Origin of the sequence: Neisseria mucosa (genome assembly GCF_013267835.1) — a bacterium.
In the GTDB taxonomy this organism is placed as follows: domain Bacteria; phylum Pseudomonadota; class Gammaproteobacteria; order Burkholderiales; family Neisseriaceae; genus Neisseria.
On sequence record NZ_CP053939.1, the window covers coordinates 1,892,581 to 2,122,137 of the forward strand.

A 229,557-nucleotide genomic window follows, 5' to 3' on the forward strand; every position below is an offset into this window, starting at 1 on the left:
CGCAAAGGGCTGGTAAACGATTTGCTCCGCCTCAAGCCGGATGTGTTTATCGGCATCGATGCGCCGGACTTTAATCTCGGCGTGGCGGAAAAACTCAAGCAGGCAGGCATTCATACCATTCATTACGTCAGCCCGTCGGTTTGGGCGTGGCGGCGCGAACGGGTCAATAAAATCGTACATCAGGTCAACCGCGTGTTGTGCCTGTTTCCGATGGAGCCTCAGCTTTATATCGATGCCGGCGGCAAGGCTGAGTTTGTCGGCCATCCGATGGCGCAAACCATGCCCGTGGAAGCGGATAGGGCGGCGGCACGGCAGAAGCTGGGTGTACCTGCGGACGTGCCCGTATTTGCCATCTTGCCCGGCAGCCGCGTGAGTGAAATCGATTACATGGCGGCGGTGTTTTTTCAGACGGCCTTGTTGCTGCTGAAACGTTATCCGCAGGCACGGTTTTTACTGCCTGTGGCGACGGCCGCAACGCGCAAACGCATTAGCGAAATTTTGGCGCAGCCTGAATTTGCCGCCCTTCCCATCACGCTGACCGACAAGCAGTCGGATACGGTTTGCACCGCTGCCGACGTGGTATTGGTCACCAGCGGTACGGCGACTTTGGAAGTGGCCTTGTGCAAGCGGCCTATGGTCATCAGCTACAAGATTTCACCGCTGACTTATGCGTATGTGAAAAACAAAATCAAAGTGCCGCATGTCGGTCTGCCCAATATTCTGTTGGGTAAAGCCGCCGTTCCCGAGCTGCTGCAATACGATGCCGTCCCTGAAAAACTGGCGCAGGCCGTTGCAGACTGGTATGACCGCCCTGAAGCCGTGGCCGCGTTGGAACAGGATTTCCACGCCTTGCATCTGCTGTTGAAAAAAGATACGGCGGCATTGGCGGCGGCGGCAGTATTGGAAGAAGCAGGATTTTCAGACGGCCTGAAAGACAAGTAAGGAAAATACATGAATTTATTGGGAGCCTTGGCCAAGGTTGGCAGCCTGACGATGGTGTCGCGCATTTTGGGCTTTGTGCGCGATACGATTATTGCCCGTGCGTTTGGTGCAGGCATGGCGACGGATGCGTTTTTTGTCGCGTTTAAACTGCCCAACCTGCTGCGGCGTGTGTTTGCAGAGGGCGCATTTGCCCAAGCCTTTGTACCGATTTTGGCAGAATACAAAGAAACCCGCTCGCCCGAAGCCACGCAGGCGTTTGTGCGTCATGTAGCCGGTATGTTGTCGTTTGTGTTGGTCATCGTTACCGCGCTGGGCATACTTGCTGCGCCGTGGGTGATTTATGTTTCCGCGCCCGGTTTTGCCAAAGATGCTGATAAGTTTCAGCTTTCCATCGACCTGCTGCGGGTAACGTTTCCTTATATTTTATTGATTTCACTATCCTCTTTTGTCGGTTCGATACTCAATTCCTATCATAAATTCGGTATCCCTGCTTTTACGCCGACATTTTTAAACATCTCCTTTATCGTCTTTTCCCTGTTTTTCATACCGTATTTCGATCCGCCTGTTATGGCGTTGGCGTGGGCGGTGTTTGTCGGCGGCGTGTTGCAGCTGGTGTTCCAACTGCCTTGGTTGGCGAAACTGGGCTTCTTGAAAATGCCCAAACTCAGCTTTAAAGATGCGGCGGTCAACCGCGTAATGAAACAGATGGGGCCGGCTATTTTGGGCGTGAGCGTGGCGCAGATTTCCTTGGTTATCAACACCATTTTTGCCTCGTTTTTGCAGTCTGGCAGCGTGTCGTGGATGTATTACGCCGATCGACTGATGGAATTACCGACCGGCGTTTTGGGCGTGGCACTCGGTACAATTTTGTTGCCTACCTTGTCCAAACACGCAGCCAGTCAGGATACCGAGCAGTTTTCCGGTCTGCTCGACTGGGGTTTGCGCCTGTGCATGCTGCTGACCCTGCCTGCCGCCGTCGGCCTTGCCGTGTTGTCTTTCCCGTTGGTTACGACCTTGTTCATGTACCGTGAATTTACGCTGCACGATGCGCAAATGACCCAATATGCGCTGATTGCCTATTCCTTCGGCTTGATCGGTCTGATTATGATTAAAGTGTTGGCGCCCGGCTTCTACGCGCGTCAAAACATCAAAACTCCTGTTAAAGTCGCTATTTTCACGCTGATTTGCACGCAGTTGATGAACCTCGCCTTCATTTCGCCGCTCAAACACGTCGGCCTGTCCCTTGCTATCGGTTTGGGCGCGTGTCTGAATGCAGGTTTGTTGTTTTTCCTTTTGCGCAAACATGGCATCTACCGCCCCGGCAAAGGTTGGGCTGCGTTTTTGGTCAAAATGGCCATCTCTTTGGTCGTCATGGGCGGCGGTTTGTGGCTGGCGCAATATTATCTGCCGTTTGAATGGGTGCACGTCGGCGGCTTTAAAAAAGCAGGCCAACTCTGCATTCTGATTGCCTTGGGTGGAGGCCTCTACTTCGTTTCCCTCGCCGCGCTCGGCTTCCGTCCGCACCATTTCCGCAGGGTAGAAAAATAAGCAGCCAGAGGGCGTATTGCTTTGGCTTCAAGACTATTCGCTAAAAAGGCCGTCTGAAACATTTTCAGACGGCCTTTTCTTGCTTTACGTTTTAACTGTAAAGCTTCGCCCCTTTTTTGACGAACTCAATCGCTTTTTCTTCCATGCCCTGCCGTTGGGCTTTTTGCTTGTCGGCGTAGTCGCGCACTTCCTGCGTGATTTTCATCGAGCAGAATTTAGGGCCGCACATCGAGCAGAAGTGGGCGATTTTTGCTCCTTCGGCAGGCAGGGTTTCGTCGTGGAAGCTCTCGGCGCGTTCGGGGTCGAGGCTTAAGCGGAATTGGTCGCGCCAGCGGAACTCGAAACGCGCCTTACTCAGGGCGTTATCGCGTAATTGTGCACCCGGCCAGCCTTTGGCGAGGTCGGCGGCGTGGGCGGCGAGTTTGTAGGTGATGATGCCGGTACGCACGTCTTCTTTATCGGGCAGGCCGAGATGCTCTTTCGGGGTAACGTAGCAGAGCATGGCTGTGCCGTACCAGCCGATATTGGTCGCGCCTATGCCCGAGGTGATGTGGTCGTAGCCGGGGGCAATGTCGGTAACGAGCGGGCCGAGGGTGTAGAAAGGTGCTTCAAAGCAGTGTTGCAGCTCTTCGGTCATGTTTTCTTTGACGCGTTGCAACGGCACATGGCCCGGGCCTTCGATCATGACTTGGACGTCGTGTTCCCACGCTTTGGCGGTCAATTCGCCCAAGGTGTGCAATTCGGCAAATTGGGATTCGTCGTTGGCATCGGCAATGCAGCCGGGGCGCAGGCCGTCGCCGAGGCTGAACGACACGTCGTAGGCTTTCATGATTTCGCAGATTTCGTCGAAATGCGTGTAGAGGAAGTTTTCCCGATGGTGGGCAAGGCACCATTTCGCCATGATGGAGCCGCCGCGTGATACGATGCCGGTGAGGCGGTTGGCCGTCATCGGCACATAGCGCAGCAATACGCCTGCGTGCAGGGTGAAATAGTCCACGCCTTGTTCTGCCTGCTCGATTAAGGTGTCGCGCACCAAATCCCAAGTCAAATCTTCGGCGATGCCGCCGGTTTTTTCCAAAGCCTGATAAATAGGCACGGTGCCGATGGGGACGGGCGCGTTGCGGATAATCCATTCGCGCGTTTCGTGGATGTGCGCGCCGGTGGACAAATCCATAATCGTATCCGCGCCCCAACGCAGCGACCACACCATTTTTTCGACTTCTTCAGTCAGACTGGAAGTGACGGCGGAGTTGCCCAAATTGCCGTTGATTTTGACGCGGAAGTTGCGGCCGATAATCATCGGTTCGAGTTCGGGGTGGTTGATGTTGGCGGGGATAATCGCGCGTCCGGCGGCGATTTCTCGGCGCACGAATTCGGGCGTGATTTGGTCGGGATGAGTCGGGATGTTCGCGCCGAAACTTTGCCCTGCGTGTTGTTTCAAGAGTTTGGAGTATTCAGGCCGTCTGAAAAGCTCGTCTAGCTTCATGCGTTCGCGTATGGCGGCAAACTCCATTTCCGGCGTGATGATGCCTTGGCGGGCGTAGTGAAGCTGGGTTACGTTGCGGCCTGCTTTGGCGCGGCGCGGACGGGTGATTTGGTTGAAACGCAGATGGGCGGTTTTCGGATCGTGCGCGCGTTCGGTGCCGTATTCGCTGGAGAGCTTGGGCAGGATTTCGGTGTCGCTGCGTTCGTCCAGCCATGCAGTGCGGACGTGCGGCAACCCTTGTTTCAAGTCGATGTGTGCCGCCGGATCGCCGTATGCGCCGCTGGTGTCGTACACCGGAATCGGCGGATTGGCTTCCGTACCTTGCGCCGTGTAGGTGTCGTCCTGACGGATTTCGCGCAAAGGCACGCGGATATCGGCGCGGCTGCCCGGGATATAGACGCGGTCAGAGTTGGGATATTGGAAGCGGATGCCGATGTCTTCGCTCAAGTCGGAAAGACGGCGCGCCTCATCGCCGGTTTTTTTAGCGGTAGTCATAAAAATTGCTCCTGTTTCTCGGTTATGAAATGGAAACAGGAGCATTGCTTTTTTTCAGACGGCCTTGCGGATATCTTCAATCCGTCTAAAATCACATTTGCCGAAACTCCCCACGCAGGTATTATCCTGTTCGGGTGTAAAGGGTATTTCTCAGCCGCTCGGTTTGAAAGCAGCACCCCTGTTTCTTTATTAACGAAAATTAAACCACGCGGCCGGTTTTTTGTAAAGCAACGTTTGGATATTTTCTGTCAAAAACGCTTGACAGCAATTTCGCCTTTCTGTATAGTTACAACTTCTGACGCGGGATGGAGCAGCATGGTAGCTCGTCGGGCTCATAACCCGAAGGTCGTAGGTTCGAATCCTGCTCCCGCAACCAAATATAAAAATCCCCTGCAATCGCAGGGGGTTTTGCTTTATGCGGCATTTATTGCGGATGAATTGATGGAAAGGCCGTCTGAACCATTGGGTTTCAGACGGCCTTTTGCTGTCTTGCGGCGGGGTTTGGGTAAAAATACGACAGGCCTTTTTTCAGACGGCCTCTTCCGATTTGGGCTTGTTGTCGTTGCGCAGGTGTTCTTTCAGGCGTTGCAATTCTTTTTTGTCCAACCATTTATTGCGCGAACGTTGCAATAGAATGACCAATGCGGCGATTTCGTTACGCATATTGGTGCTGAGCCAGAGGAAGCCTTGCCAGTCGTAATGCAGGCGGGCGGCCGGTTTGCTTAGTTCGGTATTGAGCGAAGTATCGATGCGGATGCGGCGGGCGTAGTGGCCTTTGATGAGGCGGACGGTCAGGCGCAGCTCGCGTTGGAGTTGGTTGAAGTGGCGGTCGAGCAGGCGGATTTCGCTTTCGTTGAGCGTGGGCGCGCGCAGTTTGGCGGCGGTGGTCAGGAGCAGCTCGGTGGTGTTGACGATTTTGCGGTGGGCATGCTGCATGGCTTCCATCATATTGTTGCTGATGTGGCTTTCGCCGGATGTGGCGGCCAGATGGCTGCGGCTTTTGACCATGCGGGCGTTGATTTGGCGCATTTTAATCATGTTTTGTTCCAAACGCTCGCGCGTCATGCGCTTGCCGTTGCTGATTTCGGCAATCATTTTGGCGCAGTCGGTGAGGTTGTCGGCAAGCATGAAGCGCCACATGAGTGTGGAGCGCAGGGGCAGGAGTTTGGCGGCGGCAATGGCGATGGCGGCACCAATCAAAACGTTCATGGCGCGCATCAGGCCGCTGTCGAGCCAGTGGTGGCTGCTGTCGCCGATGAGCATGCACATGGTCAAACCGGCAAGCATGGCGACATAGCCGTTTTTGCCGACCGCAGACCAACCGGCCACTGCGCTGGCGGCACCGATAATCAGATAGAAGAAAACGCCGTCTTGCAAATAATGCTGGTTCAACCATAAAACGGCCAAACCGACGCCCAAACCGATGGCCGTGCCGAGCATGCGTTCGACTGCTTTGGAGTAAATCGCGCCTTGGAATTGCAGCATGCCGAGGACGACAAAGACGGTCATGCCGATCCACTCGCCGTGTTGCAGATGGAAGACTTTGGCCAAGAGGGTGGAAAACACGATTGCCAAGCCGAGGCGGAAGGCGTGGATATGGCGGCGATAGCGGTAGCGTTCGTAGGCGTTGAGCCAGCGTTCGGAAAAATGGAGGCGTTCGGATTGGGCAGGCATGTTGTAAGACGTATCGGTATGTGGGGATGTAAATTATAACTGATTGGTAAAGCAGATGAAATTTGAACTGATCCCCAACGGCTTGTCCTATTGCGGATTTTATCTGCCGCAAGCGGATATAATGGCGGTTTTGAATCAGACAGGCGGTGAAGAAATGGCGACGGTTTTAAGTGCAGGCGTGGATGAAGCGGGACGCGGCCCTTTGGTCGGCAGCGTATTTGCGGCGGCAGTGATTTTGCCGGAACATTTTGATTTGCCGGGTTTGACCGACTCAAAAAAACTGAGCGAAAAAAAGCGCGATATGTTGGCGCAGATGATTAAGGAGCAGGCGGTTGCGTGGAGCATTGCTTTTGCCGACCCCGACGAAATCCTGCAACTGAACATCCTGCACGCAACCATGGCCGCGATGAAGCGCGCCATCGAGGGGCTGTCGGTCGTACCCGACAAAGTGTGGATAGACGGCAACCGCGTGCCGAAAGATTTGAATGTCCCTGCCGAAGCCGTGGTCAAAGGCGACAGCAAAATCATCGAGATTTCCGCCGCTTCGGTTTTGGCCAAAACCGCGCGTGATGCGGAAATGTATGAATTGGCGAAACGCTATCCGCAATACGGGTTTGACCGCCACAAAGGTTATGGCACGGCGCAACATTTGGCCGCGTTGAAACAATACGGCGTCTTGCCGGAACACCGCCGCGATTTCGCACCGGTCAAAACCTTATTGGCACAAGGCAATCTGTTTGAAGAATGAAAAGCATATCAAAAGGCCGTCTGAAAGATTTCAGACGGCCTTATTTTTGGAAAAGTATTATTTCAACGCAGCCAAACACTCTTTAATCAATTCAGGGCCGCGATAAATCAAACCACTGTACACCTGAACCGCACTGGCACCCAAGCGGATTTTTTCTGCCGCGTCCGCGCCATTCATGATGCCACCGACGCCGATAATCGGCAGTTTGCCATCAATGCGTTCCGCTAAAAGTTTCAACACCTGATTGCTTTTCTCGCGCACGGGCAAACCGCTCAAGCCGCCTTGTTCGCCTGCGAGCGGATGGCTGCCCAAGCTGGATTTGTCGATGGTCGTGTTGGTGGCGATGATGCCGTCCATCTCTACGGATTTGACCACATGGGCGATGTCGCCGATTTGCGCTTCGTCCAAATCCGGCGCGATTTTAACCGCCAGCGGCACATATTTGCCATGCGCGGCCGCCAGTTGCGCCTGTTTGTTTTTCAAGGCTTCCAACAATGCGCTCAACTCGTCGCCGCCTTGCAAGGCGCGCAGGTTTTTCGTATTGGGGGAGGAAATATTGACCGTGATGTAGCTCGCGTGGGCGTAGGCTTTTTCCAGGCAAATCAGATAATCGTCGGCCGCGTTTTCAATTGGCGTAACGGCATTTTTACCGATGTTGATGCCCAAAATGCCTTTAAAGCGGCTGTTTTCAATGTTGCGGATCATCGCATCGATGCCGTGGTTGTTGAAACCCATGCGGTTGATGATGCCTTGGTGTTCGGGAACGCGGAAAAGGCGCGGCTGCGGATTGCCCGGCTGCGGCTTGGGCGTTACCGTACCGATTTCGACAAAGCCGAAACCCAAAGCGGCAAACGCATCGATGCACTCACCGTTTTTATCCAAACCTGCCGCCAAGCCGACCGGATTGGGCAGCTGCAAACCCATCAGCTCGGTTGGCCGGGTGTGGCTGTCCACTTTGGGCAGCAGGCCGAGTTTTTCGGCGGTACGCAAACTGTTGAGCGTGAAATGATGGGCCTTTTCAGCATCGAAACGGAACAGGATGGGGCGGACGAGTGAATACATGACGGCGGCTTTCTGAACGGTTGATGAATTTGGCGTTATTTTACCTGAAACCGTCAAACTGCCCCAAACGTCTGTATCGATATGATTTTATGGTTTGGCGGCAAATGAAAATAAATAGGGCTTTTGCGTGTATTCGGATAGTTCATTACAATGGCAATAAGACGGTTGTTTTTCAGACGGCCTTTGTGTGGCACAAGGCCGTCTGAAAAGTTTCCGGTTCGATTGTTTACCTGATACAGGAATATTTCTATGAAACAGGCGGTTGATCCTTATGCGAGTTTCCGTGAGCTGACGTTGCGGGGGATAATTCTCGGCGCGTTGATTACGGTGATTTTTACGGCATCCAATGTGTATTTGGGCTTGAAGGTGGGCCTGACTTTTGCGTCTTCGATTCCGGCTGCGGTGATTTCGATGGCGGTTTTGAAGTTTTTTAAAGGCAGCAATATTTTGGAAAATAATATGGTGCAGACTCAGGCTTCGGCCGCGGGTACGCTCTCCAGTATTATTTTTATCTTGCCGGGTTTGTTGATGGCCGGTTATTGGGCGGGCTTTCCGTTTTGGCAGACAACGCTGCTGTGTATGTCCGGCGGTATTTTGGGCGTAATTTTCACTGTGCCTTTGCGTTATGCGATGGTGGTGAAGAGCGATTTGCCTTATCCGGAAGGCGTGGCGGCAGCTGAGATTTTGAAGGTCGGTGACCATGATGCGGACCAACAGGAAGGCGGCAGCGGTATCAAGGAGTTGATGTCGGGCGGCGCTCTGGCCGGTTTGATGAGCTTCTGCGCAAGCGGTTTGCGCGTGGTGGCGGACAGCGCGAGCTTTTGGTTTAAAGGCGGCGCGTCGGTGTTTCAAGTGCCGATGGGCTTTTCTTTGGCTTTGCTGGGCGCGGGCTACTTGGTCGGCCTGACCGGCGGTATCGCGATTTTGCTGGGTATTTCGATTGCCTGGGGCGTGGCCGTGCCTTATCTGTCGGCGCATATTCCGCAACCTGCCGATATGGAGATGATTCCTTTTGCGATGTCTTTGTGGAAGGAAAAAGTCCGTTTTATCGGCGCGGGTACAATCGGTATTGCGGCGATTTGGACGCTGTTGACTTTGATGAAACCGATGGTCGAGGGCATGCGCCTGTCTTTCCGTAATTTCGGCGGCGCGCAGATGACCGAGCGCACGGAACAAGATTTGTCGCCTAAGGCGATGATTGCCTGGGTGTTGGCGATGATGCTGGTGTTGGGCGTGTCTTTCTTCCACTTTATCGGCGACTCGCATATTTCCGGCGGTTTGGCTTGGCTGTTGGTGGTCGTATGTACGCTGCTGGCTTCGATTATCGGCTTTTTGGTGGCCGCGGCTTGCGGTTATATGGCCGGTTTGGTCGGTTCGTCTTCCAGCCCGATTTCGGGTGTGGGCATCGTCTCTATCGTCATTATTTCGCTGGTGTTGCTGCTGGTCGGCGAATCCGGCGGCTTGATGGCGGACGAGGCAAACCGCAAATTCCTGCTGGCGTTGACGCTGTTTTGCGGCGCGTCTGTGATTTGTGTGGCTTCGATTTCCAATGACAACCTGCAGGATTTGAAAACGGGTTATCTGGTAAAAGCGACGCCTTGGAAACAGCAGGTTGCGCTGATTGTCGGCTGCGTTGTCGGTGCATTGGTGATTTCGCCTGTGTTGGAGCTTTTGTATGAAGCCTACGGCTTTACCGGCGCGATGCCGCGTGAAGGCATGGATGCTGCCCAAGCCCTTGCCGCGCCTCAGGCAACTTTGATGACCACCATCGCCCAAGGTATTTTCTCGCACAATCTGCAATGGGATTATATTTTCACTGGTGTGGGCATCGGCGTGGCGTTGATTGCGGTCGATTTCACATTGCGCAAATCTTCCGGCGGCAAGCGCGCTTTGCCGGTATTGGCCGTGGGCATGGGCATTTACCTGCCGCCGTCTGTGAATATGCCGATTGTAATCGGCGCGGTATTGGCGGCGGTGTTGAAATCCGTCATCGCCCGCCGTCAGGAAAACCGTGAAGGCCGTCTGAAAAATGCGGAACGTATCGGTACGCTGTTCTCCGCCGGTTTGATTGTCGGCGAGAGCCTGATCGGTGTGATTATGGCGTTTATCATTGCCTTCTCCGTTACCAACGGCGGTTCGGATGCACCTTTGGCCCTGAACCTGGAAAACTGGGATACGGCCGCCAAATGGCTGGGCTTGGCGTTTTTTGTCTTCGGTATGTTCGTGTTTGCACGTCGCGTGTTGAAAGCAGGACGTTAAGTTTGTAGGTTGAGAAAAGGCCGTCTGAAACTCAAAACATTGGGGTTTCAGACGGCCTTTTCAGTGGAAATTTGTTTGGAATGATTTTAGGAAGTTTGGGTATAATTGTTGCGGGGCTGGTAGCAAAAAAGCCCCATTGCAGTGGGGCTTTGTGCTGAAACCGCCCTAGAAAGGATGGTTTCAATCATGAAACATACCACTCGCACGGGTCGTTCATGACTGAGACTGCGGACAGTCGTTAGGATTATCTTAACCCTGTTCCTGCTCTTAGTCAATTAAACGGCTGAAAACAAAAAACTGTTTTTCAGTTTCCGCCTGTTTGTCATGAACAGGCGGTTTTTTATTGTTTAACGCTGATTCAAACAATCTGCAATCGCTTTGGCAATTTTGGCACTGGCACCTTGATGTTGCGAAATGAATTGCTCGGTGTGGTTGATCAGCTGTTGGCGCAGCGTTTCGTCGTCGAGGTATTGGCGCGTGGTTCTGTACCAGGCTTCGGTGGTTTCGACGCGGACGGCGGCTTTGGCTTCGACTGCGCCTTTGCAGGCTTGGGCGAAGTTGTAGTTGGAGTAGCCGAAGAGGGTGGGGACGCGGCAGGAGATGGGTTCGATGATGTTTTGGCAGCCGGCATCGACGAGGCTGCCGCCGACGAAGGCAATGTCTGCGCTGAGATAGTAGGCGGCAAGTTCGCCCATGCTGTCGCCTATCCAAACCTGTGTATTGGGGGAAACGGGTTGTCCGTCGCTGCGTTTTTGCACGGTATAACCAAGCGATTTGGCGGTATCGTAGGCCGTCTGAAAGTTTTCAGGGTGGCGCGGGACGATGACCAGCAAGGCTTTGCCGCGATAGCCCTGCCATGCTTTGAGGAGCAGCTCGGCTTCGTCTGTGCCTTTGTACACGCGCGTGCTGGCGCAGACGACGACGGCTCGTGCGCCGATGCGTTCTTTAAAGGCGGCGGCAAGCGGACGCAGGTCGTCGGGGGGCGCGATGTCGTATTTGGTGTTGCCGCAGACGTGGACGTTGGACGCGCCGATCAGGTGCAGGCGTTCGGCATCGGCGGCGGTTTGGGCAAAGCAGCCGGAGAGGGTCTGCATGGCAGGCTCGACCAGTTTGCGGATTTTGAGGTAGCCGCGTTGGGATTTTTCGGAGAGGCGCGCGTTGGCCAGAAAGAGGGGAATGCCTGCTTCTTTGCAGCCGTGCATCAGGTTGGGCCAGATTTCGGTTTCCATCAAAATGCCGCAGATGGGGCGGTGTTCGGCTAAAAATCGGGCGACCCATTCGGATTTGTCGTAGGGCAGGTAACGGCATTGCGCATCGGGGAACAGGGATTGCGCGGTGGCGCGGCCGGTCGGCGTCATTTGGGTAATCAGAAACGGCGAGTCGGGAAAATGGCGGCGCAATGCCTGCACCAAAGGTTCGGCCGCACGCGTTTCGCCGACGGATACGGCGTGTATCCAAATCGGGCGTTGCACGGGATTGGGATACGTCTGCCCGAAACGCTCGTCCCAATGCTCGAGATAGGCTGGGGATTTGAGGGCGCGGCGGCGCAGGTGGCGGCGGATCAGGAAGGGGGCGAGGTGCCACAGCGTGGCGTAAAGGCGGCGTATCATGCTTACGGGTCTTGTGTCGGAATAGGCCTATTTTATCGGAAACTGAAACGGAAGATATAGCTTTGATGCGTGTTTTACGCAAAGGAAACAGGCCGTCTGAAAGGTTTCAGACGGCCTTTAATGCAGGCATAAACGCGTTTATTTCACTTGCGCCATATATTTTTTCAGACGGCCTTTGCTTTGCATGGCGCGGTTTTCCATTTCATCGACAACGGCTTGCGCTTTGGCTTTGTTCACCGGCTTGCCGACCTGAATCACGCCGCTCATGTTCATCATGCGGTGCGGCGGGCAGGTATAGACGTATACGCCTTCCTTGTCGAGTTTGAGGGTGAAGTCTTTGCCGTCTTCGGAGAGGAAGTCGGCAACGCCCTCGGGCAGGGCTTTGCTTTGCACCCAGTGTCCGCTGTTGGCGGCTTTGAAGGTAACAGTGTCGCCGACTTTGGCGTTGACGTAGCCGGGTTCGAACACCATGCTGCCGTCTTTGCCGTTGTCGAGCATTTTAACTTCGTGGTTGGCGGCGTATGCGCCGAGGGAAGCGGTCAGCATGAGGAGGAAGAGGGATTTTTTCATGGGGGAGTCCTTTCTAAGGATAAAAATATGGGTCGGGCTGATGAGTCGGAGAGGCAAGCCTTGGGCTTACCGCCCTCTCCCTAACCCTCTCCCGCGGGAGAGGGGATAAGTTGCAGGGAGAGCGCAGACTGGATGCTCAATCCGACATTTCAGAAACGGTTAAGTTACGCACTCTGCCGCATCGGGCGGATAACGGGCAGGCCCTTGCTGTCGTATAAGAGTTCGATATCCACTTTATATAGCCTACCTATCATGTCCGCCTGCAACACGTCCTGCGGCGCGCCCTGCGCCTGTACTTTGCCTTCGCCGAGCAAAATCACGCCGTCTGAAAACTGCGCGGCGAGGCTCAAATCGTGCAAGACCATCAGCGTAACCAGATTGTGTTCGTGCGTGTATTGCACCACGCGCTCCAAGAGGTTCAACTGGTGGTGCATATCCAGCGCGCTGACCGGTTCGTCCAGCATCAGGATTTCGGGGCGGCGCAGCATGACTTGGGCAAACATCACAAGCTGCCGCTGTCCGCCGGAAAGCCGCATGACGTCGCGGTGCGCCAAGTGGCTGATGCCCAGCTCCGCCATGATACTTGCGGCTTCGTGCAGCAGTTCGTCGCCGACGTGCATGTGCAGCGCGTCCATGCGGCCGAGCAGCACGACTTCCAGCGCGGTCAGCGAGGCTTCGGCGGCGGTGTCCTGCGACATATAGCCTATGCGTTTGCGCCAGCTTTGCAGGTGGATTTTGCTCAACATTTCGTCGCCGTAGCGGATGGTGCCTTTGTGCGCCACTTCGCCGAAAATCGTTTTCATCAGCGAGGATTTGCCCGTGCCGTTCGGGCCGAGCACGGAATAGACTTTGCCTTGTTCCAGCGTCAAATCGATACTGTCGGCGACCACATAATCGCCGCGCCGGATGTGTACGTTTTCAAGTTTCAACATTTCAGACGGCCTATCGTTTCGTTAATACAATCCAGAAGAAGAACGGCACGCCGACAAACGACGTAACGATGCCGACCGGAAACAGCGCGCCGGGGATAATTACCTTGGACAACACGCTCGCCACCGATAAAAACGCCGCCCCCGCCAGCATTGCGCCGGGCAGGAAGAAACGTTGGTCTTCGCCCAAAAGAATCCGCGCCACATGCGGCGCGACCAAGCCGATAAAGCCGATCACGCCGACGAAACTGATTGCCGTCGCCGTCATCACCGCCACCAACACCAGCGTTTTCAGGCGCAAAAGTTGCAGATTGATGCCCAGCCCGACGGCGCGTTCCTCGCCCAAGCGCAACGCGGTCAGCTTCCACACGTCGCGCGAAAGCAGAAACACGCATACCGCCGTAACCGCCGCCGTAACGATGACCGTCTCCCAAGTCGCCTTGGTCAAACTGCCGAACAGCCAAAACAGAATCTGCTGCGAAATCTCAGGCGCGGCAATAAATTGAATCAGCGACAAAATCGACTGAAACAGAAACAACAGCGCAATCCCCACCAGCACCAGCATCGCCGAGTTGAAGCGGCGCGCCGAGGCAAACAGAAACAAGATGCCCGAAGCCAGCATGGTCATCACAAACGCACCAATGGGGACGGCTACTGTTTCAGGCAACCCGAAACCGCCGAACGCAATCACCACCGACGCGCCCAAACCTGCCGCCGCCGCCAAGCCCAGCGTATAAGGGCTGGCCATCGGGTTGTTCAAGAGCGTTTGAATTTCCGCACCGCCGACGCCTAAAGCCGCACCGACCACCAGCGCCATTACCGCAATCGGCAGGCGCAAATCCATCACAATCAGGCGGTTCATTTCATCGACTTCGGGTTTGCCCAGCAAAACATTGACCACTTCGCCGACCGGCAGTGTGTCCGTCATCGCCGGGCCGGTGGCGATGTCGAATAGGAAACTGACCGCCGCGATGATTAAAAACATCAAAACAATCAACCAACGCTTGCTTTCCAACTTGCGCTGGTTTTTCACAATCTCGGCGACAACCGAATCATTCATGTTTCAAACCTTTAAAAAAGAGTGTTGTGAAAGGGGAGAACGGGTTTGCCTTTTTCTTCCGCAAAAATTTCAGACGGCCTTCCGATTTAAAAGGCCGTCTGAAAATCTAAACTACCTTATTGTCCTTTCGGATACAGGTAGAACGTACCGTTCGGTACAACCGGCAGGTTTTGGCGGTAGAAGTCCAGATAGGTTTTCTCAGGGTTGAAATCCTTAAACAACTGCGGATAAATCGCTTTGGCCATAAACTGAATCGACGCGCTGTCGGACAGCGTGCGCGAGTTGGCGTGGTAGGCAGCGTAGAGGCGGTTGTTTTTAATCGCAGGCAGGTTGGCCCAGCCGGCGCGTTTGGCAAAACCGGCCAAGCGTTTTTCCGCTTCGGCTTTCGGAATGCCCCAGCCCATCACCATGGCGGCAGGGTTTTTCTTCAATTCGGTTTCACGGCCGGTAATCACGATAACGTCAGGTTTGGCAGCCAATACTTTTTCAGGATTGATCGGGCCGTAGAATTCGACCGAAGAGGCGGCGATATTGTTGCCGCCGACCAGTGTCGCCATCGAACCCCACATGCTCTTGCCGAAGGTAACGCTGTGCTCGGCAGGGCCTTTGTTGCCGAACTCGACATAGACTTTAGGCTTGGGCAGGTTGGCTTTTTGCACGCGCGCCTGGATGGTGTCGGCAACGCGTTTGTAGTCTGCCGCCAGTTTGTCGGCTTTTTGCTGCTGGCCGGTCAGCGTGCCGATGAGTTTGGTCGATTGAACGTGTTTGGCGACCGTTTGCGCGTTGTAGTCCAACACGACGATGGGGATACCGGCTTTGTTGATGCGGTCAAGATCGGAACCCAAAGCCTTGTATTGCCATTCGGCCAAAACCAGCAAATCGGGTTTCAGCGCCAATACTTTCTCAATCGAGAAAGTGCCGACTTCCACTTCGCCCACGTCGGTCAGCTGATTCAGTTTAGGCACGGCTTTGCTGAATGCCGCCCAGCTTGGCGGCGCCCAGTCGGCCCAAACTGCTTTGGAGAAACCGACGACGTTGTCCAGCGCGGTTTTACCGCCGATTGCCATGTAGTCTTGGTAGTAGAAGCCCAAAACCACGCGCTTGGCAGGCAGGTCGACGGTTACCTTACGGCCGACGGTATCGGTCAGCTGAACCGGTTTGGCAAAAGCGGATACGGAGCCGACTGATAAAGCTGCGGCGGCAATCAAAGCAGAAAATTGCGTAAATCTCATGAATTATTCCTTTAAAATATTATGATAACCATTATCTTTTTATAAATTTACAAGGTATTGAATCTTTTTTCAAGTGAAACGAGTGAGTAGACATATTTCGAAATAAAAAGTTGCATCATTAAAACAAATGGATAGTATTTATATAGGGCTTGGGTGTACTGAAGACCTAGTTAAAAGGAATGATATGGGGTACCTAAATCCATAGTGGACAGTAGCTGAAATGGATAGGCAAAGGGTTTTTTATTGCAAAAAATAAAAGGTATCCGGTTGAATACAGCAGGCCGTCTGAAACCTTGCGATTCGGGGTTCAGACGGCCTTTGGTGTGGGCATAAAAGTTTTATTTCACTTGCGCCCTATATTTTTCAGACGGCCTGTAAGCAGTGTTTGAAAAAAGTGAAAAAGGTTGGTTTTTGAAATGGCGAAATAGGGAAGAAGGGAGCTTGAGGGAGAATCGGGTGTAAGCCCAAAATGGGGACAAATAAAAGGGCGTGTATCGAAACACGCCCTTGTTAGAGGTTCAGACGGCCTGCGATTCCGCCTGTTCGCTTTGGTTGAGGATTTTAATCAGCTTCTCGGTTTTTTCCGGGTCTTCGCAGCGCAGGATTTTGGCGGCATCGTTTTCGAGATGGCCGGTGTGGCTGTGCAGGATGATGTTTTTAACCGAAAGCAGGTTGTTGGGGTTCATGGAGAAGCGGCGCAGACCCATGCCGAGCAACAGTCGGGTGAAGACGGTATCGCCGGCCATTTCGCCGCAGATGGATACGCCTTTTTCCATGCGGTTTGCCGTGCGGATGATGTGTTGCAGCGTTTTGAGAACGGCAGGGTGGCCGGGTTGGTAAAGGTGGCTGACGCTGTCGTCGCCGCGGTCGACCGACAAGAGGTATTGAATCAGGTCGTTGGTGCCGACGGAGATGAAATCGACGAGCTTGAGGATGCTGCCGACGGTCATGGCGGCGGACGGGATTTCAATCATGCAGCCGATGCTGACCGGGCCGAAGGCTTCGTCGCGTTCGGCGAGTTGGCGTTGGGCCGTGTCCAGATGGATAAGGCATTGGCGCACTTCGGAAATGGATGTAATCATCGGCCACATCATGCGCACGGGGCCGTGTGCGGCGGCGCGGAGGATGGCGCGCATTTGGGTGCGGAACATGACCGGCTCGGCGAGACACAGGCGGATGCCGGTCAGGCCGAGTGCGGGGTTGAGGCTGCCGTTGGGCGAGCTGTTTTGGCCGAACCAGCGCGGATTTTTATCGACACCCAAATCGACGGTGCGGATGGTGATGCTTTTGCCTTTCATCTTTTTCACAATCGCGCTATACACTTCGTATTGCTCGTCTTCAGACGGCATGGTGTCGCGGTTGAGATAAAGAAATTCGCTGCGGAACAGGCCGACGCCGTCTGCGCCGAAGTTGTGCAGGGCTTTGATGTCTTCGGCGGATTCGATGTTGGCGAGCAACTCAATGTTGATGCCGTCGGCCGTGGTGGCGGCGGTTTTTTTGATTTTGTTGAGTTCGCGCTTGTGGCTGCGGTATTCGCGGGCGAGGCGGCGGTATTCGTTGAGGACGACTTCGTCGGGATCGATGATGAGGGTGCCGTTGATGCCGTCGACGATGACGATTTCGTTTTCAGTGATGAGTTTGCGGGCGTTGTGCAGGCCGATGACGGACGGGATGTCGAGGCTGCGGCCTAAGATGGCGGTGTGGCTGGTCGGGCCGCCGGCATCGGTCACGAAGGCGGTAATGTGCTGCTCTTTGAACAATACGGTATCGGCAGGCGAGAGGTCGTGCGCGATGAGGACGGTGTCGTCAAACAGGTTGCCGGCGAGGTTAAGTTCGTTGCTTTGGCCGACAAGGTTGTTGTGGATACGGCGGACGACTTGGAGCATGTCCTGTTTGCGTTCGCGCAGGTAGTCGTCGTCGATGCTGTCGAACTGGGCGGCAAGCTTGTCGCTTTGCAGTTTCAAAGCCCATTCGGCGTTGATTTTCTGCTCGCGCAAAATGTCGATGGGTTCGCGCGAGAGGGTGACGTCGGTCAGCAGCATCAGGTGCAGGGAGATGAACGCGCCCAATTCGGTCGGGGCGTTTTCGGGAATCGCGCTGCGCAATTGTTCCAGTTCTTTGCGTGTGGCTTTGATGGCGTTGTCGAAACGGGCGACTTCGGCCTCGAGCTTGTCGGGATCGATGTCGTATTGGGGAACTTCCGCCGCGCCGCGCGTGATGAGGTGGGCGTGGCCGATGGCGATGCCTTTGCCTGCGGCCACACCGTGTAGGACGATGCTCATTATTCGCCCTCGCCGAAGTAGTCGTTGATGAGGTCGGTCAACGCCTGCATGGCGGCGGCTTCGTCTGCGCCGTCTGTTTCCAGCTCAATCACGGTGCCTTTGGCGGCGGCCAGCATCATCAGGCCCATGATGCTTTTGCCGTTGACGCGGTTGCCGTTTTTGGTGACCCAGACTTCGCTTTGGAATTGGGAGGCGGTTTGGGTGAATTTGCTGGAGGCGCGCGCGTGCAGGCCGAGTTTGTTGATGATTTCGATTTCTTGTTTGAGCATGGATTTCCCCTAATGGTTGTAAAGTGAATGGTTTCAGACGGCCTTAGCCGTTTTCTTTGCACACCAGGTCTTCGGGTGCGGATGTAATGGCGAAAATGCCCCGGATGGCGGCTTCTTTGACGGTTTCGGTGAAGTCGGAGAGGTTTTCGGCTTGTGATGAGTATTGGATGGCTTTAATCATCATCGGGGCGTTGAGGCCGGTCAGGATGGCGGATTTATTTTCGCGCACCAGCCGGCGTGCGGCGTTGCACGGGGTGGCGCCGAAGATGTCGGTCATGATCAGTACGCCGCGGTTGTCGGGAAATTCCTGCAAGGCGGCGATGGCGTTGTTGATGATGTCGTTTTGGTCTTCATTGGGTTGAACGCCGAGAATACGGACGTTTTCGGGAAAGCCGTTGGGGAAGAAATGGTGGGTCAGCCCTTGGTAGGCTTCGCCTATGGTTTCGTGCGTGATGATAAGCAGGCCGATCATGATGTGTTCCTAGTGTTGGTTTGAGGCCGTCTGAAAACCTTTCAGACGGCCTTGGTTTTATTTGTTGTTTAAGGCGTAGATTTCGCCGAGGTTGCGCCAGCAGCCGGCGGCATCCATGCCGTAGCCGAAGACGTAGCGGTTGGGCACGTCCAAACCGATATAGTCGGCTTGGGTCGGTTTTTCTTTGTCGATCAGCTTGTTGGCAAATACGGCCGCACGGCAGCTTGCCGCGCCCATTTCCAACAGTTTTTCCTGAATGGCGGCCATGGTGTGGCCTTCGTCCAAGATGTCGTCCAAAACGACGACATGACGGCCTTTGATTTGCTCGGGGTCGGGCATGCGTTTCCAGTTGAACGCGCCGCCTGCGAGTTTATCGCCGTAGCGGGAAACGTGGACGTAGTCAAAGTCCAGAGGGAAGCGCAACAGCGGCAGCAGCTGTCCTGTAAACACCACCGCGCCACCCATGACAGGCAGCAGCAGGGGATATTTGTCGGCCAAGTCGCGGGTGATGTCGTCGGCAACTTTTTGCAGGGCCGCGCGGCATTGTTCTTGGTCAAACAGCAAGTCGGCATTGTCCAGCATGGCTTGGGTTTCAAGGCGTTTGGTTTCTAAGTCGGTCATGATAGGTCGTGTTGGGTACGGTTAAAAACAAATTATATAGCGGATTCAATCAATTTTCGATACAGGCCGCAATGGCGCATGGGAAGGGAGGATTAGGGCCAAACGCGTTCAGACGGCCTTTTGCCCTTCCGCTTCGTCCACCAGCAAAAATGCCGCCAAAGCCAAAGCGGTCAATACCGCCGTCAACACCATCGCCCGTCCGTAATTGTCCGCACCGGCGCGCCCGAGATAATCGTAAATCAAGGTGGTCAGCGTCTGCCATTCGGGGCGAGACAGGAACAATGTGGCCGCAAATTCGCCGATACACGTTGCCGAAGCCAAAGTCAGGCCGCGCCGCAAAGCCGGTTTCAATAAAGGCGCGGTTACATAACAGGCCGTCTGAAAACCGTTTGCGCCCATGGTGCGCGCCGCCGCCGCGTAATCTTTGGGCAAACCGTCCCACGCGGCCAGTACGTCTTTGGCCACAAACGGATACGCCAACAGCGCGTAAGTCGCCGTCAGCAGCCACAGCGAAGCCGTCCACTGCGGATAGAGCAACAATACGCCGAACGCGATGCACACGGGCGACACCATAAACGGCAAAAACATCAGCGCGCGCAACCACGCCATTTGCCGTGCCGCCGCCGCATACAGCACGCCCAAAACCGTCGCCGCCGCCACCGCTGCCGCAGAGAAACGGATCGTGTTCCACGCAGCCGCCCACGTTTGCGCTTCCAGCAAAACCACCCACGAAGAGCCTGCCGCTGCCGCCTTGAGCCACACTGCCGCCAAAGGCAGCAGGCAGCACAGCACCAACATGGCCAATACCGTTGCCGTCAGCCATTTTTCCCAAGCCCGTACCGGCGCGCGCGGAGGCAAAGGTGAGACCGACTTATCCACCGCCACGCGCTTACTCCAATACGCATACAAACCGCCTGCCGCCGCCGTAGCCGCCAGCACCAGCCACACCAACACCGACGCACGCGCCATGTCCAACTCATACGCCACCAGCCGGTAGATTTCCACTTCCACCGTTGCAAAACGCTCGCCGCCGAGCAGCAAGGCCAGCCCGAAGCCTGAAAAACAATATAAAAACACCAAGCACGCGCCGCCGACGACCCATGCACGCACCACCGGCCATTCGACCCAGACAAACCGCCGCCACGCGTCCGCGCCCAACGATTGCGCCGAGAGCAACCGCGCCTGCGGCACACGCACAAATCCCTGATACGCCGAGCGCACCAAAACCGGCAGGTTGAAAAACACATTGCCGTAAATCAGCAGCCACGGCGTGTCCTGCCAACCTGCCGCCAGTATGCCGTGTGCGCCAAACAAGGCCAGTACGCCCATGCCTGCCACCAAAGTCGGCATCACAAAAGGCAGCATCAGCAGGCGCAAAACCGTGCGCCGTCCGGCAAAGTCCATCCGCGCCAGCACCCACGCCGCAGGTACGCCCAAAGCTGTAACCAAGACGCAGGTCAAAACTGCCTGCGCCACCGTCCAGCCCAAGCGCAGGCGCATATAGTCATCAGCCACCACTTCCGCCCAAGCGCCCTCGCCGTCGTAAAACGCCAGCGACAGCAAAGGCGCGGCCACCATGACCGCCAAGAAACCCAAAGGCAGAAGCAACAGCGCACACCGCCGAATCCAAACCTGCATCGATGCGTACCCGAGAATAAAAACGCCTATTTTAGCCCGAGTTCGGCATAGAAGGTGGTATTCCTGCCCTTGTTTTCAGACGGCCTGGGCAGCCTTACGGATAAAACCGCCGTTTCTTCAGATTTTCCAAACATTTACGAAATCCCTTCAAAAAGACAACATAATTGGTTGGGCATTTTTGTTACAATGTCGCCGATTCAAAAAAACAAACAAATCAAAAACAAGGAAACATTATGACCGCTACACGTCCACAAACCTACGATGCCGTCGCGCGCGCGTTGCACTGGCTGACCGTACTCGGTTTCATCGGCATCCTCTCCACCATTACCGTTTGGACCATCTACGATGGCGAAGAATGGGTCAAATCGCTCTTCGGCGTGCATAAATCCATCGGTTTCATCACGCTGCTGGTGATTGCCGTGCGTATTGTTTGGGCTTTGCTCAATGCATCCAAACGTCCTGCCGCCGACAGCTTTGCCGCCAAAGCAGGCCACCTTGCCCTTTACGTCCTCATGCTTGCCGTTCCCGTTATCGGCATGATCCGCCAATACGGCGGCGGCCGCGGCCCGTTGAAAGTATTCGGTGTCGAAGTGATGCAGGGTTCGCCAGAGAAAATCGAATGGATGTCCAACCTCGGCAATATGGCGCACGGCAAACTCGGCTGGCTGCTTTTTGCGCTTGTCGCCGGCCACATCGCCATGGTTGTTGTCCACCGCATTCAAGGCCACGACGTTTTGTACCGCATGATCGGCCGCCGTTCTTAAGTGTAAAACGGTAAACAGCCAAGGCCGTCTGAAAACAGTTTGACCAAGCAGAAACTGTTTTCAGACGGCCTTTTTGTATTTGTGTTAATCTGCAAAAGTAGGGCAGGCATTTTGCCTGACGTTGTCTAAATACTGTAAACCATACCGAGAAACACCATGACTGCTCCCATTCTCGCCATCACTTCCGGCGAACCGGCCGGCATCGGCCCCGACATCTGCCTCGATTTGGCTTTCGCCGACCTTCCTTGCCGCCCCGTTGTTTTGTGCGACAAAAACCTGTTGGCGCAAAGGGCCGAACAGCTTGGCAAGTCCGTCATCTTGCGCGACTTTCAAGCCCAAGCGGCTGAACCGTTGCCTAAGGGCGAACTCGAAGTCCTGCATATTCCTTTAGATGCCGAGTGTCGGGCAGGCGAACTCAATCCTGTCAATGCCGCGTATGTCCTCCGGCTGCTGGATACGGCGTATCAGGGCATTTCAGACGGCCTGTTTGCCGGTATGGTAACCGCGCCGCTGCACAAAGGCATCATCAACGATGCCCACGCAGGCAACGGCTTTTTCAGCGGCCATACCGAATACCTCGCCGAAAAAAGCCATACCGAACAAGTCGTCATGATGTTGACCGGCGGCGGCCTGCGTGTGGCGCTGGTGACCACCCATCTGCCGCTGAAAGACATTTCCGCCGCCATCACGAAGCCTTTAATCGAGTCGGTTGTCCGCATTCTTGAACACGACCTGCGCCATAAGTTCGGCATAGCCAAACCGGTCATCCTCGTTACCGGCCTCAATCCCCACGCCGGCGAAGGCGGCCATTTGGGACACGAAGAAATCGACACCATTATTCCGGCGCTTCATGCCCTGCAGGCCGAAGGCATAGACGCGCGCGGCCCTTATCCGGCCGATACCGTGTTCCAACCCTTCCTGCTTAAAGATGCCGATGCCGTCCTCGCCATGTATCACGACCAAGGCCTGCCGGTGCTCAAATACGCCGGTTTCGGCGAAGGCGTGAACATCACCCTCGGCCTGCCCTTTATCCGCACCTCCGTCGATCATGGCACGGCCTTGAATTTGGCAGGCACGGGCAAAGCCGATTCCGGCAGCCTGATGACCGCCGTCCTCGCCGCGCTCGATATGGCGCACAATATGCAGAAACAGGCCGTCTGAAACGTGGAGGTTAATTGTTTGCAGGCGTAATGTGTTCCTGTAACAGCATCATCAGGGATATTTGCCTGTCGGTTTGATGAAGCCGATAAATGTTTGGACAATAATCAGCGTTTTATTTGAAAAACGATATAAAAAAGGCCGTCTGAAGCTCCATGATTTGGGTTTCAGACGGCCTTTTGGTTTTTTGGTTTACCAAATTTCAGACAAAGTTTCTTTGACTTTGGCCTTCACTTCCGCACCGAAGCGGCGGCTGAGCATTTTGCTGAAATCGTCTTGCGGCGTGTAGTTGACCAGCTCGGGGGCTTTGACAACATCGCGGGCAACGCTGTAAATGCTGCCGAAGTCGTCAATCAGGCCGACTTGTTTGGCTTCTTTGCCGGTGTAGATGCGGCCGCTGAAAACGTCGGGATACTGTTTGTCTTTCAACCTTGCACCACGGCCGAGTTTGACGGCTTTGATGAATTCTTGGTGGATATCGCCCAACATGCTTTCCCAAATTTGGGTTTGCGCTGGGGTTTCAGGTGTGAAAGGGTCGCCCATGCCTTTGTTGCTGCCGGCGGTTTTCAGACGGCGTTTGACACCGGCTTTGTCCATCAGGCCGGTAAAGTCGAAACCGCCGCCGATCACACCGATGCTGCCGACAATACTGGAAGGGTCGGCGTAGATTTTGTCGGCTGCGGCGGCAATGTAGTAGCAGCCGGAAGCGCACATGTCTTCGGCAACGAGGTAAACAGGGATGTCTTTGTGTTCGGCTTTGAGGCGGCGGACTTCGTTAAAGGCCGTGTTGGACACGACAGGCGAACCGCCGGGGCTGTTGGCGCGGATGATGATGGCTTTGGCGTTGCCGTTTTCGTAGGCGGCTTCCATGCTGTCGCGCAGGATTTGGACTTGGTCGTCGATGTCGTTGCCGATTTCGCCGGTCAGGTCGATAACGGCGGTGTGTTCGCTGCGGGCTTGGACCGACGTGGTTTTTCCTTCTTCTTCCGCAAGGCCGAAAATCAGGCTGAGGAAGATGAGGACGGCGACGCCGCGCCAGATGTTGCGCCAAATGCGGGCGCGGCGTTGTTCTTGGTAGGCGGCGAGGAGGACTTCGCGCAGGGTGTTGCGCTCCCAGTTGTCGACGGGGGTGGAGGCTGAAGAGGGTGTGTTTTGGGCATCGCCTTCACGGTGGATTCGGTATTGCATGATGTGATGTACTTTCGTGCAGGCCGTCTGAATGTTCAGACGGCCTGATCGGTTTTAGTTGATGGAATAGCCGCGCAGGTATTGCGTGCGTTCGCGGGTCATGCGGGTTTCACACTGCAGGCGCAGGTATTCTGCTTGTGCAGCGTTGTCTGCAGACGCGGCGGCTTGTTGGCAGTTGAGTTTTTTGCTTTGAATCCAGGCGCGTTGCTCGCCGAGGATTTGTTGTTTGACGTCGCTGTCCATGCCGCCCCAGAGGTCGTTGATCTCGCCGTCCGCCTGACGGTTTTGCGCGCGCGCGTTGTCAAGTTCGCTTTGGCTGAGGCCGGGCGGCTCGTTGCGTTGGGTTTCATGGTCGGGGCGCAGGACTTCGTAATCTGAATCGTCGCCGTCATCGGTCAGGCCGGCAGCCTGGCTGGTGGCGTTGTTTTCAAGGATGTCTTGCGGATTGAGGGTGGGCGGTTCTTCCGTGTTTTGGTTTTGCAGCAGTTTGATGGCCTGCTCTTTGGACACGGGTTTGCCGTCTATCATGACGATGCTTTTCACGCCGTAGGGCAGCAGGGTGGCGGAAAGGGTTTGGGCGGTGGAACTCAGGGTATTGTCTTCGAAAACCGGTTTGCCGTCTTTGTCGGGGGTGTAGAGCAGGGTGGTGCTGAACGTGTTGTTTTCAAAGGTCAGGTTGCTGCCCATCAGTTTTTGTTCGAGCATGTCGGCCAACGGGGTGCTGCCGTAAATCAGCGGGCTGTTGTCTATGGCTGTTTTGAGGATGGTGTCGGGAATACGGATTTTGAGGTTGGCGCGGCAGATGGCTTTGCCGTCGTCTTCGGTTTCTTTGGGGTCTTCAAGCAGGGTTTCTAATTCGAGGCCGGCGGCGATGATTTTGTCGGCATCGACGAATTGGCGGTTGTCATTGCGGGCAAAGGAGCGCGCTTGTTGTTTGAGGGTGTCTTCGATGGTGGTACGGATGTTTTGCAGTGTGGCCGGTTGGGCGCAATCAAGTGCGGCTTTGGGCTCTTCTTTGCTGCATGCGGCAAGCAGAATCGTGCTTAAAATCAATACGGAAGCGGTTTTTTTGTACATGTGTACTCCTGAAGGTGACGGCCTTTCAGACGGCCTGACGTGCCTATCATAGCAAAAGCACTTGCTGCAAGTAAATGCGGCAAGTGCTTTTCTATGTCGGACGTATCAGCCTTTGATGACGCTGACGAAGCCGGAGAGGATGGCGGCGTTGAGCAGGTCAACGAAGAACGCGCCCACCATAGGCACAATCAAGAAGGCTTTGTGCGAAGGGCCGAAAGTTTGGGTAATGGACTGCATGTTGGCAACGGCAGTCGGGGTGGCGCCCAAACCGAAGCCGCAGTGGCCGGCTGCCAAGACGGCGGCGTCGTAGTCGCGGCCCATGAAGACGTAGGTAACGAAGGTTGCGTACAGAATCATCACGACGGTTTGTACGGCCAGGATGATGGTTACCGGGCCTGCCAGACCGGTCAATTCCCACAGTTTCAGGTTCAAAAGAGCCATGGCGAGGAAGAGCGACAGGGAGGCGTTACCGAATACGTCGATGGCGCGGTCGAACATATTGACTTTGAAGGTTGCAGTCAGGACGTTGCGGATGACCACGCCGGCAAACAGACACCATACGAATTTAGGCAGGTCGAAGAAGGCTTTGTCGTAGCCGTCGACGATTTCGGCAAAAGCCAAACATGCGGCAAACATCGCGAGTGTTTCGACAGCGGAGTCAGCCGTAATCAGACGGGTACGTTGTGCTTTTTCGAAGACGTCGTCGGTTTGGTCGTTGTCAACTGGTTTTTTATTTGTTTCCAGAGGTTTGCGACCCATTTTGTTGATCAGGCGACGGGCAACGGGACCGCCGATCAGGCCGCCGAATACCAGGCCGAAGGTGGCGGAAGCCATACCCAATCCGGTAGCGCCGGTCAGGCCGAATTTGCTTTCAAAGTCAGGACCCCATGCGCCGGCTGTACCGTGACCGCCGGTCAGGGTAATCGAACCGGTAATCAGGCCAATCAGCGGATCCAAGCCCAATGCGCTCGCCAAGCCGACACCGACGAAGTTTTGGACGATGATGAATGCACCCACCACGGCGGTAAAGATAACCAAAGGCAGGCCGCCCGCTTTCAAACGGGAGAAGTCCGCGCTCAAACCGATGGATGTAAAGAAGATGAGCATGAACGCATCTTGCAGCGGTTTTTCAAATTTGAAGCTGACGCCGTAGGCTTCGTGCAGGGCGAACAGGACGATAGCGGCAACCAGACCGCCGGCGACCGGCTCGGGAATATTGAAGTCTCGTAAGAATTTGATTTTTTGAACCAGAAATTTACCAACCAGCAACACGAGCGTGGCGGCAATCAGTGTGTAATAACTGTTGAATTCCCATTCCATGTTGTTTCACCTCCTAGAAATGTTTTTCCGAGTATCCGTTTCTTTCCGGATGCAGTGTGTTTCAACGCTTGGCGTTATCCGCCGAGTGTCATGGTATTGATGCGCGGACAAGGTGTTTCCGAAAAGAAATGAAAACGATGGCTTGTCCGTGAAAAATAACTGGCAAATATTAGGGGAATAGTTAAAGATTGTCAAAAAATGCGTGTGTAAATCTTTTCAGACGGCCTTTTTCCCGATGGCATGATGCGCTTCGCGGCGCCATTGTTCCAAGAGGGATGTTAATAACCCGGCCGAGGTATGCCCGTTGCCGATGGCGGCCTGCAGCCAGTAGCAGGCAGTCGGGACATGGCAGCTTACACCTTGCCCGTGATAGTAAAAACAGGCGAGGTGGTATTGGGCGGAAGGGTGGTTTTGTTCGGCAGCAATGGCGTACCAGTGGGCGGCCGCCCGAGGGTCTTGCGCCGTGCCGAGGCCGTAATGGTAGATGCGGCCCAAGGCTGCCGCCGCGTTTTTGTGGTGGAATTCGGCCGCTTCCATGTAATTTTTGCGCGCGGCATTGTAGTCGGCAGGACGGCCGATGGCGCGGGCCTGTGCTTCCGCCAAGCGATATGCGGTCTCGGTTTGTTGCTGTTGCAGGGCGGCTGTTTTGATTTGTTCGTATTGTTGCGGATGGTACAGCGCGGCATCGCTGACAAGTTTTTGTGCGGCGGCGGCAGAACCCAGCGTAGCGGCACGGTGGTAGTAATCATGTGCGACATGGTTGTCGGCTTTGATGCCGAGGCCGTAGCGGTAGAGGTCGCCCATGATTTTCAGGGCTTCGGGATGGTTTTTCTCGGCGGCGGCTTTGGCGTAGCGTGCCGCTTGGAACGGGTCTCGTTCGGAAAGTTCGCCGGTCAGGGCGTATTGGGCCAGCTTGGCTTGAGCTTCCGCTTGTTCCTTGTCGGCGGCACGACGATACCATTCCAAGGCTTCGGGTCGGCGTTGGGCGGCAAGAAGGTCGGCCAGCAGGGTTTGTGCGGCGATATGGCCGGCTTGCGCGGCTTGTTCGAGGTATTGTTCAGCTTGTGCGTGGTCGGGACTGATGCCTGTGCCGTAGAAGTAGATTTGACCGAGTTGCCAACAGGCGGCAGTCACGCCGAGGGCGGCCGCTTTTTCGTATTGTTCGACGGCTGTTGCAACGTCGCCTTGGCGTTGATGATGGCGCGCCAGATGGTAATACGCGGGCGCGGCATATCGGGCGGCGGCAAGCTCCGCCCAGTAGAGGGATTGTGGGTCGTTACGTTGCGCGTGGTAACGCATGAGGATTAATTGGGCTTCTGGGTGTCCCTGCTCACCCAGCCAAGCATATTCGTTGAGGAGCTGTCCGGTCGGGGTGCCGTTGTGTTCGCGCTGTTGCAGCAGGGAGAAGAGTGCTTTGGGATGGCGTTGGGCCGCGGCGGCTTCCAACCATGAAAGTGCCTGCTCCGGTTGGCCGTTTTGCAGCAGATGGTTGCCCAATACGAAAGCAGCTTCCGCATAACCCTGCTCTGCCGCCTGTTGCAACAGGGGCAGGGCTTGGGCGGTATGGGATTGTTCCAAAAGGGCGGCGGCTTGCCGGTAGAGGATTTCAGGAGCGGCGGTCATGGTTTGCGGGCGGATAAAGTGGAAGACGGGTGCTGCGGCATATAGGCGGCGATGCCGGTCGATGGCTTTGTAAAAAATAGGATTTGGCACAGTTTTGCAGTTGCCTTAGCGGTCTGCCTTTAAAGATGTTTGGCTTGTTGTATTATTTTCCTGGGAAAACATCTCTATTCAGTACGTTACAAAGCTTTCGGCTTGAGTCGGCATGCGTTCATGACAGCTTGGTCATTATACTGTTTTTGTAATTTATTGTTAATGATAAATGCGGTTTTTTATGGTTTGTTTACATGACGGTGTTAGGGGATTGATTGTTTCAGGCCGTCTGAAAAACATTTCAGACGGCCTGAATTATTTTTGCTAAGTCAGGTTGTCAGAGTGGAAGAGTCAGAGGTTTTTTTGTCAGGGAAAAACACCTGGCTGTAGAAGTTGCCGTTAATTTGGGTTACGTTGAGGTGGTACATACGGTAGGCATGGAACAGGTCGCTGTCAGGCGGCGTCGGATGATTCCAAAATTCTGCCAAGGTATTTTGGTCGGTTATGCCGGGAATGTCGTAATGGGCGCGGCCGAGGACTTTGACAGGCATGTTGTGGATCAAGCCGGACAGGCCGCTGGTGCTGTTGATGGTAACCATGCCGAGGCCGTGGCGCAGGAAAACGGGCAGGGGGACGTCGTGGACGTAAGTGATACGGCCTTTGAGTTTGGGGTGTTTTTTGATAAAGCGCTTGATGTCGCGCGAGTAGTCGATAAAGCCTCGGTCCATCGGATGATGCTTGATGATGAGGTTGGTATCGGCAGGCGCATGCGCGGCAAAGGAGGCTAAAACATGGAGCAGGAAGCTGCGGACACTGGAAAAGTCGCAATGGATACGGACTTGGCTGTCGTTGAATACCTGCAAGGGAACAATAAAAAATTTGCCGTATTTGCCCGCCTCCACGCGTTTGGCGATTTGGATGTCTTCGATATAGTAGTTCAAACGCTTGAGGATGGAGATCGACCACAGTTTGAGGTAATGGCCGGCATTGGATGCGCGGTGGTGGATGTAGTTCGGGTATTTGTTCGGGTTGCGGAACAATTCGATATAGTAACGGACGGCGTTTTTGGCCATGGGCGTAAACCCGCCGCGTACCGGTGTCGGCGCTTTGTATTCTTGCTGGGCCAGTTTGGGGAATTGTTCCAGAAAAAAGTCGGCACGGCGCGGCAACGGAGAAAATGCGTTGACGCCGTCTTTTTCTAAGGTGATGTAGTAGGGGCGGAAATAGCCTTCTTCAAATACCCAGAAACTGGCTTGGTTTTCGTTTGCAATTCGTTTGGCCAGGAGATGGTAGGGACGTGTGTCGCCAAAGCAGACAACGGCCTGGATGTGATGTTGAACGATGTATTTTTGCAAAAACTCAGGAAAGGCATCGTAGCTGTCGTTAAATGCAACGGTATGCGCTTGAGTAGGCGGATAAAAATAGTCGTCGCCTGCATTAAAGTTGAATTTATGTACGGTTTTACCGTTTGCGGTCAGCCAGCCGGCGAGGCGCTGAAAAAAATCGCCGACAGGGCCTTGAAGCAGCAGGATGTTTTCTGCGCTTTCAAGCAGGCTTTGCAGGTTGTTTTGGAGGACGGGCTGTTTCATGTCGCAATGTGATTTTGTTTTTTGTGTAATAGTTTTGGGTTGAACTTTTAAGCATACGCCAAGCGTATTAACGATGCAAAAGCAATGATGTCGCAATTGAAGCCGGTTTATGACATATTGTTAATTTTGATGGCATTTATTTAAAAGATCGATATAGTTGTTTGATTTTACCTAATTTTTTGGCAAAGTACCCACGATGTAATCCGTTGTTGTTTTTTTGCATATTTTTTTGTCGTATCAGGATTTGGGCTGCAGTTTCCGCATTGATGGCCTGATGGGTTTCGGGGTGGATGTAGTCGGGATAGTGGATGAGCGTGCCGGCAATCAGCTGCCAAAGCTCAAGCCTGCGGCTGCGGCGCGGAATGGGGAGCAGATCTTGGGTAAGCCCCCAGCCTGCGTAAAAAGGCAGACCGTAGCAGCTGACTTTTTTGCCGCGCAACAGGGCTTCAAAACCGGTCAGCGAAGTCATGGTGTGAACTTCGTCTGCGTGTTGGAGACAAGTCAGGATGTCGGCTTGTTCGGCAGTTTGGTCAGCATATCGTGCCGTATCTTCAGGGGAGATATGGCCGATACGGTTACCGCTGACTACATCGGGATGCGGTTTGTAGATGATATAGGCGTTGGGGTTTCGTTCGCGTACGGTACGGAGCAAATCCAGATTGCGGTAGATTTGGGGCGAACCGTAGCGGATAGACGCATCATCTTCAACCTGGCCGGGAACGAGGATTACGGTTTTGTCGGTTGACGGGGCGGTGAAGTCTGAGCTGCCGACGTTGTATTTGCTGATGTGGTTTTCGGTCAGCATTTTTTGCAGCTTCAAGGCCGTCTGAAAGTCTTGATCGTCGAAGTTTTGGTTTTGCAGGATGTGTTCAAGACGGGACGGGGTTTCGGCATTGAAATAAATGCCCATATCGTCGGTAACGAGCGACAGCGGCGGGACTAAATTAGAACCGAGTCCGACCGAGCGGATAAAGCCGTCTTCCATGCGCAGCAGGGGGATGTGGCGTTGTTCGGCAAAACGGACGATGGCCTCTTTGCCGTTGCCCCAGGCAAGGATGCGTGCATCGTCGGACAGTTTGACCCCGGCCAGTTTTTGGGTGGAAGAGATAAATTTCAGACGGCATGAAGGTACGTTAAAGAACGGTTTGGCAACCGCGCGTTTCCACAAAGACATGCCGACGCAATATAACTCGCCACGCAATTTGTCGTTTTTGCGTTTGACCGTCGCCAGATAGTCGATAACATCCAAGAGGCTGCCTGCTTCGCCGGTATTGGGGTTGAGATAGCGACTGTATTGCAGATAGGCTGCGGCGAAGAGTTGCAGCAAGTTGCGGGTGGCGCGGCGTTGGGTTTGGACAAGGCGGTTGATTTCAGGATGGCGGTCGTCGCTTACGCCCCATCCGGCATACCACGGCAGGCCGAAGGTGGTCAGCGGTTTGCCGCACAAAAGCGCCTCAAAACCCATTTGTGAGGTAACGCAATAAACTTTATCGACGTTTTGCAACAAAGAAATCGGATTGATGTCTTCTGCCAGAAGATGGACGCGGTGTTGCTGCGCCAGCCGGGTCAGATAGCCTTGTTTTTTGCCGCACAAAACATCGGGATGGGTTTTGACCCAGATATCGGCTTGCGGGTTTTCATTCAAGGTCGTCTGAAACATCAGTTCAAACGCAGAGGCGTCTGCGCTGCCATACTGGATAGCCATATCGCCGAAGGTTTGGTCGATGATGAGGACAGTTTCAGGCTTGGATGGGGAACGTAAAGGATGATCGTCTGAAAGTTCGGGCGCGTGGTTGTATTTGGATAGATGATGTCTCAGGATGAAATCCATCGCCTGCTGAGCCTGAGCCAAGGTTTCAGACGGCATGGTATCGGCGGCAAGAATCAGTTGTTCCAAACGCGAAGGACGCGTGGTGTCGTAGTAGATGCCGATATCGTCATAGACGATGGAGTAGGGCGGATAACCGACGACACCCAGTCCGACTGAACGTAAAAAGCCGTCTTCAAGATTGAGCAGGGGCAATCTTAAGATATGTGCTAATTTTCTGCGTTTGGGATGTTTCTTGCCCCAAAATACTGCGGTCTTATCCGTTGAAATTTTGTCTAAAAATTTGGTTAGCAAGAGACGTTGTTTAAATAGGCCGAATGTTGAAAAAATCATTTAAATTATTATGTTATCTATTAAATATCATTAATGTGAAAATTTATTTTGCCTCTATTTCAAAGTAAGTGTCCATAAAATTACGGAAATGTAGGGCATAGTTTTTATCCGCATTATTACTGCTTGAATCGTTAATGCAGAAGGAGTGGGGCATATGAAGGTATTTTTTCTTGAATAACAATTTCTTATATTGAGTCTGGGCGTGTGAACTGCGTATATTGAAATAGTAGCAAATTTCACGTTTCGGTGTGGCATATCCGTCAAGGTACATCAACCAAGGTACTAAAAAACTGGCCATATTGAGTTCAGAATTATAGCGTACCTTGTTATTTAGAAAAGAATTTATTTCATCTTCAAATAATGACCATGCTTTTTGAAAGGATGTTTTCCGTAGTGGAACGTAAGTATGTACCAACGGTGTATTGATATTAATTGTCGGATAATGTCTTTTTAAGAGCTTTAATGCGTGTTCTGATGCGGTCAATGTCGGTGTGATTAGACCCCGTTGACGCATTTTTTGAAAACTTTTATTGGCAACAAATAGGGAAGCCAAGCCATTATTTTCAAAAAAGTGGTTAGGCGTCAGTGGTCTTGCAACAAAAACATCATCATTGAAATAAATAAAATGTTCACTTAAATCTGGAATTTTATATAAGTTTGCTTCAATAACGTGGGAATTGAACGTTGGTAAGTATTTGGCATCAATAATTTGCGAATGATTGATTAATTTAATTTTAGAATGGGTGTTTTCATCTAACCATTTGGGTTTTTGATCCGCCGTTACAATAAAAATATTGCGGACCCACGGCATAAACTTCTGTACGGCCTGTACTGAATAAAAAAGTTCATTATGGTTGGAAAAGCGGGCAGGGTCGGTCGCATACAGGCCGATATCTTCCTGATCAATGGGTTGCAGGGTACGGTAATACTGTTCTTGCCATGCTTTATCGGTATTGTCGACCCAAGTAAAAACAACATCGATGGGAAAGTTTGGCAAAACGTTTTCTGTGAGTGATGCAAGATTGGCATCTGCATTGATCAGAGTGAATTCTTCAGTTTCAGGAATAGGCTGTTCTACATTATAAGGAGGAAAGCGTTTATTTAGAAAATCCCTAAAGAAAATATGGGGCTCTCTAAAAAATTTTCTAATTTTATTTAAATTCATTTGAAACTTTCTAATACTACAAAATAGAAACAGTTGATTCTGTTATGTTTTGAAGTTATCCAAACGTGACTGCTTCGGCCAATACTTTGCCTGCCAAGTCTTTAGGCGACAGGTTCGGCTCGCCTTGCAACGGCCAGTCGATACCGACGGTCGGATCATTCCAAATCAGCGAATGTTCGGCTTTGGGGTTGTAATAGTCTGTGCATTTATAGACGAACTCGGCTTCATCGCTCAGTACATAGAAGCCGTGCGCGAAACCTTCGGGTACCCACAGTTGGCGTTTGTTTTCTGCGGACAAGATCTCGCCTACCCATTTGCCGAACGTGGGGGAGTCTTTACGCATATCGACGGCTACGTCGAATACTTCGCCGACAACCACGCGCACGAGTTTGCCTTGTGTGTTTTCAGTTTGATAGTGCAGGCCGCGCAATACGCCTTTGCTGGATTTGGAGTGGTTTTCCTGCACGAAGGTGCGTTCGCAGACTTGGGTTTTGAACCACTCGTCGCGGAAGGTTTCCATAAAAAAGCCGCGCGCATCGCCGAAGACTTGCGGCTCAAGCAGTTTTACGTCAGGAATGGCGGTATCAATGATGTTCATCGTTTTATCTTTCATCTAAAGGCCGTCTGAAAAGTTTCAGACGGCCTCAAACATTATTTTTTTAACAGACGCAGCAAATATTGGCCGTATTGGTTTTTCGCCATCGGGCGCGCCAGCTCTTCCAGTTTTTCATCGGAAAGCCAACCGTTGCGCCAAGCGATTTCTTCCAGGCAGGCGATTTGCAGGTCTTGGATGTTTTGCACGGTTTGGACGAATGAGGCGGCTTCGTGCAGGCTCTCGTGGGTGCCGGTGTCCAACCATGCGAAACCGCGTCCCAAAAGTTGCACCGACAATGAACCGTCTTCCAAATACATTTGGTTGAGGTCGGAAATTTCCAATTCGCCGCGGGCAGACGGTTTGATTTGTTTGGCGAACTCGACGACGCGTTGGTCGTAGAAGTACAAGCCGGTTACCGCCCAATCGGATTTGGGCTGTTGCGGTTTCTCTTCGATAGACAGGGCGTTGAAGTTTTCGTCAAATTCGACTACGCCGAAACGCTCGGGATCTTTGACCTGATAACCGAATACGGTTGCGCCGTGGATCTTGGCGGCGGCCTGTTTCAATGTTTGCGTAAACGATTGGCCGTAGAAAATATTGTCGCCCAAAACCAAGCAGACGTTGTCGTTGCCGATAAATTCTTCGCCGATGATAAATGCCTGTGCCAAGCCGTCCGGACTGGGTTGCACGGCATAGCTGATGGAAATACCGAAATCGCTGCCGTCGCCGAGCAGGCGTTTGAAAGAGGCATTGTCTTCAGGCGTGGTAATGACCAAAATATCGCGGATTCCTGCCAGCATCAATACGGACAGGGGATAATAAATCATGGGCTTGTCGTACACGGGCAGCAGTTGTTTGGATACGCCGCGCGTGATGGGGTAGAGGCGTGTGCCGCTGCCGCCGGCAAGGATGATGCCTTTCATGGGTTCTCTCCTGAGTAGTGTGTGTTTGCATGATTTTCAGACGGCCTAATATGTGAACAGGCCGTCTGAAAACTTATTTCCCGGTGCCTAAACGCTCTAAACGATAGCTGCCGTTCAATACGTTTTGCCACCAGGTTTTGTTGTCCAAATACCATTGCACTGTTTTGCGGATGCCGGATTCGAATGTTTCCTGCGGTTTCCAGCCCAGCTCCCTGGCGATTTTGGCAGCGTCAATGGCGTAGCGCACGTCATGGCCGGGGCGGTCTTGCACGAAGGTAATTAAATCTTCATAACGCGCCACGCCGGCCGGTTTTTCGGGAACGAGTTCTTCCAGCAGGGCGCAGATGGTTTTGACGACTTCAATATTGGCTTTTTCATTGTGGCCGCCGATATTGTAGGTTTCGCCGACAACGCCTTCGGTAACAACCTGATACAGAGCGCGCGCGTGGTCTTCGACAAACAGCCAGTCGCGGATTTGCATACCGTCGCCGTAAACGGGCAGCGGTTTGCCGTCAAGCGCGTTCAGAATCATCAAAGGAATGAGTTTTTCCGGGAAGTGGTACGGGCCGTAGTTGTTAGAGCAGTTGGTTACGATGGTCGGCAAACCGTATGTACGCAACCATGCGCGAACGAGGTGGTCACTGGACGCTTTAGAAGCAGAGTAGGGGCTGGACGGCGCGTAGGGCGTGGTTTCGGTAAACAAATCGTCCGTGCCGTGCAAATCGCCATAGACTTCATCGGTAGAAATATGGTGGAAGCGGAAGGCTTCGCGCTTTTCAGACGGCATTTGTTGCCAATAGGCGCGTGCCGCTTCAAGCAGGTTGAATGTGCCGACGATATTGGTTTGGATAAACTCGCCTGCCGAATCGATAGAGCGGTCGACATGGCTTTCCGCTGCCAAGTGCATCACGGCATCAGGCTGGTGTTGTGCGAATACGCGGTCAAGTTCGGCGCGGTTGCAAATATCCACTTGCTCAAAAGCATAGCGAGGATTATCGGCTACCTCGGTCAAAGATTCCAAATTGCCGGCATAAGTCAGCTTATCGACATTGACGACAGAGTCTTGGGTGTTTTGGATAATATGACGGACAACGGCAGAACCGATAAAGCCCGCGCCGCCGGTAACAAGGATTTTTTTCATAAGTTTCAGAGGATAGTCAAAATAATATAAACGGATTATAGCAGACAGAAAGTGTGTTTTTCAGATAAAGAGGCCGTCTGAAAACATCTCTTTCAGACGGCCTGTATCAGGTCAACTTAATCGTCGTAGCCATTTGGGTTGTTGCTGACCCAACGCCATGAGTCTTCCATCATCTGTGCCAAATCGCGCTTGGTTTCCCAACCAGTCTGCGCTTTGGTGTAGGCAGGGTCGGCGTAGAAACAGGCCAAATCGCCATCACGACGCGGTTTGATTTGGAACGGAATGGTCAAGCCGGAGGCCGCCTCAAAGGCACGGATGATTTCCAATACCGAATAAGCACGTCCCGAACCCAAATTAAACAGGTGTACGCCCGAAACATCGCTTTTCGCCTGCATCGCCGCCACATGGCCTTCCGCCAAGTCCATTACATGGATGTAGTCGCGCATACCCGTACCGTCTGGGGTAGGGTAGTCATCGCCGAAAACCGACAATTGTGGCAGCTTGCCTGAAGCCACTTGGCAGATATAAGGCAGCAGATTGTTTGGGATACCGTTTGGCTGCTCGCCGATCAAACCGCTTTCATGCGCACCGATAGGGTTGAAATAGCGCAACAAAATCACGCTCCAGCGCGGATCGGCCTTTTGGATATCCGTCAAAATGCGCTCTACCATAGACTTAGACGTACCGTAAGGGCTGGTCGTATCCCCCGGTTGCATATCTTCCGTATAAGGCACTTTGCCCGGATCGCCGTAAACCGTAGCAGATGAGCTGAACACAATCTTAAATACGCCGGCACGCGCCATTTCTTCAGCCAAAACCAAGCTGCCCGACACATTGTTGTCATAATATTTCATTGGTTCGGCCACGCTTTCACCGACTGCCTTCAAGCCGGCAAAATGGATGACGGCATCAATATCGTGTTCTGCAAAGATTTGACGCAACACTTCACGATCACGGATATCCCCTTGGTAAAAAGGCACAGACTTGCCGGTAATCTTTTCCAAGCGCGGGAGGATGTTGGCAGACGAATTGCACAAATTGTCCAAAATCACGGCATTAAAGCCTGATTTCAACAGGGAAACAACGGTATGGGAGCCGATAAAACCGGTACCGCCGGTGATAAGAATAGTCATTAGTTTTCCTTAATTAAAATTGTGTTTGGAAGTCGTGAAACCGGTTGGCTGAAAATACAAACACGCTTTCAGATGGCCTGGTGTAAGTGTTGTCAACGAGGGATTGCTTTATTTGGATATTGTATATTTAGTTACCTGAAAAGTAAAAAAATATGGGATAATCACAGTGTTATGCACAGGGTGCAAAGCGTTATCATTTCAATTTAAATAAAAGGATCTTACCATGTCAGTATCTAACGAAGTTTTGGCGTTGATTTCACAAGTTGCACAAAAACAAGTGTCAGCAAATGAAGAATTGTTGTCTACAGGACTTATTGATTCTGTGAGCGCAATGGATTTGGTTATGGCCATCAAACAAAAATTTGATGTTGATTTGCCGTTTGAGCAACTGGTTGATATTTTGGCAAACTCAGCCAATATCATTCAATATGTTGAAAATAATTACAAAGGCTAAATCATGAAACAAATAAATGAATTCCAAAATCTTGATGATTTTTTGGAATACCGTTTCAGTCAAACTTCGGGAAAAGCGTTAGTTAATGATACTCAGGAATGTTCTTGGGAAGAGTTGCGCGTAAAAATAGCCACATTTATCGAGGCTTACAAAAGCATAGCAGATATTACCAAAAACATTCCTTTGGTGTTGCACGGCCATAAAGAAATTGATTTTGCAGTGGCAATTTATGCCTGCTTATTAAACAAAATCCCTTTTATTCCGGTGGATAGTATTTATCCTGAAAGCCGTCTGAACAATATCTGCCAACTGTCGAAAGCACGCTTTGTGTACCGTTCGGCAACGCAAACTTTTGAAAAGCAGACTGATGAAGAAGTAGAGCTGGCTGAAAAAGATTTGGCTTACATCATGTTTACTTCAGGAACAACCGGCGCACCTAAGGGTGTGCAAATCGGTCGTGAAGCTGTATTCAACCTGATGAAATGGATGAAAGAGCAGCTTAATTTAGCCGCACCTAATGTGTTTATGAATCAGGCTCCGTTTGCGTTTGATTTGTCAATGTACGAAATCTTTGGCAACTTGGCTTACGGTGGTTGTATTGTCATGAACAGTCGTGATGCTATTTCTAATCCTGCCACCTGGATTGATTTTTTGGCCAAACAACAAATTACTACTTGGGTTTCCACGCCTTCTTTTGCCATGCAGCAGCTGCTTAACCCTAAATGTAGTCAGGCTACTTTACCGAGTTTGAAAGAATTTTTGTTCTGTGGCGAAAAACTTGGCAAACCGGTAGTAAATATGATTTTTCAAAAATTTCCCGGTGTCCGTGTTATCAATACCTATGGTCCGACTGAAGCTACTGTAGCAACAACTTACGTTGATATTACACCTGATATGCTGGCGGCAGAAGAAGAGTTGCCTGTAGGCGTTGCCGTGCTTAATTCCAAATTAGAGATTGTTGACGAAGAGATTTGGATTAGCGGTAACCATGTGATGCGTGGCTATCTGAACAACGAAACTGAAAATGCTAAACGCTTGGTCGTACACAGTGCAGATAACCGGACTTATAAAACAGGTGACTACGGTTTTGAAAAAAATGGATTGTTCTATGTACAAGGCCGTAAAGACGAGCAGATTAAGCTCAATGGCTACCGTATCGAACTTTCAGAAATTGAAGAAAAAATCCTTAACCTTAAGGAATTTGCCTTTGATAATGTGGCAGTAGTGGCTTTGAAACGCAACACAGGCGCAGTATTGCGTTTGGTGTGTTTCTATACAGCCAAGCAAAGTGCAGATACTCAGGCGATCAAAGACGCATTAGTACAAAATTTACCGTCTTATATGATGCCGTCTGAATTTATTCACATTGATGAAATTCCAGTCAGTACCAACCACAAAACCGACAAAAAAGCATTGTTGGAAAAATATCAACAGGGTTTATAAAATGGATTTATATAAAATTCAGCAAAACATCTTACGAAAAGCCAAGATTGATCCTCAAAAGGTTAACGCTTGGATTTATAACAATCAAAGTATAGTGTTCGATTTTCTGTTGAACGACTATTTTGTCAGCGTCAGTTATACGGCAGTAGGACAAACCTTTAACTTTATTGAGCGTAATAAGAGCAAGGTTTCTAAGATTTCCGGCTTCCATAAATTTCTGAAATATATTTCAGAAATTTATGGAAGTTACCCACAATCGGTTAATCAAGAAAAGACAGTATTGTCTTTTAAATTTGCTGAAGCCGATTGGGCAAAAATCGAGGATAAATTTAGTGAGATTTTAGAAGTTACTTCCATTTATCTTGGCAGCGAACTGTGCTACATCCTGAATGTTGAAAAAAATAAAGGCATTAATTTAGCCGAGTATTTGGATAAGCCGGAAGTTGAATACATTGGTGTTAAAGGCGACAGTAATGAGTTTTTCCTAAGCTATGCTCGGAATCATGGTCTAAGTGATTATGTTTATGAGCTAAATAATAGAGGCTTTTTAGCTGTTGAACACAAAATGGGTGTAAGTGTGTTCCGTCGTGTGAACAAGCACAGTTATAAAGATCTTTTGGCTTATTTCCCAGACTCTTTCCATGAGTTGGAGAATGTCATTTATACTGTTGAAGCACCGAAAGTATTGAGTGCCAACAAGAAAAACCTATTGGTGTTGTTCTCTTATACCAATAAGAGCAATGAGAATATGGTTGACCGTTATTATAGCCACCCATTTCCATTTATCAGCAACAGCATTATGCCAAATACTTATATCATCCGTATGGCTGATGTATCGGACGCGTTTGGCAGTCACGGGTTGAATACAAAGTTTGATGAAAATATCGAAGACAATATCCAGCGTTTCATTAAGAGCCTGATGAGTATTTATGGCGTAGATAAGAAAAACGTAGTCATTTGTGGTGCATCATCAGGCGGTACAGGGGCGGTATATCACGGCTTAATTGGCGGGTACAAAACCTTTGCAATCGACCCATTTTTGGGCAACCATAAATACTATGGTGGCAAAGATCCATTGTATCTGCACTCTATCCGTACGCCGATTTTGGAGACTTTCAAAAAGCTACCAGATGTAATTGATCATAACCTTGAAAATCAAGTAGTCATTTCATCGGCTAAAGTATCAGAGTTTTATCCGGATATTAAAGAGCTGAAAGAAGCATTGCCTACAGTTGTATTATGCGAGTTTGACTTTGAAAAAATTCAAAAGCACATAGATTTTTCAGGCAATACAGTATTCTTGTCCAATACCATTATCAATAATTTGCTGTTGGACATCCATATTACTGATTCGGACATTAATCTGAACTAAATGCGAAGTAAATAGACAGTAAGTTTAAAATTTACTGTCTATTTTTTTAATATTTGAACCATATTTATCATGTTTGGGGAATGTAATGGTAGATAAAACGACTGAAGAATTTCAGCAAGAAATTCTTAAAAATATCAAATTAAAAAATACGTCTGTTGATATTTATTATCAGCAGAATGTGTACTGCAATTTCAAATCTGACCGTGAAACACCATTTTCTGTCAGTTTAAATTTAGTTTGGCAAAAGATTTTCCTGTTTTATCGTAATAAAAGTGAGATAGATAATATCGGAGAAATGTTTCCAAACTTCAGTTTATCTAAGCAGGATGGGGATAATGTATACATTTATGATGTCAGTGCTTTGGATTTTGCCCAAACCTGTGCGGTCTTTATCAAATTGGCCGAACGTGCGGAACAATATTTTTCTGAACGGCCAGTAGTTAACAGCCGCAAAAAAGAAGTGATGTCAGGTAATTATATCGACACCTCTGGAAATAAAATTACTGCACCTGATAATCTGCGAAACTGTCATTTCCAATTTCTAGGAGGAGGTGGGAATGAAGTTGTTATCCACCCTAATGCAAACTTGCGTAATGTATTTTTAGAATTTTTAGGCAAGGACAGCAAAGTCTATATTGGAGAAAATGTTTCTATGCAAGGCCAATGGTGTTTGGGAGTAGGCTGTACGATTAACATCGGTAGTAAAACTACCAGTACCAATCCGGTTTATATTACTGTTGCCGAACATACAACCTTGTCCATTGGTGAAGATTGTATGTTTGCCACTAATAATCAAATCCGTACTGATGATGCACACCCAATTTATGATGTTCATACTGGAAAACGTTTAAATGTTTCTAAAGACGTTACTATTGGAGACAGAGTGTGGGTAGCCTATGGCGCAACAATTTGGGGTGGCACAAAGATTGGTAGCGGTAGTATTGTTGGTGCATTTTCGGTAGTGAAAAAACATTTTCCTAATAACTGCGTTATTGCAGGCGTGCCGGCTAAAGTCATACGCAAAGATGTATTTTGGGAACGCAATAATGTTTTATATACAGATATAGATGAAGGTAAGGATTTGGCAGAAATGAATCATGTCACCTATATCAATTCAACAGTAGAACTTGATTAGTGCATCTAACAGTAAAGGCCGTCTGAAAACATAAAAGTTTTCAGACGGCCTTTTTTAAGATAAGACAAAGGTTATTCTAAACAAGCCAATTGTTTTTTCAGACACTCAGCCTGTAATGCCTTGTCACCTTTAGCTTCGGCTATTTCAGCTGCCAGTTTCCAATATGCTGCTGTGTCTTGTAGAGAGAGACTGTCAAAATAACGTTGTGCTGCCTGATGGTTTTTCAGACGGCATAAAGCAGTTGTATAAAGATACATCGTTTCCGGTGAGGCTTGTGCAAAATCAGCCAATATTTTGGTGACAGACTCCCAATCTTGGTTTTGGGCAAGTTTTTCAGCTTCATACAAGGCCAAAGACGGATTCTCGGGATATTTTTGGCGCAGTTGAGCCAATAGATATCTTTCGCCGTCAGTGTTACCGGCAGCGTACATTTTTTTCAGATAATCGACTGTTAAATCTTCAGGAATTAAGAGCAGATTTTCTTCAAAGGCACGGTTAAGCTGGGTAAATAGTTTTTCAGAATCACCGCGTAATTTTGCCAGTCTTGCAATGGCGATACGGCAACTTGGATCATTTTGAGTATGTTTTTCAAAAGCAACCAAATACTGATGCGCGCCTTGTAAGTTACCAAGTTTCATGCAGAGGTAAGAAGCCAACAGCTCGGGTTTGAGATAGCCTTTTTGGCGATCGTCCAAGCTATCAATATACGTTTTCAGTAAAGCCAATGCTACAAAATAATTCTGCTCCGATAGCTTTTGTGCTACGGTCAACAAAGGTTGATATGAGTCGGGTAAGTCTGTACCTATCCGGGCAAACAGTTTTTCAGACGACCTTTTTGCTTGGTGAAACGAGGCTGCAAGTAATGCGACAAGTAAATCATTTTGCGTTCCTATATGCTCGTTTTCAGCAAAAAATTCCGCCCCTTTAACAGCATTACCGATATATAAGTCCATTTTCGCATGCCAGTAACCTGCGGTATCGGGATAATCAGGTAACAGGTTTTGCAAAGTATCAAACTGGTTGCTCTCAAATAAAGCGTTCAGATAACGATGGCGATAATCAGCTGTTTCTTCCGCATTCAGACGGCCTGTATCAAGCAGAGTTTGGATACGGGTTGCTGCCAAGTCCCATGCATGATGATTCTCTGCTTGGGTAATCATATTCTGAATAATAGGCAGATTATCTGTAGTGTCAGGTTGGTCAAGTGCTGTAATAGACTGATAGACACGCTCACAATTATTCGAATCCCTAAATTGGAATGTCTTATCAATGCGTGTTTGATACAAATCTGGTACTTTAGCTTGGTTTTCTACTAGATCTTTTAATGCTGCCAGAAGTTCTGTTTCATTATAAGCAACTGCACCAAAACCATCTCGGTTATAGTCAAAATAACCTTTTTGATAGGTGTGATTTCCACTGGAGAATACTTCATCATAATCAAATTGATAATACAAAATAGCTTTATTCAAGTAGGCTACATCAAATGCAACAGATGAGTAGTCTGTAATCAAGATGCTAGTATTTTGGAAGACGGATTGGATGTTACCTTCTGAATAGCTATAGATTTTAATAAAGTCAGGCACAGTGAACTCATCCATGTATTCCTGAATACTTGGATGTGGTGCAAAGACGATTTGATAACCTTGATCATTCAGTTCTTTTAATATGGCGTGATTCATGAAACCATGCCAATGTTTGGCATAGTTAGTTTTCATGAAGTTAGGGTTTCTTGTTCGTTCTGTACCTGAAATATATGTGCCTACAATGGAGCTACGCCATGTTGGCATAATTAAAATCTGTTTAGATTCAGTATTGTTATTGATGAGTAAACGGTCATAACGAGGGAAACCTGTCAGTTTAACTTCTTTTTTACCAAATTTATAAGCAGTCGTGTTGTCCACAATAGAATGGTATTCTGGATTTGTCGCTGTAACGAAACAAGCAATTTTTTTGGTATTTAACCAACCTGATAAATCATCTTTCGTAATGCCATGTTGTAAAAAGACGTAGTCTTTATCTAATAGGGAATCATCTTTGAAATAATGTGTGATATATCCATCAACATGACTACTGATGATTTTTTCGCAGTCTTTTAATTTACTCTCAAATGCAGATGAGCCAAATTCAAGCAAATTAAACCCATCTTGTTCGAGCCTTTTCCAATCAGAGGAGGTTTTTTTCAGGGCAAAATAAATATCTTGTTCTGGATGATTTTCACTAATATAACGATATAAGTGTTCTGCATTATCATCGGCCTGATTGTCCCTATCCATTAAAATCCAGGCATTCGATTTAACCGTGGATTTTTGTTTGAATGAAGTGAATACTGTTTCGATTGGTAGTTTGTCAAATTGTTTTCCTGAGAATGTTAATTTGGCTCTTTTACCGGCTAGAAAAAGTTCTAAATCGCCCATGTCGTGACAAGGAAGCCATGTTCGGTATTCTTTAGTGTATAAACTGCCTAGAAAGTCATAGACAACTTCTTTTTGGTATTTAGGGAATATTTCCTTACCATTGATTACCCATTGTTCAACAATTGGAAAATTTGAAAAATATTTCACCAAAATCTGTTTCTTTTTCAAATCAAAATCTTCAATATAGGCAATTTGATTCTTAGGTGCCGTATTTTTAAATAAACCGAGCAGAGCTACTTTTTGGAAAAACCATGTCCCTGCTAAATTAAAGCGAAGAATTGTTGCTTCATCAATATATGAAAACATTTCATGTAATAAGGCAACGAAATGTTTTTTTTGCTCTTCACTTAGGTGTGACAATGCTGCAGGTTTGTTTACGATACGACCAAAATACCAGATGATATGGTATAGGACGATTCTTTGAATATGCTCAGGGACTTTTCCAAATTTCATTTTGGCTGTTTTCAAAATTTCAATACAGCCTTTTTCAATTACCCTAGAAAATAGTAATGGATTGTTCCATGCTCCATCTAACGTGGACGAACCATCAGAACGTTTTCGATAAAAATAACTGATTTTTGACAGAAAAGCAGCATTAGTTGAGGCATCAGTATTTAGAATATAATCGGTAACAAATTTTGCATCTTCAAAGCTAGGTTTCATTGCCTCATCAAAATAAATATGTGCATTACGGATATTATCAATTTTGAAAAAAGCAGTACTTGCAGATAATTGTAGGTGATCTTTTAGATTAGATAATGGAAGGACAACATCCCCTTTAGCAAAACGATATTTTAAGGGGTGTGTATCTTTCACCATGTCTTTATCTTCAAAGTAGAAGACTAATGGGCAACCTACTATGCTAATGTTGGCATTATTACTTAAGAAGTTATCTGTTTTGTAGAAGTAATCAGAAGAAACAAAATCATCTGGATCTATGAATGTTACCCATTCGGTTTTTACATGTTGCAAACCCAGATTGCGAGCCGAGGCCTGGCCGCCATTTTCTTTGTAAAAATAATGGATATTTTGGGGAAACTTGGCTTGCCATCGTTTGATGATTTCTGCCGAATGGTCGGTTGACCCATCATCTACTAGAATGATTTGAATGTGTTTTTTGAAATTCAAGCTTTGTTTGACGATACTGTCAAAGTATTCATCAAGGTATTTTTCGACGTTATAAACGGCTGAAACGATTGTAAATTGATTATTACCTTCGTATTTTAAGGGAAGGTATTTTTTGAGTTTCATTACGCGTTTGGCGTACATGTCGCGGAAAAAGAGTTTAGGGTCTCGTAAGAGCTTCCGAAATTTTTTATTGTTCATTTTTTTGACCTTTTATTTTTATTTGGTTTTGAAGTAATTTTCCAGCATTTGAATCAGTTTGTCCTGGTAGTTTTCAATCTGTTGCTGGCTGTGAAAATCGTTGGCACAAAAAGAGTGTGGCTGCCACCCATTTTTTTTATTTTCCAAGAGCTTGATATATTGGGCAGGCGCTTTGTTGGAGCGGATATTAAAATAATAACATATTTCATTACCTACTGTAGATTTCCTGTTTAAAAACATCAGCCAAGGTACGAGGAAGGTGGCAAGGTTGAGATCGTGGTTAGAACGGAAACGGTTGGATAAAAAGGCTTCAATCTCAGTACGGTAGTGCTGCCAAGCAAATTGAAAGCTGCTTTTATGCAGTGGGATATAGGTGTGTACTAACGGACGGTCGATATGGCAGTCGTAGTGCTGTTGTAATAGTGTGATACAGTTTTTTGAGGCGGAAAGAGTTGGTGTGTCGGTTCCTCTTTCGGACATTTGTTTTAGGCTTTTGTCTGCAATAAAAAGTGAAGCAATGCCGTTGGCGTGAAAAAAATGTTCCTTCGGTAATGGTCGGGCAACAAATACATCATCGTTAAAATAGATGAAGTGTTCATTTAGATTGGGAATGTTGTGCAGGTGTGCTTCGATTACATGCGAATTGAAGGTGGGCAGGTATTGCGGGTCAATGATTTGACTGTGATCTATTATGCTGACATTGGGATAGTCGGCAGGATTGAGCCAGTCGGGGCGTTGGTTGTCGGTAATGATGTAGATATGGTTGACCCACGGCAGGAAGGTACGCACGCTGTGAAGTGAATAGTAAAGTTCGTTGTGGTTGCTGAAACGGGCTTCGTCATTATTGTGGAGTGCGTTTTGTTCGGCAGTAGGGCTATGTTGGCGGCGGCGTTGCTGCCATTTGGGATCTTGGTTATTTACCCATGTGAAAACGACATCAACTTTAATAGGGGGAAGATTGATACTATTTTCAAGTTCGGCTAAATACAGGGTGTTGTCGATAATGACCGGTTCGTCAGACTCTGTTGTACGCTGTTCGGCATTGCGGACAGGGTATCTTTTATTGAGATAGTCGCGGAAGAATACACCTGGTTGTCGAATCAGTTTTTTAAGTTTTCTCATGACGGTATTCGCTGTAATGTGATGTTTTTTGATACTTATGTCAGGTTTTCAGACGGCCTAATATTTCATCAGGTGTTATAATGGTCGTGCTTAATTAAAAGTATAGTGAGATTTAATCAATGTTGAAAGCAGAATGTCTTACCCGCAGGGGCATGTTATTGTTGTGTGTCAGCCTGTTGGCCGCATGCTCTTCTCTTCCTAATTCCGGCCCAAGTACACGAAATGTTGTTGCTTTGGGGCAACAGCCGGCTACAGCCGAAGTGCCGGAGGTGGAATTGATTGATGTGAATGGCGCGGTGGCTCAGTCACTATATCAAGCGCAAGTTAATCAGTCATTTGCTCAGTTGGGCGATGGTACATCATCAATAGGAGCTATCAATATAGGCGATGTACTGGATATTACGATTTGGGAAGCTCCTCCGGCTGTGTTGTTCGGTGGGGCTTTGTCGTCTACCGGTTCGGGTAATGCGCAGCAAACGAAGCTGCCTGAACAGATGGTCAGCTCTTCAGGTACGATTTCTGTGCCGTTTATCGGCGATGTGTCTGTCCTCGGTAAAACACCGGTTCAGGTGCAAAATATTATCAAAGGCCGTCTGAAAAAAATGGCGAACCAGCCGCAGGTAATGGTGCGTATGGTGCAAAATAATGCGGCGAATGTATCGGTTATCCGCGCGGGTAACAGTGTGCGTATGCCTTTGACGGCTGCAGGCGAGCGCGTGTTGGATGCAGTGGCTGCCGTGGGCGGTTCGACTGCGAATGTTCAGGATACGAACGTACAGCTGACACGTGGCAATGTTGTCAGAACGATTGCTTTGGAAGATTTGGTGGCGCATCCGCGTCAAAATATTTTGTTGCGCCGCGGTGATGTGGTCACAATGATTACTAATCCGAGCACATTTACTTCTATGGGTGCGGTCGGTCATACGCAGCAGATTGGTTTCTCTGTGAAGGGCTTGTCTTTGGCTGAGGCTGTGGGACGTATGGGCGGCTTGCAGGATTATAGTGCAGATGCGCGCGGCGTATTTGTATTCCGTTATGCGCCTTTATCCGAGCTGCCTCCTGAGAAACAATCTAAATGGGTTGAAAAGGGGTATGGCGATCGTGCGGAGATTCCTGTGGTCTACCGTTTGAACCTGGCAGATGCGAATTCTATGTTTTGGATGCAGCGTTTCCCTGTAAAGGATAAGGACGTGGTGTACGTATCGAATGCGCCGATGGCCGAAGTACGCAAGTTCTTGTCATTTGTGTTCTCGCCTGTGGTTAGCGGTGCGAACAGTATTAATAATTTAGTGAACTAATGGGGAAAATAATGTCTGAGCAAGTTTCTGCAAATGTGGATGTGAAACCGGAACAACCGGCTCCCGAAAAGAAAAAGGCCAAAAAGTCTTGGTTGCGTAAGATTAATCCGTTGCTTTGGGTAACGGTTATCGTGCCGACTTTGTGTTCCGGTGTGTATTACGGAATATTTGCTTCCGATCAATTCACATCCCAGTCCAGCTTTGTGGTGCGTTCTCCTAAAAGCCAATCGTCTTTGAACGGCTTGGGCGCTATTTTGCAGGGGTCCGGTTTTTCTCGTGCGCAAGACGATATTTATACCGTGCAGGAATATATGCAGTCGCGTTCAGCTTTGGACGCGTTGCGTAAGAAAATGCCCGTTCGTGATTTTTATGAAAAAGAAGGCGACATCTTCAGCCGTTTTAATGGTTTTGGCCTGCGTGGCGAGGATGAGGCGTTTTATCAATACTACCGCGATAAGGTATCCATCCATTTTGACTCTGTCTCAGGCATTTCCAACTTGAGCGTTACATCGTTTAATGCCGGTGAATCTCAAAAGATCAATAATGCTCTGCTCAAACAGGGTGAGGTATTGATCAACCAGCTGAACGAACGTGCGCGTCAGGATACGATTCGTTATGCTCAAGAAGTGGTTAATTCTGCTGAAGAACAAGTTAAAGAAGCTTCGGCTCAATTGACCAAATTCCGTGTGTCCAACGGTATTTTTGACTTGAAGGCGCAATCTGATGTGCAAATGGGTTTGGTATCCAAATTGCAGGACGAGTTGATTGTCATTCAAACCCAGCTTGACCAGGTAAAAGCCGTTACGCCTGAAAACCCGCAAATTCCGGGTCTGATTGCGCGTGAGAAGAGCTTGCGTAAAGAAATTTCGCAACAAATGAAAGCGATTTCCGGCGGTGGCGAGGGTTCGTTGTCCAATCAGGCGGCGGAATATCAACGCGTGTATTTGGAAAACGAATTGGCTGAGAAACAATTGGCTGCGGCGATGACTTCTTTGGAAAGTGCAAAAGCGGAAGCAGATCGCCAGCAATTGTATTTGGAAGTGATTTCCCAGCCGAACAAACCTGACTTGGCACATGAGCCAAACCGTTTGTACAACATCGTGGCAACGTTTGTCATCGGTTTGATTGTCTATGGCATTGCCGTGTTGCTGTCTGCAAGTATCCGTGAGCATAAAAACTGATGAAAGAGCTACATAAAACATCGTTTTTGGAGTCGCTGCTTATCCAAAAAAGGGTAATCGGCGCACTCTTAATGCGTGAAATTATTACTCGCTACGGTCGTAATAACATTGGTTTTTTGTGGTTGTTTGTCGAACCTTTGCTGCTGACTTTGGTTATGGTGTTGATGTGGAAATTTTTCCGCATGCACAACGTGTCAGCTTTGAATATCGTGGCATTCACGCTGACAGGCTATCCGATGATGATGATGTGGCGTAATGCTTCTAATCGTTCTATCGGTTCGATTTCGGCCAATACAAGCTTGCTGTATCACCGAAATGTACGCGTTTTGGATACCATTTTTGCGCGTATGTTGTTGGAGATTGCCGGCGCCACCATTGCGCAGGTCGTGATTATGTTCGCATTGGTCATCATCGGTTGGATTGATGTACCGGCAGATATTTTCTATATGTTGTTGGCTTGGCTTTTGATGGCAATGTTTGCCGTTGGATTGGGGCTGGTCATCTGTTCGGTGGCGTTTCACTTTGAGCCGTTTGGTAAGGTTTGGAGTACCATCAGTTTTGTGATGATGCCTTTGTCCGGCGTGTTTTTCTTCGTACACAACCTGCCTCAGCAGTTGCAACATTATGTATTAATGCTTCCGATGGTGCATGGTACAGAAATGTTCCGTGCCGGATATTTTGGCGACAGCGTTACGACTTACGAAAATCCTTGGTATATTTTGTTGTGTAATTTAGTTTTGCTGCTGCTTGGTTTGGCGATGGTGGCGAGATTCAGCAAAGGGGTTGAGCCGCAATGATTTCAGTTGAACACGTTTCCAAACGCTATCTGACCCGCCAAGGTTGGCGGACAGTCTTGCACGATATCAACTTCAAAATGGAGAAGGGCGAGAAAATCGGTATTCTCGGCCGCAACGGTGCAGGTAAATCGACGCTCATCCGTTTGATTAGCGGCGTTGAGCCGCCGACCACGGGCGAAATCAAGCGGACGATGAGTATTTCTTGGCCTTTGGCATTCTCCGGTGCATTTCAAGGCAGTCTGACCGGTATGGACAATTTGCGTTTCATCTGCCGGATTTACAACGTCGACATCGATTATGTGAAGAACTTTACCGAAGAGTTTTCCGAGCTGGGTCAATATCTTTACGAGCCGGTTAAGCGTTATTCTTCAGGTATGAAGGCGCGTTTGGCATTTGCTTTGTCGTTGGCGGTAGAATTTGACTGCTATCTGATTGACGAAGTGATTGCGGTTGGCGACTCGCGCTTTGCCGATAAATGTAAGTACGAGTTGTTTGAAAAGCGCAAAGACCGTTCCATCATTTTGGTATCGCACAGCCACAGCGCCATGAAGCAGTATTGCGATAATGCGATGGTGTTGGAAAAAGGACATATGTACCAGTTTGAAGACATGGACAAAGCCTACGAATATTATAATTCGCTGCCTTAAAGCGATTGTTTTTTAAATCAGGCCGTCTGAAATTTCAGACGGCCTGTCCGTTGGAATTCTATTGATGAACATTACTCAAATTCTTTCCCAAGAACTCTCCGCCACTACCGCGCAAATCAATGCCGCCATTGAGCTTTTAGACGACGGTGCGACCGTGCCGTTTATCGCGCGTTACCGCAAGGAAGCCACGGGCGGGCTGGACGATACGCAGTTGCGCCAGCTTGCCGAGCGGCTGCAATACCTGCGCGAGTTGGAAGAGCGCAAAGCTGTTGTTTTAAAAAGCATTGAAGAGCAAGGCAAGCTTTCAGACGACCTCAGGGCGCAAATCGAAGCCGTCGACAACAAAACCGCGCTGGAAGACCTGTATCTGCCCTACAAACCCAAACGCCGCACCAAAGCGCAAATCGCGCGCGAACACGGTTTGCAGCCGCTGGCGGATATGTTGCTTGCTGAGCAGCCGCAGGACGTGGAAGCGGCCGCGCAAGGCTACCTGAACGAAAACGTTCCCGACACCAAAGCCGCGCTGGACGGCGCGCGCGCGATTCTGATGGAGCAGTTTGCCGAAGACGCGGAACTCATCGGTACGCTGCGCGACAAGCTGTGGAACGAAGCCGAAATCCACGCGCAAGTCATTGAAGGCAAAGAAACCGAAGGCGAAAAATTCAGCGATTATTTCGATCACCGCGAACCCGTCCGCACCATGCCCAGCCACCGCGCGCTGGCGGTTTTGCGCGGCCGCAACGAAGGCGTGTTGAACATCGCGCTCAAATACCAACCCGATGACACGCCGATTACCCAGCAAAGCGAATACGAGCAACTCATCGCCCGCCACTTCAAGGTTTCAGACGGCCACAAATGGCTACGCGATACCGTGCGCCTGACTTGGCGCGCAAAAATCTTTTTGTCGTTGGAACTTGAAGCCCTAAATCGTTTGAAAGAAGCCGCCGATACTGATGCGATTACCGTGTTCGCCCGCAATCTCAAAGACTTGCTGCTCGCCGCGCCTGCCGGACGGCTGACGACTTTGGGTCTCGACCCCGGCTACAAGAACGGCGTGAAATGCGCCGTGGTGGACGACACGGGCAAGCTGCTGGATACCGTCATCGTCTATTTGCACCAAGAAAACAATATGTTGGCAACGCTGTCACGCCTGATTAAACAACACGGCGTGAAGCTCATCGCCATCGGCAACGGCACCGCCAGCCGCGAAACCGACAAAATCGCGGGCGAACTGGTGCGCGGAATGCCGGAAATGGGGCTGCACAAAATCGTCGTCTCCGAAGCCGGCGCGTCGATTTATTCCGCGTCCGAACTGGCGGCGCGCGAGTTCCCCGACTTGGACGTTTCCCTGCGCGGCGCGGTGTCCATCGCCCGTAGGCTGCAAGACCCGCTCGCTGAACTGGTCAAAATCGACCCCAAATCCATCGGCGTGGGCCAGTATCAGCACGACGTGAACCAAAGCCAGCTCGCCAAATCGCTGGACGCAGTGGTCGAAGACTGCGTGAACGCCGTCGGCGTGGACGTGAACACCGCTTCCGCCCCGCTATTGGCGCGGATTTCCGGTTTGAATCAGACCCTTGCCCAAAACATCGTCGCCTACCGCGATGAAAACGGCGCATTCGACAGCCGCAAAAAATTACTGAAAGTGCCGCGTTTGGGCGAAAAAACCTTCGAGCAGGCGGCGGGCTTTTTGCGGATTAACGGCGGCAAAGAGCCGCTGGATGCGAGTGCCGTCCACCCCGAAGCCTATCCCATCGTCGCCAAAATGCTGGCGCAACAAGGTATTACCGCCGCCGAACTCATCGGCAACCGCGAGCGCGTCAAGCAAATCAAAGCGTCCGACTTCATCGACGAACGCTTCGGCCTGCCGACCATTCTGGACATCCTGTCCGAACTGGAAAAACCCGGCCGCGACCCGCGCGGCGAGTTTCAGACGGCCTCCTTCGCCGAAGGCATCCACGAAATCAGCGACTTGCAAGTCGGCATGATACTCGAAGGCGTGGTCTCCAACGTCGCCAACTTCGGCGCATTCGTGGACATCGGCGTCCATCAGGACGGCTTGGTGCACATCTCCGCCCTGTCCAATAAATTCGTCCAAGACCCGCGCGAAGTGGTGAAAGCCGGCGACGTGGTGAAAGTGAAAGTGCTGGAAGTCGACGCCGCACGCAAACGCATCGCGCTGACTATGCGCCTGGATGACGAAGCGGGCGGCGCAGCCAAAAGCAACAGGCCGTCTGAAACCCGACATCAGGAACGCCGCGACCGCAAACCCCAACGCAACGAGCGAGCCCCGACCAATTCGGCGATGGCGGATGCGTTTGCGAAGTTGAAGCGGTAAGGTAGAAAACCAATTGAAGGTCGTCTGAGAAGTGATGTTCAGACGGCCTTTATCGTATAGGACGGATTAGATAATTGATGGAGTGGATATAGTGCTGCGTCTATTGAATCTTACCGATACATTTTGTAGTAGGCACATGCAAACAAGCGTATAGTTCCAAATATTACAAACCCATCATCACAACCTTAGGAGTTCAAACCATGAAACCTGTTTTGTTTGCCGCGCTGATTTCCTGTTTCTCCGTTGCGGCCTATGCGGCCTGTACCGACAGCCAGCAGCAGTGCGTGATTTATAAAAACGGTAATGTTGCGACAGAAGGCGGCTGTACGGTCAGTAAGTGCCAAAGTGCCGATGCGCAAGTGTTGAAATGGAAGCTGAAAAACGGTAAAGGCGTAACCGTTGAAATCGGTAAAAACGGTAAGGTTTTGGTGAACAAAAAACCGGGTGCGAAAGCGAACAACAGCAATGCGTCAGGCATGGGTTTGACATGCTATGCCGCCGATGCGGACAAACGCGAACAGTTCTGCTCGACCAATTATTGATTGGATTGTTGCTTTGATTAAAGGCCGTCTGAAAAGTGTTTCAGACGGCCTTGATGTTTATCCTTCCGATATTTTTTCATTGAAAAAGTCGATAAAGCTGCGCACTTTCGCGCTGAGAAAGGCCCTGTCGACATAGGTGGCGTTCAGTTGGTCTGTCCAGATGGTGTAATCAGGCAGGAGTTGGACCAATGTGCCGTCCTTCAATTCCTGCTGGACCGCCCAAAGGGGCTGATAGCCTATGCCTGCGCCTGCTTTAATCAGCTCGCGTATCATCAGCGTGTTGTCGCTGCGGATAACGGGGGAGAGATGGAGAATGGCTTTTTCTCCGGTTTGGCGGTGGGTAATTTCCCAGTTTTGTTGACTGGTATAGGAAGGCAGGATGGCTTGGTGCCGCATGACGGCTTCGGGTGTATCGGGTGTACCGTGCCGGGCAAGGTAGTCGGGTGCGGCAAGTAGGACGAATTCGATTTTGGCCAGTGGTTTGACGATCAGCGAAGGGGAGGGGGTTTTGGAAACGCGCAAGGCGAGGTCGAAACCTTCGGCGATGAGGTCGATATGGCGGTTGTCGAGGACGAGGTCGAGCGTGACTTTGGGATAACGCTGGCGGTATTCGGCCAACCATGTGCTCATGTTGCCGCCTGCAAACCACAAGGGCATGGTAACGCGCAACATACCTTGCGGCGTGTCGGCACCGCCTGCCGCTTTTTGGGCGGCGGTGTCCAAGGTATCCAGCGCGTAGCTGCATTGGCGGTAGTATTCTTCGCCTGCTTCGGTTAGATGAAGGTTGCGGCTGTTGCGGTGTAAGAGCTTGGCTTGTATGGTGTTTTCCAGATGGCTGACGTGTTTGCTGGCCATGGCTGTGGAGATGTCGAGCTGATCAGCGGCACGGGTAAAACTGCCGCTTTGAACAACTTGGCGGAAAACTTTCAGGCTGAATAGGGTGTCCATGATTTCTTATTAGGAAACGTTGTATCAATAATTCGAGTATATATCTCTTACTGAGAATTATCTATACTGCACTTATTGAAATTGCTCCCTACCTCTTTCAGGTAGCCATTAAAATAAGGATTATGAAGATGTCAGCCCTCAAATCATTCCAACCTGTTGTATTGTCCGTCTTGCGCATTGTGACGGCGTATCTGTTTTTGCTGCATGGCACGGCCAAGTTTTTCAGTTTTCCGATGTCCATGGGCGGCGCGCCTGAAGGTTTGATGCTGGTGGCCGGTATTTTGGAAATTGTCGGCGGTATCTTATTGATATTGGGCCTGTTTACGCGTCCGTCCGCGTTTGTTTTGTCCGGCCAGATGGCAGTCGCCTACTTTATGGCGCATGCGTCTTCTGGTAATGTATTGTTTCCATTGGCCAACCAGGGTGAATCTGCCGTTTTGTTCTGTTTCGTGTTTTTGTATCTGGCAGTAGTCGGCGGCGGAGCGTGGGCTTTGGATAGCGTTTTTGGTAAAGATAAAGATTAATTTAAGGAAAAGATCATGACTTATTCTGTTTTGCAACAAGCTGCTGAAACCCGTCGTTCTATCTATGCATTGAACAACACCCTGCCTCTGTCCAATGAGGAAGTCACCAAAATCATCGAACACGCCGTTTTGCATACGCCGTCTTCTTTCAATTCGCAATCTGCCCGAGTGGTCGTATTATTTGGCGAAGAACATGCCAAAGTGTGGCATTTTGTTGAAGAAGCGTTGCGTGCGGTTGTTCCTGCCGAGCAGTTTGAAGCCACTGCGCAAAAACTGAGCTTGTTTAAAGCAGGCGCGGCGACAGTTTTGTTCTTTGAAGATCAAGATGTTGTCAAAGGCTTGCAAGAGCAGTTCCCATCTTATGCGGCCAATTTCCCGATCTGGGCGGATCAGGCAAATGCTATGGTTCAATATGCTGTGTGGACAACATTGGCGGCTGCCGGTGTCGGCGCCAATCTGCAGCACTACAATCCGCTGCCTGATGCGGCCATTGCCAAAGAATGGAACCTGCCGGAAAGCTGGTTGTTGCGTGCGCAAATGGTGATTGGCGGTATCGCGGTTCCTGCCGGCGAAAAAGCCTTCCAACCAATCGAAGGCCGTCTGAAAGTATTCGGCGCATAAATGAAATGATGTTTTAAATAAAGGGTGTTTTTTGAAATACCAAAATTAAAAAGGCCGTCTGAAAACAGTTTCAGACGGCCTTTTATCTATGCCATGAAATCAACCGCGGCGCCAAGTTGTACCGCCGGCGTTGTCTTCCAGAATGATTTTGTGTTCGTTCAGAAGGTCGCGGATACGGTCGGATTCCGCCCAGTTTTTATCCGCACGTGCCTGTTTGCGGCGGGCGATTAAGTCTTCGATTTCTTCGTTGGAGAGGCCATCTGAAACCGCACCACCTTGCAGAAACTCAATCGGATCACGTTGCAGCAGGCCGATGATGCCGCCCAAAGCTTTCAGGCAGCCGGCAAGGTTTGCATCATTGGTTTTGTTCACTTCGCCTGCCAGCTCAAACAACACGGCAACCGCTTCGACCGTACCGAAATCGTCGTTCATGGCAGCGTAGAAACGGCTGGTGTAGTCGTTGGCGTTTTCAGATAAATCAAACTCAGCCGCCGGTGTGTTTTTCAACGTGGTGTACAGGCGGGTCAGCGCGCCTTTTGCGTCGTCTAAATGCGCGTCGGAGTAGTTCAGCGGGCTGCGGTAGTGGGCGCGCAGGATGAAGAAGCGCACGACTTCGGGGTCGTATTGTTTCAACACTTCGCGGATGGTGAAAAAGTTGCCCAACGATTTGGACATTTTTTCGCCATCCACGCGGATGAAGCCGTTGTGCAGCCAGTATTTGACATGGCTGGCAATGCTTTGACCGTGGTGGGTTTGCGCGTGGTCATGGCCGCAGGTATGCCCTGTCGCGCCGACACTTTGGGCGATTTCGTTTTCGTGGTGCGGGAACTGCAAATCCGCGCCACCGCCGTGGATGTCGAAAGTATCGCCGAACAGGTTTTCACTCATGGCAGAGCATTCGATGTGCCAACCCGGACGGCCATTGCCCCACGGGCTTTCCCATGCCGGCTCGCCTGCTTTGGCCGCTTTCCACAACACAAAATCAAGCGGATCGCGTTTGAAACCGTCCACTTCCACGCGCTCGCCTGCGCGCAGGTCGTCCAACGATTTGCCCGACAATTGACCGTAAGCGGCAAACTCGCGCACGGCGTAATAAACGTCGCCGTTTGCGGCAGGATATGCCTTGCCGTTTTGAATCAGGGTTTCAATCATGGCAATCATTTGTGGGATGTTTTCTGTTGCCTTCGGCTCGATGTCGGGACGCAACACACCCAAAGCATCGGCATCTTCGTGCATAGCCTGAATGAAACGCGCAGTCAGATCGCCGATGGTTTCGCCGTTTTCAGCCGCACGGGCGATGATTTTGTCGTCGATGTCGGTAATATTGCGCACATAAGTGAGCGGATAACCGCACTCGCGCAACCAACGGGCAATCATGTCAAACACAACCATCACTCGGGCATGGCCTAAGTGGCAATAGTCGTAAACAGTCATGCCGCAAACGTACATACGCACGTTTTTAGGATCGATGGGGGAGAAGGGTTCTTTTTGACGGGTTAGGGTGTTGTAGATGGTGGTCATGGTGTTTGGTATTGGATAAAAAAGTTATGCATTAGGGCATTAGAAGTATGCTTTATTGAAATGGGAAAAACAGATAATTTATTGTTTCTTTGTTGGTAATGTGATTTTTTCAGTCGGCACATTATGCTTTTGTGCATATTCGCACGCAATAGCATGTGATTTTTTTTTCAATGATAATGGTAGTTTAGATTCTGTTAGCGTAGAGTTACCTCTGAGTAAAGGTTGCTCATATTGCGTAGCTAATCCTCCTAAAGAGGTTAGCTGTGGTTGTTGGCAATCTTCGATAATCATATGGGAAGATAAAGAATGGATTTTTCCTCCCTCATTAAAATGCGTAATAACTATTCCACTTAAATAAACAACTGTTTTATTGTTTGGTAGAGTGAGTACGGATTTTTCTAGGCTTTCCGAGAGTAAATATGCAGGTAGATTGTCATGTGTATCAATCAGTATCCAGTTTTTGGGCGTTACAAAAGTATCGCCGTTGGCTTGATATGAATTTGTTTGTAAGATAGTTGAGCAAGCAGCTAATAAGCTTATCGGAATAAAAATAGAAATTTTTTTTAACATAGTTTTCCTTTGTTAAATGGCTTGGGCTGTTATACCTCATTAAGTAATATTTTTGTATCTTGATCTGCATGGTAGGTTTACACCCACACGATACGGTTGATATGTTTTCAGACGACCTTTCTATCCAATAGACCGTCTGAAATTTTTACTCCGGCTTAAACACGCCAGTATCTGTTTTAGGCTGCTGCTCGGCAATTTCAGCTTTTGCCGCTGCCTGTTCCGCTTCTGCTTTTTCGGCTTCGATGCGTTTTTTCTCGGTCAGGTATTGGTTGATTTGGTGTACTAATTCCTGCGTACCTTGGTGGGTCAGGGCGCTGATTTGGAAGAGGCGCGGGGTTTCCATGTCGAATTGGAAGCGGTCGTCTGGTTTCGGGTAGTCCCAGCCGATGGCTTCGAGGAAAGCGGCTGTACGCGCTTGGGCTTCTTCTTCGTCAAGCATGTCGAGTTTGTTCAGCACCAGCCAGCGCGGTTTGTCGTAGAGTTCTTCGTCGTATTTGCGCAATTCGTTGATGATGGCGAGGGCTTCTTCGGCGGGGTTGACGGTTTCGTCGAAAGGGGCCAAATCGACGACGTGCAGCAGCAGGCCGGTGCGCGATAAGTGTTTGAGGAAGCGGTGGCCGAGGCCTGCGCCTTCTGCCGCGCCTTCAATCAGGCCGGGGATGTCGGCCATGACAAAACTGTGGTTTTCGTCGATGCGCACGACGCCCAAGTTTGGATGCAGGGTGGTGAAGGGGTAGTTGGCGATTTTGGGGCGTGCGGCGGATACGGCGGTAATCAGGGTAGATTTACCGGCGTTGGGCATGCCTAATAAGCCGACATCGGCGAGGACTTTAAGCTCGAGTTGCAGGGAGCGGGTCTCTCCTTCTTCGCCGGGCGTGGATTGTTTTGGGGCACGGTTGACGGAGGATTTGAAGTGGATGTTGCCCAAGCCGCCTTTGCCGCCTTTGGCGAGGCAGACGCGCTGGCCGTGATAAGTGAGGTCGGCGACGATTTCGTCGGTGTCGAGGTCGCGGATAAGGGTGCCGACGGGCATTTTGAGGACGATGTCGTCTGCACCTGCGCCGTAGCGGTCGGAGCCGTGGCCTTTTTCGCCGTTTTTGGCTTGGTAGCGTTTGACGAAGCGGTATTCGACGAGGGTGTTGGTGTTTTCGTCGGCTTCTGCCCAAACGCTGCCGCCTTTGCCACCGTCGCCGCCGTCAGGGCCGCCGCGGGGTACGAATTTTTCGCGGCGGAAACTGGTTGCGCCATTACCGCCTTTGCCTGCGGCGACTTCGATTTTTGCTTCGTCGATAAATTTCATGATGTTCTCTTATGGGTATTCGGTTGTTTCAGACGGCCTTTGTTAATAGAGGAGCTTGGTGTCTGAACGGATAAAATGTTGCTTATTATAAAGGATATTTCGGTTTTAGGCCGTCTGAAATATGGTTTCAGACGGCCTTGGATTTATTGGGCGAGGGCTTGGTCGATTTCTTGATAGAGTTGGGAGAAATTGGGTTCGCCGACGTAGGTTTTGAGGATGTTGCCGTTTTTGTCGATCAGGACGGAAGTCGGGTAAACCTGTGTGCCAAAGGCTTTCGCGGCAGTTTTGTCGGCATCGTACATGACAGTGAAGGGAAGGCCGTAGTCTTTGACGTACTGATGGACGCTTTCGATAGGGTCAATGGGTTGGGCGATGCCGAGGACTTGGAAGTTTTTGCCTTGATAATCTTGGGCGGTTTTGATGATTTTAGGCATTTCACTCACGCAGCCGGGGCAGGAGGGAAACCAGAAGTTGATGAGGGTAACTTTGTCTTTTAAATCGGCGTTGGTAATGGTTTTGCCTTGCAGATCGGGCAGGGCGAAATCAGGGGCGGCTTTGTTGCTGGGGATAAGGACGAAGGTAAGAAGCGCGCCAATCGTGGCAACGATGAGGAGTGTGAGTATTTTTTTCATGATGTAAGGTTTTGAATTGCGTGTGCTAAGGTTTGGGGAACACTGATGCTGCGGCCGCTTTCGCTGCTGACGGGCATAAGGGTAACTTCGGCTTCAATGGCGGCTTTGCCGTTGGGCAGGGTCGCGGTTTGGCTGAGGATGATGTGGCGTGTGCCGATGTCTTTCAGACGGCCTGTAAAGGTTAAAACATCGCCTTCAAGCGACGGGCGGCGGTAGCGGATATCAACGCGTGCAACAACGAGCATGATGCCTTTGAGTTCGGACAGAAGGTCATGCTCTTGAAAAAACGTCCAGCGCGCTTCTTCGAGAAATTCGAGGTAGCGCGCATTGTTGACGTGGCCGTAGCCGTCGAGGTGGTAGTTGCGGACGGTCAGTTTCATCAGTTGAGATTGATGGGTTGGAACTCTTCACGTGCGATGGGTTCGTGTTCGAGGTCGGTAATCACGGTGGAGAGTTGGATGTCGAACCATTCGTTGAAAATGTCAGCGTCCAAGTCCGGCCATTCGCTTTCGTCTTCGCACCAGTCGGCCAATTCGGCAGCAAAAATGTCTTCAAAGCGCGCTTCGATTTCGTCCCATACTTCGTCGGCAGTTTCGCACGGGCGAACGAGGTAGGAATTGGCATCAGCTTGGATATCTTCAAGCGTCAGGCCGTCAAGGTGATTGCCGGGTAGGGATTTCAGCCAGTTCCAAAAAGGATCGAGGGGGATAAGCAGGAAGACGCTGCGGTTGACTTCGTACATGGTGTTTTCCTTGGTTTCTGTATAGTTGAATGATATAGCAAAGGTGGTGGACTGGCTATCTTTTGGGGGATAAAGGCCGTCTGAATTTCAGACGGCCTTTATTTTTGGGAGCAATCAGAGGTTTTCTGATGGTGTTTGATACAGGGTTTGGGGATTGGCTGTATCGGGGATTTCTGCCGGAGCGGATTGGGGTGCTGCTACCGGTTCGGAAGTGGTGTTGCTGTCCACCAAGTCATCGATGTCGATATTGTCGTCTTCGCTTTGAGGGAGCGTGCCGCCGGTTTGTTGGGTGCGGACTTTCATGTAAAGGTCGCGTGTGTAGCTGTATTTGTCGATGGCTGCGCCTTCGAGGCTGTCGGTCAGGTCGAGCAGTTCTTCACGGGTGTTGATGGCCTGCAGGCCGATTGTGCCCCAGCGTCCTGCTCTGGTGTGGAAGACGGCGTTTTTAACTGGGTAGACGGTGGTAACGGCGTTGCCAATGGTATCGCGTACGGTAGATGGGCCGAACAGGGGGACAACGAAGTAGTTGCTGTTTTTCCAGCCCCATGAGGCGAAGGTGTCGCCGAGGGTGTTTTTATTGCTGGGTACGCCGCCTGCACCGGCTACGTCGATTAAACCGCCAAGGCCGAAGGTGGTGTTGATGCCGACGCGGACGAGGTCTTCGCTGGCGCGTTTGACGTCAAGGCGCAGAACATTGCTGCCGAAGCTGACGACATCGCGCAGGTTGTTGAAGAAGTTGATCACGCCGGTACGCACTGGTTTGGGCGTTACTTTGCGATAACCGCGTGCGACAGGGGAAAGGACGTATTTGTCTGCTTTGTCGTTGAACTTGGAAACGGTACGGTTGTAGCCTTCATAAGGGTCGGCCGGATTGCGTTCGGCCAGTGCGGGCGCGGAGGCAAGGCTGATGAGAAGGCAGAGGGAAGCGGTGGTTTTTTTCATGATTGCAACCAGTCTTTGATTTCGTAAAGTTCGGCCAGTGCGCGGACGGAATCGGGAATATTTTGAATGGTCGGTTTTTTGTCTGTCCGGCGCAGAGCGTTGAGCAGCAGGGAAACGCAGGCGGAATCTGCTTTGCCTACTTGGCTGAAGTCTATGCTGTCTGTTTCTTTCAGACGGCATTGTTGTTCGTAGCGCGCAAAGGCGGAGGCAGTCAGGGTTTTGACGGTAACGTCGCCGCTGATGTAGAGCGTGCCGTTGCGGATTTCTGTTTGCATGGTGTTTTGATGATGTAAGGCACCATGCCGTCTGAACATCAGGCGGCATGGTGTGGGGTGGATTATTTACCGCCGTTTTTGGCTTTCAAATCGGCAATCAGGCCGTCGATGCCTTTGGCTTTGATGGTTTCGCCGAATTGGTTGCGGTATACGGTAACCAAGCTTGCGCCTTCTACTGCGACATTGTATGCGCGGTATTTGCTGCCGCTTTGGTAGGTGGTGAAGTCCATGTTGACCGGTTTTTGGCCGGAAACGTTGATTTCAGCGCGGACGACGATTTCTTTACCGCCTTTGTTTACGACCGGGTTGTCTTTGATGTTGACCTTGGCGTTTTTGAATTTCAGCATGGTGCCGGAGTATGTGCGGATCAGCAGGGTTTGGAACTCTTTGGTCAATGCTTGTTTTTGTGCGTCAGTCGCAGTGCGCCATGGGTTGCCGACGGCCAAAGCGGTCATGCGTTGGAAGTCAAAGTAAGGGATGGCGTAAGCCTCGGCTTTTTTACGTGCGGTATTGGCATCGCCGCTGTTGAGGATTTTCAGCACTTGAACGGAATTTTCACGGATTTGGTTAACTGCGTCTGCAGGTGCGGCAAATGCCATGCTGATGCTTAATACGCCGATGCTTAATGCGCTGATGAAAGAAGTTTTTTTCATGAGAGTGTCCTGAATATTGAGTGGATATGTGTTTATTGTTTGTTTTGACCGGCAGATTCACCATCTGCGTTTTTCTCGGCAAAGCTGGTCATGAATTTGCCGATAAGGTTTTCCAAAACCATGGCGGAGCTGGTGACGGTAATGGTGTCACCTGCCGCCAAAGAATCGGTATCGCCACCTTGCTGCAGGCCGATGTATTGTTCGCCCAACAGGCCTGAAGTCAGGATTTGTGCGGAAACGTCGCTGCTGAACTGATATTGGCTGTCCAGATTGAGGGCGACTTTTGCCTGATAGGATTTAGGGTCGAGCTGAATAGAGGCAACGCGGCCCACCAGTACGCCTGCGGATTTGACCGGCGCGTTGGTTTTTAAGCCGCCGATGTCGCTGAAATCGGCATAGACGGTGTAGGTTTGAGAGGATTTGCCGAACGATTGTCCGCCGGCGGCGCGGAAGGCGAGAAAGCCGATGGCGGCCGCGCCCAATAAGACAAACAGTCCTACCCAAAATTCCAAAGCATTTTTTTTCATGTGCTATTGTCCTTGTTTCATTCTTTTTAAGTGTCGTTTCAGACGGCCTTTAGTCGGTAAACATCCATGCGGTCAAGATGAAGTCGACGGCGAGGATGGTCAGGGCGGAAGACACTACGGTGCGTGTACTGGCGCGCAAAATACCTTCGGAAGTCGGTACGCAGTGAAACCCCTGATGTACGGCGATTAACGTAACGGCTACGCCGAAAGCGGCGGATTTGATTAAGCCGTTGAGTACGTCGTAATGGAAGGTAATGTTGTTTTGCATTTGCGACCAGAAAATACCGCCGTCCAAACCCAGCCATTCGACGCCGACCAAATACGCGCCGTAAATGCCGGCAACGTTGAAAATCGACGCCAGCAAAGGCATGGAAAATACGCCCGCCCAAAAGCGCGGCGCAACCACGCGCGCCACGGGGTCGACCGCCATCACGTTCATCGCTTCAAGCTGCTCGGTGGTTTTCATTAAACCGATTTCGCTGGTCATGGCACCGCCCGCGCTGCTGGCAAACAGAATGGCCGCCAATACGGGACCCAATTCGCGCAACAAGGAAGCGGCAACCATATAGCCCAAAATATCGGCGGATTTGAATTTTGCCAGCTGCGTATAGCCTTGCAAGCCCAATACCATGCCGACAAACAGGCCGGAGACGGCGACAATCAGGACGGACAACACGCCTGCAAAGTAAATCTGGCGGATGCTCAGGCGCGGACGGGCAAACGCCGTGCCTGATTTGGCCAGGATCTGCAGGAAAAACAGCGTAATGCTGCCCAGCGATTGGATGAAGCCGAGGGTTTTTGCCCCGACGGAACGGATAAAATTCATAGGTTTCAGTTAATTGGTTAAATGGTTTTCAGACGGCCTGGTTTAAGTTTCAGGCCGTCTGAAATCAGCCCAGCAAGTCTTGTTTTAAAGTCGTTTGCGCCGGATAGCGGTAGGCGACGGGGCCGTCTGCCAGTCCGCCGACAAACTGGCGCACCCAAGGCGAGTCGAGTTCGCGCATTTCTTTGGGCGAGCCGGAGAACATGATTTCGCCGTGTGCCAAGAAAATGACTTGATCGACGATTTCCAGCGATTTTTCGATATCGTGCGTTACCATCACGCTGGTGGAGCGCAGGGCTTTGTTGGCGCGGCTGATGAGGTGGGCGATAACGCCCAGCGAAATCGGGTCGAGGCCGGTGAAAGGCTCGTCATACAACATGATTTCAGGGTCGAGCGCAATCGTACGCGCGAGGGCGACGCGGCGCGACATACCGCCGGAAAGCTCGGAAGGCATCAGGTTTTCAATGCCACGCAAACCGACTGCATTCAGTTTCAGCAATACTAAATCGCGAATGACTGCTTCGGGCAAATCCGTCAGCTCGCGCATGGGGAAGGCGATGTTGTCGAAGACGGATAAGTCGGTAAACAATGCACCGTGTTGGAACAAAACGCCCATGCGGCGGCGGTGTTCGTACAGCTCCTGCGCCGAAAATGCGGCCAAATCTCGCCCTTCAATCAGCACTTTGCCCGATTGCGGGCGGATTTGACCCGTAATCAGGCGCATCAGCGTGGTTTTGCCGCTGCCCGAACCACCCATTACGGCGGCGAAATTGCCTTGTGGAATGCTGAAGTTGATGTTGTTCAGAATCGGACGGTCGCCATATGCGAAGGCAACGTCTTTCATTTCGATGAAGGGTGTGGAACTCATGCAGGAGGGGAGTGTCGAAAAATGTATTTTAATTACGGGTATTGTAAAGGGTATTGGATATTCGGGCAATTTTCAGACGGCCTGCGCTTAGGAATAACGGGTAAAAACGTGTGAAAGAATGCAGAAGTGTTGGCGCTACGGTCGTTTTGCAGCGTGTTGTGTTAAACATACAGACAGCTGTGTAGGTATATTTGTATAGAAATATAAAAAACAACTGAATCAAATCCAATAAAAATATTTTTATCATCAAATATCAATACTTTTTTGGAGACGCTTATACAGGATACGGCTAATCCAATATCTATATTGAATTCTTTGTGAAAAGAAAGAATAAAACATCGATAAATCTCCTTTCCTCTCTCTTGCAGAATAATACATTTTTGATAGGTTTTTATTAAATAGTTTTCTAACTCTTTTATAGAGTTAGAAGGATATTTCTTTAATTTTATTATTTTGCTCCACGCCTAAAGCGTCCTATTGGTCCATATATTTCACCCGTTATGAGTCTATTTTCATCCATATGGTTTCAAGTTTAGTGGGATACGGACTTAGCTAATGGGCTTAAATCAACGAATAGAAGGAACTCCTCCATTTTTAGAAACAAATATAGGCCAATTTCCAATAATAGATTTGTTTATATCCATTGTTTCTAAATATTCTTTTGACTGATATGGGAAAACCCACCCATCATCATTTTCTCGTACATGAGATTCAACTATTAACAATGAAATCCCCATTTCTTGCTCTATTTGACTTAAAAAAGATACTGCGATTTTCTTTGCTTCTTGATAAGTAATTACCATGGAAATACTCCAAATTGAAAATGTTTGAAGATAGTAAAATTGACTTCTCCTCCTTTTTATATTTGCCCATCAATATACCTTTTTGGATAATTGCGCTTTACGGCCTGCTGGATCGATGGCGTTGAACAAAGGCCGTCTGAAACGGTTTTTCTGTTTTTAGACGGCTTCTTAGCTCAAACCTTGAGAACCGCATGCGTGCGTTCCATACACATCCTACTTGTTGAGTTTAGATTCCATATGGGCTACGGCTTGCTGATTTCAGACAATTTTTTTTAATTTAGTTGGGTTTTCAACTCAACCTACACACTTAATCTGAAAGTTCATATAGCATATCCAAAAAGGCATCAAAACTATCTGCAATATGGCTAGTTACCATTTTCGTATCTCCATTCTCATCTTCATAAAAATCATCATGATACATCAGAATGATACATGGATTTTCATTGCATTTTCTGTAATCAAAACAGATATAATCGCCATTAGCTGAAATCCCAAAAGCAATCACTTTTTTTGCATACCCATATTCATCATCAATACATGAATAGCTATAAATATCTTCATAGCCTAAATTTTGCTTATACCCTAAAAATGAAATGTCCCTTTCATCATTTTCACCGTATTGATTGATAAAATTGAAAATATTTTCTTTAGGGTATAAATGATCATGTTTGCTAAGAAGTGATACATATGAAACAGGAAAAACGACCCCTATATCTTCAGCAAATTGTTGAATTGTTCTTATTGGAACCAATCCCTCATCTGATAATATTGATAGTTTTCTCATTTTTACTGACCTTTCTTTAACGATTTTTGACCGGTATGCCTAACAGCTTTATGAATACTATTAGGAATTAACTGCATATTATAAAGAGGCGGGCAAATATGCCCGCCTTGTTTTTAATATTTCTGCAAACCTTCTACCTTGATTTCTTTGGCATTGGCATTGATGAAGGCTTGAGTCGCTTTCATCGTGGCTTGGATGCGCGGATCGTTCCAGCGCACGATTTGGTTGTTTTCATCACGCTTGTCCGACCAGATAATCACGCCGTCGGTGTATTTTTTGCTGATTTCGAGCATTTTGCGCCAGCGGACTGGGTCGATGAACTGTTTGAAATAAGGGCTGTTGGTGGCTGAATAATATTGCGGCCAAATGTAGCCGATGATTTTTTTGTTGGGAAAGCGTTGATGGATGTCGTCAACGGCGGTTTTCACGTCTTTTTCCCATTGCACCAAATCGGGGGAAGTGATGTAGAACACAGGATTGGCATAGTCGCTGATGGCGGCGGTAGGCGCACGGCGTTTGCTGACTTGTCGCCATTTGGCCAAGATGGTTTCGTTGTCAACGTTGGGGCGGTAGTGGCGGATGCCGTGCAGGTGTTCGGAAGGCATGCCGTAGTTGCTGATGAAGGCGCGCGGGTTTTCTTCTCTGAAGATTTGGTACATCCGCGCAAAGTCGGTTCTCAATTCGTCGGGTGTCAGCAGTTGGCCGTCTTTTTCGGCAAACCAGCTTTCGATGTCGGTGGAAATGGTGCGGTAGCCTTCGCGGCGCGATTGTTTGGCCAATTCACGGATGCGCGCTTCGTTGAGTACGCCGTGTTTGCGTTTGCCCGTCGGATCGGGTTTGACCAGCTCGCTTTCGTAAACCAAGAACACTTTGGAGAGTTTGTCGGCGGTCAGGTCGGGTTTGCCGACGTAGTCCATGCGGTCGTAGATGATGAAATCTTTGGCATGGGCGGAGAGGGCGGTCAATAAGAGGACGAGGGGCAAAAGGCGGTTGGGTTTCATGTTTTTAGGCAGATAAGGGAAAAGGGTCATTGTACGGGAAGCGGCGTTAAAGTAAGTCAAAGGCCGTCTGAAAGGATAAAAGTTCTTTCAGACGGCCTTTGTTGAACGGAGAATTTCCGGTTTTGAGGCTGGTGTGATTTACTGCGCCGCAGTTTTTTCCAGCAATAGGAAAGTTTCGGCTTTGTTGCGCGGTCTTGCGCCTTGCCACAAGGTTTGCCAACCTGAAGGTGCGCCGATGTTGGCGGCTTGGCGGATGAGGTGGTAGCGGCAGGTCGGGTTGTCGGTCGTGGTTTTAATACGGCTGTATTGTGTCCACGCGATGCGTGTGCGCTGGTCTTGGCCGTCGATATTGATACATTCGAGGCCGTCTGAAAGTTTCTGTTTCAATTCGGCAGAAAGCGCGGCTTCCATTTGGTGTACAACCGGCGCATGGCTTTTGGCGGCGTTGAGCCACGGTAAAAACAGGGTCATCAGCAAAGCCCAAGCCAAGGTAACGCCGGATGCCCAGTTGGTGACGGCTTGGCGGCCGCGGATGTTTTTACGCGTAATCGCCCAGAGCCACAACGGGGTAAACAGCAGGGCGACGGCCATCGGAATCGGGTCGATGTCGGGGATATAATACGGGCTGAAATAGGCGGCGCGTTCGGCCAGTTTGGCGGGCCAGCCGTAGTTCATGGCGAAGAAACCCAGCCACAGGAAGACGGCAATCAAACCGAATGCCATGATGCCGAACCAGTTGATAAATGCCGCCGCGCCGCGACGCAGGCCGTCCAGTTGTGCTGCGCCGAGCAGGGCGAGCGGCGGCAGCAGCCAAACGAGGTTGTCTTGCAGGCGTTGCGGGTTGATGGCGAGCAGGGCTGTCATGATAACCAGCCACGACAGGCTCAGAATGCCCCAGTTTTTATCGTGGATACGCGTGCGGCTGAGCGTCCATGCCGCCAGCGGCCAAGCAGGCAGGGCAAACCACAGCAGGTTTTTCAGATAATAGGGCAGGTTGAAGGCCGTCTGAATTTGATGGAAGCCGCCGAATACGCCTAAGGAATAATGGTTGAACCAAATATCAAACCATTCGGGATGGGTTCTGGATAAAACCAGCGGATACAGAATCAGCAGGGGCAGGGAAACGACGATGGCGCCAATCAGGGTCAGCAGATAGCGTTTGCTCTGCCAAGTGGAATGGAACGACAGGGCAAGTGCCAAAAACATCATGGCCGCGGTCAGCAGATAGCCTGAGGAAAGGGAGAGTGAAACCCAGCCGCCGCACAACAGCAAAATGGCAATAATGACGCGGCGGCGTGCCAGTGAAAAGCCGCACAGAATCAATCCAAATGCGGCAAAAGCAGCCGACATAGGATTGAGGAAGTGGGCGATGGGCAGCAAACCGATGCTGCCGATGAGGATTAAGACAACGCTGCGGCCGTGGTGTCTGCCGAGAAAGTTGAAACCGGCAAAACCGCAGGCGGTCAGTCCGACGGCGGTGAATACCACGCCGGCAAAACGTGCGGCATCATAGGCATCGGCCGCCCAAGGCGAAAACAGGGTTTGGAATGCGGTTGCCGCCCACAAAAAAGCCGGGGAGATGGTAAAGTCGGGTTGGCCGAAGATTTGTGCAACCAGCAGGCTGCCGCCGTTTTTCATGGATTCGGAGGCGGTAAAGAGGGAGGGTTCGGCAGGGTTCCACAAGTCATGCGAGAACACGCCCGGCCACAGCCAGGCAAAGGCCATCAGCAGTAAGAGCCACGGTTTTTCATGGGTTTTTTGGGGGCGGCGCGGATCGGGCGGTGTGTAAGTCAGCATGGAAGGTCAAAAAACGGTTGGTTTGAATGGTAATGGTACAGGGTTTGACAGGTTTGCGCGATATGCCGGACCGGAGGGCTTTGTAAAATAATGCTTACGGCTCGTTTTTATCGGGTGTTTGGAATGATATGGCATTCGGTTGATGCCAAAAAGCTCAGTCCGTCTGAAAGAAATGTTTCAGACGGCCTAAATGCAAAAAAGACTGCACAAAGCAGTCTTTTTGACAAAGCGGCAATTAGCGTTTGAACAGGTTGCCGAATTTGTTGTTGAATTTGTCCACGCGACCGGTAGTGTCGACGATTTTTTGAGTACCGGTGTAGAAAGGGTGGCACAGAGAGCAAACCTCAACGTTGAAGCTGTCTTTTTCCATTGCGGATTTGGTTACGAATTTGTTGCCGCAAGAGCAGGTAACGTTGATTTCGTGGTAGTTCGGGTGAATACCTTGTTTCATTTGATTTCCTTTCGATTAAGCGGGCACAGGGGTTTTGCCTGTACTTCAGTTAAGCGTGGGATTTTCGCTATTTTTGGCTGTTTCGTCAAGCGGATATTTTGCGTAGCGGGCAGTTTCGCAACAGGCGAGAACAGTTTAGAATAGAGTTTCAAACTAAATATTGTGTAATCGGGCTGTAGTCCAACCGAAAAGAGGATGTAAAACCTCTTCTAGATGTGAAACTTTAAGAAAAATAATAGTCTGATTAATATTTACGCTTTTACGAACAGGAGACGGAATCCATGCAAAAAAGGATATTGACGCGCATTTTGCGTGTCTGGGGAGGAATGTTGCCTCCGTCTTATTGCAAACCCTTCGGCCGGATTGCGCAAAAATTCCGCGCCGCTTTGGCTGCGTGCATTTCCCCAAACATCGGCAAAAACGTCAATATTGAAAAAGGCGGATATGTTTTTCCGGATACGGTAATCGGCGACAATTCGGGTATCGGCGTCAATTGCGAAATCTGCCACGGCCTGACCCTCGGCAAGAACGTGATGATGGGGCCGGAATGCCTGTTTTATTCGACCAACCACAAATTCAACCCTGAAACCCGCCGCTTTGAAGGCTATACGGACATTCGCCCGATTGTGATTGAAGACGATGTTTGGATCGGCCGGCGTGCGATTATCATGGGCGGCGTTACCATCGGCAAGGGTGCGGTAATCGGCGCAGGTTCGGTGGTTACCAAAGATGTGCCGCCTTATTGCGTGGCCGCGGGTAATCCTGCGGTTGTGAAGAAAAAACTGCTGGATGAGCAAGAACTCACAGCTGAATAGCGTGAACGAAACCATAAACAAAAGGCCGTCTGAAAGATTTCAGACGGCCTTTTTTCAATAGTGCTTAAGCGGCAATTTTTTCGCATTCTTTAATGCAAGCCAAGCAAGATTCGTAGCAGGCTTTGCATTCAGCGTGGTGGCCGGCGTGTTCTTTGCAGGCGGCAGAACATTGTTTGCAGGCTTCGATGCACACTTTTGCCAAAGACGGAGTCAGGCGTGAATTTTGGGCGGCGAGGTTCTGCAAGGTGCCGCACAGTGCCAGCATTTGATTGACGCCGGCTGCGCAGTCTTTCATGGAGGTATCGCCTTCGCTCAACAGGGCAATGCAGTGTGCCAAACAGATTTGACCGGCTTCAACGCAATGTGCGGCGGCTTTGCGCGCAGCTTCGTAGGCGCGCGGTGCAGAATGCGCGTGACCAGCATGACCGGTATGGTGTGCATGGCCGGCATGGTCGTGAGCGCGGGCGAAAGAAGCGGCGGCGGTGAGGGAAACAGCAGCAGCGCTGCCGATAAATTGACGACGGTTCATAAGATAGAGTCCTTTTTGCTTTGTAGAAATATCGGACGAATTATTTCATCCATTATTAAAAGGTTATCATGTTATTCGTTTTTAAACAACAGGCCGTCTGAAGGTATCGATAATACGTTCAGACGGCCTGTTGTTAGGTATGATATTTGTTTAAATCAATCACAAATCGGATAGCTGAAATACGGCCAAGTGACTTTTTGCCGAGAAAATAGTCGGTTTATTCCGCCAACAATTCTTCCGGTTTGACTTTCTCGCCATACACGGGCAAGAGGGTTTTTTCATAGGCGGCTTTCAGACGGCCGTCTTTTTTCATGGCGGCGATTTCGCCGTTGACCCAGTTCAGGAGGTCGGTGTTGCCTTTTTGAACAGCCGGGGCGATGAATTCGGCAGGGCCGAGGTTGCCGATGGCGACTTCAAAATTCGGGTTTTCTTTTGCCCATGCCCACAGCAGGGCGTTGTCGTGGGCGAGTGCTACGCCGCGGCCGTCTTTCAGTGCGTCGAAGGTTTCGGTATTTTGGTCGAATTTCAGCAGTTTGACTTCAGGATGGCTTTTGGTGAAGAAGGCGTCGGCGGTGGTGCCTTTGTTGACCAGCAGGGTTTGGTCTTTCAATTGTGCAACGTCGGTAATCGGTTTGTCTTTGGAGGAAACCACGCCCAAGGCCACTTTCATGTAAGGATCGGCGAAATCGACGGCTTCGGCGCGTTCGGGTGTTTTGGTGAAGTTGGCGAGGATGAGGTCGACTTTGCCGGAACGGACGTATTCGACGCGGTTTGCGGCCTCGGTCAGGACGAATTCGACTTTGTCGGGGCTGCCGAGCAGGTCTTTGGCCAGGTCTTTGGCGATTTCAACGTCAAAGCCTTGGTTTTTGCCGTTGGCGTCAACATAGCCGAACGGAGGTTTGTCGCCGAATACGCCGATACGGATAACGCCTTTTTCTTTGATGGCGGCAACGGTTGCCGCGCCGCTGCTTTGTGAAGATTGGGCATCACCGGAGCCGCCTCCGCAGGCAGTCAGGCCGACGGCGATGGCGGCGGAGGCGAGGAGGGCTTTGAATTTGGCATTCAATTGCATGAGTGTTTCCTTTTCAAATGTTTGGTTGAAAGTGGAGGCCGTCTGAAAAAGGGTTTGGACGGCCTGAAAATAAAATCAGTAGTCCATGCCTGCCAAGAATTGGCGGGCGCGTTCGCTTTTCGGGGCGGAGAAGAAGGTTTCGGGATCGGTCGATTCGACGATGCCGCCTTTGTCCATGAAGACGATGCGGTCGGCAACTTTGCGGGCAAACCCCATTTCATGGGTTACGATGAGCATGCTCATGCCTTCGCGGGCGAGTTCTAAAACCACTTCCAAGACTTCGCGCACCATTTCGGGGTCGAGTGCGGCGGTGATTTCGTCCAGCAGGATGACCTCCGGGTTCAGGCACAGGGCGCGGACAATGGCGATGCGTTGTTTCTGGCCGCCGGAGAGTTCGCGCGGATAGGCGTTTTTACGGTCGAGCAGGCCGACGCGTTCCAACAGTTTGTCGGCTTGTGCCTCTGCTTCGGCACGGTTGCGGTTTTGTACTTTCACCGGGCCTAAGAGGATGTTTTCGATGACGGTCATGTGGGCAAACAGTTCATAGCTTTGAAAAACCATGCCGACTTTTTGCCGGGCGGTTTGCCAGGAAACGTCTTTACCGAATTCGCCGACACCGTCCATCACGATGCTGCCGCCTTGGTGCGGCTCCAAACCGTTGACGCAGCGCAGGAGGGTGGATTTGCCGCAGCCGGACGGGCCCAGCAGTACGATGACTTCGCCTTTTTCCAAGTCCAAGTCTAAGGATTGAATGGCGGTTACGTTGCCGTATTGTTTGTGCAGGTTGCGGATGCTCAGTAAAGCCATGTCAGTGTTCCCATTTTTGTTCAAGTTTTGCCGCCAGCAGCGACAGCGGCCAGCAACAGAAGAAATACAGCATAAAAATCAGGCCGTAAACCCAAAATGAAGCATTGGGTTGCGTCAGCAGCGAGTTTTCGATGATTTGCTGGCCGACTTTGACGACTTCGATGACGCCGATAAGGGAGGCGAGCGAGCTGGTTTTGATCATGCGCGTAAACAGATTGACGGCACCGGGCAATACGCGGCGGATGCTTTGCGGCAGCTCGATGTAGCGGAATACCTGCCCGCGGCTCAAGCCGAGTGCCAGGCCTGATTCGACCTGGTGTTTTTCAATCGATTCCAATGCGCCGCGGACCAAATCGCCCATTTCGGCGATGCCCCACATGGTGAATACCCAGACGCAGACCCAAAATCCGTCGATGTGGATGCCTGTCCAGACGGATAGGCCGAAATACAGGCCGAACAGCCACACCAAAATCGGCACGATTCGGATGGTTTCGAGATAAAACCGTCCGATAAAGCGGATGAGCCGGTTGGGCGAACGTAAAACCAAGCCGAACAGCGTACCCAATACGCAGGAGGCGGCAACGGAGGCCAGGGAAATCTGCGCCGTCAGCAACAGGCCTTCGCCCAAGCGTGCCGCGTTTTGTCCTTCAAACAGCCAGTCAAACACCATATTTTGCACTCCGTACGCGGTTTTCGGCCCAGCGCGCCAGAAGCGAAACGGGCAGAAGGATGATCAGGTAGCTGGCAAACAGCAGGAACAAGGCTTCGTTGGTTTTGTAGTCCATGCCGATGATGTCTTTGGTAACGAACAACAATTCCGCAATGCCGACCGCGCTGACGATAGATGTTTCTTTCATCAAAAACAATACGTTTGCGCCGATGGCAGGGACGGCGACCGCCCATGCCTGGGGCAATTCGACATAGCGGAACACTTGAAAGCGGCTCAAACCGATGGCCTTGCCCGCTTCGATCTGCCCTTTGGGGACGGCCAGAATACCGGCACGGATGGCTTCCGCCATGTAGCTTGCGCCCAAGAAAACCAGTGCGATTACGCCGCAGGTGAAACCGTCCCATTTAATGCCCATTTTCGGCAGGCCGTAATACAGGAAAAACAATTGGATCAGCAGGGGCGTATTGCGCGACAGCTCGATATAGGCGCGTGCCAATGCGTAGAAGGGGCGGATTCGGTATGCCGTAACCACGGCAACGGGCAGGCCGAACAGCAACGACAAAACGACGCCATATACCGACAATTCCAGCGTCAGCTTTGCCGCATCGACGAATTTGGGGATGGCATCGATCAGATAAGACCAGTTCATCAGAGTCAGACAATCAGCATAATAAAGGCAGTATTTTAACGGGTTTGTAAGGGAGTGTTAAATAATGGATAGGAATATCGATTGTGGATAAAACACAAAAAATGGAATAAGGCAAAGGCCGTCTGAAACGTTTCAGACGGCCTTGAAATGCCAAGGTTTCCGCGTCAGGCGGCAGCCGCTTTCCGTTCATGAATCAGTAAATTCAACAGGGCGGCCGCACCTGCCAAGACTGCGTCGGCGTACCACATCCAGCCGTAATCGTTGAAGCGCGTAATGACGATGCCGCCGATGTACGAACCCAAAAAGCCGCCAATTTGGTGGCTCAACATGGTCAACCCGAAGAGGGTGGCCAAGTAGCGCGTGCCGAAAAGTTTGCCGGTAATGGCGGCGGTGGGGGCGACGGTTGCCAGCCAAGTGAAACCGAGTCCGGCGGCGAAAAGATAGAAGTTCAAATCGGTTTTAGGTGCGGCCAGATAAATCAATATCATGGCGACACGCGAAGCATATAAACCGAAGAGGACGTATTTGCCCAAAAATCTGCCGGTACACCACCCTGAAAAAATACAGCCGGCAATGTTTGCCAAACCAATAATGGCAATAGAGGTCGAAGCGACCGTAGCAGGGAGGCCGCAAAGTGAAATTTCGGTCGGCAGGTGGGTAACCAAAAAGGCGATGTGGAAACCGCAGGTAAAGAAACCCAAATGCAGCAAGATATAGCTGCGGTTGGCGAAAGCCTTGCAGACGGCCTGCTTCAGGGTTTGGCCGCCGTCGTCTGTGTGGACGGTATGAGCAGCATGTTTGCCGCCGGCCAGCCACCAAGAAATCGGCAAAATCAAGATGGCGATGACTGCCCAAACATAAAATGTCCCCGTCCAGCCGACGTGGGGCAGGGCAATCAAACCTTGAACCAGCGGCGCGAACAAAAATTGCCCTGCGGACCCGCCTGCATTGACCAGGCCGGAAGCCAAGCCGCGCCGATGAGGCGGCGTTTTGGCGGCGACCTGTCCCATAATGATGGAAAATCCGCCCGAACCCGTACCGAATGCCAACAATAAACCGATACCCAGCATCAGCCCCCAATAAGTCGGCATTTGCGGCACCATCAGACAGGCGGCAATCAACAGAACTGTACCGCCGGCTAAAACTTTAAACGCGCCGAAACGGTCGGCCAACGCGCCGGACAAGGGTTGCGATATGCCCCACATCAATTGGAAAACGGCAATAATCAGGCTGAACTGGGTCATGCTCAATTCGGTCGAGTTGACGACGGGCAGGACAAAAAGCCCTAAAGTCATCCTCATGCCGATGGTAATCAGCAGGATGGAGGCGGCAGCGGCAATCAGCAGCCACAAATTGGGTAATTTGGCAGAAGAATCGGTCATGATGTTTGTGTGTGTAAGGGGCAGGGAATAAAAGCTATTTCTGCCGCTATATTATTTATTTGATTTCTCGGCGGGCCGATATATAAACGCGCGATTCTAGCATTGGGCGGAAAACGGCATAAATAACCGTTGGTTCTTTGGATATGGTAAAAAGTAATATGGCTTGAGGATGAGTAGAGAATGAAGCGGCCAAATATTCTTCGTTTGGCTCTGACGGAGCAAGCAAATTGCCGTCGAATTTTCGTTTGAGAAGAAAGGCCGTCTGAAAAGTTTCAGACGGCCTTTGTTTGACTGACTTACATCAGATGATTTCCAAAATGAAATACTGACGCAGTTTTTCGTACACATTATTTTGTACGTTGATACAACCATTGGTTATGATGCGGTCGGCCACATTGGGAGAAGCGATGCGTTCCATGCGCCTTTCCTGCGGCTTGAGCGTCCATACCCGGTGTAACGCAAACAGAAAGTCATTTTCTTCTTTGAAGCCGATAACCTCGCCACCGTAACCCGGTTTGCTGGTCATCATCGGCGTCATATTGAATTTGCCTTTCGGCGTGGTCTTACCGATCAATACCGGATGGCACTGACCGTCATCGGCAAAGCAAAGCTCCGCCTTGGCTGTATTGACCACAACTTTTTTGCGTTGGATATAGTCGCTGACAGCATCGGCAGCGGCCAAAGAGTTCAGGCCTACTGCCAAGGCTATACCCAATAGGATCCGTTTCAAATTTGTCCTTATTGACGGATGCGTTTAGGAGCTTCTTTAACGATCTCGCGGATGATCACTTGAGGCTCTTGTTTAGGTGCTGGAGGAGGACATACGGCATCTTTAGGGAATACTGGATTCCAGAAGAAGCTGCGTGCAAATTTGTCTTTATCGAAGATCACTTTGTATTGGCAAGTAGTGATGCCTTCAACGCCGGAAGTGTTTTCAGGGTCAACGCCTACGCCCGGGGTGTAGAAGTGGAACAGGTAGTCCCATTCACGCACGCCAACCATGCCTTCGTCGTAGTGAGGACGGCCGAGGATTTTGTAGATGTCGTCTTTGGTCAGGCCAGGACGCATTTGATCCAACTCGTCAAAAGTCGGGAATGTACCGCGATCATTGTTGAAGGTCAGGGAGTAAGGTTTAGGGAAGCGAGGCTCGTCGGTAGTGCCTTCAGGAGTGATTTTGCTCTTAGTAGCACAGGCGGCCAGCAGGCCGGTAGCCAGCAGGGCAAAGCCCACTTTTGCGATTTTTTTCATTTGATAATCCTTTTATTGATTTTACCAGCCGAACTTTTCAGACGGCCTGTTAGTGCCGGCAGCGAGTTTGCCGGTTTACCCAAATAATGTTGTGCTTCTTAAAGATGTACCCGACGGTTTGACAAACAGAACATCGGCACATTCCGGCAGGGCATTGCGCCTTATCTCCGTTGTATCCGCCTGAATCGGCAGAACCGTTCAGACGGCCCGACTGACATTTATTGTCACTTTGTAACAATTTCACTGCGAGTCAGGCTTGGGGTTTGGAGATGTCCGGTTTTCGATAAATCAGGTTGTATTGCGTAATACCTTGTTATCTTTGTGCTTTAGTTCATTTTGGCATTTGCCGGAGATTAGGTACTTAATCTTTCGGGTGTTATCCCTGCAAATTGTATGCCAGTTTTCCTTTATACGCATAATCTGTGTATGCCAGAATGTTGGCTTTATACAACATTCATATTAACGAACCAGAAACGGATTGTACCTTTTCTCATGCCCGATGCTGGTCATGCGGCCGTGTCCGGCGATAACTTGCGTGTTTTCGGGCAGGGTTAATAGTTTAGCGCAGATATTGTTTATGAGGTCATCATGATTGCCGCGCGGAAAATCTGTGCGACCAACGGTCTCATAAAATAAGACATCGCCTGCGACTAAAAGTCCGTTTTCGGCGTTGTAAAAAACGACTTGGCCGGGGGTGTGGCCGGGAATGTGGAGGACTTGGAAACTGTGGTTGCCGACCTTGAGCGTTTCCCCTTCTTCCAGCCAGCGTGTCGGCGTGAATGACGGAGAAACGGGGAAACCGTATTGCGCCGTCGTTTGCGGAAGGGCTTGGAGCAGGAATTCGTCGTCTTTGTGCGGGCCGAGAACGGGTACGTCGCAGGTTTTCAAAAGTTCAACCACGCCGCCTGCATGGTCAAGATGGCCGTGGGTCAGCCAAATGGCGGTCAGCCTGAGGCCTTTGTTTTGGACTTGTTGCAATAAATAGGGTACGTCGCCGCCGACATCGGTCAAAACGGCTTCTTTGGTTTCATCATCCCAAATCAGCGTGCAGTTTTGACGGAAGGGGGTAACGGCGTTGATTTCAAATTGGAGTGCCATGGGTGTTCCTAGGAAAGGCTTATTTAATGTTGTTTACGTTTCAGACGGCCTTGGATCTATTTAGAATTTAGGTAGTGAACAACCTTCGTTAGCAACGATTTTGCATTCAGGAAGTCCTGATGCTCGACATTTTTGTAGCGCTTTAGCTTCAGCTTTACCTAATTCTGTTACTACTGAGAAAAGCTTCCATTTCTTGCCTAATTTACCTTGTGCAACGGCAATGCAGCCATTTTGTCCCCAAACTTCTATTTTACATGGCGCATTACTTCCTCCTCGTTCACAGGTTTTAATGGCTTCTCTTTCTGCTTCCTCACGAGAATTCATATCAAGTGCACCACCTGCAATGCCAGTTTTAGGATTAAATGCCCAAGCCCCGTGTTTTGAAGGAACATTGATGTTGATAATTTTCGTAGGTTGTCTTTGTTGACGTTGGCCAGATGAGCCACAATTGGAGTTGTAGCCGTATTGGCATAAGCCAGGGTCATTTTGCAACGCGCCTCTGGTTGCATCATAAGTAGGATTAGCAACGCAGACATTAAGGCTTGCCAGCCCCAATAACACAAAAAACAATTTTTTCATTTCAAATCCAATCTATTAGTTATCTAAATCTGTGTCAGTTGACGCACACCGTCATTCATAAGGTTTCCAATACATCGGGCAATTCGGCCAAGCTGTTGAGCATGGCGACATGGGGCAGGGCGGAAAGTTGTTGGGCGGTGTGCGCGCCGGTGGTAACGGCGATGGCGCGGATTTTGGCATTGGCGGCCATTTCTAGGTCGTGGGTGGTGTCGCCGACGACGACGGCCTCTTCCGGTTTAACACCCAGTCGGTCGCAGAGGGCGAGTACCATATCGGGCGCGGGTTTGGACGGATATTCGCTAGCGCAGGCGGTTTCCAGCCAGAAGGCTTGGGTGCCGGTTTGCTCGATGGACCTATCCAGTCCGCTGCGGCCTTTGCCGGTCGCTACGGCAAGCCAATAGCCTTGTTGCTTCAAGCGTTGTAGGCAGGGCAGGGTTTCGGGGAACAGGGTCATGTTGCGGTTGTTGGGATTGAGGTAGTGCGCGGCATAGATCTCAATCAGGGTTTCCTGAACGTGTTCGCTGACGTTGTGGGCAAGGCGGTGGATGATGCCGGAGAGGCTGTATCCGATGAGCGGGCGGATTTGGTCGGCTTCGGGAACGGGCAGGCCGCAATCGGCAAAGCTTTGTTGGAAGGTGTGGATGATGGGGTTGGTGGTGTCGGCAAGCGTGCCGTCCCAGTCGAAAATGATGAGTTTGGGTTTCATGGGTTTCCTTTCAGACGGCCTTTTCCTGATTTTCCAACATTAAAACGAATTGCGCCAATTCTTGCGGCAGGGGCGCTTTCAGAATCAGTTTTTCGCCGGTCAGCGGATGGGCGAGGTGCAGCTCGGAGGCGTGCAGGAACATTCTTTTCAAACCGAGTTTCTGCAGGCGTTTGTTGGCTTGATAGTCGCCGTAGCGTTCGTCGCCGGCAATGGGGCAGTCTTGCGATTGCAGGTGGACGCGGATTTGGTGGGTGCGGCCGGTTTTCAGGGTGGCTTCGACAAGGGTCAGGTCGGATAGGCCGACTTGGTGCAAAAGGCCGTCTGAAAAACGGTTTAACACGCGGAAGATGGTGTGGGCGGATTGGCCGTCTTCGCTGACGCGCACCATTTTTTCGTCTTGTGCGCCGGTGTATTTGAACAGGGGGAGCTTGACGTGGAAGCGGTCGTTCGGCAGCCTGCCGACACCCAGCGCAAGATAGATTTTTTTCGGATGGTCGTTGCGGATGGCTTCGTGCAGTTTCACCAAGGCGCTGCGTTTTTTGGCGATCATTAAAAGGCCGCTGGTGTCTTTGTCGAGGCGGTGGACGAGTTCGAGATAACGCGCTTCGGGACGGGCGCGGCGGATTTGTTCGATGACGCCGAAGCTCACGCCGCTGCCGCCGTGGACGGCAACGCCGGACGGTTTGTTGATGACCAAAAGCGCATCGTCTTCGTAAACGATGTCAAATTCGCGCGCGGGCGCGGCCTGGCTTTCAGACGGCCTTTGTTTTTCGGCGGTGCGTATCGGCGGAATGCGGACGGTATCGCCTGCCTGAATGCGGTTGTCGGGTTTGCAGCGTTTTTTGTTCAGCCGCACTTCGCCGGCGCGGATGATGCGGTGGATATGGCTTTTCGGTACGCCTTTGAGGATTTTTATCAGATAGTTATCAAGGCGTTGGCCTTCCTCGTGTTCGGCAACGGCAATCAGGCTGACTGAATCTTTGCGTATTGCGTGCATTTTCTCTATAATCCCAAACGTCCGTTTCGGGACCCGAACCTGCCGTCGCAGGCCGTCTGAAACGGATTTATTGTTAAAACGAGATTTTATATTAAAAACGCACTCCGCAAAGCATTTCCTTGTGTTTGTTCAAAGCCGGCAAACGCAATCCCGTAATTAAGTTTGAATTGAACCTGCCGTCCGGCCGGGCGTAAGACGCAGTCCGCGCAGTACCGTCCGAAATTACCGGCGCTACGATAATAAGAAGATGTAGGCTGCCTTCATTTTGTCCGAAACATCAGCATTCGGACGGCAGCGGAACCATCAACCTTTCCGCCGCATTGTTCTTTATTTCCTTCTTTATCCGAATCCGTCCGCACATGGCTTGAGTTCAAGCATGCAACCTTGCGGATTTCAAATCAAAAACTGGTTACACAGGGGTTCCCCCATCTTGCCTTTGCAGAGTGCCAACCGGACAGACAGGCCGTCTGAAAAAGATATTCACAAATCAAACGGCCGCTGTTCACGAGGTGACTATGAAAAGAATGTTATTCAACGCAACGCAGGCCGAAGAGCTGCGCGTTGCCATTGTCGATGGCCAAAACCTTTTGGACTTGGACATCGAAACGCTGGGCAAAGAACAGCGTAAAGGCAATATCTACAAAGGTATCATTACCCGCATCGAGCCGTCGCTGGAAGCGTGTTTCGTCGATTACGGAACCGACCGCCACGGCTTTTTGCCGTTTAAGGAAGTGTCGCGTTCGTATTTCCGCGACTACGAAGGCGGCAGGGCGCGTATTCAGGACGTGCTCAAAGAGGGCATGGAAGTTATCGTCCAAGTCGAAAAAGACGAGCGCGGCAACAAAGGCGCGGCGCTGACCACCTTCATCAGTCTGGCCGGCCGCTATCTGGTATTGATGCCGAACAATCCGCGCGGCGGCGGCGTATCCCGCCGTATCGAAGGCGAAGAGCGCCAAGAGTTGAAAGCCGCCATGGCAGAACTCGACATTCCGAACGGCATGAGTATCATTGCCCGCACCGCCGGCATCGGCCGCAGCGCGGAAGAGTTGGAATGGGACTTGAACTACCTCAAACAGCTCTGGCAAGCCATTGAAGAAGCAGGCAAAGCACACCATGACCCTTACCTGCTCTTTATGGAAAGCTCGCTGCTGATTCGTGCGATTCGCGACTATTTCCGTCCCGACATCGGCGAGATTTTGGTGGACAATCAAGAAGTTTACGACCAAGTTGCCGAGTTCATGAGCTACGTCATGCCGAGCAATGTAGGCCGTCTGAAACTCTATCAAGACCACACGCCGTTGTTCTCCCGCTTCCAAATCGAACACCAAATCGAAAGCGCATTCTCACGCAGCGTCAGCCTGCCGTCAGGCGGCGCGATTGTGATCGATCACACCGAAGCCCTGGTTTCCATCGACGTCAACTCCGCGCGCGCCACACGCGGCTCGGACATCGAAGACACCGCGTTCAAAACCAATATGGAAGCCGCCGAAGAGGTCGCCCGTCAAATGCGCCTGCGCGACTTGGGCGGTTTGGTCGTCATCGACTTCATCGACATGGAAAACCCCAAGCACCAGCGCGATGTTGAAAACGTCCTGCGCGACGCGCTCAAAAAAGACCGTGCCCGCGTGCAAATGGGCAAACTTTCGCGTTTCGGCCTTTTGGAATTGAGCCGCCAACGTTTGAAACCGGCTTTGGGCGAAAGCAGCCATGTTGCGTGTCCGCGCTGCGCCGGTACCGGCGTCATCCGCGGCATCGAATCCACCGCCCTGCACGTTTTGCGCATCATTCAAGAAGAAGCAATGAAAGACAACACCGGCGAAGTACGCGCACAGGTGCCTGTCGATGTTGCCACCTTCCTGTTGAACGAAAAACGCGCCGAGCTGTTTGCGATGGAAGAGCGTTTGGATGTGAACGTCGTCCTGATTCCAAATATCCACTTGGAAAACCCGCACTACGAAATCAACCGCATCCGCATCGATGACGTAGAAGAAGACGGCGAACCGAGCTACAAACGCGTTGCCGAGCCGGAAGAAGACGAATCCGCCAAACCTTTCGGCAGCGAAAAAGCCAAAGCGGCCCGTCCTGAGCCTGCCGTCAAAGGCGTGCGCCATACCCAGCCTGCGCCGACTGTCGCCCCTGAGAAAAAAGCCTCTTGGTGGGACAGCTTCAAAGCCTGGTTGAAACGTATTTTCGGCGGCGAGCCTGCGCCTGCCGCAGTCGCTCAAGAGCCTGCCGAAAAACGCACGGCAAACAACCGCGGCCAAAACGGCGACCGCCGTTCGAGCAGCCGCCGTCAAAATCCGCGCCGCAACAACAAACACGACGGCAGCAAAGTTGAAGTGCGCGAAGTGAATGCCGAAGCCGCCGACAGTAAGTTTGAAGAAAGCAAATCAAACGAAAGCCGCAACGACGAGCGTAAAGAAAGCCGCCGCAGCCGCAACCGCAACAACCGCCGCGATGAGCGCAACAACGATCGCAACCGTGTCGAGGAAGCGGTTGAAGACGTAAACGTTCAAGAAGTGGCCGCACTGGCTGAGATGCCGTCTGAAAACCAAGCGGAACAAAACGGCAATAAACGCCGCCGCAACAACGGCCGTAACGAGCGCAACCGTAACCAATATGCGGAAAGCCATGTTGAAGACGCAAACGTTCAAGCCGATAGCGAACAGGCGCAAGCGGAAGCGGACGACAATGCCCGCAGCGAAGAGGGTGTGAAAAACAACGGCCGTCAAGGACGCGAACGCAACAACCGTCAGCGCAACAACCGCAACGACCGCCGTTCAAACAGCAAAAAACGCAATATTCCGTCTTCGGCAAAAATCGAGCAATACCTGAACATTACCGACACCGCCGACAAAGTCCTCTTTGCCGTGGCGCATGTTTTGGGTTTGAACGAAACGGTTGAAGCTGAAAATGTACCTTTGCCGCAGGAAGATGATCATGCCGAGCCGCTGGTGATTGTGGTATCCGAGCCTGAAGTTACCAGCGCAGAGCCATTCGTATTTGCCATTGAAAGCGAAGACGAGCCTGCCGTCGCGCAAACTGAAAGCGCCGATGCCGAACAAGCCCTGCTTGCATCTGCCGTCAGCAACGTCAAAGAAGCTATTTCCGCGGTATTGTCTCCGAATGAAACTGCCGTTGCAGAAGTCGCAGAACCGGTTGAAACAGCAACTGAAACTGTGGCGACGCAAACTGAGGCCGTAGCTGAAGCAGCGCCTGTTGCCGCTGTTTTGCCGGAAGGTTTGGGCGATTTGATTTTCGTTGAAACCGATCCGCAAGCCGTTGCCGCTTTTGCCGCGCAGCCGCAACCCGAATCGGTTGCCAAAACACGCCGTTCGGATGTGCCTAAAGTAGAAGTGGAAGACGTAGCAGTCGAAATGATTTTGGTGGAAACACGCAAAGACTAAGATTGGTTTTCCAGTTAAAAGCCCGATGTTGAACGCATCGGGCTTTTTTACAGGAGAAGTGCTACGACTATAGGGAATAGTTAAGAAAAGGAAATTTCTTTTGAGGAGGGTGAGAAGTATGAAGCATCAAGAAGTTGGAGTTCTCGATATTTAGAGCTCAGAATCATTGCTACCTTGAAAGACTTAGCCTTTACATAGGGTTGGTCCTGTATAAAAAATAAGATCATGGAAGTATGAATATGAAATTAAGATATTTTGAATTAGATAGACCTTATGTGGAAAATCGCCAAAGGATCGAGGAGTTGATGGACTCAGCTTCATTAAGATACGAGGAGGCCAGGATAGAGGACTACAATCAAAATTGGAAATGCCATAGAAAAGCGTTTGTATATGAATCGAAGTGTATGACATCTATGTTGGAGCGACTCTTCAAGCCTGTTCCAACTAAGGATTGTTGGAAAATCATCATAGAATGCATGGATAAGGTCTGCAATCCTTGTATCATAAACTTACTTGGTGTCTATACTGTTCAGGTTCCATTTGATTTTTGTACCTATGAAGCTTTAGATCCTGTTGATAAGAAAAAGATGCTCTTGGCTGCTTTAGTTGAAGGGGCAAACCGTGTGTTTCATAAGCTTTCTATTCCATTCTGCTTACTTGGGGATGTAGTGAATGAAATAGAAAGAAACCATTATGAAAATAGTTGGGTATGGAAAAAGAAAAAGATTCAATCCACCACTTTTTCCATTCAAGTGGAACATCAGATCGATAAAGTTGACTTGTTTTTGAATATTGAAAATAAAGACAAGAGTATTCGTCATTTGATTAAAACCTGTCCTGCTCATGAAATGGATTATGGCGTTTATCTTGGTAAATTAGAGGTAAATGATAATTTCCTTTATCTATTGGGTAAAAATAATGAGGTCGTAAGCAAGGTTTCTATAAATAAATGAAGGATAGCTGCTTGTAGTTTTTCTTAAACAGCCAACTATGTCAGAGCGATGGAGTTAGAAAAGGCCGTCTGAAATGGTTTCAGACGGCCTTAGTTTGTGTGTATGTTTGGGTATTGTGATTATTTTTTGTTCAGAGAGTCACGGATTTCGCGCAACAACAGAACTTCTTCGCTAGGCTCTGCCGGTGCTTCTTCAGCAGGAGCTTCGGCTTTTTTTACGGAGTTGATGGCTTTAACCACGCAGAAGATGGCAGCGGCGATGATCAGGAAGCTGATCACGGTGTTGATGAACAGACCGATATTCAGGGTAACGGCACCGGCTGCTTGGGCGGCTGCCAAGTTGGCGTAACCTTCTGCAGGAGCGGCTTGTGCGCCGTCTTTCAATGTAATGAACAGGTTGGAGAAATCAACGCCGCCGATCAATAGGCCGATAGGGGGCATGATTACGTCGTCAACCAATGATTTGACGATGCCGCTGAATGCTGTACCGACAACCATACCGACTGCGAGGTCGATCACGTTGCCACGCATAATAAATTCTTTAAATTCTGAAGCGATTGACATAATTAATCTCCTGTATGTGTTTGAGTCAAAATCAGATGTGATTCAATAAATCGGCAGGCATATTAACGCTTTATCGGTTAAGAAAATTTCAATAATGTTAAATTTTGTATTTCATGCTAAAAATGCCCGGCTTCTATGCCTTCTGTATGAAAAACAGGCCGTCTGAATTTTTTTTGTTACTTTTTTGCACCACTTTTATCTGTGGCTAAGTATCAGATAATATGAATGTTATCTTTAGAATCAATGCTCTATCGAATTTTTAGGTTAAGGTGGAATGATAATATAATAATGTTGAAAGCATAGCCGTTGAAAGCCTGTAAAGGTAATGTTTCGTATCCGTATTTGACTTTCAGACGGCCTTTTTTGTCATGCAGTTATTCAAACCATAATGTAATGGCCATAAAAAACGCACTTTCATGATGAAAGTGCGTTTGGTGTGTAAACCGTTTAGTTCTCTTCGTCATTCAGCGCGTTAATGCTGTAACCGCCGTCAACGTAGGTAATCTCGCCGGTAATGCCGGAAGCGAGGTCGGACAAGAGGAAGGCGGCGGTGTTGCCGACTTCTTCGGTGGTCACGTTGCGGCCCAGTGGGTTGTGGGAAGCGACGTGGCCTAAGAGTTTGCTTAAATCGGCGATGCCGGAAGCAGCCAGGGTTTTGATCGGGCCTGCGGAGATGCCGTTGCAGCGGATGCCTTCTTTGCCCAGGCAGGCGGCAGTGAAGCGGATGCCGGCTTCGAGGCTGGCTTTGGCCATGCCCATAACGTTGTAGTTAGGAATGGCACGAACGGCGCCCAAGTAACTCAGGGCAACGATTGCGGCGTTGCGGCCCTGCATCATCGGACGGGCGGCTTTGGCCAGCGCAGGCAGGCTGTATGCGGAGATTTCGTGAGCGGTGTTGAACGCTTCGCGGCTGATGCTGTCGAGGAAGTCGCCGCTCAAAGCTTCTTTAGGGGCGAAACCGATGGAGTGAACGAGGCCGTCCAAGCCGTCCCAGTGTTTGCCCAAGTCAACGAAAACTTGGTTGATTTCGTCGTCGCTAGCAACGTCGCAGCGGAACACGAGTTCGGAGCCGAGTTCGGCCGCCATTTTACGGACGCGCTCTTCCAGTTTGTCGACAACGTAGGTGAATGCCAATTCCGCGCCTTGTTCGCGGCAGGCTTTGGCGATGCCGTAAGCGATGGAACGCTCGGAGATCATGCCGGTAATCAGAATTTTTTTGCCTTGCAAAAAGCCCATTTTCTTATCCTTTAGCAGTGGTATTGCGGTTGCATTAAACTGCGCATTATAGCAAAAACCGCTGTTTCGGCATAGAAAATAACGGATAACCCTTTGTCTTGCCTCAAATAGGGATAAGGTTTTCTGTCAAGGCCGTCTGAAACCTGACGGAACGTCGGCAAAACGTTATACTTGATGGTGTTAATGACCGATGTTTCAGGAGTGAACCATGCCCGAGCAAAACCGCATTCTCTGCCGAGAACTCAGCCTGTTGGCGTTTAACCGCCGTGTACTGGCTCAGGCGCAGGATACGAAAGTTCCTTTGTTGGAACGTTTGCGTTTTCTGTGCATCGTGTCTTCCAATTTGGACGAATTTTTTGAAGTGCGCATGGCGTGGTTGAAACGCGAAAATAAATTGCGCCCGCATCAGCCGCTCGACAACGGCAAAACTGCGGCCGAAACCATCGAAGCGGTGGCAAAAGAGGCACAGGCCTTGATTCGCGAGCAGTACGATCTGTTTAACAAAGTATTGCAGCCTGCACTCAGCCGCGCCGGTATTCATTTCTATCGCCGCCACAAATGGACGGCCGCGCAGAAAAAATGGATTGAAAATTATTTTGACAACGAGCTGTTGCCCATTCTCACGCCCATCGGCCTTGATCCTTCGCATCCGTTCCCGCGCCCGTTAAACAAATCGCTCAACTTTGCCGTCGAACTCGAAGGTACGGATGCGTTCGGCCGTCCGTCCGGAATGGCGATTGTGCAGGCGCCGCGCATTTTGCCGCGCGTCGTTCCCATGCCGTCTGAAATTTGCGGCGGTGATGCAGGCTTTGTGTTCTTGTCTTCGATTTTGCACGCCCATGTCGGCAAACTTTTTCCCGGTATGAAGGTTAAAGACTGCCATCAGTTCCGCCTCACGCGCGACAGCGATTTGACGGTTGATGAAGAAGATTTGAAAAACCTGCGTGCCGCGATTCAAAACGAATTGCACGACCGCGAATACGGCGACGGCGTGCGCTTGGAAGTGGCGGATACTTGTCCGGCGCATATTCACGACTTCCTGCTTGCCCAGTTCAAGCTGACTTCTGCCGAGCTGTATCAGGTCAAAGGACCGGTCAATTTGGTGCGCCTCAATGCCGTCCCCGATTTGGTGGATAGGCCGGATTTGAAGTTCCCACCGCGTAATGCAGGCCGTCTGAAAGCCTTACGCAAAAACGGCTCCGTATTCAAACTGGTCAAACAGTCGCCGATCTTGCTGCACCATCCGTATCAATCTTTCGATCCGGTTGTCCAAATGATACGCGAGGCAGCGGCCGATCCGGATGTGTTGGCCGTTAAAATGACCATCTACCGCACCGGCAGCAATTCCGAGCTTGTGCGCGCATTGATGAAGGCCGCACTGGCGGGCAAACAGGTTACCGTCGTGGTCGAACTGATGGCGCGTTTTGACGAAGCCAACAACGTCAACTGGGCGAAGCAGCTGGAAGAGGCAGGCGCGCACGTCGTGTACGGCGTATTCGGCTACAAAGTTCATGCCAAAATGGCTTTGGTTATCCGTCGCGAAGACGGCGTACTCAAGCGTTATGCCCACCTCGGTACCGGCAACTACCACCAAGGCACATCGCGCATCTACACCGACTTCGGCATCATCACCGCCGACGAACAAATCACTGCCGATGTGAACACTTTGTTTATGGAAATCACAGGATTGGGCAAGCCGGGCCGTCTGAACAAGCTCTATCAAAGCCCGTTTACCCTGCACAAAATGGTCATCGACCGCATCAAGCAGGAAACCGAACACGCCAAAGCAGGCAAACCGGCGCGGATTACCGCCAAGATGAACTCCCTCATCGAGCCGAGTGTAATCGATGCGCTGTATCAAGCCAGCGCGGCAGGCGTGCAAATCGATCTGATTGTGCGCGGTATGTGTACCTTGCGCCCGGGTGTCAAAGGCTTGTCCGAAAACATCCGCGTCCGCTCCATCATCGGCCGCCAACTCGAACACTCGCGCGTGTACTGCTTCCATAACAACGGCGCAGACGATACCTTTATCTCCAGCGCCGACTGGATGGGTCGCAACTTCTTCCGCCGCATTGAAGTCGCCACGCCGATTACCACGCCCGAACTCAAAGAGCGCGTGATCCGCGAAGGCTTGGAAATGGCTTTGGAAGACAATACCCAGGCTTGGCTGATGCAGCCTGACGGCAGCTACGTCCGCACCCAGCCGAAAGACGGCGAGCCTGCGTTTGGTTTGCAGGAAGGTTTGTGGAAAATATACGGGCGTTGAGTTGAAGAATGTTCAGGCCGTCTGAAACGCAGGTTTCAGACGGCCTTTTTTGATTTTGCCGTTATAATCCCATTTCCCAATCTTTCAGACGGCCTTTTCTATGAAATCCTACCCCGATTCCTATCTCCATTTTGAAAACCTCGAATCTCCCGAAACGCAAAATTTCGCCGCCGCGGCGCATGCCGAAACGCGCAAGCGTTTTTTAGAAAACGACAAGGCGCGCGCGCTGTCGGACGGGATTTTGGCGCAGATGCAGGACACGCGTCAGATTCCGTTTTGTCAGGAACACCGCGCGCGGATGTACCATTTCCATCAGGACGCGGAATATCCGAAGGGCGTGTACCGCGTATGTACCGCGGCGACTTACCGTTCCGGCTATCCAGAGTGGAAAATCCTGTTTTCAGTGGCGGATTTCGACGAGCTGCTCGGCGACGATGTGTATTTGGGCGGCGTTTCGCACTTGGTGGAAAAGCCCAACCGCGCGCTGTTAACCTTGAGCAAATCGGGTGGCGATACGGCGTATACGCTGGAAGTGGATTTGGAAGCAGGGGAATTGGTAGAAGGCGGTTTTCACTTTCCGGCAGGCAAAAACCATGTGTCGTGGCGCGATGAAAATAGCGTGTGGGTGTGTCCGGCTTGGGATGAGCGGCAGTTGACCGAATCGGGCTATCCGCGCGAAGTGTGGCTGGTGGAGCGCGGCAAGAGTTTCGAGGAAAGCCTGCCGGTGTACCAAATTGATAAAGGCGCGATGATGGTGAACGCGTGGCGTTACCTTGATCCGCAGGGTTCGCCGATTGATTTGATTGAAGCGTCGGACGGTTTTTATACCAAAACCTATTTGCAGGTGTCGTCTGAAGGCGAGGCGAAGCCGTTAAACCTGCCCAATGATTGCGACGTGGTCGGCTATCTGGCGGGGCATCTTTTGCTGACGTTGCGCAAAGACTGGAACCGTGCGAACCAAAGCTATCCGAGCGGCGCGCTGGTGGCGGTGAAGCTGAATCGGGGCGAACTCGGGGCGGCGCAGCTTTTGTTTGCGCCCGATGAAACGCAGGCATTGGAAAGTGTGGAAACGACCAAGCGTTTTGTGGTGGCGAGCCTTTTGGAAAACGTACAAGGCCGTCTGAAAGCGTGGCGCTTTAGCGATGGCAAATGGCAGGAAGTCGAACTGCCGCGCCTGCCTTCGGGTGCGTTGGAAATGACCGACCAACCGTGGGGCGGAGACGTGGTTTACCTTGCCTCCAGCGATTTCACTACGCCGCTGACGCTGTTTGCGCTGGATTTGAACGTGATGGAACTGACCGTCATGCGCCGCCAGCCGCAGCAGTTCGATTCAGACGGCATCAACGTGCAGCAGTTTTGGACGACTTCGGCCGACGGCGAGCGCATTCCTTATTTCCACGTCGGCAAAAACGCTGCGCCCGACACGCCAACGCTGGTCTATGCCTACGGCGGTTTCGGCATTCCTGAATTGCCGCATTATCTGGGCAGCGTCGGCAAATATTGGCTGGAAGAGGGCAACGCCTTCGTGTTGGCGAACATACGCGGCGGCGGTGAATTCGGCCCGCGCTGGCATCAGGCGGCGCAAGGCGTAAGCAAACACAAAAGCGTCGATGATTTGCTTGCCGTCGTGCGCGATTTGTCCGAACGCGGCATGAGTTCGCCCCAACACATCGGTTTGCAGGGCGGCAGCAACGGCGGCCTGATTACCGCCGCCGCCTTCGTGCGCGAACCGCAAAGCATCGGTGCGCTGGTGTGCGAAGTGCCGCTGACCGATATGATCCGCTATCCGCTGCTCTCCGCCGGTTCAAGTTGGACGGACGAATACGGCAATCCGCAGAAATACGAAGTCTGCAAACGCTGGCTGGGCGAATTGTCGCCGTATCACAATCTTTCAGACAGCATCAATTATCCGCCTGCGCTCATTACCACCAGCCTCAGCGACGACCGCGTCCATCCCGCCCACGCGCTCAAGTTCTACGCCAAACTGCGCGAAACCTCGCCGCAATCTTGGCTCTACTCGCCTGACGGCGGCGGCCATACCGGCAACGGCACGCAACGCGAATCCGCCGACGAACTCGCCTGTGTCTTGCTGTTTTTGAAAGAGTTTTTAGGGTAGAAGTAAGCAGCAGGACTGACTGTTTTGTAAAGTTGAGAAACAAAATACTCTTGTTTCGGTAAGTGAAAAGAAGGCCGTCTGAAAAACGAATATTAAAGTTTTCAGACGGCCTTCTTTTCTTTTAACTTTCAACATATCCCGATAAAATGGACACTTTGTAAGTGATCATTGATGGAAGACGCAATTATGGCAACCGAACCGAAAAATTATACACGATTTAGAAAATAATTTCAAACAAAACAATATATTAAAACTCAAACAAATCTTTCCCGAAGTCTGTTGCGAAGACCAAATCGACTTTGAGAAACTCAAACTCGTCCTTGGCACAGAAAACCTTGCCGGGGTGGGCGACGTTATCAACTCGATGCTGTAGAAACTAGTAGCGTTGTTTACAGTATTTCCAGGAGAATACTGAAACATGAACATGCACAAAAACACCCGTCTCACCCCGTCTCTGGATTTGGATATCCTCAACGGCATCATGCGCCAAGCCGTGTTGCAGCAGCCGCAAACCTACTTGGGCGCGGACGTAGTCATCGAAACGCATATCACCCGCGACATGCTCGAGCGCGCAGAAAAAATCCGCCTCTCCAACGCCTTGAGAGGCGTGTTTGAGGCGGATTTGGTGTACTAGGAACAATCAATGATTTCTCGGAAATGGATAAAGCCTGAAGGCGATTATTCGTTAGACGGTTTATCTGTCTGAGACTTGTGCGTTTGCAATATGCGCACTACCTTACCCTCATAACGCTGGCGTAACCACGCCTGTATCCGCTCGAGATCTTTGGCGGGCAATGGCTGCTCCAATTCGAGAGAGACAACGACGATATCGTCATATGTATCTGTCTTCAGTTCTACGTTTTTTTGGCTTTCAGACTGTTCGGAAACAGGCGTTGTTTGCGCTTTATCCCAAGCCAAGCCGCGTCCGACAACGATTTTTTCCGCTTCCGGATATTGGGCTTTTAATTCCTTGAGTACCGCTGCATCGTCGATATCGGAGGCTTTGCCTGCCAGTATGGTATCGATATAGGCCTGCTGCTCTTTCAGCTCATTTTGCTGCTGAACCGGGTTGTTTCGGCTTGCCAGCAATTCTTCGATTTTGGCATCGTTCCCTCCCGCATAGACCACGTTGACCTTCGGCTCTTTCACCCCCGACGCGTTAAGGCTTTTCACCAGCAAGGCGGAAATTTTCTCGGCATTGCCCGTTCCATTGACAATCAGACCGACTTTATTTTCTCTGTGGTTCAACATCTTACGCAGCACGAAAAAACCTTCCTGTTGCTGCGCAGTGGCAATGGCGGCATTGGCTCTGGTGTTGAAGATCTCCTGACGCACCAGTCCTGATGCCATATAGCCGCTCGGAATCATCACAGCCAACACGACGGCAGTAATAATGATGCTTTGCAACCGGCGTTTGGATTCCGTTATCAACCCCCTGCGCGACAGCTTGAGCAGCTTGGAAAACAACAAGGTCGAAAAAGCGATGAACACGCAGTTGATGGCAAAAAGATATGAAGCACCGAGAAAGTAGTGCCAGTTGCCATGTGCCAGTCCGTAGCCCGCAGTACACAGGGGCGGCATCAATGCGGTAGCAATCGCCACACCCGGTATGGCATTGCCTCCTTCTTTTCGAGTCAGCGCCACAATACCCGCACTACCGCCGAAGAAGGCAATCAACACATCCCAAAGGGTCGGCTGAGTACGCGCCAAAAGCTCGCTTTGCGCCTCTTTAAGCGGGGTTAACAGGAAATACAACGTAGCGGTAATCAAGCTGATGACGACGAATATAATAATATTGCGCACGGCTTGACGGATCAGCGCAGTATCCCCTACCGCCAAACCGTAACCCATACCGACAATCGGCCCCATCAACGGCGAAATCAACATCGCGCCGATCACTACCGCCGTGCTGTTTACATTCAGACCGATACTCGCCACGGCAATGGCAAACATCAATACCCACATATTGGTTCCGGACACCCGAGTATTGGCGCGGATGACGGCATCAATTTTATCGGGATGGGCCTGGTCATGCGCAAGATTGAACACATCTTGCAACTTGGTCATGGCACCATTGTCTTCTTTTGGCTGATTTTCTTGTATTTCCTGATTTTTACTTTTTTCCTGATCTTGCATGTGCGTATCCTAAAGTTTTAATAGTCTATTTTAAACATCTAATTCATAAAGAATTTTTGAGTAATGAAATAATGCTTTGCCATTACGGCTAAATCTGACAGGCACACTTCCCGCAGTATATAATATATTAGCATACGTCCACAAACTTCCTCCGTTAGATGAAGGAAGGGCAAAGTTGCCGTTACAGCAAGCCGTAACGTGGGCTTTACCCACGAGATGAATGCCAAAATGAAAGTCTATGTGACTGTTGTCGGATTTAGTTGTTGGATGGTGGATTTCGTGGGCAAAGCCCACGCTACTTGGGTTATCCCAAATCTGCCTTGATTGAATAAAAGGTCGTCTGAAAACGGGGAAATCAGTTTTCAGACGACCTTTCCGCTTATTAACTTATTGATACCAAAGAAAAACAAATTCCCGCTTGTAGGTTAAAATCAGCCTATGCTAATATGCGCAACAACAGGTTTTTCCAGAATAATCTGTGCTAAAATGTAGGATTAGATGGAAAACTCTATCCGAATTCGGTACAATACCGACGAATTATTTCTCTTAAACAACCTGCCGCAAGGCGAAAAGGAACGACTGACATGTCAAACATCGAACAACAAGTTAAAAAAATTGTTGCTGAACAACTGGGCGTAAACGAAGCCGAAGTGAAAAATGAATCTTCTTTCCAAGACGATTTGGGTGCTGACTCTCTGGACACCGTGGAACTGGTGATGGCTTTGGAAGAAGCTTTCGGCTGCGAAATCCCTGACGAAGACGCTGAAAAAATCACTACCGTACAATTGGCTATCGACTACATCAACGCCCACCAAGGCTAATCGGTCGCCTCAAACATCCAGCCTCTGCTGCGCCATCGCAATAGAGGCTTTTACCTTATTATCAAACCCCTGAAATTTCAGACGGCATGAGTTTTGCCCGTTTTCACGAAGAAAAAGAGCAAGGCTGCCGCGAAAATCCCGACAACCAACAGCGAGATTATCATGAGTCAGAGAAGAGTAGTCATCACAGGTCTTGGCCAAGTATCACCGGTCGGCAACGACGTCGCCACCGCATGGAGCAATCTGCTCGCAGGCAAAAGCGGCATCGGACGGATTACCCGCTTTGACGCATCCGACATCAACAGCCAAATCGCCGGCGAAGTGCGCGATTTCGATATCGGCCAATACATCAGCGCTAAAGAAGCGCGCCGCATGGACGTGTTCATCCATTACGGTATCGCCGCCGCCCTGCAAGCCATCAATGATTCAGGCTTGGACGATTTGGAAACCCTCGACAAAGACCGCGTCGGTGTCAACATCGGATCCGGTATCGGCGGCCTGCCGAGCATTGAAGCGACCGGCAAAGCCGTACTCGAAGGCGGCGCGCGCAAAATCAATCCTTTCTTTATTCCGGGCTCGTTGATCAACCTGATTTCCGGCCATGTTACCATCCTTAAAGGCTACCGCGGCCCGAGCTACGGCATGGTGTCTGCCTGTACGACCGGCGCGCACTCTATCGGCGACTCTGCACGACTGATTAAATACGGCGATGCGGATGTGATGATTGCCGGCGGTGCGGAAGGCGCGATCAGCACTTTGGGCGTGGGCGGTTTTGCTGCCATGAAGGCACTTTCCACCCGCAACGACGATCCTGCCACCGCATCCCGTCCGTGGGACAAAGGCCGTGACGGTTTCGTTATCGGCGAAGGCGCTGGCGTGCTGGTGTTGGAAGAATTGGAACACGCGAAAAAACGCGGTGCGAAAATCTACGCCGAAATCGTCGGCTTCGGTATGAGCTCCGATGCTTACCACATTACCGCTCCGAACGAAGAAGGCCCTGCATTGGCGGTTACCCGCGCGCTGAAAGATGCTGGCCTGAACCCTGAAGACGTTGATTACGTCAACGCACACGGTACGTCCACTCCGCTGGGCGATGCCAACGAAACCAAAGCCCTCAAGCGCGCACTGGGCGATCACGCGCACAAAGTCATCGTCAACTCTACCAAATCCATGACCGGACACTTGCTCGGCGCGGCAGGCGGCGTGGAAGCGTTGTACAGCGTGTTGGCGGTACACGAGCAAAAATCTCCACCGACCATCAACATTTTTGAACAAGACGTTGAAGCCGGTTGCGATTTGGATTACTGCGCCAACGAAGCGCGTGATGCGAAAATCGACGTCGCCATCTCTAATTCCTTCGGTTTTGGCGGTACCAACGGCACATTGGTATTCAAACGCTTTACAGGCTGATATAGCTTTTAAGCCAGATTGGAAAGGCCGTCTGAAACTTGGTTTTCAGACGGCCTTTATATTGTCCGTATTATAAATATTGTTGATAATCTATATCATTTATAGAATAATATGGTTTCGTCTAAGATTTGTCTGAGTTTTTCGGATAAATAGTCTAACCATATTCTACATCAGGAGTAAGCGATGAAACGCATCGGTATTTTGACATTGGCCGCTTTGGCCGCCATACCTGCATTTGCGGCTGATTTCGGCCATGAACAAGCATTAACCATAAACGGCAAACCTGCTTATCTGGCAGAAACATCGGCCCGTATTTTGGCAAATGAAGATTTGACTGCGCCGCAGTTGGTTGAAGATATTGCCGATGGGTTGGGTTCGAAAAAAATTCCGGGCTATAAATTGATGATTATGGGCCGTACTTATTCGGTGGCGGCGGAAACCAAACCGCCGAGAGAGGGCCAAACTCAGTGGCGGGACAATACGTTCATTCATCGCGGCGTAAAACTGTTTGTCGGTATTCCGGTTAAAAACGGCAAGATGGACTTGGCAGCTGCCCGATTGATTAATATCGGCGTGGTTGACGATAACGGTGGTGCCGCGCCTCATGATGAGGGTGAAAAAATCCGTCCGGTCGGCAAACAGCTGATGTCTCCCGATACCAAAGTGGAAAATGTGAAACTCAATATTGCCAAACTGACGTTCCCAAATATGAAATTGGGCGAAACCAGTGGCGGTGGCGTAAAATTGGAAGCATCGGCAACATTAGACGGTAAACCGATACAAACCAAAATTGACAGCACTTTCTCCCGCTTCTATTCGGCCAAACCAGCCGCTACACGGCCGTTTATGGCAGATGCACGGTTTGTGAAATAATCGCAAAGGCCGTCTGAAATCCAGTTTCAGACGGCCTTTTATTCATAAAAGCAATTTAATACCGAATCATCTTGGCATCGATTTGCTCCGCCCAAGCATCAATACCGCCTTGCAGGTTGTAGAGGTTTTCAAATCCGGCGTCTTCCAAATACATTGCCGTATGCAGGCTGCGGATGCCGTGGTGGCAATAGACAACAATGGGTAAATCATCGTCGGGCAGCTCGTTTTGGCGCAGGGGGATGAGGTTCATCGGAATATGAATGGCAGCGGGCAGGGTGCAGATGGCGCGTTCTTCATCGGTGCGGACGTCGAGCAGATGAAATGCACGGCCTTCGTCCTGCCATTGTTTCAATTCGGTGGGCGGGAGTTGGATGATGTCGGTCATAGGGTAGGGGATGAAAGCATGAGGCCGTCTGAATTTTCAGACGGCCTGTTGTTTAAAAATCGAAATCGCCGAACGGATTGGCCGATTTGTCTTCCAAGTGGGCCACTACGGTGTCGAACAATACTTTTTCGGAAAACTCATTGCCGTTGCGTGTCAGCAAAAGCGCGTGTTGTACCGGTTTGCGGCCGACAATGATGACCATGCGGCCGCCGTCTTTCAATTGCTCTTTTAAGATTTCAGGCACGCTGTCTACTGCGCCGCCCACATAAATCGCATCAAAAGGCGCGCCTTGCGATGCTTCGGTCAGGCCGTTGTTTTGCACATAATCGACGTTGGCAAAGCCCAATTCGTCCAAGACTTTTTTGGCACGTTGCTGTTGCTCGGCATCGATGTCGTCGGTAATGACTTTGCCGGCCAGTTTGGACAGCAGGGCGGTTGCATAGCCTGAGCCTGTACCGATTTCTAAGACGGTTTCGTCTTTTTTCAGTTTCAAACCTTGAGCCAGGCGGGCAACGACTTTGGGTTCCAACATCTTATGGCCGTTGGCCAGCGGCAGCTCCATATCCGCATAGGCCAAGCCTTGAAAAGCCTCGCCGACGAAATGTTCGCGCCCGATCTCCTCCAAAGCATCCAAAATGTCGAAATCCAAGACATCCCACGGACGAATCTGCTGTTCAACCATATTGAAACGCGCTTTTTCAAAGTCCATATTTGTGCTCCGTTCAATTCTTAATTTTATCGAAACATACATTATAAATCCTTGTCGGAGAGTGTGCCATCTTTCAGACGGCCTCGAGGCTTGTTAATAATTGCCAAGCGCACATATATCCACTAAACTTTCACATTACACCACGCTACAACAAGCAACAACCAACACACGGAGCAATAAAGATGTATCACCAAATCGGAATGTGGGATCAAAAATGGGTTATCGGCAACTGGAAAATGAACGGCCGACTCCAAAACAACAATGCACTTATGCACCGCTTCCGCGTCATGCCAACCGCCGAACGCGTATTAATCGGCCTGGCTGCCCCGACCGTGTATCTGTTGCAACTGCACAACGCCATGCAAATCGTTTTGAACAACCGCATCTTGACCTGTGCGCAAGACGTGAGCCGTTTCCCGAATAACGGCGCGTACACCGGCGAAGTGTCCGCCGAAATGCTTGCCGACATCGGTACAGACATCGTCCTCATCGGCCACTCCGAGCGCAGCCTTTATTTCGGCGAGAAAAACGAAATCCAACGCCGTAAAATGGAAAACGTCCTCAACGTCGGCCTGATTCCATTGTTGTGCGTCGGCGAAAGCCTGGAAGAGCGCGAAGCCGGTAAAGAACACGAAGTCATTGCCCATCAGCTTTCCATCCTGCAAGGTCTGAACACCCAAAACATTGCCGTTGCCTACGAGCCGGTTTGGGCGATCGGCACAGGCAAAGTCGCCACCGTCGAACAAATTGCCGACATGCACGCATTTATCTACAAAGAAATCTTGTCTTTGTGCGGAAGCGATGTTAAAATCCGCGTTCTTTACGGCGGAAGTGTGAAAGCGGATAACGCAGCCGACATCTTCGCAGTACCTCATGTAGACGGCGCATTGGTTGGTGGCGCGTCATTATCCTATGACTCCTTTACCGCCATCATCAACGCAGCACAAGCCTCGTAGAAAACATATGGAAGCCTTTAAAACCCTTATTTGGATTATTAATATTATTTCCGCTCTATTCGTAATCGTGTTAGTATTGCTGCAACACGGTAAAGGTGCGGATGCCGGCGCAACATTCGGTTCCGGCAGCGGTAGCGCGCAAGGCGTATTCGGTTCTGCCGGTAATGCCAACTTCCTCAGCCGCTCGACTGCCGTTGCTGCAACATTTTTCTTTGCGACCTGCATGGCAATGGTGTATATTCACACCCACTCCAATAAGCACGGTTTAGACTTCAGCGATGTGAAGCAGACCCAACAGGCTCCTAAGCCTGCAACGCCTGCCCAAAACGATACAACTCCTGTTGCTCCGAATCCTCAGCAGCAGTAAGACAATTTGATTTATGCCGACATGGTGGAATTGGTAGACACGCTATCTTGAGGGGGTAGTGGCCGTAGGCTGTGCGAGTTCAAATCTCGCTGTCGGCACCACATTAGAAAATCTAACCGCTTTTTAGCGGTTATTTTTTCGTCTTGAGAATCTGCCTTTCCTTTATTTTTAGGCCGAGACAGGGAAATACAATGAAGCGTTTGGTTGTCGGCATCAGCGGTGCCAGCGGTTTTCAGTATGGCGTGAAGGCTTTGCAGCTTTTGCGTGAGCATCAGATAGAAACGCATTTGGTGGTTTCGCAAGGGGCGGAGATGACCCGCGCTTTGGAAACGGATTACACCAAAGAAGACGTTTATGCTTTGGCGGATGTCGTGCATTCTGTCCGTAATGTCGGGGCAAGTATTGCCAGCGGTTCGTTTTTGACGGACGGAATGTTGATTGCGCCGTGTTCAATGAAAACTTTGGCTTCGGTTGCTCACGGGTTTGCCGATAATTTGCTCAGCCGTGCGGCGGATGTAACGTTGAAAGAGCGGCGCAGACTGGTGTTGATGGTGCGTGAAGCGCCGTTAAACTTGGCACACATCGACAATATGCGCCGTGTAACAGAGATGGGCGGCATTGTGTTTCCTCCCGTTCCGGCTCTGTATCAGAAGCCCGAATCCATTGATGATATGATTACGCACAGCGTGTCTCATGCTTTGGACTTGTTCGGTATTGTTCAAACCGATGCGCCGCGCTGGCAGGGCTGATGTTTCAGACGGCCTGAAAATAAATTTAATACACTGAGAAAGAGGATAAAAATTATGCAAGCGATTCCTGCCAATATTGTTAAATTTTTGAGCAATCATCATGTCGTCAGTATTGCTGCGGTGGCAGATGGCGAAGTTTGGGCGGCTTGTTGTTTTTATGTGTTTGATGAAGCCAATGCCCGCCTGATTGTGCTGACTTCTTTGAAAACAAAGCATGGCGGACTGATGAGCCGTTCTGCCAAAGTAGCCGGCACCATCGCCGGTCAGCCTGACAGTATCACGAAAATCAGCGGTGTTCAGTTTGCGGCGACTGCCGCTTTGATTGAAGATGAAGCGGATTTGAAAGCGGCGCAGTCTTTATTTTACAAAGCGCATCCTGCCGCCAGGGTGATGAAAAGTGATGTCTGGGCGTTGAATTTGGATAATGTAAAATTCACTGACAATAAATTGGTATTCGCACAAAAAACGTATTGGAATCGTGAGGATTAAGAAAAGGCCGTCTGAAAGATGAAATTTTAGACGGCCTTTAGCTGTATGATTTCGTATTTAATATTATTGCCAAAGTTTTTCAAATTCTGATGGGCTGATGTACTCGCTGTATGATAAATCTAAATCGGTTAATTCCCCATGTAATAAGTTGTCGCGTTCGGAGATGTTTTCGGTATGCCCATCTGCATGTAAATAGATTCGGCGAGTGTTGATGCCGTCAATGTATTCGTCAAACTGCCATACGGGGACAGCATCTAATGTTTCGGTGTTGAAGAATTTGGTATAGATATTTGTTTTGTCGTTAGATGTCATTGCGTAGCCAAATAGTCTGATGACGGTTTTCCATAAAGTAAGTGGATTTTTATTCCGAAAATATCAGAACAAAAATCCACTTAATTGAGTCAATAACTACTCGAACTTAGATTTTAATCGTGTCCGATGTCTACGGTTTTTTCTTTGTAACGTGTGTCGGGAATCAAAACAATTTTATCGTCCACTTTGCCGATGGCTTTCACGTCTTTGCCCGGATAGTCCAGCTGGTGCAGGAAGTAGCGGATACAGTTCAAACGTGCGCGTTTTTTGTCGTCGGAGCGGATGATGACCCAAGGCGCGTCGCCGGTGTGGGTGTGGAAGAACATGGCGTTTTTGGCTTCGGTGTAGTCGTCCCAGCGGTCGAGCGACTGGATGTCCACAGGGGACAGTTTCCAGTGTTTCAGGGGGTCGTCACGACGGGAGATGAAGCGGCGGAGTTGTTCTTCACGGGATACTGAGAACCAGAATTTGAACAGGTGGATGCCGCTGGCAACAAGCATACGTTCCAATTCAGGGGTTTGACGCATGAAGAGTAGGTATTCGTTAGGTTCGCAGAAGCCCATGACGCGTTCTACGCCGGCACGGTTGTACCATGAACGGTCGAAGAATACCATTTCGCCTGCGGTCGGCAGGTTTTGGATGTAGCGTTGGAAATACCATTGGCCGCGTTCGGTCGTGGTCGGTTTTTCCAGTGCGACAACGCGTGCGCCGCGCGGGTTCAAATGTTCCATAAAACGTTTGATGGTACCGCCTTTACCGGCTGCATCGCGGCCTTCAAATAGGCTGACGATGCGTTGGCCGGAATCTTTGACCCAGCTTTGTACTTTCAATAATTCGATTTGCAGTTTCTGTTTTTCTTTTTCGTAAACAGAACGGCGCATACGTTGTTTGTACGGGTAGTTGGCAGGAAGCGGTGCGCTGCTGGAATCTTCGTCTGAACCGCGTCCTTCGTGTTCCAAAACAGCCTTTTCGAATACTTGCAGCTGGTCTTGTTTCTCGCCCAGTTCAACATTCTCGAACGGTTCTAGTTGGTGGTCTGCCATAAAGTCTCCTTATCGATTAAGTTTTAAATGATATAGTGTGGTATGGTTTGATTCTACCCTTTTATGCCTCGTTCGACTACATAAAATTACATTTGAGTGCTTTTTTTGAATTTGTCTGCTAACTTATGTAAAAGCAGCGTATAATCAGCCTATTTGTACAGCAATCATGCCTTATTTCGCCCTGTTTGACGATGCCGTGAGCGGCCGAGCAAAACTCTATCAAAATCATGTAGAAAGCCATCGGTTTTATCATAACGAACTGGATTCGTTAACAAGTATTTTGCAAGCTGGCTGGAAAAAGGGTTTGCATGCAGTGTTGTTTGCAGACTACGAATTCGGATTGCCGCTGATGGATATTCCGTCTGGCCACAGTGGCAGTCTGCGTTTGCACTGGTTTGCCGATTATTCCGAAATCGATGCCGAAAACTGGCTGGCCAATCATTCAGACGGCCTTGAGGCAGGTATTTCTATTCCCCGATTCTCCGTATCCGAAGCCGATTATCTCGAGCATATCCGTCAAATCCACGAAGCCATCCGCCGCGGCGATACCTATCAAATCAATTACACCGTACGCCTGCACCTGCAAGCATACGGCAATCCGATCCAGCTTTACCGCCGCTTGCGCCAGCCTGTGCCGTATGCCGTTTTGTCTTGTCTGCCCGACGGGGTAGGGCAGGACGCGTGGACTTTGTGTTTTTCTCCCGAACTTTTCCTCAGAATCGATTCAGACGGCTTGATTACAACTGAGCCGATGAAAGGCACTGCGCCGATTCTTCACGATGGGCAAGATGAACGCCGCGCCGTTGAATTGCAAAACGATCCGAAAAACCGCGCCGAAAATGTGATGATTGTCGATTTGTTGCGCAACGACCTCGGCAAAATCGCGCAAACAGGCAAAGTACGCGTGCCTGAACCGTTTAAAGTTTCCCGTTTCGGCAGTGTTTGGCAGATGACCAGTGCCATCGAAGCGCAGGCGCTGGCTGGTGTTTCGGTTGCCGATATTCTCCGTGCAGCCTTCCCGTGCGGCAGTATCACCGGCGCACCCAAACGCATGAGTATGCAGATTATTGAGTCCCTTGAATCCGAACCGCGCGGTTTGTACACAGGCAGCATCGGCTTTTTGCATCCGTGTGATACGGGTTTGGGGTTTGAAGGCGTGTTTAATGTCGTGATCCGCACTTTATCTCTGAAGCCGGTTTCAGACGGCCTTTATCAAGGTGTTTATGGCGTGGGTTCGGGGATTGTGATTGATAGCGATCCGGAGGCCGAATATCGCGAGTGCGGTTGGAAGGCGCGTTTTCTCAATGACTTGCGGCCTGATTTCGGTATTTTTGAAACCATGCGCGTGGAAGACAAACAATGCCGTTTGCTTGATTTGCATTTGGGCCGTCTGAACAGCTCGGCGCAAGCGTTTAACCTGCCTTGGCCTCAAAATGCAATAGAGCAAATCCAACATTATATAGATGCATTGCCAAATGGGTTGTTTAGAGTCAAAGCAGCCTTGTTTTCAGACGGCCTTGCATTGAGCCATGCGGCTGTTTCTGAATTGGATGGGCAACAATATGTCATCCTGAGTGAACACACATTAAGCCAACGCGATTATCTGCGCCGTTTTAAAACCACACGCCGTGAAATTTTTGACCAAGCATGGAAAACGGCAGAAGGGCAGGGCGCATTTGACAGCTTGTTTTTCAATTCAGACGGCCTGTTGTTAGAGGGTGGAAGAAGCAATGTGTTTATCAAATATCAGGGACAATGGCTTACGCCGTCTTTGGATTTGGATATTTTGAACGGAGTGATGCGCCAAGCGGTATTGAAGCAGCCGCGGCTTTTAGGTGCGGATACAATCAAAGAAACCCGCATCACGCGTTCTATGTTGGAAAATGCGGAAGAAATCCGCTTGAGCAATGCTTTAAGGGGCGTGTTTGCGGTTTCGCTCCGTAAATAAATGGCAATAGTCAAATCATCGTGATTCAAATTGTCGTAAAGCGGCAATATCCGATAGAATACGTCATTTCAACATTGAGGCCGTCTGAAAGGGAAAACAATATGGCAAAAGCAAAAGGTGGATTGGGACGCGGTTTGGATTCGCTGATATCCAATGCGGTGGACAGCAGCAGTAGCGACCGCCTGACAACGGTTGCCATCGCCGATATTCAGCCCGGCCGCTATCAGGCGCGTGTGCAAATGGATGACGAAGCCTTGCAGGAATTGGCTGACTCCATTAAAGCGCAAGGTATTATCCAGCCGGTTATCGTACGCGAACGTGGTCTGTCTCAATATGAATTGATTGCCGGCGAACGCCGTTGGCGTGCTTCCCAGTTGGCCGGTTTGACCGAAATTCCCGTCGTCATCAAAACCATCAGCGACGAAACCGCGTTGGCCATGGGTTTGATTGAAAATCTGCAACGCGAAAACCTCAATCCGATTGAAGAAGCGCAAGGTTTGAAACGCCTCGCCGACGAATTCGGTCTGACTCACGAAACCATCGCAAAAGCCGTCGGTAAAAGCCGTAGTGCCATCTCCAACAGCCTGCGTCTGTTGAGCCTGCCTGAGCCGGTTCAGGAAATGCTTTACCAACGCCGTCTGGAAATGGGTCATGCCCGTGCGTTGCTGACCTTGCATGTGGTCGATCAATTGGAGTTGGCGCAAAAAACCGTCAAAAACGGCTGGTCGGTGCGCGAAGTAGAACGCCGCAGCCAATTGGCACATCAAAAAGCTAAGCCCGAAGCAGCCAAAACCATCAGCCCGGATATCCGCCGCATCAATGATGCATTGACCGAGCATTTGGGTGTTAATGCCGAAGTCAAAACCAGTAATCAGAAAAAAGGCAAAATCGTGCTGCATTTTGATACGCCGGAAACATTCGAATATTTGCTGAAGCAGTTGGGCATCAATCAAGCGTTCTAACGGCTTTATAAATAGAACGGGCCGTCTGAAAAAAGCTTTTCAGACGGCCTCAATTTTTGAAAAAGCGTAGAGCGTATAAATGTTTACAATACAAATCAAAATCTTCTGTAAAATCTATGTAACAACATGTAATTTGTGTTAAACTCCATTCCAGCAAAGATTTGTTTTATATGTGTTAATCATTTATTTGTGAAAGGTTCACAAAGATTAACATATTGCTTGACGTTAACAAACTTCTTGATTATATTAGCCTGCCTTGCTTTTTGGGGTACAAAGTACAATGAATCAGATAGTCCCATTGCAAGTGATTGTATTATTAATAATTTCAGTTGTTTGTGCATTATTTTCCGGATTGCCCGGCTTCCTCTCTGCTTTGGCGGGAGGATTTTCGTACATTGTCCCTACCCTTGTTGCAGTTTTACTTTTAAAGTTTTCCCGACGAAATCCCGAGTTGCAAAGCTCGATGTTTGTCGGCGGAGAGGTTTTAAAAGTAGTGCTGTCGCTGGTATCTATGTTGGTCGTTTTCGCGATATGGCATCGATCACTGGTATTTTACCCATTTTTATTGGCGTTTCTTGGCGTCAGTCATTTGGTTTTTTTAGTATTGTTGAGAGTAAAACACTATGGCAGGTGAAACTATGACCGCTGCCGACTACATCAAGCACCACTTGCAAAGCTTGACCAGTATGTCGGATGTTACTCAGGGTCAAGGACTGAAAAACATTGCTGATTTTTCGTTCATTAACCTTGATGCAATCTTTTTTGCCGTTCTGTTGGGCGTAATCGGCAGCTTCCTTTTGTGGCGCGGTGCCAAAAAAGCGACGGCCGGCGTTCCCGGTCGTTTTCAAGCGGCTGTTGAAATTCTGTTCGAATTCGTGGATGACATGTGTAAAAGCATTATCCATAACGAACAATCGCGTAAAGCCGTTGCCCCGTTGGGTCTGACCTTGTTTGTCTGGATTCTCTTGATGAATGCCATGGATATGCTGCCGGTTGATTTGCTGCCGATGGCATGGCAAGGCATTACCGGTAATCATCATGCCCTGTTGCGTGTCGTGCCGACAGCTGACTTGAATACGACTTTGGCTCTGGCGATTGGCGTATTGCTGATCTGTATTTATTACAATGTCAAAATCAAAGGCCTTGGCGGTTGGATTCACGAGTTGTTCTGCGCACCTTTTGGTCCGTGGCTTGCTCCGGCCAACTTCCTGCTGAACTTGGTAGAGTTTTTGTCCAAAACCGTATCCCACGGTATGCGGTTGTTTGGTAATATGTATGCTGGCGAGCTGGTGTTCCTGTTAATTGCCCTGTTGGGCGGTGCATGGGCGTCAACCGGCAGTGTTGAAACTTTGGATCCGATTTTATTTGTGTTCCACCTGATTGCCGGTTTGGCTTGGGCGATTTTCCACATTTTGGTCATCACCTTGCAGGCATTTATTTTCATGGCGTTGGCGTTCGTATATATCGGACAGGCGCATGATGCACACTAATCAAGTAGTTTTTTCGTAGTTTGTTTTTTGTAGTTTAACCTTTACTATTTTAAGGAGTTTAAAAATGGGTTTGATTGCTATCGCATGTGGTTTGATCGTTGCCTTGGGCGCATTGGGTGCCTCTATCGGTATCGCAATGGTTGGTTCTAAATACTTGGAATCTTCTGCTCGCCAACCTGAGCTGATCGGTCCGCTGCAAACTAAACTGTTCTTGATCGCTGGTCTGATCGATGCGGCTTTCTTGATCGGTGTGGCTATTGCCCTGTTGTTCGCCTTCGTTAACCCGTTTGGTGGTGCGTAATCAAGACGGAGCGATCCGTTCAGATACAGGCTTGCCGTCTGTTTGATTAACCCAGATACGAAGGTTAAGTAACGTGAATATTAATGCAACCTTATTTGCGCAAATCCTAGTTTTCTTTGGCTTGGTTTGGTTTACGATGAAATTCGTATGGCCTCCGATTGCCAAAGCATTGGATGAGCGTGCCGCAAAAATCGCCGAGGGCTTGGCTGCCGCCGAGCGCGGTAAGAGCGATTTTGAGCAGGCAGAGAAAAAAGTTGCAGAACTTATGGCCGAAGGGCGTAATCAGGTAACCGAAATGGTTGCCAACGCCGAAAAACGTGCTGCGAAAATTGTAGAAGAAGCCAAAGAGCAAGCTTCTCATGAAGCAGCACGCATTGCAGTCCAAGCAAAAGCTGATGTAGAGCAAGAAGTTAACCGTGCACGCGAAGTGTTGCGTGAACAGGTCGCTTCATTGGCTGTTAAAGGTGCGGAATCTATCCTGCGTAAAGAAGTCGATGCTTCCAAACATGCAGATCTGCTCAGTGCCTTAAAACAGGAGCTGTAATCTTATGGCAGAGTTCGCAACGATTGCCAGACCTTATGCGAAAGCATTGTTTAGTCTGGCTCAGGAAAAAAACCAAATCGAGTCTTGGTTGGGCGAACTGAAAGAACTCGCAGCGGTTGTTCAAGATGAGAAAGTCATTGCTTTCATCGAGCAGCCGGAAACGGGAGCTTCCGAAAAGGCAGAAACGCTCAAAGGTCTTGTCGGTATCAAAAATGTCGAATTGGCAAATTTTATTACCGTTTTGGCCGAGCAAAAGCGTTTGCTGGTATTGCCGGAAATTTATGCCCAATATCAAGATTTGACCTTGATACACAACAATACGAAATCGGCAGTAATTTACAGCGCGTATGAGCTCAGTTCTCAGCAGCTGGCCGATGTTACCGATATCCTGACAAAACGCTTCAACAGCAAATTGGATGTGGTAACTAAAGTTGCCCCTGAATTAATCGGCGGCATCAAAGTAGAAGTGGGTGATCAGGTCTTGGATTTGTCCGTACAAGGCAAACTGAATGCTTTGTATGCGACTATGACAAATTAGGAGAGTTTTCATGCAGCTTAATCCTGCTGAAATTAGCGATTTGATTAAAGCCAAAATCGAAAATCTGTCCGTCAATACAGAAGTGCGTACCCGTGGTACCGTTGTTTCTGTTACAGACGGCATTGTGCGCATTCATGGCTTGTCAGACGCGATGCAAGGTGAGATGCTCGAATTCCCCGGTAACACTTTCGGTCTGGCCATGAACTTGGAGCGCGACTCCGTTGGTGCCGTAGTGTTGGGTGAGTACGAACACATTAAAGAAGGCGATACAGTTACCTGTACCGGCCGTATTTTGGAAGTGCCAATCGGTCGCGAATTGGTTGGCCGCGTAGTTGATGCATTGGGTCGTCCTATCGACGGTAAAGGTCCAATCAATACAACTTTGACTGCTCCAATCGAAAAAATCGCACCGGGTGTGATTGCGCGTAAATCGGTTGACCAACCCATGCAAACCGGCCTAAAAGCCATTGACTCTATGGTTCCGGTTGGTCGTGGCCAACGTGAGCTGATCATTGGTGACCGTCAAACCGGTAAAACAGCCGTAGCACTGGATGCCATCGTTAACCAAAAAGGTACAGGCGTTATCTGTATTTATGTGGCTATCGGTCAAAAAGCATCTTCTATTGCCAACGTAGTACGCAAATTGGAAGAGCATGGCGCGATGGAACATACTATCGTGGTTGCTGCGACTGCTTCTGAAGCCGCTGCGCTGCAATACATCGCTCCTTACTCCGGTTGTACCATGGGTGAATTCTTCCGTGACCGCGGTGAAGATGCATTGATCGTATACGATGACTTGTCTAAACAAGCCGTTGCATACCGTCAAATTTCCCTGCTGCTGCGCCGTCCACCTGGCCGTGAAGCCTATCCTGGCGACGTATTCTACCTGCACTCCCGTCTGTTGGAACGTGCAGCCCGTGTCAGCGAAAACGAAGTTGAGAAACTGACCAATGGCGAAGTAAAAGGCAAAACCGGTTCTCTGACTGCGTTGCCGATTATTGAAACCCAAGCCGGTGACGTATCGGCATTCGTACCAACCAACGTAATTTCGATTACAGACGGCCAAATCTTCTTGGAAACCGACTTGTTCAACGCCGGTATCCGTCCTGCAATCAATGCCGGTATTTCCGTATCGCGCGTAGGTGGTGCGGCACAAACCAAAGTCATCAAAAAACTGGGTGGCGGTATCCGTTTGGCGTTGGCACAGTACCGTGAATTGGCGGCGTTCTCCCAATTTGCTTCCGATTTGGACGAAGCAACACGCAAACAGCTGCAACACGGTGAAGTGGTTACTGAATTGATGAAACAAAAACAATTCAGCACATTGAACACTGCCGAAATGGCATTGACTTTGTGGGCGATCAACAACGGTTCTTACGCAGATGTTCCGGTATCCAAAGCCTTGGCTTTCGAAGCAGAATTCCTGAGTTTCGTACGTACGCAACATCCTGAGGTTCTGGATGCGATTAATGCATCAGGCGCAATGTCTGACGAAAGCGAAAAAGCATTGACCGAAGCCATGAAATCTTTCAAATCTTCTTACGCTTACCAAGCATAAGTATTGAGATGAAAGGAGTCTGAAATGGCAGTCGGAAAAGAGATTCTCACCAAAATCCGTAGTGTTCAAAATACCCAAAAGATCACTAAAGCGATGCAAATGGTGTCGACCTCTAAAATGCGGAAGACTCAAGACCGGATGCGCTTAGCGCGTCCGTACGCCGAAAAAGTGCGTACAGTGATGAGCCATCTTGCACAGACCAATGCCGATCATGGTATCAAATTGTTGGAGCCGCACCGCGAAGTGCGCCGTGCCGGTTTCATTTTGATTACCTCGGATAAAGGTTTGTGCGGCGGCTTGAACGCAAACGTACTGAAAAAGTTTTTGGCGCAAGTTCAAGAGTATCAGGAACAAGGCATCGAAGTCGAAGTCGTGTGCCTGGGTAGTAAAGGTTTGGCTGCATGCCAAAGCATCGGTTTGAACGTTATTGCCAGTGCAACCAATTTGGGCGATACCCCGAAAATGGAAGCGTTGCTTGGCCCTTTGACCGAAATCTTCCAACGTTATGAGAAACATGAATTAGACCGTATCCATATGGTTTACTCACGTTTTATCAACACAATGCGCCAAGAGCCGCGTATGGAAGTTTTGCTGCCTATCGGTGAAAACGTTATTGACGACGGAACAGGTCATTCTTCATTTACTTGGGAATACCTCTACGAGCCGAGTCCTATCGCCGTATTGGAATATTTGGTTCGCCGCTATTTAGAGTCTGTGGTTTATCAGGCATTGAGCGACAACATGGCATCTGAACAAGCCGCGCGTATGGTAGCGATGAAAGCCGCAACCGACAACGCAGGCAATGCCATCAAAGAATTGCGCTTGGTGTACAACAAATCGCGTCAAGCCGCGATTACCACAGAATTGTCAGAAATTGTAGCAGGTGCAGCGGCAGTTTAATGCCGTCTGAAGCCTGAACAGGAAATTAGGATACGATAATGAGCCAAGGCAAAATCGTACAAGTTATTGGTGCGGTGGTTGACGTGGAATTTCCACGTGACGCTATCCCGCATGTTTACGATGCCCTGAAATTGGACGAGAACGGTCTGACTCTGGAAGTTCAACAGCTTCTGGGCGACGGCGTTGTCCGTACTATTGCAATGGGTAGTTCAGACGGCCTGAAACGCGGCATGTCTGTAAGCAATACTGGTGCGCCAATCACTGTGCCGGTAGGTAAAGGTACATTGGGTCGTATTGTCGACGTATTGGGTACGCCTGTTGATGAAGCAGGTCCGATCGATACCGACAAGAGCCGCGCCATTCACCAAACTGCTCCGAAATTCGACGAGTTGTCTTCAACTACCGAATTGCTGGAAACCGGTATTAAAGTGATCGACTTGCTGTGTCCGTTTGCTAAGGGCGGTAAAGTAGGTCTGTTCGGTGGTGCCGGTGTGGGCAAAACCGTAAACATGATGGAATTAATTAACAACATCGCCAAAGCGCACAGCGGTCTGTCCGTGTTCGCAGGTGTGGGTGAGCGTACCCGTGAAGGTAACGACTTCTACCACGAGATGAAAGATTCCAACGTATTGGATAAAGTAGCCATGGTGTATGGCCAAATGAACGAACCTCCGGGCAACCGTCTGCGCGTTGCTTTGACCGGTTTGACCATGGCCGAATACTTCCGTGACGAAAAAGACGAAAACGGTAAAGGTCGCGACGTATTGTTCTTCGTTGACAACATCTACCGTTACACTCTGGCCGGTACCGAAGTATCCGCACTGTTGGGCCGTATGCCTTCTGCAGTGGGTTACCAACCGACATTGGCTGAAGAAATGGGTCGTTTGCAAGAGCGTATTACCTCTACCCAAACTGGTTCCATTACTTCCATCCAAGCCGTATATGTACCTGCGGATGACTTGACTGACCCGTCTCCAGCGACAACTTTTGCCCACTTGGACGCAACCGTCGTATTGAGCCGTGATATTGCCTCTTTGGGTATTTACCCGGCAGTTGACCCGCTTGATTCTACTTCACGCCAATTGGATCCGATGGTATTGGGTCAAGAACACTACGACGTGGCGCGCGGTGTACAGTCCACTCTGCAAAAATACAAAGAATTGCGCGACATTATCGCCATTTTGGGTATGGACGAATTGTCTGATGAAGACAAACTGACTGTAATGCGTGCCCGTAAAATCCAACGCTTCCTGTCTCAACCGTTCCACGTTGCAGAAGTGTTTACAGGTTCTCCAGGCAAATATGTCGCCCTGCGCGATACCATTGCCGGCTTTAAAGCCATCTTGAACGGCGAATACGACCATCTGCCTGAACAAGCGTTCTACATGGTAGGCGGTATCGAAGAAGCAGTTGAGAAAGCGAAAACCTTAAACTAAGGAGGTCGGCATGAGCGTCATGCAAGTTGAAGTGGTCAGTAGCGAGCAAAACATCTATTCGGGCGAAGCCAGCTTTGTGGTAGTTCCGACCGTTCAAGGTGAGCTTGGTATTTATCCACGACACGAGCCGATTATGAGTTTGGTACGCCCCGGCGCATTGCGTTTGACTGTTCCGGGTGAAGCTGAAGAAGTGCTGGTTGCTGTTTCCGGCGGTGTTTTAGAAGTACAGCCTGACAAGATTACCGTATTGGCAGACGTCGCCGTCCGCAGTACCGAAATGGATCAGGTGCGTGCTGAAGAAGCTAAGAAAGCAGCCGAGGCAGGTGTTTCTGCAGCCAAAGATGATAAATCTCTGGCCGAAGCGCACAAAGCATTGGCAGCAGCCATTGCCCAGCTGAAAACTTTGGACTACCTTCGTTCGCAAAAAAACAAGTAATGTGGGTTCATTAAGAAAAAGCACAACGAAATGTTGTGCTTTTTTATTTGCCTGAAGATAAGTGGCTTGATATTGAAATGTCGATAGACGAGTAGATGGCAAGTTTGAAATCGAAACGGTAGAATCAGTTTTTATGACTCAATTGTTGGTGGATCATTGTCAAAGCAGTTAGCCTTGTTATTTGGCTAAGAATAGCCCACTCAATTTTTTTAACCACAAAAAGTAGGTTGGATAATTCCTAATTTATTGCAACCGCAACAGATCTGAATTGGTCAGTATTGAAAATATTAGAATTTGCGGAAGCTCTTGTCTAAACAAAAGGCCGTCTGAAAAGTTTCAGACGGCCTTTAAACCATTATGACGGTATCTGTTTATGATTGGTCGATGGTTTTATCCAGTCCTTGGGTCAGACCGTTGATGTTGCCACCATTCAGTCCCAATTCTTTCAAGAGACCGTCAACCAACGGAGCTTGGCTGCGGTAGCGCAGGGCGCTGTTGACCATTTGGTCTGCAAGGCTGGCTTGTGTGGTTTGGCCGTCTGAAGCGCCTTCCGCGCCGTTTGCACCACCGGCAAAGCCACCCAGACCATTGACTTGCAAAATCTTGATGTCTTCGATTTTTTCCATTGGGCGGACGGATTCGCGGATGATGTCGGGCAGGTGTTTCAAGAGGGCAAGGCGGACTTGCATTTCAACCTGCTCAACGCTCAGCACGTTAGCGGCTTCGTTGACGGCGCGGGTACCTTCGGCATCAACTTTATATTGTTGCTCTTGCGCTTGCGCCAACAAGATTTTGGCATCGGCTTCACCTTTGGCTTGCAGGCGTTGTTTCTCGGCTTCGGCTTCGGCGGCGATACGCACGGCTTCAGCTCGGTCTTGTGCAGCCTGTTTTTCGGCTTCAGCGGCGACGGTGAGCGAAATCGCGTCTTTTTGTGCGGCTTCTTCGGCGGCAATCAATTCCACCGCTTTGGCACGCTCGGCGCGTTCGGTTTCGCGTACGGTAATCACGCTCTCTTCCTCGCGAACGGCGGCGGCGCGGGCTTTGTCGGCCTCTGCTTTGGCTTCGGATTCGGCACGCGATTTCTCGGCAACGGCGATGGCGCGGTCTTGCTCGGCCAACTCGATGGCTTTGCGGCGTTCAACCTCTGCCTGCTCGACGGCTTGGGCTTTGCGGATGTCTTCGTTTTTAATGTCGCGTTCGGCGGCAATGCGTTTCAAATCCACTTCGCGTTCTGCGGCAATTTTGGCTTCTTCCGCCTCGCGTTTTTTCTGAGATTCTTGTTCGGCAATGCTGGCCTCTTGTTCGGCGCGGCGCACGGCAATCTCACGCTCTTGTTCGAGTTTGGCGTATTCTTCTTCGCGTGAGATTTTCAGGCGTTGCTGCTCGGCTTCGAGGTTTTTAGTTTTGATTGCCAAGTCAGTATCTTGTTCGATTTCGTTACGTTTTTTGCGGCGGCCTTCGATGGTTTCGGTCAGTTTGGTCAAACCTTCCGCGTCAAAGGCGTTTTGCGGGTTAAAGAACTCAAAGCTGGTTTGGTCGAGGCCGGTCAGGGAAACGGTTTCGAGTTCGAGACCGTTTTTGAACAAGTCTTCACTCACGACTTGTTGTACTTTCTGAACGAAATCAACACGTTTCTCATGCAGCTCTTCCATCGCCATTTCGGCGGCAACGGCGCGCAGGGCGTCAACGAATTTACCTTCGACGAGGTCTTTCAGTTCATCGGGGGACATGGTTTTCATACCCAGCGTTTGTGCGGCGGTCGCAATGCTCTCGGCGCTGGGTTTGACGCGGACGTAAAATTCAGCCATTACGTCAACGCGCATCCGGTCGCGGGTAATCAGCGCCTGCTGCGCCGCGCGGCGCACTTCAAGGCGCAGTGTATTCATGTTGACGGGGATGATTTCGTGTAGCACGGGCAGCACCATCGCGCCGCCGTTCATGATGACTTTTTCGCCACCGAAACCGGTACGGACAAATGAGACTTCTTTGCTGGCGCGGCGGTACAGACGGGTCAGGATGAGGCCGAGTACAATTAGCGCGACGAGTATGACGCCGGCGATGGTGCCGATGGAGACCAAGTTCATGGTTTTTCCTTTCTTCTTGTTAATATGCCTTTGAGGGCGGTGGATTCAGAAGGCTTTGAGGGAAAGAGGCCGTCTGAAAGGGTTTAAAAATATGGGTTGAAATAATAGGGTGGTTGTTTTTCTAATTGTTATTTCAAATTTCCAGATGGTGGGGATAGGGCGGTAAAGTATCTATTTTTCCCGTATCGATGAATCAGCGGTTTCAGACGGCCTCAATCCACCAAGCTTCCGCTCGGATTTAAAATCGCCTTAAATGTATTTCCGTCCAACGACACCAGCAATACCGCATCGCCTTGTTTCAATACATCATCAGAGTCAGGCTCTACCATCACATAATGCTGTTGGCCGTAAGCATCTTTCACGCGCACCTGTGCCGCATTGCCTACCCGAGCTTCGCCCAACACCACTGTGCCGACGCGGCCGATTAAACTTTCCTGCGAAACGGCAGTGGTTTCATCTTTCGGCATAATTTTGTACAAACCGCCAGCCGTTACGCGCACCAAGGGCAGGGAAAGAAACCAAACGATGACTGCTGCCAGCGTGCCATTCAGATAACTGCCGAATACAGTGGCAAAGGCCGTCTGAAACAGATAACCCGTTAATCCGTATACGGCAAGAAACACCACCATCAACATCAATACCGGGATACGTCCGACATACAGCCAGCTCAGGAAACGCACGAATATGCCTGCATCCGCCACATCCAATCCGACCTCGGCGTGTGCAGTTTCGGTCAGGCTGTCGGGCAACAGGTTGTCCAACCAGTCGCTAATACCGCCTGCCAGCATGGAAATGATTTCAAACACACCGAGCAAAACCATCAGCGCAATGGCAATGCCGAAGATTTCAGTTTCGGGGGCGTTGATTAAATTCCACATATTGCATTTCCTTATTCTTTTTAATTTTCAGACGGCATATATTTTATTTTAAAGTTAAGCCGATTGGATATGGATATTTTTATTAATTTGTTATAACTGACAGGATTTTTCCCAATCCGGCATCTTTTTGTTATTGAGGTGTGTATGGTTTTCTTTTTTCAGACGGCCCTGTGAGGATAGGGACCGTCTGAAACCGCGATTTCCTCAATATGGCTTATGATTTCGCCTTCAACGCCGCCAATCGTTCGGCAATGCGGTTGTTGCGGCTTAAGTCTTCCAGTTCTTTCAGCTTGGCCAACTGCGCCGCATCGGTGCTGCTGTGTACCGCGTTCTGACGACCCATCACTCGGTCGAAAGCGTTGCCGCTTTTTTCAGCATCACGGGCGATACGGTTGAGGTCGCTGCCGCCTGAAGCTTTACCTGCGCCAGCGTTCTGCTGCGCCGCGCACCAGTCTTGCAACTGCTGCTGCATCTCGCGTTTTTTTGCCTGCAGGGCGGCGATAAAGCCTTCGAGCTCTTTTTCCTGCGCGGCGCAGTCGGCGATGGTGTTTTCCAAGATGGGCAGACGCGCTTCGATGTCCATCTGTTCGGCGATGCCCGCCTCGGCAAGGTCGTCGCGACCGGCATCCACGGCAGCTTGCAGGTTGGCATCGATGGCTTCGTGGCGGTTGCTCTCGTCCGCCATTTTCTTGGCGGCAAGGTGTTTCTGCGCCAACACTTTGCCCAACTCGGCGCGTACTTCGTCCACCGCCCGCTCGATTTCGCGGATGCTCTCGTTCATGACTGCTTCAGGTGCAAGGTTCTCCGCCGCATCAATCAGGGCATGAAAACCGCCGCTTACCAGACGGCCTACTCGGCGGGATAGGGTTTCGCTCATTTGGATTTTCCTTTCACTAAAATGTGTTTGTTTCATTTGGTATGGAGGCAGTCTTAAACTTCATTTGCCTGCTGCACAATCTTTGCCAGTTTCAAAGTATTTTCAAGCTGTTGCAGCACGGTGTCGTCATATGCCGCGCCTTTGCCGGTTACGGCGAGCTGCAAGATGCTGTCGGTCAGGCGGACGATGCGCCACATCAGTTCGCGTTCGTATTTTTTCAAATCGTCGAGATCGGCTTCTTCGGGCAGGTCGGCGGCGAGTGTTGCGCCTAAGTCGGGCAATTGTTCAAACAACCTCGCCACGATATGCGAATGCACTCCGGCCTGTTTTTCAGCGTGCAAGATTTCGTGTTTCGCCGCTTGGAAAAATTGCTCCTGCGCCGTCAGTGCGGAGCCGTAATCGCGCGTTTGCGTATGCGACAAGCGCGCCAGTTTGAGCAGTTCGCGGATTTTTTCAGACGGCGTATTCGCACCTTCGATTTTAAGTTCGGCAATAAAATCAGCATCTTCCTGAGTGATGCGCACGCTGATTGGGATACGGTTCGTTGCATTCATATTCGTTTGTTTTGGTTTGTATTCATTTGAATACAAATATACAAGATGGGATTCTGAGGCGCAATACCTGAAACCGTATATTTATGTAAACATCAGGCCGTCTGAAACCTGATTTTCGGTTTTCAGACGGCCTTTTCCTTTATAATCCGTACATTATTTTCATACACACAGCAGGTTCTCCATGTCCAACAAACCCACACTCCTTCTCGTTGACGGCTCTTCTTATCTTTACCGCGCCTATCATGCTATGGGGCAGAATTTGTCTGCGCCCAACGGTGCACCGACGGGGGCGATGTATGGCGTGTTGAACATGCTGCGCCGTCTGCGTGCGGATTATGTGCACGACTATTGCGCGGTGGTGTTTGATGCGAAGGGCAAGAATTTCCGCCACGAGATGTTCCCCGACTATAAGGCGACGCGTCCGCCAATGCCGGACGATTTGCGCCCGCAGGCGGAAGCCTTGCCGGATTTGGTGCGGCTGATGGGCTGGCCGGTATTGGTGATTCCGCAGGTGGAAGCGGACGACGTTATCGGTACTTTGGCTAAGATGGCTGGCGAAGCGGGTTGGAACGTGGTGGTGTCCACCGGCGATAAGGACATGGCGCAGTTGGTGAACGAGCGCGTGACGCTGGTGAACACGATGAGCGGCGAAACGCTGGATATTGAAGGCGTGAAGGAAAAATTCGGCGTGCGCCCCGACCAAATCCGCGATTATCTTGCTCTGATGGGCGACAAGGTGGACAACGTGCCGGGCGTGGAAAAATGCGGCCCGAAAACTGCGGTGAAGTGGCTGGAAGCCTATGGCTCGCTGGCCGGTGTGATGGAACACGCTGGCGAAGTCAAGGGTAAGGTCGGCGAAAACCTGCAAGCCGCGCTGCCCCAACTGCCGCTGTCGTATGACTTGGTAACGATTAAAACCGATGTGGACTTGCACACCGAGCTTTCAGACGGCCTCGAAAGCCTGCGCCGTACTACACCTAAATGGGCGCAGCTGGTTGTCGATTTCAAACGCTGGGGTTTCCGCACTTGGTTGAAAGAGGCGGAAAGCCGTATGCACGAAGCGCAAAACACGGATTTGTTCGGCAGCGAGCATATTGGCGAACAGGCCGCATTGGCGATGGAAACACAGCCTGAAAAACAACCCGAACTCGCCCCAGCCCCTGAAAAGCTGGATTATCAAGCCATTACCACAGAAGCGCAGTTTGCCGCTTTGTTGGACAAAATGTCGCAGGCGGACACAATCGGCATCGATACGGAAACCACGTCATTAGACGCGATGAACGCCGCGCTGGTCGGCATCAGCATCGCGTTCCAAGCAGGCGAAGCGGTTTACATCCCCGTAGGGCACAGCCTGACCGCCGCTCCCGAACAGCTTGATTTGCAAGACGTATTAGGCCGTCTGAAACCGCATTTGGAAAACCCCGCCCTGAAAAAAATCGGGCAAAACCTCAAATACGATCAACACGTTTTCGCCAACTACGACATCGCCTTGAACGGCATTGCCGGCGATTCCATGCTTGCTTCCTACATCATTGAGAGCCATCTCGGACACGGTTTGGACGAATTGTCCGAACGCTGGCTCGGCTTGGAAACCATTACCTACGAATCGCTGTGCGGCAAAGGCGCAAAGCAAATCAGTTTTGCCGACGTCGCCATCGGGCAGGCGACCGAATACGCCGCCCAAGACGCAGATTTCGCCCTGCGCCTCGAAGCGCACCTGCGCGCGCAAATGGACGCCAAACAGCTTGAAATGTATGAAAAAATGGAGCTGCCCGTTGCGCAGGTATTGTTTGAAATGGAACGCAACGGCGTACAAATCGACCGCGCCGAACTCGCCCGCCAAAGCGCAGAACTCGGCGCCGAGCTGATGAAGCTCGAACAAGAAGCCTACGCTGCCGCAGGCCAGCCGTTTAACCTCAACTCTCCGAAACAGCTTCAAGAAATCCTGGTCGACAAAATGGGCATCCCCACCAAAGGCCTGAAAAAAACCGCCAAAGGCGGCATTTCCACCAACGAAGCCGTGCTCGAACAGCTCGCGCCCGACTACCCCCTGCCCAAAATCATCCTGCAAAACCGCAGCCTGGCAAAACTCAAATCCACCTACACCGACAAACTGCCCGAAATGATTTCCCCCAAAGACGGCCGTGTGCATACCACCTACGCCCAAGCCGTCGCCATCACCGGCCGCCTCGCCAGCAACAACCCCAACCTGCAAAACATCCCCATCCGCACCGCCGAAGGCCGCCGCGTGCGCCGCGCCTTTACCGCACCGCAAGGCAGCATCATCGTTTCCGCCGACTATTCCCAAATCGAGCTGCGCATCATGGCGCACCTCTCCGGCGACAAAACCCTCATCGCCGCGTTCCAAAACGGCGAAGACGTACACCGCCGCACCGCCGCCGAAGTATTCGGCATCGCCCCCGAAAACGTCTCGTCCGAACAGCGCCGCTACGCCAAAACCATCAACTTCGGCCTCATTTACGGCATGGGTCAATACGGCCTCGCCAAATCATTGGGCATCGACAACATCTCCGCTAAAAACTTTATCGACCGCTACTTCGCCCGCTATCCCGGCATCGCAGAATACATGCAGCGCACCAAAGAACAAGCCGCCGCGCAAGGCTTCGTCGAAACCCTGTTCGGCCGCCGCCTCTACCTGCCCGACATCCGCAACAAAAACGCCAACGCCCGTGCCGGAGCCGAACGCGCCGCCATCAACGCCCCCATGCAGGGCACCGCATCCGACCTCATCAAACGCGCCATGATAGACGTATCCCGTTGGCTTTCATACGATCTGAAAAGCAAACTGATTATGCAGGTGCATGACGAACTGGTGTTGGAAGTACCCGAAGCCGAACTGGATTTAGTGAAAGAAAAACTACCGCAGATTATGGCGAAAGTGGATGAAGGAATGTTGAACGTGCCGCTGGTGGCTGAGGTTGGTGTGGGTATGAATTGGGAAGAGGCGCATTGAGTTAGTAACACCAATTATTTATTTTGAACTTAAGGAAATATTTATTATGTCGAATAAAATCACTCGTATTGAAATCAAAAAATTATTTGGTATGTTCAATTATAATATAGATTTAACCAGTAAAGAAAATTTTATTAAGATTATTACTGCTCCTAATGGTTATGGAAAATCTACGATTTTAAAAATTATTGAAGCATTTGCTCAAAATAATCTTTTATTTTTCATACATACTGATTTTCAAGAAATTAGATTTTTCATATCCAATCAAAATAAACCTATTACTTTTCGAAAAATAAAAAGTAATTACTATATTGATGAAATAAATATAACTTTCTTACATAATAAATTATTGTTAGATAGTAATTTTTTTGATGCTATCGCTAATTTAGAAAATTTTTTGCCAATATACAGGATTGGAGAAAATCAATGGAAATCTTTTGACTCAGAAGATATTATTTTGACCTTTCCAGAAATACTTAGAAAGTTTAAGAACCACACTTCTATATTTGAGTTAACTAGAAATTTTGAATGGCTGATAGAGATTACTCAACAAATCCAAGTATTATACATATCGACGAATAGATTAATTAATTTTAGCCATATGCAAAATTATGGAGAAGTATCTGATTATGAGAAAAATAGCCTTACAATATTTGGTTTACAAAATAGTATACAGGAATTAATACAACAATCCCTAAGAATACAATTTACTGAAAATCGAAAAAGAGAAGCTTCCTTTCCAGAAAGATTATTGAAGCAATTAGATAAGTCTAATACATCAAACAGAACAACAAAAATTTTTTCATTATTAACAAAAATTAGTAAGTACGAAGAAAACTTTCAAGATTTAGGGATATTGTCAAATGTAGCATTAAATCCTAATTCAATTCAGTCTCTCATTTCTCATATCAAAGATAATACAGGAGAAAAAGTTTTAGAGGTTTATTTGACTGATATTGTGGAACGTCTTGCAAAATTAGAGCCTTTAGCAAAAAAAATCTCCCTTTTTACCCAAAATCTAAATACCTTACTTTCTTTTAAATATATAAAAGTTTCTCCTGAAATAGGGTTTGAAATATATCCTATTTTTAAGCAAAAATATATTAAAAACATCTCATTAGATGAGCTATCTTCTGGTGAGCAGCATTTAATATTATTGATAGGTAAATTAATTTTTAATATTGATTCTGATACGCTAGTTTTAATTGATGAGCCAGAAATTTCTTTACATCCTGCATGGCAAGAAGAATTTGTAAATATTTTGATAAAAATACAAGAAATTAATAGCTTTTCTGTGGTAATCGCTACACATGCCCCTGCATTGATTAATGGAAATTGGGATAATGTTCTAGAATTATCTGAGCAATATTGGGGATTATTGAAATGATTAAACCACATAAATCATTAAAGGATGTTGCCCAATCACCTACATATATAATTGATGAGGCAAAATTAATTTTTAATTCATATAAAAAAATAACATTGGTTGTAGAGGGAGAAACAGATAGAGATTTATTAGTTCCTTTCTTTATAGGGAAGCCAATTAGATTTACGGAGTCGAAAGGTAAAGACAAAAGTTTAAATATGCTGGATCTCCTAAACCAAAAATCGGAAGTAGAAAAGCGTGGAATTTATTTCTTGATAGACGTGGATTATGATTATTTATGTAGCAGAATAAAAGAAGATTCCAATTTAATTTATTCTTTTTATTGTACTGATACTAAAACATTTTTCTTTAATGACATAGAAACATTTTTAGTTAACTCACAAGCATTAACTAAGTTGCTTGTGAATTTACACCCTAAGGATAATGTCGATATTAACGATTGTCTTAGACTTCTCCTTCCTAAACTAGAAAATTTTTCTAGGGAAGTAGGAGCTATTCGGGCAGCGAATGAAATGTTGGCTGATAAAAGAACGATCTTAGACGGAGTGGATTTATTTGAATTTATTTCGTTCAATAATTCTAATCTGTCTAACTGGAACATGTCTTTTGATATAGAAAATCTCAGGGAGAGGTTATCTTCATGTTCCCCTAGAAAAAGTGATATAGATGATTTATTTGAAAAAGCATATGAGCTAAAGCAAACTGAACCTAAATGGAGACTAAGTCGTGGACATGATGTTACAGAAATTTTAAAAGATTTCTTTTTGCACCATACAAAAAAGTACCTTTTAAAGGAAGATAGATCTGGTAAAAAATATGCTTCTGATATAGAAGTTCTTTTGAGAATCGCTGCCGAACAAGAAGAGTTTCTCAAAACAAATGTAGGAACTAAGATTTTACAATTATTACATAACGTATAGTCCGCCGTAGGTCGGATACTTGTATCCGACAAAAACCTGGCATCTCAAAAGCCGTCAGATTCGAGAATCTGACCCACTGAAACTGAGCATCGGGTGTAGGGTGTGTGCGGTACGCACGCACGCGGTGTTTGAAATCCAAAACCCATCCGAGGCCGTCTGAAAATCCCTAAACATTTTCAGACGGCCTTTTTTATGCCGATTTTCTATCTTCTATTTGCCGTATGCTTTTATTCTCGGCCTTTTGTCTCTTTTTTTCATGAATAATGTTGCCGGTGTTACAATCGGCATATTCTTATTGTTATCAAACAGGTGTTTTATGCAGTTTTTCGGCCTGCTTATTCCTATTATGATCGGCTATTTTCTTGATGAGATGGCCACGGGCGTGATTATTGGGTCGTTGTTTTGGCTGGTTGCTTGGTCGATTGCCAAACAGCGTCAAGAAGAGCGTTTGGCTGAATCTGCTACGGCAGGCGACAGGATGCAGAAGCTGGAGCAGGAAATCGAGCTGCTGAAACAGCGTTTGTCGGTGTTGGAGCATGAGGCTGTCCGTGATGAGGCGAAGGTAGGGCAGGGGCTTGAGGTTCGGGCTGTTGCCGATGTTCAGACGGCCTCTGAGCCGCGTCATGTTCGGGTTGAGCCTGAGGCGGAAGCTGCGCCTGTTAAGCAGAAGATTGAAGAGGCGTTTGCTCCTTCTTTTTCTATACCTATTGATCCTGTTTCTACCAAGGCTGCTGCTTCGTCTGAGCCTGTTGTGGAAGAAGTTGTCGAGGCGGTTGCTCCGGTTGCTGCTGAACAAGCAGGGCAGTCTAAAAAAGAGGCTGTTGTTGCTTCGATGCCGTCTGAAAACGAAGATGCGCCATTGCGTCAATTCGTTATCCATAAGGCTCAGTCGGAAGGCGGAGAGTACAAGTTTTCCGACAATCCGATTGTTGCTTGGTTCTTGCGCGGTAATCCGCTGTTGAAAACCGGTATTGTGGTGCTGTTCCTCGGCTTGGCGTTCCTCTTGCGCTATGCCTCCGAGCGGGTTCATGTGCCGGTGGAGCTGCGTTATTTGACTGTGGCTGGCGCGGGTTTGGCGGCGGTGGTCGGCGGCTGGAAGCTGCAAAGCCGTAAGCGTGAGTATGGCTTGGTGTTGCAGGGTTTCGGCGTGGCGGTGATGTATTTGACGGCGTTGGCGGCGTTGAAACTACATCCGCTGCTGCCTGTGTCGGTCGTGTTCGGGCTGATGGTGGCGATGGTTGTGCTGATGGCGTGGCTGGCGGTAAGGCAGAATGCGCAGATTATGGCGCAGGTTGCTTTAATCGGCGGTATGGCCGCGCCTTTGCTGACTTCAGACGGCAGCGGCAATTATTTGGTGCTGTTTTCTTATCTTGCCCTGCTCAACGGCGGTGTGGCCGCGATTGCGTGGTTTAAGGCATGGCGTCCGCTGAACCTGACGGGTTTTGTCGCTACTTTTGCCATTGCCGCGCTGTGGGGCATGCGAAGTTATACGCCGCAACATTTCGCCACTACCGAGCCTTTCTTGATTTACCACTGGCTGCTCTATACCTTTATCGCGTATCTGTTCGCACGCCGTAAGCTGACGGAAAACAGCGAAGACGGCGTTACGCCGATTGCCGACAATGCGACTTTGGAAGAAATCGGCAAGAGTATTTATACACACGGCCTGCGCGTGCATGTCCTCGACCATACTTTATTGTTTGGCACGATGGCGGCGGCGTTCGGCCTGCAATACCGCATGGTGGAGCATTGGCCGTCTGCGGATGCGCTTTCCGCATTGGGTTTTGCCGCTGTTTACGGACTGGCCGCGCTGCTGCTGAAACGTCAGCAGGGGCTGTATATTTTGCGTCAGGCGTTTTTTGCGTTGGCGGTGTTGTTCCTCACAATTGCCGTTCCGCTTTATTTTGAACCGAGCAATACGGTTATTTTGTGGAGTGCCGAATCCGCACTGGTTTATTTCTTCGGTTTGCGCCAACAGCGTCCGCATATCCGTTTGGGTGCGCTGATGGTTTATCTCTTGGCGGCACTGATTCAGCTGGGCAATTATCAGGGCTTCGGCACCGATACCGTTCTGGAAGGGCAGTGGTTTACGACGGTTGTGGTGTTGCTTGGCGGAGCGGCGATTTATTTATTGTGGAATTTCTCGCGGCGCGAAGGTTCGGCGCAATGGGAAAAATCCGTTCAGACGGCCGTGTTGTCTGCCGCCTTGCTGTACATCTCTATTTTGCCTTTGCTTTTCTTGGCCGACCAAGGCAGCATTGTCGCTCTTTCCGCTTTGGCGGCGGCGTGGGCATTCTGCCGGCGCAAACATGAGCCGAATGTGTTTATCACATTTGCCTTGGGCAATGTATTGTTCGCCCTGTTGCTGCAAGCCGGCATCATTTATGAATCCCAAGGCTTCCTGAGCCATCTGTACCTTATTGCCGCTACGCCTTTGCTTTTTGCGGCTGCCTACGCGCTGCAATATCCGCGCGTGCCGGTTGCAAGCGAAAAGCCGGAAGGAAACGAGGTTTACTTTGCACAGGTTTCAGGCTGGATCATCCTGATTACAGCGTTGGCGACAGGCAGCTACGCCCTCTATATGCAATGGACAGGCGAGGAAACCCTGTTTATCGAGTTGTGGATGTGGCCGATATTTGCCGGCCTGCTGCTGTTTGCCAAACGTTTGAAATGGGAAGAATTGCTGCAGGCAAACTTGGCATTCCTGCCCGTGTTTGCCCTGCATTTTGTCTTCTACCATACCGAACACGCATGGACAGCCACCGCAGCCTTGCCGCTTGCCGCCGCTACCGTGTTGAACTTCATCATTCTGAACAATTATCCGCGCCCTGATCTGCTTTGGCTGCACAAATTCAATATCACGATACTCGGCATACTTTGGGCGCTTTGGACCGCGCTGTATGTCGGCGGCCTCCTCTCCGGCGTTTGGTCGCAGCTCTCATGGCTGGTCGTGCCTTTGGCGATGTGGGTTGTTTTCCATACGCAGCGCCAACGCGCATTTTTCAGACGGCATCAAGCCATTTATCAGCATTTTGCTATGCCGTTGTGCGCCCTTGCTGCCGCTTGTTGGATGCTGTGGACCAACTTCTCCACGCCATTCCAACCTTTGCCGTTGCCGTATATTCCCGTGCTTAACCCATTGGAACTTGCCAGCGCCGGCATGCTTTGGTTTGCCCTGAAATCCCTGCCCAACGCCTTGTCGCCCGACCTTCGCCGTACCACGGCAACCACAGTCGCCGCCTTGGCATTTATGCTGATCAGCGCAGGCGTGATGCGCGTATGGCATTTCTACGACGGCATCACTTGGCGTCTCGACATCATGCTCCAATCCTTCGGCCTGCAAGCCAGCCTCTCCGTCGTTTGGGCAGTAACCGCCATCATCTTGATGGTACTCGGCAACCGCCGCAAACAGCGGTCCTACTGGATGACAGGCGCGACGCTGATGGGCATCGTAGTCGTCAAACTCTTCCTGATCGAGCTTTCCAACAGCGGCGGTATCGCGCGCATCGTCTCCTTCATCATCGTCGGCCTGTTGCTGCTTCTGGTCGGCTGGTTTGCCCCCGTTCCGCCTAAAGCAGAGAATGATGGCGAACCTAAAGCCTAATCATTAACTTCAAATAAAAAGGCCGTCTGAAAAAGCAGCGTTATCTGTTTTCAGACGGCCTTTATTTTTTAGAAGGTAGCATCTGCTTTGTCCTGGAGTGTCTAATCGTATTGAGTTATGATGCCTTTTAATATATAAATGGATACGCCGTAGGCCGTCTGAAAAAAGAAAACGGGTGCAACCCGAATATCCGCATAACACGCATAATGCGCCCGACAGACTGACCATGGGTGGACATATAAAGATAAAAACCGCTATCGAAGGAAATAGAAAATGCCTAACCGCAATGAGCTTCCCTTAATTTATTCTTGTTCCGGATGTTCCGATGTGGCGCAGCTGGCCAACAACACAGCCGTGGCGCTCGACCATGCCGGAGAATTTGAAATGTCGTGCATTTCCGGCGTGGGCGGCAAAGTCGCGCCGTTGGTGCGCAAAGCGCAGTCCGGACGGCCGATGTTGGTTATTGACGGCTGTCATCTGCATTGCGCCAAATCGTGTTTGGAAAATGTGGGCGTCGAAATCCCGGAAGGGCATCATGTGAAACTATACGAACTGGGCTACAAAAAACGCTTTGGCAAAAGCTATGACGAGGCTACGGTAGAAGAAGTTTATCAATATGTTTTGACGAAGAAGGGCGATGTATTGAGCAGTTAACAACTTTTAATAACAAAAAATTTAATCAAGAGGAAACAATCCATGGAACAATTATTTATTCCCGGCAGCATTATTGCCGATTATTTTTATCTCGGCCTTTTCTTGCTGGTTGCCGCGTCTTTGATTGCGGGCTATGTCGATGCTATTGCGGGCGGAGCAGGGCTGATTTTGATTCCCGCATTTTTGATGGTAGGTTTACCGCCTCAGGTCGCGTTGGCACAGGAAAAATTGGTGAGTACCATCGGTACGGTGGCAGCGATTAAAAATTTTATGAAGAGCAGTTCGATCGTATGGCATATTGTGCCGGTTGGCATTGTTGCGGCTTTAATTGGGGCATTTGTCGGTGCAAAAGTCATTTTGATTCTTCCGGTGGAAACCATCAATTACATTATTCTTGCGTTTTTGCCCATAGGCTTGCTGGCAACTTTGTTTAAAGGTGTTTTGCTGAAAAAAGAAGACGAGCGTGGCGAGATAAAAAAATCCGTTATCGCGGTATTTTTAACTTGTCTGATTGTTGGTTTTTATGACGGTTTTTTTGGCCCGGGTACAGGTAGTATTTTCATCATTGCTTTGTTTGTCATTAACAAATTGTCGTTGTTGCAGGCTTCGGCTACTTCCAAGATTTTCAATTTTGCTTCTAACATCGGGGCATTTGTTGCCTTCTTGATAGCAGGGAAAATGGCGTTCCTAATCGGAATCCCAATGATTTTGGCAAATTTGTTGGGCAACCATTTTGGCAGCCTCCATGCTATTAATTCAAACGGAGAAGTTATTCGTAAGGTTTTGGTTGTAACGGTTTTGCTGATTATCGTTTCAATGGCATATAAGGCTTTTTCGGCTTAATAGATAGATGTTAAAAGGCCGTCTGAAAATTTTTCAGACGGCCTACTTTTTATTAGTTATCTAAAAACTCATCTTCATGCCGCAAGCTGCGGATAAAGGTTTCAAAATTTGGGGCAAGTTCGACTATTTCAAAATCCCATTCTTGTTCGACAAGCACCACTTTCGGCTCTCCGTCTTTTTCACACTCTCGATAGTCCAAGGCAAACATGGCATGTCCTGCAGATGGGTCGTTAGCAAAATACACGCCGATAGGCGGATATTCCCATTCTTCCAGCCAAAGTTTTTGCCCCATCGCGCCGCACAGACTCCCTTCTTTTTCAAAACCGATTCCTGATACCTCGCAAATTTGCACATGATCTTCCGCCCACGAATTTCTCTGAGTAGTCGGAAAGCAGTTTTTGATAAATATCCCGCCGTTTTGTACTGCCATCAATGCAATAAAACTTTGTGGCAATTTATAGCCTAGCTCACTTTCTACAGCAGCCAAAATCTCAGGGGTAAATGGGGCTTCTTTGTAGTCCTTATCCGCCCAACTATTAGATTCCCAAACGGAGGACAAATCAAAATCTTTAAAAACTTGGGGCATAATGTTCTTCCTTATTGATTTCAGTTATAACAGGTGGGTGGATATTTATACCCGACTTTTACCGTCTGTCATTCTCGTCTGAGCGGGAATGACGGCGGAATTTGGGGCAAAGCTTGTTGCCCTCGTTTTTCAGACGACCTCTGTCATCTCCCTTTTACATCTCTTCCAGTTTCGCAAACTTGGTGTCCAGCTCTTTTACGCCCTGTTTGCCGAAGTTGATGGTCAGTCGGGCGGATTCGCCTTTGTCCACGGCATCGATGATGACGCCGGTGCCGAATTTGGCGTGGCGGACGTTTTGGCCGATACGAAAGCCTGCGTAGGTTTGCGGCTGTTTGTAGTCGTCGATGATTTTGTCTTTTGGGGCGGCGGTTTGGCGCAGGCTGCCGTAGCTGTCGTAGGCGGGTTTTTTGACGGACAGATAGTGTAATACTTCGGGCGGGATTTCTTCAACGAAGCGGGAGACGATGCCGAATTGGGTTTGTCCGTGCAGCATGCGTTGCTGCGCCATGGTGATGTAGAGGCGTTTGCGGGCGCGGGTGATGGCGACGTACATGAGGCGGCGTTCTTCTTCGAGGCCGCCGCGTTCGGCAAGGCTCATTTCGCTGGGGAAGCGGCCTTCTTCCATGCCGGTGAGGAAGACGGCGTTAAATTCCAAGCCTTTGGAGGCGTGGACGGTCATCAGTTGGACGGCTTTTTCGCCTGCGCCTGCTTGGTTTTCGCCGGATTCGAGGGCGGCGTTGCTGAGGAAGGCAAGGATGGGGAAGGCGGGGTCGTCTGAAATGTTTTCGGGCAGGGTTTCAAAGTTGCTGTCTTCGGGTTTGAACTCGATGGCGGCGTTGACGAGTTCGTCGAGGTTGTCGAGGCGATCTTGGTTGTCGCCTTTTTGGGTTCGGTAGTATTCGGTCAGGCCGCTGTCTTTGAGGATGCCGACGATGATTTCGGACAGGGGCATTTGTCCGACTTGGTTGCGCAGGGCTTCAATCAGGCGGACGAAGGCGGCAATTTTGGCGGCTTTTGCGCCGGCGTTGCAGGCTGCCTGCCAAAGGGTGATGCCTTGTTCGTTTGAGGCCGTCTGAAGGTTTTCGATGGTGCGTGCGCCGATGCCGCGCGGTGGGAAGTTGATGACGCGCAAGAGGGCGTTGTCGTCGTCGGGATTGACGGCGAGGCGCAGGTAGGCGAGGGTGTGTTTGATTTCTTGGCGTTCGTAAAAGCGCAGGCCGCCATAGATTTTGTAGGGGATGCCGCTGCGGAACAGGCTTTGTTCGATGACGCGCGATTGGGCGTTGCTGCGGTAGAGGACGGCGATTTCGTCCAAATCCCAGCCTTCGCGTTCGAGAGCTTTGGTTTCGTCAACGATGAATTGTGCTTCTTCGAGGTCGGTAAAGGCGGAGTAGTAGCGGATTTTGTCGCCTGCTTCGGCATCGGTGCGCAGGTTTTTGCCGAGGCGTTCGTCGTTGTTTTCGATAACGGCGTTGGCGGCGGCGAGGATGTTGCCGACGGAGCGGTAGTTTTGTTCGAGTTTGACGGGCGCGTCGATGTGGAACTCTTCCATCAGCGCGGTCATGTTGCCGACGTTTGCGCCGCGGAACCGGTAAATGCTTTGGTCGTCGTCACCGACGGCAAAAACGGCGGCGTTGTTGCCGGCAATCAGTTTCAGCCAGGCGTATTGCAGCTTGTTGGTGTCTTGGAACTCGTCGACCAGAATGTGGTTGAAGCGGTTTTGGTAGTGTTGGCGCAGGATTTCGTTGCTTTGCAGCATTTCGTAGCTGCGGAGCATGAGTTCGGCAAAATCGACCACGCCTTCGCGTTGGCAGATTTTGTCGTATTCGGCGTAGCACTCAATCATGCGGCGCGTGTGCGGATCGGGCGCGCTCAACACGGAAGCGCGCAAACCGGATTCTTTTTGCGCGTTGATAAAGCCTTGCAATGAACGCGGCGCGATGATTTCTTCGGCGATGTTGAGGTTTTTGAGCAGGCGTTTGATCAGGGAAAGCTGGTCGCCGCTGTCGAGGATTTGAAAGGACAAGGGCAGGCCGGCATCGCGGTGGTGCAGGCGCAAAAAGCGGTGGCACAAGCCGTGGAACGTGCCGAGCCACATGGCGCGGACGTTGACGGGAATCATCGCGCCCAAACGGGTTTGCATTTCTTTGGCGGCTTTGTTGGTAAACGTTACCGCCATAATGCTGTGTACGCTGGCCTGACCGCTTTGCAACAGCCATGCGATGCGCGTGGTCAGTACGCGCGTTTTGCCGCTGCCCGCGCCTGCCAAAACGAGGGCAGATTGCGGCGGCCAGGTTACGGCGGAGAGTTGTTCGGTGTTTAAGCCTTGCAGTAGATTGGGGGCGGATTCGTTGGGAAACATGAAGAGGCCGTCTGAAAATAAATGGGAATGCGATATTTTAAAGGAAATACAAAAGGCCGTCTGAAAAGATGTTTCAGACGGCCTTTGTGTTGGAAGCCGGTTAGAACGGACGTACTTCCAAACCGAACATACGGCGCGCGGTGTTCAGCATTTGGCAGCTGAAGCCCCACTCGTTGTCGTACCATGCGAACACTTTAACCATTTTGCCTTCGGTTACTTTGGTCAGCGTAGAGTCGAATGTGCTGGCTTGGGTGGTGTGGTTGAAGTCCATAGAAACCAGCGGCAGGGTGTTGTAACCCAAAACGCCTTTCAGACGGCCTTCTTCGGAAGCGGCTTTCATCAGCGCGTTGATTTCTTCGACAGAAGTCTCGCGGCTTGCTTGGAAGCTCAGGTCAACCAGGGAAACGTTGACGGTCGGTACGCGGATGGCGAGGCCGTCGAGTTTGCCTTTCAGGGCAGGTAATACCAAGCCGACGGCTTTTGCTGCGCCGGTTTTGGTCGGAATCATGTTTTCCACGCCGCTACGCGCACGGCGCAGGTCTTTGTGGCGTACGTCGGTTACGGTCTGGTCGTTGGTCAGCGCGTGGATGGTGGTCATCACGCCGTTTACGATGCCGATGTTTTCGTTCAACACTTTGGCTACGGGCGCCAGGCAGTTGGTGGTACAAGACGCGTTGGAGATAACGGTCATGTCGCCGGTAATCACGTCGTCGTTTACGCCGTAAACGATGGTTGCGTCAACGTCATCGCCGCCGGGAGCGGAAATCAGCACTTTTTTCGCGCCGCTTTCCAAGTGGATTTTGGCTTTTTCTTTGCTGGTGAACGCGCCGGTACATTCCATGACCAGGTCAACGCCCAATTCGCCCCATGGCAATTCGGCAGGATTGCGGGTGGAGAAGTAAGGGATTTTTTTACCGTTGATGATGAGGTGTTTTTCATCATGGGAAACATCGGCGTCAAAGCGGCCGTGAACAGTGTCAAATTTGGTCAGGTGGGCGTTGGTCTCGATGCTGCCACTGGCGTTGATGGCAACGATGTCGAGTTGGTCTTGCAGTTTGTAGTCGAAAATAGCGCGCACTACTTGGCGGCCGATGCGGCCGTAACCGTTGATGGCAACTTTGATACCCATGGCTTTTCCTCTTCTTTTGGGTTTGGGTTGTGGATTGAATGGCGGCAATTATAGCAAAAATGTAGTGCTGTGTAATTAATGTTTTATTGAAATTTTTTGATTCGATTATTTTTGATTGTGGATGATTAGAGTAGAAATACGGGTTTAAAATTAATATTATTTTGGATTTTTTGTCATTTTATTTTTTATTCATTTTATTTTTGATATTTTATGCTTATTTTAAATGATGGTGATGAAGGGTGTAGAAAAAGGCGGATTGTTTTTGTTTATATTAAACGGAATTTTGGAGTGGTTTCTTGATTACAACATGCAACAGTGAAATTTTCAGACGGCCCGGATTGGACGGAAGGAAAACAGGCCATCTGAAACATTTTGATGACGGGGGATTTGAATGCGTTGGGTTGCCGCTTTTCCTTACGGGATAAGGGGAAGGCGGTTTGCGGCAAGGGCGGTTGTCAGTGGGAAGGGGAGGAAAAAACGGGGCTTGGGTGTTGCGTTTGGCGTGTATATAAAGAAGTGTATGAAGATTTTAGTCGTAGTGCATGAAGATTTTCCTTGCGATTTTAATGCAATACTGACTTGCCAACAGTGTTAAATTTTTTTACGATAAGGTCAGATTATGTTTGCATGGCCATAAGCGGTGCATTCTTTAAATACCGGATATTATCCTTGTCCGAATATCTATTTTAACCGGCCGGTTTGTCCGACCTGATTTCTAAATATATACGCGCAAGGCCGGGAGGCCTTGACGACACTCGATTTTTAAGAGGTTCATTGTGTCAAATTCTCAATCCAGCGAACGCGCGACGTTTAGCAGTCGCCGTGCCTTTATGTTTGCCGCCATCGGCTCTGCCGTGGGCTTAGGCAACATTTGGCGTTTCCCTTACATCGCCTTCGACAACGGCGGTGGTGCTTTCGTCCTCCCTTATTTGGTTGCGCTGTTGACGGCAGGTATTCCGCTGTTGCTGCTCGACTATGCCATCGGCCACCGTTACCGCGGTTCGCCTCCTTTGGCCTTCCGCCGCCTCGGCCGTTGGTTTGAGCCGGTGGGTTGGTGGAACTTCCTGACCAACGTCATCATCTGTATCTACTACGCCGTGATTGTCGGCTGGGCGGCAAGCTATGCCTATTATTCTTTGACTTCGGCGTGGGGTGCGGATCCTCAAACCTTCTTCTTCAAAGACTTCCTGCAAATGGCCGATGCCAAAGACTTGGGCTTGGATTTTGTCGGCAAAGTGGCCGGCCCACTGATTGCCATTTGGGTGTTTACGCTGGCGATTATGGCTTTGGGCGTACAAAAAGGCGTGGCCGGTGCGTCCACATTCTTCATGCCGTTGTTGGTGGTGATGTTTGTCATCATGGTGGGCATCGCCCTGACCCTGCCGGGTGCGGCAAAAGGTTTGGACGCTTTGTTTACGCCTGACTGGAGCCGTTTGGCGGATCCGAAAGTCTGGGTAGCCGCATACGGCCAAATTTTCTTCTCGCTCTCCATCTGCTTCGGCATCATGATTACTTATTCTTCTTACCTGAAGAAAAAAACCGACTTGGGCGGTACCGGCTTGGTTGTCGGCTTTGCCAACAGCAGCTTCGAGTTGCTCGCCGGTATCGGCGTATTTGCCGCATTGGGCTTTATGGCTCAAGCTGCAGGCAAAGAAGTCAGCGAAGTGGCGTCCAGCGGTATCGGCTTGGCGTTTATCGCGTTCCCGACCATCATCAACCAAGCCCCTATGGGCGCGTTGATCGGCGTGTTGTTCTTCGGCTCGCTGGTGTTTGCCGGTGTCACTTCCATGATTTCTATCGTTGAAGTGATTGTGGCCGCGATTCAAGACAAAATGAACATCGGCCGTGTCAGCGCGACGATGATTGCAGGCGTTCCCATGGCGATTATTTCCACCTTGCTGTTCGGTACGACCACCGGCCTGCCTGTGTTGGACGTATTGGACAAATTCATCAATACTTACGGCATTGTGGCTGCCGGTTTTGTTTACGTTTTGGCGATTGTTTTGTTGCGCAAGCTGCCCGAACTGCGCAATCACTTGAACGCGCTGTCTTCCATCCGTGTCGGCAAAGTGTGGACCGCCAGCGTGGTGGTTACCGTCGCCATGCTCGGCTATATGCTTTATCAGGATACTGTCGGCCTCTTAAAAGAGAATTACAGCGGCTATCCTGACAGCTTCCTCAATATCTTCGGTTGGGGCATGGTGGGCGCCATCCTCGTCTTGTCGGTTTTGCTGTCGTTCTTGCCGTGGAAACACGGTCAGGGCTTCAACGTCAAAGACGAACATGAACACGAACGTGAAGGAGAAGAATAATGAGTACTTCAGCCATTGTCATGATGCTTGTCGCACTGATTGTCATTTGGGGCGGATTCATCGTCTCCGTCCTGCGCCTACCTAAAGAATAAGGTTTGAGCAAATGAAAAGGCCGTCTGAAAGTCATTGTTCAGACGGCCTTTTTGCCACATGACGGGGAAAGTGGGAAAGAAGGATTCCCCTGGTTGTCGGGGTAGTCTGGAAATTTGATTATGTATTATTGATTATGATGTGTAAATTATATCTATTTGTTTTTAAAAGATTTTAGTCCGATTGTCGTTTTAATGAACCGTTGTTCCCTTTGGCCTCTGCCTGCTGTTTTCTTTGTTTTAGAATAAAGGCTCTCATCAACCTGATGGGGCATTGGGTACAGCAACTGTTTATTTTTAAGGAGAGTTCCGTGGCTAAAGTATATCAACCAGGTACAGAAATTGATTCTAAAGATTTTGTTTTCGGTCTCGATCCGCGCGAGTGGAATGGCTTTTTTTCAAAAGGCATAGGGGCCGATAATGGCCATAATGAGCATGTCTTCCGTCTCGATCCGCGCGAATGGAACGGCTTTTTTTCAAAAGGAGTAGAGTCCGATCATGGTCATAATGAGCATGTTTTCCGTCTTGATCCGCGTGAATGGAACGGCTTCTTTTCAAAAGGAATAGAGTCTGATAATGGCCATGACGATAATGGGCGTATCATCCGCCTTGATCCGCGTGAGTGGGAAGGTTTCGAGCCTGCGCAGCCGGCCGCGAAGCCGATATTGGAATCCAAAGCTTTCGATGGCGATGAACTTTTGAGCCGTGCCTTTGGTGAGGCTGATCCTCTTGATTCTTCTGCCGGTCTTTCCTCAGACAATGCGACCTATTCAAGCAATGGTACAGGTTCATCTGCGTTGGATACCATTCATGATTTAGCAGAAGCTTCTATTTTCAAACTGTAATCGTTCCATAATATAAAAGGCCGTCTGAAACCAATATATGTTTCAGACGGCCTTTTTGTGTATGGTCATCAGGATGAAGCCTAACTCATCATCCAAATTACCAAATGCACCATGGTCGGGCCAAACAATACCATAAACAGTCCGGCCAAAATCATGGTCAGGCTGGCCATCACGCCTTCGGTTTCGTGGCGTTGTCCGGCGCGCGATGTGCCGAAGCCGTGGGCGGCATTGCCGAATGCCACGCCGTTGGCGGTGTGGAAACGGATGCGGGTAAAGGCCAAAAACAGGTCGCCGAATATCATGCCGACAAAGCCGGTGATGATGGTGAACAGGGAAACGAGCGAGGCGGAGCCGTGGATTTCGCTGGCGAGGACGACGGCAAACGGGGTGGAGATGGAGCGCGCCATCAGGCTGTTGGTCACTTCGTTGTTGAAATGGAACATATGGCTCATGAGGAATGCGCTGACTACGCCGACAAACATGCCCACCATAATGGCGATGGAGAGGATGGGCAGCTGGCGGCGGATGACTTCGCGGTTTTCATAAATGGGGACGGCAAAGGCAACGGTAACCGGAGTGAGCAGGAAGACGATGCCTTGGGTATATTTGTGGTAGGTGTCGTAATTGACGCCGAATGCCAGCAGCAGGAGGATGGTGCTGACGGAGACGGTAACGACGGGGGAGAAAATCATTAAGGGTTTTTTGCGGTGGATTTTTTTGGCAACGACATAGGCAAAGCAAGTCCAGATGAAGCAGGCGAGGGCGGTGTAGTCCATTTTTATTCTCTATTTTTAGGAGTGGAGTTTTTTGTAGAGGCGGCGTTTCCAGCGGTAGCAGAAATCGAGGGTCAGGGCGGTGCTGATCATCACGAGCGCGGTGCCGACGGCGATGGTCAAAATCAGCTGCCAGCCTTCGGACATCAGCAGGTCTTGATATTGCAAGACGGAAACCATGATGGGGATGAAGAAAAAGACGAGTTCGCCCAATGCCCATTTTGCGCCGCGGTCAACCATGCCCGGGCGGATGATGCCGAGCCCCAAAAGGGCGAGCATGAGGAACAAGCCCAATACGCCTGAAGAAATAGGCAGATGCGTGAAGCGGACGATAAGGTCGGAAACGCCCCATACTGCGCCGATGATGGCAAGCTGCAAGGCCGTCTGAAAAAATCTGGTGAGGGAATCCATGATATGGGTGTGTGTTGAATGAAAGGCTTGATTATAGAAACCTGGTTTCTGCATAATATGAATTATTAAACGAATAATCATGCCTTAGAGGAATAATGGACTTCAAAAGCCTGTATTGTTTTGCCGAACTCATCCGCCTGCAAAGTTTTTCGGCCACGGCTTCCGCGTTGAATTTGACGCAGCCGACGGTCAGCAAAATCATTCAGGCTTTGGAAGAAGAATTGGGCGTGCCGCTTTTGTGCAAAGAAAACGGACGCAAAAAGCGGCAGGTGCAGCCGACCGCAATCGGCGAAGAAGTCTATCGCCACGCGTTAAACCTTTTACACGAACGCGATTTGCTGCTGGCCCGCATTGACGATTACCGCCATGTCAAAAGCGGGACGCTGCGTTTGGGTTTGGCTTTGTTTGGCAGCGATTTGCTCAGTCATGCGCTGTTTGATTTCCACCAAAAATGGCCGGACATCGAATTGTCGTTTTTGGAACAAGGCTCGCTCGCCATCGAGCAATCCTTGCGCAACAACGAACTCGATGCCGGGCAGCTGCTCGCGCCGGTTCACGAAGACTTCGACAGCATTACCTTGTGCGACTATCCGCTGGTGGTCTTGATGCCGAAAAATCGGGCGAGACACGATGCACTGACGCTCAAAAGCCTGCAACACGAGCCCTTCATTCTGTTTGGCGCCGGCTTTTCCCTCAACGAAACCATTCAGACGGCCTGCCGTAATCAAGGTTTTACCCCCAACGTTGTCTGCCGTACCGGACAATGGAATTTGGTTGCCGACATGGTGGCGCACAATATGGGCATTGCCCTGCTGCCCGAATACTATGCCCGAAAAATCAATCCCGATGTCTTTGCCGCCATTCCTTTGGTCGAACCCGAAATCCGCTGGCAGCTCACCATGGCATGGAAAAAACACCAACGCCCGACGCCGGCCTTAAGGGCTTGGTTGGACGTGGTCAGGGAAGCGTTCGGCAGGCGAAACAAATAAAATCAAATCATCAGGCCGTCTGAAAAAAAGGGTGTCGTTATCACCCGGTTTCAGACGGCCTTTCCCGTTAAAAATGGTAAAACGGCCTAAAAAAGAGTAGAATATGCACCGTTTACAACTCTGCGCCTCTCAGCAGGCTCGAATTATGGACCTTCCCAGTTCGCCTTTGAACTTCCCATCAGACACACAACAACCATAATCATCCCGCCGAAATGCCTCCCCGCGTCCGGCGGGCGGAGCATTTATGAGCATCGAACAAACCCCTCCGAATCTCGACCATACCCCCGACAATGAAGCGGTGGAAGACCGCATTTCTGACGATCGCATCTCTGACGATATCGACCGCATCCATGCCTTATGCGAAATCCTCGAGCCGTCCTTCGAACAAATCGAAGCAGGCGTGCCGATTGAAGATGAAAGCCTGCGCGACAAGTTCACCGAGCTGACCGTCCTCTTGGCCGAGCTGCACCCTGCCGACGTGGCCGCCGTCTTGGAATCCCTGCCGCCGCGCGAGCGTAACATCGTCTGGCTTTTGGTCGCCCCGGAAGACGACGGCGAAGTGTTGCTGGAAGTATCCGACGCCGTACGCGAAACGCTGATCGAGTCCATGGACAAAGACGAGCTGTTGGCCGCCGTCGATGATTTGGACGCAGACGAATTGGCAGAGCTGGCAGACGACCTGCCGCACCAAGTGGTGTACGAAGCGCTGCAAACGCGTGATGAAGAAGAACGCGAGCAGGTCAAAGCGGCGATGTCTTACGAAGACAACCAAGTCGGCGCGATTATGGACTTTGAATTGGTCAGCATCCGTGCCGATGTGGCGTGTGAAGTCGTATTGCGCTACTTGCGCCGTTTCGACAGCCTGCCCGACCATACCGACAAGATTTTCGTGGTTGATGAAAACGACGTGTTGCAAGGCGTGCTGCCCATCCGCAAACTCTTGGTTGCCGACCCCGAAGACATGGTGGCAGACGTGATGGCCACCGATGTCGTGCGCTTCCGTCCCGAAGACGACGTGGAAGAAGCGGCGCAGGCGTTTGAGCGTTATGACTTGGTTACCGCGCCGGTTGTCGATGAAAACAAAAAGTTGATCGGCAGGATCACCATTGACGAAATGGTGGACGTGATCCGTGAAGAATCCGAAGCCGACATGTTTAACATGGCCGGTTTGCAAGAAGAAGAAGACTTGTTCGCCCCGATTTGGGACTCGGTGAAAAACCGCTGGATGTGGCTTGCCATCAACCTGTGTACCGCCTTTATCGCCAGCCGCGTGATTGGCGCATTTGAAGGCAGTATCGAGAAAATCGTCGCACTGGCCGCGTTGATGCCCATCGTCGCCGGCATCGGCGGCAACTCCGGCAACCAAACCATCACCATGATTGTCCGCGCCATGGCGATGGGACAAATGACCAGCACGCAGGCAGGCCGCCTGCTGAAAAAAGAAGTCGGCGTCGCCCTCGTCAACGGCATTATTTGGGGCACTGTGATGGGCGTGATTTCATGGCTGCTCTACGGCAACATCGGCATCGGTTTGGTCATGGTGGCCGCAATGACCTTGAACCTTTTGCTGGCCGCGACCGTCGGCGTCCTCATTCCCGTCATTATGGAAAAAGCCGGACGCGACCCCGCATTGGGCAGCTCGGTGCTGATTACCGCGGTCACCGACTCCGGCGGCTTCCTGATTTTCTTGGGATTGGCCACATTGTTTTTGTTGTAACAACCTTTATCCCAATCAGCAAAAGGGTGGGTTTGTAATATCCTTCTTGATTGTTCAAAACCATTTGATAAGGCCGTCTGAAAACAAATATTATTCAGACGGCCTTTCTGATAACATGACAACAATTTGTCCGATTCGGAGCCGCCATGAATTTCCCGCCACTCAAATCCCCCCTGAAATTTTACGCCGTCGTTCCCACCGCCGACTGGGTTGAGCGCATGGTCAAAGCAGGTGCCGACACGGTGCAACTGCGTTGCAAAACCTTGCATGGTGACGAATTGAAACGTGAAATCGAACGTTGCGTCGCCGCCTGTCAAAACAGCGCAACCCAGCTTTTTATCAACGACCACTGGCGCGAAGCGATAGAAGCGGGCGCATACGGCGTACATCTCGGACAGGAAGACATGGACACCGCCGACCTTGCCGCGATTGAAGCCGCCGGTTTGCGCTTGGGTTTGAGTACGCACTCCGTTGCCGAACTCGACCGCGCCCTGTCCGTACATCCCAGCTATGTCGCCAGCGGCGCGATTTTCCCGACCACGACCAAACAAATGCCGACCGCCCCGCAAGGTTTAGACAAACTGCGCGAATACGTCAGACAGGCACGCGGCACGCCCGTCGTCGCCATCGGCGGCATCGATTTGAACAATGCCGAAGATGTGCTGGCAACAGGCGTTTCCTCACTCGCCGTCGTCCGCGCCGTGACCGAAGCGGAAAATCCCGAAGCGGTGGTTAAAGCGTTTCAGGCTTTGTGGGACCAATAAGGCCGTCTGAAAATAAGAAGTCTGACAAGAGGAGCAAACATCATGAAGATTATATTGAACAATGAAACCATCACATTAAACGGCACAACCGTTGCCGACCTTATCGCCCAAACCTCGCCGCAGAAACCGTTTGCCGTTGCCGTCAATACCCAGTTTGTCGCCAAAGGCGCGTATGCGGAAACGGTTTTAAACGAAAACGATAAAGTGGACATTGTGCGCCCCGTAGTCGGCGGATAAGCGGTTTTACTGCGCGTATATCTGCGCTATTGGTTTAATGCTGAGAAAAGGAAAAGAAATGTTTATCGTATCGTTGGAATATATTAAAGACTTGGCTGCGGTTGAAACCTACCTGGCTGAGCATATCGCGTATCTCGAGCGGTATTATCAAGCAGGTATATTTGTTATGTCTGGCCGCAAACAGCCGCGGACGGGCGGCGTTATCTTGATGAAAGCATCAGGCAGGGAACAGGTGGAAAAGTTAATTGCAGAAGACCCGTTTCACCGAGAAGGCGTGGCGAAATACACGATTACCGAGTTTATTCCGACCAAGGTCGCCGAAGGACTTGAAAACTATTTGGAAACTATCTAAACCGATTTTTCAGAAGGCTATTGCCCCAAAAATAATATTAAAAAGGAATCCATCATGTTTACCCTATACGGAGAAACTTTCTCTTCACGGCTGCTGCTCGGTACGGCTGCTTATCCGACGCCGGAAATCCTCAAGCAGTCTGTCCAAATCGCGCAACCGGCGATGATTACCGTTTCATTGCGCCGTGCCGGCAGCGGCGGCGAAGCGCACGGGCAGGGTTTTTGGTCGTTGTTGGAGGAAATGGGCGTACCTGTATTGCCCAATACCGCAGGCTGTCAAAGCGTTCAGGAAGCCGTGACCACTGCGCAAATGGCACGCGAAGTGTTTGATACCGACTGGATTAAGCTCGAACTTATCGGCGATGATGATACGTTGCAGCCCGATGTGTTCCAACTAGTCGAAGCGGCGGAAATCCTGATTAAAGACGGCTTCAAAGTGCTGCCTTATTGCACTGAAGACCTGATTGCCTGCCGCCGCCTGCTTGACGCAGGCTGTCAGGCGTTGATGCCGTGGGCGGCGCCGATTGGCACGGGTTTGGGCGCGGTTCATGCTTATGCGTTGAAAGTCCTGCGCAAACGCCTGCCCGACACGCCGTTGATTATCGATGCCGGTTTGGGTTTGCCTTCGCAGGCGGCGCAAGTGATGGAATGGGGCTTTGACGGCGTGTTGCTGAATACCGCCGTTTCCCGCAGCGGCGATCCGGTCAATATGGCACGCGCTTTTGCGCTTGCGGTCGAGTCGGGCCGTCTGGCATATGAGGCGGAACCTGTGGAAGCGCGTGAGAAAGCGCGCGCCAGTACGCCGACGGTGGGCCAGCCTTTCTGGCATTCGGCGGAATATTGATAAACATTAGGGCGTGTCGAACACGCCCTTTTTTATTGGTGGAAAACCTGATTTTAGGTTGAACAGAATGTTCAGACGGCCTTGGCCAAAAGCTGTTTCAATGGCTTTAAGATTTGCCATGCCTGCGCTTTGAGTTGCGGCTGCATCAGCAGGCGGGCGGGGTGGGGAATGACGAAATGCGGCCGCTTCCCGCACAATTCGTTCATCAGTCCGATCATGTCGGGGCTGTCGAAGATTTTGCCGAGAAACAATACTGCGCGCGCTTGCGAAGCGGTCAGCTCGTTTTGCATTTCGGCAAGCTCGGCGCGGACGTGTTCGGCATCGGGCAGGGCGGTGAACACGGGCGCGGTTTTGACCCATGCGGTTTTGTGCGCCTGCTCGGGCTTGAGGCCGATGGCGGCGAGGATGTTGTCGAGAAGTGTGCCGACGTTGCCGCTAAACAGCGTACCGTGCAGGCTGTCTTCGGTGGACGGGCAAATGCTGACCACCATGATTTCAGACGGCCTGATGGTTACGTCAAGACGGGGCAGATTGTCTGAATGCGCGGCTTTTTCTGTTTTTGCCGGTGTTTTGGCTATGGCTTTGGGTGCCGCTTCGGGAACGCGGACAGCCGGTTTGGCCGTTTGCGCAGTGGCAATGGCGGCGGTGCGTGCCTGATGGGCGCCTGCGGATAAAGTGCGCACGGCTTGCGCGGTATCGGTGGCAATGGTTTTGGGGCGGACGGGTGCAGTCGCGGCTTGAGGCGCGACATGGATGATTTTGGCGTTTCGGTTCAGCCACATCGGGCCCAAACCCAAGGCTTCGTGCAGGTGCAGGTAGCGGCTGCTTAACATGATTTCTCCATCAATACGGCATCTTCGCTGCCACCGTCGGGCAGGGCGTAGTAGTTTTTGCGGCGGCCGCAGGTTTGGAAGCCGTGTTTGCGGTAGAGCTGTTGCGCGGTTTCATTGCTTGCACGGACTTCGAGTAGCAATCGGGTTGCGCCTTGCTGTTGCACTGCGTTTTGCCAGTGTTGCAGCAGGGCGGATGCAATGCCTTGGCGGCGGTATTTGGGCGCGACGGCAATCAGGTGCAGTTCGGATTCGTCAAACACGGTTTGCCACACGATAAAACCGGTAATTTGGTGGTCGGCCTGACTGAGCCAAACGCTGTCGGGATGGTGTTGAACCGCCGATTCAAACTGCTGCGCCGTCCACGACGAAGGATTGCCTTGTGCGTCGATGGCGGCAAGGGTGGAGCAGTCGGCAAGTACGGCTGGGCGCAGGTTCACGGTTTGGCCTTTTGTTGGGCTTGCTCTTGCGCGGTCAGGGCAATTTTGTTGCGGACGTAGAGCAGCTCGGCGTGTGCCGCATCGGTGGCAACATAGCGGCCGCTGCGGGCAAGTTTAAGATAGTCGGTGGCGGTCGGCATATCGGCTTGACCGTCAAAAGGCGGTTTGTCGGCGAGGGCAAAGGCATTGCCGATGCCGCCGGTAGGCGTTTTGCCTTCGGGAGCGGTAATGGCGGCGGCTTTGCCAACCGTGTAATCGCTCAAGCGGACGTGGTTTTGCGTATCAAACCATGCGTAGAACACTTCGCCCATACGCGCATCGGTGGCCGCCAGTACACAGCTTGATGGCGGCAGCAGCGAAGCGGCGGCATCGAGGCAGGGAATGCCGATCATGGGCGTGTCAAACGGCGTGGCCAAACCTTGTGCAACCGCCGCGCCGATACGCAGGCCGGTAAATGCGCCGGGGCCCTGTGCATAAACGATGCAGCCCAAATCGGCGGCCGTGATGCCCGCTTCTTTAAAGAGGCGTTCGATTTGCGGCAGGATTTGTTCGGATTGCTTGGTGCCGACGTTTTCGTGAAACAGGCGGACTTCGCCTTGATGTTCCAATGCGATGGACAGAAAGGATGTGCTGGTGTCGATGGCAAGAGTCGGGCGGTTGTCGGTTGGCATGGTGTTATTTTTTTAGAAGGATATGGGTTGCCATTATAGTGGAACGGCGAGGGGGAACAAAGCATTCGGGCGGCGCTTGGGTAAAAACGTCGTTTGCGTAAACATATTTGGCAGGTAAACCAAGGTTTCAGGCCGTCTGAAAACGTTTCAGACGGCCTTGTTTTATTGGTCGAGTTTCAATAAAGGCGAACCTGCTTTTTCAACGGCGCGGCGGTAGGCTTCATGCGCTTCGATGCGTTGCAAATAAGCGCGGATATTGGGGTAGTCGGCAAAATCGAAGCGGTCGGCTGCTGCTTGCAGCGGATAGCTCATCATGATGTCGGCACCGCTGAGGCTGTTGCCGACCAACCATTCGCGGTTTTCCAGCTCGCTGTCAATATGGGCAAGATGCAGGGCGGCTTGCGGATGGATAAAGCTGCTTTTGACGCTACCGCTGATTTTGCGGGCAATCGGTTTGACGAAAAACGGCATGGGTGCACTTTCAATTCGGCGGAACACCAGTCCGAGCAGCAATAACGGCATCAGCGAACCTTCGGCATAATGCAGCCAGCGTTGATATTGCCAGTATTCGCGGCTGCCGCGTTTGGGCATCAGGCGGCCGTTGCCGTAGGTTTGAATCAGATAGTCGGTAATCGCGCCGCTTTCCGCCAAGATAAAGCCGTCATCATCCAATAAAGGCGATTTGCCCAAGGGATGGATGGCTTTGAGTTCGTCAGGGGCGAGCAAAGTGTCGGGATGACGGCGGTAGGTTTGCAGGCGGTAAGGCGTACCGAGGATTTCAAGCAGCCAAACAATGCGCAGGGCGCGGGATTGGTCGAGCGAATGTAGGGTAATCATGAGGGGCTTTAAATATCGGTTTGTTTGAGGCCGTCTATGTTGATTTGGCAGGCATCGGCGTATTTTTGCAGGGTTTTGGCCGGTAGTTTGGCGAACACTTCGGGACGGAAATGCCGACGCAGCTGCCATTTCCATACGCCTGCCGCCATGGCCAAGCCGGTTTCATCATAACGGCAGCGGAACATATGGTAGTACAGCGGAGAATATTCGCCTTTTTTGACGGCTTCGCGCGCGGCCTGAGTTTGGGCATCGAGTTCGCACACCGCCATTTCGGTGGCGTAGGCTTCGTCCTGCCAACCGTTGCTGGTAGCCGCTTCGTAGTGGCCGTCGCGGGTGCCGTAGATGACTTTGCGGTGGCCGTGGTAGCTGGCGCTGTTGTCTTGAGGGATGTCGTCAATCTTCATTCAGACGGCCTTTACTGCTTCCAAAAGCATGAAACATGTTGAAAAGCGTCCGCTTTCCGGAACGTAACACAGGATTTTTTGGCCGTGCTCGATGGGGAAAGTGCGCATAAATTCTTCAAGGATGATGTAAATCGAGGCCGAACCCGTGTTGCCCTTGCTGTGCAGATTGGTAAACCATTTTTCCTGCGGAATGTCGAAGCCGATGTTTTTCAGGCCGTCTGAAAGGCGGTCGCGGAAAAAGCCGGAAGAGTAGTGGGGCAGGAACCAATCGATTTCTTTGGCGCGGATGCCGTGTTTGGCGGCGATTTGGGAGAGGGGTTTTTCCACCGTATAGCGGACGATGTTTTCGTTCAGCAGTTTGACGTCCTGTTTGACCGCCATCAGGCTGTGGCGGCGGCCGTAATCGGCATCGGCGTGTTTCCAGCCTTCAAAGATTCCGTCGCGGAATTCTGCGCCGGCATACATGCAGGGCGGCATTTCGTTGGCGTAGGAAAGCAGGTCTATCCAATGGATTTTCAGGCTGAGGCCGTCTGAATTAGGGCGGTCGGACAGATACACCGCGCCTGCGCCGTCAGACAGCATCCAGCGTAAAAAGTCTTTTTCAAACCCGATTTCGGGGGACGCGTTTTCCAGTTTTTTATGGTCGGTTTCACTTTGGAACACTTCGCCGCGCATGACTGCCGAGGCGTTTTCGGAAGCAACGGAAACCGCATGTGCGTGTTCGCCGGTGCGTACGGCGTTGTAGGCGTGTTTCATCGCCGCCATACCTGCCGCACATACGCCTGCCATGCTGAACACTTCGCAAGGCGGCATATCCAGCAAACCATGCACCATCACGCCGTGTCCGGGCATGGTTTGGTCGGGATAGGAAGTGGCGCAGGCCAGGCTGCCGACGGCTTCTGCAGGAACGCCTTGGGCAAACAGGCCGTTGACCGCTTCGGCGGCCAATTCGGCATTGGTGTGCGTCGTGCGGCGGCTTTCAGGGTCGATGGCGTAATGGCGCGACAAAATGCCGTTGGAGCGCAAAATCATACGGCGCACGCGTGAAGGCACATCGCCTGCCATGCCGAGGACGGCTTCCATTTCGTCATTGCCGACGGGGGCGTTGGGCAAAAAGGCAGAAACGCGGTTGAGATAAACGTCTTTGAGTGTGTTATTCGATGTCATGATGTGTTTGTCAAAATAATCAACCGATAAACCGCGCCGCGTAGTCGCAGCTTGCAGTCAACGGGATGTGATGTGTTTCGGCATATTCCATCAGCGCGTCCACCAGCAGTTTGGCAATGCCGCGATGACGGAAGTTGGGCGAGACCTCGGTATGGTTTACGTCCCAGCCGCCGTTGTGTTCGGTATAGCTGATATAGCCTGCTTCCAAACCGTCAATATCGATTTGAAAGCGATGGAGCTCGGGGTAGTGGATCACTTCGGGCATGATGGATTCCTGGTTTGAGGCCGTCTGAAACGGATTATCTGCCTGACGGTTGCGCATAATAGTCCGCCAGCTTTTTCAGACGGCCTTTGAGCAGCGGATGCAGCAGCTTTTTCAAAATTACGCTAACGGGTAAAACTACCAAAATCATCGCCAATAAAAAGACGATGTAAAAGCACAGCAAGGCACGGCGCAAAAGCGGAGAAATACGGCCTGCCGCCATCAAAAGCCTGCCCCAGACGAAGAAGCTGCGGCCGGCGGCGCGTTCGCTGAAAATCAGTTTTTCATTGACTGTCACCGCGCCCATATTTTGAAACAGGGTTTCGTCCAAAGGCTGTTGGTTTAACAGTGCATCGCGCAATTTCGCACCAAACCGCGCCGCATCCGCCAATTCTTCTTCAGCAATGCCGGCGGAGGGCAGGGAGCGGAAATAGCGTTTGTCACCGGTCAGCATCCAGGCAGGAGTGGTAATAAAACTTGCCGCGCTGTTGCAGGCATCGATTTTTACGATGTTGCCGATGAGTTTAGCGCCGTTTTGTTTCAGCAAAGATTTCATTTTCTCTTGCGCGCCCAGCCACATATTGCGGCAGCCGATAAGCGTGATGACCGGTTTGCCGTCCAGCAGGCGGTGCGTTTCTTCGCGTTGCAAAAAGGCGGTCATCGGTTGCGAAGGAGAGAGGAACCAAACGGTGTAGGCAATGACCACCACATCGTAATCTTCGGATGGAATGTGCGGCGGCAGAATCGGGGCGGGCTTTAAATGGACGGTTTCAGGAAAGGTATCGAAAAAACGCCAAAACGGCCACGGAAACGGAAACGCCTGCTCCGGTACGATATTGACGCAATCGACCTGTATGCCGGCTGTTTGCAACGGCGCGGCAAAATTTTGCGCCAGGCTGGAGAGCTGCCCCGTTTGCGAGTAATGCACAATCAGCACTTTTTTCATTATCTTCCCTGCAATGAGTAAGTTATGGTTGGTTTGGACGGTATTATATAGTAAACCGACCTGCCTTGAACTTTATTCATATTCAGTATGTTCGCGAAGGTTTCAGCCGATTTGGATGGAAGCGCCGTATTCTGTCGGAATGGGGCGGAGAAGCGGATTTTTATGCCATGCCAACATGAACAACGGCCGTCTGAAATTTTTCAGACGGCCTTGTGTGGAAAACGGGACGCATGGTTTAGAACGGGATTTGCGCTAAGTATGGCGTGCAAATTGTATAGACAAAAAAATAACCGCTTCAAGGCGGTTGGTGGTGGCCAGAGGCGGAATCGAACCGCCGACACACGGATTTTCAATCCGTTGCTCTACCAACTGAGCTATCTGGCCTTCGCGTGTTTCGTTGCGAGATGTGAATTAAACCAAATTTCGTTGCCTTGTGCAAGCGTTTGTAGGCTTTATTTTTGAGGCGGTAAATTAAGATTTTGTTTTGTATTGAATTATTTTTTCGTTTTAATTGGCGGTTTTTAAGTTTGCCGGTTTGATTTTCAGACGGCCTAAGATACAATCGGCTTTTTTGCTTTGGATTTATGCCATGCTGTATGTGTTTGTTCGTGATATGTGGGATGTTTTGCGTTTGCGCTATCGTTCGCCGGAGACGTATTTGTATTCGCCTTTGGTGATGGCGGCGGTGTTGCTGCTGTTGGGTGTGGTGAACGCGGCCAGCATGTCGCCTTTGTTTGGCAGCGGCGCGGCGGCGGTGTGCCTGTCGGTGATTTTGGTGATGGTGAAATGGTTGGTGTTAAGCCGCTCGATGCGCAAGGTGCTGCATTATTACGGTGCGCCCCGGCTGCCTTTGTGGGGCTTTATTTTGGTGTCTGAGGCTTTGCTCTTGCCGCTGTTGCTGGTGTTGTATGTGCCGGCGTTGGCTGTGTTTGCGCTGTTGTGGCAGGCTTGGGTGTTTGTGGTGCAGGTACGCGGTTTGATGTGGATGGGGAATGCAACGGTAGGCCGTGTTTTGGTGGGCTACCTGTTGTATGGTATCGGCGTGCTGTGTGTGGGTACGGTGATTCTGATGCTGTTTATTGCCGCCGGTTGGTTGGACCTAGAAACGTTGAATCAAAACCTACAGGCGTTGACGTCTGCCCGTCAATAATCCATGAAAATGGAAAGGCCGTCTGAAATGTCCAGACGGTCTTAGTTTTATGTGTTTGTTTCGTGGTCTTGCAGGATTTTTTGATAGACGGGGTCGGGGAGGTAGCGGCCTATCATGTCGCGCCAGCCTTGGGGGCCGACCAAGCCTTTGACCATGGTGGAGGATACTTCGGCTATTTCGCGCGGCGGCATCAGGAAGACGGTGGAGATTTCGGGGGCGATGTCGCTGTTGATGTAGCGCATCGAGCGTTCGTATTCGTAGTCGGCGGCGGAACGGATGCCGCGGACGATGAAATTGGCGTTGGCTTCTCGGGCGTAATCGACCAAAAAGCGGTTTTCAAACACGCTGATGCGGACGTTGGGGAAGGGGTGGGTAATGGCATCGAGCATGGCGCGGCGTTCTTCTATGGTGTAGGTGCTGCGCTTTTCGGGATTGGTGCCGATGGCGACGATGAGTTCGTCAAAGAGGGATTGGGCTTCCTGTATCATCCACAGGTGGCCGAGGGTGGGAGGGTCGAAGCTGCCTGCGTACACGGCACGGCGCGGAGTGGTCGTGGTCATTTTGGGTTGGGAATGGGGTTTGTGTGGCGTTCAGGATAGGGGAGTTTGCCGGTGATGTCAAAAATCAAAAAGGCCGTCTGAAATTTCAGACGGCCTTTGCGGCTTTATCAGTCGTCACCGCTGAGAGAGATGAGGATTCTCAAGAGGCTGCTGAAAATATTGTAGATGGAGATGAAGATGGTCAGCGCCGCGCTGATGTGGCTGTCTTCGCCGCCGTCGATAACGGCACGCACCTGCCACATAATCATCAGGGAACTGAAGACAACGAAGCCGGCTGCGATGGTTAGGCTCAGTGCAGGGATGTTGAGGAAGATGTTGGCTACAACGGCAATCATGAGCACGATCGCACCGGCACCGAGGAAGCTGCCGAGTTTGTTCATGTTCATTGTGGTGCGGCGTGCCATGGCGGACATGGTGAAGAATACGCCGGCGGTCATGGCGGCGGCCGTACCGACGATTTGCGCGCCGTTGTTAATCGCCAGGGCGTATTGCAGCATAGGGCTGATGGCAAGGCCCATACCGAAAGTGAAGATCATCAACAGGGCGACGCCGACGTTGCTGTAACGGTTTTTCTCGATCAGGAAGGTCATGCCGTAGAAGAAGCCGAAGAAGGCGGCCAGGGAAACCCAGTATGAGCCGAATATGGCGAAAATGTTAAAGCCTGTTTTGGCGGAAAAGAACGCGCCGGCAATGGCAGGAATGAAAGACAGGCCGAGCAGGCGGTAGGTTTTTTGCAGGACGGTATTTTTGGCAACCGAGCCTTGCGAGGTATAGTCGTAAACGTCGTTTTGCATGGCGTTTGCTCCAGTGTGGATTGAAATGAATGAAATTTGGATTTTAACAGAAAATCATGGGTTTGTATGATTTATCTGTTCTATTTGTCTAATATGCGGGGCAATCGGGAATTTTAAAGGCCGTCTGAAAATCAGGTTTCAGACGGCCTTGGCTTTTCAATGCTTATTTAGGCTCTTGCGGAACGTAGCCTTGTACGGCATCTGCGCCTTCGCCGAAGAAGTATTGTTCCATCTGCTGGGCGAGGTATTCGCGTGCGCGCGGATCGGCAAGGCTTAGGCGGTTTTCGTTGATGAGCATGGTTTGGTGGCGGGTCCATGCCATCCATGCTTCTTGGGAAACGTTTTCAAAAATGCGTTTGCCCAATTCGTTGGGCAGCGGCGGAAATTTCATGCCTTCGGCTTCTTTGCCGAGTTTGACGCAGTGAACCATACGGGTCATGGCGGTTTCCTTATGTGGGGTTGCAAAGGTTGGTATTTTAGCCGATTGCACGGATAGGGGAAAGCGTGGGTTTCAGACGGCCTGAAACCTTGCTATGATGGTCTTTTCTGTTTATTCAGGCAAAGATTATGAACCGCCTCGATACTGCCCGCCGTTATTCCCTTTTTCTCGCCCGCAACCTTGATTCAGGCAAACTCAAGCCCGAAATTTTCCTGCCCATGCTGGACAAGGTGTTGACGGATGAGGATTTCCAAGCCTTTGCCGATTGGGACAAAATCCGCACGGAAGAAAACGAGGAAGAATTGGCGCGGCAGTTGCGCGAATTGCGCCGTTATGTGGTGTCGCAGATTATTGTGCGCGATATAAACCGCATCAGCGATTTGAACGAAGTAACCCGCACGATTACGCTGTTTGCCGATTTTGCCGTCAATACCGCGTTGGACTTTTCCTACGCCTATTATCGGGACATGTACGGCACGCCGATCGGGCGTTATACGAAATCGCCGCAACATTTGAGCGTGGTGGCGATGGGTAAGGCGGGCGGCTATGAGCTGAACGTGTCTTCCGACATCGATTTGATTTTCATCTATCCCGAATCGGGCGATACCGACGGCAGGCGCGAACGCGGCAATCAAGAGTTTTTCACCAAAGTCGGGCAGAAACTGATTGCATTGTTGAACGACATTACCGCCGACGGGCAGGTGTTCCGCGTAGATATGCGGCTGCGGCCGGACGGCGATTCGGGCGCGCTGGTATTGAGCGAAACCGCGCTGGAGCAATACCTGATTACGCAGGGGCGCGAATGGGAACGCTATGCGTGGTGCAAAGGCCGCGTGGTTACGCCGTATCCGAACGACATTAAAGCGCTGGTGCGCCCCTTCGTGTTCCGCAAATATCTGGATTACAGCGCGTATGAAGCGATGCGCAACCTGCACCGCCAAATCCGCAGCGAAGTCAGCAAAAAAGGCATGGCGGACAACATCAAACTCGGCGCGGGCGGCATCCGCGAGGTCGAATTTATCGCCCAGATTTTCCAGATGATACGCGGCGGGCAAATGCGCGCGCTGCAACTGAAAGGCACGCAGGAAACGCTGAAGAAACTTGCCGAGCTGGGCATCATGCCGTCTGAAAACGTCGAAACCCTGCTTGCCGCCTACCGCTTCCTGCGCGACGTCGAACACCGCCTGCAATACTGGGACGACCAGCAAACCCAAACCCTGCCTGCCTCGCCCGAACAGCAGCAACTGCTCGCCGAAAGCATGGGCTTCGACAGCTACGCCGCTTTTTCAGACGGCCTCAATGTTCATCGGAACAAGGTCAATCAGTTGTTCAACGAAATCTTGAGCGAACCCGAAGAACAAACGCAAAGCAATAGCGAATGGCAATGGGCATGGCAGGAAAAACCCGACGAAGAAGAACGGCTAGGCCGTCTGAAAGAACACGGGTTTGATGCCGAAACCATCGCCACACGGCTCGATCAAATCCGCAACGGCCATAAATACCGCCACCTTTCCGCACACGCCCAGCCGCGTTTTGACGCCATTGTGCCGTTGTTGGTACAGGCGGCGGCAGCGCAACCCAACCCGACCGATACGCTGATGCGGCTGTTTGACTTCCTCGAAAACATCAGCCGCCGCTCCGCCTATCTCGCTTTCCTCAACGAACATCCGCAAACCTTGGCGCATCTGGCACAAATCATGAGCCAAAGTTCTTGGGTGGCGGCGTATCTGAGCAAATACCCGATTCTGCTGGACGAACTCATCAGCGCCCAGCTTTTGGATACCGCGTTCGACTGGCAAGCCCTCGCCGCCGCCCTTTCAGACGACCTCAAAGCCTGCGGCGGCGACACCGAAGCGCAAATGGACACACTGCGTCATTTCCAACACGCCCAAGTCTTCCGCCTCGCCGTTCAGGACCTTGCCGGACTGTGGACGGTAGAATCACTTTCCGACCAGCTCTCCGCCCTTGCCGACACCATCCTCGCCGCCGCCGAGCCTTGCGCGTGGGCGGATATGCCCAAAAAACACCGCGATACGCCGCAATTCGCCATCATCGGCTACGGCAAACTGGGCGGTAAAGAGCTCAGCTATTCCTCCGACCTCGATTTGGTCTATCTTTACGACGACCCGCATCCCGATGCAGGCGACGTGTACAGTCGCCTTGCCCGCCGCCTGACCAACTGGCTTTCCGCCGCCACCGGCGCAGGCAGCCTCTACGAAACCGACCTGCGCCTGCGCCCCAACGGCGACGCCGGCTTCCTCGCCCACAGCATTACCGCCTTCGAAAAATACCAGCGCGAAAACGCCTGGACGTGGGAACATCAGTCTCTCACCCGCGCCCGCTTCATCTGCGGTACACCCGAAATTCAGACGGCCTTCGACCGCATCCGTACCGAAATCCTCACCGCCGAGCGCGACCCAACCGTTTTAGCAGGCGAAATCATCGAAATGCGTGAAAAAATGTTCACCACCCATCCGCCGGTTGACAGCAACGTCAAATACGCGCGCGGCGGCGTGGTCGACGTCGAATTTATCGTCCAATACCTCATCCTTGCCCATGCCCGAAAATATCCGCAACTCCTCGACAACTACGGCAACATCGCCCTCTTAAACATCGCCGCCGACTACGGCCTCATCGACAAAACCCTAGCCGAACAAAGCCGCACCGCCTACCGCTTCTACCGCCAGCAGCAACACAATACCAAACTGCGCGATGCCAAAAAAACCGAAGTGACGGACGAATTGCTGACCCACTACGGCAATGTGCGAAAACTGTGGCAGGAAGTATTCGGGGCAGAAGTGAAGTTTGGATAAGCAGGCGGACATATTCAGCGTCAAAGCCCGCATGGCAACACAATTTACCGCCACAACAAACTCACTCTAAACATATAAGGAAAACCAACCATGAAGAAAATGGCACTGTTTTTAACGGTTTTACTGTCGTCGGCCGCAGCCCAAGCCGCTGATTACTTTTTGCCTCATACCGAATGCGATGGCTCTGCAAACGTTCGTGTTGCTCCTGATACACGCAGCAAAATCATGACGGTACTGAATTATGAAAGCAGAAAACACAAAATACTCAGGAAACAGGGTAAATGGTTTCATATTCAATTAGATGGAATCCGTACAGGCTACGTCCATCAAAGCCAAGGTTTTATCGTGCACAATTATGTTGTCGCCAGCCCTGACGGATCGGCAAACGTCCGTAACAACAGCTACCCCGAAGAACCGATCGGGCAAGGCGAAATCATCAAAACACTCCCAAACGGAACACGTGTACAGATCGCCCCAGCCTTCAGAAAAGGCGACTGGTTGTGGTACAGCAATCAGGGAGCTTACACAGAAAAAGACGAGTATGGTCATCATGTTTCGATTCAGGGTTATATCCATAAAAGTCAACTTCGACGCATGGAGTAATAAAGCAAGCAATTTATTCGATTAAGGCATACTTTCGGACATAAAGTAGGTACTGTTTTGCCGAAGATATAAAAAAGGCCGTCTGAAACTTTTCAGACGGCCTTTTATGGTATTTATTCTTCTTCCTCTTCCGGTTCAGCTTCTGCCTCTGCAGGTTTTTCAAGGAAATTGCCTGCCAACCACAGTAAAGCGCCGCCGCCTGTAATGCCTGCTTTAATCCACATGGCGGTATCTTCGCCCCATTCGTAAATCCAGGCCAAAACTTTGGGTACTGCGTTCATATAATTCAAACCGAATGCCAATACGCCGAGGATAAATAAAGTACTGCCCAAGCTTTTCATTGTTATTCCTTATAAAATCAAATATATGCATCAAAACAATTCAATAAATGCAGTGATGCCGAGTGAATGAATGTGTCAAGAAATGCCATTATATTCGGTTTTATGTAAAGAAGATATTTTTATCAAAGCTGATTGGCAGGCTGAGGCGATGGGGAACTGCTTGCAGAGGGAGGGATTCCGTCTGTTTGTTTATAAGTTATCGGCTTGGCTTGGGCAGTCATGATCTGCAAAAACTGTTCTCATTTTGTGTCGATATTGTGATAAAGCCAAACAAGTTCTAAAATACGCAGTTCATTTTCATATTAAAAACAAGGAGAAACTGATGTCTAAGATTGCTGTACTCGGCGGCGGCCTTTCCGGTCGCCTTATTGCGTTCCAATTGGCGGAGCAGGGCGTGGCGGTAGAGTTGTTTGAGAAAGGCGAACGTAACGGCGCACAAGCCGCAGCCTATGTTGCCGCCGCCATGCTGGCGCCTTCTTCCGAGGCGGTGGAGGCAACGCCTGAAGTCATCCGTTTGGGCAGGCAGAGTTTCGCGCTGTGGCGCGGTATTTTAGGCCGTCTGAACACGCCGGTGATGATGCAGGAAAAAGGCAGCCTGATTGTTTGGCATACGCAGGACAAGCCGCTTTCTGCCGAGTTTGCCCGTCATTTGAAGCGCGGCGGCGTGCCGGAACACGAAACCATCCGTTGGAACGCGGACGAAATCGCGGCCAACGAGCCGCAACTGGCAGGACGGTTTTCAGACGGCCTGTATCTGCCGGCGGAAGGGCAGTTGGACGGGCGGCAGGTATTGAATGCACTGGCTGATGCTTTGGCGTCGATGAATGTGCCTTGCCATTGGTCGTGCGAACGCGAAGTCGAAGATTTGGCGGCGCAATACGATTGGGTTATCGACTGCCGCGGTTATGGTGCAAAAGCAGCATGGAACAGGCCGTCTGAAAGCCAATTGCGCGGCATACGCGGCGAAGTGGCGCGCGTTTACGCACCCGAAGTCGAGTTGTCCCGCCCAGTGCGCCTGCTGCATCCGCGCTATCCTTTGTATATCGCGCCGAAGGAAAACCATATTTTTGTGATTGGTGCGACCCAAATCGAAAGCGAAAGCCAAGCGCCGGCCAGCGTGCGTTCCGGTTTGGAACTTTTGTCTGCGCTGTACGCCGTGCATCCGGCATTTGGCGAGGCAAACCTTTTGGAACTGGCCACCGGCCTGCGCCCGACTTTAAACCACCACAATCCTGAAATCCGCTTCAACCGCGAACGCCGCCTGATTGAAGTCAACGGCCTGTTCCGCCACGGCTTTATGATTTCCCCGGCCGTGACCGGTGCGGCCGTGCGTTTGGCCGGCGCGCTGTTTGCCGGAAGCGACATTCCCGAATACGACGAAACCAGCGGTTTGCCGTATATCCGCGCTACGAATTGAAGCCGTTGCGGACGAAGTGGCTTGAAAATCAGGCAAATTGTTTGTGAAAGACAGCCACAGGCCGTCTGAAAATGATAAAATCGCCGTCAATTCAATTAACCTTGCGTCTGAAAACCGCATGATGCCGTTTTCAGACGCCAACCAATTTCCTATTTAACGATAAGCACATGACAACCCAAACCCTCTTAATCGAACTTCTCACTGAAGAACTCCCGCCAAAAGCCCTCAATAATCTGGGCAACCATTTTGCTGCTTCCGTTGCCGAAGGCTTGGAAAAAGCGCAACTGATTGACGGCGCAGCCGAATACACTGCCTACGCTTCTCCGCGCCGTTTGGCCGTTCAAGTCAAAAATGTGAAAGCCGTTCAAGCCGACCAAAAAATCGTGAAAAAAGGCCCGGCCGTGGCCAATGCCATGAAAGACGGTGCGCCGACTAAGGCTTTGGAAGGTTTTGCGCGCGGTGCGGGTGCGAAAATCGAAGACTTGACCGTCATCAACGACGGCAAGCAAGACGTGTACGCCTACGAATACGTCCAAACCGGCAAACCGCTGGGTGAGCTTTTGGAAGACATCATCAATGCCGCAGTGAAAAAACTGCCGATTCCTAAAGTCATGCGTTGGGGCAGCAGCACATTCACCTTCGTGCGCCCGGTACACAGCCTGATCGTGCTGCACGGCGGCGACATCGTCAACGTCAGCGTTTTGGGTCTGCAAAGCGGCAACAAAACACTGGGTCACCGCTTCCTCTCCAGCGGCAAAATCGCTATTGAAAACGCCGACAGCTACGCCGCACAAATGCGTGAGCAAGGCAAAGTGGAAGCATCGTTTGCCGAGCGCAAAGCCGCCATTCAGACGGCCTTGAACGAGCAGGCAGGCCGTCTGAACGCGACCGTTGCCGCCGATGAAGCATTGTTGGACGAAGTGACTGCATTGGTCGAATGGCCTGTGGTATTAGAAGCTGGTTTTGAAGAACACTTCCTCGCCGTACCGCAAGAATGCCTGATCCTGACCATGCAGCAAAACCAAAAATACTTCCCGCTGCTCGACCAAAACGGCAAGCTGATGAACCGTTTCCTGCTGGTTTCCAATCTGCAAACCGAAGATCCGTCACACATCATCCAAGGCAACGAACGCGTCTTGCGCGCGCGCCTGTCTGATGCCGAGTTCTTCTACAAACAAGACCAAAAAGCGACTTTGGAAAGCCGCCTGCCGAAATTGTCCAGCGTGGTTTACCACAACAAAATCGGTTCGCAAGCCGAGCGCATCGAGCGTCTGCAAAGCATCGCCGCCCACATCGCCAAAGCTTTAGGCGCGGACGCTGCCGCAGCCGAACGTGCCGCACGTTTGGCCAAAGCCGACTTGGTCACCGAAATGGTCGGCGAGTTCCCCGAATTGCAAGGCACTATGGGCAAATACTATGCCCGCTTGGACGGCGAAACCGAAGAAATCGCCGAAGCCATCGAGCAACACTACCAACCGCGTTTTGCCGGCGACAACCTGCCGAACGGCAAAGTGGCAACCGCCGTTGCTTTGGCCGACAAATTGGAAACCTTGGTCGGCATTTGGGGTATCGGCCTGATTCCGACCGGCGACAAAGACCCATACGCCCTGCGCCGCGCCGCCTTGGGTATTTTGCGTATGCTGATGCAGTACGGTTTGGATGTAAACGAACTGATTCAGACGGCCTTCGACAGCTTCCCCAAAGGTTTGCTCAACGAGAAAACGCCGTCTGAAACCGCCGACTTCATGCAGGCGCGTTTGGCCGTGTTGCTGCAAAACGATTATCCGCAAGACATCGTTGCCGCCGTACTCGCCAAACAGCCGCGCCGTTTGGACGATTTGACCGCCAAACTGCAAGCCGTTGCCGCGTTCAAACAGCTTCCCGAAGCCGCCGCGCTCGCCGCAGCCAACAAACGCGTGCAAAACCTGCTGAAAAAAGCCGATGCCGAGTTGGGCGCGGTTAACGAAAGCCTGCTGCAACAAGACGAAGAAAAAGCCCTGTATGCCGCCGCGCAAGGTTTGCAGCCGAAAATCTCTGCTGCCGTTGCCGAAGGCAATTTCCAAACTGCTTTGTCCGAACTGGCTTCCGTCAAACCGCAAGTCGATGCCTTCTTCGACGGCGTGATGGTGATGGCCGAAGATGCCGCCGTGAAACAAAACCGCCTGAACCTGCTGAACCGCTTGGCAGAACAAATGAACGCAGTTGCCGACATTGCGCTCTTGAGCGAATAAGGCCGCGTTTCAGTTGACCCGCTTTTCAGGCTGCCCGATGATTCAGGCAGCCTGAAGTTTTTCGGGCGTATCCCTTACATGGCGTTCAAGGGTATAATTCAGCAGATTTGTCAGGCAGGCAAATCGCGCACATCAAACAATTTCCCACATTCAAGAGGCAGATTATGAATATTCCAGCCATCCGAACCGCACTCGATGCCGTGTTGATTCCCACCACAATACGCACTTTGGGCAGCGAAAAAGCCGTTTCGCTTCTGGAAGAGCGTTCAGACGGCCTGCATATCGGTCTGAAATTCGCGTTCCCGGTTGCCCATATTGCCGCAGACATTGCCAACGCCGTTCAAGAAGCCGTCATTTCACATACCGGCGATACCCACATTCACTTGAGTATCGATACCGAAATCGGTACGCATAAAGTCCAACCCGGCGTAGCAACCATCAAAGGCGTGAAAAACATCATCGCCGTTGCATCGGGCAAAGGCGGCGTCGGCAAATCAACGACCACTGCCAACCTTGCCACCGCAATGGCCAGAATGGGCGCGCGCGTCGGCGTACTCGATGCCGACCTGTACGGTCCAAGCCAGCCCACCATGCTCGGCGTACAAGACCGCAAACCCGATCAACAAAACAAAAAACTCATTCCCGTTGAAGCCGAAAGCGGCATTCAAGTGATGTCCATCGGTTTCCTGGTCGATACCGACCAAGCCGTCGTTTGGCGCGGCCCGATGGTCAGCCAAGCCTTGCAACAGCTTATGTTCCAAAGCGAATGGGACAATGTCGATTATCTCTTCATCGACCTGCCGCCCGGTACCGGCGATATCCAATTGACCCTGTCGCAAAAAATCCCCGTGACCGGCTCCGTTGTCGTCACCACGCCGCAAGACATCGCCCTGATTGATGCACGCAAAGCCGTGGATATGTTCAACAAAGTTAATATTCCGATTTTGGGCGTTTTGGAAAACATGTCTGTCCATATTTGCACCAACTGCGGCCATGCCGAAGCAATCTTCGGCGCAGAAGGCGGCAAAAACTTGGCAGAGCGTTTGAATGTACCGTTGCTCGGCCAACTTCCCTTGAGCCTGCCTGTACGCGAAGCCATGGACAGCGGCACATCTTTAGCCTTGTTTGAAAACAACCAAACCATCGCCGACATCTACACCGAAGCCGCTTTCCAAATCGCTCTGGCCATTGCCGATAAAGGCAAAGACTTCAGCAGCCGCTTCCCAAAAATCGTCGTCGAATAAAAAAGTTTAAAAAAGGTGTTGACAGCTGTGTGACCTGTCTCTATAATGCACAGCTTATCGGGTCGTTAGCTCAGTTGGTAGAGCAGCGGACTTTTAATCCGTTGGTCGAGCGTTCGAATCGCTCACGACCCACCAAATATGAAAAACCTGCTTTGAAAAAAGCAGGTTTTTTTGCGTTTAGATTTTAGAATTTTGTTGAGCATATTTTGTTATTGAAACAATCCATAGCACATCAAGCATCAGGCCGTCTGAAAGATATTTTCAGACGGCCTGAAGTTCTATAGGAATGGTTTTGAGAAATAAGTTTTCTACTTAGGGCAGACAAACGTTTAAAACCTAACCTGCGTTTGCAACTGCCTGCGGTAAATCAATACGGCAGCAGTCAGCGTGGCAAAAGAGAACGCTGACAGTAGGATGAGGTAACGGCCGATTCCGTCCAAGCCGCTGCGGTTGAGCAGCAGTTCTTGAAAGGCCTTCAAGCCCCATGCCATCGGGGAAATCCAAGTGAGTTGCTGCATGGTTTCGGGCATGACGTGGGCGGGTACCATAATGCCGCCGATTGCCGCCATCAGGATGATGCCGCCGCCGCCGAGGACGACGGCGTGTTCGGTGGATTTGGCGCAGACGCTGATTAACAGCGCGTAGCCGAGTGCGGCGGCGCTGACGGCGGCGGACAGCAGCGCGTAGGGCACAAGGCTGCCGTTGAGTATGAGGGCGGGCACGCCGATTTCGGGCAGCAGGTAGCGGCCGAGCAGCAGCATTCCGACAAATTGGAGCTGGTTGATCAGGAAATAGGGAACAAGTTTGGCGGCAATCAGGCCGGACGCGGAGGCGCGGGCGAGACGCAGGCGGGTGATGGTGTTGGTCTGGCGTTCCAGCGCCATGACGTTCGACAGCGGTATCATGATGAAAAACATACCGAAAATCAGCCATGCGGGAACGCTGTGCTGTACGGCGTTGGGTTTTTCCACCGTGCCGCTGCCTGCGCTCAGATAGTGTTCTTCCAGCATTTTTTTATCTAAAAAGCTGCGCACGGCGGCGAATTGTTCGTCGTTTTTTTCATCGACTTTTTTCTGGATGTCTTTGCGGATGGAACGGGGCAGTTTTTTATTGTCGATTTTGATGCCGTCGTTGTTGTCGAAATAAGCGTCCAGTCGCGTTTCGGTGTAGTGCTGCTGCAAAACGCCTTTGACCGCTGCCAGCCATGAAGGCTCGGTATCGGGCGGTACATAGATTTGCAAGGCTTTGTCGTCGGCGATTTTGCCGGAGGCGTGGTTCGGGTTGTGCAGCACCAGTTGGAAACGCTTGTCGTACAGACCGTGTTGCGCGTCGGTCAGTTTTTCAGACGGCATCCGCGTAACATGAATCTGCTCTTTTTCCAGCGCGGCGGCCAGCGCGGTATTGACGCTGTCGTCGGCCGCGCCGACCAGCGCGATGCGGCTGTCGGTGTGCGGGTCTTGGTCACGGCTCAGTGCCAACGACATAATCAGCATGAAGGCGATGGGCATCACAAACAACACGGCCAAACCGTGCAGGTCGCGGCAGAGCAGTTTGAGTTCTTTGAGGAGGGAGGAAGTTGTCATTGTGGATTTTGCTTATCTGTTGCCGGCTCGTCTTTGCGCAGGAAATCAAGGTAAAACGTTTCCAGCGAACCGTGTCCCTGCTGGAAGTAGCGGATTTGCGCGCCGCTTTGTTGCAGGGCGGCGTAAACGGCGGCGGCATCGTGCGCCGTTTCCATCATGCCGCGGCTGTCCACTTGCTTTGCACCCAAAGCGGCTAGCGTTTGAGGCGGCAGCGGCGGTTCGACGGTAAAACGCACGATGCCTGTTTGCGTGCTTAGAAGCTCGTCCAAACCGCCGTGGTACACCAGTTTGCCGTGTTGCAACAGCGCGATTTTGCCGCAAAGCTGCTCGATTTCAGACAGATAGTGCGAGGTGTAAACCACCGTTACCCCCTGCCGCGTCAAATCCGCCACGCTGTCGAGGATAAAGCGGCGCGACTGCGGGTCGATGCCGACCGTGATTTCGTCGAGGAACACCAGCTGCGGCGTGTTAATCAGGCCGATGGCAAAATTCAGACGACGTTTAAGCCCGCCCGAAAGATGCTTTGCCGCCTTGTTTTTGTGGGCGGTCAGGTCGGTCTGTTCCAACAGCGCATTCAGACGGCCTTTGTCGCGCACTTTGTAAAGCGAGGCGAAAAACAGCAGGTTGTCCCACACCGAAAGCTGCGGGTAAAACGCAAAATCCTGTGGCACCAAACCGATTTTCTGCCGTTCGTTGCGGCTTAACAGGCGCAAAGGTTTGCCGTCAAACAAAATTTCGCCCTGTCGCACTTCCTGCAAGCCGGCCAAAAGCGACATCAGCGTCGTTTTCCCCGCACCGTTGTGACCGAGCAGCCCCAAACATTCGCCGTCTGCAATGTCGAACGACACATTGTCCAGCGCGGCGGTTTCGGCTTTGGGATAACGGTGGGAGAGGGATTGGATTTGAATCATGGTTTCAGACGGCCTTTCGAGCGATATTTAAATCGCAGCATTCCATAAATAGCGGCGCTGGAATTTGCCGTCCTTAAATATAAAGCAGACATCGAAACTACCGGCTCCCGAACTTTGTCTGCCGAACAGATAAAGCGTCTTGTCGCTGCGGCGGTAATAGGCTTCCCAGCGGTTGTACACCTGGCTGCCGCGTGCGGTGGCGGCAAAATCGGGCGAGAACAGTCCTTGCAGTTCGGCAGCGGGAACCGCTTGACCGTTTAGCGTGATACGTTCAAGCGCGAACACGCTTTTGGAAATGATAGAGTCCATGCCATAGAACGGCTTGCCTTGATAGAGACGCGCGGTGTATTTGTCTTTGCTGATACCCGAGAAGTCGCTGAGTTTTGGATGGATGCGGCGGGCTACGATGTGTACCGTTTGTCCGCTACCGGACAAAGTCAGCGTATCGTCGCGACCCGATTGTTCGCGCAGGCGGACGAAGCTTTTGTCGGAGGCGGGAAATATCAGACGGCTGTAATGGATGAAACCGTAGTCTTCTGCGGCAGGTTGTTGCAGCTGGGCAGTACAGAAACTCAGGCTGCCTTCACCGCCGTCACCCAAACATTCCAACGGTGTGCCGTTGGGGATTTTTGCCAAAACTTTGGCTTTCAAATCGGGGCTTTCGCGTAAGTTGGTGTGTCCGTCGGCATCATGAACCAAGGCAAAGCCGTTCGGCGGCGCGGCATGGGTTAGGGCGGAACATAATAATAAGAGTGTGGCTAAGTAACGCATTTTTATCATTTCTTTGAGTTTTCAGACGACCTGATTTCAAAACGGTACGCGGCGGATTGAGTTAAGCCGCATGATTCCCCATTATTTCAACAATCCCCGCCACAAGGCTTCTTCATCATCTGCAATCTTGCGCAAAAATGCGGCGATTTCGCGGCAGCCGTTTTCAGACGGCTTTTTGCACTGCTTCACACACATCGCTGCAAACTGCCGCCATTGGTCGCCGATGGCGGTCATTTGTTCTGAGGCCGTCTGAAACGCGGGGTTGTCGCAGATACGGGCGGCCTGTTCGAGGAAGTAGGCGTAGATATAGCGGAAACCTGCGCCGCCGGTACCGATTTCTTCCTGCATCCGCACCAAATGGCCGAGAAACAGTTTTTGGTATTTGTCGTTTTGTTTGGCGGGCAGGGATTCGATTTTTTTGGCCAGCGTGCGGATGCCTTTGACGCCGATGAAAAAGACCGGCGCGAGCATATGTTTGGCGTTTTTGCGTATGGCTTTGCGGATAATGGCGGGTAAGTCTGCCATGATTTGTTCAGACGGCCTGTTATCTTCCAAGGTGTACATCATGCCTTTTGCCGCCAATACACCTTTGGCGAAGCGCGCACGCTGCAAATCTTCGGCGGCGCAGCGTTGCACGGTTTCAAATACGGGGTCGCTGATGAGGTAGTCGTTGCCGTCTTTGCCGTACACTAAAAGATTGTGTGCGTTGAAATGGAAGCGCATTTGCGGCGGGAAGTAGGGCAGCCAGAAGACGGAGGTTTGCAAACCGGCCAATTTGCCTGAGGATAGCGCGGCATCCAATGCGGCTTGTCCGCTTTGTGCGTCGGAAAATTTGCGGACGGATAATTTCAGCCCCAATGCTTTGCAGGTGTTTTTGATGATGCTGCGCGGCGCGGTACGGTAGGAAACCAGCGGCATGCCGTTTAATTTGATCAGCGGCATCCAGACAAACGTCAGCGCGTGGGCAATGCCGAAAATCATGGCTTCGTCTAAATTGTGGCCATGGTATTTGAGCAGGGTGGACATCACACCGCTTTCACAATGGGCGGTATGCTGGTGTGGAAATTCTTGTGTGGTCATAAAGTTATTGGTTTTCGTGCAATGTTTTCAGACGGCCTGAAGCGGTCGGAATGGTTTGTTGTTTTGGAAATCAGCGGGCTTCTTTAGCCGCTTCCTGCTCGGCTTTGTGGCGGCGCAGAAATTCGATGGCGGCGGCTTTTTCGGCTTCGTTGCCGTATTTGGCATCACGCTGGGCGCGGCGCAGTTCGGCGCGTTCTTTGGCTTCTTCGATTTGGCGCGCTTTGAAGTCTTCTCGGTTGTCGGAGGCGACGAGTTTGTCCTGTTGCGATTGCGCTTTGGCCATGGCTTTGGCAATCAAATCCATGGGGTTGAATGCGGCGCTTGGTGCGGCTATTTGGGCTTGTGCCTGTGCGGCCTGTTTGGCTTTGACGGCGGCTTCGCGTTGCGCCAGCAGGGCTTTGCGTTCGGCATCGTCGCGCTGTTTGCGCGCGGTATGGCGTTCAAAACGGCTTTGTGCGTGTTCGGCGGCGGCAAAGCGCGGTTCGGCAGAGGTGCTGAAACGGCGTGCGGACGGCAGGAAGGGCTGCGATACGGGAACCATGTCGATGCAGTCGACGGGACATGGGGTAACGCACAAGCCACAGCCGGTGCATTCGTCGCTGATGACGGTGTGCATCAGTTTGGACGCGCCCATAATGGCATCGACAGGGCAGGCGCGGATGCAGGCGGTACAGCCGATGCAGGCGGATTCGTCAATCAGGGCCACGGCTTTGATTTGTGTTTTTGCCGGCGCGAGGTAGGGCTTGCCCAACAGGTCGGCCAGGTCTTTCATGACGGTTTCCCCACCCGGCGCGCACAGGTTTACCGGCGCTTCTCCTGCCGACAGGGCGCGTGCATAGGGTAAGCAGCCTTCATAGCCGCACTCGCGGCATTGGGTTTGCGGCAACAGGCGGCTGATGCTTTGGATGGGAATGGTCATATGGATAATCAAAATCGAAAAGGCGCATTATATCAGATTGTTGCGTTTATTTTGGCGAAACTCTCTACGCTTATTTTAGTGAAATTTACCACGCTCGTTTTAGCGAAACTTGCTACGCTCGTTTTGGCGAAACTCGCTGCGCTCGTTTTCAGACGGACTGAGTCGGGTTTGCGTTATAATTTTGAAATAGATTTATTTGGGTAATTAGGAATGACGGCTACACTTTGCCCCTGTCAGTCGGGGCGTGTTTATGCAGAATGTTGCGCACCGTTTCATGCGCGTGAGGCGGCGGCTTCGACGGCGGAAGAGTTGATGCGCTCGCGTTACAGCGCGTATGTTTTACAGGAAATCGACTATATCGTGGACACGACCGTTCCTGCGCAGCAGAATTTATTAGACAAGCAGGATTTGGCGGCATGGAGTCAGCAGACGCAGTGGTCGGGTTTGAAGGTTATCCGTCATGTACCGTTTGGTAAGCTGCATGCTTTGGTCGAGTTTGAGGCGTATTTTGAAGAGAACGGGCAAACCGAGTGCCATCATGAGTTGTCGGCGTTCGTGAAAATAGACGGACGTTGGTATTTTATTGATCCGACCGTTGCGTTGCCGACGATGAAACAGCCTTGTTTGTGCGGTTCGGGCAAAAAGTTTAAGGCGTGTTGCGGACAGTTTTTCAAGTAATGATGTGAACAGGCCGTCTGAACATTCAGACGGCCTGAGCTGTTTTTGCAGATAAAAAAAACCATTCATACTAAGGGAGAAGTATGAATGGCCAATACATTGCGGGAAAACGTCTTACTTGCTGCACCGCCCAAAAGGGATGAAAGAGCGGTGTTGTGTCAGCAATTGGTATTCTACCGTTTTTAGTATTAAATGCTGTTAAGAAGTGAAATTATTTCAATAAGTTGCAAGATAATCGTGATATTTTGAAGATAAACGGTATTTTCACTGATTTTCGCGAATCCATTTCACCCATTGTTTGAACAGCTCGGGTTGCAAAGCGGCGATGACGGAACGCTTGAAAACGTGCTCGCCGCTCCAGAAATCATCGCCTTCCAAAGTGGTCAGGCAGCCGCCGGCTTCTTCAAAAATCAATGCGCCGGCAGCGTAGTCCCACAGTTTTTGTCCGCCGTGGATGTAAATATCGTAGCGGCCGCTGGCAAGATAGCACCAGTCGAGCGTGCTGCTGCCCATGCTGCGGATTGTGCCGAATGGGGCGAGGGTGTTCATGCGGCTGGCGAGTTTGCCCGAGCGCAGGTATTTGATTTCCACGCCGGCAATGGATTCGCTGAGTTTTTTTTCTACCGAACGCAGCGGCAGCGGCGTACCGTTGAGAAATGCGCCTTTGCCGTGTTCGGCATAGAAACATTCGCCGCTGACTGGATTGTAAATCACACCCAGCTCGGTGCGCCCGTTTTTAACCAGTGCGACGGATACGGCAAAATGCGGCAAACCGTTGACGAAGTTATTTGTGCCGTCGATGGGGTCGACAATCCACAGGCCGTCTGAATGTTCGTTCCACAAACGGGTTTGCTCCTGAACGCTCATCTCTTCGCCCAACATCGGACAATCTTCCAATAAGGGCAGGGCGGCGGCAAAAGCGGTTTGTGCGGCCAAATCTGCTTCACTCAAAACCGAGCCGTCTTCTTTACGTCGTGACGGCGTGTTCAGAAAACGCGGCATGACTTCGGTTTGGGCGATGTGGCGGACGACTTTCTGTAAACGGTATAGCACGGCATATCCTTGTTTTTTGCAGTTTTGCGCGACAGTGGATTAAAATTCGGGAAGTTTTCAAATTATAGTGGATGAAATCGAAAGCAGGCAGGAGCATGTCGCCGCGTTTCTACTTCATTCATGAAATTTTAAATTTAAATTATATACATGAATAAAGCAGGAAACCATGCCCCGATTTTATGTTGATTTTGCCTTAAGCCCCGACAGCGTGGTCGAATTGCCCGATAATGTGGTGCGCCATCTGAATGTATTGCGCGTGAAAAATACGGAAGAAATCGTGTTGTTCAACGGCAATGGCAAGTCATATCCGGCTTTGCCCGAAGTTTTGGAAAAACGCCGCGCCAGCGTGCGGATTTTGCGTGAAGAGGCAACGGACAACGAATCGCCGCTGAACATTACGTTGGTGCAGGCGGTATCCGCCGCAGAGCGCATGGATTTCACTTTGCAAAAAAGCGTGGAATTGGGCGTGGCGGAAATTCGCCCGGTCATCAGTGAACGCTGTGTCGTGCGCTTAAGCGGCGAGCGCGCTGAAAAGCGGGTGGCACGTTGGCAGGAAATCGTCGTTTCGGCGTGTGAACAAAGCGGCCGCAATATTGTGCCGAGGGTTTTGCCGCTGACGACTTATGCACAGGCATTGCGGCAGTTGCCGCAGGAGACGGCCAAACTGTTAATGAGCTTGAACCGCGCTCAAAAACTGAGCGATGTTCGGCCGCAATCCGGCAAAGTCGTGTTTATGGTCGGCCCGGAAGGCGGCTGGACGGAGAAGGAAGAGCAGCAGGCATTTGATGCCGGTTTTCAATCCGTTACGCTCGGCAAACGGGTGTTGCGTACCGAAACCGCCTCACTTGCGGCCATCGCCGCCATGCAGACGCTTTGGGGCGATTTTGCATAAATCAGGCCGTCTGAAAACGAGCGTAGCGAGTTTCGCTAAAACAAGTTGTTGCTTCATGATATAAAAATGGGAGTTTAAAAAATGTCTTACACCTTTACGCTGGCCGAGCACGAGCTGGAAGCGGAATTGAAAAAGTTAATTGTGCAAGAGGCCGATAAGGCCGACGATGTGGATATGGATGATTTCACCGACGATGCGCTTTTGTTTGGCGATGACAGTCCGGTCGGTTTGGATTCGCTTGATGCGCTGCAAATCAGCGTCGCCTTGCAACAGTATTTCCAAGTGCGCCTGCAGGGCGACCGTATGGTGCGCAAACATATGATGTGCGTACGCGATTTGGCGGCGTTTATCCGCGCGGAGCATGGCGCGTGAGTTGGGTTTGCGGTACGGCGGCCACTTCTGCTTTGAATCCGCAAACGGATTTCAGACGGCCTAATGCGGTGTCTTATACGTTTTTAAACCAGCCGCAGCAGGCTGCTTATTTTCGTGCATTCGCCGGCGACAGTTTGGGGCGGAAGGAATTTGCGGATATTGCCGAACAACATTTGCGCCGAGCCGCCGAAAATGCAGGCTGGCCGTCTGAAAGCTGGCATGATGCGCCGGTGTTTATCGGGTCTAGTTCCTATTCCATCTCCGAATATGAAAACCGCCATTTTGCGGGTAATAGGGCGGTAGAGGAACACAATCTGCTTTATCTTGCCGAAGATTTGCACCGGCGCAGCGGCAATCGGCAGATTTTCAGTTTCGCTACTGCCTGCACTTCATCTGTCCATGCGCTGATTCAGGCAGATAATTGTTTGCGCGGCGGGGCGGAGCGTGCCTTTGTACTTGGTATTGAAAACCTCAACCGGCTGACTTTGCTGCATTTTCACAGCTTGGGTTTGCTGACCGAACAGTATCAGCCTTTTGGCGGAAACGGTTTGATCTTAGGCGAAGGGGTTGCCGCGCTTGCCTTATCTTCTGCTGCTCACGAATCTTCTTCAGGCCGTCTGAAACTTATCGGACACGCCGCCAATACAGGCAATGACCTGATTCAAAGCGATGGCCAAGCGCAGGAGCAAGTGATGCGACGCGCTTTGGATGTTGCAGGCATCGCTCCTGAAAGCATTGCAGCCGTTAAAACACACGGCATCGGCACGGCTGACAGCGATGCCGCCGAATTGGCCGCACTGGAAAATATATTCGGTACACTGCCGCCCTTGATGGCGTTCAAACCGCAAATCGGACACACGCTTGGTGCCACGGCAGCCCTTGAAACAGCCCTGCTTTTATCCGCTTTAAAACAAGGCAAAAGCAGCGATTATCAGGGGCGGGAAATTCGTTTTTCCGAGTGCGCGGCTTCACCAAAAGGCGGCTTTTTCTGTTTGGCCAATCAGTTTGGCTTTGGCGGCAGCAACACATCTTTGGTATGGCAATGGCAACAGTAAATCCTAATATCCGCATTACCGCCGCTGTGCGTTTTGATACGGACGCCGGCACCGGCGGCAAAATCCTCAAACAAACATTAAAGCAGCAAAGCGGTATAGATACCCGCCGCCTCAGCCGCTTGAGTTTGATTGCCGCGCTTGGCGCAGGGCAACTGAAGGAACAAAGCGAAATCCGTTCTGATTGCGCTGTTTTTCTCGGTACGCCGTTTTCTTCGCCATCCGTGTTTGAAAAAATGGCGGATAATGTATTGAACCATCACGCCGCGATGCCGTTTGACTTCATTGCCAATCTGCACAATTCCCCCGTTTTTCATGCCGCGCAAGCGTTAGGCACGCATGGTGCAACTTTGGTTGTTGCTGCCGACAATAATATGGATACCTGCTTTCACCCATTATTACTGGCGATGCAGTCTTTGCAAAATGGCGGTCAAGCTGCGGTTGGCTGGACATATGAGCATCAAGCAGCACATGCCGATACCCATGAAGGCAGCGTCTGGATTCTGCTTGAAGTCGGTGTAGAACAGGGTGTTCCCGTTGTGTTGAATGATGAAGGAATGCAGCCTGAGAGGCCGTCTGAAAAGCCGCAATATTATTGGCAAGATATCGCCGACTGGATAGAAAAAGTGATGGCGTGCGAGGGTAGGGATGTGAAGAAATGTACTTTAGCGTGATCGGCAAATGATTTTAGCGAAAGTATTTGTCTGTTGAATAAAAAAGTTTACGTCATTAAAAAGGCCGTCTGAAAAACTTTCAGACGGCCTTTTTCATCACAATCAATCAACGGGACATCTCGCCTTGAATCGCACGGATATTCGCTTTACGGGCGTTGATGGTACGGGTCAGTTGTTGGATTTTAATCTGATCACCTTTTTGTTTGGCCGCATTCAGCTGTGTTTGAAGGCGGGTAATAGCAGCCTGTTCATTGCGTACTTCGGTCTGCAATACCTGCTTGCGGGTTTCTTTAGGGCTTGGCTTAGGAGCCGGCGTAACCACAGGAGCAGTACGGATAACAGGGGCTTTGTATTTGCTGTATGAAGAACTGCGTGATTTGTTCTGACGGTTGCGCAAGGTAATATTGAGGCGCGGATTGGCGGCTTCGGCTGTGTTGGTTACGCTGGTAATCGGAATATGGGGCAGAATTTTAATATCGTTGTAAACATTGCTCGGATCGAACGGAATATCGGCAGCCGGCTTATATGCCTTAGGGAAAGGCGTTTGCGCAGAGGTTTTGCTTTGATCTACCGGGGAAACCGTTGCAGCCGGTTTATTTGGTACATTTGATTCTACTGTTGGCGTAACAACGGTTTTAATCGTTTGTTCGTTAGCCGTGTTTGTGACGGCTGTTTTTACAGTTTTGGTGTTTTTTGCATTACGTCGGGTCGGAGTTTGGACTTTGCCTTTACGCTTGGTTTCAACTTTGATAGGTGTTTTGTCAAGTGTTTCATCTGAGGCAGTTACGGTTTGGTTATTTTGTTTGGCCGTAGTGCGATCAGGTGTTTTCGGTAAAACAACAGGATTCTGAATAATTGTTTGGGGGGCTTGAATCGCAGATGCTGTCGGGTGGGTTTGCGTAATAGGAATGGTAATGGAGTCGGGTATATTGTTTGGAGTTTGATCAGCCACAGTTTGAGGTTGTGTGGTATCAGGCATGACGTTGAGAACGTCAGTAGTGTCAATTTCAGGTTTTATTGTAGATGGGGTTGTATCACCGAGAATGGCAAGGCCATCAGCAACATTTTTATCAATTTGAGAAGTTAGACGTGCTTGTGCCATCGGAATGGAAATAGGTGCAGGGATGCCGTTTTCATTTCGAACAGCTATAACAGGGGTTTGTACGGCAGGTGTTGCATGGGGGGTATTGATGTAGTCGGCGGCGGTGGCTTTGAATTCCGTTGTCTGTACTGTTTTTAAAACCGGCGTGTCGCCTGGAATCGCAACGGTTTTACCGCTTACTGTTTCGGATTCGGTGAATACGTTTGGTTCTGCAGCAACGCTGCTTTCCACGGTGTTGTTTGTGTCAACTGCGCGGCAAGTATTGTTGAGTGGGTGTGATGCGTAAACGGTGATGCCTTCAACATTGCAGACATACTCGGCAGCGTTGGCGGCGGCAGGGAAGGTCAGGCTGAGGGCAATAGCGGTTTTGCAGAAAAACGGTTTCATAAAGGCAATAGAATCAGGTTGTTTTTTCAAAGTGTAATTATACTATGTACATTGTCAGCAACCGCCAACTTATTTTTAGGCGGTGTAAAACTGCGGCTGAAAGGTTGAAAATCGAAATAAAAGGTCTTAGGCCGTCTGAAATTTTCTTTCTCTAAAGTTTCAGACGGCCTTCGTTGTCATCGCGTATTAAACGTTCAACAGGCTTTCGTCCAATGACAGCTCTTCGTTTTTATTGACGGCCACTTTGCGCGCCAACACGTTTTGGGCGATTTCCTGCGCTTCGGCAAGCGAGTGCATCAGATAGGTGCCGCATTGGTATTCGTTCAACTCGGGGATTTTGCTTTGGTCTTGAACGGTCAAAACATCCTGCATTGAAGCGAGCCATGCGTCGGCCACTTTTTGCTCGTCGGGCGTACCGATGAGGCTCATGTAGAAACCGGTGCGGCATCCCATCGGGGAAATGTCGATGATTTCGACGCCGTTGCCGTTTAAGTGGTCGCGCATAAAGCCGGCGAACAAATGCTCCAGCGTGTGAATGCCTTTTTCGGGCAGGATTTCTTTGTTGGGAATGCAGAAACGCAGGTCAAATACGGTAATGGTGTCGCCTTTGGGCGTGGTCATGGTTTTCGCCACACGCACGGCAGGGGCGTGCATACGGGTGTGGTCGACTTTGAAACTGTCTAGTAGGGGCATTTGGGTATCCTTTGAGGTAAATAGATTTTTAGCGGGTGGAATTTAAAGATTCAATCACAATTCAGCAATATTGACTGCTTCGCCCGAAGCCGCGCTCAATGCTTCGTTCAAAACATCGTAGAAATCCCGTCCGTCGCGTGTTGCCAGCCATTTGCCGTTTTGCTCGGCGAAATGGTAGCCGCCGCTTTTGGCGGCAATCCACAATTCTTGGTTGGGCGTGTGGCGGTTGACGATGATTTGCGTGCCGTCTTCGGCTTCGATGGTCAGCACGTTTCCGGCAAACTGGCAGTCGAAATCCCAGCCGTTTTCATCGATTTGGTCTTCAATGTGTTCGAACAATTCTTCGCTCATGCGGATGAATTCGCTTTCGGTCATCATGGCTTTTTGTGTGTTTTTTGTTTAAGATACCGAATCTTGCCACATTCGTAATGATGAAGAAAGTTTTACTGATGAAATACGGCGTATTTTTTGCAGCGGCAACGGCTCTGCTGCTCTCTGCCTGCGGCTACAAAGGCGACCTCTACCTGCCCAAAGAAGGCGACAAGGCGCGCTTCGGCGTGATTCAGACCGGCTTGAAATTCGATACGGCCAAAGAGCCGACCACTCAAACCAACGATTAAAAAAAGACTTCACAAACATGACCTTATCCTGCGAACACATCCCTTATTCCCACCTTGCCGAGGAATTCGGCACGCCGCTTTATGTGTACAGCAAATCTGCGCTGACCGAGGCGTTTGACAACTACCAAACCGCGTTTGCTGCTTTGAACCCGCTTGTCTGCTACGCGGTTAAAGCCAATGGCAACCTGAGCATCATCAAACACTTTGCTTCTTTGGGGAGCGGGTTTGACATTGTGTCCGGCGGCGAGTTGGCGCGTGTTTTGGCGGCCGGCGGCGATGCGGCGAAAACGATTTTTTCCGGTGTGGGCAAGAGTGAGGCAGAAATTGAATTTGCGCTGAATGCAGGCGTGAAATGTTTCAACATGGAAAGCATTCCCGAAATCGACCGTATTCAGAAAGTTGCCGCGCGTTTGGGTAAAGTCGCTCCGGTTTCCCTGCGCGTCAATCCTGATGTCGATGCCAAAACCCACCCTTATATCTCCACCGGTTTGAAAGCTAACAAATTCGGTATTGCCTATGCAGATGCGCTTGAGGCCTATCGTCATGCTTCCAGTCAAAGCCATTTGAAAATTGTCGGTATCGACTGCCACATCGGCTCGCAACTGACCGACCTCAGCCCTCTTATCGAAGCCTGCGAACGTATCTTGGCCTTGGTCGACCAACTGGTAGAAGAAGGCATTGTGTTGGAACACTTGGACTTGGGCGGCGGTGTCGGCATTGTTTACCAAGACGAAAATGTGCCTGATTTGGGCTCGTATGCCCAAGCCGTTCAAAAACTGATCGGCACACGCCGTCTGAAACTGATCCTTGAGCCAGGCCGTAGTTTGGTTGGCAATGCAGGTGCGTTGTTGACGCGAGTCGAATTCGTCAAACATGGCGAAGAGAAAAACTTTGTGATGGTCGATGCGGCGATGAACGATTTGATGCGTCCGGCGCTTTATGATGCCTATCATCACATTGAAGCGGTTGAAACCAAAGACATTGAGCCTCTGACGGCCAATATCGTCGGCCCGATTTGCGAAACCGGCGACTTCCTCGGCAAAGACCGCACCATCGCCTGCGAAGAAGGGGATTTACTGCTTATCCGCAGCGCCGGTGCATATGGCTCAAGCATGGCGAGCAACTACAACACGCGCAACCGTGCGGCGGAAGTATTGGTTGACGGCAGCGGATACAAACTTATCCGTCAACGTGAAACCGTCGAGCAGCAAATGGCCAACGAATTGGCTTGTTTGTAAGGCTGGATTGTTTAAAAGGCCGTCTGAAAGCTTGACTGACTTTCAGACGGCCTTTGCTATAAAAGAAAAGGGCATGTATCCAACACGCCCTTTTTTAGGTTATCAATAATGCGGCGGAATCTCGTCGCGCAGGTTGTACGGTTCGCGTTCGCCGTTTGCGCCTTTGTCCTGCATCCGTTGGTACAGCAGCCGCAGCTGGCCTTGCTGCAAATCCAAAGCCTGCTGCATCTTGGCGATGGTGTCGTTCAAGCTGCCGATTAAGTCTTCCTGCAAGGCCGTCTGAATTTCCAGCTCGGTGATGCGGTGTTCCAATTCCTGAATATCGCTCATATTACAGCACCATCGCGGCAATCCAGCCGGCAACCATCAGCGGGATATTGTAGTGGATAAAGGTCGGGATAACCGAATCGCGGATGTGGTCGTGTTGACCGTCGGCGTTCAAACCCATGGTCGGGCCGAGCGTTGAGTCGGAAGCGGGGGAGCCCGCATCGCCCAGCGCGCCTGCCGTGCCGACGATGGCCACGGTAGCCATTGGGGAGAAGCCCAAGCTGATGCACAAAGGCACATAAATTGCGGTAATAATCGGCAAGGTGGAGAAAGACGAGCCGATGCCCATGGTTACCAGCAGGCCGACAAACAGCATGGTAAAGGCGGCCATGCCTTTATTGCTTCCGAACAAAGCCATGCTGCGTTCGACCAAAGGCTGGATGTCGCCGGTCGCGTTCATGACGGCGGCGAAACCTTGTGCCGCAATCATAATAAAGCCGACCATCGCCATCATTTTGATGCCTTCGCCGAACACATCACTGGCGGCGGAGCGGTTCATCACGCCCAACATCATAAACACGGCAAAGCCCAACATCGCGCCCAATACCAGCGAACCATCATACAAAAGCTGAATGGCAAAACACACGGCAATCGCTACGGCCGCTACCAAGCTGCGATAGGTTGACGGCTCTTGCTGCTGCACCGCTTCACGGTTGTCTTCCGTATCGGCGGCGTTGTTTTGATAAATGCGCGGCTTGCGGTAGTGCAAGAAGGCCAGCAGCAAGCCGGACACCATGCCCAAAGCCGGAATCGCCATTGCGTGCATCACATTGATACCGCCGGTGTCCATGCCTGCCGAGCGGATATTGCCCAACATGATGTCGTTCAAGAAGATGGCGCCGAAACCGTAAGGCAGGAACATATAAGTCGTTACCAAGCCAAACGTAATCACGCAGGCCACCAGGCGGCGGTCGAGTTTCAAACGGTTGAACACCAACAGCAGCGGCGGAATAATCATTGGGATAAACGCGATATGAATCGGCACAACGTTTTGGCTCATCACGCCCATGCACAAAATAATCGCCAGCAGCATCCATTTGACCGCGCCTTCGCCTTTCGCATTGCCTTCGCCGCCGTTGAGCTTGCGGATAATCACGCCGGCGAGCTGTTGCGGCAGGCCGGAATGCGTGATGGCCATGGCAAACGCGCCGAGCATGGCATAAGACAGCGCGATTTGCGCCCCGCCTTTCAGGCCTTCGTTAAAAACAGGAATAATCCCTTGCTGCACCACATCGCCGGCCGCGTTGGTTACATTCTCCAAAGGCATACCGGCCACCAAGCCGCCGACAAACGCGCCGACAGCCAAGCTGAGCACCACATGCACGCGCGATAAAGACAGCGCCAGCATGATGATGACCGCAATTACAACCGCATTCATATCATTCTCCGTTGTTCAGACGGCCCGTTATGTAAAAACAGGCAATCGTCTGTTTACATATTACAAATAAACATCATAACCCAAGCAGGAAGCCTTTGCAAAAAACGGCAGGCCGTCTGAAAACCAAACCATCAACTTTCAGACGGCCTGCTGTGAACCCTTATTCAGCGTTTTAGTAGGGCGTGCGTTCTGGCGATAAAAATATCCAAAAAACACGCGCTTCCTATTCTTTGCATAGGGTACCAATGTTAAAATCGACACAATGTTTCGGTTTCAGGTTTGTCACTGAAATTAAAGCATTTATTGCTAAAACCCAATTCAATCATACACAAACAAAGGAAAGAAGTGATGGATATTCTGACGCGGCTGCACAATCTGCCGCCCTCCCGCTTTCATTACAAACTTCTGGTTTTGGTCGGCATAGGTTGGCTGTTTGATGCCATGGATACAGGCTTGGTGTCGTTTGTATTGCCGGCTTTGGGCAAAGATTGGGCGTTGGCTCCGGCGCAGTTGGGTTGGATTGTCAGCATTGCCTTTGTCGGCATGGCTTTGGGTGCGGTATTCAGCGGCTGGCTGGCGGACAGGTTCGGACGGAAAACCGTTTTTGCCGGCACGATGGTGGTGTACAGCATTGCCACAGGTTTGTGCGCGCTCGCGCCTGATTTGACGGTTTTGCTGGTGTGCCGCTTTTTTGTCGGCGTCGGCTTGGGCGGCCAACTGCCCGTCGCCGTGTCGCTGGTCAGCGAATATGCGCCGCCGAAAGTACGCGGCCGTTTTATTGTGTTGCTGGAAAGCTTTTGGGGCTTGGGCTGGCTCTCGGCCGCGCTGGTGTCTTATTTCTTTATTCCGCAAACTGGCTGGCACAGCGCGTTTTTATTCGGCGCCTTGCCCCTGTTTTATGTGCCGTTGGTGTTGAAATTCGTTCCCGAATCCGTGCCTTATCTGCTTTCCCGCGGCAAAACTAACGAAGCGCATCATTTGGTATCCGCGCTGGAAATTCAATCGGGCATCACGCCGCCGACAGAAGCCGTTGCCGCACCGGCCGCCCCGCGCGAACGCATCCGCTTCTTCCAACTTTGGCAACATCCGTTTGCACGGCGCACGCTGATGTTGTGGCTGGTTTGGTTCGGCATCGTGTTTTCGTATTACGGCATTTTCACTTGGTTGCCCAAATTGCTGGTCGAGCAGGGCAATACCGTGGTCAAAACCTTTGAATATGTGTTGGTAATGATTGTTGCGCAACTGCCCGGCTATATAGCCGCCGCGGCCTTGGTGGAAAGAATCGGCCGCAAAGCAACGCTGGCAGGCTTCCTGGCCGCGTGCGCCGCGTGCGCATGGTTTTTCGGACAAAGCACCACTGCGGCCGAAGTCATGGTCTGGGGTAGCCTGATGTCCTTCTTCAACTTGGGCGCATGGGGCGTTTTGTACACCTACACCCCCGAACTCTACCCCTTGCGCTTCCGTGCCTTCGCATCCGGCTGGGCAGGCGCCATCGGCCGCGTCGGCGGCATACTCGCGCCCATGGTGGTGGCGGCGATGGTTGGCAACAGCGGCGGCTTCGGCAATATCTTTATGATGTTTGCGCTGGTTATGCTGCTGATTGTGGCGGTAATCTTGGTATTGGGTGAAGAAACCAAAGGCCGTACGCTGGAAGACATCAGCCAATAAAAGGCATATATAAATAAAGGCCGTCTGAAAAATATTTTCAGACGGCCTTTTTCATTTACGTTTGTAATTTTAATACATCAATTTTCTGTTTTTATCTTAATTATCGAGGAAAGCGACGAAAAATAACCGTCTTTGTTTTTGTGTAGATAAAAATATTATACGTCAAAGAATTAAAATGAATAAACGATAAAATGGCCGTCTGAAAAGTTCAATCATGGTTTGTGATGTAGGTCAAAGCAAAATGTAACTAAATTACTTATAGTTGTCGTAGTGAAAATTTATTGACCTTATTGCCACCTTTTATTAAGGAGATACACCATGAACGCATCAGCCGACAACGTCGTCAGCCCAGCCGTAGCCGAGGTAAACAGCCTGGTTGAAAAGGGTTTACGGGCGTTGGATGAGTTTCTTAAGCTGGATCAGGAGCAGATTGATTTTATTGTTGCCAAAGCCTCTATCGCCGCGCTGGACAAACATGGTGTGCTCGCCATGCACGCGGTGGAAGAAACAGGGCGCGGCGTGTTTGAGGATAAGGCGACGAAAAACCTGTTTGCCTGCGAAAACGTCGTGCGCCGCCTGCGCGATTTGAAAACCGTGGGCGTCATCAGCGAAAACGATGTAACCGGCATTACGGAAATTGCCGATCCGGTCGGCGTGGTTTGCGGTATCGTGCCGACGACCAATCCGACTTCCACCACCATTTTCAAATCCCTCATTGCGCTGAAAACCCGCAATCCGATTATTTTCTCGTTCCACCCGTCCGCCCAGCAGTGTTCCGCCCATGCCGCGCGTATCGTGCGCGATGCGGCGATTGCGGCCGGTGCGCCGGAAAACTGTATCCAGTGGATTGAAAAGCCGTCTATGGAAGGCACTTCCGCGCTGATGAAGCATCCGGGCGTGGCAACGATTTTGGCGACCGGCGGCAATGCGATGGTGGAAGCCGCGTATTCTTGCGGCAAACCTGCGCTCGGCGTCGGGGCGGGCAACGTACCTGCTTATGTTGAAAAAACGGCGGACATCAAACAGGTGGCGCACGATATTGTGATGTCGAAATCTTTCGATAACGGCATGGTGTGCGCCAGCGAGCAGGCGGTGATTGCCGATAAAGAGATTTACAAAGAGTTGGCCGAAGAATTCAAATCCTACGGCGTGTACTTTGCCAACAAAAAAGAAAAAGCCATGCTCGAAGAGTTTATCTTCGGCGTAACGGCGAATTGCGCCAGCTGCGGCGGCGCGAAACTCAATTCTGCCGTCGTGGGCAAACCGGCGGCATGGATTGCCGAACAGGCCGGGTTTAAAGTACCTGAAAAAACCAACATCATCATCGCCGAATGCCGCGAAGTCGGCCCCAACGAGCCGCTGACCCGCGAAAAACTTTCGCCCGTTTTGGCCATGATTAAGGCGGATTCGACCGAACAAGGCTTGAAGTTCGCCGAAGAAATGGTCGCCTTTGACGGCTTGGGACACTCCGCCGCCATCCATACTGCCGACGAAGAATTGGTCAAAACGTTTGGCTCCCGCGTCAAAGCGCTGCGCGTGATTTGGAATTCGCCTTCCACCTTCGGCGGCATCGGCGACGTGTACAACGCCTTCCTGCCTTCTCTGACCCTCGGTTGCGGCTCTTACGGTAAAAACGCCGTCGGCGGCAACGTCAGCGCAGTCAATCTGTTAAACATCAAAAAAGTAGGCCGTCGGAGAAACAACATGCAATGGTTCAAAGTGCCCGCCAAAATCTATTTTGAACGCGATTCCATCCAATATCTGCAAGACATGAAAGACTGCGAAAAAGTCATGATTGTGACCGACCGTTCGATGGTTGATCTGGGCTTTGTCGATAAAATCACCTACCAGCTCCACCAACGCAAAAACAAAGTGACCATCCAGCTGTTTACCGATGTCGAAGCCGATCCGAGCGTCCAAACCGTCTATAAAGGCACGGATTTGATGCGCAGCTTCCAGCCCGACACCATCATTGCGCTGGGCGGCGGCTCGCCGATGGACGCGGCCAAAGCCATGTGGCTCTTCTACGAACAGCCGCAAGTCGATTTTGAAGACTTGGTGCAAAAATTCATGGACATCCGCAAACGCGCCTTCCGCTTCCCCGAATTGGGCCGCAAAGCCAAATTCATCGGCATTCCTACTACATCGGGTACCGGCTCCGAAGTGACTCCGTTTACCGTCATCAGCGACGGCGACAAAAAATATCCGATTGCCGACTACTCGCTGACCCCGACCATTTCGATTGTCGATCCTGCGTTTACCATGACCGTACCGGCAAGCGTAACCGCCGATACCGGTTTGGACGTACTGACCCACGCCGTCGAAGCATACGTTTCCGTACTGGCCAACGACTTTACAGACGGCCTCGCCCTGCAAGCCATCAAGCTCGTGTTCCAATACCTCGAACGCTCCTACAAACATGGTGCGGCCGATCCGGAAGCGCGCGAGCATATGCACAACGCCTCCACCATCGCAGGCATGGCGTTTGCCAATGCGTTCTTGGGCATCAACCACTCGATGGCACACAAAATCGGCGGCAAATATCACGTTCCGCACGGCCGTGCCAACGCCATCCTGCTGCCTCACGTCATCCGCTACAACGGCACGCGTCCGCAGAAAACCGCCACTTGGCCGAAGTACAACTACTACAAAGCCGACCTGAAATATCAGGAAATCGCCCGTACTTTAGGCCTGCCATGCAGCACACCGGCAGAAGGCGTCGAATCCTTCGCCCGCGCCTGCCACGAACTGGCGGTCAACGTCGGCATCAAAATGTCGTTTAAAGAGCAGGGCATCGATGAGAAAACCTTCCTCGACGGCAGAAAAGAGCTGGCCATGATGTCTTTTGAAGACCAATGCACCCCGGCCAACCCGCGTCTGGCATTGGTCGCCGATATGGAAGAAATCCTGACCAAAGCCTATTACGGCGAATAAAATCGGGTAGATAAAAAGACCGTCTGAAACCTGAATATAGGGTTTCAGACGGCCTTTATCCGTATGGCTAAACCTTAAAAGCGGTTTAGACGACGATATTTACCAAACGTCCGGGAACGACGATGATTTTCTTGGCTGGCTTGCCTTCCATGAATTTCACCGCGCCTTCGTTGGCAAGGGCGGCGGCTTCGAGGTCGGCTTTGGAGGCGTCGGCGGCGACGGTGATTTTGCCGCGCAGTTTGCCGTTGACTTGAACCATCACTTCGATTTCGGATTTGACCAAAGCGGCTTCATCGACTGTCGGCCAGCCTGCTTCCCACAGTTTCGCGCCGTTCAATTCGCTCCACAGGGTTTCGCAGATGTGCGGCACGATGGGCCACAGCAGGCGTACGACGGCTTCCAATACTTCTTGGGCGACGGTGCGGCCTTGTTCGCTGCCGGTGTCGGTTTTGTCGTATTGGTTGAGCAATTCCATCACGGCGGCGATGGCGGTGTTGAACTGCTGGCGGCGGCCGTAGTCGTCGCTGACTTTGGCGGTGGTGGCGTGCAGTTTGTGGCGCAGGTCTTTTAGTTCTTTAGACAAACCGTCTTGGTTGCCTGCAAACGCTTTGACCGCGCCGCCTTGTTTCAGGTATTCGTAAACGGTACGCCACAGGCGGCGCAGGAAGCGGTGTGCGCCTTCGACGCCGCTGTCGCTCCATTCGAGGGACTGTTCGGGCGGTGCGGCAAACATCATAAACAGGCGGGCGGTGTCCGCGCCGTAGGCGTTAATCAATTCTTGCGGATCGACGCCGTTGTTTTTGGACTTGGACATTTTTTCCGTGCCGCTGATGACGACGGGCAGGCCGTCGGCTTTGAGGACGGCGGAAACGGGGCGGCCTTTGTCGTCAAAGGTCAGCTCGACATCGGCAGGGTTGATCCAGTCTTTGCCGCCTTTGTCGTTTTCACGGTAGTAGGTTTCGCAGACGACCATGCCTTGAGTCAGCAGGCGTTCAAACGGTTCGTCAACATTAACCAAGCCTTCGTCGCGCATCAGTTTGGTGAAGAAGCGCGCGTATAAGAGGTGCAAAATCGCGTGTTCGATACCGCCGATGTATTGGTCGACCGAGCCCCAGTATTTCGCGGCTTCTGCCGATACCATGCCTTCTGCGAACTTGGGCGACATGTAGCGGAAGAAATACCAGCTCGATTCCATGAAGGTGTCCATGGTGTCGGTTTCGCGTTTCGCCGCGCCGCCGCAGCATGGGCAGGTGGTTTCGTAAAACTCGGGCATTTTTGCCAGCGGCGAACCCATGCCGTCGGGTACGACGTTTTCAGGCAAAACGACGGGCAGTTGGTCGGCGGGGACGGGGACGTCGCCGCATTTTTCGCAATGGACGATGGGAATCGGGCAACCCCAGTAGCGTTGGCGCGAAATACCCCAGTCGCGCAGGCGGTATTGGGTTTTCGGTTCGCCTGCGTTTTGGCTTTGCAGCTTGGCGGCGATGGCGTCGAAGGCCGTCTGAAAATTCATGCCGTTGAATTCGTTGCTGTTTACTAGGAAGTTATCTTCATTGTTTTGGAACTGCATATTCCAATTTAATCTGATGGTTTCCAATGCCCCGAAGATTTCACTCAAATACGGTTCATCGTCAAGGCCTGCCTTATTGACTTGTTCTACTACTCTATCTACAAAACGTTGCGTTGGATTCTTTGAATAATCAAAAATATATTCAATATCAAACGGTAAGTTATTTTTAGCCGCAATTTTTTGTAATCGTGCTACCGCGTCATCAATCACTTTATTGCTGACAACCCATTTAATTGGCAAACCATATTTGCACGCGAACTCGAAATCGCGTTCGTCGTGCGCCGGAACCGCCATCACTGCGCCGTCGCCGTAGCCCCACAATACATAGTTGGCAATCCACACTTCCAGCTTGTCGCCGTTGAGCGGGTTGACGACGTAGCGGCCGGTCGGCACGCCTTTTTTCTCCATCGTCGCCATGTCGGCTTCGGCAACGGAGCCGGCTTTGCATTCGGCGATAAATGCCTGCAATTCGGGTTTGTCGGCGGCTGCGGCGGTTGCCAGCGGATGCTCGGCGGCAACGGCAACATAAGTCGCGCCCATCAGCGTGTCGGGGCGGGTGGTATAAACTTGCAGGAATTTCGCGTAATCGCCTTCCAAGCCTTGTTTGCTGTCGTCTGAAACGGCGAAGCGCACGGTCATGCCGCGTGATTTGCCGATCCAGTTGCGCTGCATGGTTTTAACTTGTTCCGGCCAGTGTTCCAGCTTGTCCAAATCGTTGAGCAGCTCTTCGGCGTAATCCGTGATTTTGAAGTAATACATCGGGATTTCGCGTTTTTCGATCAACGCGCCCGAACGCCAGCCGCGTCCGTCGATGACTTGCTCGTTGGCAAGGACGGTTTGGTCGACCGGATCCCAGTTTACCGTGCCGTTTTTGCGATAGACGATACCTTTTTCAAACAGCTTGGTAAACAGCCATTGTTCCCAGCGGTAGTATTCGGGTTTGCAGGTGGCGACTTCGCGCTCCCAGTCAATCGCAAAACCCAGGCTTTTGAGCTGGGTTTTCATGTATTCGATGTTGTCGTACGTCCAAGCGGCGGGGGCGACGTTGTTTTTCATCGCCGCGTTTTCCGCCGGCATGCCGAACGCGTCCCAACCCATAGGCTGCATGACGTTGAAGCCGTTTAAGCGTTTGAAGCGGCTCAATACGTCGCCGATGGTGTAGTTGCGCACATGCCCCATGTGCAGCTTGCCGCTGGGGTAGGGGAACATGGAGAGGCAGTAGTATTTGGGTTTGGAGGCGTCTTCGGAGACGTTGAAAATACGCTCGTCGTCCCATTTTTTCTGCGCCGCAGGCTCGATGGCGGCGGGTTGGTAATGTTCTTGCATGGTCATTCTGTTTTTCGCTTGAAAACGTTGGAAAAAATAAAGATGGGATTATAGCAGGTTGTCGGGCCTGTCGGTTTGACAAAGGCCGTCTGAATGTTTGGATGTCGGAAAAGCACAATTTCAGACGGCCTTGAAAATACTGACTTGAGTTTTTGATACTCGCCCACATATCCCACCCAGTTTGAATTCATTCTTAACACTATCAAAATTATGAGCAATAAAGATTTTTACGAAACCCTTGGTGTTGCCCGCAGCGCTAGCGACGATGAAATCAAAAAAGCCTACCGCAAGCTGGCAATGAAATACCATCCCGACCGCAATCCTGACAACAAAGAAGCGGAAGAAAAATTTAAAGAAGTCCAAAAAGCTTACGACACCTTGTCTGACAAGGAAAAACGTACCATGTACGACCAATACGGCCATGCCGCGTTTGAACAGGGTGCAGGTGCGGGCGGATTCGGTGGCTTTGGCGGTTTCGGCGGCCAAGGCGGATTCGGTGGTGCGCAAGGCTTCGATTTTTCCGATATTTTCAGCCAAATGTTCGGCGGCGGTGCCGGCGGCCGCCAGCCGGATTACAGCGGCGCGGACTTGCAGGTCGGCATAGAAATTTCGCTTGAAGAAGCCGCCAAAGGCGTGAAAAAACGCATCAATATTCCGACTTACGAAGAATGTGATGTCTGCCACGGCTCAGGTGCCAAACCGGGTACATCCGCATCGACTTGTTCGACCTGTCACGGCTCAGGCACGGTACATGTCCGCCAAGCCATTTTCCAAATGCAGCAGACTTGTCCGACTTGTCACGGTACAGGCAAAGAAATCAAAGATCCTTGCGTCAAATGCCGTGGCGAAGGCCGCACCAAAACCAGCAAAACGGTTGAAGTCAACATTCCGGCCGGTATCGACGACGGTCAACGCATCCGCTTGAGCGGCGAGGGCGAGCCGGGTCAACACGGCGCGCCGGCAGGCGATTTGTACGTCAATGTCCGCGTAAGACAGCACAAAATCTTCGAGCGCAATGGCTTGGACTTGCATTGCGAGTTGCCGATCAGCTTTGCCATTGCCGCATTGGGCGGTGAAGTCGAAGTGCCGACTTTGGACGGCAAAGTCAAACTGCACATTCCGAAAGAAACGCAAACCGGCCGCCGTATGCGCGTGAAAGGCAAAGGCATCAAGTCCCTGCGTTCCAGCTCGACCGGCGATTTGTACTGCCACATTTTGGTTGAAACACCGGTTAACCTGACCGACCGTCAGAAAGAGTTGTTGGAAGAATTTGAAAAAATCTCCTCCGGTCTTAATCTCAGCCAAACCCCGCGCAAGAAATCGTTTTGGGAAAAAGTAGGCGAGAAAGTAGGTGATTTGTTCTCCGATAATTAATCGCTGTGAAAAAGGCCGTCTGAAACCTGCTTGAATGAGGTTTCAGACGGCCTTTTGTTTTCTTTTTGTTGCTTCAAGCCATGGTTTGCCTTACAATTCGCGCTTCACTCTTACGGGAGTAGCCATTCGGCGCAATGCCGAAACCGTTGTCAACATAATCGGCTTGTGCGGCCGTGGCAGCGGTATCTTCTCTGCTTTATCGGAAGACAGGCAAGACGTAAGCGTTGTCCATACCCTTGCGGGCGGTATGCACAGCGCTTTTTGTTTGCCCGCTTTTCGGTTGAGTATCTTAAATCATGGAAGCTTTTTTCTCCTCGACGCTGGGCGTTGCCATTGCCGAAATCGGCGATAAAACGCAATTGCTGGCGCTCTTTTTGGCAGCACGTTTTGCCCACAAGAACGCGATTGTTGCCGGTATCTTTATTGCAACCCTGTTGAACCATCTTGTTTCAGCCGCACTCGGTGTCTGGCTGGCATCCGCTATTTCGCCCGAAGTCATGAAATGGGTGGTCGGCGGCAGCTTTATTGCGGTCGGATTATGGCTGCTGTTGCCGGATAAAGATGAAGACCCTGACAGCAAGTGGCTGAAATACGGCGCATTTACGGCGACGGTCGTCCTGTTTTTCTTGGCGGAAATTGGCGATAAAACGCAGATTGCGACGGTTCTTTTGGCGGCAAAATACCAATCTATCCTGCTCGTCGTGGTCGGCAGTATCGCCGGTTTGATGATTGCTTCCGTGCCTGCCGTGTATTTGGGCGAAATGCTGATGCGCAAAATTCCGGCCAAAGCAGTGCGTATTGCCGCATGTATCTTGTTCTGTCTGCTGGGTATTTTGACCCTGCTGGGCGATGGTATCGTGTTGAAGGCCGTCTGAAATGTGGGACATTGTTTTTGAACACAAAGACTTTGTGGTCATTAATAAGCCTTGCGGGGTATCGGTGCACAGCGAATCGGAAGGGGAGGTTTGCCTGACCGCATCGCTGGCGCAGAAGCTCGGCGTTGAACGCGTGTGGCTGGTTCACCGTTTGGACAAAGCCACCAGCGGCCTGTTACTGCTTGCGCTCAACCGCGACAGCGCGGCGGCTTTATCGACGCAGTTTGCCGAGAAAACCATGCGTAAAACTTATTTGGCACTCGGTACGCACAAGCCGGCGAAGAAGCAGGGCTGGGTGAAAGGCGGTATGGCGCGTTCGCGGCGCGGTACATGGAAGCTGACGCGTGACGAGGATAATTTTGCCGTTACCCGTTTCAGCAGCCAAAGCCTGAAGCCCGGTTTGCGCCTGTTTGTGTTGCAACCGTTTACCGGCAAAACCCATCAGCTGCGCGTGGCCATGAAAAGCATAGGCAGTCCGATTTTGGGCGATACGCTGTATGGCGGCGATGAGGCGGAACATCTGTTTCTGCACGCTTGGCGTTTGGTTTTCGACTATCGTGGCGAGCATTTCGATATTCGGGTTGCTCCCGATAAAACATGGCCGTCTGAAATCGATTTGTCGGCATGTTTGGGTTCGGATGAATCTGAAGAGAAGCAGTGAAATTTTTGTGTATTGAAAAGGCCGTCTGAAAATTGTTTAGACGGCCTTTTGATTGTTTCAAGTTTACATTTCCAATTCGCTCAAACCCGGCAAGTCGGCAAAACAGCGGTCATGCGTGATTTGGCAGAAGTTGTCCAGATAGCCTTTGTTGGCGTCTTCCGTACGAATGGCGGCATAAAGTTTGCTTTGCAGGCCGTCTGAAGTGATTTTTCGATGAACGACGTAGCCTTTTTCCAAATACGGCATGACCGTCCAGTAGGGCAGGGCGGCGATGCCGCGTTTGCTGGCAACCAGCTGAATAATGGCAATGGTCAGCTCGCTGTGGCGGCGCGGCGGATTAATGCCTTTGGGCAGCAGTACTTTTTTGGGCAAATCCAGCATTTCGTCGGGGACGGGATAAGTAATCAGGGTTTCGTCGATGAAATCTTCGGCTTCCCAAACGTCTTTGTCGGCAAGCGGGTGGTCTTCTGCGCAGATGCCGACCATTTCATAGGCAAACAGAGGGCGGTAGCTGATGCCGTTGAGCGGCTCGGCTTCGGAAACGATGGCAAGATCGGCGCGGTGTTGCAGCAGCAGCCCGACCGGATCGGCTTGGAAACCGGAAACGATGTCCAATTCAACTTGCGGCCATAAGGGGCGGAACTCTCCCATGGCAGGCATCAGCCAATCAAAGCAGGTGTGGCATTCGACGGCAAGTCTGAGTTCGCCGGCTTCGCCTTCGATAATCCGCACTAAATCACGTTCGGCGGCGGCAACCTGCGGCAACAGTTCGCGCGCCAGTTGCAACAGGCGCATACCGGCCGGAGTGAAGCGCAAAGGAGTGGATTTGCGTTCAAACAACGGCGTTTCGTAATAATTTTCCAAGGCGCGGATTTGGTGCGACAGGGCGGATTGGGTCAGGAAAACCCGTTTGGCGGCAAGGGAAACGCTGCCGGTTTCTTCTAAAGCCAGCAAGGTTTTGAGATGACGCAATTCGATAATAGAGTCCATGTGTTTTCAGACGGCCTGTGGGTAAGGTGGCGTATATTAAAATAATTCATGATGATGTGCAAATGATTAATGTTGGGAATGATTGCTGAAATCGGAATGTAAGAATTTGAGGCATAAACAGATTTTGCGGTTAGAATGCGAAGCTGTTTTTGAAGATAGATATAAGGAGCGGAATATGGCTTTACGCCGCGAAATTCTGGCTTGGTGCGATGAGACATTGCAGGTCGGGCTGTTTAAGGACTATGCGCCCAACGGCTTGCAGGTCGAAGGCAAAGAAGAAATTGCCAAAATCGCCACTTCGGTTACCGCCAGCAAAGCAGCAATCGATTTTGCCGTAGAGCAGGGGGCGGATCTGCTTTTGGTTCACCACGGTATGTTTTGGAAAAGCGAGCCTGTCACGATTACCGGTTGGAAAAAAGCACGCATTGAAACCTTGCTGCAACACCAAATCAATATGGCGGGCTACCACCTGCCGCTGGACGCACACCCTCAACTAGGCAATAACGCGCAGTTGGCCGAGAAACTCGATTGGGTGCTCGAAAAACAATTCGGCGAGCAAAACCTGTTGAATACAGGCCGTCTGAAAACCACGCAAACGCTGGCGCAATTGTCTGAACGCATCGAGGCGGTATTTGACCGCAAGCCGACCGTTATCGGCGATCTTGAACGCGAAATCAAACGCATTGCCTGGTGTAGCGGCGGTGCGCAGGGATTTTTTCAGACGGCCGCAGACGAAGGTGTCGATGCGTATCTGACCGGTGAAATTTCCGAAGCGCAATATCATCTTGCCAATGAAACGGGTGTGGCGTTTATCAGCGCCGGACACCATGCGACAGAACGTTACGGCGTCCGCGCCTTAGGCGATGCCGTGGCAGAAAAATTCGGTATCGAAGTGGTTCACTTTGATGAAAACAATCCTGCTTGAGTATTGAGCAATATCATAAAACTTTACCTTATTTTAAATAATGCTTTGAGTATTACAACAAACTAGGTAGAATTACGCTGTTTAATGGCTCGGTATTCCCAAAATTTTAGGACGACTGAATAATGGATAATCAAGAAATCAACAACGGCCGCCGCCGTTTCCTGACACTGGCTACATGCGGTGCAGGCGGTGTGGCGGCTCTGGGCGTAGCTACGCCTTTCGTGGCCAGCTTCTTCCCATCGGAGAAAGCTAAGGCTGCCGGTGCTGCTGTCGAAGTAGATGTCAGCAAAATCGAAGCAGGCCAAATGCTGACTGCCGAATGGCAGGGTAAACCGATTTGGCTGGTCAACCGCACAGATCAACAGCTCAAAGACTTGAAAAGTTTGGATGGCTCAGTTACGGATCCTAATTCCGAAGTGGATCAGCAACCGGAATATGCTAAAAACGAGCACCGTTCGATCAAGCCGAACCTCCTCGTCGCTATCGGTATCTGTACCCACCTGGGTTGCTCTCCGACTTACCGTCCCGACGTTGCCCCTGCGGATTTGGGCGCAGACTGGAAAGGCGGCTTCTTCTGCCCGTGCCACGGTTCGAAATTCGACATGGCAGGCCGCGTATACAAAGGTGTTCCTGCACCGACCAACTTGGTTGTACCGCCTTACAAATATCTGAGCGATACAACTGTTTTGGTGGGCGAAGACTAAAAATAAGGAACGATAATTATGGCAAACCAAACCAATAGCAAAGCAAAAGCATTGTTAGGCTGGATGGACGCTCGCTTCCCTCTGTCTAAAATGTGGAATGAGCATTTGGCTCAATACTATGCGCCGAAGAACTTCAATTTCTGGTATTACTTCGGCTCTTTGGCCCTGCTTGTCCTTGTGATTCAAATCGTCAGCGGTATTTTCCTGACCATGAACTACAAACCGGACGGCAACCTGAACGCTTACCATCTGCCTGCTGCCTTTACCGCAGTAGAGTACATCATGCGCGACGTGTCCGGCGGCTGGATTATCCGCTACATGCACTCCACAGGCGCATCTTTCTTCTTCATCGTCGTTTATCTGCACATGTTCCGCGGCCTGATTTACGGTTCGTACAAAAAACCCCGCGAATTGGTGTGGATTTTCGGGTCCCTGATTTTCTTGGCATTGATGGCAGAAGCCTTTATGGGTTACCTGTTGCCTTGGGGTCAAATGTCCTTCTGGGGTGCGCAGGTAATTATTAACCTGTTCTCCGCCATCCCTGTTATCGGTCCTGATTTGTCCACTTGGATTCGCGGTGACTTCAACGTTTCCGACGTTACTCTGAACCGCTTCTTCGCCCTGCACGTTATCGCTGTACCTTTGGTATTGCTCGGCTTGGTTGTGGCTCACATCATCGCCCTGCATGAAGTGGGTTCTAACAACCCTGATGGCGTTGAAATCAAGAAAAACAAAGACGAAAACGGTATTCCACGCGATGGTATCCCATTCCATCCTTACTACACCGTTAAAGACATCTTGGGTGTCGTTGTATTCCTGATTGTCTTCTGTTCTGTATTGTTCTTTGCGCCTGAGGGCGGCGGCTACTTCCTCGAAGCGCCGAACTTTGATGCAGCGAATGCACTGAAAACACCTCCGCACATTGCGCCGGTATGGTACTTCACTCCATTCTACGCAATTCTGCGTGCGATTCCTTCCTTTGCCGGTACTCAGGTATGGGGCGTAATCGGTATGGGTGCAGCAGTTGTCCTGATTGCCTTGTTGCCTTGGTTGGATAAAGGCGAAGTTAAATCTGTCCGCTATCGTGGCCCAATCTTCAAAACTGCGTTGGTTCTGTTCATCATTGCCTTCATCGGTTTGGGTATTTTGGGTGCAATGGTAGCAACTGATACTCGTACTTTGGTTGCACGTATCCTGTCTTTCGTCTACTTTGCATTCTTCCTGGGTATGCCGTTCTATACCAAACTGGATACCAACAAACCAGTTCCTGAACGCGTAACCATGAGCACTACTAAACAAAAAATTATGTTCTTTGTTTACGTCGGTATTACCGTTGTTGGTGCTTACTTGTTTGCAACCAATATCTGATGAGGGCAGCGAAAATGAAACAAACTCTGAAAAACTGGTTTGCTGCCTTATTGCTGGCAGTGCCTATGAGTGCAGCCGTCGCCAGCGGCGGCCATGCAAACTATGAAAAAGTCGATATCGACCTGCGTGACCAAGTCAGCCTGCAGCACGGTGCGCAAATCTTTACAAACTACTGTTTGTCTTGCCACTCTGCAAGCGGTATGCGCTTCAACCGTCTGAAAGACATCGGTTTGACTGAAGATGAAATCAAGAAAAACCTGATGTTCACAACAGACAATGTTGGCGATGTCATGGTAGCGGCAATGGATCCGAAAGATGCTTCTAAATGGTTGGGCGCGCCTCCGCCGGATTTGACCTTGATTGCCCGTTCTAAAGGTGCGGACTACCTGTACGCTTATATGCGCGGCTTCTATAAAGACCCAACTCGTCCGACCGGTTGGAATAATACCGTTTTGGCCGGCGCGAGTATGCCTCACCCATTGTGGGAGCAACAAGGTGTTCAAGCCGTTGAGTTGGATGCCAAAGGTCAGCCCGTTATGATTAAAGACGAGCACGGCAACCTGACTCCTAAACTGTATTGGGAATCTACCGGTCTGCACAGCCGTCGTCTGCCTAATGGTAAAGTAATCCAAAAAGAGTACGATGCTTATGTGCGCGATTTGGTAAACTACCTGGTATACATGGGCGAGCCTGCTCAATTGCAACGCCACCGTATCGGTTACATGGTTTTGACATTCCTGTTTGCCGTAATGTTGCCGTTGGCGTACTTCCTGAAAAAAGAATTCTGGAAAGACGTTCATTAATTCTTTTGAATCAAAAAGGCAAACCTGTTTCAGGTTTGCCTTTTTTGTTTGCTTGATTAATTTATGTCGAATCAATGCAAATCTAAAAATTACTTAATGTAAACAGCGCATTATTTTAAATTTCTGGATTAAGTATTTGAAATTATGTATAATTCTTTCTGAATTTTTATAAGGCTTAAGGCCGTCTGAAAAGATTGATCAGGAGTAGAAGATTATGATGACTTTGTATTCGGGTATTACTTGTCCATTCAGCCAACGTTGCCGTTTTGTGCTGTACGAAAAAGGCATGGATTTTGAAATCAAAGATGTGGACGTGTTCAATAAACCTGAAGACTTGGCTTTGATGAATCCGTATAACCAAGTACCGGTCTTGGTTGAGCGTGATCTGATTTTGCACGAATCAAACATCATCAACGAATACATTGACGAGCGTTTCCCTCATCCTCAATTGATGCCGGGTGATCCTGTTATGCGCGGTCGCGGCCGTTTGGTGCTATACCGTATGGAAAAAGAACTGTTCAGCTTGGTGCAAGTGTTGGAAAACCCTGAATCTACCAATAAAGAACAGGCTAAAGCGCGTGAAGCCATTGGCAATGGCTTGACCCTGCTGGCACCGTCTTTTGCTAAAAACAAATATATTTTGGGCGATGACTTCTCCATGATCGATGTTGCTTTGTCCCCGCTGCTGTGGCGTTTGGACTATTACGACATCAAACTGGGCAAATCTGCCGCGCCTTTGCTGAAGTACGCGGAACGTATTTTCCAACGCGAAGCCTTCATTGAGGCATTGACTCCGGCTGAAAAAGCCATGCGCCGCTAAAGGATGGGTTTATGGCGACTTCAACCAAACCGTATTTGTTGCGCGCTTTGTATGAATGGTGCTTGGATAATAACCAAACGCCGCACATCGTCGCTTGGGTAAATGAACATACCCGCGTTCCGATGCAGTATGTACGTGACAATGAGATTGTTTTAAATATTGGCCCTACAGCCAGTCATAATTTAAATATCGACAATGAGTGGGTCAATTTCTCTGCGCGTTTTTCCGGCGTAGCGCATGAGATTTGGATTCCGGTCGGTCATATTGTCAGTATATTTGGCCGTGAAAGTGGAGAGGGTATGGGTTTCGAGGTAGAACCATATCAGCCTACTTCTACCAGTCCTGCTGCAACGGAAGATAAAAAAGCTGAATCTGCGGAAGGAAAACCGAAAAAAGTATTGAAGCTTGTGAAGTAATCAAAGATAAAAGGCCGTCTGAAATGTTTCAGACGGCCTTTATTGATTAGGTATTGAAGGGAAGCTCTGATGTCTTATCTGGTTATTAATTAAGCCAAACAAAAAAGCTCTTGTATTTAACAAGAGCTTTTTTGTTTAGTGGTGGAGGTAAGCGGGATCGAACCGCTGACCTCTTGCATGCCATGCAAGCGCTCTACCAACTGAGCTATACCCCCGAAATTTGGTGGCGAATCAGGGATTCGAACCCCGGACACAAGGATTATGATTCCTCTGCTCTAACCGACTGAGCTAATTCGCCGTTTCGTGAAGTCGCTATTATAGTTTTTTTTGAATATTTGGCAAGCGCTAATTTTGGTTTTTTTTATTTCTTATTGTTTTTAAAAAATAAAAAGTAGATGGTCGAGTTATAGTTTATGGCAAATATCGCCGTGAACGAAGCCTGTCCAATCGATATCGATGTCTTTGCCAAAAGCGATCACTTTAAAAAGCTCGCCCATTTCGTGCTGATGGATCAGTTTTTGTACTGCGGCGGCGGCTTGGATGTATTCAATTGAATCCGGACTGCCGATTTGCGCCAGCAGATCAGTGATGCCGAGATTGAGCAGGAAATAAGATTGGGGCAGGTAGCCGATTAAGTCCAAACCTGATTCTGTGCCGGCGCGTGCAATATCGGTGAAATTGACATGTGCAGTCAGATCGGTCAGGCCGATGTTGAAAAATGGGTCGTGGATGGTGTGGTGGCGATAGTGGCCGATAAATGTGCCTTCTTTGCGTTGCGGATGGTAATACTGGGCGGCATCGAAGCCGTAATCGATAAATATCATGCCGCCACGCTGCAATTTGGCGGCCAGGGTTTGGATAAAGGCATATTGTGCCGAGTGAAGCTCGCTTGTGTATGAAGGGAGGGGAGGAAAGTACAAAGAGGCTGTTTGTATCAGTTCGGTTTGGGCCAATGGTCTGACGGCTTCGATTAACTTGTCATTCTCTAAGCTGACGCCGATTTGTTGAAATCCTTCATCTTGATAAATCAAGCGTTCCACCGGCATGGCATCCAATACTTCGTTGCCGATGATGATGCCGTCAAAGTGTTCGGGTAATGCGGTGAGGTGGATGACTTTTGCGGCTGCTTCGGGAGATGTGTGCTCAAGAATATGTTGACGTTGTCTTTCTGCAAGCTCTGCCGACAGCTCAATAATGTAGTAATGATTTAGGCCGTCTGAAAGATTTTGTAACAAAGTAGCGGCAAGATGGCCTGTGCCTGCACCAAATTCGTAGATATTGCCTGCTGTTTGCAGCAGTAATTCGGTAAGTTGTCTGGCAAGGGTTTGCCCGAATAAGGGAGATAGGGTGGGGGCGGTAATGAAGTCGCCGTCCGTGCCGATTTTATGGCTGCCTCCGCTGTAATAGCCGTATTGGGGTGTGTAAAGAGCAAGCTCCATAAATCGGGAGAAAGGTATCCAGTTTCGATGTTGTTCAATTTCGTTTTTGATGAGCTTAGTCAGGTGTGCTGAAGAGGCTTGTGCGTCAGGGGAGGGGAGAGGGAGTTGTGGCTTCATGACTGTTAGATAATGTAAAAAATTTGAATTTGTTTGTATATTATAGCTGCTTACGGAATGGGTGGTAATTGAGTAAAAAAATACTATATATAGTATTTTTATAATATAAACTATACTATATCTAGTATTTTATGCTAAACGAAATGCTTATAAAATCCATATGTCATTCATTATTGCGTATATAAACTATTGAATTTTAAGCATTTAGTGTTTCATTTCAGATAAGAAACGGATTTGACCTGATTGCCAAAATTTCTTATAGTGTCGGTTAGTGGGGCATAGTGGGTGAAAGTGGTTACTTTTTCCTGAAATGTGTCCTGTTGAAGCGAAAACGAAATATTTTAGGAAGGTGGGATTTTTAATCTCACTCTGTTTTATTTTAATCGAATTTGGGGTGTGATGTGTTTGGCGGTGCTCATGAATTGAGTATGGACAGTAAAGGGCGGTTGGCGATTCCTGCCAAATTCCGCGATATTTTGCTGCGCCGTTATACGCCTGCAATTGTGGTTACCCTGGATTCCCGAAAAAAATTATTGATGTACCCGGAGCCCGTTTGGGAGGAAAAAGCCGAGCAGATTCTGAAGTTGAAAGTAGCCGGCAATGAATCTTTGCAACGGTATCAAAATCTGCTGCTGCACAATGCGGAGATTTTGGAGTGGGACAGCGCCGGACGTGTTTTGATCCCGGCCAATCTGCGCAAACGTGTGGATTTTGAAAAAGAAGTTACTTTGGTTGGCCGTGCAAACCGTATGGAGTTGTGGGGCCGCGAACATTGGGAAGAGGAAATGAATCAGGCTTTGGATATCGATCCTGACGAATTGGCTTTCCAATTGAGTCAAACGGATTTGCAATTGTGAGTAAAGTTGAAAATTATCAGCATGTTACTGTCTTGTTGCATGAGGCGGTGGATGCGTTGGCAATCCGTGAAGACGGGATTTATGTGGACGGTACGTTCGGCAGGGGAGGGCATTCCCGGCTGATTTTGTCGCGCTTGGGTGAGCAGGGGCGTTTGGTTGTTTTTGACAAAGACCCTGAGGCGATTGCGGTAGCCAATGAGCTGGCGGCGCAAGATAAACGTGTCAGTGTCGTACACAATGGTTTTGAGACATTTCAGACGGCCTTGGATGAATTGGGCATCGATAAGATTGACGGTGCGCTTTTTGATTTGGGGATTTCGTCGCCGCAAATTGACGATGGCAGCCGCGGATTCAGTTTCCGCTTTGATGCGCCGTTGGATATGCGGATGGATCCGACCCGCGGGATGTCTGCGGCGGAATGGATTGCAACCGCATCCGAACAGGATTTACACGAGGTTATTAAGAATTATGGTGAAGAGCGGTTTAGTCGCCAGATTGCGCGCGCCATTGTTGCGCAACGGGAGGAAAGTCCCATCGATACAACCCGCAAGCTGGCGCAGCTTGTGGCGCAAAACGTCCGTACTCGTGAGCGCGGACAAGACCCTGCAACGCGCACCTTCCAAGCAGTTCGCATCTTTATTAACCGTGAGCTCGAAGAGGTAGAGGCAGTTTTGCCGCAGGTTGCAGGCCGTCTGAAAGAGGGTGGACGCTTGGCCGTCATTGCGTTCCATTCTTTGGAAGACAGAATTGTGAAGCAGTTTATTAAAAAATATTCGCAACATGCGCCTTTGCCCCGTTGGGCAGTGGTCAAGGAAGCGGATTTGCCTCAGCCGCCTTTGAAGGCTGTGGGCAAAGCAATCAAACCGGGTTCGGCAGAGACTGAAGCCAATCCGCGTGCGCGCAGTGCGGTTTTGCGTGTGGCGGAGCGCAGCAGCGGCGAATTTTCGGTTGTTGACTAGGGAAGCGTTTCGGCATTGTCGCAAGGGATGTTTCTGTTGGCAGGCCGTCTGAAAGTTTGAAATGGGTAAGTTGAATATTTTATTACTGGTTTTGGTGACGGTTTCGGCCTTTGCCGTAGTGTTTAAGCAAAACCAGTCGCGCTTGCACTTTATCGAGTTGGATAAGGCACAAAAGCGGGAAATTCAGTTGGAACAGGATTACGCGCGCTTGAAATTGGAGCAGGCAAGATTGGCCAACCACAAACTGATTAAAGTGGCGGCCGAAAAGCAACATCTGCTTCCGCCGGGTGCGCATAATACGGCTATGCTGGAACGCAAAAAATAAGAATATAGCCTTGTTTTCAAGGTGTTTACGGGAATTAATAGCTCACTGAGCAGCTAAGTCATGAGAAGTCCAACATGTTAATTAAGAACGAATATAAACCTCAAATGCTGTCTGGAACCACAAAAACAAAAAAACCGCTGACAAGTAACGGACGTATCGGTTTGGTGCTGGGTGCCGTTGCGCTGGCATTTACCGGTCTGTTGGTGCGCGGGGTTTATCTGCAAACCAGTCAGCATGAGTTTTTGAAAAATCAGGGCGACCAACGTTTTGTGCGTACGCTTCCGCTGCCTGCATCACGCGGTATGATTACCGACCGTAATGGTGCTACATTGGCTTTGAGCGCGCCTACCGAATCATTGTATGCCATGCCTTCCGGTATGGAGGAAATGCCGACTGACGAGCAGTTGGAGAAACTGTCTGCCATTGCCGATGTGCCTGTTGAAGTTTTGAAAAATAAATTGTCTAAAAAAGACAAAGGCTTTATCTATCTGAAACGTCAACTCAGCTACGAAAAAGCGGAAGAAATCAAAGCATTGGGCATTAAAGGCATCGCCTTCCAAAAAGAATTGAAACGCCATTACCCGATGGGCAATCTGTTTGCGCACGTTATCGGTTTTACCAATATCGACGGCAAAGGTCAGGAGGGCTTGGAGCTTTCACGTGAAGACAGCCTGCGCGGTGAAGATGGCGCGAAAGTCGTATTGCGCGACAATAAAGGCAACATCGTAGACAGCCTCGACTCTCCGCGCAACAGCGTGCCTAAAAACGGCCAAGACATGATTTTGTCTTTGGATCAGCGCATTCAGACGCTGGCTTATGAGGAGTTGAACAAAGCTGTGGCTTATCACAAGGCCAAAGCGGGTACGGTTGTGGTATTGGATGCGCAAACCGGCGAGATTTTAGCGTTGGTCAACAGCCCGGCTTACGATCCAAATCAACCGGGTCAAGCCAATAGCGAACAGCGCCGCAACCGCGCCGTAACCGACATGATCGAACCTGGTTCTGCCATGAAGCCGTTTACCATTGCCAAAGCATTGGATTCCGGCAAAGTGGATGCAACCGATACATTCAATACCCTGCCTTACAAAATCGGTCCGGCTACCGTACAAGACACCCACGTTTATCCTACTTTGGATGTGCGCGGCATTATGCAAAAATCTTCCAACGTTGGTACCAGTAAACTTTCTGCCATGTTTACGCCTAAAGAAATGTACGATTTCTATCATGATTTGGGTGTGGGCGTGCGCATGCATTCAGGCTTTCCTGGTGAGACTGCAGGTTTGTTGAGAAGCTGGCGCAGATGGCAAAAAATCGAACAGGCAACCATGTCTTTCGGTTATGGCTTGCAATTAAGCCTGTTGCAATTGGCGCGTGCCTATACTGTCTTGACCCATGACGGCGAATTGTTGCCGGTCAGCTTTGAAAAACAAGCGGTTGCCCCTAAAGGCAAGCGCGTCATCAAAGCCTCTACTGCGAAAAAAGTGCGCGAGTTGATGGTTTCCGTTACTGAAGCCGGCGGTACCGGTACTGCTGGTGCTGTAGATGGTTTTGACGTCGGTGCGAAAACCGGTACGGCGCGTAAACTGGTCAATGGCCGCTATGTGGACAACAAACACGTCGGTACGTTCATCGGTTTTGCTCCGGCTAAAAATCCACGCGTGATTGTGGCCGTTACCATCGACGAACCGACTGCCAACGGCTATTACGGCGGCGTGGTTGCCGGTCCCGTATTCAAAGAAGTCATGAGCGGAAGCTTGAACATCTTGGGCGTTTCCCCGACCAAGCCTTTAAGTAATACCGCTACCGTCAAAGTACCGTCATAATCCAAACAATCAAAGAGATATTGTTTATGTTCAGCAAGTTAACCCCCTTGGCTGAAACCAACTTTCCGCCTCTGCTGTGTGAAAACGCAGCAGGGCGTTTGTTGCATTCAGACAGCCGACAAATTAAGCAGGGTGACATTTTCGTTGCCTGTCAGGGCGAATATACAGACGGCCGCAGCTATATTCCTGCTGCCATTGCCAACGGCGCAACCTTTGTTTTTTGGGATGATGACGGAAAATTTGCGTGGAATCCCGAATGGAAAGTCCCCAATCAAGGCATCAAAGATTTGAAACACCGTGCCGGCATGTTGGCAGCACAAGTTTACGGCAACGTTTCAGACGGCCTCAAAGTCTGGGGCGTAACCGGTACCAACGGCAAAACCTCCATCACACAATGGCTGGCGCAAGCCGCCGATCTTCTGGGCGAAAAAACCACCATTATCGGTACGGTCGGCAACGGCTTTTGGGGTGCATTGGAAGAAACCACGCACACCACCCCCGCCCCTGTCGATGTCCAAACCCTGCTCTACCGCTTCCGTCAACAAGGCGCAACAGCCGCCGCGATGGAAGTCTCCAGCCACGGCCTTGACCAATCGCGTGTCAACGGCGTGCCATTCTGTAGCGCAATCTTCACCAACCTCACCCGTGACCACCTCGACTACCACGGCACGATGGAAGCCTACGGCGCCATCAAGTCGCGTCTGTTTTACTGGCATGGCCTGCAACACGCCATCATCAATGTCGATGACGGATACGGTGCAGAACTCGCAGGCCGTCTGAAAAAAGACTGTCTCGATTTAGCCGTTTACAGCTATGGTTTCAGCGAACACGCCGACATCCGCATTACCAATTTCACCGCCTCTTCAGACGGCATGGAAGCCGTATTCCAAACCCCATGGGGCGAAGGAAAATGCCGCACCCGTCTGCTCGGACGGTTCAACGCGCAAAATCTCGCCGCCTGCATCGCCTTGTTGTGTGCCAACGGTTATCCGCTGGATAAAGTATTGGCTGTACTGGCAAAAATCCGTCCCGCCTCAGGCCGCATGGACTGCATTATGAACAGCGGCAAGCCCTTGGTCGTTGTCGATTATGCCCACACACCCGATGCACTGGAAAAAGCACTCTCCACTTTGCAGGAAATCAAACCGCAGGGCGCGGCCTTATGGTGCGTATTCGGCTGCGGCGGCAACCGAGACCGCGGCAAACGCCCATTGATGGGTGCGGCAGCAGTTCAGGGTGCCGATAAAGTAGTGGTTACCAGCGATAACCCACGTTTGGAAAATCCGCAAGACATCATCAACGATATTTTGCCTGCCGTCCCTAATCCTGAACGCGTCGAAGTTGATCGTGCCGTTGCCATCCGTTATGCGGTTGAGCAGGCTGCCGCGAACGACATCATTCTGATTGCCGGTAAAGGACATGAAAACTATCAGGATGTACAAGGCGTGAAACACCATTTCTCCGATTTTGAAACCGCAGAAAAAGCATTGGCAGAGCGCGGATAGACCATATCACAAATGTTCAGACGGCCCGAAACCTTAAGGTCGTCTGAAAAAGATTTAACCATACAAAACAAAAGCAAAACGACACACGCATTACGGCACGTCAGCCATTAAACCCATCACAGTTGTTTGTTCCAGAAGACTTTTTAACAAGGCCGTCTGAACAACAAGGAGACCGATTTGATGCTGAAAATGCCGACAAAAACCTTATTAATCAGTGCAGCCGTAGTTTTATTCGCAGGCTGTGCCACCAAACAACTTCCGCGCCCCAGTGCCGAAATCGAACAATTGAGGGCGCAACAGCCTCCAGCCGAGCAAAGCCTGCCGAATCCCGTTAAAGGCAAGCGTTTTGACGACACTTGGGGTGCGGCGCGCAGCCAGGGGCGCAGACATGAAGGTGTGGATATTTTTGCTAAGAAAAACACGCCGATACGCAGTACCACGCCCGGCATCGTCACCAAAATCGGGCGCAACCGATTGGGTGGCAAAGTCATCGGTATTCAAGGGCCGGGTGCTTGGCATTACTATGCCCACCTGAATAAATTTGCCCGTATCCGCCTGTATGAGCGAGTAAAAGAAGGGCAGGTCATCGGCTATGTCGGTAAAACCGGCAATGCCAGAACCACACCGGCCCACCTGCATTACGGCGTGTATCTGCCCAGCGGCGCGGTGAATCCGTATCCGCTGATTAATCAGAACAGATAGGCCGTCTGAACAAGATTTGAGAGTATGAACGCAAAGAAATTGGTTAAGGCAACGAATATCGTCGGTATGGTGGCAGTCGTGCTGCTGGTGTACTGGGTATTTGTTCTGATTTTATCCAATGTTTTCGGGCTTAAGGTATTCCGCGAATATATTACGGAAATTTTCCTGATGAGTATTTTGGGGATTTTTGCCGTGATGGCGGGTGCCTTGATATTGAACATCATGCTGAATTTGACCCGTATTGCTGAGCGAGGACAAGAGGAAGAAAGCAAAGGCGGCCGGAAAACCTTATATTTGTTGTTGGCCGTATTTCCTGTTTTGGCCGCTTTGCTATTTGGCGGAAATTATCTGACTGTCCAGAAAAAACGTCAGATTTTAACTCAATCGCTAGAGCGCATCGTCAAGGACAATCCGTCGCAAATCAAAGCCTTGGCAGATTATCGTTTTGACTCGGTGTACATCAAAAAAGCGGCGTTAATCCTGGAGCTGATGTCGAAGGAAGATTCTGCTTTTAAAGCGGCTACGGTGATTGTGCCGGATACGATCGGTAATAAACAGGTTTATTTGGCTTTCTCAGCTGATTCCCATTTAAGCGGGATTGATGAGCAAGCCCCCGATACTCAGGGAGTAGGCGATGATAATGGTTTTGTCGTTACTCGGAATGGCAATAAAGAAACAATCAGCAAAACGCAATATCTTTATGCACCAAATCTGAGCGAGCGTGAATACTTGCAAAGAATATTTGCCGGACAAACAAATGAAATACGTTATGAGGCAAAAGACGGCAATTACAGCCTTTGCCACCCCTACCGCCAAAACGGTAAAACCATTGTATTGTGTTTTTCCGATTACCAGCAGTACGGGAAAATCGGCAGTTAATGAAAGAAATTTATAAAATGAAAAGTTGGTTTTCCAATACATTTCCTGAATATAAAAAATTGCCCAAAAGCGGCAAATTTATGGCATGGCTGACTTTGGTGCAGGGCGTGGTTTGGTTGATTCTGGCATCAATTCAGAGTGTGCAGGGACTGATTAACAACATGGCATGGGCTGTGTTTTTTGGGATTTTACTTTTCATTTTGGGTGTATTGGCGTTGTCTGCAGCATGGAATGCGTTTAAATTCCGTGAAGTAGGTTTTAAAAGAATGATATATGTGTACACGCCATGCTTGTTGCAAATAGTCTTTGTAGGAGAGGCATTTTCTTTTACGTATTATATAGAAAGTGTGCTGCAATTATCATTTAGCCTTACGGTACATAAGCTTGCTGTCGGTATAAATTTTGCCGCTATTCTTTTTATTGTGCTGGCAGGACGCAATTGTCGTCATTTAAAAATGGTTTCCCAAAATACGGATAAAAATGTGGAACCGTTAGAACAAGTAGAACAAGGACAAGAAACACAATCATGAAACCACTAGACCTAAATTTCATCTGCCAAACCCTTGGCCTTCCGATGCCGTCTGAAAATCAACCCGTTTCGCGTATTGTTACAGACAGCCGTGATATTCAGGAAGGCGATGTATTTTTCGCGCTTGCCGGTGAGCGCTTTGACGCGCATGACTTTGTTGAAGATGTATTGGCAGCGGGGGCAACGGCAGTTGTGGTTTCGCGCGAAGATTGTGCGGCTTTGAAAGGCGCGCTGAAGGTTGACGATACGCTTGCGGCTTTGCAAAAACTGGCGAAGGCGTGGCGTGAAAATGTGAATCCGTTTGTCTTTGGTATTACCGGTTCTTCCGGAAAAACGACGGTTAAAGAGATGTTGGCCGGCGTATTGCGTCATCGATTCGGTGATGAAGCTGTGTTGGCGACTGCCGGCAATTTCAACAATCATATCGGCCTGCCGCTGACTTTGTTGAAACTGAACGAAAAACATCGTTATGCCGTCATTGAAATGGGCATGAACCATTTTGGCGAATTGTCTTTGCTGACCCGAATTGCCGGTCCGAATGTTGCTCTGGTCAATAATGCTTTGCGCGCGCATGTCGGTTGCGGTTTTGATGGCGTCGGCGATATTGCCAAAGCCAAAAGTGAAATCTACGAAGGTTTGCTTTCAGACGGCGTTGCGCTGATTCCGTGTGAAGATGCCAATATCGCTACATTTGAAGCGGCTACTGTGCAATTAAACATTCAGACTTTCGGCATTGCCAGTGGCGATGTCCATGCAGAAAATATTGAGTTGAAACCGTTGTCTTGTACGTTTGATTTGGTGCGTGGCAATGAACGTGTTGCCGTGGTCTTGCCGGTCCCCGGCCGCCACAATGTACATAATGCCGTAGCGGCTGCTGCTCTGGCTTTGGCGGCAGGTTTGAGCCTTGCCGAAGTTTCAGACGGCCTGAAAAATTTCAGCAATATCAAAGGCCGTCTGAATATCAAGCAAGGCATTAAAGGCGCGACTTTAATTGACGATACTTATAATGCCAACCCTGACAGTATGAAAGCCGCCATTGATGTGCTCGCCGCTATGCCTGCGCCGCGTATTTTTGTGATGGGCGATATGGGCGAACTGGGCGAGGACGAAGCCGCCGCCATGCACGCCGAAGTTGGCGCGTATGCGCGGGATAAAGGCATCGAGGCCGCATATTTTGTCGGCGACAACAGCGTTGAAGCGGCAGAGACGTTTGGTGCAGAAGGTTTGTGGTTTGCTGATAAAGATCCGCTGATTCAAGTGTTGAGCCACGATTTGCCTGAACGCGCTACTGTATTGGTCAAAGGCTCGCGCTTTATGAAGATGGAAGAAGTGGTCGAGGCGTTGGCAGCAACAACCGCGTAAAAGGCCGTCTGAAATATGAAAAAGATTTTACTATTGGCTGGTTTGTTGATTGCCGCGTTTTATGCCGGAATGAAAGTACAGGCATTTATTTATGAAGATACCTGTTTGGACTTGGGCGGCGGAAAGAATCCTGGAAACTATCCGATTTGCGTGGTAGAGAAATAATCTTACTCAACAAGGCCGTCTGAAATTTCAGACGGCATACCGATTGATTTTTAATTGGGCAATAAGCCCGCTGTTACAACAAAAACAAAAAAGGAAGCCCCATGTTTTTATGGCTCGCACATTTCAGTAACTGGTTAACCGGTCTGAATATTTTTCAATACACCACATTTCGTGCCGTGATGGCTGCGCTGACTGCGCTGGTATTTTCATTATTGTTGGGTCCGTGGACCATCCGCAAGCTGACTGCACTTAAAGTAGGCCAAGCCGTCCGTACCGACGGCCCTCAAACCCACCTGATCAAAAACGGTACGCCAACCATGGGCGGCTCGCTGATTTTGACCGCCATTACCGTGTCCACAATCTTATGGGGCAACTGGGCAAATCCTTATATCTGGATTCTCTTAGGCGTCTTGCTTGCTACCGGTGCACTCGGTTTTTACGACGACTGGCGCAAAGTGGTTTATAAAGACCCTAACGGCGTGTCTGCCAAATTCAAAATGGTGTGGCAGTCGAGCGTTGCCATTATTGCCGGTTTGGCATTGTTCTACCTTGCGACAAATTCCGCCAACAATATCCTGATTGTTCCCTTCTTCAAACAAGTTGCCTTGCCGCTTGGTGTAGTCGGCTTCTTGGTATTGTCCTACCTGACCATCGTCGGCACATCCAATGCCGTTAACCTGACCGACGGTTTGGACGGCTTGGCCGCATTTCCCGTCGTCCTCGTTGCCGCCGGCCTTGCCATTTTTGCTTATGCCAGCGGCCACTCACAATTTGCACAATACCTGCAACTGCCTTACGTTGCCGGCGCGAACGAAGTCGTGATTTTCTGTACCGCCATGTGTGGCGCATGTCTCGGCTTTTTGTGGTTTAACGCTTATCCGGCACAAGTCTTTATGGGCGACGTCGGCGCGCTCGCGCTTGGTGCGGCGCTTGGTACCGTTGCCGTTATCATCCGTCAAGAATTTGTCCTCGTCATCATGGGCGGTCTGTTTGTTGTCGAAGCCATTTCCGTTATGTTGCAAGTCGGTTGGTACAAACGCACCAAAAAACGCATCTTCCTGATGGCGCCGATTCATCACCACTACGAACAAAAAGGCTGGAAAGAAACCCAAGTCGTCGTCCGCTTTTGGATTATTACCATCGTCTTGGTGCTGATTGGTTTGAGTACCCTCAAAATCCGCTAAATCTCCAAAGGCCGTCTGAAAGTTTCAGACGGCCATTATGTAAGGTAAGCATGCTTGCCTGAATCCTACGTCTCAAAATAAATCCCGCAATAATCCACACAGAAAGTCCCCAAACATGTACCAATCTTTCGGCGGCGCAACCGGCATCCGCACCCTGACCGACCGTTTCTACGACTTGATGGAACTCGAGCCGCAATACCAAGCCTTACGCCAAATGCACGGCGAAGACATGACCCTGATACGGGAAAAGCTCTACGAATTTTTTAGCGGCTGGCTTGGCGGACCGCAACTCTTTGTTGAAAAATACGGCCATCCCCAACTGCGTGCCCGCCATATGCCTTTTGCCGTCAACGTACAAGTCCGCAACGAATGGATGGCTTGTTTTGCCCAAGCCATGAGCGAACTGGACATCGACAAAACACTTGCCGAGTCGGTTTTAATCCAAGTTTTTGCGATGGCAGATTGGTGTCGTAACCAAAACGAAGACGGTATCGAACCGCCCATGCCGCCGATGGCGGTCGATCCTTGGGTACGCGCACCGGAATTGCAGCAGATTTTGAGTAGCTATGGTGTGAATAGCTTTTTTAAGGAATTCACTAGTTAAGGCCGTCTGAAACTTCTTGGATAAAACAGAAACAATAATTTAAAAGTAAAAGTAATAGGTTTTAAAATGAATAAGTTCTTTAAAAGAATAATGTTGGGCATGATTGCCTTGAGTTTCAGCCAACTAGTGTGGGCGGATAATGTCCCTAATTTTCAGGAAACCTTGCGGGCGGCAGAACAAGGAGTTGTTGCTGCCCAATACAATCTTGGTCAGATGTATCGTAACGGACAAGGTGTCCGTAAAGACTATGCTGAAGCGGTCAAATGGTATCGCAAGGCAGCAGAACAAGGGTATGCTCAAGCTCAATATAATTTGGGTGTGATGTACGACAATGGGCGAGGAGTTCGTCAGGACTATATACAGGCAGTGCAGTGGTATCGCAAGGCGGCAGAACAAGGATTGGCCGATGCCCAATATAATTTGGGTATGATGTATGCCAATGGGCAAGGAGTTCGTCAAGACTATGCAGAGGCAGTGCGATGGTTTCGCAAAACGGCAGAGCAAGGGCTTGCAAAAGCCCAATATAATCTAGGCCTATCCTATGCACAAGGACAAGGTGTGAGCCAAGACTATGTTCAGGCGGTGAGATGGTATCGCAAGGCTGCGGAACAGGGACATGCAGATGCGCAAAATAATTTGGGTGTGATGTATGATAATGGAAAAGGAGTTCGTCAAGACTATACAAATGCGGTGCAGTGGTATCGCAAGGCTGCGGAACAGGGACATGCAGGTGCTCAAATTAATTTGGGTATGATGTATGAAAAAGGGCAAGGCGTGCACCAAAACTATGCAAAGGCAGTGGAGTGGTATCACAAGGCGGCTGAACAAGGACATGCCCAAGCTCAAAATAATTTGGGTGTGATGTACGACAATGGGCAAGGAGTTCGTCAGGACTATGCACAGGCGGTGCAATGGTATCTCAAGGCAGCAGAGCAGGGGTATGCAGATGCTCAATATAATTTGGGTTTGATGTATGAAAAAGGGCAAGGTGTACGTCAAAGTAAAATAGTTGCTAAAGAATGGTTTAAGAAGGCTTGTGCTAATGGAGACAAGCAAAGTTGTGATGTTTATCGCCAATTGGATTAGGCAGGGTATTGAATTTTGCTAAGGGCCGTCTGAAAAAACTAGGATAAAACAGAAACAATAATTTGAATGTAATGGATTTTAAAATGAATAAATTATTAAAAAAAATGATGGTAGCCTTGCTGGTTTTCGGTATAGGACAAACAGTGTATGCGGAAGAGGTTCCTGACGTTCAGAAAATTTTGTGGGTGGCGGAACAAGGTTATGTTCCTGCTCAATATATTTTGGGTGTAATGTATGCTGATGGACAAGGCGTGCGCCAAGACTATGCTGAAGCGGTCAAGTGGTATCGTAAAGCAGCGAAACAGGGAGATACCCGAGCACAATCTAATTTGGGGTTGATGTATGTCAACGGAAAAGGTGTGCGCCAGGATTATGCAGAGGCAGTGCGGTGGTTTCGCAAGGCAGCAGAACAAGGGGATGCAGCTGCCCAATCCAATTTGGGTGTAATGTATGTCAACGGACAAGGCGTACATCAAGACTATGCTGAAGCGGCGAAATGGTTCCATAAAGCAGCGGAACAAGGAAGTGCTGAAGCCCAACTTAATTTAGGTGTGATGTATGCTAATGGGCAAGGTATGATCCAAGACTATGTCGAAGCGGCAAAATGGTATAGAAAAGCGGCAGAACAGGGTGATGCTCAAGCCCAATATAATTTAGGTGTGATGTATACCGACGGACAAGGTGTACGCCAAGACTATGTCGAAGCGGTTAAATGGTATCGTAAAGCTACAAAGCAGGGTGATGTCAAAGCCCAATATAATTTAGGTGTGATGTATGCCAATGGACAAGGAGTCCGTCAAAACTATGTGCAGGCAGTGAAGTGGATTGAAAAGGCAGCAATGCAAGGTCATGTCAAAGCCCAATACAATGTGGGTGCAATGTATGCTAATGGACAAGGTGTCCGCCAAAATCTAAGAGTTGCCAAAGCGTGGCTCGGTATGGCATGTAATAACGGTAATCGGCTAGGATGTGACGGTTACCGTCGTTTAGAATCGGGTTATTGAGCGGTTTATGAAATGCCGTCTGAAAAAACTAGGACAAAACCAAAATGACTTTTCAAAATAAAAAAATCCTCGTCGCCGGGCTTGGCGGCACGGGTATTTCCATGATTGCCTATCTGCGCAAAAACGGCGCGGAGGTGGCTGCTTATGATGCGGAGTTAAAACCGGAGCGCGTGTCGCAAATTGGTAAGATATTTGACGGGCTGGTGTTTTATACGGGCCGTCTAAAAGATGCGCTCTCCAACGGTTTCGATATTTTGGCGCTCAGCCCCGGCATCAGCGAGCGGCAGCCGGATATCGAGGCGTTCAAGCAAAACGGCGGGCGTGTGTTGGGCGATATCGAATTGTTGGCAGATGTTGTGAACCGCCGCGGCGACAAGGTGATTGCGATTACCGGCAGCAACGGCAAAACGACGGTAACGAGCCTGGTCGGCTATCTCTGCATCAAGTGTGGTCTGGATACCGTTATCGCGGGCAATATCGGTACGCCGGTTTTGGAGGCGGAATTGCAGCGTGAAGGCAAGAAGGCTGACGTGTGGGTGTTGGAGCTTTCCAGCTTCCAACTGGAAAACACTGAAAGCCTGCGCCCGACTGCGGCGACGGTGCTGAACATCTCCGAAGACCATCTCGACCGCTACGACGACTTGCTCGACTATGCGCATACCAAGGACAAGATTTTCCGTGGCGATGGCGTACAGGTTTTGAATGCGGATGATGCGTTCTGCCGTGCGATGAAGCGTGCCGGGCGCGAGGTGAAATGGTTTTCGTTGGAACACGAAGCCGATTTTTGGTTGGAACGCGAGACAGGCCGCCTGAAACAAGGCAATGAAGATTTGATTTCTACGCAAGATATCCCGCTGCAAGGCTTGCACAACGCCGCCAACGTTATGGCTGCCGTGGCTTTGTGCGAGGCTATCGGTTTGCCGCGCGAAGCATTGCTCGAACACGTTAAAACCTTCCAAGGCTTGCCGCACCGCGTGGAAAAAATCGGCGAGAAAAACGGCGTGGTATTCATCGACGACAGCAAAGGCACAAACGTCGGCGCAACCGCCGCCGCGATTGCCGGTTTGCAAAATCCGCTCTTCGTGATTTTGGGCGGCATGGGCAAAGGGCAGGACTTCACGCCATTGCGCGATGCGCTTGCCGGCAAGGCAAAAGGCGTGTTCTTGATCGGCGTCGATGCGCCGCAAATCCGCCGCGATTTGGACGGCTGCGGTCTGAATATGACCGACTGCGCCACTTTGGAAGAAGCGGTTCAGACGGCATACGCCCAAGCCGAAGCGGGCGATATCGTGCTGCTCAGCCCCGCCTGCGCGAGCTTTGATATGTTCAAAGGCTATGCGCACCGTTCGGAAGTCTTTATCGAGGCGTTTAAGGCTTTGTAAGGTCGTCTGAAACATGAAAAGAGGGTTGGTTTTACCGTAAACCTTGAGCACTATTGGCAAAAAGGTCGTCTGCAAACGTCAAGGCAGTTTCAGACGACCTTTTTGCAGCAACGGTAAACTTGTTCCTTGCCTTTATCCGGTGTTACTGTTTCTTAAAATTTGCCTATGCGGGCAAACAGCGAGGCAGCGGGCAGCTATGCCTGACCGACAAAACGTGTGTTTATCAATCCGAAAGGAAAACCCATGAATTTTCAAGACTACATCCGTTACGATGCCGTCGGTTTGGCAGAGCTGATCCGTAAAAAAGAAGTCTCCGCCGATGAAGTGTTGCAGGCTGCTTTAAACCGCTTGGACGAAGTCAATCCCAAGCTCAATCTGTTGGCGCACGATTTGCGCGAACGCGCGGCGGCGTGGCAGGGGTCTTCTGAAAATGCCGATACGCCGCTGGCGGGCGTACCGTTTTTGCTCAAAGACTTGCTGGCGGATTGGGAAGGCGCGCCGACATGGTCGGGTTCGCGTATGATGCAGTATTACATTGCCAAACAAAACAGCGATTTGACCCAAGCCTATCTCGATGCGGGGCTGCGCGTGTTCGGCAAAACCACTACGCCCGAATGGGGCGCGTATCCCGTTACCGAAACCGAAATTTACGGCATCACGCGCAATCCGTGGCATTTGGATTACACCGCGGGCGGCAGCAGCGGAGGCGCGGCGGTGGCAGTGGCTTCGGGCGTCGTACCCGCAGCGCACGGCAGCGACGGTGGCGGCTCCATTCGCTTACCCGCGCACAACTGCGGCGTGTTCGGGCTGAAACCCACGCGCGGCCGCAGCAGTTACGCGCCGAACGCATCGGAGGCATGGCAAGGTTTGGTATGCGACCATGTGTTGACCCGCAGCGTGCGCGACAGCGCGGTTTTGCTGGACATCGCCGCCCAAACCCAAGCCCGCGCCTTGTATGCCTGCCCGCCGCCGCCCGAAAACGGTTTTGCAGACAGCCTGAAACTAGAAACAGGTCGTCTGAAAATCGCTTTTTGGAAACAGACATGGTTTGGCGGCGGTAACGACGAAGGAACGGAAGCCGCGTTCGCCCATAGTCTGAAACTGATGCAAGACGCGGGACACGAATTGGAAGAAGCCACGCCCGATTTTGCGCCACCCGAACAGCTCAACCGAGCCGCCCGCATCATCGTCATGGGCGAAACGGCAAAACTGTTCTACCAATATCAATACGAAACCGGGCAAAAACTGCCGCACCGCCTGCTTGAGCCGACAACGTGGGCAATGATTGTGCAGGGTCGGCAAATCAGCGCGGGCGAAATGGCATGGGCGCGCGACGTGATGCTGGCGCAGGAACGTGCCGCCACAGCATTTTTCACGCGCTACGACGTGTTGATGACGCCCGTCTGCCCGCGCACCACGCCGAAAATCGGCGAGATGATGCCGCCGCCCGCCGCACAAAAAGCCATGCGCCTGCTGTTTGGCACGCTGCGCTTGGGTTTTCTGTTGAAAAACAACCCGTTTTTAGAAAAAGAAGCCGCCGCCGCGCTGCAATACGTCGGTTATACGTCGCCGCTGAACATGAGCGGCAACCCCGCCATGAGTGTGCCGCTTTACCGGCATAACGGGCTGCCTGTCGGTACCCAGTTCGCCGCTGCACTCGGGCGCGAAGACACGCTGCTTAGCCTCGCCGCGCAGTTGGAACAGATACAGCCGTGGGCGGAAATACCGCAGGTGGTTTAGGGTTTGCATTGGATACAAAACGGTCTGTTTGCCTGAGGAAAAGATTTATAGAAGGTCGTCTGAAAACATAAAAACGTTTTCAGACGGCCTTTTGCCGGTATCAAAGGGTAGGGGAGGGCGCAAAGAACGTCGGAATCAGGCATCTTTAAAGATTCTGAATTGTTGGTTTGGAAATAAACCTTTAAAATAACGTTAATTCATTTTTTCAGACGGCCTCTTGCCCATTAGCAGGCCGTCTGAATATTTTATTCAAGCCGTTACGGATGTTTTCATGATTAGTCTTTCCAAAATGCTTGACCGGCCGATTGCGCGCGATGGTCGGAAGTTTGATGTTTCTCTCTTGTGGATGGTCGTTTTGATGACGACCTTCAGCTTGGTAATGATTTATTCGGCCTCTATTGCGTATGCGGCATCGGATGGGGGCAGCCAGTTTTCTTTTGTGTCCAAACAGGCAATGTTTATCCTGTTTACGGTGGCCATGTGCTTGCCGCTTTTCCTGTTGAAGATGAGCTTTTGGCGGCGGATTATTCCGTTTTATTTTGTCGTTTCCGGTTTGCTGTTGTTGCTGGTTTTGTTTGTCGGCCGTGAGATTAACGGCGCGACGCGCTGGATTCATATCGGACCGCTCAACTTGCAGCCAACCGAGTTTTTCAAATTGGCAACGGTTTTGTATTTGTCCAGCCTGTTTACGCGCCGTGAAGAAATGTTGCGCGATTTGGATTCTTTGGGTTGGTCGTCTTTGTTTACCGGTATTGGCGATTTAGTGTGCAGCCCTTTTAAAAGTGAAGCTTGGGTAAGGGTGAAGGAACGCTTCCGTAAATTTAAAACCCTGATTCTGCCGATTATGTCGGTGGCGGTCGGTTTGGTTTTGATTATGGGCCAGCCGGATTTCGGCTCGTTTGTCGTGATTGTCGTGATTACCATGGGTATGCTGTTTTTGGCAGGCTTTCCGTGGAAGTACTTTGCCGTATTGGTGGCGACCGTTGTGAGCGGAATGGGTTTGCTGATTTTGGCCGCGCCTTACCGTATGGCGCGTGTGGCGGCGTTTTTGGACCCGTGGAGCGATCCTTTGGGCAAAGGCTATCAGCTGACGCATTCTTTGATGGCGATTGCGCGCGGTGGCTGGTTTGGCGAGGGCTTGGGCGCAAGTTTGGAAAAACGTTTCTATCTGCCTGAAGCGCACACGGACTTTATTTTTGCCGTCATCGGCGAAGAATTCGGCTTTTTAGGGATGCTGGTTTTGGTGTTCTGCTACGGCTGGCTGGTGTGGCGCGCGTTTTCCATCGGCAAACAGGCGCGTGATTCGGGCTTGATGTTCAGCGCGTACATCGCCAACGGCATCGGTATTTGGATTGGTATTCAAAGTTTCTTCAATATCGGTGTAAACATCGGTATCCTGCCCACTAAAGGCCTGACTTTGCCGTTTATGTCTTATGGCGGTTCGGCTGTCTTTATCATGCTGGTGTGCGTTACTTTGTTATTGCGCATTGATTATGAAAACCGCCAAAAAATGCGCGGTTATTCAGTGGAGTAAAACCATGAGCGGTAAAACTTTTATGCTGATGGCCGGCGGTACGGGCGGTCATATTTTCCCTGCATTGGCGGTTGCCGAGTCGCTGCAAAAGCGCGGCCATCATGTGATTTGGCTGGGCAGTAAAGATTCGATGGAAGAGCGCATCGTGCCGCAATACGGCATACGCTTGGAAACGCTGGCCATTAAAGGCATCCGCGGCAACGGCATCAAGCGCAAGCTGATGTTGCCGTTTACGCTGTATAAAACCGTCCGCGAGGCGCAGCAGATTATTAAGAAACACCGTGTCGAGTGCGTTATCGGTTTTGGCGGTTTCGTTACTTTCCCCGGCGGCGTGGCGGCAAAAATTTCCGGGGTGCCGATTGTGATTCACGAGCAAAACGCCGTAGCCGGTTTGTCCAACCGCCAACTGTCGCGTTGGGCAAAACGTGTTCTGTATGCTTTCCCCAAAGCCTTTCAACATGAAGGCGGATTGGTGGGTAACCCTGTCCGTGCCGATATTGCGGCATTGCCTGTTCCCGAAGAACGCTTTGAAAACCGTCAAGGCCGTCTGAAAGTTTTGGTGGTGGGCGGCAGTTTGGGTGCGGATGTGTTGAATAAAACCGTTCCGCAAGCTTTGGCATTGTTGCCTGAAGCGGCCCGTCCGCAGATGTATCATCAGTCCGGCCGCAATAAATTGGGCAACCTGCAGGCGGATTACGATGCGTTGGGTGTGCAAGCCGAGTGCGTGGAGTTTATTACCGATATGGTATCCGCCTACCGTGATGCCGATTTGGTAATTTGCCGTGCCGGCGCGCTGACGATTGCCGAGCTGACGGCTGCGGGTTTGGGGGCGCTACTGGTGCCGTATCCGCACGCGGTGGACGACCACCAAACAGCCAATGCGCGTTTTATGGTGCAGGCTGAAGCCGGTTTGCTGCTGCCGCAAACTCAACTGACGGCAGAAAAACTGGCCGAAATCCTCGGCGGATTAAACCGTGAAAAATGCCTGAAATGGGCGAAAAATGCCCGTACCTTGGCGTTGCCGCACAGTGCGGACGATGTGGCGGAAATTGCCATATCCTGTACCGAATAAGCAGGCAGACTTTGTTCAAGGCCGTCTGAAAAGTTGATTAACGGCGTTTCAGACAGCCTTTATTGCTTTTGTTAAAATTCCTTTACAATAAAAGCATAGCGCAGAAGCGGATAGCCCTTTAAAATAACGCCTTTACGCACTAAAAACCAACCGGAACGCAACATTATGATGAAAAATCGAGTCACCAACATCCATTTTGTCGGAATCGGCGGCGTCGGCATGAGCGGTATTGCCGAAGTTTTACACAATTTGGGCTTTAAAGTTTCCGGTTCGGATCAGGCGCGTAATGCCGTTACCGAGCATTTGAGCGCTCTCGGCATCCAAGTTTATCCCGGCCATACTGCCGAACACGTCAATGGTGCCGACGTGGTTGTTACCTCTACCGCCGTCAAAAAAGACAATCCCGAAGTCGTTGCTGCGTTGGAACAGCAGATTCCCGTGATTCCGCGTGCACTGATGTTGGCAGAATTGATGCGCTTCCGCGATGGTATCGCCATTGCCGGTACGCACGGCAAAACCACAACCACCAGCCTGACTGCTTCTATTCTCGGCGCTGCAGGACTCGACCCGACTTTCGTTATCGGCGGCAAGCTCAACGCCGCGGGTACCAACGCCCGTTTGGGTAAAGGCGAATACATTGTTGCCGAAGCCGACGAATCCGATGCTTCTTTCCTGTATCTGACGCCGATTATGTCCGTCGTAACCAATATCGACGAAGACCATATGGACACTTACGGACACAGCGTTGAGAAACTGCATCAGGCGTTTGTCGACTTCATTCACCGTATGCCGTTTTACGGCAAAGCCTTTTTGTGTATCGACAGCGAACACGTCCGCGCGATTTTGCCGAAAATCAGCAAACCTTACGCCACTTACGGCTTGGACGATACTGCCGATATCTACGCGACCGATATTGAAAACGTCGGTGCGCAAATGAAATTTACCGTTCATGTTCAAATGAAAGGACATGAGCAAGAGCCGTTTGAAGTTGTTTTGAATATGCCCGGCCGCCACAACGTCCTCAATGCGTTGGCAGCTATCGGCGTTGCGCTGGAAGTTGGTGCATCGGTTGAAGCTATTCAAAAAGGCTTGCTCGGCTTTGAAGGTGTCGGCCGTCGTTTCCAAAAATATGGCGACATCAAATTGCCAAACGGCGGAGCCGCGCTGCTGGTGGATGATTATGGGCACCATCCTGTCGAAATGGCGGCAACTCTGGCCGCCGCACGCGGCGCATACCCTGAAAAACGCTTGGTCTTGGCTTTCCAACCGCACCGCTATACCCGCACGCGCGATTTGTTTGAAGACTTTACCAAAGTCCTCAATACTGTCGATGCGCTGGTGTTGACCGAAGTTTATGCCGCAGGCGAAGAGCCGATTGCTGCAGCCGATTCCCGCGCCTTGGCACGCGCCATCCGCGTATTGGGCAAACTTGAGCCGATTTACTGCGAAAACGTTGCCGATTTGCCGCAAATGCTGCTGAATGTTTTGCAAGACGGCGATGTTGTACTGAATATGGGTGCCGGCAGCATCAACCGCGTTCCGTCTGCATTGGTGGAATTGTCGAAACAATCATAATAAACAGGCATATTTGCCTTTGAGGACACATAGGTCGTCTGAACAATATTTCAGACGGCCTGTATCAGTATTTAAGAAAGTAGAAATTATGCAGAATTTTGGCAAAGTGGCCGTGTTGATGGGCGGCTTCTCCAGCGAGCGCGAAGTTTCTCTAGACAGCGGCGCCGCTATTTTGGCTGCCTTGAAAAGCAAAGGCGTGGATGCCCATGCGTTCGACCCCAAAGAAACCCCGTTGTCTGAATTAAAAACACAAGGTTTTCAGACGGCCTTCAATATTTTGCACGGCACTTTCGGCGAAGATGGCGCGATTCAAGGCGCATTGGAACTGATGGGTATTCCTTATACCGGCAGCGGTGTGGCCGCTTCCGCACTGGGTATGGACAAATACCGCTGCAAACTGATTTGGCAGGCCGTGGGTTTGCCTGTTCCTGAATTTGCCGTATTGCATGACGACAGCGACTTTGATGCCGTTGAAGAAAAATTGGGCCTGCCGATGTTTGTGAAACCCGCCGCGGAAGGCAGCAGCGTCGGTGTTGTAAAAGTCAAAGAAAAAGGCCGTCTGAAAAGCGTTTACGAAGAATTGAAACATTTGCAGGGCGAAATTATTGCCGAACGCTTTATCGGCGGTGGCGAGTATTCTTGCCCGGTATTGAACGGCAAAGGTCTGCCGAGCATTCATATTATTCCGGCTACCGAGTTTTACGATTACGAAGCCAAATACAACCGCGACGATACGGTTTATCAATGCCCGTCGGAAGATTTGAGCGAGGCAGAGGAAAACCTGATGCGTGAACTGGCCGTGCGTGGCGCGCAGGCGATTGGTGCGGACGGTTGTTCGCGCGTGGACTTTCTGAAAGATACGGACGGTAAGCTGTATCTTTTGGAAATCAATACCTTACCCGGTATGACCAGCCACAGTTTGGTGCCAAAATCTGCAGCCCATACCGGCGTAGATTTTGCTGATTTATGTATTGAGATTTTGAAGACCGCTCATGTGGGATGATGCAGGCGCACTGGGTCGGCTGACCCGCCGGCTATTGTTGCTGATGGCCTTTCTGCTGATAGGTTCGGGCATAGCTTGGCTTTACAATTCCAAATATTTCCCTGTGAAACAGATTGCCATTCAGGGCAAGCTGAAATATGCTTCCGGCAAAGAATTACAAACCGTTGCAAGAGAGCATATCAGAGGTAATATGTTCCGCGCCGATATTGATTCGGCGCAGGCCGCTTTTCAGGAGTTGCCTTGGATTGACTCGGCAATGGTGCGCCGCCGTTTTCCGGAAACCGTGGAAATTATCCTGACCGAGCGCGTGCCGGTTGCACACTGGCGCGCTGGCGGCTTGGTGGATAGTAAGGGTAATGTGTTTGCCGCAAGCCTGAAACAGGACCTGCCTATATTTGAAGGGCAGCAGGGGACAGGCAAAGACATGGTCAAACATTATGCGGACTTTTCCGGTATTTTGAGTCCGTTGAAACTGACCATTAAAGAATTGATCTACACGCCGCGTTCGGCATGGCTGCTTGTATTGAACAACGGCATTACCGTGCGTTTGGGGCGTGAAAACGAAATCAAACGTTTGCAGCAGTTTGCCCAGATTTGGCCGTCGTTGCTGCGTAAAAAACAAAGTCGTATCGAGTATATCGATATGCGTTATAAGGATGGTTTTTCAGTCCGTTACAGGCCGTCTGAAAATCCTTCCGACAGTGAATAGCCGATTAGACGTGAAGCAATCTTGTTTCAAAAATAATCAAACCGTCAGTCAGACAACATAGCGAACGAGCAATTATGGAACAACAACAAAATAAATATATCAGTGCCTTAGACATTGGTACGTCCAAGGTCATCGCCTTAATCGGCGAGATTCGGGAAGATAATGAAATCCACATTGTCGGCTTGGGCCAAAGTCCTTCACGCGGCCTGCGTGCAGGTATGGTGACCAATATCGACGCTACCGCGCAAGCCATTCGTCAGGCGGTAGAAGATGCCGAGTTGATGGCAGATACCAAAATTTCCCACGTTGTTACCGGTATTGCCGGTAACCATATCCGCAGCCTGAATTCACAAGGCGTGGTCAAAATTAAAGATGGCGAAGTATCGCAAGCCGACATCGATCGTGCCATCGAAACGGCCAAAGCCATCAATATTCCGCCTGATCACAATATCTTACATACCGTGGTTCAAGAGTACATCATCGACAACCAACCCGGTGTGAAAGAGCCTATCGGCATGAGCGGCGTGCGTTTGGATACCCGTGTACACATCATTACTGGTGCGAACACTGCTTTGCAAAATATCCAAAAATGTATCCAACGCTGCGGCCTGCAAATGGATCAAATCATGCTTCAGCCTTTGGCGAGCGGTCACGCCGTTTTGACTGAAGACGAAAAAGATTTGGGTGTGTGCGTCATCGATATCGGTGGTGGTACAACCGACATCGCGGTTTATACCAATGGCGCCATCCGCCATACCGCGGTTATTCCCGTTGCCGGCGATTTGATTACCAAAGACTTGGCGCAAGCCCTGCGTACGCCGCACAGTGCAGCCGAGTACATCAAAATCCATTACGGTGCCGCCATTCCGACTATGGACGGCTTGGATGAAATGATTGAAGTTCCTAGTGTTGGTGACCGTCAATCACGTCAAATTTCACGCCGCGTATTGGCTGAAATCATCGGCCCGCGCGTAGAAGAGATTTTGGAATTGACGCTGAACGAATTGCGCCGTTCCGGCTTCCCTGAAGAAGTGCTGACTTCCGGTATCGTTTTGACCGGCGGTGCTTCTATGTTGACCGGTATTGTTGAGTTGGCGGAAGAAGTCTTTAATTTGCCGGCACGTATCGGTGTTCCACAAGAAATGGGCGGCGTATCCGAGCGTATCCGCAATCCACGCTATTCAACAGCAATTGGCCTGCTTCAGACGGCCTATGCTGCCGAAGAGGGTGAGCAAACCAGCCGAACCGGTGCGATTGCCCTGAATGATTCAGGTAAAAAAATGGGTCTGTGGGAAAAAATCCAAAGATTCTTCAGAGACAATTTCTGATAAAAGCGTTCAGGGCAGGCGGTGTAGAATCCGTTTGTCCTGAATATTTAAGTAGAATTAAACGGTTTTAAATAATTGCCAAGTGAATAATTTAAAACTTGTATATTTTCTGTTAAAAATTGTAGTAAAAATATAACGCCGACAGTCGGATGATAAGAAGATTTTTGCCAGTATCAGAATACTTCTTATATAATACGGATAATAAGTTATTTTTGAACCGTCCTTATAAAGCGGGGCGCGGAGGATTATTGAATGGAATTTGTTTACGACGTAGCAGAATCAGCAACAAGCCCTGCTGTTATTAAAGTTATCGGTTTGGGTGGCGGCGGCTGTAATGCCATCAACAACATGGTTGCCAACACTATTCATGGTGTTGAGTTCATCAGTGCCAATACCGATGCGCAATCATTGGCTAAGAATAATGCGGCTAAACGCATTCAATTGGGCACAAACCTGACTCGCGGTTTGGGCGCCGGTGCAAATCCTGAAATCGGCCGAGCCGCAGCCCAAGAAGATCGCGAAGCCATCGAAGATGCCATCCGCGGTGCAAACATGCTGTTCATCACTACCGGTATGGGTGGCGGTACAGGTACTGGCTCTGCTCCTGTTGTGGCTGAAATTGCTAAAGAAATGGGTATCCTGACCGTTGCGGTTGTAACCCGTCCGTTTGCTTACGAAGGCAAACGCGTACACATCGCTCAAGCAGGTTTGGATCAACTCAAAGAGCGCGTTGACTCCCTGATTATTATCCCGAACGATAAATTGATGACTGCCTTGGGCGAAGACGTAACCATGCGCGAAGCTTTCCGTGCGGCCGACAATGTATTGCGTGATGCGGTTGCCGGTATTTCCGAAGTGGTGACTTGCCCGAGTGACATGATCAACTTGGACTTCGCCGACGTGAAAACCGTGATGAGCAATCGCGGCATCGCCATGATGGGTTCAGGTTTCGCGCAAGGTATCGACCGTGCCCGTTTGGCTACCGATCAAGCTATCTCCAGCCCGCTCTTGGATAACGTTACTTTGGATGGCGCACGCGGTGTATTGGTAAACATTACCACTGCTCCTGGTTGCCTGAAAATGTCTGAATTCAACGAGATTATGCGTATCGTCAACCAAAATGCACACCCTGAAGTGGAATGCAAATTTGGTGCTGCCGAAGATGAGAGCATGAGCGAAGACGCTATCCGTATTACCATCATTGCTACCGGCTTGAAAGAAAACGGTACTGACAACCAACTGCGCGCTGCTGCCCGTACCCAACAATTGGTACGCGGTGCGGAAGAAGCGCCTCAAGCTCAAAGCCAAAGCAGTGCTGAAAGCCTGGTTCGTACCAACCGCAATATCCGTTCTATGAATCTGACTGCGGCTGATTTCAGCAACCAGTCTGTACTGGATGACTTTGAAATTCCAGCAATCTTGCGCCGTCAGCAACACACTCCTGAGAAATAATCAGGATAAGGTATGAAAAGACCTGCCTTTAAGGCAGGTCTTTTTTATTGGCAAAATAAACTCAAGGCCGTCTGAAAATTTTCAGACGGCCTTAAGTTTCAAATAAAGCAAATAACAAGCCTACCCTTTATTGAGAATTTGCTTGTTTTCGCCCTCGCGGCGCAATTCTTTAGGTAAGACAAATACAATGCTTTCTTCTGCGCCTTCTCCTTCACGTATGGTCTCATGTCCCCAGTCTTGAATGGTTTGTAAGACTTCTCGAACCAAGACTTCGGGAGCGGATGCGCCGGCAGTCACACCGACCTTGGTTTTGTTTTCAAACCATTCTTTTTTCAGATAGGAAGCATTATCGACCATATAGGCATCAACTCCGCGCAATGCGGCTACTTCACGCAAGCGGTTGCTGTTGGAAGAGTTGGGCGAGCCGACAACAATCACGAGATCGCATTCTTCCGCCAATTCTTTAACGGCAGTTTGGCGGTTGGTTGTGGCGTAGCAGATGTCTTCTTTGTGCGGATTGCGGATATTGGGGAAGCGTTGATTTAAGGCCGCAATAATGTCTTTGGTTTCATCTACCGATAAAGTGGTTTGGCTGACGTAGGCCAGCTTGTCAGGATTTTTGACATTCAGCCCGGCCACATCTTCTACTGTCTCAACCAAAAACATTTTACCCGGAGGCAATTGTCCCATCGTTCCTTCTACTTCGACGTGGCCTTTGTGGCCGATCATAATGATTTCGTAATCTTGGGCATCGAGGCGGGCTACTTCTTTGTGGACTTTGGTTACCAAAGGACAGGTGGCATCAAAAACGCGGAAACCGCGTTGTGCCGCTTCTTCCTGTACGGCTTTTGATACGCCGTGAGCCGAGTAAATCAGCGTGGCACCCCTTGGGACATCCGCCAAGTCATCGACAAATACGGCACCTTTTGCCCGCAGATTGTCCACGACGAATTTGTTGTGAACGACCTCATGGCGGACGTAAATAGGCGCGCCGAACTCTTCGAGTGCACGTTCAACAATGCTGATGGCGCGGTCAACGCCGGCACAAAAGCCGCGGGGATTGGCAAGGATAATGGTTTTTTGAGTCATGTGTGTTCCGTTTTCAGACGGCCCTTGTGTCGTTTGAAGATGTTTTTTTGTGCAGCAAACCATCTAATACCAAGCAAACCGCGCCAACGCAGATAAAGCTGTCGGCAATGTTAAATGCGGGATAGAACCAGTTTTGCCAATAGAAAAGCAGAAAATCGACAACGTGGCCGTGAATCAGACGGTCAACCACATTGCCAATTGCGCCGCCGATAATCATGGCCGCCCCCAGTTTGCCCCAGCGGCCAAACTCATCACGCCAGATGGCACGGGCCAAATACAGGCTGATAATGACGGCCAGACCTAAAAAGAAGAATTTTTGCCAGCCGCCTTGGTCGGCCAAAAAGCTGAATGCCGCGCCTGGATTATAGGCAAGCGTCAGGTCAAAAAAACCTGGAATGATATTGAGGCGTTCGCCTTCGGTAAAGTGTTTCAAGATTTCCCATTTGCTCAGTTGGTCAAGAATGATGGCAACGAGGGAAAGTAAGAAAAAGGGTGTTTTTGCAGAAGAGGATGAACTCATGTTTTCAGACGGTTTATGTAATAAAGGGCTTATTTTACCTGAAAGCAGGCAGGAAGTGTTTGCGATGGTATCGACGTTAAGGCCGTCTGAAAATAGAAACGCCGCCACTTGAATGTATCAAAGGGCGGCGTGGTAAGTATGTGCAGGCTTATTGGTTTTTAAGTAATGGGAAGCCCAGTTTCTCGCGGCTTTCAACGAATTTTTGAGCAACGATACGGCTCAGTGCACGAATGCGGCCGATGTAGGTTGCGCGTTCGGTAACGGAAATGGCACCTCGCGCATCCAAGAGGTTGAAAGTGTGACCGGCCTTGAGTACAAGCTCGTAAGCAGGCAGGGCAAGACTGGTGTCTTCAACTGCAAGCAGGCGTTTGGCTTGTTCTTCATAGTCGTTGAATTGGCGCAAGAGCCAATCGGCATCGCTGTATTCGAAGTTGTAGGTGGATTGTTCGACTTCGTTTTGATGATAAACGTCGCCGTAAGTCACGATGTTGCCATCAAGGGTTTTTGCCCAAACGAGATCGTACACGTTTTCTACGCCTTGCAAATACATGGCGAGGCGTTCGATACCGTAGGTGATTTCGCCGAGTACGGGGGAGCAGTCGATACCGCCTACTTGTTGGAAGTAGGTGAATTGGGTTACTTCCATGCCGTTGAGCCAAACTTCCCAACCCAAGCCCCAAGCGCCGAGAGTAGGGTTTTCCCAGTCGTCTTCGACAAAGCGGATGTCGTGTACTTTAGGGTCGATACCCAATTCGCGCAGGGAATCGAGATATAGGTCTTGAATATTGGCGGGAGCTGGTTTGAGCGCAACTTGGAATTGATAGTAGTGTTGCAGGCGGTTGGGGTTGTCGCCATAGCGGCCGTCTTTGGGGCGGCGGCTGGGTTGAACGTAAGCGGCAAACCAAGGCTCCGGGCCTAAGGCGCGCAGACAAGTGGCTGGATGGGAAGTACCGGCACCGACTTCCATATCGAAAGGTTGGATAACGGTGCAGCCTTTGTCTGCCCAGTAGTTTTGTAATTTGAAAATAATTTGTTGGAAGGTGAGCATGGTGGATGGAATAGATTGGAATAAAGAGGGTATTTTACTGTTTTGAGCCTGTTTTGGATAGGCTGAAGGAAGCGGCGTAGGTTATTTGCCGTCCAATAGGTCTGAAAAAGGGTCGTCTTCTGAAGAAACGGTGTATTTTTCTTGTGCCCATTCGCCTAAATCAATGAGTTTGCACCGTTTGCTGCAGAAAGGGCGGTAGGGGCTGTCGGTGTTCCAAACGACTTCTTTGTGGCAGGTCGGACATTTTACAACAGGAGCGGTCATGCAGTTTCTTTCAGTGATTGTGCAATGGATTGATAGTATTGATGCAGGCGGAAAACCTTGATTTTTGCTTCTTCCAAGCTATGAGTATTGTTCAATACATCGTCAGCATGAAGTAGTCTGTCAGATCGGGAAGCTTGGGTAGCCATGATTTGGCTCGTCTGCTCTTCTGAAAAACCATTGCGTTGATATACGCGTTCGATTTGGACGGATTCTGGAACATCTACAACTAAAATGCGGTCGGTCTCCGCTTTAAATGCCGGATTCTCAATTAAAAGCGGGACATCGACAATGCCGTAGGCAGAGGAAGCAAGTTTTTGTTTCTGCTGTTGGATTTTGTTTAAGATTAATGGCAGAAGCAGGTTTTCCAGTTGTTTTTTGGATTGAGGCCGTCTGAAAACTTCTTCCCGTAAAGCCGTACGATTCAGACGGCCTTCGCTGTCAAAAACCTCATCACCGAAAAGCTGGCGGATGGCTGGAAGCGCTTCGCCGTTTTCAGCGGTCAGTGAGCGGCTGATGGCATCGGCATCGATAATGGGTACGCCAAGTTCGGCAAACATTTGGGCGATAGATGATTTGCCGCTGCCGATACCGCCGGTCAAGCCTATCCATAATGTCATTATCGGAATCCTGATTGTACGAGCCACCATTGTACCAGTTGGGTAATAGGTGCATTGGCAACCAAAATAATCCATCCTGCTACAGCAAGGCTGGGACCAAAAGCAAAATACTGACCTTTACCGACGCGGGCGATGAGTGCGCCTAACAGCCCGACTAAGGCAGCCATGAAGATCAGAACAGGCAAAATTCCTACGCCCAGCCATGCACCGAGTGCGGCCAAAAGTTTGAAATCGCCATTGCCCATGCCGATTTTACCGGTCAGAAGTTTATAGACGGCGCATAAAGTATAAAGGCTCATATAGCCTGCAATCGCGCCCCAAACGGCTGAATGCAGGGGCACGAATGTATCGTTCAGATTAAACAGCAGGCCGATCCAAATTAGGGGCTGAGTCAGGCTGTCGGGCAAATATTGCGTATCGGCATCGATAAAGGTCAGCGCAATCAATATAGCAGTCAGAATCAATCCGCCAATAGTTGCCCATGACCAGCCGTATTGCCACGTGACAATACCGAATAAGACACCTGTCAGCAGCTCAATCAACGGATAGCGTATGCTGATATGGGTTTTGCAGGCGTGGCATTTCCCACCTAGGAAAACATAGCTGAGGATGGGTATATTTTGCCAAACTCTGATCGGACTTTTGCATTTTGGGCAGCGTGAATCCGGTTTACGCAGATTAAATGGCTGTTTTTCTTCGTCTGCCAGCTCGATGCCCAAATGCTCTTTGGAAAATTGTGTCCATTCACGCTCCATCATTATCGGCGTGCGATAAATGACGACATTCAGAAAGCTACCAATCAGTAATCCCAAAATAACGGCTAAAGGAATAACGAATGGCGCAAGAACGGAGAGGGCGTCGATGGCAGAGTAAATACTATCAAGCATATCAACCTACGACATTACCCAAGTTGAACAACGGCAGATACATGGCAATCAGCAAAATACCGATGAGCGAACCCAATACCACCATAATGATAGGTTCCATCAAGGCAGATAAGCGGGAGACGGAGTTGTCTACTTCATCTTCGTAGAATTCGGCCGCTTTGTTCAGCATATCATCCAAGGAGCCAGACTCTTCGCCGATGGCCGCCATTTGAATCACCATGTTGGGGAACATATCAGTACTTTGCATACTGGATGTCAGCGACAGACCTTGGGTTACCTTGGCGCGGATGTCTTGAGTGGCTTCTTCATAGAGAATATTGCCGGATGCGCCTGCAACTGAATCTAATACTTCCACCAAAGGAACGCCGGCTGCGAAGAGGGTAGAAGTCGTACGCGCCCAACGGGCAATGGTCGCTTTACGGACGATGGTTCCGAAGATAGGCAGCCTCAAAATCAAAGCATCGATTCGCTTTTGGAAGGTGGGCGATTTCTCATGGAGTTTGTACAGGCCGAAGGCGGAAGCAATCAAAAGGATGATCATAATCCAGCCGTAGTCGACAAATAAATCGGACAAGTTCATGACGAGCTGGGTAAGGCCTGGCAGCTCTGCACCCATATTAGCATAAACTTCTTTAAAGGCAGGCAGTACAAACATCATCATGATGAAGATAAGCGCGATGGCTACCACGATAATGGCAATCGGGTAGGTCAGCGCGGTTTTAACCTTTTTCTTAATGGCTTGGGTTTTTTCTTTATAAACAGCCAGTTTGTCCAATAGGCTTTCTAATACGCCGCCGGACTCGCCTGCGCTGACCAGGTTGCAATAGAAACGGTCGAAATATTTTGGATATTTGGAGAACGATTTGCCCAGTGCGCTACCTTGTTCGACATCGGAGCGAACCTGCATCAGCATTTCGGTCATGCTCGGATTGGAGTGGCCGCGAGCAACGATTTCAAAAGCCTGCATCAGCGGCAAGCCTGCCTTCATCATCGTTGCCAATTGGCGCGTAAACACTGTAATGTCTTCTTGGGTAATGCGGCGTTTGCGTGCGGTTTTGACTTTGCTGATGCGCAAAGGACGAATGCCTCTGCGCTGGAGTTTTTTGCGCGCCTCTTCTTCATCTTTGGCAACTACTTCGCCGCGGACAAGACGTTCGGTCTCTATGTTTTTTCCTTCAAATGTAAAACGCTTACCTTTGCTTCTTGAACCGAACAGACTTCTTTTTTGCTCTGCTTGAGCCATGAGTTATCCCTTGTTAGTAAGAAATAAAGCGGACTGTTTCCCCGTGCCGCTTTATTGTAATTTTCGAAAATATGGCAGTTTAGTCATTGGTATGAGCAGTTACTTCTTCCAACGAAGTCAGGCCCTGCATGACTTTCATGAGGCCGGCGCGACGCAGGTCTACCATGCCTTCCTGATAGGCCATGTTCATGATATCAACTTCCGTACCGTTGTTCATAATGACTTTTTGCATTTCATCGCTGACCGGCATGACTTCATAAATACCGATGCGGCCTTTAAAGCCTTTGCCGCGGCAGCTGTCGCAACCAACCGGGCGGTAGAGCTTCCAATCTTGAGCCAAGTCCGCATCGGTAAAGCCGGCTTTTTTCAATGCCGGAACCGGCGGGCGCTCCACTTCGCGTTTGCAGTTTGGACACAGCCTGCGCAACAGCCTTTGCGCCATAATCAGGCTGACCGAGCTGGCGATGTTGAAAGGCGCCACACCCATGTTCAAAAGGCGGGACAGCGTGGCCGGTGCATTATTGGTATGCAGGGTCGAGAAAACCATGTGGCCGGTTTGGGCGGCTTTAATGGCGATGTCGGCGGTTTCCAAGTCGCGGATCTCACCGACCATAATAATATCAGGATCTTGACGCAAGAAGGATCGGAGTGCGGTGGCAAACGTCAGGCCTTGTTTCTCATTGACGTTGACTTGGTTGACGCCCGGCAGGTTAATCTCGGCCGGATCCTCTGCCGTTGAAATGTTGACATCTTCGGTGTTCAAAATGCTCAGGCAGGTATAGAGCGAAACGGTTTTACCCGAGCCTGTTGGGCCGGTAACCAACACCATGCCGTAAGGGCGGTTGATGGCCTCAAGCAGCATTTCTTTTTGGAAAGGCTCTAAACCGAGCTGGTCGATATTGAGCGATGTACCATCGGAATTTAGGATACGCATCACTACTTTTTCGCCAAACAGCGTCGGCAAAGTGCTGACACGGAAGTCAATCGGACGGCCGTGTTTGTGGAAGGCAATTTGAATTCTGCCGTCTTGCGGAATACGTTTTTCAGAAATATCCAAACGCGCCATCACTTTGATGCGCGATGCCAACTGACCGCGCACGGCGACAGGCGGCTGTACGACTTCGCGCAACTGTCCGTCCACGCGGAAACGGACGCGCGCCATTTGTTCGTAGAATTCAAAGTGGATATCTGATGCACCTGCGTTTAGGGCATCGGATAAGGTTTTGTGGATGAAGCGGGGGATAGGGCCGTCTTCAGCCTCTTCATTATCGATATAAAGCGACTGAGATTGCTGCGTTGCTTCATGTTCTTCGTTGATTTCTTTCAGAATGGTGGTCGAACGCTGACCCAACCATTCCAGTAAGGAGCTGAGTTGGTCATCGGGAACCACTACCAAATCAACACTTAAACCTGAAGAAAAAGCGATTTTTTGGAAGTTTTGGATTTGAGTCGGATCGGATACGGCGAAATAAACCTTGCGTCCGCGTTTGAAAATCGGAACGCAACGGTTTTGCACCATTTGCTCTTCCGTCAGGATGTCGCTGACTACATTATTGCGCGGATAGTAGTGTAAATCCAAAAGGGGATAGCTGAATACGCGCGCAACCAATTCGCCCAAGGCTTTAGGGGTGATGATGCCGTCTGAAAACAAGTCGGGCAGGATTTCTTTGCCCGATTGTAAAAGGCTGTTGTAATGTTCCGCTTGTTGATTTGAGATGGTCTGGCTTTGAACCAAAACACGCAATAATCCGACACTCATTTTATTTTCCGTTTCTTGTGCAGTTTTCCCTTTAATTTAGAGGAAAGCCGTATTATTTTATCATTATTATGATTAAAGCATATATTTAATTATGCAAATCTGCTTAAGTTGCAAAGACATGCTTCTGCTTTAATTGTATTTTTCTTTCAGACGGCCATTATAAAGCAAGGAGAATAGGCGTTAAACTCAATATTTTGGGATGATGATGAAAAAACAACAATTTTGTCATATGAATCCAATCAATAACGAAATTATATTTCATGTTGCTATCGCTTGTCGGGAGACGGCAGAAAAGGTTGTTTTGATGGATAGACGGTTGGAATTCGAAATATGAAAAGGCCGTCTGAAACTGAGCAATCAGGTTTCAGACGGCCTTTTAGCTATTTAAATCCGATAGGATTGATTAGGCTTTGTTTTTCAGACGGCCATGCAACTCCTGTACGCTGTACACGCCCAAGTGTTCGCGGCTTTTTGCGCCTTCGCTCATAGCTTCGCCGCCGGCGATGGTGGTGTATTGCGGTACGCGTTGGGTGAGGGAGGTGCGGCGGATGCTGTGGCTGTCGGTAACAGATTGCACTGTGCTGCCGACGGTGTTGACCACCAGTGCGATTTCGCCGTTTTTAATGGCGTCCACGATGTGTGGGCGGCCTTCCTGCACTTTGTTGACCGCTTGTACGATGATGCCGTGTTCTTTCAAGTATTCGGCGGTACCGCGTGTGGCGCAGACACCGTAGCCGAGTGCTTGGAAGTTTTGTGCGGTTTTGACGATGAGCGGTTTGTCTTCGTCGCGTACGGCAAGGAAGATTTTGCCGGTTGTGCTCAAGCGTTCGCCTGCGCCGAGTTGGGCTTTGAAGTAGGCTTCGCCGAAGCTTGCGCCTACGCCCATGACTTCGCCGGTAGAACGCATTTCAGGGCCGAGAATGGTGTCCACACCCGGAAATTTGATGAATGGGAACACGGCTTCTTTAACGGCGTAGAAGTCCGGGATGACTTCTTTTTCTACGCCTTGCTCTTTCAGCGAAATGCCTGCCATCACGCGTGCGCCGACTTTGGCGAGCGGTACGCCGGTGGCTTTGGATACGAACGGTACGGTACGGCTGGCGCGTGGGTTTACTTCCAGTACGAAGACCACGCCGTCTTGTACGGCAAACTGTACGTTCATCAAGCCGACCACGCCCAGTGCGTATGCCATGGCTTTGGTTTGGCGGCGGATTTCGTCTTGAATCTCTTCGCTCAAAGAGTATGGAGGCAATGAACAGCCGGAGTCGCCGGAGTGGATACCTGCTTGTTCGACGTGTTGCATGATGCCGCCGATCACGACGTCTTGGCCGTCTGAAACGCAGTCTACGTCCACTTCGATGGCGTTGTTCAAGAAGAAGTCGAGCAATACGGGGCTGTCTTCGGAAACTTGTACGGCTTCGCGCATGTATTTTTGCAACTCTTCGGCAGAGTGAACAATCTGCATGGCTCGGCCACCGAGTACGTAAGAAGGACGGACAACCAACGGATAACCGATTTCTTCGGCTTTAACGAGGGCTTCTTCTTCGTTGTGGGCGATGCGGTTAGGCGGTTGACGCAGGCCTAAGTCGTTCAACACTTTTTGGAAGCGTTCGCGGTCTTCGGCGGCGTCGATGCTGTCGGCGGACGTGCCGATGATGTTCACGCCGTTTTCAACTAATGCGTTGGCGAGTTTGAGCGGGGTTTGGCCGCCGTAATGCACAATCACGCCCCATGGGTTTTCGGTGCGGACGATTTCCAATACGTCTTCCAAGGTCAGCGGCTCGAAGTACAGGCGGTCGCTGGTGTCGAAGTCGGTGGATACGGTTTCCGGGTTACAGTTGACCATGATGGTTTCAAAACCGGATTCGCGCAGGGCGAGTGCGGCATGAACGCAGCAGTAGTCAAATTCGATACCTTGGCCGATACGGTTTGGACCACCGCCGAGGATCATCACTTTTTTACGGTCGGAAGGACGGGATTCGCATTCTTCTTCGTAAGTGGAGTAGAGGTAGGCGGTTTCGGTGGCAAACTCGGCGGCGCAGGTATCGACGCGTTTATAGACAGGATGCAAGTTCAGCGCGTAGCGGTGTTCGCGGACTTCTTTTTCGCTTACGTTCAACAATTGTGCCAAACGTTTGTCAGAGAAGCCTTTGCGTTTCAGACGGCGTAAAGCGGCGTAATCTAAGTCTTGCAACTGGCCGTCTGAAACCGATTTTTCTTCTTTTACCAAGTCTTCGATTTGCGCCAAGAACCAAGGGTCGATGGCACAGATTTCGTGGATTTCTTCCAGCGTGAAGCCCGCGCGGAACGCGTCTGCCACAAACAGCATACGTTCAGGGCCAGGGTTGGCCAGTTCGCGGCGGATTTCCGCTTTGTCTTCGCTGCGAGGGTTGAAGCCGCACAAGCCGGTTTCCAAACCGCGCAGGGCTTTTTGGAAGCTTTCTTGAATGGTACGGCCCATCGCCATTACTTCGCCCACCGATTTCATCTGCGTGGTCAGGCGGTCGTCTGCAGCGGGGAATTTTTCAAACGCAAAACGCGGGATTTTGGTCACGACATAGTCGATAGAAGGCTCGAACGAAGCTGGGGTGCGGCCGCCGGTAATGTCGTTGCGCAACTCGTCCAGCGTAAAACCGACAGCCAGTTTCGCCGCCACCTTCGCAATCGGGAAGCCGGTTGCTTTAGATGCCAACGCGGAAGAACGGCTTACGCGCGGGTTCATCTCAATGACAATCATCTCGCCGTTTTCAGGGTTTACTGCAAACTGAACGTTTGAGCCGCCGGTATCCACGCCGATTTCGCGCAATACTGCCAACGAAGCATTACGCATGATTTGGTATTCTTTGTCGGTCAATGTTTGTGCAGGTGCAACAGTGATGGAGTCGCCGGTATGCACGCCCATCGGGTCGAAGTTTTCAATCGAGCAAATGATGATGCAGTTGTCGTTTTTATCGCGTACAACTTCCATTTCGTACTCTTTCCAGCCGAGAACGGATTGCTCAATCAGCAACTCATGAGTAGGCGATGCATCAAAACCGCGTTCGCAAATCGCCAAAAACTCGTCTTTGTTGTAGGCAATGCCGCCGCCCGAACCGCCCATGGTGAAAGAAGGGCGAATCAGAGTAGGGAAGCCGACCTGTTCTTGCGCTGCCAAAGCCTCGTTCATGGTGTGGCAGACAAAAGATTTCGGGCAAGACAAACCGATTTTTTCCATCGCTTCTTTAAAGCGGCCGCGGTCTTCCGCCTTGTCAATCGCGTCTTCGGTTGCACCGATTAATTCAACATTGTATTTCGCCAACACGCCGTTGCGCGCCAAATCCAGCGCACAGTTCAGCGCAGTCTGACCGCCCATCGTGGGCAGAATCGCATCAGGACGCTCTTTGGCGATAATCTTCTCCACCGTCTGCCACATAATCGGCTCGATGTAGGTAACATCCGCCATTTCAGGGTCGGTCATGATGGTGGCGGGGTTGGAATTCACCAGAATGACTTTATAGCCTTCTTCACGCAAGGCTTTGCAGGCCTGTGCGCCCGAATAGTCAAATTCGCAGGCCTGACCGATAACGATAGGGCCGGCGCCGATGATAAGGATGGATTTTAGGTCGGTACGTTTAGGCATGATGTTTCCTGTTGGATTAAGTCTAAAGTTAATCTATTTTAACTGAAGGTAATGTTTTCAATGAATTGAGAAAGTTATGCCATTCTGCAACTTCCTCCTGTTTCTCAATAATTTTTTCAAATGGCAATAAATTCTCAAAGGTTAGGAAATTAACGCAAAATTTAATGGCGGTATCTATTTTATTTTTTAAATTTGGAATTTCTTTTACTTCCTTTGCCCAATATGCTAAGTCTTTGGATGATAATAAATCAATTTTATCTATTGGGAAATTTTCTATAAATTTTTTTAGTGTATCAGTAATTAGAAGTTTTAAATTATTCTGATCATACATTGCTTCTATACCAGAAACTGTAGCTATATTTTCTTCGATATATTTAATTCCGGTCCTACCTATATTTTCGTAGATAGCTTTTTCTTTTTCTGTCAGTTCTCTTTCAATTGTTATTTGATAAGTCCTATCTCTAGACATTTTTGAAATTTTTTTTCGAACAGTTTCCGGAATTTCTTTGCCATCTCTTAATTGACTAATATATCGATTAATATTTTTTGCAATTTTAAGTCGTGTCTCACACCATTCATTTAAGTTGTTTAAATTGAAGGTATGTAATTCTTCTCGATTAGTGTAGTCTTTGATATCTTGAGTTAATTTCGATGACATAGTTTTAAAATCAACCCCAAAATATTTTTCACCACAATCTTTTCCAATATTTGTAATATGTCCATCAGTAGATACTACAATGTAACCATTTTGATGTTGGGTGTGGCAATTTTTCAATCCACATATAACTTTTCCATGTTCTCCACTATACTGACCTATAATTTCTTTTAATTTGGTTTCTTCTGGATTTATCTCTCTTCTAAAACCAGCCATTTCTTCTAAGTCAGACCAGTTTTTTATGTAAACTAAGTTTCTATCTTTTTTTAAAGTAATCATGATAAGTCTTTAAGATGCAGTAATGTATATATAGAGTTGAATGATCTTTTATTGCTTTAAAAGTTATCTGAAAATTAGTTGACTCTTCTTGAGAGTAAGCCATAGCCCGCATGTAGGGTGTGTGCGGTACGCACGCACGCGTTCTCCATTTTCCCTGCAACCTCAACCCACCGCGTGCGTACCTTGCGGCACACACCCTATCGACGGGTTCAAAGGTCGTCTGAAAAAACGCTCGCGGCGTTTGTTCCATATGCCTTGCGATAAAGGCCGCCTGAAAAATTCCTGCTGTTGATATTTCGGGCATTCTTTTTCAGACGACCTTTTGCGTTTTTATGTTGCACAGGCCGTCTGAAAACTTCCTTAAAAACTAGTGACAAACGTAATCAAACCCAAAATGATACCGGGGGCGTTTGCCAGTATGATGGGGTAGTCGCGTTTTTCTTTCAAAAAGCCGTAGGCAAACCATAATGTGCAGTTGATGGCGGCGACGAGGGGTTGCAACGGCGAGCCGGGGTTGCCGGCAAGGTTGTTTTGGATTTGCGGGATATAAGAAACGTACATACCGACGGCGGCCAGGGTGGCGACTACGGAGAGGATGCGCATTTGTTTTTCAGTCATGGGAGTTTCCTTTCTGACTTGAGTTACAGGGTTTTGAACTGCTTGATTTTCAGACGGCCTGCCGGATTTGACGGCCGTCTGAAAAATTCGCTTTATTGCTTCGCCGCTTTCATATTGTCAATGAATTTGTCGAACAGATAGCCGACATCCTGCGGGCCGGGGCTGGCTTCCGGGTGGCCTTGGAAGCAGAACACGGGTTTGTCGGTCAGTTCGATGCCTTGCAAGGTGTTGTCAAACAAGGATTTGTGGGTAATGCGTGCGTTGGCGGGCAGGGTGTCTGCATCGACGGCGAAGCCGTGGTTTTGGCTGGTAATGACGACTTTGCCGCTGTCCAAATCTTGTACCGGGTGGTTGGCGCCGTGGTGGCTGAAGCGCATTTTCAGGGTTTTCGCGCCAATGGCGAGGCTGATCAGCTGGTGTCCCAAGCAAATGCCGAAAATCGGTTTGCCGCTTTCCATCAGTTTTTGTACGGCTTTGATGGCGTAGTCGCAAGGCTCGGGGTCGCCGGGGCCGTTGGACAGGAATACGCCGTCAGGATTGAGTGCCAAGACATCTTCCGCGCTGGTTTGAGCCGGAACGACGGTCAGGCGGCAGCCGCGTGAGGCAAGCATGCGCAGGATGTTGGTTTTGACGCCGAAATCGTAGGCGACGACGTGGTAAGGCTGTTCGGCAGGGGTAACGAAACCTTTGCCCAATTCCCATTCGCCTTCGGTCCATTCGTAAGTTTCTGTGCAGGAAACTTCTTTGGCCAAGTCTTTGCCGACCATGCTGCCGAATGCGGCAATCAGTTCTTGTGCTTTTTCAACGGTGGCATCTGCACCGGTCAAGATTGCACCGCCTTGCGAGCCTTTTTCGCGCAACAGGGTGGTCAGGCGGCGGGTGTCGATGTCGGCGATGGCGACGGTTTTGTTGCGTACCAAATAGTCGTGCAGGCTTTCGGAGGCGCGGAAGTTGCTGTGCAAGAGCGGTAGGTCGCGGATAATCAAGCCTGCGGCATAAACGCTGCGGCTTTCTTCGTCTTCGGCGTTGGTGCCGGTATTGCCGATGTGGGGGTAGGTGAGGGTAACGATTTGTTTGCAGTAGGAAGGGTCGGTCAGGATTTCTTGATAGCCGGTCATGGAAGTGTTGAACACGACTTCGCCGGAAGTCGAACCTTCGTAACCGATTGATGTGCCGTGAAATACGCTGCCGTCAGCGAGAACGAGAAGAGCCGGAGTGGTCATGATGGAATCCTGTTTGCCTGATGATGGTCGGTTCGAAAAAAATGGGTCGGGCCGTCTGAAAAATAAAAATTGTTTACAAAAAAGACAGCCTTCGGAAATCTCGGCTAAAAAAAAACACGCTCCGCAGCTTTGATTTTGCTGTGTAACGTGCTTTTTCAGACATAGCGGTCTATGCCGTAGAAGCAGTGTATTTTAAGTCAAAGTAATAGGAATTTCAAGCGTAGAGCAAATAATCGATAATTTAAAAAACGTTTTATCTTTACGGTACAGTCCCTTGCTTTTGGAATGCTTGATGAGTAAGGTTGAACTAAATATCCAGTCGGGCCGTCTGAAAACTGATCAGGCAGATTGTTTCATTTTTGTTGTGTTTGAAATGCAGGCATAGGGAAATTCAGCCGAATCAAACATGGAACAGGCTGTTTATGCTAAAATCGTAGCCTTATAAAAAATAAAAACAATGTCATTTCTAGCTGAGATTATCCGATGAAAAAAGAACACATTATGCAAAACGCTCCATCAGGCCGCCATCGCCTTATTCATGCAAGCGTCGCTTCCGCTTTAGCGCTTATCAGCTTTTCCGTTCAGGCAAATACGCAGCAATTTGCCAAAATTCCGTTTTACCTGCAAAACGAAACCTCCATCAACGGCCAACCCAAAGTCAAACACAATATTATGTTTTTGATTGATGACTCGGGCAGTATGCAATGGAATGTGCAAGGTAAGGAAACATCGATATGGGCTGATAAAAGAATAACGATTACTAAGGAGGCTCTAAAATCGGTATTGAAAGAGTATGGCGAAAAACAACGATTCCAGTGGGGTTTGCAAACCCTGCATAACAATGGTCGTACTGATACTCCAGATGAGGAGGGCTTTACCGATGATTGGAAGGATGTTCAAAGGAGGGTAGATGGTATCGACCCCGGTCATGCTACGCCAATCACACGCCGCTACTATGAAGTAGTCAAAAACTTTGTGATGCCCAATATCAAATACCGTTGTCAGAAGTCTTATGTGATTGTGATGTCGGACGGTGATGCCAATATGAGTTGTAGTAACCAGGTTCCAGGCGAAGATCCTCGCTTATCTCGTAATACTAACTTCAACTATGATCGGGATTATTACTATTCAAACTATTACCATCGTATTGAACGTAGTGCAAATACATTTGCATACCAATATTTTGGGCCGTCTGAAGTAAAGACTATTGATGATGCATATGGGCCAGGTAAATTATTTGACGATAGGCATGGATTCAAAGGATATTTTGATTTTCCAATTTATCAATATGAGTCATTCTTACCTGAGAACGAAAGAAAATTGTTATGTCAATCTAGCAAATATGCGCGTGAGTATAGTCCTTTTTATAAGAGAGATATATGGGTAGCTGCCGGCGAAATCATTGTTCCTTATTGGGATAGAAACTATAAAGATGAAAAACGCGGTCTGCGTTTCTTTAGCCGGACTTTGGCAGAAAAAGACATCAAAACAGCAAAAGACGGCTTAGATGATGCCGGTAAGAGCTGGGATGGTGATCCAAGCGATCCCAAAGGCGTAGATTACAGCAAACAATTGGTACAGACTTTTACTGTGGGCTTTGGTGAGGGGATCTCTGAGGTCGGACGAGAATATCTAGAAAAGGGTGCAAGCCGTCCAGACTGGTATTTTAATGCTGCGAAAAAAGAAGATTTGCTTGAAGCCTTTAAAACCATCGTCGATAATATTGAAAATGACAGCAAAATAACAAAATTTGAAGGGACATCTTCAACTGCGCCTGCAACGACCAGTACAGGTATTCCCAATATGGCGGCAACGGTTCATTTGAATACCGGC

General features: G+C 50.5%; 217 protein-coding genes, 6 tRNA genes, 2 pseudogenes and 1 riboswitch (2 of these 226 cut by a window edge). Of the genes and pseudogenes, 111 read left to right on the forward strand and 114 right to left on the reverse strand.

Annotation, left to right across the window (positions count from 1 at the left end):
* Together lpxB and murJ are read left to right on the forward strand one after the other, a co-directional pair.
* Positions 1–942, forward strand: partial view of a lipid-A-disaccharide synthase gene (gene lpxB, locus FOC66_RS09065; RefSeq protein ID WP_036493963.1) — the 3' portion only. The gene continues 234 nt to the left of window position 1, outside the view; the window shows 942 of its 1,176 coding nt (coding positions 235–1,176); its start codon lies beyond the left edge, outside the window; the stop codon is at positions 940–942.
* 9 nt (positions 943–951) lie between these two features.
* Positions 952–2,490, forward strand: coding sequence for a murein biosynthesis integral membrane protein MurJ (gene murJ, locus FOC66_RS09070; protein WP_003747916.1), 1,539 nt, complete (start codon positions 952–954; stop codon positions 2,488–2,490).
* Between the two features lie 91 nt (positions 2,491–2,581).
* Here the strand turns inward: murJ and thiC are convergent, their stop codons facing one another.
* The gene (gene thiC / locus FOC66_RS09075; protein ID WP_003747918.1) at positions 2,582–4,471 is read right to left on the reverse strand and encodes a phosphomethylpyrimidine synthase ThiC; all 1,890 of its coding nucleotides are present in this window, start codon (positions 4,469–4,471) and stop codon (positions 2,582–2,584) included.
* A 90-nt stretch (positions 4,472–4,561) separates the two neighbouring features.
* A riboswitch (TPP riboswitch) is annotated at positions 4,562–4,661 on the reverse strand.
* Between the two features lie 109 nt (positions 4,662–4,770).
* On the opposite strand from thiC, the gene FOC66_RS09080 reads away from it, so the two are divergent.
* A tRNA-Met gene (locus tag FOC66_RS09080) sits at positions 4,771–4,847 on the forward strand.
* A gap of 152 nt (positions 4,848–4,999) precedes the next feature.
* On the opposite strand, the gene FOC66_RS09085 is transcribed toward FOC66_RS09080, so the two are convergent.
* Positions 5,000–6,145, reverse strand: coding sequence for an FUSC family protein (locus tag FOC66_RS09085; RefSeq protein ID WP_003747920.1), 1,146 nt, complete (start codon positions 6,143–6,145; stop codon positions 5,000–5,002).
* Between the two features lie 154 nt (positions 6,146–6,299).
* Here FOC66_RS09085 and rnhB point away from each other — a divergent pair, with 154 nt between their 5' ends.
* Positions 6,300–6,893 (forward strand): ribonuclease HII, encoded by a 594-nt coding sequence (rnhB, locus tag FOC66_RS09090; protein ID WP_036493965.1) that lies wholly within the window; start codon positions 6,300–6,302, stop codon positions 6,891–6,893.
* Between the two features lie 57 nt (positions 6,894–6,950).
* On the opposite strand, the gene FOC66_RS09095 is transcribed toward rnhB, so the two are convergent.
* On the reverse strand, positions 6,951–7,955 hold the full coding sequence (locus FOC66_RS09095; RefSeq protein ID WP_003747923.1) for a quinone-dependent dihydroorotate dehydrogenase: 1,005 nt from the start codon (positions 7,953–7,955) through the stop codon (positions 6,951–6,953).
* A 249-nt stretch (positions 7,956–8,204) separates the two neighbouring features.
* Between FOC66_RS09095 and FOC66_RS09100 the strand changes: the two genes are divergently transcribed.
* On the forward strand, positions 8,205–10,214 hold the full coding sequence (locus tag FOC66_RS09100) for an OPT family oligopeptide transporter (protein WP_003747924.1): 2,010 nt from the start codon (positions 8,205–8,207) through the stop codon (positions 10,212–10,214).
* Positions 10,215–10,561: 347 nt separating this feature from the next.
* On the opposite strand, the gene waaA is transcribed toward FOC66_RS09100, so the two are convergent.
* The 10 genes from waaA to FOC66_RS09150 all read right to left on the reverse strand — a co-directional run bounded on the left by waaA (position 10,562) and on the right by FOC66_RS09150 (position 20,897).
* Positions 10,562–11,824, reverse strand: a complete 1,263-nt coding sequence (waaA, locus tag FOC66_RS09105; RefSeq protein WP_003747927.1) for a lipid IV(A) 3-deoxy-D-manno-octulosonic acid transferase — start codon at positions 11,822–11,824, stop codon at positions 10,562–10,564.
* A gap of 138 nt (positions 11,825–11,962) precedes the next feature.
* Complete coding sequence (locus tag FOC66_RS09110) at positions 11,963–12,394, reverse strand: plastocyanin/azurin family copper-binding protein (protein ID WP_003747929.1); 432 nt, start codon at positions 12,392–12,394, stop codon at positions 11,963–11,965.
* 164 nt (positions 12,395–12,558) lie between these two features.
* Positions 12,559–13,326: an ABC transporter ATP-binding protein gene (locus tag FOC66_RS09115; protein ID WP_003747931.1), complete on the reverse strand. Its 768-nt coding sequence runs from the start codon at positions 13,324–13,326 to the stop codon at positions 12,559–12,561.
* A gap of 10 nt (positions 13,327–13,336) precedes the next feature.
* Positions 13,337–14,383 (reverse strand): FecCD family ABC transporter permease, encoded by a 1,047-nt coding sequence (locus FOC66_RS09120; RefSeq protein WP_003747933.1) that lies wholly within the window; start codon positions 14,381–14,383, stop codon positions 13,337–13,339.
* A 116-nt stretch (positions 14,384–14,499) separates the two neighbouring features.
* Positions 14,500–15,615: an ABC transporter substrate-binding protein gene (locus FOC66_RS09125; protein ID WP_003747935.1), complete on the reverse strand. Its 1,116-nt coding sequence runs from the start codon at positions 15,613–15,615 to the stop codon at positions 14,500–14,502.
* Positions 15,616–16,133: 518 nt separating this feature from the next.
* Complete coding sequence (ptsP, locus tag FOC66_RS09130; protein WP_003747937.1) at positions 16,134–17,897, reverse strand: phosphoenolpyruvate--protein phosphotransferase; 1,764 nt, start codon at positions 17,895–17,897, stop codon at positions 16,134–16,136.
* The gene (locus tag FOC66_RS09135) at positions 17,897–18,166 is read right to left on the reverse strand and encodes an HPr family phosphocarrier protein (RefSeq protein ID WP_003747940.1); all 270 of its coding nucleotides are present in this window, start codon (positions 18,164–18,166) and stop codon (positions 17,897–17,899) included. The genes ptsP and FOC66_RS09135 overlap by 1 nt, the downstream gene beginning before the upstream one ends.
* 43 nt (positions 18,167–18,209) lie before the next feature.
* Complete coding sequence (locus tag FOC66_RS09140) at positions 18,210–18,638, reverse strand: PTS sugar transporter subunit IIA (RefSeq protein ID WP_003747942.1); 429 nt, start codon at positions 18,636–18,638, stop codon at positions 18,210–18,212.
* 57 nt (positions 18,639–18,695) lie between these two features.
* Positions 18,696–19,259 (reverse strand): hypoxanthine-guanine phosphoribosyltransferase, encoded by a 564-nt coding sequence (locus FOC66_RS09145; protein ID WP_003747943.1) that lies wholly within the window; start codon positions 19,257–19,259, stop codon positions 18,696–18,698.
* 108 nt (positions 19,260–19,367) lie between these two features.
* A complete protein-coding gene (locus tag FOC66_RS09150; RefSeq protein WP_036493927.1) occupies positions 19,368–20,897 on the reverse strand; it encodes an ABC transporter permease in 1,530 nt (509 codons plus the stop codon).
* Positions 20,898–21,130: 233 nt separating this feature from the next.
* Here FOC66_RS09150 and FOC66_RS09155 point away from each other — a divergent pair, with 233 nt between their 5' ends.
* Both FOC66_RS09155 and pdxA read left to right on the forward strand, forming a co-directional pair.
* Positions 21,131–21,661, forward strand: coding sequence for a cytochrome b (locus tag FOC66_RS09155; RefSeq protein ID WP_003747948.1), 531 nt, complete (start codon positions 21,131–21,133; stop codon positions 21,659–21,661).
* A gap of 156 nt (positions 21,662–21,817) precedes the next feature.
* Positions 21,818–22,822 carry a 4-hydroxythreonine-4-phosphate dehydrogenase PdxA gene (gene pdxA / locus FOC66_RS09160; protein WP_003747951.1) on the forward strand — a complete coding sequence of 335 codons (1,005 nt, stop codon included), beginning with the start codon at positions 21,818–21,820 and terminating at the stop codon, positions 22,820–22,822.
* Positions 22,823–23,011: 189 nt separating this feature from the next.
* Here pdxA and FOC66_RS09165 read toward each other — a convergent pair whose 3' ends face one another.
* From FOC66_RS09165 to galE, 11 genes are all read right to left on the reverse strand, one after another.
* A complete protein-coding gene (locus tag FOC66_RS09165) occupies positions 23,012–24,007 on the reverse strand; it encodes a S49 family peptidase (RefSeq protein ID WP_003747953.1) in 996 nt (331 codons plus the stop codon).
* Between the two features lie 54 nt (positions 24,008–24,061).
* Positions 24,062–25,084: a lysozyme inhibitor LprI family protein gene (locus FOC66_RS09170; RefSeq protein ID WP_003747955.1), complete on the reverse strand. Its 1,023-nt coding sequence runs from the start codon at positions 25,082–25,084 to the stop codon at positions 24,062–24,064.
* Between the two features lie 105 nt (positions 25,085–25,189).
* Complete coding sequence (gene gltS / locus FOC66_RS09175) at positions 25,190–26,404, reverse strand: sodium/glutamate symporter (RefSeq protein WP_003747957.1); 1,215 nt, start codon at positions 26,402–26,404, stop codon at positions 25,190–25,192.
* Between the two features lie 216 nt (positions 26,405–26,620).
* Positions 26,621–28,027: a tetratricopeptide repeat protein gene (locus FOC66_RS09180; protein WP_003747960.1), complete on the reverse strand. Its 1,407-nt coding sequence runs from the start codon at positions 28,025–28,027 to the stop codon at positions 26,621–26,623.
* Positions 28,028–28,386: 359 nt separating this feature from the next.
* Positions 28,387–29,646: a capsule biosynthesis protein gene (locus tag FOC66_RS09185; RefSeq protein WP_003747962.1), complete on the reverse strand. Its 1,260-nt coding sequence runs from the start codon at positions 29,644–29,646 to the stop codon at positions 28,387–28,389.
* Positions 29,647–29,782: 136 nt separating this feature from the next.
* On the reverse strand, positions 29,783–31,807 hold the full coding sequence (locus tag FOC66_RS09190) for a capsular polysaccharide biosynthesis protein (protein WP_003747963.1): 2,025 nt from the start codon (positions 31,805–31,807) through the stop codon (positions 29,783–29,785).
* Positions 31,808–31,850: 43 nt separating this feature from the next.
* On the reverse strand, positions 31,851–32,972 hold the full coding sequence (locus tag FOC66_RS09195; RefSeq protein WP_003747965.1) for a stealth family protein: 1,122 nt from the start codon (positions 32,970–32,972) through the stop codon (positions 31,851–31,853).
* Between the two features lie 55 nt (positions 32,973–33,027).
* Positions 33,028–33,570 (reverse strand): dTDP-4-dehydrorhamnose 3,5-epimerase, encoded by a 543-nt coding sequence (gene rfbC, locus FOC66_RS09200; protein WP_036493968.1) that lies wholly within the window; start codon positions 33,568–33,570, stop codon positions 33,028–33,030.
* Positions 33,571–33,623: 53 nt separating this feature from the next.
* Positions 33,624–34,490 (reverse strand): glucose-1-phosphate thymidylyltransferase RfbA, encoded by an 867-nt coding sequence (gene rfbA / locus FOC66_RS09205; RefSeq protein WP_003747969.1) that lies wholly within the window; start codon positions 34,488–34,490, stop codon positions 33,624–33,626.
* A 73-nt stretch (positions 34,491–34,563) separates the two neighbouring features.
* Entirely contained in the window at positions 34,564–35,631 is a 1,068-nt protein-coding gene (rffG, locus tag FOC66_RS09210; RefSeq protein WP_003747970.1) for a dTDP-glucose 4,6-dehydratase, read from the reverse strand.
* A 116-nt stretch (positions 35,632–35,747) separates the two neighbouring features.
* The gene (gene galE, locus FOC66_RS09215) at positions 35,748–36,764 is read right to left on the reverse strand and encodes a UDP-glucose 4-epimerase GalE (protein ID WP_003747972.1); all 1,017 of its coding nucleotides are present in this window, start codon (positions 36,762–36,764) and stop codon (positions 35,748–35,750) included.
* A 223-nt stretch (positions 36,765–36,987) separates the two neighbouring features.
* Here galE and FOC66_RS09220 point away from each other — a divergent pair, with 223 nt between their 5' ends.
* The 4 genes from FOC66_RS09220 (at position 36,988) to FOC66_RS09235 (ending at position 41,168) form a co-directional block, all read left to right on the forward strand.
* Positions 36,988–37,218, forward strand: coding sequence for an acyl carrier protein (locus FOC66_RS09220; protein ID WP_003747973.1), 231 nt, complete (start codon positions 36,988–36,990; stop codon positions 37,216–37,218).
* 3 nt (positions 37,219–37,221) lie between these two features.
* On the forward strand, positions 37,222–38,661 hold the full coding sequence (locus FOC66_RS09225; protein WP_003747974.1) for an AMP-binding protein: 1,440 nt from the start codon (positions 37,222–37,224) through the stop codon (positions 38,659–38,661).
* Between the two features lies 1 nt (position 38,662).
* On the forward strand, positions 38,663–40,033 hold the full coding sequence (locus tag FOC66_RS09230) for an XcbB/CpsF family capsular polysaccharide biosynthesis protein (protein ID WP_003747976.1): 1,371 nt from the start codon (positions 38,663–38,665) through the stop codon (positions 40,031–40,033).
* An 85-nt stretch (positions 40,034–40,118) separates the two neighbouring features.
* Positions 40,119–41,168 carry an acyltransferase gene (locus FOC66_RS09235; protein WP_003747978.1) on the forward strand — a complete coding sequence of 350 codons (1,050 nt, stop codon included), beginning with the start codon at positions 40,119–40,121 and terminating at the stop codon, positions 41,166–41,168.
* A gap of 71 nt (positions 41,169–41,239) precedes the next feature.
* Here the strand turns inward: FOC66_RS09235 and FOC66_RS09240 are convergent, their stop codons facing one another.
* Both FOC66_RS09240 and FOC66_RS09245 read right to left on the reverse strand, forming a co-directional pair.
* On the reverse strand, positions 41,240–44,908 hold the full coding sequence (locus FOC66_RS09240; RefSeq protein ID WP_003747981.1) for a CDP-glycerol glycerophosphotransferase family protein: 3,669 nt from the start codon (positions 44,906–44,908) through the stop codon (positions 41,240–41,242).
* 18 nt (positions 44,909–44,926) lie between these two features.
* Positions 44,927–46,030 (reverse strand): stealth family protein, encoded by a 1,104-nt coding sequence (locus FOC66_RS09245; protein ID WP_003747983.1) that lies wholly within the window; start codon positions 46,028–46,030, stop codon positions 44,927–44,929.
* A gap of 119 nt (positions 46,031–46,149) precedes the next feature.
* Here FOC66_RS09245 and FOC66_RS09250 point away from each other — a divergent pair, with 119 nt between their 5' ends.
* From FOC66_RS09250 to FOC66_RS09275, 6 genes are all read left to right on the forward strand, one after another.
* The gene (locus FOC66_RS09250) at positions 46,150–47,328 is read left to right on the forward strand and encodes a polysaccharide biosynthesis/export family protein (RefSeq protein ID WP_003747985.1); all 1,179 of its coding nucleotides are present in this window, start codon (positions 46,150–46,152) and stop codon (positions 47,326–47,328) included.
* 11 nt (positions 47,329–47,339) lie between these two features.
* The gene (locus FOC66_RS09255; RefSeq protein WP_003747986.1) at positions 47,340–48,509 is read left to right on the forward strand and encodes a capsule polysaccharide transporter; all 1,170 of its coding nucleotides are present in this window, start codon (positions 47,340–47,342) and stop codon (positions 48,507–48,509) included.
* A complete protein-coding gene (locus tag FOC66_RS09260) occupies positions 48,509–49,306 on the forward strand; it encodes an ABC transporter permease (RefSeq protein WP_003747988.1) in 798 nt (265 codons plus the stop codon). The genes FOC66_RS09255 and FOC66_RS09260 overlap by 1 nt, the downstream gene beginning before the upstream one ends.
* Positions 49,303–49,953 (forward strand): ABC transporter ATP-binding protein, encoded by a 651-nt coding sequence (locus FOC66_RS09265; RefSeq protein ID WP_003747991.1) that lies wholly within the window; start codon positions 49,303–49,305, stop codon positions 49,951–49,953. Before FOC66_RS09260 ends, FOC66_RS09265 begins: the two co-directional genes overlap by 4 nt.
* 64 nt (positions 49,954–50,017) lie before the next feature.
* Positions 50,018–52,291 carry a Tex family protein gene (locus FOC66_RS09270; RefSeq protein WP_003747992.1) on the forward strand — a complete coding sequence of 758 codons (2,274 nt, stop codon included), beginning with the start codon at positions 50,018–50,020 and terminating at the stop codon, positions 52,289–52,291.
* Positions 52,292–52,491: 200 nt separating this feature from the next.
* Positions 52,492–52,833, forward strand: coding sequence for a hypothetical protein (locus FOC66_RS09275; protein ID WP_003683849.1), 342 nt, complete (start codon positions 52,492–52,494; stop codon positions 52,831–52,833).
* Between the two features lie 57 nt (positions 52,834–52,890).
* Here FOC66_RS09275 and FOC66_RS09280 read toward each other — a convergent pair whose 3' ends face one another.
* On the reverse strand, positions 52,891–53,781 hold the full coding sequence (locus FOC66_RS09280; protein ID WP_003747995.1) for a LysR family transcriptional regulator: 891 nt from the start codon (positions 53,779–53,781) through the stop codon (positions 52,891–52,893).
* A gap of 128 nt (positions 53,782–53,909) precedes the next feature.
* Here FOC66_RS09280 and FOC66_RS09285 point away from each other — a divergent pair, with 128 nt between their 5' ends.
* Together FOC66_RS09285 and FOC66_RS09290 are read left to right on the forward strand one after the other, a co-directional pair.
* Positions 53,910–54,305, forward strand: coding sequence for a DoxX family protein (locus FOC66_RS09285; RefSeq protein WP_003747996.1), 396 nt, complete (start codon positions 53,910–53,912; stop codon positions 54,303–54,305).
* Positions 54,306–54,320: 15 nt separating this feature from the next.
* Positions 54,321–54,926 (forward strand): nitroreductase family protein, encoded by a 606-nt coding sequence (locus FOC66_RS09290; RefSeq protein ID WP_003747998.1) that lies wholly within the window; start codon positions 54,321–54,323, stop codon positions 54,924–54,926.
* A 99-nt stretch (positions 54,927–55,025) separates the two neighbouring features.
* Here FOC66_RS09290 and cysS read toward each other — a convergent pair whose 3' ends face one another.
* The 18 genes and pseudogenes from cysS to rpmE form a co-directional block, all read right to left on the reverse strand.
* Positions 55,026–56,447: a cysteine--tRNA ligase gene (gene cysS / locus FOC66_RS09295; protein WP_003747999.1), complete on the reverse strand. Its 1,422-nt coding sequence runs from the start codon at positions 56,445–56,447 to the stop codon at positions 55,026–55,028.
* 78 nt (positions 56,448–56,525) lie between these two features.
* The gene (locus tag FOC66_RS09300) at positions 56,526–57,017 is read right to left on the reverse strand and encodes a hypothetical protein (protein ID WP_036493930.1); all 492 of its coding nucleotides are present in this window, start codon (positions 57,015–57,017) and stop codon (positions 56,526–56,528) included.
* Positions 57,018–57,162: 145 nt separating this feature from the next.
* Entirely contained in the window at positions 57,163–58,317 is a 1,155-nt protein-coding gene (obgE, locus tag FOC66_RS09305; protein ID WP_003748002.1) for a GTPase ObgE, read from the reverse strand.
* A 143-nt stretch (positions 58,318–58,460) separates the two neighbouring features.
* Entirely contained in the window at positions 58,461–58,949 is a 489-nt protein-coding gene (locus tag FOC66_RS09310; protein WP_003748004.1) for a peroxiredoxin family protein, read from the reverse strand.
* Positions 58,946–59,329, reverse strand: coding sequence for an acyl-CoA thioesterase (locus FOC66_RS09315; RefSeq protein ID WP_003748005.1), 384 nt, complete (start codon positions 59,327–59,329; stop codon positions 58,946–58,948). The genes FOC66_RS09310 and FOC66_RS09315 overlap by 4 nt, the downstream gene beginning before the upstream one ends.
* Positions 59,329–59,691: a hypothetical protein gene (locus tag FOC66_RS09320; RefSeq protein WP_003681812.1), complete on the reverse strand. Its 363-nt coding sequence runs from the start codon at positions 59,689–59,691 to the stop codon at positions 59,329–59,331. Before FOC66_RS09320 ends, FOC66_RS09315 begins: the two co-directional genes overlap by 1 nt.
* A gap of 114 nt (positions 59,692–59,805) precedes the next feature.
* On the reverse strand, positions 59,806–60,633 hold the full coding sequence (locus FOC66_RS09325) for an MlaA family lipoprotein (protein WP_003748007.1): 828 nt from the start codon (positions 60,631–60,633) through the stop codon (positions 59,806–59,808).
* Positions 60,630–60,908 carry an STAS domain-containing protein gene (locus FOC66_RS09330; RefSeq protein WP_036493932.1) on the reverse strand — a complete coding sequence of 93 codons (279 nt, stop codon included), beginning with the start codon at positions 60,906–60,908 and terminating at the stop codon, positions 60,630–60,632. Before FOC66_RS09330 ends, FOC66_RS09325 begins: the two co-directional genes overlap by 4 nt.
* Before the next feature lie 62 nt (positions 60,909–60,970).
* The gene (locus FOC66_RS09335) at positions 60,971–61,561 is read right to left on the reverse strand and encodes an MlaC/ttg2D family ABC transporter substrate-binding protein (protein WP_003748010.1); all 591 of its coding nucleotides are present in this window, start codon (positions 61,559–61,561) and stop codon (positions 60,971–60,973) included.
* Between the two features lie 32 nt (positions 61,562–61,593).
* Positions 61,594–62,088 carry an outer membrane lipid asymmetry maintenance protein MlaD gene (gene mlaD, locus FOC66_RS09340; protein ID WP_003748012.1) on the reverse strand — a complete coding sequence of 165 codons (495 nt, stop codon included), beginning with the start codon at positions 62,086–62,088 and terminating at the stop codon, positions 61,594–61,596.
* Positions 62,089–62,137: 49 nt separating this feature from the next.
* Positions 62,138–62,914: a lipid asymmetry maintenance ABC transporter permease subunit MlaE gene (mlaE, locus tag FOC66_RS09345; protein WP_003748013.1), complete on the reverse strand. Its 777-nt coding sequence runs from the start codon at positions 62,912–62,914 to the stop codon at positions 62,138–62,140.
* A 64-nt stretch (positions 62,915–62,978) separates the two neighbouring features.
* Positions 62,979–63,779 (reverse strand): ABC transporter ATP-binding protein, encoded by an 801-nt coding sequence (locus FOC66_RS09350; protein WP_003748015.1) that lies wholly within the window; start codon positions 63,777–63,779, stop codon positions 62,979–62,981.
* Positions 63,780–63,970: 191 nt separating this feature from the next.
* Positions 63,971–64,228: pseudogene (locus FOC66_RS10850) on the reverse strand (hypothetical protein); the annotation flags it as partial.
* A gap of 117 nt (positions 64,229–64,345) precedes the next feature.
* Positions 64,346–64,582, reverse strand: coding sequence for a YrhB domain-containing protein (locus FOC66_RS09355; protein WP_081456507.1), 237 nt, complete (start codon positions 64,580–64,582; stop codon positions 64,346–64,348).
* A 307-nt stretch (positions 64,583–64,889) separates the two neighbouring features.
* A complete protein-coding gene (locus FOC66_RS09360) occupies positions 64,890–65,366 on the reverse strand; it encodes an SMI1/KNR4 family protein (RefSeq protein ID WP_003748018.1) in 477 nt (158 codons plus the stop codon).
* Between the two features lie 113 nt (positions 65,367–65,479).
* On the reverse strand, positions 65,480–66,397 hold the full coding sequence (locus FOC66_RS09365) for a hypothetical protein (RefSeq protein ID WP_003748020.1): 918 nt from the start codon (positions 66,395–66,397) through the stop codon (positions 65,480–65,482).
* A gap of 108 nt (positions 66,398–66,505) precedes the next feature.
* Positions 66,506–68,164, reverse strand: a complete 1,659-nt coding sequence (locus FOC66_RS09370; RefSeq protein WP_003748022.1) for an ArnT family glycosyltransferase — start codon at positions 68,162–68,164, stop codon at positions 66,506–66,508.
* Positions 68,165–68,399: 235 nt separating this feature from the next.
* Positions 68,400–68,615 (reverse strand): 50S ribosomal protein L31, encoded by a 216-nt coding sequence (gene rpmE / locus FOC66_RS09375; protein WP_003681847.1) that lies wholly within the window; start codon positions 68,613–68,615, stop codon positions 68,400–68,402.
* A 281-nt stretch (positions 68,616–68,896) separates the two neighbouring features.
* On the opposite strand from rpmE, the gene FOC66_RS09380 reads away from it, so the two are divergent.
* Entirely contained in the window at positions 68,897–69,430 is a 534-nt protein-coding gene (locus FOC66_RS09380) for an acyltransferase (protein WP_003748026.1), read from the forward strand.
* A gap of 64 nt (positions 69,431–69,494) precedes the next feature.
* Here FOC66_RS09380 and FOC66_RS09385 read toward each other — a convergent pair whose 3' ends face one another.
* From FOC66_RS09385 to FOC66_RS09440, 12 genes are all read right to left on the reverse strand, one after another.
* A complete protein-coding gene (locus FOC66_RS09385; RefSeq protein ID WP_003748027.1) occupies positions 69,495–69,959 on the reverse strand; it encodes a four-helix bundle copper-binding protein in 465 nt (154 codons plus the stop codon).
* Positions 69,960–70,176: 217 nt separating this feature from the next.
* Positions 70,177–71,031, reverse strand: coding sequence for an amino acid ABC transporter substrate-binding protein (locus tag FOC66_RS09390; RefSeq protein WP_003748029.1), 855 nt, complete (start codon positions 71,029–71,031; stop codon positions 70,177–70,179).
* A 75-nt stretch (positions 71,032–71,106) separates the two neighbouring features.
* Positions 71,107–71,838, reverse strand: coding sequence for an amino acid ABC transporter ATP-binding protein (locus FOC66_RS09395; RefSeq protein ID WP_003748031.1), 732 nt, complete (start codon positions 71,836–71,838; stop codon positions 71,107–71,109).
* Position 71,839: 1 nt separating this feature from the next.
* Positions 71,840–72,508, reverse strand: coding sequence for an amino acid ABC transporter permease (locus tag FOC66_RS09400; RefSeq protein ID WP_003748034.1), 669 nt, complete (start codon positions 72,506–72,508; stop codon positions 71,840–71,842).
* Positions 72,498–73,157 carry an amino acid ABC transporter permease gene (locus tag FOC66_RS09405; protein WP_003748035.1) on the reverse strand — a complete coding sequence of 220 codons (660 nt, stop codon included), beginning with the start codon at positions 73,155–73,157 and terminating at the stop codon, positions 72,498–72,500. Before FOC66_RS09405 ends, FOC66_RS09400 begins: the two co-directional genes overlap by 11 nt.
* A 164-nt stretch (positions 73,158–73,321) precedes the next feature.
* Positions 73,322–74,539 carry an MFS transporter gene (locus FOC66_RS09410; RefSeq protein WP_003748037.1) on the reverse strand — a complete coding sequence of 406 codons (1,218 nt, stop codon included), beginning with the start codon at positions 74,537–74,539 and terminating at the stop codon, positions 73,322–73,324.
* Between the two features lie 301 nt (positions 74,540–74,840).
* Positions 74,841–75,269 (reverse strand): hypothetical protein, encoded by a 429-nt coding sequence (locus FOC66_RS09415; RefSeq protein WP_003748039.1) that lies wholly within the window; start codon positions 75,267–75,269, stop codon positions 74,841–74,843.
* Positions 75,270–75,277: 8 nt separating this feature from the next.
* Positions 75,278–75,787 (reverse strand): outer membrane protein assembly factor BamE, encoded by a 510-nt coding sequence (locus FOC66_RS09420; RefSeq protein ID WP_003748042.1) that lies wholly within the window; start codon positions 75,785–75,787, stop codon positions 75,278–75,280.
* A 459-nt stretch (positions 75,788–76,246) separates the two neighbouring features.
* Positions 76,247–76,885 (reverse strand): MBL fold metallo-hydrolase, encoded by a 639-nt coding sequence (locus FOC66_RS09425; RefSeq protein WP_003748043.1) that lies wholly within the window; start codon positions 76,883–76,885, stop codon positions 76,247–76,249.
* A gap of 60 nt (positions 76,886–76,945) precedes the next feature.
* On the reverse strand, positions 76,946–77,464 hold the full coding sequence (locus FOC66_RS09430) for a DUF4189 domain-containing protein (RefSeq protein ID WP_003748045.1): 519 nt from the start codon (positions 77,462–77,464) through the stop codon (positions 76,946–76,948).
* 55 nt (positions 77,465–77,519) lie between these two features.
* On the reverse strand, positions 77,520–78,170 hold the full coding sequence (locus tag FOC66_RS09435; protein ID WP_003748047.1) for an HAD-IA family hydrolase: 651 nt from the start codon (positions 78,168–78,170) through the stop codon (positions 77,520–77,522).
* Between the two features lie 10 nt (positions 78,171–78,180).
* The gene (locus FOC66_RS09440) at positions 78,181–79,167 is read right to left on the reverse strand and encodes an RluA family pseudouridine synthase (protein ID WP_003748049.1); all 987 of its coding nucleotides are present in this window, start codon (positions 79,165–79,167) and stop codon (positions 78,181–78,183) included.
* A gap of 515 nt (positions 79,168–79,682) precedes the next feature.
* Between FOC66_RS09440 and FOC66_RS09445 the strand changes: the two genes are divergently transcribed.
* Both FOC66_RS09445 and FOC66_RS09450 read left to right on the forward strand, forming a co-directional pair.
* Positions 79,683–82,574, forward strand: coding sequence for an Rne/Rng family ribonuclease (locus tag FOC66_RS09445; RefSeq protein ID WP_003748051.1), 2,892 nt, complete (start codon positions 79,683–79,685; stop codon positions 82,572–82,574).
* A gap of 233 nt (positions 82,575–82,807) precedes the next feature.
* Positions 82,808–83,527: a hypothetical protein gene (locus FOC66_RS09450; protein WP_196794544.1), complete on the forward strand. Its 720-nt coding sequence runs from the start codon at positions 82,808–82,810 to the stop codon at positions 83,525–83,527.
* Between the two features lie 119 nt (positions 83,528–83,646).
* Here FOC66_RS09450 and mscL read toward each other — a convergent pair whose 3' ends face one another.
* Both mscL and fabI read right to left on the reverse strand, forming a co-directional pair.
* On the reverse strand, positions 83,647–84,090 hold the full coding sequence (gene mscL / locus FOC66_RS09455; RefSeq protein ID WP_003748057.1) for a large conductance mechanosensitive channel protein MscL: 444 nt from the start codon (positions 84,088–84,090) through the stop codon (positions 83,647–83,649).
* Between the two features lie 447 nt (positions 84,091–84,537).
* Entirely contained in the window at positions 84,538–85,326 is a 789-nt protein-coding gene (fabI, locus tag FOC66_RS09460; protein WP_003748060.1) for an enoyl-ACP reductase FabI, read from the reverse strand.
* 208 nt (positions 85,327–85,534) lie between these two features.
* Between fabI and ppk1 the strand changes: the two genes are divergently transcribed.
* From ppk1 to FOC66_RS09475, 3 genes and pseudogenes are all read left to right on the forward strand, one after another.
* Positions 85,535–87,592: a polyphosphate kinase 1 gene (ppk1, locus tag FOC66_RS09465; protein ID WP_003748065.1), complete on the forward strand. Its 2,058-nt coding sequence runs from the start codon at positions 85,535–85,537 to the stop codon at positions 87,590–87,592.
* A 100-nt stretch (positions 87,593–87,692) separates the two neighbouring features.
* The gene (locus FOC66_RS09470) at positions 87,693–89,708 is read left to right on the forward strand and encodes a prolyl oligopeptidase family serine peptidase (protein WP_003748066.1); all 2,016 of its coding nucleotides are present in this window, start codon (positions 87,693–87,695) and stop codon (positions 89,706–89,708) included.
* Between the two features lie 442 nt (positions 89,709–90,150).
* A pseudogene (locus FOC66_RS09475) lies at positions 90,151–90,342 on the forward strand (aminotransferase class IV); the annotation flags it as partial.
* Positions 90,343–90,386: 44 nt separating this feature from the next.
* Here the strand turns inward: FOC66_RS09475 and FOC66_RS09480 are convergent.
* Positions 90,387–91,844 carry a DUF389 domain-containing protein gene (locus tag FOC66_RS09480; RefSeq protein ID WP_003748070.1) on the reverse strand — a complete coding sequence of 486 codons (1,458 nt, stop codon included), beginning with the start codon at positions 91,842–91,844 and terminating at the stop codon, positions 90,387–90,389.
* Between the two features lie 198 nt (positions 91,845–92,042).
* On the opposite strand from FOC66_RS09480, the gene FOC66_RS10825 reads away from it, so the two are divergent.
* The 4 genes from FOC66_RS10825 to FOC66_RS09495 all read left to right on the forward strand — a co-directional run bounded on the left by FOC66_RS10825 (position 92,043) and on the right by FOC66_RS09495 (position 94,948).
* Positions 92,043–92,168, forward strand: coding sequence for a hypothetical protein (locus tag FOC66_RS10825; protein ID WP_265511057.1), 126 nt, complete (start codon positions 92,043–92,045; stop codon positions 92,166–92,168).
* Positions 92,169–92,428: 260 nt separating this feature from the next.
* Entirely contained in the window at positions 92,429–92,665 is a 237-nt protein-coding gene (acpP, locus tag FOC66_RS09485) for an acyl carrier protein (protein WP_003679644.1), read from the forward strand.
* A 162-nt stretch (positions 92,666–92,827) separates the two neighbouring features.
* Positions 92,828–94,075, forward strand: a complete 1,248-nt coding sequence (gene fabF, locus FOC66_RS09490) for a beta-ketoacyl-ACP synthase II (RefSeq protein ID WP_003748072.1) — start codon at positions 92,828–92,830, stop codon at positions 94,073–94,075.
* 183 nt (positions 94,076–94,258) lie between these two features.
* Positions 94,259–94,948 carry a hypothetical protein gene (locus FOC66_RS09495; RefSeq protein WP_003748074.1) on the forward strand — a complete coding sequence of 230 codons (690 nt, stop codon included), beginning with the start codon at positions 94,259–94,261 and terminating at the stop codon, positions 94,946–94,948.
* Positions 94,949–95,003: 55 nt separating this feature from the next.
* Here the strand turns inward: FOC66_RS09495 and FOC66_RS09500 are convergent, their stop codons facing one another.
* Positions 95,004–95,333, reverse strand: a complete 330-nt coding sequence (locus tag FOC66_RS09500; protein ID WP_003748077.1) for a rhodanese-like domain-containing protein — start codon at positions 95,331–95,333, stop codon at positions 95,004–95,006.
* 52 nt (positions 95,334–95,385) lie between these two features.
* On the reverse strand, positions 95,386–96,042 hold the full coding sequence (locus FOC66_RS09505) for a protein-L-isoaspartate O-methyltransferase family protein (protein WP_003748080.1): 657 nt from the start codon (positions 96,040–96,042) through the stop codon (positions 95,386–95,388).
* A 182-nt stretch (positions 96,043–96,224) separates the two neighbouring features.
* Between FOC66_RS09505 and tpiA the strand changes: the two genes are divergently transcribed.
* The 5 genes from tpiA (at position 96,225) to FOC66_RS09530 (ending at position 98,603) form a co-directional block, all read left to right on the forward strand.
* Positions 96,225–96,998: a triose-phosphate isomerase gene (gene tpiA / locus FOC66_RS09510; protein ID WP_003748082.1), complete on the forward strand. Its 774-nt coding sequence runs from the start codon at positions 96,225–96,227 to the stop codon at positions 96,996–96,998.
* A gap of 7 nt (positions 96,999–97,005) precedes the next feature.
* Positions 97,006–97,365 (forward strand): preprotein translocase subunit SecG, encoded by a 360-nt coding sequence (gene secG, locus FOC66_RS09515; protein WP_003748083.1) that lies wholly within the window; start codon positions 97,006–97,008, stop codon positions 97,363–97,365.
* A 15-nt stretch (positions 97,366–97,380) separates the two neighbouring features.
* A tRNA-Leu gene (locus FOC66_RS09520) sits at positions 97,381–97,466 on the forward strand.
* 90 nt (positions 97,467–97,556) lie between these two features.
* Positions 97,557–98,114 (forward strand): UbiX family flavin prenyltransferase, encoded by a 558-nt coding sequence (locus tag FOC66_RS09525; RefSeq protein WP_003748086.1) that lies wholly within the window; start codon positions 97,557–97,559, stop codon positions 98,112–98,114.
* A 54-nt stretch (positions 98,115–98,168) separates the two neighbouring features.
* Positions 98,169–98,603 (forward strand): pyridoxamine 5'-phosphate oxidase family protein, encoded by a 435-nt coding sequence (locus tag FOC66_RS09530; RefSeq protein ID WP_003748088.1) that lies wholly within the window; start codon positions 98,169–98,171, stop codon positions 98,601–98,603.
* A gap of 63 nt (positions 98,604–98,666) precedes the next feature.
* Here the strand turns inward: FOC66_RS09530 and FOC66_RS09535 are convergent, their stop codons facing one another.
* Positions 98,667–98,915, reverse strand: a complete 249-nt coding sequence (locus tag FOC66_RS09535; RefSeq protein ID WP_003748091.1) for a hypothetical protein — start codon at positions 98,913–98,915, stop codon at positions 98,667–98,669.
* A 113-nt stretch (positions 98,916–99,028) separates the two neighbouring features.
* Entirely contained in the window at positions 99,029–99,958 is a 930-nt protein-coding gene (gene ppk2 / locus FOC66_RS09540) for a polyphosphate kinase 2 (protein ID WP_003748092.1), read from the reverse strand.
* A gap of 166 nt (positions 99,959–100,124) precedes the next feature.
* On the opposite strand from ppk2, the gene FOC66_RS09545 reads away from it, so the two are divergent.
* The 11 genes from FOC66_RS09545 (at position 100,125) to FOC66_RS09595 (ending at position 110,071) form a co-directional block, all read left to right on the forward strand.
* Complete coding sequence (locus FOC66_RS09545; RefSeq protein WP_003748094.1) at positions 100,125–101,906, forward strand: bifunctional chorismate-binding protein/class IV aminotransferase; 1,782 nt, start codon at positions 100,125–100,127, stop codon at positions 101,904–101,906.
* 101 nt (positions 101,907–102,007) lie between these two features.
* A complete protein-coding gene (locus FOC66_RS09550; RefSeq protein WP_003748096.1) occupies positions 102,008–102,868 on the forward strand; it encodes a ParB/RepB/Spo0J family partition protein in 861 nt (286 codons plus the stop codon).
* A gap of 280 nt (positions 102,869–103,148) precedes the next feature.
* Entirely contained in the window at positions 103,149–103,502 is a 354-nt protein-coding gene (locus FOC66_RS09555; RefSeq protein ID WP_003748097.1) for an ATP synthase subunit I, read from the forward strand.
* A complete protein-coding gene (atpB, locus tag FOC66_RS09560) occupies positions 103,492–104,358 on the forward strand; it encodes a F0F1 ATP synthase subunit A (RefSeq protein ID WP_003748099.1) in 867 nt (288 codons plus the stop codon). The genes FOC66_RS09555 and atpB overlap by 11 nt, the downstream gene beginning before the upstream one ends.
* 64 nt (positions 104,359–104,422) lie before the next feature.
* Positions 104,423–104,659, forward strand: coding sequence for a F0F1 ATP synthase subunit C (gene atpE / locus FOC66_RS09565; protein ID WP_003748101.1), 237 nt, complete (start codon positions 104,423–104,425; stop codon positions 104,657–104,659).
* 73 nt (positions 104,660–104,732) lie between these two features.
* Entirely contained in the window at positions 104,733–105,203 is a 471-nt protein-coding gene (locus FOC66_RS09570; protein WP_003748102.1) for a F0F1 ATP synthase subunit B, read from the forward strand.
* A gap of 4 nt (positions 105,204–105,207) precedes the next feature.
* Positions 105,208–105,741, forward strand: coding sequence for a F0F1 ATP synthase subunit delta (locus FOC66_RS09575; protein WP_003683778.1), 534 nt, complete (start codon positions 105,208–105,210; stop codon positions 105,739–105,741).
* A gap of 10 nt (positions 105,742–105,751) precedes the next feature.
* Positions 105,752–107,299 carry a F0F1 ATP synthase subunit alpha gene (atpA, locus tag FOC66_RS09580; protein WP_003748105.1) on the forward strand — a complete coding sequence of 516 codons (1,548 nt, stop codon included), beginning with the start codon at positions 105,752–105,754 and terminating at the stop codon, positions 107,297–107,299.
* A gap of 24 nt (positions 107,300–107,323) precedes the next feature.
* The gene (gene atpG / locus FOC66_RS09585; protein ID WP_003748108.1) at positions 107,324–108,199 is read left to right on the forward strand and encodes a F0F1 ATP synthase subunit gamma; all 876 of its coding nucleotides are present in this window, start codon (positions 107,324–107,326) and stop codon (positions 108,197–108,199) included.
* A 38-nt stretch (positions 108,200–108,237) separates the two neighbouring features.
* A complete protein-coding gene (atpD, locus tag FOC66_RS09590) occupies positions 108,238–109,635 on the forward strand; it encodes a F0F1 ATP synthase subunit beta (protein ID WP_003748111.1) in 1,398 nt (465 codons plus the stop codon).
* Between the two features lie 10 nt (positions 109,636–109,645).
* Positions 109,646–110,071, forward strand: a complete 426-nt coding sequence (locus FOC66_RS09595) for a F0F1 ATP synthase subunit epsilon (RefSeq protein ID WP_003748113.1) — start codon at positions 109,646–109,648, stop codon at positions 110,069–110,071.
* A 371-nt stretch (positions 110,072–110,442) separates the two neighbouring features.
* On the opposite strand, the gene FOC66_RS09600 is transcribed toward FOC66_RS09595, so the two are convergent.
* The 4 genes from FOC66_RS09600 to FOC66_RS09615 all read right to left on the reverse strand — a co-directional run bounded on the left by FOC66_RS09600 (position 110,443) and on the right by FOC66_RS09615 (position 114,464).
* Complete coding sequence (locus FOC66_RS09600; RefSeq protein ID WP_003748114.1) at positions 110,443–112,155, reverse strand: flotillin family protein; 1,713 nt, start codon at positions 112,153–112,155, stop codon at positions 110,443–110,445.
* Positions 112,156–112,367: 212 nt separating this feature from the next.
* Positions 112,368–113,033 carry a YqiJ family protein gene (locus tag FOC66_RS09605; protein ID WP_003748116.1) on the reverse strand — a complete coding sequence of 222 codons (666 nt, stop codon included), beginning with the start codon at positions 113,031–113,033 and terminating at the stop codon, positions 112,368–112,370.
* A gap of 214 nt (positions 113,034–113,247) precedes the next feature.
* Positions 113,248–113,910 carry a PspA/IM30 family protein gene (locus FOC66_RS09610; protein ID WP_003748118.1) on the reverse strand — a complete coding sequence of 221 codons (663 nt, stop codon included), beginning with the start codon at positions 113,908–113,910 and terminating at the stop codon, positions 113,248–113,250.
* A gap of 53 nt (positions 113,911–113,963) precedes the next feature.
* On the reverse strand, positions 113,964–114,464 hold the full coding sequence (locus FOC66_RS09615) for a hypothetical protein (RefSeq protein WP_003748119.1): 501 nt from the start codon (positions 114,462–114,464) through the stop codon (positions 113,964–113,966).
* Positions 114,465–114,645: 181 nt separating this feature from the next.
* Between FOC66_RS09615 and polA the strand changes: the two genes are divergently transcribed.
* The 6 genes from polA to FOC66_RS09645 all read left to right on the forward strand — a co-directional run bounded on the left by polA (position 114,646) and on the right by FOC66_RS09645 (position 124,846).
* Complete coding sequence (gene polA, locus FOC66_RS09620; RefSeq protein WP_003748121.1) at positions 114,646–117,438, forward strand: DNA polymerase I; 2,793 nt, start codon at positions 114,646–114,648, stop codon at positions 117,436–117,438.
* 46 nt (positions 117,439–117,484) lie between these two features.
* Positions 117,485–118,825: an AAA family ATPase gene (locus FOC66_RS09625; protein WP_003748123.1), complete on the forward strand. Its 1,341-nt coding sequence runs from the start codon at positions 117,485–117,487 to the stop codon at positions 118,823–118,825.
* Positions 118,822–119,745, forward strand: coding sequence for a DUF4435 domain-containing protein (locus tag FOC66_RS09630; protein ID WP_003748125.1), 924 nt, complete (start codon positions 118,822–118,824; stop codon positions 119,743–119,745). The genes FOC66_RS09625 and FOC66_RS09630 overlap by 4 nt, the downstream gene beginning before the upstream one ends.
* Positions 119,746–120,061: 316 nt before the next feature.
* Positions 120,062–123,349: a DUF2339 domain-containing protein gene (locus FOC66_RS09635; protein WP_003748127.1), complete on the forward strand. Its 3,288-nt coding sequence runs from the start codon at positions 120,062–120,064 to the stop codon at positions 123,347–123,349.
* Between the two features lie 273 nt (positions 123,350–123,622).
* On the forward strand, positions 123,623–124,003 hold the full coding sequence (locus FOC66_RS09640; protein WP_003748129.1) for a putative zinc-binding protein: 381 nt from the start codon (positions 123,623–123,625) through the stop codon (positions 124,001–124,003).
* Between the two features lie 42 nt (positions 124,004–124,045).
* Positions 124,046–124,846, forward strand: coding sequence for a sulfite exporter TauE/SafE family protein (locus FOC66_RS09645; protein WP_003748132.1), 801 nt, complete (start codon positions 124,046–124,048; stop codon positions 124,844–124,846).
* 52 nt (positions 124,847–124,898) lie between these two features.
* Here the strand turns inward: FOC66_RS09645 and FOC66_RS09650 are convergent, their stop codons facing one another.
* The 3 genes from FOC66_RS09650 to gap form a co-directional block, all read right to left on the reverse strand.
* Positions 124,899–125,432 carry an SMI1/KNR4 family protein gene (locus FOC66_RS09650; RefSeq protein WP_003748134.1) on the reverse strand — a complete coding sequence of 178 codons (534 nt, stop codon included), beginning with the start codon at positions 125,430–125,432 and terminating at the stop codon, positions 124,899–124,901.
* Between the two features lie 154 nt (positions 125,433–125,586).
* Positions 125,587–127,794, reverse strand: a complete 2,208-nt coding sequence (gene uvrD, locus FOC66_RS09655) for a DNA helicase II (RefSeq protein ID WP_003748136.1) — start codon at positions 127,792–127,794, stop codon at positions 125,587–125,589.
* Positions 127,795–127,894: 100 nt separating this feature from the next.
* Positions 127,895–128,923, reverse strand: coding sequence for a type I glyceraldehyde-3-phosphate dehydrogenase (gene gap, locus FOC66_RS09660; protein ID WP_003748138.1), 1,029 nt, complete (start codon positions 128,921–128,923; stop codon positions 127,895–127,897).
* Positions 128,924–129,699: 776 nt separating this feature from the next.
* Between gap and FOC66_RS09665 the strand changes: the two genes are divergently transcribed.
* The 3 genes from FOC66_RS09665 to FOC66_RS09675 all read left to right on the forward strand — a co-directional run bounded on the left by FOC66_RS09665 (position 129,700) and on the right by FOC66_RS09675 (position 132,169).
* Positions 129,700–131,235 (forward strand): sodium-dependent transporter, encoded by a 1,536-nt coding sequence (locus FOC66_RS09665; protein ID WP_081456508.1) that lies wholly within the window; start codon positions 129,700–129,702, stop codon positions 131,233–131,235.
* A complete protein-coding gene (locus tag FOC66_RS09670) occupies positions 131,235–131,327 on the forward strand; it encodes a methionine/alanine import family NSS transporter small subunit (RefSeq protein WP_036493939.1) in 93 nt (30 codons plus the stop codon). The genes FOC66_RS09665 and FOC66_RS09670 overlap by 1 nt, the downstream gene beginning before the upstream one ends.
* 308 nt (positions 131,328–131,635) lie before the next feature.
* Entirely contained in the window at positions 131,636–132,169 is a 534-nt protein-coding gene (locus FOC66_RS09675; protein ID WP_003748142.1) for a hypothetical protein, read from the forward strand.
* 80 nt (positions 132,170–132,249) lie between these two features.
* Here the strand turns inward: FOC66_RS09675 and FOC66_RS09680 are convergent, their stop codons facing one another.
* Complete coding sequence (locus FOC66_RS09680) at positions 132,250–132,945, reverse strand: LrgB family protein (protein ID WP_003748143.1); 696 nt, start codon at positions 132,943–132,945, stop codon at positions 132,250–132,252.
* Positions 132,946–132,960: 15 nt separating this feature from the next.
* Complete coding sequence (locus tag FOC66_RS09685; protein ID WP_003748145.1) at positions 132,961–133,434, reverse strand: CidA/LrgA family protein; 474 nt, start codon at positions 133,432–133,434, stop codon at positions 132,961–132,963.
* A 14-nt stretch (positions 133,435–133,448) separates the two neighbouring features.
* Here FOC66_RS09685 and FOC66_RS09690 point away from each other — a divergent pair, with 14 nt between their 5' ends.
* The 6 genes from FOC66_RS09690 to FOC66_RS09715 all read left to right on the forward strand — a co-directional run bounded on the left by FOC66_RS09690 (position 133,449) and on the right by FOC66_RS09715 (position 138,255).
* Positions 133,449–134,342: a LysR family transcriptional regulator gene (locus FOC66_RS09690; RefSeq protein ID WP_003748147.1), complete on the forward strand. Its 894-nt coding sequence runs from the start codon at positions 133,449–133,451 to the stop codon at positions 134,340–134,342.
* A gap of 244 nt (positions 134,343–134,586) precedes the next feature.
* Positions 134,587–136,059 carry a magnesium transporter gene (gene mgtE / locus FOC66_RS09695; RefSeq protein ID WP_003748149.1) on the forward strand — a complete coding sequence of 491 codons (1,473 nt, stop codon included), beginning with the start codon at positions 134,587–134,589 and terminating at the stop codon, positions 136,057–136,059.
* Between the two features lie 146 nt (positions 136,060–136,205).
* The gene (gene thiE, locus FOC66_RS09700) at positions 136,206–136,823 is read left to right on the forward strand and encodes a thiamine phosphate synthase (RefSeq protein ID WP_003748151.1); all 618 of its coding nucleotides are present in this window, start codon (positions 136,206–136,208) and stop codon (positions 136,821–136,823) included.
* Positions 136,824–136,865: 42 nt separating this feature from the next.
* Positions 136,866–137,060 carry a sulfur carrier protein ThiS gene (gene thiS, locus FOC66_RS09705; protein WP_003748154.1) on the forward strand — a complete coding sequence of 65 codons (195 nt, stop codon included), beginning with the start codon at positions 136,866–136,868 and terminating at the stop codon, positions 137,058–137,060.
* A gap of 58 nt (positions 137,061–137,118) precedes the next feature.
* A complete protein-coding gene (locus FOC66_RS09710; protein ID WP_003748157.1) occupies positions 137,119–137,412 on the forward strand; it encodes a YciI family protein in 294 nt (97 codons plus the stop codon).
* 54 nt (positions 137,413–137,466) lie between these two features.
* On the forward strand, positions 137,467–138,255 hold the full coding sequence (locus FOC66_RS09715) for a thiazole synthase (RefSeq protein WP_003748158.1): 789 nt from the start codon (positions 137,467–137,469) through the stop codon (positions 138,253–138,255).
* Between the two features lie 71 nt (positions 138,256–138,326).
* On the opposite strand, the gene FOC66_RS09720 is transcribed toward FOC66_RS09715, so the two are convergent.
* The 9 genes from FOC66_RS09720 to FOC66_RS09760 all read right to left on the reverse strand — a co-directional run bounded on the left by FOC66_RS09720 (position 138,327) and on the right by FOC66_RS09760 (position 144,196).
* Complete coding sequence (locus FOC66_RS09720) at positions 138,327–139,088, reverse strand: uracil-DNA glycosylase family protein (RefSeq protein ID WP_003748160.1); 762 nt, start codon at positions 139,086–139,088, stop codon at positions 138,327–138,329.
* Entirely contained in the window at positions 139,082–139,525 is a 444-nt protein-coding gene (rimI, locus tag FOC66_RS09725; RefSeq protein ID WP_003748161.1) for a ribosomal protein S18-alanine N-acetyltransferase, read from the reverse strand. The genes FOC66_RS09720 and rimI overlap by 7 nt, the downstream gene beginning before the upstream one ends.
* Positions 139,522–140,196, reverse strand: coding sequence for a tRNA (adenosine(37)-N6)-threonylcarbamoyltransferase complex dimerization subunit type 1 TsaB (tsaB, locus tag FOC66_RS09730; protein ID WP_003748163.1), 675 nt, complete (start codon positions 140,194–140,196; stop codon positions 139,522–139,524). Before tsaB ends, rimI begins: the two co-directional genes overlap by 4 nt.
* Positions 140,197–140,358: 162 nt before the next feature.
* A complete protein-coding gene (locus FOC66_RS09735) occupies positions 140,359–141,033 on the reverse strand; it encodes a glutathione S-transferase family protein (RefSeq protein WP_003748166.1) in 675 nt (224 codons plus the stop codon).
* A gap of 8 nt (positions 141,034–141,041) precedes the next feature.
* The gene (locus FOC66_RS09740) at positions 141,042–141,437 is read right to left on the reverse strand and encodes a hypothetical protein (protein WP_003748167.1); all 396 of its coding nucleotides are present in this window, start codon (positions 141,435–141,437) and stop codon (positions 141,042–141,044) included.
* Entirely contained in the window at positions 141,438–142,604 is a 1,167-nt protein-coding gene (locus FOC66_RS09745; RefSeq protein ID WP_003748169.1) for a beta-ketoacyl-ACP synthase III, read from the reverse strand. It abuts the gene before it with no gap.
* A gap of 19 nt (positions 142,605–142,623) precedes the next feature.
* Positions 142,624–142,869, reverse strand: a complete 246-nt coding sequence (locus FOC66_RS09750; protein ID WP_036493971.1) for a GNAT family N-acetyltransferase — start codon at positions 142,867–142,869, stop codon at positions 142,624–142,626.
* A 34-nt stretch (positions 142,870–142,903) separates the two neighbouring features.
* Entirely contained in the window at positions 142,904–143,812 is a 909-nt protein-coding gene (locus FOC66_RS09755) for a hypothetical protein (protein ID WP_003748174.1), read from the reverse strand.
* Between the two features lie 308 nt (positions 143,813–144,120).
* A tRNA-Phe gene (locus FOC66_RS09760) sits at positions 144,121–144,196 on the reverse strand.
* Between the two features lie 205 nt (positions 144,197–144,401).
* Here FOC66_RS09760 and FOC66_RS09765 point away from each other — a divergent pair.
* Entirely contained in the window at positions 144,402–144,962 is a 561-nt protein-coding gene (locus FOC66_RS09765; protein ID WP_003748176.1) for a hypothetical protein, read from the forward strand.
* Between the two features lie 47 nt (positions 144,963–145,009).
* Here the strand turns inward: FOC66_RS09765 and coaD are convergent, their stop codons facing one another.
* The 3 genes from coaD to FOC66_RS09780 all read right to left on the reverse strand — a co-directional run bounded on the left by coaD (position 145,010) and on the right by FOC66_RS09780 (position 146,755).
* Entirely contained in the window at positions 145,010–145,522 is a 513-nt protein-coding gene (coaD, locus tag FOC66_RS09770; RefSeq protein WP_003748177.1) for a pantetheine-phosphate adenylyltransferase, read from the reverse strand.
* A 107-nt stretch (positions 145,523–145,629) separates the two neighbouring features.
* Entirely contained in the window at positions 145,630–146,316 is a 687-nt protein-coding gene (locus FOC66_RS09775; RefSeq protein ID WP_003748180.1) for a Bax inhibitor-1 family protein, read from the reverse strand.
* A 163-nt stretch (positions 146,317–146,479) separates the two neighbouring features.
* Complete coding sequence (locus FOC66_RS09780) at positions 146,480–146,755, reverse strand: oxidative damage protection protein (protein WP_003748182.1); 276 nt, start codon at positions 146,753–146,755, stop codon at positions 146,480–146,482.
* Between the two features lie 128 nt (positions 146,756–146,883).
* On the opposite strand from FOC66_RS09780, the gene glnE reads away from it, so the two are divergent.
* Both glnE and FOC66_RS09790 read left to right on the forward strand, forming a co-directional pair.
* Positions 146,884–149,568, forward strand: a complete 2,685-nt coding sequence (gene glnE / locus FOC66_RS09785) for a bifunctional [glutamate--ammonia ligase]-adenylyl-L-tyrosine phosphorylase/[glutamate--ammonia-ligase] adenylyltransferase (RefSeq protein ID WP_003748183.1) — start codon at positions 146,884–146,886, stop codon at positions 149,566–149,568.
* 90 nt (positions 149,569–149,658) lie between these two features.
* Entirely contained in the window at positions 149,659–150,171 is a 513-nt protein-coding gene (locus FOC66_RS09790) for an SH3 domain-containing protein (protein WP_003748185.1), read from the forward strand.
* Positions 150,172–150,284: 113 nt separating this feature from the next.
* On the opposite strand, the gene FOC66_RS09795 is transcribed toward FOC66_RS09790, so the two are convergent.
* A complete protein-coding gene (locus FOC66_RS09795) occupies positions 150,285–150,512 on the reverse strand; it encodes a hypothetical protein (protein ID WP_003748187.1) in 228 nt (75 codons plus the stop codon).
* A gap of 322 nt (positions 150,513–150,834) precedes the next feature.
* Here FOC66_RS09795 and FOC66_RS09800 point away from each other — a divergent pair, with 322 nt between their 5' ends.
* The 4 genes from FOC66_RS09800 (at position 150,835) to FOC66_RS09815 (ending at position 155,539) form a co-directional block, all read left to right on the forward strand.
* Positions 150,835–151,929, forward strand: coding sequence for an FAD-dependent oxidoreductase (locus FOC66_RS09800; RefSeq protein WP_003748189.1), 1,095 nt, complete (start codon positions 150,835–150,837; stop codon positions 151,927–151,929).
* A gap of 167 nt (positions 151,930–152,096) precedes the next feature.
* Positions 152,097–154,160: a glycine--tRNA ligase subunit beta gene (glyS, locus tag FOC66_RS09805; RefSeq protein ID WP_003748191.1), complete on the forward strand. Its 2,064-nt coding sequence runs from the start codon at positions 152,097–152,099 to the stop codon at positions 154,158–154,160.
* Between the two features lie 164 nt (positions 154,161–154,324).
* Positions 154,325–155,404, forward strand: coding sequence for an iron-sulfur cluster carrier protein ApbC (gene apbC / locus FOC66_RS09810; protein WP_003748192.1), 1,080 nt, complete (start codon positions 154,325–154,327; stop codon positions 155,402–155,404).
* A 59-nt stretch (positions 155,405–155,463) separates the two neighbouring features.
* Positions 155,464–155,539: transfer RNA gene (locus FOC66_RS09815), tRNA-Lys, on the forward strand.
* A 194-nt stretch (positions 155,540–155,733) separates the two neighbouring features.
* Here FOC66_RS09815 and FOC66_RS09820 read toward each other — a convergent pair.
* From FOC66_RS09820 to FOC66_RS09840, 5 genes are all read right to left on the reverse strand, one after another.
* Positions 155,734–156,987 carry an ABC transporter permease gene (locus tag FOC66_RS09820; RefSeq protein ID WP_003748194.1) on the reverse strand — a complete coding sequence of 418 codons (1,254 nt, stop codon included), beginning with the start codon at positions 156,985–156,987 and terminating at the stop codon, positions 155,734–155,736.
* Entirely contained in the window at positions 156,984–157,898 is a 915-nt protein-coding gene (locus FOC66_RS09825; RefSeq protein ID WP_003748196.1) for an ABC transporter ATP-binding protein, read from the reverse strand. The genes FOC66_RS09820 and FOC66_RS09825 overlap by 4 nt, the downstream gene beginning before the upstream one ends.
* A 27-nt stretch (positions 157,899–157,925) precedes the next feature.
* Positions 157,926–158,669, reverse strand: coding sequence for an SH3 domain-containing protein (locus tag FOC66_RS09830; protein ID WP_003748199.1), 744 nt, complete (start codon positions 158,667–158,669; stop codon positions 157,926–157,928).
* An 81-nt stretch (positions 158,670–158,750) separates the two neighbouring features.
* Complete coding sequence (locus FOC66_RS09835) at positions 158,751–159,749, reverse strand: BtrH N-terminal domain-containing protein (RefSeq protein ID WP_003748200.1); 999 nt, start codon at positions 159,747–159,749, stop codon at positions 158,751–158,753.
* Positions 159,750–159,819: 70 nt separating this feature from the next.
* Positions 159,820–160,668 (reverse strand): RnfABCDGE type electron transport complex subunit B, encoded by an 849-nt coding sequence (locus tag FOC66_RS09840; RefSeq protein WP_003748204.1) that lies wholly within the window; start codon positions 160,666–160,668, stop codon positions 159,820–159,822.
* Between FOC66_RS09840 and FOC66_RS09845 the strand changes: the two genes are divergently transcribed.
* The gene (locus FOC66_RS09845; protein WP_003748205.1) at positions 160,669–160,872 is read left to right on the forward strand and encodes a hypothetical protein; all 204 of its coding nucleotides are present in this window, start codon (positions 160,669–160,671) and stop codon (positions 160,870–160,872) included.
* A 6-nt stretch (positions 160,873–160,878) separates the two neighbouring features.
* On the forward strand, positions 160,879–161,346 hold the full coding sequence (locus FOC66_RS09850) for a YchJ family protein (protein WP_003748207.1): 468 nt from the start codon (positions 160,879–160,881) through the stop codon (positions 161,344–161,346).
* A 264-nt stretch (positions 161,347–161,610) separates the two neighbouring features.
* On the opposite strand, the gene FOC66_RS09855 is transcribed toward FOC66_RS09850, so the two are convergent.
* Positions 161,611–162,399, reverse strand: a complete 789-nt coding sequence (locus tag FOC66_RS09855; protein ID WP_003748211.1) for an inositol monophosphatase family protein — start codon at positions 162,397–162,399, stop codon at positions 161,611–161,613.
* Positions 162,400–162,565: 166 nt separating this feature from the next.
* Between FOC66_RS09855 and FOC66_RS09860 the strand changes: the two genes are divergently transcribed.
* From FOC66_RS09860 to FOC66_RS09875, 4 genes are all read left to right on the forward strand, one after another.
* Positions 162,566–163,291, forward strand: a complete 726-nt coding sequence (locus tag FOC66_RS09860; protein ID WP_003748213.1) for a 16S rRNA (uracil(1498)-N(3))-methyltransferase — start codon at positions 162,566–162,568, stop codon at positions 163,289–163,291.
* Positions 163,292–163,372: 81 nt separating this feature from the next.
* Positions 163,373–163,663: an acyl carrier protein gene (locus FOC66_RS09865; protein ID WP_003748215.1), complete on the forward strand. Its 291-nt coding sequence runs from the start codon at positions 163,373–163,375 to the stop codon at positions 163,661–163,663.
* Entirely contained in the window at positions 163,660–164,718 is a 1,059-nt protein-coding gene (locus FOC66_RS09870) for a beta-ketoacyl synthase N-terminal-like domain-containing protein (RefSeq protein WP_003748217.1), read from the forward strand. The genes FOC66_RS09865 and FOC66_RS09870 overlap by 4 nt, the downstream gene beginning before the upstream one ends.
* Positions 164,700–165,389 carry a hypothetical protein gene (locus FOC66_RS09875; RefSeq protein ID WP_036493945.1) on the forward strand — a complete coding sequence of 230 codons (690 nt, stop codon included), beginning with the start codon at positions 164,700–164,702 and terminating at the stop codon, positions 165,387–165,389. Before FOC66_RS09870 ends, FOC66_RS09875 begins: the two co-directional genes overlap by 19 nt.
* A 106-nt stretch (positions 165,390–165,495) precedes the next feature.
* Here FOC66_RS09875 and FOC66_RS09880 read toward each other — a convergent pair whose 3' ends face one another.
* The 3 genes from FOC66_RS09880 to cyaY all read right to left on the reverse strand — a co-directional run bounded on the left by FOC66_RS09880 (position 165,496) and on the right by cyaY (position 167,949).
* Positions 165,496–166,878 (reverse strand): hypothetical protein, encoded by a 1,383-nt coding sequence (locus FOC66_RS09880; protein ID WP_003748225.1) that lies wholly within the window; start codon positions 166,876–166,878, stop codon positions 165,496–165,498.
* A 186-nt stretch (positions 166,879–167,064) separates the two neighbouring features.
* Positions 167,065–167,571 (reverse strand): S-ribosylhomocysteine lyase, encoded by a 507-nt coding sequence (gene luxS / locus FOC66_RS09885; protein ID WP_003748227.1) that lies wholly within the window; start codon positions 167,569–167,571, stop codon positions 167,065–167,067.
* 54 nt (positions 167,572–167,625) lie between these two features.
* Entirely contained in the window at positions 167,626–167,949 is a 324-nt protein-coding gene (gene cyaY / locus FOC66_RS09890) for an iron donor protein CyaY (protein ID WP_003748229.1), read from the reverse strand.
* A 50-nt stretch (positions 167,950–167,999) separates the two neighbouring features.
* Here cyaY and lptM point away from each other — a divergent pair, with 50 nt between their 5' ends.
* Entirely contained in the window at positions 168,000–168,191 is a 192-nt protein-coding gene (lptM, locus tag FOC66_RS09895; RefSeq protein ID WP_003684659.1) for an LPS translocon maturation chaperone LptM, read from the forward strand.
* 17 nt (positions 168,192–168,208) lie between these two features.
* On the forward strand, positions 168,209–169,429 hold the full coding sequence (gene lysA, locus FOC66_RS09900; protein ID WP_003748232.1) for a diaminopimelate decarboxylase: 1,221 nt from the start codon (positions 168,209–168,211) through the stop codon (positions 169,427–169,429).
* Positions 169,430–169,531: 102 nt separating this feature from the next.
* Here the strand turns inward: lysA and FOC66_RS09905 are convergent, their stop codons facing one another.
* Together FOC66_RS09905 and FOC66_RS09910 are read right to left on the reverse strand one after the other, a co-directional pair.
* Positions 169,532–169,759 (reverse strand): SlyX family protein, encoded by a 228-nt coding sequence (locus FOC66_RS09905; RefSeq protein WP_003748234.1) that lies wholly within the window; start codon positions 169,757–169,759, stop codon positions 169,532–169,534.
* A 1-nt stretch (position 169,760) separates the two neighbouring features.
* Positions 169,761–171,134, reverse strand: a complete 1,374-nt coding sequence (locus FOC66_RS09910) for a Na+/H+ antiporter family protein (protein ID WP_003748236.1) — start codon at positions 171,132–171,134, stop codon at positions 169,761–169,763.
* A gap of 348 nt (positions 171,135–171,482) precedes the next feature.
* Here FOC66_RS09910 and FOC66_RS09915 point away from each other — a divergent pair, with 348 nt between their 5' ends.
* Positions 171,483–172,802, forward strand: coding sequence for an MFS transporter (locus FOC66_RS09915; RefSeq protein ID WP_003748240.1), 1,320 nt, complete (start codon positions 171,483–171,485; stop codon positions 172,800–172,802).
* A gap of 318 nt (positions 172,803–173,120) precedes the next feature.
* Positions 173,121–175,736, forward strand: coding sequence for a bifunctional acetaldehyde-CoA/alcohol dehydrogenase (adhE, locus tag FOC66_RS09920; RefSeq protein WP_003748242.1), 2,616 nt, complete (start codon positions 173,121–173,123; stop codon positions 175,734–175,736).
* A gap of 85 nt (positions 175,737–175,821) precedes the next feature.
* Here the strand turns inward: adhE and leuS are convergent, their stop codons facing one another.
* Positions 175,822–178,632, reverse strand: coding sequence for a leucine--tRNA ligase (gene leuS, locus FOC66_RS09925; RefSeq protein WP_003748243.1), 2,811 nt, complete (start codon positions 178,630–178,632; stop codon positions 175,822–175,824).
* 210 nt (positions 178,633–178,842) lie between these two features.
* Between leuS and dnaJ the strand changes: the two genes are divergently transcribed.
* The 3 genes from dnaJ (at position 178,843) to FOC66_RS09940 (ending at position 181,542) form a co-directional block, all read left to right on the forward strand.
* On the forward strand, positions 178,843–180,006 hold the full coding sequence (gene dnaJ, locus FOC66_RS09930) for a molecular chaperone DnaJ (protein ID WP_003748245.1): 1,164 nt from the start codon (positions 178,843–178,845) through the stop codon (positions 180,004–180,006).
* 296 nt (positions 180,007–180,302) lie between these two features.
* On the forward strand, positions 180,303–180,881 hold the full coding sequence (locus tag FOC66_RS09935; RefSeq protein ID WP_003748247.1) for a TMEM165/GDT1 family protein: 579 nt from the start codon (positions 180,303–180,305) through the stop codon (positions 180,879–180,881).
* A 1-nt stretch (position 180,882) separates the two neighbouring features.
* Positions 180,883–181,542, forward strand: coding sequence for a TIGR01621 family pseudouridine synthase (locus FOC66_RS09940; protein WP_003748249.1), 660 nt, complete (start codon positions 180,883–180,885; stop codon positions 181,540–181,542).
* Between the two features lie 63 nt (positions 181,543–181,605).
* Here FOC66_RS09940 and FOC66_RS09945 read toward each other — a convergent pair whose 3' ends face one another.
* Positions 181,606–182,532 (reverse strand): LysR family transcriptional regulator, encoded by a 927-nt coding sequence (locus FOC66_RS09945; protein ID WP_003748251.1) that lies wholly within the window; start codon positions 182,530–182,532, stop codon positions 181,606–181,608.
* Between the two features lie 175 nt (positions 182,533–182,707).
* Between FOC66_RS09945 and FOC66_RS09950 the strand changes: the two genes are divergently transcribed.
* From FOC66_RS09950 to FOC66_RS09975, 6 genes are all read left to right on the forward strand, one after another.
* Positions 182,708–183,457 (forward strand): Nif3-like dinuclear metal center hexameric protein, encoded by a 750-nt coding sequence (locus FOC66_RS09950; protein ID WP_003748253.1) that lies wholly within the window; start codon positions 182,708–182,710, stop codon positions 183,455–183,457.
* A 122-nt stretch (positions 183,458–183,579) separates the two neighbouring features.
* Positions 183,580–184,161, forward strand: a complete 582-nt coding sequence (petA, locus tag FOC66_RS09955; protein WP_003748255.1) for a ubiquinol-cytochrome c reductase iron-sulfur subunit — start codon at positions 183,580–183,582, stop codon at positions 184,159–184,161.
* An 18-nt stretch (positions 184,162–184,179) separates the two neighbouring features.
* Positions 184,180–185,529 (forward strand): cytochrome b, encoded by a 1,350-nt coding sequence (locus FOC66_RS09960; protein WP_003681866.1) that lies wholly within the window; start codon positions 184,180–184,182, stop codon positions 185,527–185,529.
* A gap of 14 nt (positions 185,530–185,543) precedes the next feature.
* Positions 185,544–186,332 carry a cytochrome c1 gene (locus tag FOC66_RS09965; RefSeq protein ID WP_003748257.1) on the forward strand — a complete coding sequence of 263 codons (789 nt, stop codon included), beginning with the start codon at positions 185,544–185,546 and terminating at the stop codon, positions 186,330–186,332.
* 214 nt (positions 186,333–186,546) lie between these two features.
* On the forward strand, positions 186,547–187,152 hold the full coding sequence (locus FOC66_RS09970; protein WP_003685910.1) for a glutathione S-transferase N-terminal domain-containing protein: 606 nt from the start codon (positions 186,547–186,549) through the stop codon (positions 187,150–187,152).
* A gap of 11 nt (positions 187,153–187,163) precedes the next feature.
* Positions 187,164–187,568: a ClpXP protease specificity-enhancing factor gene (locus FOC66_RS09975; RefSeq protein ID WP_003748259.1), complete on the forward strand. Its 405-nt coding sequence runs from the start codon at positions 187,164–187,166 to the stop codon at positions 187,566–187,568.
* Between the two features lie 139 nt (positions 187,569–187,707).
* Here the strand turns inward: FOC66_RS09975 and FOC66_RS09980 are convergent.
* From FOC66_RS09980 to FOC66_RS09990, 3 genes are all read right to left on the reverse strand, one after another.
* Positions 187,708–187,783: transfer RNA gene (locus FOC66_RS09980), tRNA-Ala, on the reverse strand.
* A gap of 6 nt (positions 187,784–187,789) precedes the next feature.
* A tRNA-Met gene (locus FOC66_RS09985) sits at positions 187,790–187,866 on the reverse strand.
* A gap of 106 nt (positions 187,867–187,972) precedes the next feature.
* On the reverse strand, positions 187,973–189,124 hold the full coding sequence (locus FOC66_RS09990; protein ID WP_003748263.1) for a class I SAM-dependent methyltransferase: 1,152 nt from the start codon (positions 189,122–189,124) through the stop codon (positions 187,973–187,975).
* Between the two features lie 401 nt (positions 189,125–189,525).
* Between FOC66_RS09990 and mraZ the strand changes: the two genes are divergently transcribed.
* From mraZ to ftsZ, 23 genes are all read left to right on the forward strand, one after another.
* The gene (gene mraZ, locus FOC66_RS09995) at positions 189,526–189,981 is read left to right on the forward strand and encodes a division/cell wall cluster transcriptional repressor MraZ (RefSeq protein WP_003748265.1); all 456 of its coding nucleotides are present in this window, start codon (positions 189,526–189,528) and stop codon (positions 189,979–189,981) included.
* Positions 189,978–190,940 (forward strand): 16S rRNA (cytosine(1402)-N(4))-methyltransferase RsmH, encoded by a 963-nt coding sequence (rsmH, locus tag FOC66_RS10000; RefSeq protein WP_003748267.1) that lies wholly within the window; start codon positions 189,978–189,980, stop codon positions 190,938–190,940. Before mraZ ends, rsmH begins: the two co-directional genes overlap by 4 nt.
* Before the next feature lie 61 nt (positions 190,941–191,001).
* Complete coding sequence (ftsL, locus tag FOC66_RS10005; protein WP_003681879.1) at positions 191,002–191,265, forward strand: cell division protein FtsL; 264 nt, start codon at positions 191,002–191,004, stop codon at positions 191,263–191,265.
* Between the two features lie 74 nt (positions 191,266–191,339).
* Positions 191,340–193,088, forward strand: a complete 1,749-nt coding sequence (locus FOC66_RS10010) for a peptidoglycan D,D-transpeptidase FtsI family protein (protein WP_003748269.1) — start codon at positions 191,340–191,342, stop codon at positions 193,086–193,088.
* Positions 193,089–193,114: 26 nt separating this feature from the next.
* Complete coding sequence (locus FOC66_RS10015) at positions 193,115–194,593, forward strand: UDP-N-acetylmuramoyl-L-alanyl-D-glutamate--2,6-diaminopimelate ligase (RefSeq protein ID WP_003748271.1); 1,479 nt, start codon at positions 193,115–193,117, stop codon at positions 194,591–194,593.
* Positions 194,594–194,773: 180 nt separating this feature from the next.
* Positions 194,774–195,295 (forward strand): M23 family metallopeptidase, encoded by a 522-nt coding sequence (locus FOC66_RS10020; RefSeq protein ID WP_003748274.1) that lies wholly within the window; start codon positions 194,774–194,776, stop codon positions 195,293–195,295.
* Between the two features lie 24 nt (positions 195,296–195,319).
* The gene (locus FOC66_RS10025; protein WP_003748277.1) at positions 195,320–196,174 is read left to right on the forward strand and encodes a hypothetical protein; all 855 of its coding nucleotides are present in this window, start codon (positions 195,320–195,322) and stop codon (positions 196,172–196,174) included.
* Entirely contained in the window at positions 196,174–196,704 is a 531-nt protein-coding gene (locus tag FOC66_RS10030; protein ID WP_003748278.1) for a hypothetical protein, read from the forward strand. Before FOC66_RS10025 ends, FOC66_RS10030 begins: the two co-directional genes overlap by 1 nt.
* On the forward strand, positions 196,701–198,065 hold the full coding sequence (locus FOC66_RS10035) for a UDP-N-acetylmuramoyl-tripeptide--D-alanyl-D-alanine ligase (RefSeq protein ID WP_003748281.1): 1,365 nt from the start codon (positions 196,701–196,703) through the stop codon (positions 198,063–198,065). The genes FOC66_RS10030 and FOC66_RS10035 overlap by 4 nt, the downstream gene beginning before the upstream one ends.
* Positions 198,066–198,080: 15 nt before the next feature.
* Positions 198,081–198,230: a hypothetical protein gene (locus FOC66_RS10040; protein ID WP_003748282.1), complete on the forward strand. Its 150-nt coding sequence runs from the start codon at positions 198,081–198,083 to the stop codon at positions 198,228–198,230.
* A 101-nt stretch (positions 198,231–198,331) separates the two neighbouring features.
* Positions 198,332–199,414, forward strand: a complete 1,083-nt coding sequence (mraY, locus tag FOC66_RS10045) for a phospho-N-acetylmuramoyl-pentapeptide-transferase (RefSeq protein WP_003685861.1) — start codon at positions 198,332–198,334, stop codon at positions 199,412–199,414.
* A 115-nt stretch (positions 199,415–199,529) separates the two neighbouring features.
* Positions 199,530–200,018 carry a group II truncated hemoglobin gene (locus FOC66_RS10050; protein ID WP_003748284.1) on the forward strand — a complete coding sequence of 163 codons (489 nt, stop codon included), beginning with the start codon at positions 199,530–199,532 and terminating at the stop codon, positions 200,016–200,018.
* 66 nt (positions 200,019–200,084) lie between these two features.
* Positions 200,085–201,104: an SEL1-like repeat protein gene (locus FOC66_RS10055; protein WP_003748286.1), complete on the forward strand. Its 1,020-nt coding sequence runs from the start codon at positions 200,085–200,087 to the stop codon at positions 201,102–201,104.
* 83 nt (positions 201,105–201,187) lie between these two features.
* Positions 201,188–202,108, forward strand: coding sequence for an SEL1-like repeat protein (locus FOC66_RS10060; RefSeq protein WP_036493421.1), 921 nt, complete (start codon positions 201,188–201,190; stop codon positions 202,106–202,108).
* Positions 202,109–202,152: 44 nt separating this feature from the next.
* Positions 202,153–203,490 carry a UDP-N-acetylmuramoyl-L-alanine--D-glutamate ligase gene (gene murD, locus FOC66_RS10065; protein WP_003748291.1) on the forward strand — a complete coding sequence of 446 codons (1,338 nt, stop codon included), beginning with the start codon at positions 202,153–202,155 and terminating at the stop codon, positions 203,488–203,490.
* A 243-nt stretch (positions 203,491–203,733) separates the two neighbouring features.
* Positions 203,734–205,230, forward strand: a complete 1,497-nt coding sequence (locus FOC66_RS10070) for an amidase (RefSeq protein ID WP_172884825.1) — start codon at positions 203,734–203,736, stop codon at positions 205,228–205,230.
* Between the two features lie 271 nt (positions 205,231–205,501).
* Positions 205,502–206,764: an FtsW/RodA/SpoVE family cell cycle protein gene (locus tag FOC66_RS10075; RefSeq protein ID WP_003748295.1), complete on the forward strand. Its 1,263-nt coding sequence runs from the start codon at positions 205,502–205,504 to the stop codon at positions 206,762–206,764.
* A 4-nt stretch (positions 206,765–206,768) separates the two neighbouring features.
* Positions 206,769–207,836, forward strand: a complete 1,068-nt coding sequence (gene murG / locus FOC66_RS10080) for an undecaprenyldiphospho-muramoylpentapeptide beta-N-acetylglucosaminyltransferase (RefSeq protein WP_003748297.1) — start codon at positions 206,769–206,771, stop codon at positions 207,834–207,836.
* A 165-nt stretch (positions 207,837–208,001) separates the two neighbouring features.
* Positions 208,002–209,411: a UDP-N-acetylmuramate--L-alanine ligase gene (gene murC, locus FOC66_RS10085; protein ID WP_003748299.1), complete on the forward strand. Its 1,410-nt coding sequence runs from the start codon at positions 208,002–208,004 to the stop codon at positions 209,409–209,411.
* 88 nt (positions 209,412–209,499) lie between these two features.
* Positions 209,500–210,414 carry a D-alanine--D-alanine ligase gene (locus tag FOC66_RS10090; RefSeq protein ID WP_003748301.1) on the forward strand — a complete coding sequence of 305 codons (915 nt, stop codon included), beginning with the start codon at positions 209,500–209,502 and terminating at the stop codon, positions 210,412–210,414.
* On the forward strand, positions 210,404–211,123 hold the full coding sequence (locus FOC66_RS10095) for a cell division protein FtsQ/DivIB (protein ID WP_003748302.1): 720 nt from the start codon (positions 210,404–210,406) through the stop codon (positions 211,121–211,123). Before FOC66_RS10090 ends, FOC66_RS10095 begins: the two co-directional genes overlap by 11 nt.
* A 74-nt stretch (positions 211,124–211,197) precedes the next feature.
* Entirely contained in the window at positions 211,198–212,451 is a 1,254-nt protein-coding gene (gene ftsA / locus FOC66_RS10100) for a cell division protein FtsA (protein WP_003682483.1), read from the forward strand.
* 252 nt (positions 212,452–212,703) lie between these two features.
* The gene (gene ftsZ / locus FOC66_RS10105; protein ID WP_003748303.1) at positions 212,704–213,903 is read left to right on the forward strand and encodes a cell division protein FtsZ; all 1,200 of its coding nucleotides are present in this window, start codon (positions 212,704–212,706) and stop codon (positions 213,901–213,903) included.
* Positions 213,904–214,023: 120 nt separating this feature from the next.
* Here ftsZ and ispH read toward each other — a convergent pair whose 3' ends face one another.
* The 10 genes from ispH to FOC66_RS10155 form a co-directional block, all read right to left on the reverse strand.
* A complete protein-coding gene (gene ispH, locus FOC66_RS10110) occupies positions 214,024–214,992 on the reverse strand; it encodes a 4-hydroxy-3-methylbut-2-enyl diphosphate reductase (RefSeq protein ID WP_003748306.1) in 969 nt (322 codons plus the stop codon).
* A gap of 13 nt (positions 214,993–215,005) precedes the next feature.
* Positions 215,006–215,512, reverse strand: a complete 507-nt coding sequence (gene lspA, locus FOC66_RS10115) for a signal peptidase II (RefSeq protein ID WP_003748308.1) — start codon at positions 215,510–215,512, stop codon at positions 215,006–215,008.
* A gap of 148 nt (positions 215,513–215,660) precedes the next feature.
* A complete protein-coding gene (gene glyQ, locus FOC66_RS10120; RefSeq protein ID WP_003685919.1) occupies positions 215,661–216,560 on the reverse strand; it encodes a glycine--tRNA ligase subunit alpha in 900 nt (299 codons plus the stop codon).
* Positions 216,561–216,641: 81 nt separating this feature from the next.
* Positions 216,642–216,824 (reverse strand): DNA gyrase inhibitor YacG, encoded by a 183-nt coding sequence (yacG, locus tag FOC66_RS10125; protein ID WP_003682475.1) that lies wholly within the window; start codon positions 216,822–216,824, stop codon positions 216,642–216,644.
* Entirely contained in the window at positions 216,821–217,441 is a 621-nt protein-coding gene (gene coaE, locus FOC66_RS10130) for a dephospho-CoA kinase (protein WP_003748310.1), read from the reverse strand. The genes yacG and coaE overlap by 4 nt, the downstream gene beginning before the upstream one ends.
* Positions 217,441–218,328, reverse strand: coding sequence for a prepilin peptidase (locus FOC66_RS10135; protein WP_003748312.1), 888 nt, complete (start codon positions 218,326–218,328; stop codon positions 217,441–217,443). Before FOC66_RS10135 ends, coaE begins: the two co-directional genes overlap by 1 nt.
* Before the next feature lies 1 nt (position 218,329).
* Complete coding sequence (locus FOC66_RS10140; RefSeq protein ID WP_003748314.1) at positions 218,330–219,571, reverse strand: type II secretion system F family protein; 1,242 nt, start codon at positions 219,569–219,571, stop codon at positions 218,330–218,332.
* Between the two features lie 79 nt (positions 219,572–219,650).
* Complete coding sequence (gene pilB / locus FOC66_RS10145; protein WP_003748316.1) at positions 219,651–221,330, reverse strand: type IV-A pilus assembly ATPase PilB; 1,680 nt, start codon at positions 221,328–221,330, stop codon at positions 219,651–219,653.
* Positions 221,331–221,733: 403 nt separating this feature from the next.
* The gene (gene carB / locus FOC66_RS10150) at positions 221,734–224,949 is read right to left on the reverse strand and encodes a carbamoyl-phosphate synthase large subunit (RefSeq protein WP_003748319.1); all 3,216 of its coding nucleotides are present in this window, start codon (positions 224,947–224,949) and stop codon (positions 221,734–221,736) included.
* Positions 224,950–224,977: 28 nt separating this feature from the next.
* Entirely contained in the window at positions 224,978–225,883 is a 906-nt protein-coding gene (locus tag FOC66_RS10155; RefSeq protein WP_003748321.1) for a hypothetical protein, read from the reverse strand.
* Between the two features lie 121 nt (positions 225,884–226,004).
* Between FOC66_RS10155 and FOC66_RS10160 the strand changes: the two genes are divergently transcribed.
* On the forward strand, positions 226,005–226,175 hold the full coding sequence (locus tag FOC66_RS10160; RefSeq protein ID WP_161800351.1) for a hypothetical protein: 171 nt from the start codon (positions 226,005–226,007) through the stop codon (positions 226,173–226,175).
* A 68-nt stretch (positions 226,176–226,243) separates the two neighbouring features.
* Here FOC66_RS10160 and FOC66_RS10165 read toward each other — a convergent pair whose 3' ends face one another.
* Positions 226,244–226,501 (reverse strand): SemiSWEET family transporter, encoded by a 258-nt coding sequence (locus FOC66_RS10165; protein ID WP_003748323.1) that lies wholly within the window; start codon positions 226,499–226,501, stop codon positions 226,244–226,246.
* A 92-nt stretch (positions 226,502–226,593) separates the two neighbouring features.
* Entirely contained in the window at positions 226,594–227,724 is a 1,131-nt protein-coding gene (gene carA, locus FOC66_RS10170) for a glutamine-hydrolyzing carbamoyl-phosphate synthase small subunit (protein ID WP_003748325.1), read from the reverse strand.
* Positions 227,725–228,207: 483 nt separating this feature from the next.
* Here carA and pilC point away from each other — a divergent pair, with 483 nt between their 5' ends.
* Positions 228,208–229,557, forward strand: the beginning of a protein-coding gene (gene pilC, locus FOC66_RS10175; protein ID WP_003748327.1) for a PilC family type IV pilus tip adhesin. Its footprint extends 2,022 nt past the window's final position; 1,350 of the gene's 3,372 nt are visible here — the first part of the coding sequence; its start codon is at positions 228,208–228,210; the stop codon falls past the right edge of the window.

Coding starts and splice junctions, on each gene's coding strand:
- murJ (WP_003747916.1), top strand. CDS start 952: ATGAATTTATTGGGAGCCTTGGCCAAGGTTGGCAGCCTGACGATGGTG.
- thiC (WP_003747918.1), bottom strand. CDS start 4,471: ATGACTACCGCTAAAAAAACCGGCGATGAGGCGCGCCGTCTTTCCGAC.
- FOC66_RS09085 (WP_003747920.1), bottom strand. CDS start 6,145: ATGCCTGCCCAATCCGAACGCCTCCATTTTTCCGAACGCTGGCTCAAC.
- rnhB (WP_036493965.1), top strand. CDS start 6,300: ATGGCGACGGTTTTAAGTGCAGGCGTGGATGAAGCGGGACGCGGCCCT.
- FOC66_RS09095 (WP_003747923.1), bottom strand. CDS start 7,955: ATGTATTCACTCGTCCGCCCCATCCTGTTCCGTTTCGATGCTGAAAAG.
- FOC66_RS09100 (WP_003747924.1), top strand. CDS start 8,205: ATGAAACAGGCGGTTGATCCTTATGCGAGTTTCCGTGAGCTGACGTTG.
- waaA (WP_003747927.1), bottom strand. CDS start 11,824: ATGATACGCCGCCTTTACGCCACGCTGTGGCACCTCGCCCCCTTCCTG.
- FOC66_RS09110 (WP_003747929.1), bottom strand. CDS start 12,394: ATGAAAAAATCCCTCTTCCTCCTCATGCTGACCGCTTCCCTCGGCGCA.
- FOC66_RS09115 (WP_003747931.1), bottom strand. CDS start 13,326: ATGTTGAAACTTGAAAACGTACACATCCGGCGCGGCGATTATGTGGTC.
- FOC66_RS09120 (WP_003747933.1), bottom strand. CDS start 14,383: ATGAATGATTCGGTTGTCGCCGAGATTGTGAAAAACCAGCGCAAGTTG.
- FOC66_RS09125 (WP_003747935.1), bottom strand. CDS start 15,615: ATGAGATTTACGCAATTTTCTGCTTTGATTGCCGCCGCAGCTTTATCA.
- ptsP (WP_003747937.1), bottom strand. CDS start 17,897: ATGAGCATCGTCCTACACGGTGTGGCCGCAGGCAAAGGCATCGCCATC.
- FOC66_RS09135 (WP_003747940.1), bottom strand. CDS start 18,166: ATGCTCAAACAAGAAATCGAAATCATCAACAAACTCGGCCTGCACGCG.
- FOC66_RS09140 (WP_003747942.1), bottom strand. CDS start 18,638: ATGATCGGCCTGCTTATCATCACGCACGAAACCATAGGCGAAGCCTAC.
- FOC66_RS09145 (WP_003747943.1), bottom strand. CDS start 19,259: ATGACCGACTTAGAAACCAAACGCCTTGAAACCCAAGCCATGCTGGAC.
- FOC66_RS09150 (WP_036493927.1), bottom strand. CDS start 20,897: ATGCAGGTTTGGATTCGGCGGTGTGCGCTGTTGCTTCTGCCTTTGGGT.
- FOC66_RS09155 (WP_003747948.1), top strand. CDS start 21,131: ATGACCGCTACACGTCCACAAACCTACGATGCCGTCGCGCGCGCGTTG.
- pdxA (WP_003747951.1), top strand. CDS start 21,818: ATGACTGCTCCCATTCTCGCCATCACTTCCGGCGAACCGGCCGGCATC.
- FOC66_RS09165 (WP_003747953.1), bottom strand. CDS start 24,007: ATGCAATACCGAATCCACCGTGAAGGCGATGCCCAAAACACACCCTCT.
- FOC66_RS09170 (WP_003747955.1), bottom strand. CDS start 25,084: ATGTACAAAAAAACCGCTTCCGTATTGATTTTAAGCACGATTCTGCTT.
- gltS (WP_003747957.1), bottom strand. CDS start 26,404: ATGGAATGGGAATTCAACAGTTATTACACACTGATTGCCGCCACGCTC.
- FOC66_RS09180 (WP_003747960.1), bottom strand. CDS start 28,027: ATGACCGCCGCTCCTGAAATCCTCTACCGGCAAGCCGCCGCCCTTTTG.
- FOC66_RS09185 (WP_003747962.1), bottom strand. CDS start 29,646: ATGAAACAGCCCGTCCTCCAAAACAACCTGCAAAGCCTGCTTGAAAGC.
- FOC66_RS09190 (WP_003747963.1), bottom strand. CDS start 31,807: ATGATTTTTTCAACATTCGGCCTATTTAAACAACGTCTCTTGCTAACC.
- FOC66_RS09195 (WP_003747965.1), bottom strand. CDS start 32,972: ATGAATTTAAATAAAATTAGAAAATTTTTTAGAGAGCCCCATATTTTC.
- rfbC (WP_036493968.1), bottom strand. CDS start 33,570: ATGAACATCATTGATACCGCCATTCCTGACGTAAAACTGCTTGAGCCG.
- rfbA (WP_003747969.1), bottom strand. CDS start 34,490: ATGAAAGGCATCATCCTTGCCGGCGGCAGCGGCACACGCCTCTACCCC.
- rffG (WP_003747970.1), bottom strand. CDS start 35,631: ATGAAAAAAATCCTTGTTACCGGCGGCGCGGGCTTTATCGGTTCTGCC.
- galE (WP_003747972.1), bottom strand. CDS start 36,764: ATGACTATTCTTATCACCGGCGGTACCGGTTTTATCGGCTCCCATACC.
- FOC66_RS09220 (WP_003747973.1), top strand. CDS start 36,988: ATGTCAGTATCTAACGAAGTTTTGGCGTTGATTTCACAAGTTGCACAA.
- FOC66_RS09225 (WP_003747974.1), top strand. CDS start 37,222: ATGAAACAAATAAATGAATTCCAAAATCTTGATGATTTTTTGGAATAC.
- FOC66_RS09230 (WP_003747976.1), top strand. CDS start 38,663: ATGGATTTATATAAAATTCAGCAAAACATCTTACGAAAAGCCAAGATT.
- FOC66_RS09235 (WP_003747978.1), top strand. CDS start 40,119: ATGGTAGATAAAACGACTGAAGAATTTCAGCAAGAAATTCTTAAAAAT.
- FOC66_RS09240 (WP_003747981.1), bottom strand. CDS start 44,908: ATGAACAATAAAAAATTTCGGAAGCTCTTACGAGACCCTAAACTCTTT.
- FOC66_RS09245 (WP_003747983.1), bottom strand. CDS start 46,030: ATGAGAAAACTTAAAAAACTGATTCGACAACCAGGTGTATTCTTCCGC.
- FOC66_RS09250 (WP_003747985.1), top strand. CDS start 46,150: ATGTTGAAAGCAGAATGTCTTACCCGCAGGGGCATGTTATTGTTGTGT.
- FOC66_RS09255 (WP_003747986.1), top strand. CDS start 47,340: ATGTCTGAGCAAGTTTCTGCAAATGTGGATGTGAAACCGGAACAACCG.
- FOC66_RS09260 (WP_003747988.1), top strand. CDS start 48,509: ATGAAAGAGCTACATAAAACATCGTTTTTGGAGTCGCTGCTTATCCAA.
- FOC66_RS09265 (WP_003747991.1), top strand. CDS start 49,303: ATGATTTCAGTTGAACACGTTTCCAAACGCTATCTGACCCGCCAAGGT.
- FOC66_RS09270 (WP_003747992.1), top strand. CDS start 50,018: ATGAACATTACTCAAATTCTTTCCCAAGAACTCTCCGCCACTACCGCG.
- FOC66_RS09275 (WP_003683849.1), top strand. CDS start 52,492: ATGAAACCTGTTTTGTTTGCCGCGCTGATTTCCTGTTTCTCCGTTGCG.
- FOC66_RS09280 (WP_003747995.1), bottom strand. CDS start 53,781: ATGGACACCCTATTCAGCCTGAAAGTTTTCCGCCAAGTTGTTCAAAGC.
- FOC66_RS09285 (WP_003747996.1), top strand. CDS start 53,910: ATGTCAGCCCTCAAATCATTCCAACCTGTTGTATTGTCCGTCTTGCGC.
- FOC66_RS09290 (WP_003747998.1), top strand. CDS start 54,321: ATGACTTATTCTGTTTTGCAACAAGCTGCTGAAACCCGTCGTTCTATC.
- cysS (WP_003747999.1), bottom strand. CDS start 56,447: ATGACCACCATCTACAACACCCTAACCCGTCAAAAAGAACCCTTCTCC.
- FOC66_RS09300 (WP_036493930.1), bottom strand. CDS start 57,017: ATGTTAAAAAAAATTTCTATTTTTATTCCGATAAGCTTATTAGCTGCT.
- obgE (WP_003748002.1), bottom strand. CDS start 58,317: ATGAAATTTATCGACGAAGCAAAAATCGAAGTCGCCGCAGGCAAAGGC.
- FOC66_RS09310 (WP_003748004.1), bottom strand. CDS start 58,949: ATGAAAAAAATACTCACACTCCTCATCGTTGCCACGATTGGCGCGCTT.
- FOC66_RS09315 (WP_003748005.1), bottom strand. CDS start 59,329: ATGAAACTGACCGTCCGCAACTACCACCTCGACGGCTACGGCCACGTC.
- FOC66_RS09320 (WP_003681812.1), bottom strand. CDS start 59,691: ATGTACGAAGTCAACCGCAGCGTCTTCCTGCTTATCCCCCTCGATCCT.
- FOC66_RS09325 (WP_003748007.1), bottom strand. CDS start 60,633: ATGAAAAAAACCACCGCTTCCCTCTGCCTTCTCATCAGCCTTGCCTCC.
- FOC66_RS09330 (WP_036493932.1), bottom strand. CDS start 60,908: ATGCAAACAGAAATCCGCAACGGCACGCTCTACATCAGCGGCGACGTT.
- FOC66_RS09335 (WP_003748010.1), bottom strand. CDS start 61,561: ATGAAAAAAACTTCTTTCATCAGCGCATTAAGCATCGGCGTATTAAGC.
- mlaD (WP_003748012.1), bottom strand. CDS start 62,088: ATGAAAAAAAATGCTTTGGAATTTTGGGTAGGACTGTTTGTCTTATTG.
- mlaE (WP_003748013.1), bottom strand. CDS start 62,914: ATGAATTTTATCCGTTCCGTCGGGGCAAAAACCCTCGGCTTCATCCAA.
- FOC66_RS09350 (WP_003748015.1), bottom strand. CDS start 63,779: ATGAGTTCCACACCCTTCATCGAAATGAAAGACGTTGCCTTCGCATAT.
- FOC66_RS09355 (WP_081456507.1), bottom strand. CDS start 64,582: ATGGTAATTACTTATCAAGAAGCAAAGAAAATCGCAGTATCTTTTTTA.
- FOC66_RS09360 (WP_003748018.1), bottom strand. CDS start 65,366: ATGAGAAAACTATCAATATTATCAGATGAGGGATTGGTTCCAATAAGA.
- FOC66_RS09365 (WP_003748020.1), bottom strand. CDS start 66,397: ATGACCCTTTTCCCTTATCTGCCTAAAAACATGAAACCCAACCGCCTT.
- FOC66_RS09370 (WP_003748022.1), bottom strand. CDS start 68,164: ATGCTGACTTACACACCGCCCGATCCGCGCCGCCCCCAAAAAACCCAT.
- rpmE (WP_003681847.1), bottom strand. CDS start 68,615: ATGAAACAAGGTATTCACCCGAACTACCACGAAATCAACGTTACCTGC.
- FOC66_RS09380 (WP_003748026.1), top strand. CDS start 68,897: ATGCAAAAAAGGATATTGACGCGCATTTTGCGTGTCTGGGGAGGAATG.
- FOC66_RS09385 (WP_003748027.1), bottom strand. CDS start 69,959: ATGAACCGTCGTCAATTTATCGGCAGCGCTGCTGCTGTTTCCCTCACC.
- FOC66_RS09390 (WP_003748029.1), bottom strand. CDS start 71,031: ATGCAATTGAATGCCAAATTCAAAGCCCTCCTCGCCTCCGCCGCCATC.
- FOC66_RS09395 (WP_003748031.1), bottom strand. CDS start 71,838: ATGGCTTTACTGAGCATCCGCAACCTGCACAAACAATACGGCAACGTA.
- FOC66_RS09400 (WP_003748034.1), bottom strand. CDS start 72,508: ATGGTGTTTGACTGGCTGTTTGAAGGACAAAACGCGGCACGCTTGGGC.
- FOC66_RS09405 (WP_003748035.1), bottom strand. CDS start 73,157: ATGAACTGGTCTTATCTGATCGATGCCATCCCCAAATTCGTCGATGCG.
- FOC66_RS09410 (WP_003748037.1), bottom strand. CDS start 74,539: ATGACCGATTCTTCTGCCAAATTACCCAATTTGTGGCTGCTGATTGCC.
- FOC66_RS09420 (WP_003748042.1), bottom strand. CDS start 75,787: ATGAAAAAAATCGCAAAAGTGGGCTTTGCCCTGCTGGCTACCGGCCTG.
- FOC66_RS09425 (WP_003748043.1), bottom strand. CDS start 76,885: ATGGCACTCCAATTTGAAATCAACGCCGTTACCCCCTTCCGTCAAAAC.
- FOC66_RS09430 (WP_003748045.1), bottom strand. CDS start 77,464: ATGAAAAAATTGTTTTTTGTGTTATTGGGGCTGGCAAGCCTTAATGTC.
- FOC66_RS09435 (WP_003748047.1), bottom strand. CDS start 78,170: ATGAAACCCAAACTCATCATTTTCGACTGGGACGGCACGCTTGCCGAC.
- FOC66_RS09440 (WP_003748049.1), bottom strand. CDS start 79,167: ATGCACGCAATACGCAAAGATTCAGTCAGCCTGATTGCCGTTGCCGAA.
- FOC66_RS09445 (WP_003748051.1), top strand. CDS start 79,683: ATGAAAAGAATGTTATTCAACGCAACGCAGGCCGAAGAGCTGCGCGTT.
- FOC66_RS09450 (WP_196794544.1), top strand. CDS start 82,808: ATGAATATGAAATTAAGATATTTTGAATTAGATAGACCTTATGTGGAA.
- mscL (WP_003748057.1), bottom strand. CDS start 84,090: ATGTCAATCGCTTCAGAATTTAAAGAATTTATTATGCGTGGCAACGTG.
- fabI (WP_003748060.1), bottom strand. CDS start 85,326: ATGGGCTTTTTGCAAGGCAAAAAAATTCTGATTACCGGCATGATCTCC.
- ppk1 (WP_003748065.1), top strand. CDS start 85,535: ATGCCCGAGCAAAACCGCATTCTCTGCCGAGAACTCAGCCTGTTGGCG.
- FOC66_RS09470 (WP_003748066.1), top strand. CDS start 87,693: ATGAAATCCTACCCCGATTCCTATCTCCATTTTGAAAACCTCGAATCT.
- FOC66_RS09480 (WP_003748070.1), bottom strand. CDS start 91,844: ATGCAAGATCAGGAAAAAAGTAAAAATCAGGAAATACAAGAAAATCAG.
- acpP (WP_003679644.1), top strand. CDS start 92,429: ATGTCAAACATCGAACAACAAGTTAAAAAAATTGTTGCTGAACAACTG.
- fabF (WP_003748072.1), top strand. CDS start 92,828: ATGAGTCAGAGAAGAGTAGTCATCACAGGTCTTGGCCAAGTATCACCG.
- FOC66_RS09495 (WP_003748074.1), top strand. CDS start 94,259: ATGAAACGCATCGGTATTTTGACATTGGCCGCTTTGGCCGCCATACCT.
- FOC66_RS09500 (WP_003748077.1), bottom strand. CDS start 95,333: ATGACCGACATCATCCAACTCCCGCCCACCGAATTGAAACAATGGCAG.
- FOC66_RS09505 (WP_003748080.1), bottom strand. CDS start 96,042: ATGGACTTTGAAAAAGCGCGTTTCAATATGGTTGAACAGCAGATTCGT.
- tpiA (WP_003748082.1), top strand. CDS start 96,225: ATGTATCACCAAATCGGAATGTGGGATCAAAAATGGGTTATCGGCAAC.
- secG (WP_003748083.1), top strand. CDS start 97,006: ATGGAAGCCTTTAAAACCCTTATTTGGATTATTAATATTATTTCCGCT.
- FOC66_RS09525 (WP_003748086.1), top strand. CDS start 97,557: ATGAAGCGTTTGGTTGTCGGCATCAGCGGTGCCAGCGGTTTTCAGTAT.
- FOC66_RS09530 (WP_003748088.1), top strand. CDS start 98,169: ATGCAAGCGATTCCTGCCAATATTGTTAAATTTTTGAGCAATCATCAT.
- FOC66_RS09535 (WP_003748091.1), bottom strand. CDS start 98,915: ATGACATCTAACGACAAAACAAATATCTATACCAAATTCTTCAACACC.
- ppk2 (WP_003748092.1), bottom strand. CDS start 99,958: ATGGCAGACCACCAACTAGAACCGTTCGAGAATGTTGAACTGGGCGAG.
- FOC66_RS09545 (WP_003748094.1), top strand. CDS start 100,125: ATGCCTTATTTCGCCCTGTTTGACGATGCCGTGAGCGGCCGAGCAAAA.
- FOC66_RS09550 (WP_003748096.1), top strand. CDS start 102,008: ATGGCAAAAGCAAAAGGTGGATTGGGACGCGGTTTGGATTCGCTGATA.
- FOC66_RS09555 (WP_003748097.1), top strand. CDS start 103,149: ATGAATCAGATAGTCCCATTGCAAGTGATTGTATTATTAATAATTTCA.
- atpB (WP_003748099.1), top strand. CDS start 103,492: ATGGCAGGTGAAACTATGACCGCTGCCGACTACATCAAGCACCACTTG.
- atpE (WP_003748101.1), top strand. CDS start 104,423: ATGGGTTTGATTGCTATCGCATGTGGTTTGATCGTTGCCTTGGGCGCA.
- FOC66_RS09575 (WP_003683778.1), top strand. CDS start 105,208: ATGGCAGAGTTCGCAACGATTGCCAGACCTTATGCGAAAGCATTGTTT.
- atpA (WP_003748105.1), top strand. CDS start 105,752: ATGCAGCTTAATCCTGCTGAAATTAGCGATTTGATTAAAGCCAAAATC.
- atpG (WP_003748108.1), top strand. CDS start 107,324: ATGGCAGTCGGAAAAGAGATTCTCACCAAAATCCGTAGTGTTCAAAAT.
- atpD (WP_003748111.1), top strand. CDS start 108,238: ATGAGCCAAGGCAAAATCGTACAAGTTATTGGTGCGGTGGTTGACGTG.
- FOC66_RS09595 (WP_003748113.1), top strand. CDS start 109,646: ATGAGCGTCATGCAAGTTGAAGTGGTCAGTAGCGAGCAAAACATCTAT.
- FOC66_RS09600 (WP_003748114.1), bottom strand. CDS start 112,155: ATGAACTTGGTCTCCATCGGCACCATCGCCGGCGTCATACTCGTCGCG.
- FOC66_RS09605 (WP_003748116.1), bottom strand. CDS start 113,033: ATGTGGAATTTAATCAACGCCCCCGAAACTGAAATCTTCGGCATTGCC.
- FOC66_RS09610 (WP_003748118.1), bottom strand. CDS start 113,910: ATGAGCGAAACCCTATCCCGCCGAGTAGGCCGTCTGGTAAGCGGCGGT.
- FOC66_RS09615 (WP_003748119.1), bottom strand. CDS start 114,464: ATGAATGCAACGAACCGTATCCCAATCAGCGTGCGCATCACTCAGGAA.
- polA (WP_003748121.1), top strand. CDS start 114,646: ATGTCCAACAAACCCACACTCCTTCTCGTTGACGGCTCTTCTTATCTT.
- FOC66_RS09625 (WP_003748123.1), top strand. CDS start 117,485: ATGTCGAATAAAATCACTCGTATTGAAATCAAAAAATTATTTGGTATG.
- FOC66_RS09630 (WP_003748125.1), top strand. CDS start 118,822: ATGATTAAACCACATAAATCATTAAAGGATGTTGCCCAATCACCTACA.
- FOC66_RS09635 (WP_003748127.1), top strand. CDS start 120,062: ATGCAGTTTTTCGGCCTGCTTATTCCTATTATGATCGGCTATTTTCTT.
- FOC66_RS09640 (WP_003748129.1), top strand. CDS start 123,623: ATGCCTAACCGCAATGAGCTTCCCTTAATTTATTCTTGTTCCGGATGT.
- FOC66_RS09645 (WP_003748132.1), top strand. CDS start 124,046: ATGGAACAATTATTTATTCCCGGCAGCATTATTGCCGATTATTTTTAT.
- FOC66_RS09650 (WP_003748134.1), bottom strand. CDS start 125,432: ATGCCCCAAGTTTTTAAAGATTTTGATTTGTCCTCCGTTTGGGAATCT.
- uvrD (WP_003748136.1), bottom strand. CDS start 127,794: ATGTTTCCCAACGAATCCGCCCCCAATCTACTGCAAGGCTTAAACACC.
- gap (WP_003748138.1), bottom strand. CDS start 128,923: ATGGGTATCAAAGTTGCCATCAACGGTTACGGCCGCATCGGCCGCCAA.
- FOC66_RS09670 (WP_036493939.1), top strand. CDS start 131,235: ATGAGTACTTCAGCCATTGTCATGATGCTTGTCGCACTGATTGTCATT.
- FOC66_RS09680 (WP_003748143.1), bottom strand. CDS start 132,945: ATGGACTACACCGCCCTCGCCTGCTTCATCTGGACTTGCTTTGCCTAT.
- FOC66_RS09685 (WP_003748145.1), bottom strand. CDS start 133,434: ATGATTATTCGTTTAATAATTCATATTATGCAGAAACCAGGTTTCTAT.
- FOC66_RS09690 (WP_003748147.1), top strand. CDS start 133,449: ATGGACTTCAAAAGCCTGTATTGTTTTGCCGAACTCATCCGCCTGCAA.
- mgtE (WP_003748149.1), top strand. CDS start 134,587: ATGAGCATCGAACAAACCCCTCCGAATCTCGACCATACCCCCGACAAT.
- thiE (WP_003748151.1), top strand. CDS start 136,206: ATGAATTTCCCGCCACTCAAATCCCCCCTGAAATTTTACGCCGTCGTT.
- thiS (WP_003748154.1), top strand. CDS start 136,866: ATGAAGATTATATTGAACAATGAAACCATCACATTAAACGGCACAACC.
- FOC66_RS09710 (WP_003748157.1), top strand. CDS start 137,119: ATGTTTATCGTATCGTTGGAATATATTAAAGACTTGGCTGCGGTTGAA.
- FOC66_RS09715 (WP_003748158.1), top strand. CDS start 137,467: ATGTTTACCCTATACGGAGAAACTTTCTCTTCACGGCTGCTGCTCGGT.
- FOC66_RS09720 (WP_003748160.1), bottom strand. CDS start 139,088: ATGTTAAGCAGCCGCTACCTGCACCTGCACGAAGCCTTGGGTTTGGGC.
- tsaB (WP_003748163.1), bottom strand. CDS start 140,196: ATGCCAACCGACAACCGCCCGACTCTTGCCATCGACACCAGCACATCC.
- FOC66_RS09735 (WP_003748166.1), bottom strand. CDS start 141,033: ATGATTACCCTACATTCGCTCGACCAATCCCGCGCCCTGCGCATTGTT.
- FOC66_RS09740 (WP_003748167.1), bottom strand. CDS start 141,437: ATGAAGATTGACGACATCCCTCAAGACAACAGCGCCAGCTACCACGGC.
- FOC66_RS09745 (WP_003748169.1), bottom strand. CDS start 142,604: ATGACATCGAATAACACACTCAAAGACGTTTATCTCAACCGCGTTTCT.
- FOC66_RS09750 (WP_036493971.1), bottom strand. CDS start 142,869: ATGCCCGAAGTGATCCACTACCCCGAGCTCCATCGCTTTCAAATCGAT.
- FOC66_RS09755 (WP_003748174.1), bottom strand. CDS start 143,812: ATGAAAAAAGTGCTGATTGTGCATTACTCGCAAACGGGGCAGCTCTCC.
- FOC66_RS09765 (WP_003748176.1), top strand. CDS start 144,402: ATGCTGTATGTGTTTGTTCGTGATATGTGGGATGTTTTGCGTTTGCGC.
- coaD (WP_003748177.1), bottom strand. CDS start 145,522: ATGACCACGACCACTCCGCGCCGTGCCGTGTACGCAGGCAGCTTCGAC.
- FOC66_RS09775 (WP_003748180.1), bottom strand. CDS start 146,316: ATGCAAAACGACGTTTACGACTATACCTCGCAAGGCTCGGTTGCCAAA.
- FOC66_RS09780 (WP_003748182.1), bottom strand. CDS start 146,755: ATGACCCGTATGGTTCACTGCGTCAAACTCGGCAAAGAAGCCGAAGGC.
- glnE (WP_003748183.1), top strand. CDS start 146,884: ATGAACCGCCTCGATACTGCCCGCCGTTATTCCCTTTTTCTCGCCCGC.
- FOC66_RS09790 (WP_003748185.1), top strand. CDS start 149,659: ATGAAGAAAATGGCACTGTTTTTAACGGTTTTACTGTCGTCGGCCGCA.
- FOC66_RS09795 (WP_003748187.1), bottom strand. CDS start 150,512: ATGAAAAGCTTGGGCAGTACTTTATTTATCCTCGGCGTATTGGCATTC.
- FOC66_RS09800 (WP_003748189.1), top strand. CDS start 150,835: ATGTCTAAGATTGCTGTACTCGGCGGCGGCCTTTCCGGTCGCCTTATT.
- glyS (WP_003748191.1), top strand. CDS start 152,097: ATGACAACCCAAACCCTCTTAATCGAACTTCTCACTGAAGAACTCCCG.
- apbC (WP_003748192.1), top strand. CDS start 154,325: ATGAATATTCCAGCCATCCGAACCGCACTCGATGCCGTGTTGATTCCC.
- FOC66_RS09820 (WP_003748194.1), bottom strand. CDS start 156,987: ATGACAACTTCCTCCCTCCTCAAAGAACTCAAACTGCTCTGCCGCGAC.
- FOC66_RS09825 (WP_003748196.1), bottom strand. CDS start 157,898: ATGATTCAAATCCAATCCCTCTCCCACCGTTATCCCAAAGCCGAAACC.
- FOC66_RS09830 (WP_003748199.1), bottom strand. CDS start 158,669: ATGCGTTACTTAGCCACACTCTTATTATTATGTTCCGCCCTAACCCAT.
- FOC66_RS09835 (WP_003748200.1), bottom strand. CDS start 159,749: ATGACCACACAAGAATTTCCACACCAGCATACCGCCCATTGTGAAAGC.
- FOC66_RS09840 (WP_003748204.1), bottom strand. CDS start 160,668: ATGACCATTCCCATCCAAAGCATCAGCCGCCTGTTGCCGCAAACCCAA.
- FOC66_RS09845 (WP_003748205.1), top strand. CDS start 160,669: ATGGATAATCAAAATCGAAAAGGCGCATTATATCAGATTGTTGCGTTT.
- FOC66_RS09850 (WP_003748207.1), top strand. CDS start 160,879: ATGACGGCTACACTTTGCCCCTGTCAGTCGGGGCGTGTTTATGCAGAA.
- FOC66_RS09860 (WP_003748213.1), top strand. CDS start 162,566: ATGCCCCGATTTTATGTTGATTTTGCCTTAAGCCCCGACAGCGTGGTC.
- FOC66_RS09865 (WP_003748215.1), top strand. CDS start 163,373: ATGTCTTACACCTTTACGCTGGCCGAGCACGAGCTGGAAGCGGAATTG.
- FOC66_RS09875 (WP_036493945.1), top strand. CDS start 164,700: ATGGCAATGGCAACAGTAAATCCTAATATCCGCATTACCGCCGCTGTG.
- FOC66_RS09880 (WP_003748225.1), bottom strand. CDS start 166,878: ATGAAACCGTTTTTCTGCAAAACCGCTATTGCCCTCAGCCTGACCTTC.
- luxS (WP_003748227.1), bottom strand. CDS start 167,571: ATGCCCCTACTAGACAGTTTCAAAGTCGACCACACCCGTATGCACGCC.
- cyaY (WP_003748229.1), bottom strand. CDS start 167,949: ATGATGACCGAAAGCGAATTCATCCGCATGAGCGAAGAATTGTTCGAA.
- lptM (WP_003684659.1), top strand. CDS start 168,000: ATGATGAAGAAAGTTTTACTGATGAAATACGGCGTATTTTTTGCAGCG.
- lysA (WP_003748232.1), top strand. CDS start 168,209: ATGACCTTATCCTGCGAACACATCCCTTATTCCCACCTTGCCGAGGAA.
- FOC66_RS09905 (WP_003748234.1), bottom strand. CDS start 169,759: ATGAGCGATATTCAGGAATTGGAACACCGCATCACCGAGCTGGAAATT.
- FOC66_RS09910 (WP_003748236.1), bottom strand. CDS start 171,134: ATGAATGCGGTTGTAATTGCGGTCATCATCATGCTGGCGCTGTCTTTA.
- FOC66_RS09915 (WP_003748240.1), top strand. CDS start 171,483: ATGGATATTCTGACGCGGCTGCACAATCTGCCGCCCTCCCGCTTTCAT.
- adhE (WP_003748242.1), top strand. CDS start 173,121: ATGAACGCATCAGCCGACAACGTCGTCAGCCCAGCCGTAGCCGAGGTA.
- leuS (WP_003748243.1), bottom strand. CDS start 178,632: ATGCAAGAACATTACCAACCCGCCGCCATCGAGCCTGCGGCGCAGAAA.
- dnaJ (WP_003748245.1), top strand. CDS start 178,843: ATGAGCAATAAAGATTTTTACGAAACCCTTGGTGTTGCCCGCAGCGCT.
- FOC66_RS09935 (WP_003748247.1), top strand. CDS start 180,303: ATGGAAGCTTTTTTCTCCTCGACGCTGGGCGTTGCCATTGCCGAAATC.
- FOC66_RS09940 (WP_003748249.1), top strand. CDS start 180,883: ATGTGGGACATTGTTTTTGAACACAAAGACTTTGTGGTCATTAATAAG.
- FOC66_RS09945 (WP_003748251.1), bottom strand. CDS start 182,532: ATGGACTCTATTATCGAATTGCGTCATCTCAAAACCTTGCTGGCTTTA.
- FOC66_RS09950 (WP_003748253.1), top strand. CDS start 182,708: ATGGCTTTACGCCGCGAAATTCTGGCTTGGTGCGATGAGACATTGCAG.
- petA (WP_003748255.1), top strand. CDS start 183,580: ATGGATAATCAAGAAATCAACAACGGCCGCCGCCGTTTCCTGACACTG.
- FOC66_RS09960 (WP_003681866.1), top strand. CDS start 184,180: ATGGCAAACCAAACCAATAGCAAAGCAAAAGCATTGTTAGGCTGGATG.
- FOC66_RS09965 (WP_003748257.1), top strand. CDS start 185,544: ATGAAACAAACTCTGAAAAACTGGTTTGCTGCCTTATTGCTGGCAGTG.
- FOC66_RS09970 (WP_003685910.1), top strand. CDS start 186,547: ATGATGACTTTGTATTCGGGTATTACTTGTCCATTCAGCCAACGTTGC.
- FOC66_RS09975 (WP_003748259.1), top strand. CDS start 187,164: ATGGCGACTTCAACCAAACCGTATTTGTTGCGCGCTTTGTATGAATGG.
- FOC66_RS09990 (WP_003748263.1), bottom strand. CDS start 189,124: ATGAAGCCACAACTCCCTCTCCCCTCCCCTGACGCACAAGCCTCTTCA.
- ftsL (WP_003681879.1), top strand. CDS start 191,002: ATGGGTAAGTTGAATATTTTATTACTGGTTTTGGTGACGGTTTCGGCC.
- FOC66_RS10010 (WP_003748269.1), top strand. CDS start 191,340: ATGTTAATTAAGAACGAATATAAACCTCAAATGCTGTCTGGAACCACA.
- FOC66_RS10015 (WP_003748271.1), top strand. CDS start 193,115: ATGTTCAGCAAGTTAACCCCCTTGGCTGAAACCAACTTTCCGCCTCTG.
- FOC66_RS10020 (WP_003748274.1), top strand. CDS start 194,774: ATGCTGAAAATGCCGACAAAAACCTTATTAATCAGTGCAGCCGTAGTT.
- FOC66_RS10025 (WP_003748277.1), top strand. CDS start 195,320: ATGAACGCAAAGAAATTGGTTAAGGCAACGAATATCGTCGGTATGGTG.
- FOC66_RS10030 (WP_003748278.1), top strand. CDS start 196,174: ATGAAAGAAATTTATAAAATGAAAAGTTGGTTTTCCAATACATTTCCT.
- FOC66_RS10035 (WP_003748281.1), top strand. CDS start 196,701: ATGAAACCACTAGACCTAAATTTCATCTGCCAAACCCTTGGCCTTCCG.
- FOC66_RS10040 (WP_003748282.1), top strand. CDS start 198,081: ATGAAAAAGATTTTACTATTGGCTGGTTTGTTGATTGCCGCGTTTTAT.
- mraY (WP_003685861.1), top strand. CDS start 198,332: ATGTTTTTATGGCTCGCACATTTCAGTAACTGGTTAACCGGTCTGAAT.
- FOC66_RS10050 (WP_003748284.1), top strand. CDS start 199,530: ATGTACCAATCTTTCGGCGGCGCAACCGGCATCCGCACCCTGACCGAC.
- FOC66_RS10055 (WP_003748286.1), top strand. CDS start 200,085: ATGAATAAGTTCTTTAAAAGAATAATGTTGGGCATGATTGCCTTGAGT.
- FOC66_RS10060 (WP_036493421.1), top strand. CDS start 201,188: ATGAATAAATTATTAAAAAAAATGATGGTAGCCTTGCTGGTTTTCGGT.
- murD (WP_003748291.1), top strand. CDS start 202,153: ATGACTTTTCAAAATAAAAAAATCCTCGTCGCCGGGCTTGGCGGCACG.
- FOC66_RS10070 (WP_172884825.1), top strand. CDS start 203,734: ATGAATTTTCAAGACTACATCCGTTACGATGCCGTCGGTTTGGCAGAG.
- FOC66_RS10075 (WP_003748295.1), top strand. CDS start 205,502: ATGATTAGTCTTTCCAAAATGCTTGACCGGCCGATTGCGCGCGATGGT.
- murG (WP_003748297.1), top strand. CDS start 206,769: ATGAGCGGTAAAACTTTTATGCTGATGGCCGGCGGTACGGGCGGTCAT.
- murC (WP_003748299.1), top strand. CDS start 208,002: ATGATGAAAAATCGAGTCACCAACATCCATTTTGTCGGAATCGGCGGC.
- FOC66_RS10090 (WP_003748301.1), top strand. CDS start 209,500: ATGCAGAATTTTGGCAAAGTGGCCGTGTTGATGGGCGGCTTCTCCAGC.
- FOC66_RS10095 (WP_003748302.1), top strand. CDS start 210,404: ATGTGGGATGATGCAGGCGCACTGGGTCGGCTGACCCGCCGGCTATTG.
- ftsA (WP_003682483.1), top strand. CDS start 211,198: ATGGAACAACAACAAAATAAATATATCAGTGCCTTAGACATTGGTACG.
- ftsZ (WP_003748303.1), top strand. CDS start 212,704: ATGGAATTTGTTTACGACGTAGCAGAATCAGCAACAAGCCCTGCTGTT.
- ispH (WP_003748306.1), bottom strand. CDS start 214,992: ATGACTCAAAAAACCATTATCCTTGCCAATCCCCGCGGCTTTTGTGCC.
- lspA (WP_003748308.1), bottom strand. CDS start 215,512: ATGAGTTCATCCTCTTCTGCAAAAACACCCTTTTTCTTACTTTCCCTC.
- glyQ (WP_003685919.1), bottom strand. CDS start 216,560: ATGCTCACCTTCCAACAAATTATTTTCAAATTACAAAACTACTGGGCA.
- yacG (WP_003682475.1), bottom strand. CDS start 216,824: ATGACCGCTCCTGTTGTAAAATGTCCGACCTGCCACAAAGAAGTCGTT.
- coaE (WP_003748310.1), bottom strand. CDS start 217,441: ATGACATTATGGATAGGCTTGACCGGCGGTATCGGCAGCGGCAAATCA.
- FOC66_RS10135 (WP_003748312.1), bottom strand. CDS start 218,328: ATGCTTGATAGTATTTACTCTGCCATCGACGCCCTCTCCGTTCTTGCG.
- FOC66_RS10140 (WP_003748314.1), bottom strand. CDS start 219,571: ATGGCTCAAGCAGAGCAAAAAAGAAGTCTGTTCGGTTCAAGAAGCAAA.
- pilB (WP_003748316.1), bottom strand. CDS start 221,330: ATGAGTGTCGGATTATTGCGTGTTTTGGTTCAAAGCCAGACCATCTCA.
- carB (WP_003748319.1), bottom strand. CDS start 224,949: ATGCCTAAACGTACCGACCTAAAATCCATCCTTATCATCGGCGCCGGC.
- FOC66_RS10155 (WP_003748321.1), bottom strand. CDS start 225,883: ATGATTACTTTAAAAAAAGATAGAAACTTAGTTTACATAAAAAACTGG.
- FOC66_RS10165 (WP_003748323.1), bottom strand. CDS start 226,501: ATGACTGAAAAACAAATGCGCATCCTCTCCGTAGTCGCCACCCTGGCC.
- carA (WP_003748325.1), bottom strand. CDS start 227,724: ATGACCACTCCGGCTCTTCTCGTTCTCGCTGACGGCAGCGTATTTCAC.